Source organism: Paraburkholderia sp. GAS333, from assembly GCF_050435665.1.
In the GTDB taxonomy this organism is placed as follows: Bacteria; Pseudomonadota; Gammaproteobacteria; order Burkholderiales; family Burkholderiaceae; genus Paraburkholderia; species Paraburkholderia fungorum_A.
This window is the reverse complement of sequence record NZ_JBNDKS010000004.1, coordinates 230686-461371: the sequence shown is the minus strand read 5'-3', so window position 1 is coordinate 461371 and position 230686 is coordinate 230686. Positions and strand designations below refer to the sequence as shown.

The window sequence follows — 230686 nt, the reverse complement described above, 5'->3', positions numbered from 1 at the left end:
GGTCGCCGGCTGTCACGAAAGTTCGCACGATGGGTATTCCGTGCAAGTTCCAGCCGCTGAAAGAAGGCTACCGTTCGTGGGCGTCAGGCTTCGGTTTTCCGCGCTCGCTGCAAGGCAAGAAGCTTGATGCCGCTTATGAGTTCGTCAACTGGTTTCAGGATGGCTGGGCCGGTGCATATCTGATGCGTCAGGGCTATTACCCCGGTGTAGTCGACACAGCCAAGACGCACATGCAGGCTTACGAATGGGACTACTGGATGGAAGGCAAAGCGGCCGCGCAGGACATCAAGGCGCCGGACGGCCAGTTGCTCGAAAAGGCCGGTGCGGTGCGTGACGGTGGTTCGTACACGCAGCGTATGGGCGCGATTGCGTGCTGGAATGCGGTAATGGACGAGAACATCTATATGGTTCAGAAGTGGAACGAGTTCATCGCGGCCTGATTTGCGATGCACGCGTGATTCGCTTCACCGTGGTAGTCGACGCATTATGCGTGGGCTACCACGACTGTTTTTAATAGCGCAGGTATTTTCTCGCGCTGTTCTTCCCGGACACCCTCGCCCATGGCAACGATCGACCTTCCCTCGCACGCTCAGGACGCACCCGTTAAACACCGGCGTGCCCCCGCGTGGTTGCAGGCGACGCCGCTGTCGCTGACGTTCCTGCTGTTTTTCATCGTGCCGCTGGTGATCACGCTGATCGTCAGTTTCTGGGACTTCAACGAATACCAGATCATTCCCGCCTTCACGCTAAAGAATTACGCGGCCATCTTCAACGGCTGTTCGTCGATGACCGATGTCTGCGTGACCTTCAAGACGTATTGGTCGACGCTGAAGTTCTGCGCGATCGTATGGGCCGTGACATTGTTGCTCGGTTTTTCTCTCGCGTACTTTCTCGCGTTCCACGTGCGCACGACGAGTATGCAAACGGTGCTGTTCCTGCTCTGCACGATTCCGTTCTGGACCTCCAACGTGATCCGCATGATTTCGTGGATGCCGCTGCTCGGCCGTAACGGTCTCGTCAATCAGGCACTGATCGGCATGCATCTGATCGATCAGCCGCTCGAATGGCTGCTGTATTCGAACTTCTCGGTCGTGCTCGCATTCGTCCACCTGTACACGTTTTTCATGATCGTGCCGATCTTCAACGCGATGATGCGAATCGACCGATCGCTGCTCGAAGCAGCGCGCGACGCCGGTGCGAGCGGCTGGCAAGTGGTGCGCGATGTCGTCTTGCCGTTGTCGAAAACCGGCATTGTGATCGGTTCGATCTTCGTCATCACGATCGTGATGGGCGACTTCCTGACAGTCGGCGTGATGGGCGGGCAACAGATAGCATCGGTTGGCAAGATCATTCAGGTCGAGACCGGCTACCTTCAATTTCCCGCTGCGGCAGCTAACGCAATCATTCTGCTGGCCGTCGTGCTGATGATCGTGTGGGGTTTGACGCGGGTCGTCGACATTCGCAAGGAGCTGTGAGATGCAGGCCATTCGCGTCAAACATCGGGAGCGCCGTCCTGCCAGTTTCTATTGGCTCGCGTTGCTGTTCGGCTTGTTCGTGCTGTTCCTGTACGGACCGGTCATCACGATTTTCATTCTGTCGTTTCAGGGGCCCGAAGGCGGTCTGACGTTCCCCATGCGCGGCGTTTCACTGCACTGGTTTGCCGTGCTGCGTGACGGTGTCGGCGATGTGGATATCTGGGGAGCGTTTGGCCGATCCGTGAAACTCGCGCTGGCGGTCACGGTGCTGACCGTGCTGTTTTCTGTCGCCGCGGGTCTCGCATTTCGCCGTAAGTTTCGCGGCGATACAGCGGTGTTTTATGTATCCGTGGCCAGTCTGATCATGCCGTCGATTATCGTTTCGCTCGGTATCGGCCTGACATTCCGTCTGCTGGATAACGGGGTGAAGTATCTCGCGGCGGCCTGGGGCTATCAGTCGTTCGCCGATACCTATACGACGTCGATGGGCCTCTTTACGTCGGCGCTCGGCGCGCATCTGACCTGGACGTTGCCGTTCGGTTTGCTGGTGATGTTCGCGGTCTTCAACCGTTTCAACCCGGCATATGAAGAAGCCTCGCGCGACCTCGGCGCGACGCCGTGGCAAAGCTTCAGGCATGTCGTGTTGCCGATTATCGGGCCGTCGGTGGTTGGCGTCGCGATGTTCGGATTCACGCTGTCGTGGGACGAAATCGCGCGTACTTCGCAGGCTATCGGCGATCAGAACACGTTGCCGCTCGAACTCCAGGGGCTTACTACGTCGGTGACCACGCCCGTGATTTACGCGCTCGGCACGATGACCACGCTACTGTCGTTGACGGTAATGGGCGCGTGCCTGCTCGCGGTGAGACTGCTTGCGAAACGCCGCGCGGTGGCCGGTTTAAAAGCGACCTGACGGAATCGGCGGCTTGCACGGACAGCAAGCCGCCATCGCCATTGCACGCCCTCTGCTAAGAATCGGCAAAATACTTCGTTGCTAGCGGCCACCCTCGTCCCGTACCGTTCTCCGATTGCGCCGCGTGCGCGCCTCACTCCGGAGAACCCATGTCCGCAGTTCAATCGTCAGGCAACCCGGCTCATTCGATTGCCGACGCCGCACAACTTTTCGACGATACGCCCCTCACCCGCCGCTTCGCCCCCGTCTTCGCGCGCATCGCCGAAGGCGCGGTGCACCGCGAGCAACATCGCGAACTCGCTTACGATCCCGTCGAGTGGCTACGTGAAGCGGGCTATACGCGCTTGCGCGTGCCCGAACAATACGGCGGTGAAGGCATTTCGCTGACGGAATTCTTCTCGCTGGTCACGCGCCTTGGCGAGGCGGATTCGAACCTGCCGCAAATCCTGCGCGTACACGGTGGCTTTATTGAATCGCTGCTGGAAAACAGCGACGAAGCATTGCGTGACCGCTGGCTCACGCGAGTCGCGCAAGGACAGATTGTCGGTGGCGCGGTTTCCGAGCGGACTGGCGTCACCAACAATAGCGTGCGTCTCACGCAACACGGTGACGTGTGGCATCTGAATGGCGAAAAGTACTACACCACCGGCACGCTTTACGCGGATTGGGTCGATGTGGTCGCACACGACGGTCAGACCGACGTGCGTGTGCTCGTCAAAACCGACACGCCGGGCGTGAGCCGTATCGACGATTGGGATGGCTTCGGGCAGCGTCTGACCGGCAGCGGCACCGCGCGTTTCGCCCAGGTGCCGGTCTCGCAGGAGAACGTCTATCGCCGCTATAGCGCGTCCGAACCTCGCCGCAACAGTTTGCTTACCGCTTACTATCAGGCGCTGCATATCGCGAATCTGGCCGGTATTAGCCGCGCGGCACTGCGCGATGCGGTCGCTTTCACGCAGACCAAAACGCGTAGCTTCGGTATTCCCGGCGAGTCGAGTCCGCGCGATAACCCGCTGGTGCATCGCGTGGTCGGACGCCTCGCCAGCCTCGCTTATTCGACGCAGAGTGTCAGCACCGCGCTCGCTCGCGCTATCGACGAGGTATCGGTCGCGCGTCGCGAAGGCCGCACCAGCGAGCAGACTTATATCAACCTCGACATCCAGACTTTCCAGGCGCAACAGATCGCAATCGAGCAGACGCTGCAGGCGACGACACTGCTATTTGAAGTGGGCGGCGCATCGGCCACCAGCGAATCGCACCGTTTCGATCGGTACTGGCGCAATGCGCGGGTGCTCGCGTCGCACAATCCGGCGATTTTTCGCGAGGCCGCGATTGGAGACTTTTATCTGAATGGCAACGCGCATGACGAGCGTTTTGGTATCGCTCGCAAGGCTACTGCTGTGTAATTCGGTGCGGTCCTGGATGACGCAATTCATCGCGTCATCCTCTCGCTGCATCCCCTCATTTTGCATGCGGTGGCGTCCAGATGCGGATATCGTTCGCCTTCAACACAACGGGAATCAGACCCGCCGCGTGATACGTATCGGCGATACGCTGCTGCTCCGCCAACTGATCGCGCCTGACCGGCACAATGTCATAACTGCGTCGGCCGTTGGCGAGTTCGACCGTAGCCTCGGGAATATTGCCCCACAGCGGACCGAGAATCTGCGCAGCTTCCTGCGGATGCGTTTTGACCCATTTGCCTGTCGTGTTCAATTCGTCGAACACGATGCGCAGCACGTCCGGGTGTTTATCCGCGAACGATGTGGTGGCCGTATAGAAACGGTTGTATTGGGCAACACCGTTCGAACCGTCGGCAATCACTCGCACGTGCGCGTCGCGCTGCTGTGCGCCGAGGAACGGGTCCCAGATCGCCCATGCGTCGATATTGCCGCCACGAAACGCGGCAAGCGCATCGGGTGCTTCCAGATAACGCACCTGAATATCGTTGATCGTCAATCCCGCCTTGGCCAACGCGCTCAGCAGAAGATAGTTGCAGCCCGAACCTTTCGCGACCGCCACACGTTTTCCTTTCAGATCAGCCACCGAATGAATCGGCGAGTCCGGCGGCACGATGATCGCCTGCGCGGACGGCGCGGCGGTTTCTTCTGCGTAATACGTTAGCGGTGCATTGGCGGCTTGCGTGAACAGCGCGAATGCGTCGGCGACATCGGCATGCAGATCGACACTGCCCGCATTCAACGATTGCAGCAGACCGGTGGAGAATTCATGCCAGCTCACATCGTAGCCGAGCGGCTTCAACTTCTTCTCCAGTTCGCCGGTGCGCTTGAGAAGAATGAATAGCGTCGACGAGCGCTGATAGCTGATCGAGATCGTTTCGTTGGCTTGCGCGAGACCGGCTGACAGCACGCCGCCAATCAGCGAAAGAGAAATGCACAGCCGCCGTAAATGTCGACTGCGGGAAAAAATGGTTTGCATCGAATAGGTTCCGTCGGAGAAAAGGCAATCGTCGAATATATAAAAGATCGACACGCGCTTATAGACGGATTTCATCGATCGATAGAGAGAGAAATTGGAACGCGCGGCGGCGCTATAGCGCACTATCTGATGCTTTGATGCGAGTTGCTGAATTCGAATTCGCCTTACCGTGGAGATTTTCGCTTTATGTCGACACTGCCGCCACGCTTTGGCGTCTGGGCACTGGTCCATGGCAGCCGCGCCGCGCTGCAAGACCCGGATGAACCGTACGATGCGTCCTGGGCGCGCAATAAGGCGCTCGTTCTGGAGGCCGAGCAACTCGGTTACGACTCGGTACTCGTCGCGCAGCACACGATCAATCCGCATCACGCGGAATTCGATCAGCTCGAAGCGTGGACTGCTTCAGCCGCACTCGCAGCGCTGACTGAACGCATCGAGATCATTGCGGCGATCAAGCCGTATCTGTACCACCCCGTTGTACTCGCGAAGATGGCGCAGCAGATCGAGCACATCAGCGGCGGACGCTTTTCGCTCAATCTCGTCAACGCATGGAACCGGCCGGAATTGGAACGCGCGGGCATCGGTTTCGCCGAACATGACGCACGATACGCGTATGGGCGCGAATGGATCACCGTGGTCGATTCGCTGCTGCGAGGCGAACGCACGAGCTTTCGCGGTGAACATTTTGATGTGGATGACTATCTATTGCGGCCCGCCGATCCTTTTCGTGAGCGTCCGCGCATTTACGTCGGCGGAGAATCGGAGCCTGCGCGTCAACTGGTTACCGACAAAGGCGATGTGTGGTTTATCAACGGCCAACCATTGGACGCCGTTCAGACATTGATCGCAGACCTTCGTGCCCGCACGCGGCCCGCATCGTATGCGCCGTTACGCTTCGGCCTGTCTGCCTTCGTGATTGCACGAGATACCGATGATGCTGCCGCGCAGCACCTCGATCATCTGTTCGCGCTCGCCGCGAAAGACGCGTCATTGCGCGAACAGCAAAAATCGAATATCGACCCCAACGCGGTGATGTTCAGGACCTTCGCGCAGACACCGCGCGTGGGGTCGAACGGCGGTACGGCGGCCGGGTTGGTCGGCAGCTATGACACCGTCGCAAAGCGGATTGCCGAATTCCATTTCGCGGGCATCGAATTGTTCATGCTGCAATTTCAGCCGTTCGAGCGCGACATGCGCAGTTTCGCTGAGGAAGTGATACCGCGCGTGCGGCGTCTGATTGGTTGAATGGCGGCAACGGGGCGTCAGTTTGGCTTAACGCTTCAATGTGGCACAGTATGGTCAGGCATCCACCATCCCTGACGAGCGACATGACGAAACTGCCACCCTACGAGCCGCCGGTCGACGAAAACCAGCTACTGCTGAAATGGATTCGCCGCGCGCGCGAATCGCAGATGAGCCATTACGACATGGCCGATCTGCTGTCGGCCCGAGACCGTCAGCTTGGCTGGCTGGTCACCGCGTTGACCGCGTTCGTCGGCACTGCCGTGTTCGCGTCGCTCGCAGCCACTGCGGTGTCGGTGGAATTGCGGATTTTCGTGGGACTGGTGAGCGTCGCCGCCGTGGTGTCGGCCGCGCTGCAAACCTTCATGAAGTATGCCGAACGTGCGGAGAAACATCGCTCGGCAGGGGCGCGTTATGGCGCGGTGCGTCGCAGACTGGAAGCAGTCGTTTCCGGCGACCCCGATGCGCGCGAAGGCCACTATCTCACTTCGATTCGTGACGAACTCGACCGGCTCGCGCAAGATTCGCCGAACGTGCCGCCGAAGATTTTCTATCGCACGCAGCGCACGTTATCGTCGGATACGGCGCGCGGCCGCGATGCGTGAACCGCTGATTCGCGTGGCTTGAAAAAGCGCGGACATGTCCACGCTTTTTCACCCAATCGATCGTTAAAGATCGTCGACGCTGATACCCAACTCCGCCGCCATGCGCCGCACTACGGTCTGAAGCCGGCTCACTTCGTCGGCGAGACGCTTTTGCTCGGCTTTCACTGCCTCGAAGGTGGACAGCGGCACCGTGTCGTCTTCGACACCGGGCTGCGCCAGTTCGCTCGCGCTGACTTCGCCGCATAACAGATGCGTCCACCGATTTTCACGCTCGCCCGGCGTGCGCGCCAGCTTGACGACCCGCGCCGGATCGTTGCCCGCGAGTTCGTCGAGAAACGCTTCGACCGACGAGATATCGGCAAAGCCATGCAGACGCGCGCTGTTCAAGCGCAGTTCAGCCGCGGTCTGCGGGCCACGCAGCAGCAACGTGGTCAGCAATGCCGCCGATTGGCTCGGCAGCCCGAGCACACGATTCATGTTGTGCTCGAAGCGCGGCACGCGGCTGCTGCTACCTTCCATCACGAGGCTGAGTCGCTTCAATCCGTCGACGGCCGTCAGCACTTCGGCTTCGGTTGCGTTCATCACCGGGGCGCGGCCGGTCTTCTGGTTGCAGCCCAGGGTCAACGCATTCAGCGATAGCGGATAACTGTCCGGCACCGTGTGCTGCTTTTCGACGAGCACGCCGAGAACGCGCCCTTCGAGTTGCGTCAGGTCGCGGATCGCGGGGCGGGAGGAGGCGTCGGATGTGGTGTTCATGAGTGATTGTGCGGCATGGATCGCCGTGTCTCGTTGATGAAGTGCCGCTTGACGGCCGGTCTGCGGTGACAAGTGGCCACTATGATAAACGGCGCGCGGCGTCGCTGCGAACGAATCTCAGGGCAACGGGCACGGGCATTTCTGTCGAGTTGACGATTTTCCATATTGGAGATATTTTCCCTGATATGGAAAATACACTCTCCGACGAAACCGCTATCGATCGCCGCATTGCGCAGCGGCTAAGGGCGCTGCGCGCGGAGCGCAACTGGTCGCTCGACGACCTCGCGAAACTCAGCAACGTCAGCCGCGCCACGCTGTCGCGGCTCGAAAATGCCGCCGTCAGCCCCACCACGAACGTACTCGGCAAGCTCTGCGTCGCCTACGGCCTGCCGATGTCGCGGCTCATGCGGATGGTCGAAGAGGAATTCGTGCCGCGCGTGCCACGCGGCGAGCAGCCGGTCTGGACCGATTCCACCATCGGCTTCACGCGACGCTCGGTGTCGCCGCCCGCCCAGGCGTTGAGCGGCGAAGTGCTCGAATGCACGCTCGATGCCGGCGTCCAGATTGCCTACGATGCGTCGCCGCGCGCCGGTCTCGAACATCATCTGATCCTGCTCGACGGACAGCTTCAGATCACTGTCGACGGCCAGCGTCACGAGCTTCAACCGGGCGACTGCCTGCGCTATCAGCTATTCGGCCCCAGTGCCTTCGTAACGCCCGTGAGCAGCGGAGCGCGCTACCTTCTTTTCATCGTGTGAGCCAGCATGAGCGCCAATCCGCTTACCATCGTTTCCCTCTCCGCCGACGACCTCGTTGGTCATCTTTCAGAACTCGGCGCGTTACTGCGCGCGTGCGTCCATGACGGCGCGAGCGTCGGTTTCGTGATGCCGTATGGCATCGAAGAAAGCGAGGCGTTCTGGCGCAACAAGGTATTGCCCTCGCTGCGTGCGGGCGGGTTGATACTGCTGGTCGCGCGTTATGGCGACGCGATTGCGGGCACCGTGCAACTCGATTACGACACGATGCCGAATCAGCGTCATCGAGCGGAAGTGCGTAAGCTGCTGGTGCATCCCGATGCACGCCGCCAGGGTGTGGCGCGCGCGCTGATGACGGAGGTGGAGCGTCATGCGCAGGGTTTGCAGCGCAGCCTGCTCACGCTGGATACCCGCACCGGGGATCATGCCGAACCGCTTTATACCGCGCTGGGTTATCAGACCGCTGGCGTCATTCCGGGTTATGCGCAGGGGCCGCTGGATAACGAGCGTTTCGATGCGACGACCATCATGTACAAGAGGCTTTAAAGGGGGCATTGCCCGGCGCTAACAGCCTGGAGTTCAAGCCGTCTTTGAATACTTGAACGTGCCCTGCGCGCTGGCGATCAGCAATTTGCCGTCCACCCAGGCTTCGCCGCGCGAGAAGAAAATCGAGCGGCCCTGGCGTTCGAGGAAACCCTTCGCGGTCACCGATTCGCCGAGGCCCTTGTCGAGATAGTTGGTGGTCAGCGACAGAGTGAATGCGTGCCGCGACGCTTGCCCCGGTGCTGCGTAAAGACCTGCATAGCCGGCCGCTGCGTCGAGCAGGGTTGCAATCGCGCCGCCTTGCAAAACACCCTGACGATTGAGCTTGCTGGCGTCGATAGGCATCGTCAATTCGGCGTAACCGTCGCGCCATTGCGTCAGGCGCACGCCGAGCGACTCGAGAAACGGGTTGTCGATGGGGAAGTCGGGATGTTCCATTTCATTAAACCTTTCAGGTTGCGAGTCTTTTCGAACAAGGCACCGTGCACTCACGCACGCGGTACTCCCGCGAGCTTGCACAGTGCATCGTGACAAAAGCAAAATCCTCCACATCTGCTAGTGTTCTTCAAATCCATGTGCCTTCTATGGAGAACACAATGCATCAGGCGCATTCTGCAAAGCGGAAACCGACCCACGCAACCCAGGTAACGCACGACTCCCCCACCCGTCTAAGCGATGCCCAGATCGCCGCCGACGCCACCCGCCGTCTCGCATGGGACGCCGCCGTGCCCGAACACAGCGTCAAGGTGAAGGTCTCGCGTGGCCGCATCACGCTGACTGGCGAGTTGCAGCGCGATCAGCAACGAACCGCCGCGCTCGAAGACGTCACACGGCTGTTCGGCGTAACCGGCGTATCGGATCGCACTGTCGTGAAAGCGCCAAAAGTGAAATAAGCTCACCCGCTCGCGCTCTGCAACAGCGTCCGGCAATGACGCGCGATCTGCTTTTCTTCTTCGGTGTGGATCGCCCTCACCTTGCCCGCCGGATCGCCTTCGGTAAGTCCGATAAAGCCGAGGCCGTCGCAGATACGCTGGCGCATTGCCGCACTGTGCTCGCCGATCCCGCCTGTCAATACCAGCAGATCGATCCCGCCAAGCAAGGCCGCATAACCGCCGATCGTCTTGCGCACGGCAGTGGCAAACGCATCGAGCGCCAGCGAAGCATTCGCATCCCCCGCCGCTGCGCGCTTTTCGAGCGCCTGCATGTCGCTCTCGCCATCGGCGAAACCGGCCAGGCCGCTTTGACGATTCAGCAGCGTTTCCAGCGCGTCGGCATCGAGCTTCTCCACGCGCATCAGATACAGCAGCACGCCAGGGTCCAGATCGCCGCTGCGCGTGCCCATCGGCACGCCGCCGGTCGGCGTCAGACCCATCGACGTATCGACCGATTGACCGTCGCGCAACGCGCAAACGCTCGAACCATTGCCCAGATGCGCGAATACCGCCCTCGACGGTAAGTCGGCCCCGAGCCGCGTCACCAGCGACTCGTACGACAGCCCGTGAAAGCCGTAGCGCATCACGCCCGCCTCGACATACCGGCGCGGCAGCGCGAGTTGCGCAGCGTGCGGCGGCAGCGTCGCGTGAAAGGCGGTGTCGAAGCACGCGAAATGTGGCACGTCGCCGAAAATCTTCATCGCCTCGTCGATCAGCGCGAGCGCGGGTGGAATATGCAGCGGCGCAAAATGCACGGCGTCTTTCAGATGCTGGCGGACTTCGTCGGTGAGAAGCTGATGCCGGCGCAGATGCGGCCCGCCATGCACGACCCGATGCCCCACCGCCGAAGGCTGCGCAAACCGCTGTTGCGCAAGCACTTGCGAGAGTTTTTGCAACGCATCGGTTTGCGACTCCAGCACATGGTCCTGCTGCACCAGCACGCCGCCATCGGGCGAGCTGATCCGCAAGCTGCCGTCCTTGCGGCCAATCCCTTCGGCCGCGCCTTCCAGCAGCAGCGATTCGTCGTCGGCCGAGTGCGAGAAAAGCCCGAACTTCAGCGACGACGACCCGCTGTTGAGCACCAGAATCGTTTGATCGCGCATCGTGTCCTGAGTGTGCATAAGTGACCTCGCCTAACCTAAGCTTTCCACGTCCAGTTGCGGATTTCTTCCTTGTCGATCCCTTCGGCATGCGCATAAGCGAGATGCTCGATGATCTGTCCGCGCAGCCACTCCTTCGCATGATCGCCGACGCCGCGCAACTTCGGCACGCGATCGATTGCGTCGATTGCCAGCGTAAAGCGGTCCACGCCGTTGATGATCGCGAGTTCGAGCGGCGTGTTGATGTTGCCCTTCTCGTGATAGCCGTGCACGTGCAGGTTCTCGTGATTCGACCGGTTGTAGGTCAGCTTGTGCACCAGCGACGCATACGAGTGGAAGTTGAAAATCACCGGTTTGCCGGTGGTGAACAGCGAATCGAAATCGCGGTCGGACAGACCGTGCGGATGCGCGTGCTCGGGCATCAAGCGGAACAGATCGACCACGTTGACGAAGCGGATTTTCAGATCGGCGAAACGCTCCTTCAGGATCTGTACGGCGGCGAGCGCTTCCATCGTCGCGATGTCGCCCGCGCACGCGATCACCACGTCCGGTTCGACACCCTGATCGGTCGACGCCCAGTCCCAGATGCCGATGCCCTTGGTGCAATGCGTGACGGCCGCGTCCATATCGAGGTACTGCAAATGCGGCTGCTTATCGGCGACGATCACATTGACGTAATCGCGCGAACGCAGGCAGTGATCGGCCACGCTCAGCAGGCAGTTTGCATCGGGTGGCAGATAAATACGCACCACGTCCGGGCTTTTATTCGTGACGACGTCGAGAAAGCCGGGGTCCTGATGCGTGAAGCCGTTGTGATCCTGACGCCAGACGAGCGACGTGATCAGCAGGTTGATCGAGGGCACCGGTTGACGCCAGCCGAGATCGCGCTTCGATTTTTCGAGCCATTTGGCGTGCTGGTTGAACATCGAATCGATCACGTGGACGAACGCTTCGTAAGTCGCGAACAGTCCATGGCGGCCGGTCAGCACGTAGCCTTCGAACCAGCCTTCGAGCGTGTGCTCGCTGAGCATTTCCATCACGCGGCCATCGGGCGCCAGTTCGCCGCCGTCCTCGTCGCTCGGCTCGGTCTCGGCCAGCCAGGTTTTCTCCGACGCTTCGTAGACGGCCGTCAGCTTGTTGCTTGCGGTTTCGTCCGGACCGAACACGCGGAAATTCGTCATGTTGTTGCGCATCACGTCGCGCAGAAACTTGCCGAGCACGTCGGTCGGCGACGTATACGACGCGGCCGGCTTTTTGACTGCCACCGCGTAATCCTGAAACACGGGCATATCGAGCGTCTTGCACAGCAGGCCGCCGTTCGCATGCGGATTCGCGCTGATCCGGCGCGCGCCCTCGGGCGACAGTTCGCGCAACTCTTCGACCAGACGCCCGGCTTCGTCAAATAACGTTTCGGGTTCGTAGCTGCGCAGCCAGTGTTCGACCAGCTTCAGGCTCTTGCCATTGGTCGCCGGATCGAGCACCGGCACCTGGTGCGCGCGCCACGACCCTTCCACCTTGTGGCCGTCCACTTCTTTCGGACCGGTCCAGCCTTTGGGCGAACGCAGCACGATCATCGGCCAGCGCGGCCGTGTCGCGTCGTTGCTGCCGCGCGCGTGCTGCTGGATCGCCCGAATTTCGCCGATGCATTGTTCAAGCGTGGCCGCCATCTGCTGATGCATCGTGTCGGGATCGTCGCCCTCGACGAAATACGGCTTGTGGCCGTAGCCGGTCAATAACGCTTCCAGCTCCTCGCGCGGAATTCTTGCAAGGATGGTCGGATTGGCGATCTTGTAGCCGTTCAGATGTAGCACCGGCAACACCGCGCCATCGCGGATCGGATTCAGGAATTTGTTGGAATGCCACGACGTCGCGAGCGGACCGGTTTCGGCTTCGCCGTCGCCGATCATCACGGTGACGATCAGCTCGGGGTTATCGAACGCGGCGCCGTATCCATGCGACAGGCTATAACCGAGTTCGCCGCCTTCGTGAATCGACCCCGGCGTTTCTGGCGTGCAATGGGAGCCGATACCGCCGGGAAACGAAAACTGCCGGAAAAAACGCCGCATGCCGGCTTCGTCTTCGCTGCGGTCGGGATAGATTTCCGAGTAATGCCCTTCGAGATAGCAATGCGCGAGACTCGCCGGTGCGCCATGGCCAGGACCCGCCAGATAGATCATGTCGAGGTCGAGTTTTTTGATCAGCCGGTTCAGATGCACCAGCAGAAAACTTTGTCCTGGATCCGAGCCCCAGTGACCGAGCAGGCGGTTCTTGATGTGCTCGGGTTTCAGCGGTTCGCGCAACAACGGGTTGTCGCGCAAATAGATCATCCCCACGGAAAGGTAATTGCAAGCGCGCCAGTAGCGGTCCATCTTGCGCAGCGTGTCGGGGTCCAGGGTTTGCGGCGGCGTGGAACGTGAGGTTGCTTCGGCCATGGCGTCACTCCTCGAAAAGGACTGTCAGGCAGGTTAGCGGGTGCGGCGGCGAGTGTTCGAACCTGCGCGTAGCGTACGTGTAACACGCACGGATTGCGGGCAATGCGGACCGGCGCGAATAACCTTGCAGCGCCGGCCTGTCATTCAGATGACACAACAAAAGCGTAGCGGCGCAGGTCTTTTCGTGAACGCTGTTCCGACCGGGGCCGCGATCTTCAGGGGATGTGACAGGCTGCGCCCGGCATGGTTCGACGCAATTGTCCAAAGCTTGATCTGTGTCGGTTCTGGCATGCGCGTCGTGATGCGCGTCGTTCTTTGACGGCAGACGCACGCAGTCTTGCGCTAGACTGCCTGTGCGGATCGACGCGATGTATTCAAGCTGCTAACTCCAACGCGCAGCGGCCGCGCGCAACTCATGCACGCCACGCTTGCCGCCTCTCATTGCCTCTTACTTCAATGGCCGCCATGTCGAAACCCAGTTCAGTCAAAGTGTTCGTGACCATCGTTCTGTCGCTCGTGATTTTGTGGGCGGGCGTCGCGGTTCTGATCGGCGTATTCGCTTTACTGATCAAACTTTTCGGGCTGACGCCGGGTTGATCCTGCGGCTCACCGAACGGGCGTCGGCGACGCAAAATGTGTATGCTGATCGATCATCCGGCGCCGTTGCGGCGCCTGTCCCGCTTCGCCAGTAAGGAGATTCCATTGACGGATCACGCCGATACACCCCCGCCCTCCCAATCGCCGATCGACCCGGAGTTGCTCGCAGTCGCCCAGGAAGTATTCGATCTCGCACGACGCGGCGACGCGGCGATGCTCGCGGCCGTGATCGAAAAGGGCGTGCCGCCGAATCTGCGTAACGACAAGGGCGACAGCCTCGTGATGCTCGCGAGCTACCACGGTCACGCGGATGCAGTGCGTACCCTGCTCGAACGTGGCGCCGACCCTGATCTGCGCAACGACAACGGGCAAACGCCGATCGCCGGCGCAGCTTTCAAAGGTTTCGACAAGGTGATCGAGACACTGCTCGCGCACGGCGCCGACGTCGAGGGTGCCTCGCCCGATGGCCGCACCGCGTTGATGGTGGCGGCCATGTTCAATCGCACCGCGATCATGGAGTTGCTGATTGCGCGCGGCGCGAACCCGAAGGCCCGCGATGCGAACGGCGTGACGCCGGCAGCCGCGGCCGCGCGCATGGGCGCAGCAGATGCCGAGTCGCGCCTGAAGGAATTGGGCTCCTAGTCAGATTTCTGCGAAGGGTGCGGGGTTGCCGGCGAGCAGCGCCCTCGCCTTCACATTATCGACACCGCTTCACCCCTTCGCGGCCAGCAGCGAATCCAGATCGATATCCGCCAGTTCGCCGATCCGCTCGACGGTCACATCGGCGGGCGGATTGCTCGCGATCTCTTTCGGATCGAAAGCATAGTGACCCTGGCGCGGAAACACCGTGGTCAGCTTGTCGCCCCACGACTTTTTCATCGCAGTGAGAATCCGCAGTTTGTCGTCGACCATCACGTAGTGGCGCGCGGGGTAACACTCCATCACCTGATCGAGCATCAGTTCCTTGTGGATATAAATCAGCACGCGCCCTTCGACTTCGTCCCATAGACCGGAGCGCGAAATCTTGCGCGGCTGGAACACCACGTCGCCGTCGGAAAGAATCACCGTCGGGCCGCGTTGCCCGACGTGCCGCAGCGCATCGAGCGCGCCCGGATAGAGCCGGTTCGCAAACGGATACTCGATCAGGAACGACGCCATCAGCAACAGCTTCGTGTCACGCGGATGCTCCAGCCGGTAACGCTGCAGCGCGCCGAGATAGTCGGCGTAGCCCAGCTCCTTGCGCTGATCTTCGAAAATCTCCCAATAGCGCGCGCTGTTCTCCGCGCCGAATTCCCGCATCATGTGCGCGCGCAAATCCGACAGCACGTGGTCGTTGTCCAGCAACGTGTTGTCACAGTCGAACAGAAACACGACGTCGTGCGGGTTGGAGGTTGTAGCTTGCATCGCGGTTTCCTGGGTTGAGTTGGTTTGCGGGTTATCGGGCTGGAAGCTGGCGGATCGATCACTGGCGGACGCCAGATTCGAATCTGGCGCATCACGTGCCGCGCGAATCAGCTTTTCTGTCCACCGGACGCGGACGGCTCGGCGCTCTTTTCGACGTGACCGCCGAAATCATGCCGCATGGCCGACAGCACGCGATTCGCGAAGTCCGCATCGCCGCGAGAACTGAAGCGCGCGAACAGTGCCGCGCTGAGCACCGGCGTCGGCACGCCCTCGTCGATCGCGGCGGCGACGGTCCAGCGACCCTCGCCGGAATCCGACACACGTCCCGCGTAATTCTTCAGATCGGCGTCGCTGACCAGCGATCCGGCGATCAGGTCCAGCAGCCACGAACCGATCACGCTGCCGCGCCGCCAGACCTCGGTGACATCGGCGAGATTCAGGTCGTACTGGTACAACTCGGGACGACGCAGCGGCGACGTTTCGGCATCGACTTCGCGCGCGTGCTTGCCGGCATCCGCGTGATGGAGAATGTTCAGGCCTTCAGCGTACGCGGCCATCATTCCATATTCGATGCCGTTGTGGACCATCTTCACGAAATGGCCCGCGCCTTGCGGCCCGCAATGCAGGAAGCCCTGATCGGCGGTACTCGAGCCCGGCTGACGGCCGGGCGTGGCCGCTGCCGAACCGGCACCAGGAGCCAGCGTCGAGAAAATCGGTTCGAGCCGCTTCACGACCTCCGTCTCGCCGCCGATCATCAGACAGTAGCCGCGCTCGCGGCCCGCGACGCCGCCGCTCGTGCCGACGTCCACATAGTGAAGCTGGCGCGCGCCGAGTTCGTTGCCGCGACGGATGTCGTCGTGATAGTACGAGTTGCCGCCGTCGATCACGATATCGCCCGGTTCGAGCAGCGGCACGAGTTTGTCGAGCGTCGCGTCGACCACGGCGGCGGGCACCATCAGCCAGACTGCGCGTGGCTTGTCGAGTTGCGCGACCAGGTCTTCGAGCGAGGATGCGCCTGCTACGCCGTCCTGTTTGAGTTTGTCGACCGCTGCCGCCTGCACGTCGTAAGCGATACATTGCTGACCGCCTTTCGTCAGGCGTCGCACCATGTCGGCGCCCATGCGTCCCAATCCAATCATGCCTAGCTGCATATCTCGCTCCGGAAAGTGGTCGTTGCGTTGTTCGATATTGTTCGGCGTACCGTGATTGCGTGCGTTGGCGGTGTTGCGTCGGCTGCGCTGCAAGATGAAGGCGATGAAACGCCGCGTGACACCACGCGCGTCAAAAGACGATACGCCTCTTTGCAGAGGCGTGGCGCGGCGTAAAGTTCCTGGCGGAAGGATTTGCGCGCAATTGCGCGCAAGTATCGGCGATGAATGTTCGGGCGCGGATGGAGCGTGTCCGGCGTTTGCTTCAATCGGCTGACTGTCGGCTTACATACGGTTTCCACGACGACGCGCGGTATGTCGCGTGTGCGCTTTCGCTTGCATCGTTCGAACCAGTGGTTGGCTCTTAGGACTAGCAGCGTGCAACTGGATTCTGTGCAACGGTGCGATGCACAGAATGCCCCCGCCCCAATGTGCCACGCGCCGCAACACGCCGATCGGCGCCAACACCAGAATTAGCTGCGCCGTGTCTGCGTCTTCGCATACCGCTCGCGCGCAAACCGCTTCACTGCCCGCCACATCAGCGGATAGCGATAACCCGGCACCGCGAACAGCACCAGCGCGCACAGCGCCAGCAAGCCGCAGAACAGGAACGTGCCGCGATAGCTGAACGCCTGCACCAGCAAGCCCGACAACACGCCCGACAGAATCGACCCAACCCGCGCCGCGTTGAAGAACAGCGCGGTCGCGCGGCCAGGCGCATGCGGCATCAGATCCTGCACGTAGGTCATGCCGAGACACGACGTGACGGCGACCACGAACGCGTTGAGCATCTGCATCGGAATCAGCACGTGGACATTGCCCGCCAGCGACATCCCGACGAAATACACCGCGTGCACCGCCGCGCACGCCGCCAGCCAGTTCGGCTTGTGCAGCGTGGACGATTTCGCGCCGAGCGCCAGCATCATCGGAATCTCCATCAATGCGCCCAGGCCGAGCATGACCGAGACGTCCAGATGCGTGCCGTTCAAGCCGTGCACGATGTAAAGCGGCAGTACGATCATGGTCGCGTTCGCGGCCAGCCCGAGCAGCGTGAGCGCGGCGACCGCGCGGCCGATATCGTTCGCCGACGCGACGCCCGGCAGGTCTTCATGTGCGTCTTCGCCTGGCGCGGTGAGCGGCGGCACGGTAATCGACGCCGACGGCTCCGACGCCGTATCTTCTACCGTGTGATCGCCCAGATGACCTTGCGGCTCCCGCATCTTCCACACGATGAACCCGCAGGTCGCAAAGCTCGCGGCGGCAAACAGGAAGAGTCCATAAAAGCTGGTCGCCGCCAGCACCAGCGCACCGACCGATGGCCCGAACACCCACGCCGCCGACAGAATGGTCCGCAACGTCGCGCTCGCGAACACGCGCTCCTGCGGATCTGGTACCGGTAACGCGGCGCGGCTGAAAGAGAACACCATCGAGATGGCCGAGCCGCCCGCACCGATAAAAACGATGCCGACCACGAGCAGCAGCCGGTAGTCGCGCACGACACACAAACACAGGTAGCCGAGCGCGGCGGCAATCAGCGCCGCCAGCAATAACGGCCGATGCCGTCCGCTGGCGTCGCTCCATCGACCCGCAAGCGTACTGGCGAGCACACCGCTCGCGGCGATCAGCGTCATGAAGACGCCGAGCCTGAACGGCGTCATGCCGGCGCGCTCGACGCCGAACAGCGAGAGATACGGAGCGGTGAACGACATCGCCACACCCAGCATGAGGGTGGCGGCGGCCAGCGGCTTGAAGCCAGGGATGCGAAGCAGGTCGAAAAAGCGTGAGGTTTTCAACACGGGGACGGTGGGTCAGTTGGAGCGAATCTGGTACGCGAAATGCGCGCCGGAGAGTCGTGGCCGATGCAACTGGGGCATTATCGGCCTAGCTTGCGGGCGCGTAAACCCGCGCCGGTTCGTCCCAAATTCGTCCTGCATCGACGTTGCGTTACGTTGCCAGCAAGCTGACTGCATGCTGCGTGCTACTTACCATCCGTTACACGCATTTGCTGTGCTTGAGCTTTGTAGTCATAGGTCGGATAAAACTCGGTTCGATAGCCGCCCCACGCAGTCGTCTCGATTGCGCGGTTGACTTCGCGCAGCCTGCTCGCGGGCACACGCAACGTGACAACCTGGCCGATGCCCATCATCACGTACCACGAGACGACTTCGATCCCGGGCGGCGGGAAGGTTTTGAAGAAGCCCTGCGCGCGTAGCTGGTCGTTGATCTTCGGCAGCGGTTTGGATTCGTCGTGGCGCAGAAAGATGGTGAGCAGGAAGGTGTCGTCTGCTGCGGGTGTTGCCGCGCCCGGTTGAGTGGCGGCGATAGTCGGTGCATTGGTTGGGTCCGGTGCGGCGGCTGGATCGGCGCCGTAAGCGAGCGGCGCAGCGGCGAGCGACATCCCCAGAGAGACGAGCACCGCTGCACGCAGTACCCCGCGACGTAGTACGACGCTGGACAGCCCGGAAACGATCGCAAATGCATTGGGCATGAAATGCCTCCGTAACGAGTTAAGCAAATGTGTTGTTTGCAGCGATACAGCGATACACAGCGCGCGCGTTACGCATCGGTGCGCCAGGTGGCGCGGCGACACGTCAGCATTTTCCACTCCAGTTGTGGTGCCTCCGCCGAAGGCTCCCGTTACAGCACGACGTAACCGCGTTTTTCGAGCGTCCACCGATGCCACTGATTGCCATACATGCCGCAGCCGATAGCAAACAGAATCGACAGAACCGTGCCGATCAGATCGGCGGTCTCGCCCCACAAGCCCAGGCTGAACAGAATGATACTGACCGACAGCATGACGAAAGCGGCAAACCACATTCGCCTCGACAACGCCCAGATGAAGCCGAGCAGACAGGCGCCCCAACTGAAGCCCGTCGCGACCGCGACCGATTCGCCGGTGCCGGGGTATTGCAGATAAATCCTGTCGCCCATTTCGTTTCCCAAATATTCCTGAACTTTGCCGGATGCAGATGCGATTTGCGCCGCCGATCTTCGACGGCAGAGGATGTTTAACATGCCACGGCGTCATCCACGAGAGTGTGCGTGCGAATTGCGTCGCGGGGAAGCGTGTGCGGCGGTACGCGTCGCGGGTCAATGCGCATCACAGGCGAGCCTCACTGACGTTACGCGGCATAGCTGCTAACCTTGGCAGATCCACACGCAGGCAAGACCGCAGCAGGCCGTGTTGGCTAATGGCCTTACAGCAGGCCTTACAGCAGGCGTTACTGCGGGCCTTACAGCGCCCTGTCCGTCCAGATAGAACCGCATCGGAGCACGCATGGCAACCCAGACAGCCTATTCAACACACGCCCCCTCGCGCGCCGATGTCGACGCACTGCCCGGCACGACCGTCGTCGAATTCGGCACGGACTGGTGCGGCTATTGCCAGGGCGCGCAGGCGTCGATTGCCGAGGCGTTCGCGCCGCATGCCGAGGTCAGGCATCTGAAAATCGAAGACGGCCCCGGTCGCCCTCTCGGCCGCTCGTTCAAGGTGAAGCTGTGGCCTACGCTGGTGTTCATGCGCGATGGCGCCGAAGTGGCGCGGGTGGTGCGTCCACGAAACGCGGCGGAGATTGCCGACGCGTTCGCGGCGCTCTGATTTTTATCCCTTCCCCGCCGATTCACCCATTGCAAACACCATGCGCCAGGCCATCCATCACCTCAGCGTCAAAGCTCGCAACCGCGGTCTTGTCGAGTTCACCGATGAAGCGCGCCGCTTCGTCTCCGGCGAGGGCATCCGCACCGGACTGCTGACGCTGTTTTGCCGTCATACGTCCGCGTCGCTGCTGATCCAGGAGAACGCCGATCCCTCCGTGCAGCGCGATCTGGAGCGCTACTTCGCGAGCCTCGCACCGGAGGACGCCGAACGCTACGAGCACGACGCCGAAGGACCCGACGACATGCCCGCGCATCTGCGGACCGCGCTCACGCAAGTGCAGTTGTCGGTGCCGGTCGAACATGGACAGATGGTCCTCGGCACGTGGCAAGGCTTATATCTGTTCGAGCATCGCCGTCATACGCAGCATCGCGACATCGTGCTGCATCTGATCGGCGAGTGACCGCACGCGGCGCGATAAAGCCGCTACGGTCAAACAGCGCCTCAAGCTCCCTCCAGCGGCACCCCGCCAAACGCCTGCCTTTGCGCCAGCGACACAAAAGTCTGCGCATCGCGCGCCGCCAGCACCACCGCCGCCATTCCGAAGAACTCGTGCGTCGCGCCGCGATAATTGCGATGCTCGACCGCCACGCCCGCGCTGCGCAGTTTCTGCGCGAGCTTCTCGCCGTCCGAGCGCAGCGGATCGATGCCGGCCGTGACGATTACCGTCGGCGGCAACCCGGACAGATCGGCGCTCACCACGTCGATCAACGGACTCGTCAGATCGCTCTCGCTATTGATCACGTTATGCACGAACCACAGCATCATCGGCTTGCTCAGCGGGCGGGCGTTGCGGTTTTCCTCGTACGACACCGACACGATATTGTTGCTGGCCACCGGATAGATCAGCGCCTGGTGAAGCGGCATCCGCGTGCCGGTCTCACGCGCGCGAATCGACACGTTGATCGCCAGATTGCCGCCTGCGCTCTCGCCCATCACCGCGATCCGGTCCGGGTCGCCGCCCAGGCTCGCGCCGTTTTCGACCAGCCAGTGCCACGCGGCGAACGCGTCGTCGTGGGCGGCGGGCAGGCGGTGTTCAGGGGCCTGGCGATAATGCGCGGAGACGACGATCGCGTTGCTCTGCGCGGCAATCGAACGCGGCGTGGCGTCGTAGGTATCGAGATCGGCGATTACCCAGCCGCCGCCATGAAAATACAGGATCAGCGGAAACGGTCCCTCGCCTTGCGGCCGGTACACCCGGGCCGGATTGCTGCCGATCGCGCCGGGAATCACGATCTCTTCGGTGCGCACCGCTTCCAGTTCCGGCGACGGCCGCGCGCTGAACGCCGGATCGGCCATCAGCTTTTTAACGGCGTCGGCAAGCGTGGGCTGCCGCCTCGCTTCGTCGACGGAGCAATCTTCGATTGGCTTCGGATTGAGACTTTTGAGTGCGCCGAGCACGGCTTTCATGTCGGGGTCGGCATGGCCCGTGGGGTCCAGACCGACCATGCCTTTGATGGTATCGCCAAGTGTCATGGGAAAACTCCTGATGGATGAGCGCATGAATCCATCAGGAGTTGCAACCACCGCCCGACGGCACGCATGCTGTCGGTCACAGCAAGCGCTATTCCCGTCGAAGCGCCGCCCCGCGCGACTTTCAAGCCGACCGAGGTCCGGCTAAGGTCAGACTATTTGCGAGCACCGTCAGCGATTGCCGGTGGTCACGCGCGAGATCCTGTCGATCAACGCCTGCAACGAAACCGGCTTGCCGAGATGCGCGTCGTAACCCGCGCGAATGGCCCGGGTGGCATCCTGCGCACGGCCAAACCCCGTGAGCGCAATGGCCGGCACCGACGCCGCAGCCGGCAGCTTGCGCAGCGCCGCGATCAGCTCGTAACCGTCCATGTCCGGCATGCCGATATCGGACAGGATCAGATCGAACTGCTGATGCCCGGCTACCGCCAGCGCCGCCGCGCCGCTGATTTGCGGCGAGACCAGCGCGCCTTCCATTTCGAGCAGGCTCTGGAATGCCTGCAAGCTTTCCGCCGCGTCGTCCACGAGCAGAATCCGCATGCCGTTGAGCAGGCCCACATCGGCTGATTCCGGGCGGGATTCGGTTTGCACTGGGGCGTTGCTGGCCGGCAGCCAGACCCGGAATCGCGCGCCCCGGCCCACTCCCGCGGAATCGGCCTGCACGTGGCCGCCGTGCATTTCGGTCAGTTGCCTGACGAGCGCGAGGCCGATCCCGAGCCCGCCGCTGTGCCGCCGATGCGAACCCTCCGCCTGGCTGAACATGTCGAACACGTTCGGCAAAAATGCCGGCTCGATACCGCGACCGGTGTCGCTCACCTCGACGCACGCGTACCCGTCTTCGCGCGTGAGACTCACCACGACCCGCCCGCCAGCCGGCGTGAACTTCACCGCGTTGCTGACGAGATTCCACAGAATCTGTTCGAAGCGCACCGCGTCGGCGTCGATAACGCACGGCTCGGAGACGCCCTCCACGGTCACGCTGACCTGATTGGCCTGCGCATCGGCCTCAAGCGTGCCGCTCACCGCGACCATGATCGCCGCGATATCGACGCGCGTTCGCTCCAGCGTCAGCTTGCCGGTACGCACGCGCGACAGATCGAGCAGATCGTCGATGATCTTCGCGAGGCTGATGACCGAGCGGCGGATCGCGTCGGCTGCGTCGCGCACCACCGGCAGCGCCTGGGTGGACGGCGCGCGGTCGAGCATGTCCGCCTTCACATGAATCAGATTCAGCGGGTTCTTCAACTCGTGCGACAGCACCGCGAGGAATTCGTCCTTCAGACGGCTGGCCGCTTCGACCTTCTGCCGCACCGAGCGCTCGAGCGACATCCTGTGCTGTTCGATCGTGTCGGCGTTTTTGCGCTGCGTCAGATCGAGCACGATCTTCGCGAAACCGCTAAAACTCTGCGACGCGATCGGTACGGTTACGCCGCTGCAATAGAGCCGCGTGCCGTTCTTATGGAGATACCAGCGCTCCTCTTCCGCGCGGCCGTCTTTCTGCGCGCGTTGCCGTTCGATCGAGAAGTCGATCGATTCGCGTTCCTCGGGCAGATAAAGCGGCGCGAGCGTCTGGCCGGTCATTTCCCGCTCGCCATAACCGAAGATGCGTTGCGCGCCCTTGTTCCACGTCACCACGCGGCCGTCCTGATCCAGCACGATGATCGCGAAATCGTCGGTGCTTTGCGCGGCCAGATGCAGACGTTCTTCGCCGACGCGCACCAGCTGTTCCGCGCGCCGCAGCGCCGAAATATCGACCATGGTCAGCACCGCGCCGTCGATGTGGTCGTCGGTGGTGCGATACGGCGACAGCCGCGTGAGGAAATACCGCCCGTCGGTGCCGCGAATCTCGCGCTCGATCAGTTGCAGCGATTCGAACACGGTCGAGGTATCGTCCGCGAGTTGCGGATAATCGAGCCGGTGCGTGATGTCGTTCAACGGGCGGCCGATATCGGACGGAATCACGTTGAACAATTCGGTCGCGGCGGGCGTATAGCGCTTGATGCGCATTTCCCGGTCGACGAACAACGTCGCGATGCCGGTCGACGCGATCACATTCTGCAGGTCGTCCTTCGCCTTGCCGGTTTCCTCGATCTTGGCCTGCAACTCGGCGTTGACGGTGAACAGCTCCTCGTTCAGCGATTGCAGTTCTTCCTTGCTGGTTTCGAGTTCCTCGGTCGCCGCGCGCAATTCTTCGTTGATTGCCTGCAATTCTTCGTTCGACGCCTTCAACTCTTCCGTCGATGCTTCCGACTGCTCGACCGTAGTCCGCAATTCCTGTTTCGTGCGATGCAATTCGTCTTCGAGATGTACCAGCAACGAGTCATGGCCCGCGCTGGCCGGCTGCGGGCGTTGCGCGCCAACCGCAGTCGCGGCGGTGATCGTCTCGAACAGCACCAGCGCGAACTCCGGCGCGTCGTCGGTGCGCCGGTAGGGACGCACGACGACGCGGACCTGGCCGCGCGGCGCGAAGTCGATCGGCTCCGTGGCCGTTTCGTGATTGCCGCGAAACGCCTGGAACAACACTGCGCGCAATTGCAGACGCAACGCGGGATGCACCAGCATGATCAGGTTATACGACGGCTCGCCGCGCACGAAACGCAGGTATTCGCCGGCGTGGTCGGACATGTGCAGGATGTTCGCGTCGGTATCGACCACGATGCTCGGCGGCGCATACAACTCGAAAATCCGGTGATGCAACGCCGTGAACGGCATGGCCTGCGGCAATACCGGGGGCGGTCCGATGCTCGCGGCGGCTGTCGCTCCGCCGTGCTGGATGACCGGCATGTTGATCGGCGGCCGCACGGCGGTGGTCACCCGGTTCGCGCGATAAATACGGTTCTTCTTGTCGACCGCCGTGAACAGTTCGCCCGCCGCTTCGGCGGATTCCGAACTGCCGAGCAGCAGATAGCCGCCGGGCTGCAGCGCGAAGTGGAACATTTGCAGCACCTGGCTCTGCACGCTGCGATCGAGGTAGATCAGCAGATTGCGGCACGACACCAGATCGACCCGCGAGAACGGCGGATCGTGCAGCACGTTATGCACGGCGAACAGCACCCGTTCGCGGATTGCCTTGCTCACCCGGAAATGCGTGCGCTCGGGCGTAAAGAATTGCCGCAGATTGTTCGGCGCCACGTCGGCGGTAATCGATTCGGGGTACAGCCCGGCGCGTGCGAATGCGATCGCGCGTTCGTCGATGTCGGTGGCGAAAAGTTGGACCGGAATGCCCTCGTGCCGCTGTGAATGCCCCGCGAGCAGCATGGCGAGCGAATACGCTTCTTCGCCGGTCGCGCAGCCCGCCACCCACGTGCGCACCGCCTCGTCCTCACCCTTGTTCTGGAAAAGCTTCGGCACGATTTCCCGCTCGACGACCTCGAAGGTCTCGCGATCGCGGAAAAAATTCGTCACGCCGATCAGCATGTCCTTGAGCAACGCGGGTATTTCTTCGGGGTGCGTGAGCACGTAGTCGTGATACGCCTGAAGATCGGGAATGCCGTTGACCTGCAAACGCCGTTCGATACGCCGCAAAATGGTCGCGCGTTTGTAGTGACGGAAATCGTGCCCGGTGCGTGCGCGCAACGTGGCGAGCACGCCGAGCAGCGCGCGCTCGGCCGTCGAGGCCGGATCGGCTTTTCTGGGCGCGAGCGTTTCGGGTTCGTCGCTGGCAGACGGAAGGCGAATGGCGCGCGCGTTTTCGGCCAGTTCGCGGAGCTTGCCCGGCATCTCCGCTGCCGGCAGCGCAAGGTCGATCATTCCCGTGGCGAGCGCATTCTGCGGCATCTCGGGATATTCGGCGTCGGCGGGTTCCTGCGCGATCGTCACGCCGCCCTGCTCCTTGACCCGGCCGATTCCGGTCGCGCCGTCCGCGCCGGTGCCCGACAGGACGATCGCGATGGCGCGCTCGCGGTGGGCATCGGCGAGGCTGCGAAAGAACAGGTCGATGGCGACCGGCCGGCCGCGTGGCCGCCCAATGGTTTCAGCGGACGTGAGATGGCCGTTGTCGAACGAAAGATCGTGCGACGGCGAGATCACGTAGACGTGGTTCTTTTCAACCTGCAGCGTGTGTTGCACCTGATGCACCGGCATGCTGGTCGCACGCTGCAACACCTGGTCGGCGCTGCTTGCATGATCGGGCGACAGATGCAGCACGACTACGAAGGCCATGCCCATATCCGCCGATGCGTTTTCGAAGAAGCTCAGCAGCGCCTGCACGCCGCCCGCCGACGCGCCAATGCCGACTACCGGAAAGTCGAGCGCAATGGGGCCGGGCGGGTGGCCGCCCGGTGTCTGTGAGGTTGATTCCGTGCCTGTTTGCGCACTCGCGAGCGCGCCGTCCAGCGCGTTTGATTGAGACGCTCCTGCTTCACTGCCCGCCATACCCATCCTTATGCGCTGCTGCGTGTCAGCCGGCCGCGTCGTGTAGCAGGCCTGGTGTTGCGTTGCCGTTATCGCCTCTTGTCGTGCTGTCGTCGACAAGGCGGCCCTCTGTATCGACTAGCATTGTCGCGTGAGTTGCGCTGCATTGCAAAGAGCCGGATACGCGCACAGATGCGGCGTGTGACGCGCGCACGTGCCTGTTCACGGCACCTGCGCGTCTTCGTCAGCCAAGGTCACTGGTCGTCACCGGGGCGGGCGGTGACCTTCCGCTCATTGCCCCTTCGTGTCGCTGCTGGCGTTCGCGCCCGGGGTGTTGGTGGAGTCGGTCATGGGCTTGGTCGTCTTCTTCGAATGCTTCATATGATGTTTGCTCGAATGCGCCGCGGCACCCGAAGCCATGTCGCCGCCTTCGCGGGTGGTGCCCGCATTGGTGCCGCCGCTCGGGTCGTTGCCGGCAGGGCCGCCACCTCCCGCACCTTGCGCCATCGCGAGCGACGACGCCGCGAGCAACGCTGAAACGAGCACGGCCTGTCCGATCTTCATGGTGAGTTTCATGGCGATTCTCCTGTCCGGAAAGAAAGTGTGGATTACGCCGGCTGGACCAGCCGGAACCGCAAGCCTCGCCATCTTTTCAGCAAGCGATGTGCCGCGACGCGGCAAACGTTTCAAACAGGAGAGAATCGTGTGAGACGGACGCTGCGTAGCGTCAGAGGAGCGCGGCGAACGTTACGGTTCGCAAGCCACCAGCGCGTGCAGTTCGTCGATATTGAAAGGCTTCGCGAGAATCGCCACGCCGAGACGCCGAGCGCGTTCGAGTTCGTCGGCATAGCCGGTCATCAATGCGATTTTCTGCGACGGCCACGAACTGCGGACTTTTTCCGCGAGGTCGATACCGTTGAGCTTGCCCGGCATCTGGATATCGGACAGCACGAGTTCGAAGCGCGCACCGCCGGTAAGCACGTCGAGCGCGTGATCGGCGCTCGGTTCATGGCGGACTTCGCAGCCGAACGTTTCCAGTACGGCCGCGACGCCTGCGGCCACGTCTTCGTTGTCTTCCACCAGCAGAACCACGCCGGCCGGACCCGCAGCCGCCTGCTGCGGCGCCTCGACACTCGCCGCCACCACCCGCTCGCGATGACGCGGCAGATAGATCCGCACCGTCGTGCCGCTGCCCGGCACACTGTCGATCTTCGCCGTGCCGCCCGCCTGCTCGCACATCGACAGCACCTGCGCGAGGCCCAAGCCGGTGCCGGAACCGCGCAGCTTGGTGGTGAACAGCGGCTCGAACGCGCGCCGGGCGACCGCTTCGGGCATGCCCTCGCCGTCGTCGGAACAGGCGATCAGCACGTACTCGCCGTCGGGCAACAGCGTGTCGCTGCTCACCAGACGGTTGTTCTGGCAGCGGATCACGAAGCGGCCGCCGCGCGGCATCGCATCGCGCGCATTGACGGCGAGATTCATGATCGCGAATTCGAGGTCGGTCGGATCGGCCAGCACCGGCCAGACGTTATCGACCATATTCAAAGCCAGTTCTACGTTGTCACCGAGCGCGGCGTCGATCAGCGGCGCGGCGTCGGGCAGCCAGCGCGCGAGTTCCACCTTCTCCTGTTTCAGCGGCTGTTTGCGCGCCACGCTCAGGAGCCGCCGGGTGAGCGATTCGGCGGTGGCGGTCGCGCGTTCCACGGCGAGCACTTCCTTCTCCAGGTTGTTGTAGTTTTTGATGCGCGCGAGTTCGGTGTTGGCCGACACCACCATCAGCAGATTGTTGAAATCGTGCGCGACGTTGGCGACCAGATTGCCGAGCGCGCCCATCCGTTGCAACTGCCGGCTCGACGCCTCGGCCGACAGACGCATCGCCACCTCGCCCTGCCAGCGCTCCCACGCGCGGCGCTCGCCTTCCAGTTGACGCAGCGAATAGAACACCAGCAGCCAGATCGCGATGCACGGCACCGCCGTGAGCGCGGCGATCAACATGAAATGCGCGCGCCACGCAGCGGCAATCGCCGAGGTCGCATAAGCGCTCATCACGTACAGCGGATAGTCGCCCACGCGGCGAAACGCGAGCAGGCGCTCGACGCCGTCGACCGTCGACTTCAGCCGGATGTGCCCGGACAGTTGCCGGTCGCGCATGACCTCGATGAACGCGCTTTGCGTGCCCGGCTTCGCGCCCGGCGGCCACGGCGGATAGCGCACCAGCAGGCTGCCGTCCTGCCGGTACAGGGCGAGCGCGAGCGACGAATCGCCGTCGGTCAGGTCCTGATAGAAGCGCGCAAAGTATTCATTGCGCAGCGCGACCGCCACCACGCCGAGGAACTGCCCGTCCGCGCCCGAGCGGCCATTGGCGGTCGTGAAAACGTGGTTCTTCGACACCGGACCGTACATCGGCAACGAGAAATACGGCTGCGGCCGCATCGCTTTTGCGGAGAGGAAATCTTCGCGCTGTTCGATCGAGATGGACGGTGCGGGATAAGCGAGGCTCGACACCAGCAGGTTGCCATTTGCGCCGAGCAGATAGATGGACGACACCTGCGGAAAGTCGCCGCCGATCTGCCGCAAGCGGTCGTGCAATTCCTGCTGACGCGCGCGAATCTGCGTGTCGTCCGAGTTGCCGAGCAGATCGACCACGCGCGAGGCCATCTGCTGGTTCAGATCCAGCACCTTGACGGCCTGCTCTTCGCTGACGCGCGCGAGGCGGTCGATGACGTCGTTCGAATCGGCGATACGGCGCTGGTAATCGAAGTAGCCGTAGCCTGCGAGGCAGGCCAGCGGAAACAGAATCGACACGGCAAGCACGATCAGGAGCATGCGCCGCGTCGCCGCGAAATTGCGCGACGGCATGGGGAAATCGACTGCGACACGTTCCGCACGCTGCACGGTCACGATCTCCAAGAAAAGTATTTCGGTAGGGTTTTATGCACCTTCATGCACCTGGGTGCTGCGCCCGTGTTCGAGCGCTATTTCCTTTCCCTGAATTTACCGCACTTCCGCAGTTCTCCAAAGCCCGTTTCAGCGGGAAACAGACCATTTTCATGGGGATTTATTCGGGCACACGGATTGCTGAGGCACGGGAAGATTACGGCTTTTATGTCGCCTGAATCGCCTGCCCCCACTCATCGCCCGCACCGTCCGCGAGGAATCGATCATGCCCAGCAACGCACGACGCGTCGCGCAGTTATCGCAATTGCGAACGGATCGCGCAGTGCGCGTCGTGGTCGATGACGAACCTATCCTGCTGGTGCGCGACGGCGACACAGTGCGCGCGTATGCCGCCGACTGCCCGCATGCGGGCGGCCCGCTGGAGGAAGGCGCGATCTGTCATGGCCGGATTATCTGTCCGTGGCACAAGGCTGCATTCGACGTCGCCACCGGCGCGCTGCTCGAACCGCCTGCGTTAGTCGCGCTGGACCGCTATCCGGTCGTCGTCTCCGGCGACGATGTGATGGTGTCTTCGGAGAAGCTTCCGCAACCGGTTTGCCGCGCCACCGCGCGAACCCCTCATTACGTCGTGATCGGCGCAGGCGCTGCCGGTGCGGCCGCGTGCGCGGCGTTGCGCGAAAGCGGTTTTGCTGGCCGCGTCACGCTGATCGGCGAAGAACCGCACGCGCCTTACGATCGCACTGCACTGAGCAAATTCGTTCCGTCGATGGAAATGGCGGTCGCCGACGTGCCGCCACTGCTTGCTGCCGACTGGCTGCAATCGCATGACATCGAGCGGATCGTCACGAAGGTCGTGCGGCTCGACGTGCCGGCGCGCACGCTGCATGTTGAAACCGGCGGCACGCTGACTTACGACACCGCATTGCTCGCCACCGGCAGCGTGCCGAAGATTCCCCACCTCCCCGGTAGCGAACTCGGCGGCGTGCATGTATTGCGTAATCTCGCCGATGCCGCCGCGATTGTCGACGGACTCGGCGAGAGCCCCGATCAGCAGCAGGTCGTGATTCTCGGTAGCAGCTTTATCGGCCTGGAAACCGCGTCGGCGTTGCGCAAAAACGGCACGCCCGTCACCGTGATTTCGCCCGACAAGATCCCGTTTGAAAAACAGTTCGGCGAGCGTGCGGGCGAGATGTTCCGCGCGCTGCACGAACGCAATGGCGTGGTGTTTCGTCTCGGCGCGAAGGTGGCGTCGCTAGAAGGAGAAGAAGGCAACGTGCATGAAGTGATGCTCGAAGGCGGCGAGCACGTTGCCGCCGATCTCGTGCTGCTGGGCACGGGCGTTGCGCCGACAACAGGGTTTGTCGAAGGATTGCCGTTGCAGAAAGACGGCGGCGTGATCGTCAATGCAGGCATGCAGGCAGCGCCCGGTCTATACGCAGCGGGCGATATCGCGGCATTTTCGCTGCACGAGAATCAGGAACCGGTGCGTGTCGAACATTGGCGCGTCGCGCAGCAACATGCGCGAATTGCCGCGGAAAACATGTGCGGCGCGCGACATCGCTACGTGGGCGTACCGTATTTCTGGACCTATCACTTCGGCAAGCGCTTCGAGTATCTCGGCCATTCAAACGACTGGGACGAAATTGTGATCGACGGCGAACTCGAACAGCAGCAATTCGTCGCACTGTATGTCAAGGACGGCAACGTGGCCGCCGTGCTCGCCTGCGAACGCGAAGCGCAAACTGCGCGTCTGATCGATGCGATGCGTCGCGGGCTAACGCGTGCGGACGCATTGACGATCATCTCGTGAAGCGTGCAACGCGATCACTGGTAGCGTCGCGCGCTTTATCGATTCACTGAAGAAACCTGAAGGAGAAGTCGCCATGACAACACATAAGGAAAAGCACCCGCATGCGGACAAGAGCGAAAAGCAGATCGACAAGGAGGTCGAAGACAGCTTTCCCGCCAGCGATCCGCCGTCGACCGGCGGCACCACGAAAATCGTGCCGGACAAGGATGCGAAGCAAAAACCATCCGCGGAAAAGCCTGCCGCGCGCTGAAGCTACGCCAATTCATCCGCTCGGCGCACTCCCGCGTTGAGCGGAACTGACATATCGCGCTACACGTCCACTACAACGAGCGCTTCCGGGTCCGGTTGTTCATGCTCGACCTGCCTGCAAGCCGCCACGATTTCCCGCAACGACGTGGCATAACATTCCGCGCCCATTGCACTTTGCAGATCGACGCTCCACTTCTGCGTATCGTCGAGCGCCCACAGCCCGACCACGATCGATACATGCGGCAGCCGCGCGCGAATCCGCCTGACCAGGTAGCGCAAATGTGACGGAATGCCGTCGATCTGCAAGTAGAGAACGCAGATCACGCCTACGTCGTCCGCTTCGAGATTGTCAATCGATGCACGCGACACCGCGTCGTGCGGTAACGAGCGCGCTGTAAAGCCGTGCTTGCCGAGCAACTGCAACAGGATCGTGGTTGCCAGAGGATCGAGCGGACCGCGTCCGGGAATACACAGCACACGGGTATTGACCGCATCCACTTCGCGCGGCGCAACTCCTGCCGTGGTGAGCGCATTCAGCGCTTCCCTCGCCTTCGTTTCCTTCTGTATCTCGTCCGGCGATGGCCCCACTGCACTCCAGTTTTCCTCCACCACCGGCGGAGCGGGTTCGATATCGTCGTAACTGTCGAGGCCATCCACCAGATCGTTCGTGGTCGCCTCGATTCGCGCGAGTTGCACCGCCGTCACGCTGCCGCGCACGACATCGGTTGCTGCTAGCTGCAAACCCTTGATTGCCACTTCGTCGTAATACGCGGACAGCGAGCGCTCGCGTAACAACGCTTCGGCCTGCTCGATCGCTTCGTCGGGATCGCCTGCCAGAGCCCGCTGGTAAAAGTTTTCGATTGGTGTGAGCGCGGGTTGATCGCCGAGCAATACGTCGAGGAATTCGAGCCGGCGTACATGCCGTCCCAGCACCAGCAGACACAGCGTCAATGGTGTCGACAGAATCAGCCCTATCGGCCCCCAGATCCAGCTCCAGAAAATCGCGGCCACCACTACCGAAAACGGCGACAACCCGGTGCTGCGTCCGTATAGCAGCGGCTCGACCACCTGCCCTGCCACCAACTCCACGGTGACGAACAGCGCCAGCGACCAGATCGCCATCGCCCAACCGGGACTGACGGCGGCTGCGAGCGCAGTGGCGAGCGTAGCCGATATCCAGATGCCGACATACGGCACGAGCCGCAGCAACGCCGCCAGAATGCCCCACAGAATCGGACTCGGCACACCGATCAGAAACAGCCCCGCGCCGATCACGACGCCAAGCCCCGCATTCAGCCCGAGTTGCGAAACGAAATAGCGGCTCAGACGCCGGGCCGCTTCGTCCATCACCGTGGTCGTGCGGTGCAGGTCGCGCGATCCGAACAAACGGATTGCGCGGTCGCGCAGGTCGTCGCGTTGCAGAAGTATCACGATCATTACGACGAACACGATAAACGCGGTTTCCAGCGGACTGATGGCGGGCGACAACACGCGCCTGGCGAGTTCGAATGGCGTCGGCACCGGCTCACGCACTTCGACCGGCACAGCGGACGGCGCCCGTGCGCCCGCAGGCGACGACGCGCTCGGCGTCGCTTCGGGCGGTGGCGGCGGCTCGATGGTCGCGCGTTGCAAAGCCTGACTCGCGACGCTCGCAACGCGGTTCAGTTTGCCGATTGTCAGGCTGTGCACGGCGTCCATCTTTCGTTCGATGGTCACCTGATAGCGCGGCATGCCGGCGGCCAGATCAGTGAGTTGCGTGGCGATTAGCGCGCCGAGCATGCCGATCACCGACATCGATATCAGCATCGCCGCGAACACCGACGCGACATGCCCGAGCCTGAGCCGCGCCAGTGAATCGACCAGCGGCGCAACCAGAAAACTCAGCAGGACTGCCAGCGTGATGGGAATCAGCACCGCGCTTGCAAAGTACAGACACGCCACCGCCGTCACGCCGACACCCAGCGCCACCAGTCCGTCGATGCCGAACGCGGTGGCCGGTGCCTGAATGCGCGCGGCAGGCCGTGCGCTGCGTGGGTCGGTTGAGTCCTTCATTAGATCGCCCGGTGCAATTTTCAATACTTCAATGCAATAGATCGGTTACGTCTCAGGTATGCGGGTAAAGCAGCGGACTGCATGAATTACGAACGCCGATGGCGTTGCGCCCGTGATCCGGCGGCAACAGCATCGGCGTCGCAAGTCGCTGCAGCGCTTCGCTCTTTCACTTTTAATGCTTGTTTTGCGGGTTACTTTGCAGCTTCTTTCGCGGGCTCTCCGGCAATCGGCCCGCTCTCCACAGGCGGCGCTTCTTTCTCGATCTCAGCGCGAGCCTGATCCCAGTACTCGTCGGGCGCGCCTTTAGGGTCTGTGGCCTGCTGCCACAGGTAGTACGCGCGCGTGCGAATCTGTTCCTCTTGAGAGCCTTGTTCCTGTTCCATTTGATCACCCTGGTAAAGACGTGGCGAAGACCGGTATCGGTTGCACTGCGCGCCCGCTGCCACGGCAACTGGCGCGCAGTTATCAGCAATCGAGCAAGCCCTGTACCTGGGAATCCGATGCGCTAGTGCGCGACCTTTTCATTGTTTCTGTACTGACGTGGGTCGTTCATCAACCCGCAGCGTTGCCGCTATCGTCGGTGGTCAACTGCTCTTCCAGCCGGTCGAATACGCGTTGTGTCGCACGACTCGGCGCTTCGAGTGCAAACAGCAACAACGAACGCGCGGTCACCTGATACGCGTCGCCCGCGCTGAATTGCGGCAACTCCGCGCGCACGGGCATATTGGTGTCGAGCAGACAGGTCCACTTGTCGCCTTCGGGAATATCCGGCAACGTGAAATTGACGACATCGTGATGTGCGTTGAACACCAGCAACAACGTTGCATCGGAGGCGACACGGCGAATGCCGCTCGCCTGCGCGCGTCCGTCGATCACGAGGCCGAAGCAGCGCATCGACGCATCGTCCCACTGCTCCTGCGTCAGATCGTGGCCGTCAGGTGCGAGCCAGCGCGCATCCGTTACATCGAGTGCCTCGTTGTATTCGCCGATGAGAAAGCGGCTGCGACGCAGCACCGGCAGACGGCTGCGCAGCGTAGCCAGATTCCTGACGAACTCGGTGAGCGCGCGGCCATCGTCGTCGATACCGTCCCAATCGACCCAGCTAATCTCGTTGTCCTGGCAATATGCGTTGTTATTGCCCTTTTGCGTGCGGCCGAATTCGTCGCCCGCGAGCAGCATCGGCGTGCCTTGCGAGAGCAGCAAGGTCGCCAGCAGATTGCGCTTCTGGCGCTCGCGTTGCTGACGGATATCGGCGTCGTCGGTCGGACCTTCCGCGCCCATGTTCCATGACTTGTTGTCGGAGTGGCCGTCTTTGTTGTCTTCGCCATTCGCGTCGTTGTGCTTGTCGTTGTACGACACGAGGTCGTTCAGAGTGAAGCCATCGTGCGCGGCGATGAAGTTCACGCTGGCCCAGGGCCGCCGTCCGCGATGATTGAACTTGTCGCCCGAGCCGGTCAAACGCGTAGCGAAATCGGCCACCTTGCCTTCGTCGCCCTTCCAGTATTCGCGCACGGTGTCGCGAAAGCGGTCGTTCCATTCGGCCCAGCCGGGAGGAAATCCACCTACCTGATAACCACCGGGGCCGCAGTCCCATGGTTCGGCAATCAGGCGCACACTCGATAGCACCGGGTCCTGCCGGCAACTGTCGAGAAAGCCGCCGCCTTCGTCGAAACCATGCGTTTCGCGGCCGAGAATCGTCGCGAGGTCGAAACGGAAACCGTCGACTTTCATTTCCGTCACCCAGTAGCGCAGGCTGTCGGTGACCATTTGCAGCACACGCGGATGCGACAGGTTCAGCGTGTTGCCCGTGCCGGTATCGTTGATGTAGTAGCGCGGTTCATCGGGCATCAGGCGATAGTACGATGCGTTGTCGATGCCCTTGAACGAGATCGTCGGGCCGCGTTCATTGCCTTCTGCCGTGTGGTTGTAGACCACGTCGAGAATGATTTCGAGGTCGGCCTGATGGAAACGGTCCACCATCTCCTTGAACTCCGCCACGGAGTCCGTCGACGAAGCGAAGAAACGCGGGTCGGCTGCGAAAAAGCCAATGGTGTTGTAACCCCAGTAGTTGGTGAGACCTTTGTCGAGCAGATAACTATCGTTGACGAAAGTCTGCACCGGCATCAATTCGACCGACGTCACGCCGAGGTTTTTGATGTAGTCGAGCACGACCTGCTGGCCGAGTCCGGCGAAGGTGCCGCGCAAATTTTCAGGTACGCCCGGATGACGTTTGGTAAATCCGCGTACATGGGTCTCGTAAAAAATCACACGGTCCCACGGCAGCGCGTTGCGTTCAGGATGCGTCCACGAAAAATTGGCGTCGACCACCTTGCACTTGGGAACGAACGGCGCGCTGTCGCGTTCGTCGAAAGAAAGGTCGCCTTCTTCGGAATCGAGCGTATAGCCGAAGATTTCCGGCGCCCATTTCAGTTCGCCGATATGCGCCTTCGCGTACGGATCGAGCAGCAGTTTGTTCGGATTGAAGCGATGGCCCTTTTCGGGTTCATACGGACCATGCACACGATAACCGTACACCGCACCCGGCTTGAGATTCGGTACGAACACGTGCCAGACCTCGTCGGTATATTCGGGCAACTCGATGCGTTCGAGTTCGGTTTCGCCGGTCTCATCGAACAGGCACAGTTCGACTTTGGTCGCATGCGCGGAGAACAGCGCGAAATTCACGCCGTTTCCGTTCCATGTCGCACCGAGGGGGAAAGGCGTGCCTTCCGAGATGCGTGTCGAATAGTTCGGCTGCGATGACATAAAGGTTCCTGTGGGAGCAAGACGCGCTCGCGCGCATGTTTAGAACAGCTGGCGAGGTGAGGTAGCAAATTCCAGACCCGAGGGAATTGAAACGAGCGTCGCGCCCTTCTTCGACGGGAATAATGCGCGACGCGCGTGAGACCGGGAGATTGTTTCAGACGAAATGGCTTCAGAAATCGTGACAAAAAAACGTGCGGAAAATAACCAGTAAGCAATAAAAACACGAAGCCAAAAAAATGCTCCCAAATACCTGATTAATCAAACGCGGCCAGTATGGATATAACCTCAAAATGTTAAATCGATGTGGCCGACGAAAACGCCATGCATGTGCCGTCACGCAACCATTGAACACAGTGCGAGATATGATGAAACTATTGGACTTTGAAAAACAGAGCGCTTACCGCAGGAAGATAGCTGATATACAAAATTCAGTGTCCACGCAGCGCTCAGGGTGGACCCGCAACAGACACCGCAGCCGCCGATTCAAGCACTCGCAATAAACGCTCCGGCGTCAACGGTTTCGCGCAATGCGCGTCGAAGCCGGCGGCTTTCGCGCGCGCTCTGTCGTCGCGTGAAGCGAACGCGGTGCATGCGACAAGCAACATATGCGAAGTCGCCGGATGGGCCCGCAAACGGCGAGCGAGTTCCAGTCCGTCGAGTCCCGGCATCTTGATGTCCAGCACCACGGCGAACGGCTGCCATTCGCAAGCCAGCGCGCACACCGCCAATGGATCTTCAAGCGCACGGCATTCGAAGCCGTCGGCTGTCAGCAGCATCTGCAATGCTTCTGCCGCTTCGCGATAGTCGTCCACCACCAGCACCCGACGATGCGAGACCATCGCATACTTGATAGGCCGCCACACTACGACGTCGTCGTTGGCGTCGTTGCTATCCACCTGGTCGTAGAACGTCACCATTTTCTCCTTAGCTTATTCCGACGCCGCTGACGGGCACCTTGGAACACGCGCGCAAGATTCGCTCCCACTGTGTAGGCAAAGCTCTCTGTTTGCCGTACGACTATTTCGGCCCGATGCGTTGCTCTGTCAAAGCGCCGCGGCAAAAGCCTTACAGGTCAACACGATTCACGGTGTAAAGGGAAGCCCGTTGCATCGCGCTGTGAATTGAGTGACGCCACTCAGTACTCTTGTGTGCGTGGCGTCGGTGAAACGCACTTCGGCCGTGCACATCGCCCATGCTGCGTGCATTGCGCGGCTCGTGATGCCGAGTTTGATTTATCCGGCTATACCCATTTATTGATGCCGGTTGAAAAGAAGGTTTGCAAACCTCTATCGCTGACTTAAGCGGCTAACGTCGACAATAAACATACTGAAGGATAAGCGAGGAAACGCGCGTTAAAACCAGCAACGTGTTAGGGGTTTGCGCTCAGCGGGTTATCCCGCACGATCGTCGATAAAGCCTTTCAGCATGGTCAGCGTATCGGCATCGTCGATCTGTTTGTCGGTGCGCCAGCGCAGCATGCGTGGAAAACGTACCGCCACGCCCGACTTGTGACGCGGGCTCGCCTGAATTCCTTCGAAGCCGATTTCAAATACGAGCGTGGGCGTCACGCTGCGCACGGGACCAAATTTTTCGATGGTGGTTTTGCGGACGATGGCATCCACCTGACGCATCTCTTCGTCAGTCAATCCCGAATAGGCCTTTGCAAACGGCACGAGCGTGCGCACGCCGTTCGCTTCGTCCCAGACGGCAAAGGTGAAATCCGTATAAAGACTCGCGCGGCGACCATGGCCGCGTTGTGCATAAACAAGCACGGCATCTACCGCATAAGGATCGATCTTCCATTTCCACCACGTGCCCGAGGCTTTCGTGCGGCCTACGCCGTACATCGACTCGCGCTCTTTCACCATCAGCCCTTCTACGCCACGCGCGCGGCTTTCTTCGCGCAACACGGATAGCGCCTGCCAATCCGTCGCGCGGACCAGTGGCGACACGCGTAGAAGATCGTGCGCCAGCGTACCGTCGAGAGAGGCCGCCAATGCATCCAGTTTCGTGCGACGTTCGGCTAGCGGTGTCATACGTAAATCCTGGCTTTGCGCTTCGAGCAGATCGTAAGCAAGCAACGTGGCGGGTGAATCGGCGAGAATCTTTTTCGTCAGCGTTTTACGGGCGATACGCGGTTGCAGCCTTGCAAACGGTAGCGGCGCGCTCGCGCCAGGCTCCCATGCCAGTATTTCTCCATCGATTACCGTACCGTCCGGCAACGCTTCGCCCAATGCAGTCACTTCGGGAAAACGATCGGTGATCAGATCTTCGCCGCGCGACCAAAGCCATACACGTCCTGCACGTTTGACGAGTTGTGCGCGTATGCCGTCCCATTTCCACTCGATCTGCCATTGCGCGGGATCGCCGAGCGTCGCCGGATCGGCCTGTAATGGATGCGCAAGAAAGAACGGATAGGGCAAGCCCATATCGCTATCGTGGATTTGCGCGGCCGCTTGCGTATCGTCGGCAGTCAGCTCCGGTGCGATCAAACGAAGATAGCGCGCCGCGCTCGGCGTCTGTTGCGAATCGGTCCAGCCGACCATGCGTTGCGCAATCCGCTTATGATCGACGCCCGCTACTTCCGCGAGCGCTCTCACCACCAGTTGCCGCGCGACACCGACCCGAAAGCCGCCGCCGATCAGTTTCGTCAGCAGGAAGCGGCCGCTCCAGTCGAGTTCATCCCAATAGCTGAGTAAGCGCGTGCGCAATTCGTCAGGCGTGACACCGCGCAACGTCAGCACGCGTTGTTCGATCCATTGCGTGAGGCCCAACTCCGAACTACGCTGAGCGGGCGGCAGGATATGAGCGATGGTTTCCGCCAGATCGCCCACCGCGTGATACGACTCCTCGAATAACCACGGCGGCAAGCCTGCGCGTTCACGAGCGATTTCGCTCAGCAAACGCGTCGGCACCGATTGACGCGGCTTGCCGCCCGCGAGGAAATACGACGCCCACGCGGCGTCTTCCGGCTCGGCCACGGCGAAGTAACTCGAGAGCGCTTCGAGTTTGTCGTGCGTCGAAGTGGTGGCATCGAGCGCGGTGTAGAGGGCAGCGAAGCGCTTCATGTGTGACTCGCCGCCGAGGTGTCTGCGCTCGTCGGGGTTTCGTCGGCACCCGCCGCATCGGCTTCGACCGTGTCATCTCCGTATTGCGTTTCAAAAGCGCCTGCCTGCAAGCCCTGTTCGCGCAACCATCGCACCATCGGCTCCACGGAACCATGGGTGACGATCACGCGTTGTGCGCCGGTCGATTGAATCGCTGTTTGCAGACTGGGCCAGTCGGCGTGATCCGACAGAACAAAACCACGGTCGACACCGCGTCGCCGCCGCGCGCCACGCAGACGCATCCAGCCGGAGGCGAAGGCGTCGCTATAGTCGCCGAATCGCTTGAGCCACGCGCTGCCCTGCGCGGACGGTGGCGCGACGATCAACGCCTGCCTGAACACGGCCTTGTCTTTTGCGGCGACCTCGCTGACCAGACCCACTGGCGGCAAACGCACACCCGCGTCCCGATACGCGCGATTGAGCGGCTCCACGGCGCCATGGCAGAAGATCGGCCCGATCGCCGAGTCGACGCTCGCCAGCACACGCTGCGCTTTGCCGAACGAGTAGCAGAACAGCACAGATGCACGCCCCTCGGCCGCGTTATGACGCCACCATGAATCGATACCATCGAAGACGACTCGCGGCGCATCCCATCGATAAATCGGCAAGCCGAAAGTCGATTCGGTGATAAACGTATCGCAGCGCACGGGTTCGAACGGGTCGCAGGTCGGATCGGGATCGAGCTTGTAATCGCCCGATGCCACCCATACACGTCCCTCGTGCTCGATCCGCACTTGTGACGAACCGAGCACATGTCCGGCGGGATGCAGCGAAACGACCGTGTCGTTGATCGCGAGACGCTCGCCATAGGGCAGCGTTTGCAACGTGATGCCCGGCAAACGCGAGAGCAGCACATTGGCCCCCGCGTGGGAAGCAAGGTAATGCCGATGCCCGAAGCGCGCGTGATCGGAATGGGCATGCGTAATGACGGCGCGTTCGACCGGTCGCCACGGGTCGATATAGAAATCACCGGGCGGGCAATATAAGCCCTCGGGTCGAGCGACGACGAGGTCCGCGGCAAGTTCCGCCTGGTCCGGCACGATGTTCAATGGGTGTTCCAACGAGTCCATCGGCGAATTCCACAGGTTGGCCGCATAGCGCCGGCCGAAGCGGGCGAATCGCGTAAGAGGAACTCACGCATTCGAACGCCCGTTCGCAGGCCGACGCACAACCCAAGCAAACTGCATTCCCGTTAGCGGACCGGGAACAGAAGCCGCAGGAAAAAGGCACTCTGTCTGTGGCTGCGTTCTTGCTTGCGGTATAAAGCAGGCAGGCGCGTCGACACGGGCTGCAATCCGGCAATCTCCGACTCGCACCGCGAGGCTCCATGCAAATCATCCTCGACCAGCACGCGTTATATGTGGTGAAACATCCCGGCCGGTTCCTGTTGCAGACGCTCAAGGCATTCCGCGCGAACCAGGGGTTGCTGCTGGCTGGCGCTGTCGCGTATTACGCTTTGCTGTCTATCGTACCGCTGCTGATTCTGATCGTTATCGCGTTGTCGCGGGTCGTGCCGCAGCATGTATTGCTCGCCGCGCTCGCGCATCTGCTGCGATGGCTCGTGCCGGGTCATCCGAACGCGCTGGTGCAGGAACTGGCGAATTTCCTCGAGCATCGCGCGGTGATCGGCTGGGTGCTGTTACTGACGATGATCTTCTTCAGTTCGCTCGCCTTCACGGTGCTGGAGAATGCGATGTCGCTGATCTTTGTGCATCGCGTAGCGGTCCGTCGGCGCCACTTTCTGCTCTCCGCTTTGCTGCCGTATTGCTACATCCTGTTTCTCGGCGTCGGCCTGCTGATCGTCACGTGCGTATCGAACGCGCTCGAAACCATCGGCGCGGAAGGCCTCCAGTTATTCGGCCTGCATGTTTCGTTGCAGGGACTTTCGCGCGTCGTGCTCTATCTGCTAGGACTTGCTGGAGAGATTTTTGTGTTGACGTCGGTATATCTGGTCATGCCGGTCGGTCGACCGACGATCAAACGCGCGCTCTTTGGCGGCATCGTCGCGGCGGTGTTGTGGGAGATCACGCGGCACGTGCTGGTCTGGTATTTCGCCACGTTGTCGCAGGTCAGCGTTGTCTATGGATCGTTGACGATGGCCATCGTGATCCTGCTCAGCCTTGAATGGCTCGCCACGTTGCTGTTATTCGGCGCGCAGGTGATATCGCAATACGAGCGCTTCGGGCACGAGCCCGTTCAGGCGGCGCAACCGGAGATTAAAACCGGTTGAGCGGAGATGTTCTCGCCTGCTGTAACATCCCGGTAGACGCAGAACTCAGGACTCGACGATGAGCAGCACGAGCATTACCCGGCGCAATAGCGTGCAGGTTTCCGGCAGCGGCAAACGGACCATGGTGCTGGCACATGGCTTCGGCTGTGACCAGAGTATGTGGCGTTATCTCATACCCTCGTTTCATGATGACTACCGTACGGTGCTATTCGATCATGTGGGCAGCGGTTCATCCGATCTATCCGCCTACGATGTTCGGAAATACGACTCTCTCGATGGCTACGCTGACGACCTGATCGAAGTCATTCGCGAAGTAGGCGGCGAACCGGTGGTGTTCGTCGGTCATTCGGTCAGCGCGATGATCGGGCTGATCGCGAGCCTGAAGCAGCCTCACCTGTTCACCGCTCATGTGATGGTGGGTCCGTCACCGTGCTACGTGAATGACGGCGACTATATCGGCGGGTTCTCGCGCGAGGACATCGACGACCTGCTGCACACGCTCGAAGGCAACTACCTCGGCTGGTCGAGCAATATGGCGCCCGCCATCATGGGCGCGCCGGAACAACCGGAACTGGGCATCGAGTTGACCAACAGCTTCTGCCGCACCGATCCCGAAATCGCGCGCCAATTCGCGCGCGTCACCTTTCTGTCGGATCACCGTCCGAATCTCGCGCGCAGCACCACGCCCACGCTGATCCTGCAGTGCAGCGACGACATCATCGCGCCGTGCTCCGTCGGCGAATACATGCACCGCATGATGCCCGCCAGCACGCTGCACGTGATCGAGAACGTCGGCCATTGTCCGCACCTCAGCTCGCCGCATGCCAGTTCGGCGGCCATCATCGATTTTCTTGCGCCGATGAGCGTGTAACGCGATGCATAGCATGGACCCCTCGCCGCTACCCGCCGACACGTTGTACGAGCACGCAGCCTGTGGTCTGCTCATCGCCGACGCGGGCGGCCGCATTCAGCGCGTCAATGCCACCTTGTGCGGCTGGCTTGGCTATAGCGCAGACGAACTCGCCGGCGCCAAACTGATTCAGGATCTTCTGAGCGCGGGCGGCAAGGTGTTTTATCAGACGCACTGGGCTCCGCTTCTGCAGATGCAAGGGTCGGTGGCCGAGGTCAAGCTGAACCTGATGCACCGCGACGGCCATATGGTGCCGATGCTGCTCAACGCGGTGCGCCGTCGTCATGGCGAGACGATTTACCTCGAAGTGGCGATGCTGATCGTCGCGGACCGGCATCGATACGAGCAGGAACTGCTGCTTGCACGGCGTAACGCCGAGGCGTCGGTGGCCGCGCATCAGCTTGCGCAAAAAGAGCTGCAGGAAAGTCGCGACGTGCTCAGCCTCGCCATGCGCGGCGCGCGCATGGGCGCCTGGTCACACGAGCCGAAGTCGGACAGATTCTGGTGGAGCCGCGAACTCGAAGCGCTCGCCGGTTACGCCGAAGGACGCTTTTCGAGCATGCCCGGCGGCTTCTTCGACCTGATTCACCCGGGCGATCTGAGCGCGCTCAACGAGGCCGTCGATCATGCGGTTGCGACCGGCGACGACTACGTCGCCGAATTCCGCTTCATGCATGCGAGCGGTGACTGGTGCTGGATGGAAGGCCGCGGCCGCGTGACCTACGACCGCCAGGGCGAACCGGCCACCATCTACGGGCTCGGTATCGACATCACCGAGCGCAAGGAAGCGCAGACCGTGCTGCTGCGTCAGGCGGCGATTTTCGAACACCTGAGCGACGCGATCGTCATCACCGATCTGCGCGGCAATATCACCGACTTCAATGTCGGCGGCGAACGCATGCTCGGTTACCGCACGCGCGAGATTCTGGGCCAGCCCGTGTCGATCTTTCATCCGCCGGAAGACGCGCTACGCATTCGCCGCGAAGCGTTTGCCGCGCTCGCCAGCGAGGGCACGTGGCGCAGCGAATTGACTTTCGTGCGACGCAACGGCTCGCGCGGTGTATGCGAAACCGTCGTCAAACCGCTGGCGAACGCACGTGGCGATATCTACGGCGCGGTCTGCGTGATTCGCGATATCACTGAGCGCAGACGTGCCGAGCAGCAATTGCAGCGGCTCAATCTCGAACTGTCGAAAGCCGATCGGCGCAAGGACGAATTCCTCGCCACGCTCGCGCATGAACTGCGCAATCCGCTCGCGCCGATGCGTAACGTACTGGAGATCCTGCGTTTGAAGGAATTCGCGGATCCGCAATTGAGCTGGTCACGCGATGTGTTCGACCGCCAATTGCAGCATATGACGCACCTGGTCGACGATCTGCTCGAAGTGTCGCGCATCACTCAGGGCAAGCTCGAGTTGCGCAAGCAGCGGCTCGAACTCGCTCGTGCAATGCAATCGGCGATGGAAGCTGCGCGGCCGAGCGTGCAGGCGTCCTCGCATCATCTGAGCGTGACGCTGCCGCGCGAGCCGCTTTATCTCGACGCCGACCCGACGCGCCTGTCGCAGATGATCCTGAATCTGCTGAACAATGCAGCCAAGTACACGCCGGCCGGCGGCAACATTTCGCTCGCGGCCGAACGCGAAGGTGACGAAGCGGTGATCATCGTGCGCGATTCGGGCATTGGCATTCCGCGTGAGCATCTGGATAGTGTGTTCGAAATGTTCTCGCAACTCGCCCCCGCGTTGGACCGCTCGCAAGGGGGACTCGGCATCGGTCTCGCGTTGGTACGCGGCCTGGCTGAACTGCATGGCGGCAGCGTCGCCGCGTTCAGCGGCGGCCCGGGTACGGGCAGCGAATTCGTGATTCGCCTGCCGGTGTCGCAAACCGCCGCTGCACCTGCTGACGACGCCGCGCCGGAATCGTCGCACGCAAGCGGCTTGCGTGTGGTGATCGTCGACGACAACGCCGACGCCGCCGACAGCCTTGCGATGGTGCTCGAACTCGAAGGCCACGAAGTGCGCACGGCGGGCGACGGTATCGCGGGCCTGGCATTGATCAATGAATTCGCACCGCAGGCGGTGATTCTCGATATCGGCTTGCCGTTGCTGAACGGCTATGAAGTCGCGCGACGCATCCGCGTCGATCATCGCGACGCCGGTATTCTGCTGATCGCCGTCACCGGCTGGGGGCAGCAGCAGGACAAGCAGACTGCCGTCGCCGCAGGCTTCGATCATCATTTCACCAAGCCGGTCGATCCGCGCGAATTGCAGAAGGTGCTGACGCGGCAGCGGGTTTGAGCTTTTTAGCTCGCTGTTAAAATGCTGGGCTGTTCGCAAGCCATCGCCTCACGCAAGTCATCACGTCATGTTCAAGCTCATCGCCGTTAGCTCGGTCGTCTCTGGTAGCGTCAGCGCTTTCGTCTCACCCGCAGGCAACTTTATCCATGTTTGACGAAGCGCAGATCACGCGCGCGCTGGCCGCGCGAGGGATTACGCCCGATCCGCGTCAGCGCGACGCTATCGAGGCGCTCGTTACGCTAGTCGGCGCCGACGAGGCGCGCCATCGCAACAGGTCGCGCGCGGCGTCCGCGCTGCAAGGGGTGTATTGCCACGGGTTGCCGGGGCGCGGCAAAAGCCTTGTCGTCGATACCGCCTTCGAGTTGGCAACCTGTAGCAAACGACGCCTGCACTTCCACGAATTTCTGCGTGAGATGAACCGGCGGCTCGTGAGCGAGCCGCGCGGCGACGATCGTTTGGGCTCGGTGTCGCGGCAGTGGCTCGACGGAATCGAACTGCTGTGCTTCGACGAATTTCATGTGCACGATATCGCCGATGCCTTCCTGATGGCGCGCTTTCTCGATACCGCGATCAGCCAGGGCACGCGCATTGTCCTCACCTCCAACTACGCGCCAGACGCGTTGTTGCCCGACCCTGAATTTCACGAACGCTTTCTGCCGACCATCGGGCAGATCAAACGCGGCTTTACCGTGATTCATTTCGACGGCGCGCGCGACTATCGGTTTGGCGGCGAGCAGGCGCAGGTGCCGCGTTTTTTCTCACCACTCGATTCATCGAGTCGCGACGCGCTGCGACGAATTTTCGCTTTGCACGAAGGCGATCAGAGCGTGGAGCCCGTCACCCTCAGTGCAGCGGGACGGCCGCTTGCGGCACGCGCGGCAGGCGCCTGCGTGCTGTGGGCCGACTTCGACGATCTGTGTCTGGCAAGCCGTTCGCACCTCGATTATCTCGATCTCGCGGAACAGTGGAGCGGCTTGATCGTCGATCATCTGCGCACGGAGCGGCTCGCGAAACCGCAGGTGTTGCAGCGTTTGATCTGGCTGATCGATATTTTCTACGATCGCAAACGCGCGCTGTTCATTGCGTCCGATCATCCGGTCGAGGCGGCTTTGAGCGGCCTGGAAGGCGCGCATGATCTGTCGAGAACGTTGAGCCGCCTTGCTGAAATGCAGTCGCGCGCTTATCGCAGCACGCTCGACGATGTGGGCGACATGTCGAACCAGCCCGCGTGAGATTTTTCGATCTGGTACGCGGCAACGAAAGCGCGATTCGTGCAAATCTTGCAATGCAGCGGAAAATCCTGCGCGCGCGATTTGATTCCAGAATCGCGCCCAACGCCCTATTCATCAGCTGAAAGACAGCATTCGCGACGACCGCGCGCCGCGCGGGAATGCGCCCTGCTACCGCCGTTGCGGGCTCATTCATCAGCGGATTAGCATCCGCTCTCATCGTTGCCATGATCAGAACAGCTTCTGTTGCTGCGGCGCTCTGCGCGGCTTGCGTTACGTCCGCTTGCGTCCACATCGGACCCGCCCGCCTCAAGGCCGATCAGGTCGACTACGCGCGCGCGTTGGGCGACGCGAAAAAGCGCGAGATTCTCGCGGCCGTAATCGGTCTGCGCTACGGCGACGCCCCCGCGTTCCTGACCGTCAGCAGCATCATCGCGGCTTACACGTTCGACACCACCGCCGGCGCGACGGCCAACGCAGGCTCCGGCAGCATGCCCAACTACGCGACGGCGACGGGCAGCGTGTCCTATTCGAATCATCCGACCTTCACGTTCACGCCGACCACCGGCGAAGCGTTTGCGTCCGCGTATATCCGGCCGCTCGCGCCATCGCTTGTTTTGCCGCTTGCCGAAGGCGGTATTCCTATCGACCTGCTGTTGCGCATCACCGCGCAATCGGTCGGCGGTTTGCAGAACGGCAATGCATTGGGCGGCGAGAACAGCGCTGGCGCGCCCGGCTTCTTCGAACTGCTGCAAGCTCTGCGACGGCTGCAAATGGCCGGCGAGTTGAATGTCGAGTCGCGACAGGGCGACGGCAAAAATGCACCGATGGGCGTCTTCCTGGCGATGGGCGCGACCACCAGCGGCGAGTCGCCGCAAACCGCCGCGGACCTCGCGCATGTGCGCAAACTGCTGCATCTGTCGGCGAATACGCGGACCTATGAGCTGGTGTACGGCCCGTCGTCCACTTCGCAAAAGGGCGACAGGATTCCGATGGTCACGCGCTCGGTGCTCGGCATTCTGACCGACCTCGGCGCACAGGTGCAGGTGCCGGTCGAGCGTATCAGTGATGGTTCGACCAAGCCTACCGTGGGGTTGATCGGCGGAGAAACACGGCCGACGATCATCATTCATTCGGGCAAGGCCGCGCCTGACAATGCATACGTGTCGATTGCTTATGGCTCGTCGACATATTGGGTGGAGCGCAACGACTTCGATTCGAAATATGCGTTCACGGTCGTGCAGAATCTGATGGCGCTGGCTGAAGCCGACACCAGCAGTAAAGCGCCGGTCGTCACGATTCCGGCGAATTGATCTGGTAAAAAAGCGGCGGTTTCAGTTTCCCGAAACCGCCGCTCTCGCATAAAACACCTTGTTTCAGGCGCTTATCTGCACGTCACTTCGACCTTGACTCAACTCGGGCGATCTGCTGCTTCGCTGCCTCGTACACGTGTTCCGGCGTGAAGCCGAACTTCTTCTTCAGATCGGCAAGCGGCGCGGACGCACCGAACGTATGCATCACGACCTGCGCGCCGTGCCGCCCCACATAGCGGTCCCAACCGAGCGTACCGGCCTGCTCGACAGCGACGCGTGCATCCACGTCGGATGGCAACACCGAATCCTGATACGCGTCGTCCTGACGCTCGAACACGTCCCATGACGGCATCGACACGACTCGCGCCGCAATGCCCTCGCCTTTCAGCTTCTCGTACACGTCGACACAGACCGACAGTTCGCTGCCTGTGGCCATCAGGATCACCTGCGGCTTCTTGCCGTCGGGTGCGTCGGCGAGAATATACGCGCCCTTCTGCACGCCGCTCGCCGCCGCGTAGCGACTGCGGTCCAGCGTCGGCAACGGCTGGCGCGACACGACGATGCACGACGGCCGATGCGGCTGCGACATCGCCACCCGCCATGCTTCGGAGACTTCATTGGCATCGCCGGGACGCAACACGGTCAGACCCGGCACGCCACGCAGCGACGCCAGTTGCTCGATCGGCTGATGAGTCGGTCCGTCTTCGCCGACGCCGATCGAATCGTGTGTGAACACGTAAATCGCAGGCACTTCCATGATTGCCGAAAGGCGGATCGGCGGCTTCATGTAGTCGCTGAAGATCAGGAATGTCGAACCGTACGGCCGCAGATTTGACAATGCGAGTCCGTTCACCGCCGCGCCCATCACGTGTTCGCGAATGCCGAAATGCAGATTGCGGCCACCGTAGTTATCGGCTTCGAAACTGCCCGCGCCTTCGAATTTCAGATTGGTTTTAGTCGACGGCGAGAGATCGGCCGCGCCGCCGATCATCCACGGAACACGCGCGGCAATGGCATTGAGCACCTTGCCCGACGATTCGCGCGACGCCACGCCCTTCGGGTCCGCTTCGAAAACGGGAATGTCGCTGTCCCAGTCCGCCGGCAATTCATGCGCTTCGATCTGCGCGAACTCGCGGGCGAGTTGCGGATGTTGCTTGCTATAAGTGTCGAGCTTCGCTTGCCATTCGGCGCGCGCCGCCTTGCCGCGTGCGCCGATGCCCTTCGCGAAACGTTCGTGCACGCCGTCCGGCACGTAGAAGAATTTATCTTCCGGCCAGCCGTAGAACTTCTTCGCGAGCGCGACTTCTTCCACGCCGAGCGGTTCGCCGTGTGCGGCGGAGGTGTCCTGCTTGTGCGGCGCGCCCCAGCCGATAATGCTGCGAACGACGATCAGCGTCGGCTTGTCCGTCACGTTTTTCGCTTCTGTGAAGGCCTTTTCCAGCGCGGCGGCATCGTTCGCGTCGTCGACATGCAGCGTGTGCCAGTGATAACCGCGAAAGCGTGTTTCCACGTCGTCGTCATAGGCAAGGTCGGTATGGCCTTCAATCGTCACGCGATTGCTGTCGTAAATCCAGATCAGATTCGACAGTTTCAGATGACCCGCCAGCGACGCGGCTTCGTGCGAGATACCTTCCATCATGTCGCCGTCGCCGCACAGCGCATACACGCGGTAGTCGAACAGCGACGTATCCGGCTGGTTGAAACGGTTTTCATACCAGCGCGCCGCCATCGCCATGCCCACGCTATTGCCGAGTCCCTGTCCGAGCGGACCGGTGGTGGTTTCGACGCCGGTGGTCATCCGATACTCCGGGTGGCCGGGCGTCTTGCTGTCGAGCTGGCGGAAATGTTCGATGTCGTTCAAAGAGACGGCTGGGCCGCCGGTCGGCTTCCCATGTTCGTCGACCGCCTTGACGTTGGCGAGATGCAGCAGCGAATACAGCAGCATCGACGCGTGTCCGACCGACAGCACGAAGCGGTCGCGATTCGGCCAGAGCGGCTCGTCGGGGTCGTAGCGCAGGTGGTTCTGCCACAGATGATAGGCAACCGGTGCCAGTGCCATCGGCGTTCCGGGGTGCCCGGAATTGGCCTTTTGCACAGCGTCCATCGACAGCGTGCGGATCGTATTGATGCACAACTGATCGAGGGCGGGATCGTTTTGCATGGAAGCACTCCTTGTTCGGCGGTTGGGAGAGTGACCGGGAACGCAGCGCCTCGCACTCAATCGCAATGCGCGAAGTATTGGCGTTCGGCAGCGTGAGAGCGAACCCGGCAAACCGTGTTGATGGGGAACAACGCAAGAGAGACCGCAGCAAGACTTCAAGATGATGCGCCGATGCGCGCAAACCTGCACTGCGCTTTACATATCGCATGGGTGGATGCGCTGCACGAGTCATCGTTTGATGAGGGAGCTTTCAGTACGCTTGCGAAAAGCCTTTTTTAAAGGGTAAAAATGATGATGACGCGCTGTGCCGACAGCCGCGCTCACTCCTGCCGTAAGGCATCCGAAGCGCACGATTCGTCGCGTCGTCAGGCTGCATGCAGCCAATGTTCGACAAGCGGTCCGTGCACACCATCGACAGGATCGGTTGCAGGAAATGGCAGCGCCTCCATGGTGGCGAGTTCGTCCGGTGTCAGCGCCTCGCGGCGAATGTCCCACTGCTGTCCCTCCGGGTAACCCGCCACCACTTTGAAATGCCGCGCGAACGATTGAAGACAGTGGCCGGTTCCCGCTGGCAGCAACAAGGCGTCGCCCGCCGTAATGGTGACGACCCGGCCGCCCGGACCGCCGACGATCACCTGCGCGGAGCCGTCGGTCACGCCCAGCACCTCGTGCGCGCTGGCGTGGAAATGGTGGTAATCGAAAATGCCGTCGCGCCATTGCGGTGGCCACTCGTTCTGCTCGAACAACAGTTCGAAAGCCGCAGCAAGGTCGCCGCTGTCCGGTAACAGTGCCCGGCGATAAATAACAACCGGCAATTTGCGGTTATTCGGCACCCAGTCGTGCGGGGGCAACATGAAAACTTCATGGCTGGTCTGAGCCGCTTCGAATCCGTGCTTCGAATCGTTGTACATGTCTGGCTCCTGTTTCTGACACTGCGCTTGCTTCTCTTACCGTCGATGCGACGCGTTGATTCGCCGCGGCGTTGGCCTCTATCGCGCTGGTCGATGCTCGCGGAAATATCAGGCACGCGACTGCAGCCGCCGTCTCTGCAGCGGCGCATAAACCGCGCCTGGGCCGCAAAAAACCGTTAGCCTTTGCGTTGCGATTCGCGCCCGCCGCCGCCCGGAGGTTCGGCATGCTCGCCCGTGCCGAGCGGCACTTCGGCGCTATGAACCGGACGCTCATCCGAACGCGGAGGATTAGTGGCCTTATCGACGCCCGTCTGCACAACCGGCTCGATTCCGAGCGGGCTGGGTTCCACGTAGTGGGTTCCACTTGGCTTGTTGCGCGCTTTTACTTCAGGTGAAACATTTTGCGCGTCGATATTTTTGCGGGCTGGTTCGTCCTGCATGGCGCTCTCCTTTTTCGTAGGGACTTTAACGATGCAGCAACATCCGGTCCCTCTCCGCCAATTCGCGCGATTTCAGGACACGCGTGCGTTGAAACGAAAATGTGGGCACGTCCGTTGCGGACCTGTTATTGACGGTCCAGACCATACTTGTAAAAAGGAGAACATCATGACGATGACCACCATCAGGGTCTCCGACACCGAGGTTCAGGTAGAACGAACCCTGTACACGTTCGCGAAGAAAGATGACGCCGACGCGTTCCAGCGATGCCTCGCCGATACATCGATCGACAGTTGTTATCGGAGCTACCCGCCGTTGACTGCACGGCCGACTGTACCCGACGAACATCCTGACGACCCCAGCCGGGGTAGCACGGTTTCGCCATCGCTAGGCGGGATGATTTGACTAAACGGATGTGCGGTTTCTGAATTGGAGTACCGTGCGCGGCATCTGGCAGACCAGGCCGCGCCGCTCAGCAACCCGTCACTTTTCCGGCGACGCGCGATCGGCCGCGACGATATTGCGGCCATAATCGACCGCCGCGCGCCGCGCTTCGTCCGCAGTTGCATACGGCCCGATCTCAGGCGCACCGTCGAACGGGAAAAGTATTTTCCTGTCAGCTTTCCTGATGACCTTTAGCCCACCTACGTATCGGCCGTCGCCGGTTCCGTGATAGCTGGCGAAAATTTCGAAGTCATCGTCAGCAACGTCGGACTTATGTCGCGCCATGTTCCCTTTCCCTATTCTCTTTTGCGCGCACTGGTTAGTACGCCACTGCGCGCATCCGGTATGAGTGTGCAATGCGTGAAGCCGAATCTGCGTCACGCGTTGACCGGAGTCGAGCAATACGCGTTCCACGCATGAAAACGCGCGTATCCAGCGGGAAAAATGGAAGATGGAGTTGAGGCGAACCCACACAGGACGCCGGTCAGGAAGTACGGCGGACTATTGAAAAGAGGTGGAACGGAAAGTGAATCAGGCGCGGTGTATCACGCGCGATCGGCTGATCAGACTTCGGCGAGAATAAAAAAGGCGGGCAGGACCAATGCCCTGACCGCCTAGTCACATCACCAGACTCAGCGCAACTTCGCGACGTCCTGCGCACTCACTCGCGTGGACGCAGGATTGCCGAACTGCGTGGTCACATAGTTGGTCAACGCGGCGATCTGGTCATTGCTTAACTGCACGGCAAAGCCCGGCATGCCGACATCGCTGTTCGACGTGCTCCGATGCACCCCATGCAGAATCACCTGCATCAGGTTGTTCGGATTCGACGCGCCCACCGTCGTGTTGTGCATCAGCGGCGGATAGTAGCCGTCCGGTGTGCCCTTGCCGACCGCCTGGTGGCAACTCGCGCAATTGCCGAGGAAGAGCCGCGCCGGGTCGATCGACCCTTCGCTCATCGCCACGCCACGCAGACGCGTCACGTCGGTCGCCGGTTTGCCCCACGAGCCGCGCGGCTGCTTGCTGCCGTCTTCCACGGCCGGCACGGTGCGAACGTAGGCCGCGATGGCGGTGACGTCGGCATCGGTCATCTTCGAGAAGCTGTGCTCGACCGCCTCGCCCATCGGCCCCGCTGCGCCGCCCAGACCCTGTACGTGTCCGGTTTGCAGATACTGCTTGAGTTGCTCGGGCGTCCACGTACCGATGCCGCTATTCAACGACGACGTGACGTTGTACCCCTCCCATCCCGCCAGCACCGAACCGCTCAGGAATCCGCTGCCGGATTCGTCGAGCGCCACTTCCTGCATCGCAAAACCGCGCGGCGTGTGGCACGTGCTGCAATGCGCGAGGCCTTGCACGAGATACGCACCGCGATTCCACTCGACGCTCTGGTTCGACTTGTCCTGATACGGTCCGCTCTTGAGGAACATCGCGTTCCATGCCTTGAGCGGCCAGCGCATGTTGAGCGGCCACGGAATGTCGCTTTGACGCGTGGCCTGCTTCACGGGCGCCACGCCGTAGCGGAAGTACGCGAACAGCGCCTTCACATCGTCATCGCTGATCTTGGCGTACGACACATACGGCATCGCCGGGTACAGGTTGTGCCCGTCCTTCGACACGCCTCTGCGCAACGCGCCGTCGAAATCTGCGAGCGTCCAGTTGCCGATCCCCGTTTCCGGGTCCGGCGTGATGTTGCTCGAATAGATCGTGCCGAGCATCGGCACCTTCAATGGCAAGCCGCCGGCAAACGGTCTGCCTTGAGCGGTCGTATGGCAGGCCATGCAATCGCCGGCCGTCGCCAGATATTCGCCGCGTTTGATCAGCGCAGTGTCGTTGCTGCTGCCTGACGCATCGGCATGCGCAAGAGAAGGCAGCGCAAACGCAGCGGCGAGCATGCAGAATAGAGTTTTCTTCAGCATGGTCAGACCTCCTTCTTCAACTGGTCGGCCATACGAAGCGCAAGTGCGGCGATGGTCAGCGTCACGTTGACGGTGCCCACGGTCGGCATGGTTGCGCTGCTGGAGATGAACAGGTTCGGGTGATCGAACGTACGGCAATGCTTGTCGACCACCGAATCGCGCGGATCGCTGCCCATGATCGTCGCGCCGGTGATGTGGTTGTTCGGCGCAAATTCGTCCTGATACTCGATCTCGGTGCCGCCGAGAATCTTCGCGGCGGTGGCGTACACCTCACGCGTATGCACCGCGCCACGCTTCACGTAGTCGTCGATCTGATAGGTGATCTCGGGACGCGGAATACCGATCGCGTCCTTCTCGGTCGCGCTCGGCACGATGCGGTTGACGGGTTGCGGCAGGATTTCGTGGAAGCAGTCGAACTCGACGAAACGCGCGGAGCGGTCGCGAATCTGCGCGTCGAGATCGGCGGCCTTGATCAGTTTGCCCTGCTTGAAAATCTTCGCCGACTCCGTATCGATGCGCGACATGTTCGACAGGTGGATCTTTTTGGCCGACTCTGTCGAACGGAACGCGCCGTCGCGAAAGCCGATCAGCGACGTCATTTCCTGCGGGCCACGGCCGGGCCACAGCTTTTCGTCCGCGTAGAACGTGACGCCGGTGCCGGGGTGATCCATCAGATTGCGGCCGACCATGTCGGAGCTGTTGCCCACGCCATGCGGAAAGTCAGCGCTGGTGGACATCAGCATGATCTTCGGCGTCTCGATGCCGTTCGCGGCCAGCACGAAATAGCGGCCCTCCACGCGATGCTCGACACCCTGCGGATCCTTGTACAACGCGGCGGTGATGCGTTTGTCCGGGCCGACGTCGAGCTTGAACACGACCGCGTTTTCGATCAGCTTCGCACCCGCGGCCTCGGCCTTTTCGACGTGCACGATGCCGTTGTACATCGCGCCGATCGGGCAGATCGGCATGCAGTTGTTATTGCCGCAGCAGGTCGGGCGGCCGTCGTACGGACGGCTGTTGCGCGCGACCGGTTCGGTCACGACATTGAAGTGCGGATCGTACGCGTTGAGCTTGCTCTTGATGACCTGCTCGTTGTACGAGATCGGCAGCGGCGCCATCGGATACGGCGCACTGCGCGGCGAACCGAGCTGCTCGTCCGAGGGGCCCCATACACCGAGTTCCTCTTCGGCGCGCTGATAGTACGCTTCGAGTTCTTCGTACTCCATCGGCCAGTCGCGGCCCACGCCGTAGACGGTCTTCATCTTGAAGTCGTTCGGCATGAAGCGCCACGCCGACGCCGCCCAGTGCCACGTCGTGCCGCCCACCGCGCGAATGTACTGCGAGTTGAATTTGTGCTCGCCCTTCAAGATCAGGTAATTGTTCGGCGGACCGTATTCGGGATGCGGCGCCCATGCCGTGGACGGATACGGCGCGGAGTTATCCGACTTGTCGAACTGATTGCGAAACCGCTCGACGGTTTCCCAGCGCGGCATGCGCGGCCCGGCTTCGAGCAGGATCACGGACTTGCCCGCAAGCGCCATCTGATGCGCGACGATCGCGCCCGCGACGCCCGAGCCCACCACGACGACATCGGCTTGTTCGGTCTTTTGTGCGTCGGCCATTAGTCTTGCCTCTCGACGGGTTTCTGCGCCCAGTAACCGGGCTGATTGGCGCAATACGAACGGATCACCAGCGTGTCGGAGACCACGGTGTACATCAGCGCCTGCTCGTACGTAATCACGGTGTTGTCGACCGTGCCGAGATACCAGGCTTCCATGATCTTCAGCGCGAGCGCCTGTTGCGCGTCGTCGGCGGAACCGGCGATCAGCGCACTGGCCAGCTTCGGCAACTGCTGCGCGAGATCGGGCGTGGACTTCTGCAACGCGGCCAGCAGACGCGCGCCGACATCGCGATCGAGACCGTTCTTCGCGGTCAGCGATTGCGACAGGGTCATGAACGCGTCGAGCGGCGGCGCCGACGCATCGTCGGCGATCGCCTTGAGCGCGAGCGAACCGGTGAGACCGGCCATCGTCAGCGCGAGTGCGCCCTGCAGCCAGCGACGGCGGCTGATCGACGACGCTTCACCGAGCGTGCCTGACGACATCCCCAGTGGGGATCCGTCGTGAGAGTCTTGTGGAGTCAATTTTTTTATCCCTTTTATCCCTTGTGAGGCGTTTTTCAATACTTGCTGCCTGCACTGCATCGGGTCATACACCAGCCAGTACAACGGACGATGCAGCAGCAACCACGCGCGACTTGTGATCCCGTTGTTGCTGTCGGCCTGTGCTACCTGCGCGATGGGCCGGCCTGATCCGGTTGTGCTTCTACTGCGTTATTACCGTGTCACTACGACATCAAACAATGCAATCCGTCAAAACTGATGCAGCATCCCGACATACGCGCCGGTTTGCGACTCACCCACCAGCGGACTCGTGTTGCTCGTCGAATCGCGCGGCGACGCTTCGAGCGAGAAATTCGAATTGCTGCCATTGCGCACATAACCGACCGTGCCGTACAGGAAGGTGCGCTTGGTGATGTTGTAGGTGGTGCCGAGCACGTACATCATCGCGTGACCGGCCGGGTCGTGCGCGACGTCGCCATCGCCTTCTCCTACATGAATGTAGTAACCGCCCGCTGTCACCGCCCAGCGTTGCGGGAAGTTGTAGGTCGCGCCGAGCCAGTAGTGATCGGCGGTATCGGCGACACCGGCGGGCGAGTCCGGCGCCGAGTAATGCGTGTACGCGCCCTGGACGATCCACGAATCGAAATGCGCCTTGGCGGCGACGAAATATTCGCGCGATGCCTGGAAGATGTTGCTGAAGCGGCCGTTGCTGTCGCGCAGTTCGTCGTAGATGCCGCGCGCGTCGAACAGCGGCGAGTGATAGCTCAGCATGATGCCGTCCGAGCGGCCGAATTCGCCGGGCGCACCGCTATTGAACGAGCCTGGCTGGTTACCGAATGAATATTGACCCTGCACGTCGAAGCCCCAGAACACCGGGCTTTTGTATTCGACGTTGTTGCTGGTCTGCTGCCAGTTGCGGCCACGCACGAGTGACGCCGATGAAAACGCCTGCTGCACGAACGGGTCGAATTCCCACACGCCGTCGCTGTCGATAAAAAGATTACGGCCAGCCTGCAACGTGCCCCACTGCTCGCTTTTCAAACCGACGAACGCGCGCCGCGACCAGAGCCGTCCGCCGCTGGTCGTGCCGTCCATCACCTGCAAACCGGTTTCGAGGTTGAAGATTGCATTGAGGCCGCCGCCGAGATCTTCGTTGCCCTTGAGGCCCAGCATACTGGTGCCCCAATCGCCGCCTTCCGCGCTCCAGCGGCTCGAACTGCCGCCTGCGCCGTCGTTGATGTGATTCAGATATTCCACGCCTGCGTCGAGCCGGCCATACAGGCTCACGCTGGTTTGACCATAGGCCAAAGGACTCGCCACCGCCAGGGCTGCCATTAATTTTTTAGATAGTCGCATTGTTTTGCCGGGAGTTTTTTCTGTCGCAATGTGAGGCAAAGCGGATTGCTGCTGAAACCAGACTACTTGACGCGCGCTCCACATGAATCCCTGTCGCGGACTGCAAACGGAAAGGCTATGAGACTTTTCAAAACCCGTTGCGCCGATTGCGCCGACCGCGCGCTAACGGCTGGCTAAACGGCTAACCGGTTGTCAACCCATACTGAATTCGCGGCTTGAGGGTTGCCCGGTTCATCCAGGAATCGAACCTGTGCCGGCTTCAATTCAAGGTTGGCTGCATCACGTGATGTTGTAAAACTACATCCGCCAGGCGGTCGAACTATAAGGGGATACACGCTTGATAACCTATCCGTTTGACGCAATAAACTTTTGCGGACGATAAACTCGACAACGAAAAAGCCAGCACGCAATCGGCGTGCCTTGAAGCGCATTGGCGAAGAAGTTTGGAAGCTACCCAAGATAAGATAGTCGGTCCTTTGGCATCAGCCAAATCGAAATGCCACGCTTGTCACTCACTACCTGACGATCCACCTTGCTGCGATGAACGCGCCCGAACTGACCGAAGACGAAAACCTTGGCCGCCTTGGCATGTACCAACGCGCAACGGACAGCGGCGTGGAATGGTGGCGCGTCAGCGTGGCCGATCGCCCGGAAACCTATCGGCTGGAACATGGTGTCGACCACGCCAACGGCCGCGGATCGGTCGATATCGATCTGGTGGTCGATGCGGAAAATCTGCGCGCGAAATTGAAGAAATGGCGTCGCGAGGGCTTTGCGATCGACGCTGACACTATTGAAAGCGAACAGAGCGCAACGGAACGTGTTGCATTCATGCCGGAATTGCAGCGCGTCGCGACGCTCGCTGCGGCGGCGAAGCAGAAGCTCAAGCTGAATGAAGACGGTGTCGAGACAGTCCGCATCGGCCACCTCGACGTGCCGTGCGGCGCAGACGGTCCGCTCGTGCCGCGCCTGAATCCGGCCTATCTGTTTTCCCCGCGCTTTAACGACATCGTCGAAGACATTGTCGAGAACCGGCGCGTGATGCTGATCGGTCACACCGGCGCGGGCAAAACCAGCCTGATCGAACAGGTCGCGGCGCGCTCGCGGCACGGCGTGTTGCGCTCGAACATGAACGGGCAAACCACGGTGGGCGATTTCGTCGGCTTCTGGACGGTCAAGGGCGGCGAAACATTGTGGGTCGACGGCGTGCTGCCCACGGCGATGCGCGAAGGCCTGTGGCTGATCGTCGATGAAATCGATTTCGCCGAACCGTCGATTCTCGCCGCGCTCACCGCCGTGCTCGAACCGCACGGCCGACTCGTGCTGAAAGAGAAAGGCAACGAGATCGTCGCGCCGCATCCGTCGTTCCGCCTCTTCGCGACCGCGAACGCGGTGGGCGCGATGAGCCAGTTCCGTCATCTGTATCAGGGCGCGAATCTGATGAACGAGGCGTTTCTGGACCGCTGGCGCGTGTATCTGCTCGACTATCTGACGCCCGCCGAAGAAGCCGACGTGTTGCTGCGAACGCTATCGCCGAATATGACGCGTCCGCTCGCCACGACGCTCGCGGCCATTGCCGCCGACTGCCGCGCGGCGTTCGCGCGCGAAGACCTGTCGAGCGCGTTCTCGACCCGCCGCCTGCTCGACTGGGCCGAGCTGATGATGCGCACCGGCGACCCCGAGCGCGCGGCGGGACCGGCGATTTACGCAAAGGTCAGTCCCGAAGATGCGGCGTTGATTCGCGGCATCATCCGCCATCACATTGCACCGGCCGGCTCGGAGTGAGCGCGATGCAGGCCGCGCGCGGAGTCCGCAACACGCGAGAAGCGCGCAATACGCGTGATACGCGCGGTTTCGCGTTCGAATCGACGCTCGGCAAAGTGGCTCGCGTGCTCACCGGACAATACGGCGTGAGCGTCGTATTCAGCCCGGACGGGCCGCGTGTCGAGCCCGGCCGCATTGTGATTCCCGATTACGAACCCGACAGCGAGGTCGAACGCGACGTGCTGGTCGGCTATCTGGACCTGCTGGTCGCGCGCGCCAAACACGCGGCGCTGGATGAACTCGACGCGCTGCCTGCGGGCGTCGCCGCGAATCTCGCCCAGGTGATCGACGACCGCCGCGTGTGCGGACAACTGCTCGACGAGTATCCCGGTGCGCGCTGGTTCATCGGTAAATTACGTGAGCATGCTGCGGAACGGGTGCGGCAACGCTGGCCGGCCATGCATTGGCGCGACCGTCTGGTGTGGCTGGTCGAGCGCACGCTGTGGGACGAAGCGCCGACCCGCAGCGAGGCGGTCCATTCGCTGCTGGCCGCGTTGCACGCGTCGCAGGACCTGCTGCACGACGCGCGCGGCAGTCGCTCGACCCGCGAGAGCATCGCGACCGCGCAGGCGCTGGTGGCGCGTGTCAGGGCTTTGTCGGCGGGAGACGTGAACAGCATGATGTTCACCGCCGATGCCATTGAAGATATCGACACGGAATCGGCCGCGTCGGCCTCATTCGACGAAACCAGCGTGCCCGGGCACGACAGCGCCGCCGCGCCACCGTCCGATCGAAGCACTGGCGCGCAGGCCGACAGCGCGGTCGGCATGGGGCAGACGCTCGCCGACGCGGCGCAGCCGTCTTCCCGCTCCGAAGGCGAAGCGGGGTCGGTCGCGACGAACCCGGCGCGTGCGCGGCTGTCCATTCCGCTCGCTACCGAATTCGACGTCGTCACCGATCTCACCGGTCAGGGCGACAGCGCGACGTGGCGCGCGTTGAAAGCCGCAGCCCGCGCCGATACCGCACCGCTCAAGGAAAAACTCGAACGCGCGCTGAGCGCCGACGAGCGCATCCGCTGGCGTCGCGAACAGGAGCGCGGCGAGATTGACCGCACCGCGCTGGCGAAGCTCGCGACGTCGCCGGGCTACCGCACGCCGTTTCGCACGCAGCGGGCCGCCAAGGGACGCGATGTCGCGGTGACGCTGCTGATTGACCGCAGCGGCTCGATGGCCGGGCGCAAGATCGAACTCGCGCGCCTTTGTGCAACCGCATTGTGCGACGCGCTCACGCAGCTATCGTTCGATTGCGAAGTACTCGGTTATTGCTCGGTCGAATCGCCTGCCATGAAGCAGCTTTATGAACGCCAGCTTGCGGCCGGTGCGGATTTACGGCGTTACAACCGGTTTGTCGAGCGACTCGATCTGAAGGTTTATAAACGCTTCGGTGCAGTCGATCTCAGCGGTATCGCGGAAATCGACTGCGGTCATGAGAATCCCGATGGCGAAGCGCTCGCGTGGGCCGCAACGCGCCTCGCGGATCACCAGGCGGAGCGGCGCATCCTGATGGTGTTTTCCGACGGCTACCCGTCCACCGGCGACGGCAATCCGCAAGTGCTGCGCCATGACCTGCGGGAGCGCGTGGCGGCAATCGGCAAGCGCGGCATCGAACTGGTCGGAATCGGCGTACTGACCGATGCGGTCGAGGATTTCTATCCGCATAACGTGGTGGTCAGCCGCCTTGCCGAGTTACCGTCGACCGTGTTCTCGGTATTGAGCTCGATGCTGCTGACCCGATAGCGCCGTTCAGATATAGCGCTAGTTTCACAATGCTGGCTACGCAGCTTGGGGCTTGAACGGATATCGCTCGATCTCTCCGCCGCGCGCGACCACTACCGTGCATTCTGGAATCTCTTCCCAGAAACCCGGCAAATCCCCTAGCGGCTCCGACAGTACCAGAAACGCGTTCTCTCCCGCCGCGACGATGCGCGGATCGTCCGGGTACAACTCGTGCAGATGATGAAACGACGTACTGTGAAACAGCGAGCGCGACTGCCCTTCGCTCGAATAACGGACGGCGACGATCTGCTCGCCATCGGTCGCACAGACCGTCATGTTCAGCGGTTGCTCCACGCCATGCCTGCGCCCGGTTTCTTCGACAAACGCGACCATCCGTTCGAGCGCCGTAACGGGCGCCAACTCCAGGCCAAAGGTCAGCGCGAGAAAAAACAGCACTTCGGAATCGGTCGACCCTTCAATGGACGGAAACAGATCGGGGTCGATCGCGACCATCAGATCGCGGCGCACGGACGGATAGTTGCGCACCAGCCCGTTGTGCGCGAACAGCCAGCGTCCGTAACGGAACGGATGACAGTTGGTTTCCTGCGACGGCGTGTCGGTTGCCGCGCGAATGTGCGCGACGAACAGCGGCGCGTGAATCGCACGCGCGGCTTCCCGCAGATTGCGGTCGCTCCACGCGGGTTGAATACAGCGGTAGCGGAATGGAATGTCGGTCGGATGACCGTACCAGCCGATTCCGAAGCCATCGCCATTCGTGGTGGTATGGCCGACCCGCGAATGCAGGCTCTGATCGATCAGCGAATGTTTGGTATTGAACAGCACCGTTTCGAGCTGAATCGGATTGCCGGTATAAGCAAGCCAGCGGCACATGGAGCGTCTCCTTTATAAACAGACGGCGTGCCGCGCCGGCTATTTGACCACCGGCGGCATCGTCGCGATTGGGATCAGGAATTCGGACACACCGGTCAGGATAATCTGCACGCCGATGCAAAGCAGCAAAAACGAAGATACGCGCATCGCGACCTTGGTTCCTTCGACCCCGAGGTATTTGGCGAACACCGCCGCGCGGCTGTAGACCAGATAGACCGACACCGCGACCAGCAGCGAGATCACCACCGACGCAATGCTCGACGTCACGAACTCCGACAGCTTGTGCGTGCGATTCGCGGTCAGCGCAACGGCGGTCGCGATCGAGCCCGGCCCGGTGGTTAGCGGAATCGTGAACGGGAAGAACGCCTTGGACCTCGCGCTCTCCGCATCGACGCGCTTGACGTTCGACTGATCGATCGGCTGCGTGTCGGGCGCATTGAGCATCTGCCAGCCGCCGACCGCCACCGCGAGCCCCCCGCCGATGCGCAGCGCCTCCATGGAAATACCGAAGAAATGCAGGATCGGCGTGCCGATAAAAAACGCCACCAGCAGCACGATCATCGCGTTGATCGCGATTTGCCGCGCGAGCGCGGTGCGCTCCTCGGTGGTCAGCGATGCAGTCCGGTCGAGAAAAACGAAAGCAATGCCGATGGGGTTGATGATGCTGATCAACCCGGTGAAGCCAAACAGAATGTCCGCGATCAGACTTGCGACCATATGCGTTTTCCGTGTCGGGCCGCGCTCCGGGTGGCATCGCTGATGCCGCTCATTGACCCGGGACGCCACGCCATGTTGATGAACCAGACCGCTTGACGCAATCCGGACAATGCTCGCGCTGCGTGGCCAGATGATATCGCGCCGCGCCAGCCAAAGCCGCAAAAAGCCGGACTCCAACCGGGACCCCATGGCCCGCTGCGCCCGGCGCGCCGCCTTGCGGTGCAGCATCATGATGCAAAAGGATGTACTCGCAACTTTCAGAAAGCCTACACTTTTTTGACTGACTTTACGTACCTGAAGTATCGGGAATAAAGTCCTCAACGAAGCCGCACTTTCAACGAGACTTGCTCACTGGTTCGAGGAGTTGCCCATGTTGCTTCGTGTACTTGCCGCGCTGCCTTTCATCGGCATTCTGCTCGGCGTTCCGTTCGTCAATCGCGTCGAGCCACTGGTGCTCGGCATGCCGTTCGTGCTGGCCTGGATCGTCATGTGGGTGGTGTTGAGTTCGATCATCATGGCGATCATCTATCGTCTGGACCCGACCAACCGCGAGCTGGCTGTCGATAACGAAGAGGTCCGACCATGAGCGCACTCGTCATTATTGCGGCCGTCACGCTGTTTGCCCTGTTCCTCGGCGTGCGTGCGCGCCGTGGCCACGACATGAGCCTCGAACAGTGGAGCGTGGGTGGCCGCAGCTTCGGCACCGCCTTCGTGTTCCTGCTGATGGCCGGTGAAATCTACACGACGTTCACGTTCCTCGGCGGCAGCGGCTTTGCGTATGGCAAGGGCGCGCCGGTCTACTACATTCTCGCGTACGGCACACTCGCCTACATTCTGTCTTACTGGATGCTGCCGCCAATCTGGCGCTACGCGAAAAAACACCGGCTCGTGTCGCAGCCGCATTTCTTCTCACGCAAATACGACAGCCCCGCGTTGGGCACGCTCGTCGCGCTGGTCGGCGTAGCGGCGCTGATTCCGTACCTCGTGCTGCAGCTGAAAGGGCTCGGCATCATCGTCGCCACCGCTTCGTATGGCGCGATCTCGTCGACAGCGGCGATCTGGATCGGCGCGTGTGTCGTGACCGCCTACGTGATCGTCTCTGGCGTGCGCGGCTCTGCGTGGAATTCGGTGGTGAAGGATCTGCTGATTCTCGCCATCGTGCTGTTCCTCGGCATCTATCTGCCGCTCCACTATTACGGCGGCTTCAGCGACATGTTCCGCGCGATCGACGCCGCCCGCCCCGGCTTCCTGACCTTCCCTGCGCGCGGATCAAGCGTGACGTGGTTCCAGTCGACCGTGCTGCTGACGGCGCTCGGCTTCTTCATGTGGCCGCATACGTTCGGCTCGATCTTCACCGCGAAGGACGAGCGCATCTTCCGCCGCAACGCGATGGTCTTGCCGCTGTATCAGCTGATCCTGCTGTTTGTGTTCTTCGTCGGCTTCGCGGCGACGCTGCGGGTGCCGGGCCTGAAGGGCGCCGATATCGACCTGTCGCTGTTCCGGCTGTCGTTGCAGACTTTCGATCCGTGGTTCGTCGGCGTGATCGGCGCGGCCGGAATTCTGACCGCGCTGGTGCCCGGCTCGATGATCCTGACCTCGGCGTCCACGCTGCTCGCTAACGACGTGTATCGCGGCATGGTGAACCGCAATGCCACCGACGCCAGCGTCGCACTGCTCGCACGCGTGCTGGTGCCGGTGGTCGCGCTGGTGGCGGTCGGCTTCACGCTGCACGGCGGCGAGACGATCGTCGCGTTGCTGCTGATGGGCTACAGCTTCGTCACCCAGCTTTTCCCGGCGGTGATCTGCAGCCTGTTTCCGCACAACCGTGCGACAAAACAAGGGGCGTTCTGCGGGATTCTTGCCGGGGTCGCCGTCGTGACGCTCACGACCACGATGAAACTGAGCGTCGGTCAACTCATGCCGTTCCTGCCCGACGCACTGAAGGACGTCAATATCGGTTTCCTTGCCCTTGCGGTGAATGTGATTGTGTTCGCGGCGGTCAGCGCGGTGACGCAACCGCATCCGGTGGAGCAGACGCACGCGCCGGTGCATTGAGCTTGATTGAGAATCCTTGACGGATGCGCCAAAGGGGCCGTTCGCTTTAAGCGACGGCCTCTTTTCCGTTTATGCGGCATCGTTATATACAGTCAAATCTACACACGAATGAAAAAACGCCTCGGTTTGTAGCGGCGTTTTAATCCCCTGATGTCCCTCCCCGCACTGCAACACAAACCCCGCCCGCACAGCAAAATAAGAACTCGTCCCCAGGCACACCCCTTGCTGCTTCTTCGCGCTAGCGAATCCATCGCACTGTGCAAGTGCAAAAAATCCCGTCCTTGGGGGCCACTTTGTCGCTCAACGTTCTTCTTGTCGCTTCCGAAGCAGTGCCGCTCGCCAAATCCGGCGGCCTCGGCGACATGGTCAGTGCCTATGCCGCCGCGTTGCGCGATGCCGGCGTCGACGTCTCGATCCTGATGCCCGCTTATCCGGCCGCGCTCGAAAGCGCTGTCGACGTCACTTACGTGGCACGCATGACCGGCCTGCCCGGCGGCGATGCGAAGCTGCTGCGCGGCTTCATGCCCGACAGCGGCGTGCCCGTGCTGCTGCTGCAGATGGATCATCTGTTTGCGCGCGAAGGCCTGTACCGCGATCCGCAAGGGCGTGATTATCTCGACAACCTGACCCGCTTCGCGTCGCTGTCTGCCGCAGCCGTTCGCATCGCGCGTGGCGTGCGCAATGTGAGGCGCCCCGACATCGTGCACGCGCACGATTGGCATGCAGGGCTCACGCCGCTTTATATGCGGCTCGCGGGCGTCGCCGCAAAAAGCGTATTCACGATTCACAACCTCGCGTTCCAGGGCAACCATCCGCTGGCGATGGGCGGCTGGATCGGCGTGCCGCCCGAACTGCTCGCGCCCGCGCTGACCGACGAGCGCAGCATCGAGTTCTACGGGCTACTGAGCATGATGAAAGCGGGCATCGTCCACGCAGATCGTGTGACGACCGTCAGCGAGCGCTATGCCCGCGAGATCCTGACGCCGCATTTCGGCTACGGCCTCGAAGGCGTGTTGCAGGCGCAGGCGGACAAGCTGTCGGGCATTGTCAATGGAATCGATATGGCGGCGTGGAATCCGGCGACCGACGAGTTCATCGCGCGCCCCTATTCTGTCGACGACACCGCCGGCAAACAGGCCTGCAAGCGCGAACTGCAGCAGGCATTCGGTTTAACGCGCGATCCGTTTGCGCCGCTGGTCGCGATTGGCAGCCGCCTGACCGAACAGAAACTCGCGGACGTGGTGGTGCGCGCGTTGCCAGCGCTGCTCGAACAGCATCCGCGTTTGCAATTCGCGATTCTCGGCCAGGGCGAGCGCGATCTCGAACGGGCGTTGCAGGAGTTGGCCGCCGCGTGGCCGGGACGTGTCGGCGTGCAGATCGGTTACGACGAGACGCGCGCGCACATGCTGCATGCGGGCGCGGATATTCTGCTGCACGGCAGCCGTTTTGAGCCGTGCGGACTGACGCAGCTGTATGCGATGCGTTACGGCACGATTCCGGTGGCGTCGCGCGTGGGCGGCCTTGCGGACACCATCGTCGATTACTCTCCCGCTGATGGCCGCGCGGAAGATCGTGCGACCGGCTTCCTGTTCGACGGCGAATCGACCGGCGACGTTACGCACGCGCTCGGACGCGCGTTGGCGGCATTCGCGCAGCCGTCGTCATGGCATGCGTTGCAGCGCAACGCGATGAGCCGCGACTCCGGGTGGAATTCGTCGACATCGAACTATCTGGCGCTATACGCCGATCTGGTCGATGCGCGTCCGGCGCTGCGCGATACGCGCGTACGCAAGACGCTGGTTCGGGCGCGGGCTTCTGCTGGAGCGCGGGCAACTGGCGTGGAAGAGATGGTGCGCAGCGCGTGATTGATGCCAGTGAGCGGGTGCAGTAGCCGCGCGTCCGACGCGCCGCATTGCCCGTAGCGCGTTATGCTTGGCGGCACATCCATTCTTCGCGGAGTCGCTGATGCAGTCGCCTGTTCTCCGGGTCGCCCGTCCCACCAATGACCTGCGCAAGATCGCGCATTTCTACACGCACGGACTGGGCTTCGACGTACTTGCCCGCTTCGAGAATCATGCCGGTTTCGACGGTATCGTCCTCGGTCATGCGGGCTATTCCTGGCATATCGAATTCACGCATCAGCATGGCGTGACGGTCGCGCGAGCGCCGACCGCAGAACATCTTCTGGTGCTGTATCTGCCCGAGCACGCAGCGTGGAGCGCCGCCGTCGAGCGGCTGGAAGCGCTGGGCGTCACCGCGTGTGAATCGGAGAACCCATACTGGGATGTCCACGGCAAAACGTTCGAAGACCCGGACGGTTACCGGATCGTCTTGCAGCATGCCGCGTGGGGTTGAGGGTTTGCATTCACGTGAATCGCACATACCGGTTCAAAGACCCGAACAGGCAGCCTGATACGTTCGCTGCCATCGTTCATCGAATGAACCGGCGCAAGTGGTTCGTCGAGCGGCACAACGAAGACACACGCCGGATTCAACCGGCGCGTTTGCCGACAATCACCAGTCCTCGCGACAAGCCGCTCACGCTATCGACCGCCTGCGCCGCAGCGTAAAGTTGCGCGACCGGCACCCACACGGCCGGATACTTATACCTGGCGACATCGAGCAGTAATGCGCTGTCGCTCGCGGTATCGTAAGCGGCGAGCGGCGACCAGTGACCGCCGCCGGTTTCGCCGATCTCCACCCGCCTGAAGTTGAGCAACACAAAGCGGTCGTGACGAGCCGCCGTGTCGCGAATCAGGTCGCGGAACCGTTCGAGCGACAGGTCGCTCGCGTGGAATGTCTCGACATCGACCGGGAAACTGCGCAGCGCGGCGCCGAGTTGATCGAGCGTCATGCCCTCTTTCGATACCGTTGCGGCGTTGGCCACCTGCGGGTCGATGGTGCGAAAGAAATCCTGCTGCGAAAAGAACGGAAAATCCGGATACAGGCTCGACTCGGGCCGACGAACGCCGAGCGCATTCAGCACCATCACGGACGACGCCACCGAGCAATACGCTTCGTTGCGCTGCGTTTCGAAGTACTGCGAGAGCGGCCAGTACGACTGCTGGTACGCCGACGACATGAGCCGCTTCTGGCCCGTGGGCTGCGCCAACGCGATAAGGTTGGGCGGGACGGGTAAAGGCCCGTCGGCGGAGCGCGTCGATTGATTCGGGTTTTGAGCGGCAAGCGGATTCGCGGCTTGCGCCGGGCTCGCAACGGGCGGCACGGGAGACACCGGTGCACACGCGGCCAGCGCCACTACCACAGTCGCGATCCACGCGAACCTCATGCGCCTCACGGCGCGCATCGATGTATATCTGGACATTGCCCCTTCCGCTACGAATGAATCCGGCATGCATGCGCCCCTCGCGCCGTCGCCGGATCGGGCCGGCGAGCTTCGGTTTTTTAACACGAAACCGATTTTCGCGTGCATGTTCGCCCTCGTAGTCACCGGGGGATTAATCGACGCGCATAGTCAATGTTATATACTCCCCGGGGGTATATCGGAGAGATGGTCATGGGCCACACCATTCGTGAAAAACAGAAGCTGCTCAACCGCGTGCGCCGCATCAAAGGCCAGGTCGAGGCAATCGAACGGTCGCTGGAAAGCGAGCGCGGTTGCGCCGACGTGCTTCAGCAGATCACCAGTTGCCGGGGCGCGATGAACGGGCTGCTGGCGGTGGTGCTCGAGGACCACATCCGCAATCATCTGGTTGACGCAACCACTGAGGATGAACACCACGGCAGCGCCACCGAGCAACTCATCGACGTGGTTCACAGTTATTTCAAGTAGACGCGAGGCAGCCATGAGCAACTCCGATCACGCCGCCACCCGCGCGGCACACGATCACAACTTTCTGGGCGCCGCTCACGAACAGAACGAACGACGCACCTGGGCCGTGATCGCGCTATGTTCGGCGATGATGATCGCCGAGATTGTCGGCGGCAGCCTGTTCGGCTCGCTCGCGCTGATCGCGGACGGCCTGCACATGTCCACGCATGCGGGCGCGATGCTGATCGCAGCGCTCGCCTACACGTATGCACGCAAACATGCGAACGACTCGCGCTTCGTATTCGGCACGGGAAAGCTCGGCGACCTCGCGGGATTCACGAGCGCGATCGTGCTCGCGATGATCGCGCTGCTGATCGGCTATGAAGCCGTGATGCGATTTCTGACGCCGGTGTCGATTCGCTTCGGCGAAGCGATTCCGATCGCGGTGGCGGGCTTGCTGGTGAATCTGGCGAGCGTGTGGCTGCTGCATGGCGGTCACGATCATCATGAGCATGGGCATCATGCGCATCACCACCCGCACGATCACGACCACCAGGATGCTCACACCCATCAAGCCCCCAGCGACGCGGCGCATCGCGACCACAACATTCGCGGCGCCTACATTCACGTTATCGCGGATGCTGCGGTATCGGTGCTCGCGATCATCGGCCTCGTGCTCGCCCGCGCGTTCGGCTGGCTGTGGATGGACCCGCTTGCGGGTATCATCGGCGCGCTGGTGATCGCCAACTGGTCGTACAGTCTGATGCGCGACACCGGTGCGATTCTTCTCGACATGAGCCCCGACCAGCGCATGACCGAAAACGTCCGTCACGCGATCGAAGATACCGGCGACAAGGTGCTCGATCTGCATGTATGGCGCGTCGGGCCAGGCCACATGAGTGCCGCGATCTCCGTGACGACAAGCGAAGCGCGTCACGATTCGCGGTTTTATCACGCGCTGCTACAACGATTCAACGGACTTTCGCACGTCACCGTCGAAGTCAATCCAACCGAAGCGATTATCTGAACATGGCAATTCAATCTCCGTGCATCGACATCTGCAAAATCGACGGCACCTCGGGTTTCTGCATCGGCTGCCTGCGTACACGCGACGAAATTCGCGAGTGGAAAAACGCGGAAGACGCCCGGCGTCAGCAGATCATCGATGCATGCGCGGGGCGCACGGCAACGCTGCCGTCCACCGCAAGCTCTGCGTCATAACACCGCCGGCCGCCCCGCTGCGGCCACGAATGCGTAGCCATTCTTGCCGCTGCGTTTGACGTGATACATCGCGTCGTCGGCAGCGGCGACCAACCGGCGGTAATCGTCGACGAGGTCGGGAAAGCTCGCTATGCCGATGCTCGCGCGCACGTGACCGATGCCCATCTGCTCATCGGTATGAACCACGCAGGCAATCAGACGCAGCGCAATGTCGGCGAGCTCTTCTTCGCTCGTGAACGCCCGGATCAGCACCGCGAATTCATCGCCGCCGATCCGCGCCACCACGTCCGCCTTGCGCACCGACTCGCTAAAACGCGTCGATACCGCGATCAGAAACTCATCCCCGGCGCGGTGCCCCAGCGAATCGTTGACGTGCTTGAAGCCGTCCAGATCGATATACAGCACCGCGATTTTTTGAATCGCCGTTCTACCTGGCGACGGCGTCGCGGCCTCATCTAGCGCGGCTAGAAGCTTGCGGCGATTCGGCAAACCGGTCATCGGATCATGCAGCGACGCGCGCTCGAATTCATGCGACTGACCGGCGAGTTGCCGGTTGCGTTTCGCGTACATGGCGACGGCCGTGATCAGCATGCAGAATAGCAACGCGGCCAGCGCGATCAGCGTGCGTGCAATGTGGATGGTTCGAACCCGCACGTCTGCGCTATCGGCATCGCGCTGTGCGCGCCAGTACGCCGATGCGCTGCCGAGTCGCGCATCCGTGTCGGCGGCGCTGGCATCGAAGGATAAAGCGGACGATACGGCTTGCGGCACCGCGGACGGACTCGCCTTCACCAGTGCCGCCAGCGATGCAAGACGGCGCTCCAGTTCCGCGCGCGCGTCACGATAACCTTGCGCGTCGGACGGGTGATCGACGGGGAGTTGCTGCCAGATTCGAAGCTGGTCACGGGCACTTTCCGCGCGCGCGACCGTTTCGAGAACGAGCCCCGCGTATTCCTGCTTCAACTGGTCGGAAAAGACCATTCGGATCTGCGTCGCCAGATACACGAGGCCGACCAGCAGACACAGCAGCGAGGCGACGGCTACCGTCGTGGGACCGGGCCGCAAGCGCATTGCCGGAGCGCTGCCGCGATTCGCACGCAAGAACTGACGCGCGCGCTCACGGATGGGAGTAGATATCTTGCTGCTGCGGGTTTGCGCCGCCATGCTGCCGATAGCTGACGCGCCGGAAGAACAGGCTCATCCGCGCGAACAGGGTGCTTGGATGGCGGGCGTTCTGTTTCCCGTTCAGCCGTGCGTTTTGTTGCGCATCCGGCGTTGCGGCACGGCGGTCCTGCTGGCCGGCGCGGCTGGTTTTCAGTGTGCGGCTGGAAGAGGATGACGCTGCGTTGGAATCGGTCGATCCGGTCACTCGGCGGGTCGAATGGAGCGAAGGCGTGGTTGCCGCGGAGGCGGTGGACGCAGCGGGCGTGACGAGGCTGGTGTCGTCGGGACCGGCCGGTGCAATCGCAGCCGACTGCGCCCGCGCAACCTGTCCCGACCAGACCGCCTGCTGACTGCCCTCTTCGATCTGTTGGCCCGGGGTGCTGCTGCCTGCCGGTTCGCGCGCGGCTTCGGTCGCCGAAGTATTTCCGATTACGGGCAACGCCTCCGTTTGCGCCGAAACTATCTGTCTGACTGGTTGGCTGTTCGCCGCTGCTGGCGCGCCCAAAGACTGCCGCGCGCTCGCCATGGCGTCGGCATACGCCTGTTGATCGTGTTCGAACCAGACACCATAGGCGACCGTTCCGACCACCCCCAACGTCAGCGCGCTGGCCGCCGTCACACATAACGCCAGGCGGCTGAAGCGCGGCGCGGGATCGCGCGTGTCGTTTGCGTCGCGCAAATCTTCAGCCGGGAAATCGGCCTGAGCGCCGTTCGCGTCGGATTGCGGCAAATGTGTGTCGTTAAACATCGCAATACGCTCCGTAACACTCCCGTCTGATGACTCATCAGACTTTCATCACACGATTCGCAAGGTCGCTACAAGCATTGCTAAAGCAATGTAACTCGCGCACTGCCCGCCGACAATACACCTTGGCGATGCTTTAAACGCTACGGCGCGATGCGGATTGATGTGGGGAAAGTCCGGTAAAAAATGCAGCGCGGCGTGGTGCGCGATGAAAGGCACTGGATCAACACTGGCGCGTTTTTACAGACAAAAACATGCGATCGATCGCTACGCAAATTCGATTGCCCGGCCCCTGCCCGCCCTTCGTCAAATCTGCCTATCACCGCGTCAAAGCCACTTCAAAAGCCGCTTTAAACGCCCAAACCCTCGCGAATCGTCTGCGGAACCTGTACTGTTCAGAATTTTCGTAACAGTGCGCACGTGGCGCAAACGCCACGCCGGGCCGCGAGCGGATTCCGCTCGCTGTCATCGGTCTGCCTACCGACATGTCGAACGTCTACCACCACAAACCGCTCACGCCGTTTCGCCGCGCTCTCGCGCGTTTTTCCCTCTCCGAACCCGCGAAATACACCAAGCTGGCGCTCGGTCTCTGGATCGGTTTCGCGATCCCGTCACTACTGGGTTTTCCCGAAGCCGCCGTGTCGCTGGCCGGTTCGGCGATGCTGACGCTGGCGCTCGGAAGCTCTATTTCGGCGGCCCGCAGCTACTTTTACAAGCGCGTTCTGTCCAACGTCGTGGCGATGCCGCTAGGCACGCTGCTGATCTGGGCGACCGCGCCGCACCTGTGGCTCGGTGCGTTGTTATTGCCGTTCGTGATCTTCGCGATCGTCAGCTTGCGGCCTTCCGTGTTCCAGATGACCAGCATCACCGTGCCGATGACGCTCGTTCTCTATACCGGCGAGCACATCTCGCTGGTCGAACAGCGGTTGATCGGCGTCGTGCTGGGCATGCTGCTCGGTTTCATCATCCAGCAGGTCGCGTTCCCGCCCGATCACGGTTTCTGGGCGAACACGCTGGTCAACGACGGCAATGAAGAGTCGACGGACACGCTCGCGCAGCTCGCCGCGGGCGACCTCGAGCGTGCGCAACTCAAGCCGGCCACCGCGAAATTGCGGGTGCTCAGCACCAACCTCAAACAGGCGCACACGCTGCTGAAAACCGACATCGAGCAGGCTTGGGTTTCTCCGCACCTCAAGCGCAACCGGGTGCGGGGGCCGCTGTTCGCGTGCTATCAGGAGACCTTCGATTCGTTGGTCAATTTCCTCGAAACCATGGACACCTTTCACGACCAGTTCGCCGCGCTCGACGCGCCGTGGCGTGAAGCTTTTCTCGCCCGGCTCGCGCGACTCGTGGCGGCGCACCGGCAGCTGGCCGAGGCGGCCGACCTGCGCGAGGAGCGTCCGCCGCTGTCGGCACCGCCGTTGCAGATGGAAGAGTTGAGTCATCTGATCCAGGACCTTCCCGTCACCAATGTATTCACGAGCGTGTACCTTGGTCATTTGACGGGTTACGGCATTCTGCTGTGCCGTCTGAGTGAGTTGCATACCGCCTGACGTTAGTCCGCAGACGGTCCGCACTGGTAATCCGCTCACTGCACCGTGATCGTTTCCTTCATGTTCGGATGAATGCCGCAGAACACGTTGTAGACGCCGGGTTTGTCGAACTTGTACTGGTACGAGTCGTTCTGATCGAGCGCGGCGGAGCGGAACATGCCGGCGTCGTTGACGACCGTATGCGGTTCGCCGTCGAGATTCTTCCAGGTCACGGTCGAGCCGGCCTTGATCGTCAGTGCCATCGGCGAGAACATGAAATTCTTGATGACGACCGCGCCCGGCGTTTCGGCGCGTGCCAGTGGCAATACGATGGTCGTCGTCGCAACCGATACAGCGACAGTCGCTGCGCGTCCCAGCAGATATATCCACGTGCGGTTGAAGAAATTAGTTTGCATGACTGATCTCCGGTATTAAAAAAATGGCTGATATCAAACCAGCGTGGTGTCGGCCAGCGTCGCTTTCAGCGGATGCTCCGCGATGCTGATACGCGTGACACCCAGCATTTTCGGAAGCTGATCGCTTGCGACGGTGAGCGGCCCAGGGCCGGTGCCGTTGCCCGCTGTCGGCTGCGGGTACGCGGTTGAACGCGCGGTGTGAAACGTGATGTTGCCTTCCACCTTCGAGACAATCTGATGAATGTGGCCGTTGAGCACCGTCACCGAACCGAAGCGCTTCAGATAACTCATCGCCTGACCGGCGTCACCGGTGCCCCATCCCCACGGTTCGTAGATCGTCCACATCGGCATGTGGGCAAAGACGACGATCGGTGTGCTCGATGAGCGTCCCTTGAGATCGTTTTCAAGCCAGGCCAGTTGCTCGTCTCCAAGCCCCCCCAGGCCGTTCGGCTTGAAGTGCATCACGTTGACGAGACCGACAAAATGCACGCCCTGATGATCGAAGCTGTAGTAGCCCCGGTTGTCCGATGCCTGGCCGAAGCGTTTGAAGTATTCGGTACCGGGGCCGTCGGTCACGTCGTGTTCGCCGGGCACCGTGTGCAGTTCGGTGATGTTCAGACCTGACATCAACTGCGCCGCCAGATCGAACTCAGAGGCTTTGGACAGATGCGTGATGTCGCCGGTGTGGAGGGTCAGCGCCGGCTTGACGGGCATCGCGTTGACGTACTCGATGGTCTGCTTCAGCGTGCCCGCCACGTCCGGGTTGGCTTCCTTGTTGAAGCCGATATGCGAGTCGCTGATCTGCAGAAAGAGCGGCACGCCCTTGCTTGCCGCCGATGAATTCGCGTCGGCCGCCAGCGCCAGTTCGACCGGCGTGAGGACGCCACCGGCCAGAACGAACACGGTGCCCAGTCCGCCGAATGCGAGGCACTTCAACGCGCCGCGACGCGCGGGATCGAATGAATGATGTGATGACATGTTGACCTCAAGATGAAGACTCGCAGGCCGGTTGCGGGTTAGTCCGGCGGCCCTTCGCGACTCGGTTCATCAGGCAGGACTGGGGTCGGCCGGGTTTTATTCCGGCTTTTTTGCGGGCCAGGGTTTTCTCTGGTCCGTCTGGCCAGACGTTTTCTCTCCTGACTACAAAACATGCCTGAAAAGCATGCCCACCCACTTATAAAGTCTTTTTCTTCCGATCAGACAGCCTCTACATTTCACTCAAGGCAGATGTTTAGAGCAGATCGCAACCCGCTGAATCACTCGCGAGACGCTCTGCCCCATACCGCAAACACATATCTAGCAAGGAGCTGAAAATGAACCAGCCTGTCATCCTGATTACCGGCGCACTTACCGGCATCGGTCGCGCCACGGCCTTTGCCTTCGCCACCAGCGGTGCAAGACTTGTCGTCTCGGGACGTCGTGAAGCTGAAGGCAGGACGCTCGAAAAGGAACTGCGCGAACTGGGTGCGGACGCACATTTCATCCAGGCCGACGTGCGTCGCGACGAAGAAGTCGCGAATCTCGTCGATCAGACCGTGGCCCGCTTTGGCCGCATCGATGCCGCCGTCAACAATGCGGGCACCGAAGGTCAGCCGGGCGCGATCACGAACCAGACCGCCGAGAGCTACAGCGCGACCTTCGACACCAACGTGCTCGGCACGTTGCTCAGCATGAAACATGAGCTGCGCGTGATGTCCGCGCAAAAGAGCGGCAGCGTGGTGAATATATCGTCGACCTATGGTCATGAACCGTCGAGGCACCATTGCAGCATGATTCACTCCGGTCAATCACGCGGCTCGCGGAGGCTGCGCTCGTCGGCACAGTACGCGCAGACCCTGATTACGTCTCGGGCGAACAGCACGAACAGGAGGAACGACGAGCATTATTTTGCGCAACCGGATAACGGGCGAACTGTTCCGCCGCCCGACGCTTGGTGACCAGGTCCGCGCCGAAGCGCGCCGCCGTGGCATGCCCTGGGCGGCAAACGCGGAGGTTTATGCTCGCCGCGCCGAAGCCTGGTACGGTCGGCGTCCGTGCAAGGGCGACGACCCTCGGACCGTATTCGACGCGGTCCTTGGCGCGCGGTAATTACTCGTAGGAGGCAGCTCCGTTCACGTTGACGTCTCCTGCGGCTCCCGCGCGAGATGCTGCATCTGCGCCCAGGCCGCAACGAATCGGTGATACGGCTCGCGGGCTGTGAGCCGGTCATGGATCGACAGCCCGCCCGCGATGGCAGTGTGTTCGGCACAGGTCACCGTCCATGCTTCGCCCGCGTCGACGCGCGAACTAATCGCGTCGAGCGCGGATTCAGCCGCCGCGAGCTGCTTCGCGTTCACGCCTTCGCGTCCGGCAAGAAATCGCGCATGCCAGATCGCCTGCAGAAGCGTGGCGGCCTCATCGAAGCTGCCGTCTCCCGCCGCCAGTGCTGATAGCGCGAGATGATATTCGAGCGAGAGCGCGCGGGCCTTCTGCACTGGCAGCGGAAGTAGCATTTCGCGCGAGAGCCGTCTTTGTTTCATTTGCGCCATCTTCAGAACTGCGCTGCTTCGCTATTTGCACGACAACACGACGACGCCGCCGATGGTTTGCGCCTTCGGCAACGTAGCCGAGTAGCCGAGCGCGACTAGTGGCTGCGTCGCGTCATGTCCCACGACAACCGACTGGATCGACAGTTGACCTGTTGCCGACGTGCCGTTCAGCGGTGCCTGTGTATTGGTCAGCGTGTAGTTGGTATTGGCCAGATTGATCGACATGCTCAGATTATTGAGCGTGCGCGTTCCGAGATCCAGCGCGGCAGAGGCCGTACCGAGCGTACCCGAAGCGCTGCCGTCAGTGCTGGCTACCGTATCCGCGATGACCTGCGTACAGGCCAGCGTTCCGCTCGTTGCGGTCAGCGCGAGCGGCGTGCCCACGGCGTAATGAACGCCATGCGCGAGGTTGTAGGTGTTGCCGTCCGTATCCATGGCTGCATTCCATCGACCGATCGCCACGTCGCTACCGACACCCTGAATATCCGAAACCGCGCCATGCTCAAGTCCAAGACAGTCAGTCGCGGCAGCCGATGACGCCAGCGTCGTGAATGCGCCGCTCGCCTGTTGTACCTGACTCGAAGCCGGGGCGGCAGGCGCAGTGAAATTCCGGTTCTTCTGATAGGCGACCGGCAAGCTCGGCACAACCACGACCGCCAGCGTGCCATTACTGGCGGCTACCTGCGAGGCCGATCCAGAGTAGGTGAAGCTGCCGTTCGGGCTGCAAGCTACCTGAGCCGATGCCTGTGGGGGAGTGGCCGAAGGCGATTCGGTCGCGGGCGTAGACGACGTCGCGACGGACGGACTGTCATCGCTGCCTCCACACGCGGGAAGCGAAGCTGCGATCAGTACAACGGCGAGAAAACTGCGACTACGGAAAGACTCTTGCATAGTATTGCTCCCGATTTGTCACTTCATCGGACTGACTACTCAAAACTGCCCCATCACCTGAAATCCAAGCGTTACGCTTGGCGCGGGAAAACCGGACGGCGCATAGATGGGTGTACCTGCGAAGACGTCGTAGCTGAAGGTACCGAGCCGCGAGGGAACTGAACCTTTCACGCCGATAGCCGCGCCGGCGAGCTGCGTACCTGCGAGATTCGCGATAGACGGACCCCAAAGGTGACCGTAATCGAGGCCCGCATAGAGAACCTGTCCTGTCTGTCCGAGCGGATACTGGAGCTCGTTACGCCAATAGAAGCCTTTCTCCGCGGCGAGCATCTTCTGACCGCTAAAGCCGCGCACCGTATAGCGACTCCCGATCGTCAGGTCGTCGATATAGTTCAGCTCGTCGTTCGTGAACTGCCCGTGTACGGTGCCGACATAGCGAAGCGCCTTCCCGGCGACCGTGAACGGGACGGAAACGTTTGCGTCCAGCGTCGCCAAATGAAAGTAGTAGGTCGGTCCACCGGGCGTATCCGGCATCGCGCCGAACGCGCCGATACCCTGTCGATACGCAAGCGTGCCGTCGAACTGCGCCGCGCCGATGTAATGCCGGTTGGTCAGACTCGCCTCGATAAACGTATTGTCGCGATGCTGCTGCGGGATTTCGGTGTCCTCGATAAAGCTCGCGCCCCATCGCTTGATAAGCTGGAACTCGACACCCAACACATCGTTCTGGCTGCGATGGATAACGCGCTCAAGTTTGAAGTCCGCCGTCTGCGCGTTGCCGCTTGATACGAACGTCTGATTGACCCCGGCAATCTGCTGGTAGTACGTATTCGTATAGCCGTAGAGCGTACCGGTCCAGTAGCCCCATGGCACCGCGTACGAGGCATTCCAGCCGTGCGTACCGAGGTCGTGATTGCCGAACTGGAGATCCTGATTGAAGCCCCCCGAAAGTACGTCATTCAGGCCGAGGGGGTTGTATAGCGCGAGCGATACGTTACCGATGTACCGCCCCGTTTCGTCTGTGCCCGAGTTGTCTGCCGAGACGACGAGCGACCACGGCTTGGTGCGCTTGACGGTCACGACGACGTCGCTTTCGCCGGGCGATGTGCCGGGCACGATCTGCATGGTCGCGTCCTGGTTCGGCACGCGCTTCATCTGTTCGAGACCCTGCTCAAGGTCGCGCAACTGGAGAACGTCGCCGTCGCGCGCGGGGAACGCAGTTTTGAGGGTGCCGCGCGTATCGGCGTCTGCAAACTTCAGATTTCGGATAACGCCAGGTATGAGGGCGAACTTGAGCGTCCCTTTCGACAAGTCCTGTGCAGGCAACAGGACGCGCGTCGTAATGTAGCCACGACTCAGGAGGACACCTTGCAGGCCCTTGGTGAGAACTTCGAGGCCCTGTTTGCCGACGCATTGGTCCGCGTAATGACGTAGCCATTCATGTAGGAATGCGAACGGGTCCTGCGGCAAAAACGACGCGCCTTTCATGCGAACGGCCTCCGGCAATGTGTCCGGTACCTCAACCGCGAACGAGTCGATACGGAAACACGGCGACTCGACGGGCAGGACCGGCCATTCTCCCGCCACAGGCGCAGCCGGGCGCACGACCGGCGCGGCAACTGTCGCCGCGCGTTGCTGCGCGTCGCGTTGCTGCTGGATCTGCTGGTTCTGTTCGGCGTTCGTGCGGGCCGCTGCTGCGGTGTCGGCTGGCGAAGGCGCTTGTTGAGCGTTTGACGCGAGTGATACCAGGGCTGTGAACGGCAGTGCCGCCAGCCTTCTTTGGATTTTCATATTGTATTTTCGGTAGACATGCGAGCCGGACCGAGGCCCGGCATCCAATTACGACTTGTTTTCCTCGTCGTCCTTCTTTTCTTAGCTCCTGCGCGCTTTCTTGTAGCTGTTTTCGAACGGCTTGATATTCAGCAATTTAGCGCGACTTGTCATGCCGCCAACAAGCGCAATAGCGAAACCGGAAAGCAGCAGGACTCTCGCCCAAAGGATCGGAAGGTTGCATTCGACGGCCATGACCGCAAGCGCTATCCCTATATATGACCGCGACAGAAGCCGAGGCCATGCTGCAACGACGCAGCACACGCAACTGAACAACACACTCAAACAACAAACCCCGCTAGCGCCGGGTTTGCTGCTTCAGCTAAAGAAGACGTTCTTCACCACCACGTACGCAATGAAACCCATCATCGCGGTGAAGACGATCAGGAATGCAATTCGACTACGACGCGATCGGGTAGAAGACGAGAATGGGAAACTCGGCATCACATCACCATTTCATTCGGGTTTGGCCTTGGTCAACGGAATACCCTCCGCCGACAGTCCCAATATTAGTAGTTTTGCCGAGATTCAGCCCGGCACCGACGCCTATCGCTGTGGCAGTTCCATTGCCAGGTGAATACATCAAACCACCACCGACAAAGTCGTACGCTCCCGTCACCCCCCCGGCGTAACCGCCTGCAAAGTTATTTGCTTGCCCGGGGCTTACAGTTGGGGAATTGAGCCATACGGCAGAAATGCCGACACCAGCATTAACCGGATTGGGAACATTCAAGTTCAGCCCACCGCCAAAGAACGCGCTCCCATCTCGCGTAAATGTCCCCCATACGCTGCCGACGAAGTAGTCCACCTGGAAATTCACCATGTCTGGGGCGCGAACCAACCCGGGATTGGAGCCGGTCGTCGTCGCCTGATACGTCAGGCCGACGCCCTGCGCCCCCTTCACAATATACGCCTGCAAATCGGGATCGCCCGGCCCAAGGCTTTGCGCCCACACCTGTTGTCCCGCCTGATTCACGCCATACGGTTGCCAGTCGGTTCCATCCTGCGGCTGCGTGCCCGTCGCCACCCGCACACCTCCTGATTCCGTCTGCCCGTTCACCGTCAGGTTCATCAGCGCCATCTGGTTTTCCACGTCCTGCTCGGTGTACTGGCCGTTGCTTTTCGCCGCAAGCTGCTGCGCGAGCGGCTTTTCCTGCGGATGCAACTGCCGGTTGTAAAGGTCCGCGCCCAGTGCACCATTCGCCCCACTCATCGCACCCGATGTACCGCCAACGGCACCCCCGGCAAGTGCACCCGCTGCACCCGCCGCAATGTTCCCAAGCAGCGCACCGCCAGGCGTACCACCCGCCGCACTGCTGACAATGCTGCCCACCTCATCGCCCGCGACCGTACCCGCCACGGCTCCGGCTACATTGCCGCCACCCATCGCCGCACCTACAGCGGCGACGGCGGCATGCGCGGCGATACGCGCTGTTCCATCATCGCCCCACAAGGCCATCTGTGCATTTGCCGCATTCAGGTCGGCCTGGGCCTGCTGCGCAGCCGCCTGATCGCCTGATGCATTAGCAGCATCCAGCTGCTTCTGAGCTGCTGCCGCGTCATCGTACGCCTTGTCATAGAGGTGCTGCGCCACATCGCCCACCACCTGCATGCCGACCTGCACGGCACCCTGCTGGACCGCCATGTCGTTCTGCACGTCCTGCGCATTGAACGTATTGGCAACCGAGCCGTTCGCATTCGCGGTGTCGCGACTGAGGCCCGCCGTGCTGTCCTGCCCCGTTCCCGCATCACCACGCACGGTGATCGTGCCGGGGCTCACGGCTGTGTAGGTTGTGCCCGATGCGCTATCGCTCGTGCCCGCCGCCCCGAAGCCAACCGGCCCGTAGCCCGCCGAGTTCTGCGCGCTTGACTGGCTGTTACCCGCGCGCGTCGGTGCCGACGCATTCACGCCTGCCGGCGCGCTCTTGCCAATTCCTCCACTCACGCTGAAACCGACCGACGTGCCCGAGTAGTCGGCGGTGTTCTGCAGGTTCGTGTAACCGAGCGTTTGCGTCGACAGGGTGTTCTGATCCGGCGTCGCCGTACTCGCGATCACGCCGCCGTCGAGCTGCGTATGATTGCCCACGTTGACGTCGAAACCACCATTACCGGCGTAAATCCCGCTTTGCTGGTTGACCGACTGAAAGTTGTCCTTGATCGTCGCGTCGCTTGCGCTTGCGGTGCCGGTAACAGTCGTCCCGTAGCAGAAAGGCGGCACGCAGATGCTGGCCTGCACACCAGCGCTGGCCTGCTGGCTGTTGTACGTATTCGTATCCTGCTGGCTCGCAATGTTCAGGTCGCGCCCGACGTTCGCCTCGACCGTATTGCCCGCGACTTCCGCACCACGGAGATTCGTGTCGCGGCCACTGGTCATCGTCAGCGTATTCGCAGCATTGACCGTCGTGTCGACATTGGTCACGCCGTTGCCGGTCACGTTGCCCTTTGAACCACTCGCGGCTAGCTCAAGCGTGAAGCCGTTCTGCTGGCCACCGATACCCGCGCCGATGCCAATGCTGCCGCTAGTACTGCTACTGCTGCCCGACTGCTCGCTCGTGTCCTTCGTGCTTTGCAGGGTGATGTCGCGCGCCGCGTTCAGCGTGACGTTCTGTCCGCTGATCTGCGTGCCGCTCGCGGTGATGTCGCCATCGAGCGCCTGGCCGTTCGCATCCTTCGCCCCGCTGCCGGTGGCGACCACCGTCACGTCCCCGCCTGCCGTGAGCGTGCTGCCGTTGTTTGCGACCGTGTCCGACTGCGACTGGCTGTGACTGGTGCCGCCGCCAATACTGACGGTGGCCTTGATCAGCGGCTGGCTCGTCGCGCCCGTTGCCGTTGCAACCTGATACGCGTTGTAGGCCGCGAGTCCCGCCTGGGCCGTATCGAGTGCAGCCAGGCGTGCATCGCCCGCATGCGCCGCGTTGTTCACGCTCTGGTTGACCGTGGCGATGGCATTGCCGACTGCGCCGCCCAGTGCCACGCTCACGCCGAACTGGCTCGCACTCTGGCTCGCGCTGTCCTGCGTGGCGTCCGTGCCCGCATCGAGATTGACATTCTTCCCGATGAGCGTCAGATCCTTTGCCGCCGCGAGATCGGAACCCTGCACGGTCACGTCCTGGTTCGCATCGAGCGTCACGTTGCCGTTGCCGCTCACGATCTGGCTGCGCATCGTGCTTTGCGTCTGCGACGCCGTATCCTGCACGCCATGACTGCTCGACACGCCAACGCTGAAGCCCGTCGAGGTGCCGTTGCTGCCCAGGCTTCCCACCTGATGGCTGCTCGATTCCTGGTGGCTCACATCCGTATCAACACCGGCCATCACATTGATCGCGCCCTGCTGCGCCACCAGATCGACACCCTGCGTACCACTGATGCCCGAGCCAACCACATTGATGTCGCCAGCCTTGCTCTTGACCACGACGCTATTGCCGGACACGACGGTCGCCGTCTGCGTGGCCGACGTTTCGTTACCGTTTGAGGCACTGCTGCCTGCGTTGTAGGGTGACGGGCTCGTCCCGCCAGTGTTAGCCGTGCCACCGATCCAGCGCGCTGCATCACCCAAGCTCGGCGTCGCCAGCGAAATCCCCATGCTGGAACTGCTCGACTGCGAGCTCTGCTGGAGCTGATCGGTCGATGCCTCCAGGTTGACGTTGCGGTTCGCCGCAAGCGTCGTGGTACCGCCCGCGCTGATCGTCGAGCCAATGACCGAGAGGTCACCATCGAGCGGCTGACCGTTCGCCCCCGTCACGGCCCCGCCGGTTGCAGTGATCGACACATTATTGCCGCCACGGATCGTGCTGCCCGAATTCGTCAGGCTCGACATGGCGGTCGTGCTCGAACTCTGGCTGCGCCCGTACGATACTGAAATCGACGGGGTATCCGCTGCGCTCGCGCCAATTTCTGTCAGTGTGTTCTGGGTGCGCTGGAAGCCGTTACCCGATGACGCATCGGCCTTGATGTTACGTGCCGTGTCGAACAGCGTCCCCGTCAAGGCCACCGTCAGGCCACTGGAACGCGCCTCCTGCTGGTCCCGCGACTGCGCGGCGTCCTGACCCGGATCGATCGTGACGTTCTGGCCCGTGATGGCGATGTTGCCCGTCGTGCCCGCGACATCGCCCGCAGCCGTGCCGGCCACGATGTCGCTGCCGCTGACATGGACATCTTTGCCTGCGGAAATCGACACGTTGCCAGCGACGGCACCGACCGCGCTGCGCGACTGGCTCTGTGTCACCGAGCTACCGTTGTAGCGGTCGCTCTGCTCGCTCGACCCGATCGTGACGCCGAGGCCGCCCGAACCCGACAGCCCGGACTCCTTCACCTGGTGGTATTCGCTGTCCTGGTAGGTGTTGGTTGCATCCGTGATATTCACGTTGCCCTGGGCCTGCAGCGACACCTGGTTCGTGCCGACAATGCTGCTACTGGTCACGTTGATATCCTTGCCGCTCTGCACCGCCACACTGTCTGCCGAAATCGTGCTGCCGTCGGCGTAGGTCGCACTCTGGTCGACCTGGTCGACCGTGCTTTTGTGGCTCGCCACGCCGTTATGGCTGCCGGTGCTGGAGACGTCGGAGATATGCGTCTCCGTCGTGGCGCCGACATTGACGTTGCCCGCTGCGGCGAGCAACGCGGTCCCCTTGTCGAGTTCGACGGTGCTGCCGGTCACATTGATATCGTTGCCCGCGACAACCGCCAGGCTGTTGCCGCTGTGCAGGGTCGTCGCAGTCACCGTATCGTCGGACAGGTGCTCCGAGTCGCTGTAGCTGCCGTGGTGGTCGCTGCCCGAACTGTTGCTGTCGATGGTCGAGGTAGCGGTCGCCGCCTGCAGGGTGACGTTGCCCTTCGCGGCGATGATGCCGCCACCGCCCAGGTTGATGTCCGCACCGGTCGCGGTGAGGTTGCCACCGACACCGATTTCCGACACACCACCCACACTCACCGAACTGCCGGTCGTGCTGTTGATGTTCGTATCCGACACGCCATTCGCGCGGGCAACCACCTTGTGTTCGCCGGTCTGCACCGACCCGAGATCGTAGTTGCCCCCCACGGACATGCCGAGGTTACCGCCGACAGTCAGGTTGGCCCCGTTCTGCTCGACGTTGCCGCCCGTGACGATGGCTGCATTGCCCTTGACGTTGAGGTTCGCGATGGGGCCGAGCGTCGTCGTGGTTCGCGTCGCGCCTGTCTCGCTGACCTGATTGACGGTATTCACCGCCGTATTGAGGATAAGGTTGCCGCCCGCGTTCAGCGCGAGACTGCCCGCGTTGACCGTCGCCGAGGTCAGGTCAACATTGCCGGTCGTCGTCAGCGACATCAGGCCGCCGCTTTGCAGCGTACCGAACGCGTTGTTGATCTGCTGGCCCTGGATCGAGAGCGTATTGCTCGCCTGAACCGTCCCGCTATTGTTGAAGGTTTGCGCGTTCTGGAGGTCGATATCGGTCGCGGCAATCAGCGGCCCGTTCATGTCCTGCTGGCTGGCCTGGGCGAGATAGACGACCGGCACCAGCACAGACTGGCCGTCCACCACCTCGGTCTGCATGATGATCACGTTGCTGGTAAGCGCGGCCACCTGCGCTGCCGACAGGCTCATGCCCAGCGGGAGGTCCAGCGACTGCGCGAGCGACGCGCCTGCACCCAGCAGCGCTTCGTACATCGACTGTGTATCGCTATAGGGGCCGAGTACGGCCTTGCCGGTCAGCGATGTGATCTGGTTCTGCACGAGCTGCTGTTCGTACAGCCCGTCGCCGAGGCGCTTTTCCACGGCCTGCGGATTCAGCCCAAGCTGTTGCAGATAGTAGTTGCTCGAAATGAATGATGTCTGGCTGGTAAACGCCGGATTCGTCTCGATCAGGTACGGCGCATTCGGCGCGGTATCCCTGTGGAACAGGCCACCCTGGGGAATCGTCAGGTTGCTCAGGACATTGACCGCCGTCGCGCTGGCGATGATGGGATTAACCTGCGCCAGATTGCCGCCGACCGCCCCCGCATTGACACCCGTTGCCGACTGCCCTGCCGCAAGACCGAGCGACGGAACACCCGCATTGCCTGCCGTGTTGTTGATGCTGACGCCCGTGCCGGAGAGCGTGCCGCCCGCGACGAAGATCGACTCGTAGCTAGGCAACGCATAGGTGCGGATGTCAGCCGGCGCGACCTGGTAGCCACCCGGATTTGAGGTCTTAAACGTCGCGTTGCCGAACGGTAATTGCCAGTTGTGTTCGGAGTTGTCGTAATTGTCGTAGTGATACTGACCGGAATAGGTCACCTGCACGCCGGGCGCAAGCTGCCCGCGCCAGCTATTCTGGTCGAGCGTCACGGGCGCGGCAATATTGCCGACTGCGGCGACCGCGCTCCAGTAGTTCTGGAACAGGCTCACTTTCGACGCGTCCAGGTTGCCGCCCGCAATGATCTGCGCCTGCGGGCTGATCGCCGTCATCAGGTTTGCGAGCGCCACACCCGTATAGGTGGTGTACTGGTAGGTGCTGTTCCACTGGCCACCATGCGGCGGATCAATCGGCATACCGCCTGGCTGGGCCTGCAACCCGGCGATGACAGCGGGATCGTAGTTAGAAGCATTCGGATCGAACTGGACGCCCATGACCTGCGGATTGCCCGGTCCGCATGCCGCCATGTCAGCGGCTGCGCAGCCAGACAGGCTGATGCCGAACTGCTGGATGTACGGTGAACTCGCATCGAGCGGCTCCACGTAGACCCCGTCGGTCGTCGTCACGCGCCGCGTGTTCGTGACCTGGTTCGCGTACAACCCCATGTCGCCCGCCGACTGGATCAACGCCGACTGGTTGCGGATCAGATTCGCGTTCGTATAGCTCCCGCTCGCATCCTTGCCGCCTGCCAGCACGACCTTGCCGAGACCATAAATCGCGGTCGTCGCCTGCGTATCGGTCATGGTCGTATCGTCGCGGTTCTCGATATCGGGCGCGAGGATTTCGAGCAGGCCGTTACTGTCGGTCGCGCCGATCAGCGCAGTCGGGCCGACGTTCGTGACAGATCGCGTCGCATTGAGCGAGACGCTACCGCCGACAATTGCGCCGGTATTCTCCAGCGTGTTCGAGCGCGTCGTCAGCGCACCGCCCGCCATCATCGCGCCACTGTTGGCGATATCGCTCGCGTTAATGTCGAGATTGTCGGTCGCCTCAAGCGCGCCGCCATTCGCGAACGTGCCGGGGAGCGTAAAGGAGAGGTCGTGACCGGCGTTGAACGCGAAACCGGCGGTCGGTGCAAAGTCACCCTGAATGTTGATTGCGACGTCGTTTGCTGCGCTATAGGCCCCACCGGCCGTCAGCGCCGCCGCGTCGACGGTCAGGTTATGGGTCGCGCCGATCTGCCCGTTCGTGTTCGCGATCGCGCCGGTCGTCGTGATCGCAACGTCACCAGTCGGACCGGCGAAACTGCCAATCACCCCGCCGCTGTTGTCGACGGTATTCGCCTGGACGTCGACGCTTCCGCCGCTGACCTGGCCACCCTGCGTGTTCGAGAGCGCGGAGGTATCGACGGCGACGTTGCCGTTGCCCGTCACGCCGCCGCCGCTGTTGATGATCTGGCTACCGCCCTGGACGGTTGTATTGCCTGTCCCGAGGTTACTGACGAGGCCGTTCGTGTTGTCGATGGAGGCAGCCTGAACGCCGAGCGTACTCGTATCGCCCGCTGCGCCCGTACCCGACTGGATCTGCCCGTTCGTGTTCGTCAGCGTGCCGCCGCCCGCGAACGAAAGCGACCCGAGCGAGCGTACCGCCCCCTGCGTATTGTCGATATTGCCCGCGACGCTTGCCGCGATATTGCCCTGCGCAGCGAATACGCCGCCCGCGTTGTCGAGGCTTCCGGCCTGCGCCGCGATCTGGCCGGCAGTGATGATTTTGCCGCCGACGTTCGCGAGGGCCCCCGACCCGTTGCCCGGCGTGATCGTCAGCGTACCTGCTCCGGCATGCGTAATCGTGCCACCATCGTTGTCGAAGTTGGCTGGAGCGAGTGTGAGGTCCGCACTGTTCGTCTGGATCGTCCCGCCCGCCGAATTGTCGAGCGTATTGCTGACATTGAGGCCCATGGACGACGCGCCATACTGCGTAATCGTCCCGCCGTGATTGAGGAGATCCGTCGCGCGGAGCGCGAGCTGATTCGCCTCGATATCGCCGTCGCTGTTGTTGAGCGTGGAGCCGATCGAGAGCGCCAGATCCGGCGCAACGATCGAGCCGCCGCTATTGCTCATTGACCCGCTCTGGATCGTCCCGTTCGAGGCCGCGGCGACTTCGCCGCCATTATTGTTGAGCGTGCCGCTTGCGAGGCTCAAGTCTGCGTTCGAAAGGAGCTTGCCGTTCGTATTGTTCAGCGCGCCGCCGACGGTTGCGGTCACGCCCGTCTGGCCGAGAACGAAGCCCGCCGCGTTGTTGAACGAACTGGCCCCGGCGACGACCTTGCCGTTGCTCTGGATGGTACCGCCAGCGTTGGAGATTGACCCCGCGCCATTGCCCGCGTTCAGCGTCAAAGTCCCAGTGCCTGCAAGCGTGATGGTGCCGCCGTCGTTATCGAGCGTGGCCGGTGCAAGCGTCAGGTCCGTGCTGTTTGTCTGGATCGTGCCGCCCGCCGAGTTGTCGAGCGTATTGCTGACGTTGACGCTCATCGGGCCAGTGCCCGTCTGCGTAATCGTGCCCGCGTGATTGACGAGGTTCGTCGCGTTCAGCGCGACACTATTGCCCACCAGTGAACCGTTGTCGTTATCAAGCGTACCCGTGGCGTTCGCCACGACCGAGCCGCCCCCGCTTGTCGTCGCGCCCGCAAGGTTCAAGTCGCCCGCGTTCGCCGTCAGCGAAACGTTACCGTTCGCCGCCGTCTGGCTACCCGTGAGATTGACACTGCTCCCCGAAAGGGTTGCGTTGCTGCCCGCCACGTTCTCACCGGTCGCCGTGAGCTGGCCACCCGTCGAAACGTTGAGACTCCCCGAGTTCCCGAGGGAGCCGTGGTTATTTACACCCGCGCCGAGAATACCCGTCGAGTCGAGCGACCCGGCATTAATGGCGGCGTTCTGTTGCGCTGCAATGGTGCCGCTGTTCGTCACCGCACCGCTCGAACTGATGGTAGTACCCTGCTGCGCGTAAATAGTCCCGGTATTCGCGACGCCAGTCGCGTTGATGCCGACGTTGCCAGTTGCGGTCATCGTTCCCGACTGAACGAGCTGGCCCGAAGTCGACAGCGTTAGATCGCCCGATTGGGCCGCAATGAAACCGGCGTTGGCCACACCGACGCCATTCTCATTGCTCGTCAGAATGATGCAATTAGCATACATTCCGCCGAGCTGGGAGACGTCGATAGAGACGGCGGGGCGAGCTCCGCTACCTGCGACCGGTGTCGGCGTCAGGCTCGCATAGTCGATATTGTTCGAGCCGGTTGTGACGTTCAAGGCGTTCGCATAAATCGCCGCGTTGACCTGCACGGCACGCGCCAGGAGGTCAACCTCATCGATATTTGAGGCATTGAGGCCCGCGCCCTGGACAGTAATCGAGCCACTCGTTACGTTAAAACCGGTCAGGTTGCCGCTACCGTCGATCAGCGGATTGCCCGTCGTTAAAATCCCTTTCGACGTATTGACAAAGCCGCCGCCGTCGATCATCAGGCCGGAAGAATTTGCTATGACGACAGCGGCGGTTTTCGCGCCCGCAACCTCCACATACCCTCTCAACAACGAGGGGTTGTTGCTGTTGACCTGATTAACGATAATCTTCGCGGCGTCGTTCGGCCCGTAATTCGGGTTGCCGGATATCATGCCCCCGAGTTGCGTATTCACATTGACGGGCGAATTATTCAGAATCGCGCCGTTTTTACTTACGTCGAATTGTGAATATGTATTAAGTGATACACCAGCACTCGAGGGCTTGTTCACGTTAACCTGGGGCAGGCCATTTGCCGTACTGATGGCGCTCGGCGCATGCGCGCCCGACGGTACGATCTGCGCATCGGAGAGAGCGGGAGCTGCCCCGAGCAGAACCAGCGCGGCAAAGGCCACGTGACGCATGGCGAAAAGCGTAATCGGTCGATGCGCGGGCGACGGCCCGGTTTCTCCATGACCTAAACTATGCCCGATTGCGGTTTCTGCGACTGCGACGAGCATCCCCCGGAGCTTGCTAAAAACAAGCCGGTAACAACGGTTATTCATTGCTTGTATCCGTAATGCTGAATGAAGCTCCGACAGTTGCGGAGCGTTTTCCAAACGATTTACGACGCAAGGCCATGAAGGCAGATACACGCCGCTTCCCATTCGCTATGAGCGTGTGGCCGAGTAGACTATCCGTCAGATTAAAATATCACCATCAGATAAGTCTGAATTAATGTCGATCTGACAATATTTGATGATTATTTCGTTATTTCCCGACCTCCATTTCGTAAAGATTCCTCAATATCTGATTTAAATCAGGATGGGACGGCGCGTTGTTACGTCGCGCGAAATGGCTACGCCCGTAATACCCGCCAATAGCAGCAGGGTTACGACCACCGAAGCGACGACAAAGATCGCGGTAACGTCATCCATACCTCTGGCTCCCGTCGAGTCGTTGAGCGGACTTCACGCAAGACTGAGACCGGCGTTCTCGGTCAGGCGCGAGACCAGCAGCGCAAAGAACTCCAAGTCTGCCGGCGACGGATTGCTACCGGCAAGCGGCGATATGCTCGCCTCCGCAGCCGCCGCCACCTGGTACTAGGCGTCGTGATAGCAATAGCACTTGAGACCACACCTTATGATGCATCTCGTTGACAGTCTGAAACACTCGCTGTAATCGCACCCCTTGTTTTACGTCAGTATTTACGTCGAGGAGTTTTTTGATTACGACAATCAGAAAGCTTCGCACCATTGAAGATCGAGCGCGACGCAATGGGCCGTTCGTCAAAACCGACCTCACATCGTCAAGCTTGACAGGAAAGTACGGAGAGTCGACCTCGGCGAGAAGCCTGATAAGTGCCGCCTTTCCCTGCGAAGGTTCATGGCGAAGTAAATGCTGTACGGCTGATCGGATATGCATCCGCGCAAGCTCTGCGGATGGCGAGAAGATCTCGGCTTCGCTCGTCATTGACGGATGCGCGCAGCGGTTCCGGTCCTCTTGTAGCCGTGCCAGGTCGATGTGCTCGACGTGGGAAATCCACTCAAATTTGTCCCTTGCGAGTTCCAATAAGCCGCGCTCAAACGACAGTGATCTATTAATGTCGTTTTTTCGCCGCATCTCGTCGAAGGCTTCCGTTTGCTTGGCAGCCTCCTTGTCGCCCGCTAGCGCCAGTTCCCGTATTTGACAATGATGTCGAACGCAACAGCTATCCAGGTCGCAACGATAGAGGAGCGATACGCGCCCCCTCCATAACATGCCACCGCCTCCCGAATATACGACCTAGCTCCGTCGTCGCGACATTGAAGGACAAGTTCGTCGAGGTCGATCAGCACACAAATCTCCGTAGGTCATTAGGTTGTCTCCGCTGGGGCCACATTGTAAGAGCTATCCATCTTGCTGCCACGGGTCACCCGACCGTATCGCGCCAAGACACCTGTAGCGCCGACCGGCGGAGGCTTTGTGGGCGTTTTCACTATTGATCTCAAGGACTTACATAGAAATACAGCTTGCAAACATGCGGTCGAGGGGATGACGAAATCGGCGGCGCTGGAAGTCGCGCCGCTTGGCGTGCGGGTCAATGCCGTCGCGCCAGGACCGACCGACACCGGCATGCTCGACCGCTTCACCGCTACGCCGGAAAACAAGGCTGCGCTCGCCGCGACGGTACCGCTTGGGCGTATCGGCAAGCCCGACGAAGTGGCCCGCGCGGTTCTGTTTCTGGCATCGGACGCGGCGTCGTTTGTGACGGGGCAGATCGTTTCCGTCGATGGCGGCAAGACTGCGGGTTGATCAGCAAACGGCGTTCGTCGTAGCGATGCATCGATGGGTTGTCTGTGCGCGAACCGTCTATCGTCATAGGCGGTTCGCTATCCGTCGAATCGCCGGTTCGCTATCCACTAACCGCCGCAACGATCCGTGCACGCATTGCCGGATCAGGCAACGCGCCCGAACCCGCGCGAGCATTGTCAGCCATATATTGCGGACGCCCGGTGCCGGGAATCACTACCGTCACCGCAGGTTGCGCGAGCACGAACTTCAGCAGTATCTGCGCCCAACTCGTGCAGCCGATTTCCGCCGCCCACGCAGGCAGCGGCGTTTTGCCGACTCGCGCGAGCAAACCGCCGCCGCCAAAAGGCTGATTGATCACCACCGCAATGCCGAGTTCGGCGGCGAGCGGCAAGATGCGCTGCTCGGCCGCGCGGTCGTCCGCCGCGTAGTTGATCTGGACGAAGTCGGGCTTTTCACTGCGCATGACGGCCGCGACCTCATCGAATGCACTCGACGTGTAATGCGTAATGCCGATATAGCGAATCCGCCCTTGCGCTTTCCATTCGCGCAATGTGGCGAGTTGCGTGCGCCAGTCGAGCAGATTGTGAACCTGCATCAGATCGACACGCGGTTGCTGGAAGAGACGTAGCGATTCTTCCATTTGCGCGATGCCCGCATCGCGTCCTGTGGTCCAGACCTTCGTGGCAATGAAGGCTTTACTATGGGCGTCGAGTTGCGTGAGCAATGCGCCGGCGACCGCTTCCGACGAGCCGTACATCGGCGATGAATCGATCACCGAGCCGCCCGCTTCGAAGAGAATCCGCAGGACGTCGGCGAGTTGTGCACGCGCGGCAGGGTCGTTGCCGACATCGAAGGTGCGCCAGGTCCCGCAGCCGACCATGGGCAATCGCTCGCCGGTGGATGGGATCACTCGTTGCCCGATGCGAGGCAACGCCGGGCTGGCTGCTTGTGATTGCAGTTGTGATTGTGGTTGCGATTGCGGTTGCGACGAAGCCGGAGCTTGCGCCTGTGCCGATACCCACGCCGGTAAAGCAAGCGAAGCCGGCAAGCCGATCGCCGCCCTCCTTGCCGCGCGCAGAAAACGCCTTCTGGCAAGGCTCGGCGCGTCGTCCTTCAACGAAAATGCCATAACGTGCCCTCGATTCGCAAGCGGTATAGTGAGTCTGCACGATACGGCAATTCGGCGCGATGCGCCGGAGAGAACATCGGCGATGCGATTCGAAAAGCACTCGAAGAAATCCAGCCTCTATTTGAAGACATGCCCACAGAACGGCAGACTGCCGGCTTGCGTGAAAACCGCAGCCGATCCGATGCGCGCATCCAGCGCGAACCGGTCGGCGGCCATTGCAGAGCCGGCCGCCGCCGCAATCGCGATGACCGCAATCGCCATACGCCGCCATCAATTCACCCGACCGCCAGCGGTGTTCGACACGCTACGCCAACTCGCGAGAAGGGTCATCGTCAGTGCAACGATTGCGCAGCACATGAGCGGCCTCTCATTTATTCATCGTGGTATGCGTGGGTCGTGCGGGAAACGGATTGCGCCATGCGTCGAGTGAATTCAGCTGATCGTGCCAGCGCTGTACCTCGGCAAATTCGCCGACCGGCATCGCCGCATCTTTCGCGTAGGGCAACGTGATGCCCACGGAGAAATCCGCGACCGACATCTCATCGCCCAGCAACCACTTGCGTCCCTTGAGATGCTGATCGAGCACCGCTGCGTGCTTGCGATAAAACCCTTGCGCCTCGGCCACTTTGGCTTCGTCGGGCGCGCCCATTCCGGCCCACGGCTTGATGATGTACTCGAAGTAAAGCGAGCCCCCATGCCGCAAAAGATGCTGACTGTTCCAGCTCATCCAGCGCACTACGTCGATCTGCTGGTGAGCGTTGCGCGGCCAGAGGCCCGACTCGGCCCGCTGTGCCAGATGGCAGAGAATCGCATCGGCCTCCCAGAGACTTCGTTCACCGTCGACAAGACATGGCACCTTGCCATTCGGATTGATTGCCAGATAATCCGGGCGGGTCTGCTCGCCTTTGCCTAGATCGACGAATACGTATTCGATTGGTAATCCCAGGTATCCGGCAAGCGCGCAAGCCTTGCGGGGCGACAAAGTTTCGGCGTAGTAGAGCTTCATCTTTCGACCTCGGTTCGTGGTGGTGTGTAGCGAATAAGCACTGAAACAGGCTGAATTAGTCTTGCCTCACTCCCTTTCCATTCCGACAGGATCAGCAAGCCGGTCGGGACTCGCGGACCAGAAGCGCTCATAGCGCCTTAATCAAGACTTCACCATGTGGTGAACTATAGTCGTTGAACGAACGAGGTCAAGCTTTTTTTGACTACAGCAATCCGTAGCGAATCAATTCTTCCGACAGACCTGCGGCGTCGATAAACCGGTATCCCTGCAGGCCCGCGTCGATCGCGCCGGTTACATTGGCTTGGGTATCGTCGATAAAAAGTGTTTCGGCGGCGCTCGCCCCGAGTTGGTCGAGACAGCCGAGATAAGTTTGCGCCGCCGGTTTCGCCGCGCCGAAGGACGCCGACGAATAAACGTGCGAGCCGAACAGCCGCGCGACGGGCGGATTCAGATAGTCGACGTGATCGGTGAACAGGCGGCAATTGTTGGTGAGCACAGCAATCCGCTGCGTCGCAGCGACTTTGGCGGCCAGCGCGAGCACTGGCTCGTTCGGCGTAATCGACGCGTGGCGCGCGGCCAGCCATTCCGCGCGAGTGATCGGATAGTTCAGCAGCGCGGCCAGTTCGAGCAGATATTCGTCGTCGCTGATTTCACCTGCGTCGGCCCGTGCTTCGAGGCCCGAACCCCAGATCGCGTAACGGACTGTCTCCGCGCTCCGCCCGGTAGACGTCGCCAGATGATCCACCCGCGCAGCGCGGTCGTAGTGCGAGAGAACGCCTTCCATATCGAACAGAACCAGCGTGATGGATGTACTCATGCTGTCGGCCTCGTGACGAACGTTTTGCCGCTCCTATTGTGCATCGACATATCTCTGCTGCCATCGGGCAAAAAATGGCTCGCTGGCCTCAACGATTTTTCGATGTCACGGAATAAAGCCACGACGCCGTGCGTTCAATAACCGCAACGACCATCGGTCATCAGGGAGGTGCGGCCATGAAGTCTCTGCTTACGGTATTCGGCGCCATCGCGAGCGGCGCGGCGCTGATGGGTCTTGTCGCGTGCGGCGGCAGTTCGGGATCGATCAGCATGCAGCAATCTTTTACATCGACGATGCTGGTCTCCGATGGATCGGTCGCTGCCGCGCACACCGACGCCAATCTGAAAAACGCGTGGGGTGTCGCGTTCAATCCAAAAGGTTTCGTCTGGGTCGCCGACAACGGCACCTCGCTCGCCACACTGTATGACGGCAATGGTGTGCCGCAATCGCTGGTAGTCAGTATCCCGAATGGAACGAATGGCGCGGCGAATCCCACCGGCATCGTGTTCAACGGCACGACGGATTTCAGCGTGACGCAAGGCGGTAAAACCGGCGTGGGCGCCTTCATCCTTGCGGGCGAAGGCGGCACGATCACCGCGTGGGCACCGGCCGTTCTCCCCACGACAGCAATCGTCATGTACGACGACGGCAGCGGCGGAGCCGTCTACAAAGGACTCGCGCTGGCCAGCAACGGCGGCGCCAACTTCCTGTACGCAACCGATTTTCATAACAACAAGATCGACGTATTCGACAAGAGCTTCACGAAGATTTCTCTGCCCGGCAAGTTTCAGGACCCGTCGATACCAGCAGGCTTCGCGCCATTCGGCATTCAGGCAATCGGCGCAAAACTGTTCGTCACTTACGCAAAACAGGATGCCGCCGCGCATGACAATGTCGACGGCGCAGGCCTCGGTTTCGTCGATATGTTCGACACCACCGGCAATCTGCTGATGCGCTTCGCCAGCGCGGGTCCGCTGAATGCGCCGTGGGGCATCGCGCAGGCACCGGCAAATTTCGGGCGCTTCAGCGGCGATGTGCTGATCGGCAACTTCGGCGACGGCAAAATCAATGCGTTCGATCCAGCCAGCGGGCAGTTGCTCGGCGCGGTCAATCTGTCCAACGGCAGCGACTTTGTTCAAGCGGGATTGTGGGGGCTGGCCTTCGGTAATGGGCTCAGCAATCAGCCGGTGAATACGCTGTTTTTTGCTGCGGGGCCGAACCACGAAGCCAGCGGACTTTATGGCCGCATCGACGTGAAGATGTGAGGATGTGAAGCGCGGCGCTTAAATAGCCAACCCGTCTAGCTTTTTGCTCCGCGCAACGCGTAGGCGGAAAGCATCGCAACGCGCGCGCCGCTCAACATCCTGACGATCCGTTTCGCTGCGTGACGCATGCGCCCGCGCAGATGCGCGACGCGCATATGGCGCCAGAAACGGTCGGGCACGAATTCGACGAAGCGCGCTTCTTTTTCCAGCAAGGCTTTGCTGCCCGGCAAATGGACAAACGAGCAGCAGCGGAACCACCGCAAATCGCGATAATTGTTGCCCGCCCAATGACGCCCCACTGCCTGGTACGCGCCGACTTCGATCAGCACCTGCCCTTCGTCGGCGAGCGAATTGAGCGCGGCGGAAATAAAGGCTTCGTCGCCGTGATGCTTGAGCTGGTCGCTCTCGCTGAGGTAGCGCGCGTAACTGGCGCGCGCGCGCGGCACCAGGCGGCGCAATGAAGCGGCCGTGGCGAGCAGAAACTCGCCACCGTACCAGCGTGGATTTCTGAGCCGCCGGTCCGCGACGATCTCCAGATCGGCGACCACGCGTTCGCTGCCGTACGCGGGAAACACCTGATCCGAAATATCGAATACGCCGAGGCCCGCTTCGGCACATCGCTCGATCAGTTCGCCGTCGAGCGGCAACAGCGCGACCATGTCGGCATCGAGTAAAAGCAGCATGGTGTCGGCCGGCAGGCTTTCGGCCACCTGGTCCATCAGATCGAGTTTGAAATGCGCGGCGTAAAACGGGGTGTTCTTCGGCAACTCGATCGTCGCGGTGAGCGTCGCGACGGCCGGCCGGTTCTCCGGCCGCATCGTTTCGAGCCGTTGCGCGACGAGCGCCGGTGCGTTGGTCATGATCGTCAACGTCGGCATGCCCACCTGCCGCAAGCTGTTATTCAGGCAGATTGCCTGACTCACGTACGACAACGGGTCGCGATTGGTCGAGTTGGGACCCGGCTTCACGTCGACGTCGACATAAACGAGAGTGCAAGGAAAAAGATTCACGTTGCTCCTCACCACGCGTGAGCGACGGTTCGCTTTTCCAGCGCTGCCGTGACGGTCAATCAGTTGATCGAGTGGTCCTTCGCGCGGCGAGCAGACGTCCGCGCAATGCGCTGATGCGCGGCGATGGAGTCGGATGATCCGGGCGCGCAGCATCAGGTATGGACAATCGTTTCACGTCCTTATATTGCGTTTCCGCCAAAACTCAGCGAGTCATAACGTGGCCCTTTTGACCGGCATCGCGAGATGATGCTTCTCGCAATTATTGCTGCGGCATTGTTGAGCGGGAGCGGGTTAGTAGTGGGGATGGGGTGTGTTCATCGAGTGATGAGTAGCAAGTCATCGCTAGCTTGTCTAGACAATTTTAGTTCGGTGTCGCCGACTAACCTCTTCTGCCGTCTGCCATGAAACCTGAAAATTCCCATCGCATGTAAGCTTTGCAAGCAAACTTTGATAACCCAGACCGTATAGCCATGCTCGGGTAAACGACTAAAAAAGTCGACTTGTATAGACATTTTGACTGCCTTAAAGTCCTATCTGATCGTGAGCCTCTGCCCCGCGGCTCCGGTCTCGGGAGACCCGCGAAGTCAGCCGGTCGATTGTCTGAATCTGACGGCGCGCGTGAACCACCTGCGCCGGGCCAAGAGGATTTTCATGTCTGTATCCCAGGGCGGAACGCGCGAGCGCGGCATCGCCGAGCGCCGCACCATCGACTACATTCCCGACGCCGAACGTCACGGCAGCGTCTTCAGCCAGTTCACGCTGTGGCTCGCGGCGAATTTGCAGATCACGGCGATCGTGACCGGCGCGCTTGCCGTGGTGCTCGGCGGCGATGTGTTCTGGTCGCTGGTCGGCTTGCTGATCGGGCAACTGATCGGCGGCGGCGTGATGGCGCTGCACGGCGCACAAGGCCCGCAACTCGGCCTCCCGCAGATGATCTCCAGCCGCGTGCAGTTCGGCGTCTACGGCGCGGTCATTCCGATCGTGCTCGTCTGTCTGATGTACGTCGGCTTCTCGGCAAGCGGCTCAGTGCTGGCGGGACAGGCCGTCGCCCAGTTGCTGCACGTGAACGACGCGCTCGGCATCGTCGCGTTCACCGCGGTAATCGTGGTGTTCACGGTGATCGGCTATCGCGTGATTCATCTGGTAGGGCGTGTTGCGAGCGTGGTCGGCGTGATTGCGTTCGTCTACATGTTTGCGCAGTTGCTGATCGGTCATGACATTTCGGCGCTGCTCGCGAACCGCCATTTCACCGTGAGCAGCTTCCTGCTCGCGATGTCGCTTTCCGCGTCGTGGCAAATCGCATTCGGCCCATACGTAGCCGACTATTCGCGTTATCTGCCGCGCAGCACGTCTCCGCGTAAAACGTTCTGGGCGATCGCGGCCGGGGCGATCATCGGCGCGCAGGTGTCGATGGTGTTCGGCGTATTCGCCGCCGCGCTCGCGGGCAAGCAGTTCTCCGGGCACGAGGTGTCGTTCGTGGTCGGCCTCGGCGCGACCGGCACGATCGCCGCGCTGCTCTACTTCGCGATTGCGTTCGGCAAGATCACCATCACGACGCTCAACGCGTATGGCAGCGTGATGTCGATCGCGACCGTGGTCAGCGGCTTTAGCGGCGACCAGAAACTGTCCGCGCGCAGCCGTCTTGCGTACATCCTCGGCATGGTCGGTATCGCGATGTGGCTCGCGCTCGCGGGACGTCACGCGTTCCTGAAGGAATTCTCGTCGTTCATCCTGTTCCTGCTGGCGTTTTTTACGCCGTGGAGCGCGATCAATCTGGTCGATTACTACTTCATCACCCGCGACCGCTACGACGTGCCCGCGCTGTACGATCCGGACGGCCGCTACGGACGCTGGAACATGACCGGCATCGTCGTGTACGTGATCGGCGTGCTGGTGCAGTTGCCGTTCATTTCCAGCGCGTTCTATACGGGTCCGCTCGTCGACGTGCTCGACGGCACCGACATTTCGTGGATCGTCGGCCTGATCGTGCCCGCTGTGCTGTATTACGTCGCGGCTCGCCGCAGGAGCCACGAAGCGCCAGCGCATCTGATTCTGCCTGCCGAGGCAGCACGGGTTGCCGAATTCGTTTCGAAGTAACGGTTCATCCTGCGCGGCGCGACGGGATCGCGCCGCCGTCAACACGTGCTTAAATCGGCATCGCGCTCCCCCTTCAACTTCCCCGCTACCCTTTCAACCCACGCAGCGGCCTGAAAAACCGCCGGATCTCAGTCGCGAGCAAGCCGGGTTTTTCCATCGCCGCGAAGTGGCCACCGCTCGGCATGTCGGTCCATTGAACGACATCGAAAGTTCTTTCGACCCAGCTACGCGGCGGATGACTCAGTTCCTTCGGGAAATGCGCGAAGCCGAGCGGCGGCACGACGCGCGGCGCGCCGGTGAAACGCATCGGCTGCAAGCGGTTTTCCCAGTACATCTGCATGGACGTGCCGATGCTTTGTGTGTGCCAGTAGAGCGAGATATTGGTCAGCAAATCGTCTTTGGAAAACACGCTTTCGATGTCGCCGTTGCAATCGCTCCACGCCCGAAACTTTTCGCCGATCCACGCGGCGAGCCCGACCGGCGAATCATTCAGCGACGCGGCCGCCGTTTGCGGCTTGGTGGTATGCATGTGCGCATAGCCGCCTTCGAGCGCGGCCCACTCGAGCTTCTCGCGCAGAAAATTTTCTTCCGCCGCGGTAAGCGGTTGCTGCTCCGCGCCGATCGCCGGTTCGTACGAACTGGGCAGGAAGTTCAGATGAATGCCGTCGACAACCTGCGGATGCCGCGCCGCCAGCGCGACCGACACCCCCGCGCCGATATCGCCGCCCTGCGCGCCGAAACGCTCGTAGCCGAGACCGCGCATCAGCGATACCCACAGATCCGCCACCTGAAACGCGGACGTGCCGCCCTGCGCGGGAGCCGCCGAAAACGCGAAGCCGGGTAGCGACGGCACGACGACGTCGAATGCGTCGGCGGGATCGGCGCCGAACGAACCCGGGTCGCAAAGCTGGTCGAGCAGCGCGTGAAATTCGAAGAACGAGCCAGGCCAGCCATGCGTGACGACGAGCGGATAAGGCGCCATCCCCACGCCGCGCCGATGCACGAAGTGCACGCGTTGCCCGTTCACATCGGCGATGAACTGGGCTTGCTGGTTCAGCTTGCGTTCAGCCGCGCGCCAGTCGAAACGAGTCGCCCAGTAGTCAGCGAGTTCGCGCAGCCACACGGAGTCCGTGCCCTGCTGCCACGCGGGAGACGGCGTGGCCGGCGCCCAGCGCGTCGCGCGAATCCGCTGACGCAGGTCGTCGATATCCTGATCGGGAATGGCAATCTCAAACGGTTCGATCTGCATGACGGTGGATCCGGATCGCGGTGACGGGTGACGCGTGCGGCGCTTGCGGCGCTTGCGGCAGCGGATCACGACGGCATCCGGCCCAAGGCCAACACACGCGGAAAACCGCATGGTACGCGCGTCGCACGCACTCTGCGTGGCGCGCTTGCGGACCAAACAGAAAAGCCCGCAATTTGCGGGCTTTTCTGCTGTATGGGTGGCTCGTGCCTTCTGCACCCGCCGCGCCGCATGTCCGCCTGCCGTCACAATCTCGCCATTCGCCGGATAATGCCCGTTCCATTCCGTTACCCACCGAGAGGAGATTGCTGCGATGTCCGCCTATGAATCCAGAGTGCCGCGCGTGCTGTTGACGAACGACGACGGTATCGACGCCCCCGGCCTCGCCGTGCTCGAAGCCGTCGCCGCCGAAATCGCCGACGAAGTCTGGGTCGTCGCGCCCGAACACGATCAGAGCGGCACGTCGCATTCCATCAGCCTGCATTCGCCGTTGCGCGTCAGCCGCCAGGGCGAACGCCGCTTCGGCGTGGCCGGCACGCCCGGCGATTGTGTCGTAATGGGCGTGCGTCATCTGATGCGCGACACGCCGCCCACGCTGATCCTTTCCGGCATCAACCGCGGCGGCAATCTCGGCGTCGAGACGATGTTTTCGGGCACTGTCGGCGCGGCGATGACCGGTTTGCTGCTCGGCCTGCCGTCGTTCGCGTTGAGTCAGACGTTCAGCGACCGCGACAACGTGCGCTGGGACACCGCACGCGCGCTCGCGCCGGGCGTGATCCGTCAGTTGCTGGCGGTCGAACACGCGGTGCCCACCTGCCTGAACATCAATTTCCCCGATGTCGATGCAGCGGCTGCCGGTCCGCTCACGCCGACCCGGCAAGGCGTCGGTCTGGTCGAAGATATCGACGTGCTGCCGCAGGTAGACCCGCGCGGCATCGCGTATCACTGGCTGCGTTTTCAGCGCGGCCAGCGCGCGAACGATCCCGATAGTGAAACGGCTGTGGTGGCGTCGGGCTGCGTGTCGGTGACGCCGCTCGCGTTCGATCGCACGGACGAACCGACCTTCGCGCGGCTCGCGGCGTCGTTGCGATAACGGGGCACGGCCTCCGTGATGCAACGGTCAGTTAAACGTAGAGTCGCTCGCCGTTGTCGTTGCGTCAGGGGCGCGGTGCGATCGTCAGGCTAGGCGCACCGCCCGGTCCCGCAGGGTCCGGATTTCCGAACGCTGGGAGGCTACCGTTCTCACGCGCGCGAGCAATCTCCTCGCGAACCTGCGCACGGGTCTTCGGACCATCCGTCTTCAGTAATGGGGCGCTCGGCACAGTGGTTTGAACGACCGGCGGTAATACAGCTTGCGCGGTCATCTCTGGCTGGGGTGTCGATGGCACCGATTGAACGGACGCCGCCGCCGTTTGCGTCGACGGCGGCATGGACTGCGGTTCGGAACTGGACGCGGACTGCTGCAACAGCGGCAATGAATTGACCGCAGCAGGCGCGCCGGGCCCATGCACCACCCTCATGCCAGGCGACGCATACGCGGATTCACTCGCCACGGGCACCTCACCCGCAACGTCCGCAACGCCCGCAGCACCCGCACTGACACCGCCCGACTTCGCCACCACAGCCCCCGCATTACGCCGACTCCTGGCATAACCCGCAGCGCGATTCGAATACTCGCGAGACGCTACTTGCGGGGCGCGCGAATGTTTGCCGTCCGTTGCCGAAGACGACGAGTTCAGCACCGGCTTTTGCGTCGACTCAGCGGGTGGCTTGTCCACCTGCGCCGGAGCAACCGCGCGCTGCTCCTGATCCGCGCGCTCCTGAATTTCTTTCTGCAACTCGACAACCTGCTGATCGTCCCGGTGCGCGGCGCTGATTGCGTTCAACTGCGCCCGCGCCGCCGCCACGTCGTCGCGTAGCAGACTATTGCGCGCCGCCTTCAGGCTGTTTGCCCGCGCCGCAGGCGAATCGCTGCGACCGTCGACCGGCGCAGCCCTGACCGTGCCGCTCATCGTATTGCCCTGCCCTGACGCCCGCGTGCCTCCGCCATGCGTGACACCGAGATCGTCCGAGGGCAGCCATTCTTCGTCGGAATGCGAGACGTAAGCTCCGACTCCAATGGCTACAGCACCGACGACAAGACCTGTGAAGACTATCTTTCTGGGTTCGCTATACAAAACGTGTCCCCCTTCCAGTAGTTGACGTGCACGTCTGACACGACGCAAACGCGCTCCGATTTCATCAGAGGGTTAGCAGGGATCGGTTGATGCCTCTGCACGGCCGCGCCAACAGGCCGGTAACTCACGTACGAAAGTGTGAGCGACCTGGATGCGTCCGACTCCGGATTGCGCGGCGTGAGGCTGTGAAACGTCGGATTACGCAGACCGCTTGTCCGAATCCGCCAGCTACGTTCGTACGAATGGATGATTGGAACTGCCAATCAATCGTCGTACGTTCACGCGCGTCGGCCCGTCCTGTTGAAACCGCAAAGCCTGTGCCTATACCAGCGGCCCTTCCTCCTGCTTGCGGCGCACCGCGACGGCAATCGAACTGCCGACGATCAGCGCGACACCCAGCAGCGACATCGCCCCGATCGTCTCGCCCCACACGACGTAGCCGAATAGCGCGGCCCATACGATGCTCGTGTAGTTGTACGGCGCGAGCGCGCCCGCGTCGGCCTGGCGGAATGCCATCGTCATCAGTAGCTGGCCGGCGGTGGCGAATGCGCCGAGCAGCGCCATGATCGCCAGCGCGTTGAACGACGGCGTGCGCCACGCAAAAAGCAGCGACACGCCCATCACGAGCGTGCCGACCACGGTGAAATACAGCACCGTGGTGCCGGAATCGTCGGTGGCGCGAATCCGCTTGATCTGGATGATCGACAGCGCGCCGAAGAACGCGCTCGATATCAGCAGAACCGGGCCGAGCCAGCTCGAATGCGAGCCGTCCGGGCGCACCACGAAAAGCACGCCGATGAACCCGATCGCAGCCGCGAGCGCTTCGCGCGGCTTGAGCGTTTCCTTCAGCAGCAGCGGCGCCAGCACGATCACGAGCAGCGTCTCCGAATAGACGATCGCCACGGCTTCGCTGAGCGGCATATACGGCAATCCGGCGAAGAACAGACCGGACGCGCCGAGCAGCGTCAGCGCGCGCAGGGTCTGCCCGCGCACGTCCATCTGTCTGAAACGTGTGGCGAGCGGTTTGCCGCGCAGGCATATCGCGACGGCGGGGATCAGGCCGAACAGCATGCGGAAGAACGTCACTTCGTTGGCGGGATAAGCGAGCGCGACGGATTTGGCGAGCGCGTCGACCAGCGCGAAGCAGAACATCGACAGAAGGATCAGCGCGATGCTGCGCAGCGGCACGGCGTTGTGACGGACGGCGGTAATGGGCGGCATGAGCTTTCCTGGAAGCGCGCAAAGCGGCGCCTTGCCCGGGTGCGTAAATGTCGCGTGGCTTCGCGTGAAGCTCACCAGGCAGGGGAGGCACGATCGACAGTCGGAAAGCGGATTATGCCCGCCATCGTCTGAAGATTCGCTTGTGCTCCGGCAATCTATCCATCGCGCATCCCGACTGCGCCCGCAACCTCTCGCGCGTAACGCGTCGCCGCCCTTCCCGCAATTGCGGGTATGTCCCGATACAGGTCCGCTGAACTAATAATATTATTCATATCGATTTCCGCATCCATACGTTAGAGGCGTATGTCTTCTAGCTGTATGTGAATCTAATAATAATTATGACCATCATAAGCGGGTACATCAGGAGATGAAGGTGCGCAATTACTTTGTGCTGGCCACGCTCGCCATGCTCAATGCATGTGGCGGCAATGACGGTTCGTCCAATCCGTCCGCGTCTGCGGACAAGCAGGTCAACGCGGCCGACGCGTCGGCGGCGTCCACCGCGTCGGCAGCCGCTGCGGCTTCGGCGGCGGACGCGGCCAACGTCCAGAGCGAATTCAAGGCCGCGAAAACGGTCCCGCTGGGCATGAAAACCACGACCCCGCCGCTCGTGATCGCCGATCCCACGTTGAACCTCGCGGCTTACACGCCGCCCGCACCGCCCACGCCGGTATCGTCGACCACCCTCTCCTTCGGCGACTTCACCAACTTCCTCGCCCCCGGTTCGACCCAAGGCTGGGGGCCAGGCACCAGCAACGCCAGCATCACGATTCCCGCGCCGCCGACCAACGGCACCGGCGCGGGCGACAAAACCGTGGCGCTTGCCAGCACCTACGCCACCGCATCGTATGAAGCGGACGTGACGGTCAGCGCGCCGGTCGGCACGGGCGCGGCGAACGCGGGCTTTCTCGTCCGCACGACCAACCCGACGGCGGGCGGTCCCGACAGCCTGACCGGCTACTACATCGGCTTCGATACCGGCACGCATTCGGTCGTCGTGGGCCGTGAGAACAACAACTGGACGAATTTCATCGCGTATCCGCTGAGCACGGTGGTGGGCGGCAGCACGCACCATCTGAAAGTCACGACGAGCGGCAATGCGATTACCGTCGACGTCGACCAGCAGCGCGTGATCAGCGTGAACGATGCGACCAACGCGCTGCCCGCCGTGTTCCAGTCGGGCAGCTTCGGGCTGCGGCGCTTCGGGGTCGGCGCGACCTTCAGCAACATCAAGATCCAGACCTACCCGACCGTGACTTCGCCGAGCTTCGATTTCTCGAAGGTGGTCGGCGCGGTCTATACGCCGTCGAATGCGGTCAACGCAATCGATTTCTGGGAAAACTACGACCCCGAGATCGTCAATCGCGAGCTGTCTTACGCGCAGACGTACGGCATGAATACGATCGCCGTGTATCTGCATTACCTCGTGTGGGCCAACGATCGCGTGGCATTCCTGAGCAAGTTCGAGAACCTGCTGAAGATCGCCGCGCGTCACGGCATCAAGGTCTCGCCGATCTTCTACGACGACTGCTGGAACCCGACGCCGCAGTATGGCCCGCAACCGGCGCCGGTCTGGGGCGTGCATAACAGCCAGTGGGTGCAGTCGCCGGGCACGCCGGTCGAACAGGCTTATTTCCAGCCGAGCGCGTCGAATTCCGCGGTGACGTACAAGCAGAGTCTCGCCAGCTACATCACCGATTTCGTCGCGCCGCATCGCAACGATCCGCGCATCATTTTCTGGGAGACGATGAACGAGCCGGGTTGCAGCGGCAACGGCGCGCTGCAGGAAACCCGCGCCGTGCTGATGAACGACGCGCGTATCGCGATCCAGAATGCGGGTGCAACCCAGCCGATCAACGCGCCGCAAGTGCAGGAAGACGAAGGCACGTACTTCTCCGACTTCTACGCGTTCCATCCGTACGGCAATCCGTACACGGGACCGGTGAACGGCAACAGTGTCAGCGCGCTGAACTCCGAAACGCTGCAACGCGGCTTTACCGGCACGGCCGGGCAGACCATGCCTGGGATCGTCGCGAACTACGGCGGATCGACGGGCTTTATCGTGTGGGAGCTGATGATCGGGCGCACCAATACGCGCTTCCACTGGGGCCAGGTGCCGAGCGCGCCCGCGACGGTGGAGCCGGCGGTTCCGTTCCAGGGCACCATCTACCCGGACGGCCATCCGTGGCAGACCTCGGAAACTCAGGCGCTCACGGGCGGCTTCAGTGTGAAACTGCCGGTGCTGCAAGTCGGCTACTACAACGATCCGACCTTCAACAGCGCGCCCGTCAAGACGTCGATTACGCCGATGATCGACTTCGATCTGAACACCGAGCGCGGCACCGATTCGCCTGATGCGTCTGCGGGCGTCAACGCGTCCAACTACGGCGTGCGCTGGACCGGCGCGATCAAGGCGACGCAGGACGGCACGTACACGTTCACGATCAACAGCGACAACGTTGCGCGTCTGTGGATCAATGGCGTGAAGGTCATCGACAAGAAGAGCGGGTCGCAAGGCACGGTGAGCGGCAAAACGTGGCTGGCGGCGAAGCAGCGCGCGTCGATCAAGGTCGAGTACGTGCACGGAACCGGCGCGGCGAGCATGCATCTGCTGTGGTCGAACCCGGCTGCGGATAATCCGGGCGTGCTGAAGATCGTGCCGTCGGATTCGCTGGTGGCGTCGGACTGATCGAACTGATCGACGCGACGAAGTAGCTATCTGGCGAAATGAGCCGACCGGTGCTCCTCAGGGACTGCCGGCCGGCTTTTGCGATCGATGCCCGGGTTGCCGCGTTCGTCGATAATTAGATCTGCTATTGCCCCGACAATGCGCGAACGCGCCCTCTTCTTACGACTCAGCCATGAAACCCGAGCTTGCCGGCAGATGCCTTTGCGGCGCGGTGCACTACGCCGTGAAAGACGAATTCGTCTATGCAAAGAACTGCCATTGTTCGAGATGCCGGCGTGCGACCGGCTCGGCGTTCAAGCCGTTCGCGGGCATTGAGCGCGACAAGCTGCGCGTGACGCACGGGGGTGACAATCTGCTGATTTTCGGCGGCGAACAGGCGTCGCATAACGTGCATTGCAAGACTTGCGGCAGCCTGCTGTTTTCAGTAGTTCGCGATGGGCAGTTTGTGCACGTCACGTTGGGCACGCTCGACGACACGCCCACGCTTCAGCCCACCGCGCACATCTTTGCCGGTTCGAAGGCGCCTTGGTATTCGATAAACGACTCATTGCCGCAGTTCGACGAATTCGATTGACCGCCGGGCAGCCCGAAACACTGTATAAAAAAACAGTATAATGAGCGGACGCAGCCGCCCTGCTTTCGTGGTCTTGTCGGGCGCGCAACTTTCCGCTCACCGGTCCAGCCCATGTCGTCGCAGCAAGCCCTTTTTGCGCCTGAGCCGGTGTCGCTCGTCCACGACGTGGAAGGCGGCATCCGCTACGTGCCTGAACTGATTCCCGCCGATGTCGCGCAACGGTGGTTCGATCAAACGCACCGGAACATCGGCTGGCTTGCGCAGCAACGCATGATGTACGACCGCGAGGTGGCTGTGCCGCGTCTGCTCGCCACGTTCGCGCTGGAATCCGCCGATCTTCCCTCCGATTTGCAGCAGGCATTCGAATCGGTTCGCGCGCTGGTCGGCGCACCGTTCAATCGGGTCGGACTGAATCTGTATCGTGACGGCAGCGACAGCGTCGCCCCGCACAGCGACAAGACCGACAAGCTGGTGCCGGGTCAGCCCATCGCCATCGTCTCGCTAGGCGCGAGCCGGCGCATGTCGATCCGGCCTAAGGGTGGTGGCCGGTCCGTGCATATCGAACTGGAAGCGGGAAGCTGCCTCGTGATGAGCTATGCGTCGCAATTCACGCACGAGCATGGAATTCCGAAGGTGGCGGGCGTCACGGAGCCGCGTATCAGTCTCGCGTTCCGGTGTTTTCAGAGCTGAGCCTGCTGCAAGCGCTAAGCAGCTAAGGTCGCCGCTTACGGCGTGCGGCTCTCGCCGCACACACGTCACCCAGATCATTACCGCGTAACCACGCCCCATCCGCCCAGCGGCTTACCCCGCAAAAATTTCCGGATTGTCCACCAGCGGCAAGAACTTACCGGTGCGGCCATCGAGCGCGAGCATCACGCCGCTTTCGATATCGAAGATCCAGCCATGCAATTGCAGCTTCTTGTTCGCCAGCCCGACCGCCACCGACGGATGCGTGCGGATATTGCCCAACTGCGCGATCACGTTGTCCTTCACCAGAGCGTCGAGGCGCTCGGCATCCGAATCGTAAGTACGTGCCGCGTTGATGGCTTTGGCGGCATCCGCGTGACGCAGCCAGCCTGCCACCGCCGGCAGATGATCGAGGTTCATGCAGGTCGAGATCGCCGTCATCGCGCCGCAATTCGAGTGGCCGCAGATCACGATATCGTGCACGCCCAGCACCGACACCGCGTACTCGACGGTCGCCGACACGCCGCCCGGTTCCGGCCCGTACGACGGCACGATGTTGCCCGCATTGCGGATCACGAACAGCGCGCCCGGCTCGACCTGCGTCAGCAGTTCAGGCACGACGCGGCTGTCCGAGCACGTGACGAACAGCGTGCTCGGACTTTGCGCGGTCGACAGACGTTTGAATAACGCGATCTGCTGCGGAAACACTTCGCGTTGGAAGCGGATAAAACCTTCGATGATTTCCTGCACGATGTTCTCCAGACATTCGATGACCGGGCTCACAACGCATGCAGATGGCAACTGCACGGCATGCCTGCTCCCGTTTTGGAGGGACTATACCGTAAGCCGCGAGCCAATTGGCATCGCCTGGATGTTCGGCGTAAGCGTCGGCGTGCCGCTATTTTCATCGATTGCTGGTGTGGAAAGAAAAAAACCCCGGCTGTTTCCAGCCGGGGCCAACTCTCTCGCTCGCACACCGGAAGCCGTGCGTGCGGTGCTACTTTAACCACCTCGATGAAGCGGATACAGACGCCGCTGTGGAAGAGTCCTTTGCAACCCGGCTCGAATCCCGATGCAGAGCCGCTAGCGTTGCGCTAATGCGCGTGAAATCAATAAACGGCTTGCGATCCCGCCGCTAAATCAGCCAGATCCCGCCACCGCACACACGCATAAGCGCAACACAACGACGGGCATCGAAACTCGTCACCGTGCATCCGCTTCCAACATTTCCGTGCATGAAACCTCGCGGACGAAACCCGCGCGTAAAACTCGTGCGTGAAACCGTTTTATCAACGGCTGTACATCGCATTCCAGTCGGCTTTGGAAACGGCCGGATGGCCGCTGCCGCTTTCCGACGAACCCGCGACGCTGCCGCCATAAGCGCTCGTGCCGACGTTGTTTTGCGCGGCCACGCGCGCTTCAGCCGCCTGGATCGCTGCGGGATAGTGAGCCTGGTCGCCGTCACCGACGCGATAGCCGGCCTGTTCGAGCTGAACCAGTTCCGCGCGCACCTGCTCGCGGGTAATACGGGTATTCGATTGCGATTGAGCGAAAACCGTGGCCGAAGCGGCCAGCGTAGCGACAACGACAACACCCTTGATCAACGACTTCATGATGAAAACAAGCTCCAGTTATTGATGGTTCGCGGCGCTTCGAAGCTTTCCTTCGAATGACTTTCAACGCGACCGCTGAACGCAATATAGGCGTCTGCCCGTCATAAAATAACGGCTGCTGGTCGAAGGGATTGTTGCTGGATCTGGAGAAATCGCTGTAAAGCGCGGCCCAGTGGAAGTGAGCCTTGAGATCCGGTCCGGCGCGAAACGCACCGGACCCCGCTTGGATGAACGCCTGAAGCGAGGCGCGGTCCGGCGGCCTCAGGCGAAATTGAAATCCTGCGTCAGTTGAAATCGCCGGTTTCGAGTTCCACCGATTTCCCCCCGTTTCTTTCGAGCACCCGCCGCGTAGCATTTTCAATCCGCGTACGGTTTGCCTCGAAGGTCCCCACCAGATTGTGCGCCGATGGGCCTTCGTTGCCGAAATGGTTGTTTAGCGCATCGAGCGACACGCTGCACCAGACATCGGCTCCATCAACATTGGCCTCGAAGGCGACGCGCGCCGCTGCCACTACTTCGCGGCGTCCGGTGAATTCGATCCTCATAATGATCCTCCATGTGTCGAAAGGAAGCCTCGAACGCGCAAGCACTGTGCCACGCAAGCCGCGCTCCGCCTGTGAAGCCGGAGCGGACGGTGCCAGGCGCGCATTCTCCGCAAGGTGCATACTCCATTCCGGCCGCCTCGTGCGACCGCGCTGATGCGTCCGGGCTCCTCCTTTCGAGCCGTCCAACGCACCCAACATACCGATACTAACCCCGCCCCATGTCCCGCAGCCCTCAATCGTCGCGCGCTCCCGTGATTGCCGCCGTCATGGCTTCGATGGCGATGGTCGCCATCGAAGCCACCATCGTTTCCACCGCCATGCCGCAGATCGTCGCGCAACTCGGGGATCTGCATCTCTACAGCTGGGTGTTCTCGTCGTTCCTGCTCACGCAGACCGCGATGACGGTGGTGTTCGGCAAGCTCGCCGATCTGTACGGGCGCAAGCCTGTCGTACTGGCGGGCATCGCGATCTTTCTGATCGGCTCGGTGCTCGCGGGCTTTGCGTGGTCGATGCCCGCGATGATCGTGTTCCGGCTGATCCAGGGCGTCGGCGCGGGCGCAATCCAGCCGGTCACGCTGACCATCGTCGCCGATCTCTACCCGGCTCACGAACGCGGCAAGGTGCAGGGCTATCTCGCGAGCGTGTGGGCGATTTCGGCGGTCGTCGGGCCGATGGTCGGCGGCTTCATCATTCACAATATGTCGTGGGCGTGGATCTTCTGGATGAACGTGCCGATCGGCCTCGCGTCGGCGGCGGGCTTCATCGTGTTCCTGCGCGAGTCGGAGCGGCACGCGCGTCCGTCGATCGATTTCGGCGGCGCCGCACTGTTCATGGCGGCGATCGCCGCGTTGATGATGGCCCTCACCTACGCGGGCGACGACGATCTCGCGAAAGCCTCGCTCGCGGGCGCCGCGTTCGCGCTGTGCGTCGTGTTCTTCGTGATGCAGGAGCGTCGTGCGGCCGAGCCGATGATCTCGTTCGCGCTCTGGAGCCGCCGTCCGATTGCCGCGTGCAACGGCTCGACGGTGCTGTCCGGCATGATCCTGATGGGCGCCACCACCTTCCTGCCGATGTACGTGCAAGGCGTGTTGCACCGCTCGCCGGTGATCGCCGGACTCGCGCTGACGATGATGATGGTCGGCTGGCCCGCCGGCGCGACGCTCGCGGCGAAGTCGTTCCAGCGGCTCGGCTTGCGGCGCATCCTGATCGGCGGCAGCGCGTTCGTGCCGCTCGGCGCGCTGTTGCTGCTGTTCCTCGCGCCGGGCGGCTCGCCGCTGATCGCCGCGTTCGGCTCGCTGATCATGGGCTTCGGGATGGGCACGTCGAGCGTCAGTTCGCTGGTGCTGATCCAGGAGATCGTCCGGGTGGACGAACGCGGCAGCGCGACCGCATCGAATCTGTTTTCGCGCAATCTCGGCAGCACGTTGGGGGCGACGCTGTTCGGCGCGGTGCTGAACTTCGGGCTGAGTCATTCGCGCGGCGCGGCGGTGGTCACGTCGGATCAGTTGAAGGCGCTGCTGCAAAACCAGGTGACGAATCTCGGCGACAGCGATCTGATCCGGCTCGTGCTGCATCAATCGCTGCATCTGACGTTCGTGTCGATCTTCGTCATTGCGCTGTTCGTGGTCGCGTTGCTGACGTTCGTCCCGGCGATCAGCATCGGGCCGGGCAAGAAAATGCCGATCGAGGCGCTGTCGCCGCTGGAAGATTGAGCGCGGCGGCTATCGGCTCGACGCTTCAAGCTACGGCGAAGTCGCGGGTAGCGTACCCGCGAAAAACTCCACCGCCTGCGCGGCCGTGCGTGCATGAATCGCATCGCGGTCGACACCCGGGCCATCCTTGCAGATCATCGCGAGACGCTCGGCGGCATCCGGCAGACAGGTGTCGAGAAACGTGTTGTGCGATGCGCCGGGCAGCATCGTGACGACGGCCTGCGGCAGCAAACCGGCGATGCGGTGAATGTTGGTGTCGACCGGCGCGATCCGGTCGTTTTCTCCCGCCACCAGCGACACGGGAATCGTCACGCTGTCGAACGAGTGCTGGTCGAACGCCTCGCCCAGCGCGGGCGCAATCGCGAACACCGCCTTGATACGCGGATCGCGGTACGACGCGCCGGAGCGCGCGCGGGACGCCTTCGTCGCGGGCGACAAAGTGTCATGCGTCACGGCCTTGTCTGCGGCGTCGGCGCCTATCTGCGCCATTTCCGGCGGATGGCAGATCGCATCGGCTTCCGGCGACGTGCAGAAGCGCTCGAACGCTGCCAGGTTCGTGCGCGCGCCCGCCAGTTCGAGCACTGTGTATCCGCCGAGCGAAAATCCCACCGCGCCGATTCGCGCGCGGTCGATATGCGGGCCCAACTGCGGGTCGGCGAGTACGCCATCGAGCACTTCGCTCGCGTCGGTCGCGCGCTCCCACCAGAGCATGAAGCCGTCGAGCGTTAGCGGCTCCAGCGCGCTATTGCCCGGATGATTGACGCCCGCGACGATAAATCCCTGCGCGGCGAGCGCCGCGCCCAGCCAGTCGAGGCTGTCCGCGCTGCCGCCGGTGCCGTGCGACAGCACCAGCAGCGGATAACTCTGGCGCGCGTGCGCAAGCGGCGCGTTGTCCGCCACTGGATGCCCTTTGAAAATCGGCTGACCGGGTGCGCCGATATCGTGGGCCGTCTCCGGCACGGCGGCATCGACCGGATACCAGATGCGGGTCACCAGCGCCTGGGTCTGAGCGCCGCGCCAGTGACGCGCCACCGCCGGATGAAACACCCGCACCGTCTCGCCCACATGCAGGGCGACCGGATCGGCGACGCCTGCCGCCGGCAACGCGATTCCTATCCCGAGCGCCAGCAACGCGCAGCATCGACGCAACATGATCAGTCCTTGCACAGAGGGATCATCAGATCGGTGACGCACGTGTGCTGCGCGCCGTCGATCAGCGGATTGCGATACCACTCGAGCGCCGGCCTCCGGTCGCGCATATAGCCGCTGTGCGGGAGCCAGCCGCCATAGAGCGCCCTGAAGGTCGGCGCGATCAGCGCGTACGGGCCGACCAGCCGATGCACCGCATACAGTCCGCCGTCGAGCCTCATCGACGTGACATCGTCGACGGAAACCGCAGCGGGACTGGCGACCACGCCCGCGTGATACTCAAAGCCGCCGTTCACGCCAGCCGCGCGCGTGCAGATACCGATGCGCTGGTCCGTGGACGCGCTCTGCTCGCTACACACCAGATGAATCAGGCGGCGAAAGGTCTGGCCGATTGTCCCGACCGGCCCGTCGTGCCGCACGCAGAGCACATCGACCGGTGCGATCTCGGCGAGTTCGACCGAAGGCGATTCGTCTGCCGACGTTCTACTTTCATTCGCGCTCGCGTTTGAAGCAGCGTTGGCATGGCTGGCATCGTGACCGGCGCCGCCGCTGCGAGTGCGCCGGTCTGCAACACCGCCCGCCAGATGCCGCTGCCGCGCCCTGAATTCGCTCGGACTGACACCCGTGAAGCCGCGAAACGCGCGCGCGAATGCCTGCGGACTGTTGTAACCCGCGTCGTGCGCGACGGTGGTCACCTGAGCGGACGCATCGGTGAGCCGCTGCGCAGCCTGAGCGAGCCGCAGGCGCTGCACTGTTTCGACCACGCTTTCGCCGGTCAACGCCCGATAGATTCGATGAAAGTGATAAGGCGAGAGATGCGCGAGCGCCGCCAGGCTTTCGAGCGTGTGCGGCGCACCCGGTTCGAGCAGAATCGCCTCGACCACGCGAGCGATACGTCGACGGTAATCGTGTTCGGTGCTGGGCTTCATCATGCCGATAGGATAACGGCGTGGCCCCTGCCGCACGTTGCAGAGCTTGCGACATTTTTGCCGCGTGTTCTGCTTTGCGCATTGCGTCCTGCATAGATTGCTGAGTTGCTTGCTGTTAGCCTGCGCAAGCAACTTGAAATCGCCACCGACTCGAATCAGAATGACGCGGCGCCCCACACGCGCATTCCAAAAAAATAGAGAGAAGGCGATCACATGGATCGTATCGACACCGCCCCGGGTGAGACAGGCCACACGTTGGGCGCATTGGCTTATGCGGACCGGCACGACATGCAGAGTTTCAGCGTGCGCCTGTCGATCAAGCCGCGCGACGCGGGCATTTTCTCGGCGAACCGCTATGCACTTCGAATAAAAAGCGAGCTGACCTTCTCGGGCCACGAGATCCTGTTGCGCCGGGCGAACGCGTCGGAAACTCGTAGCGTGCATCGCGACGAGGTGTTCGATATCGATTTCAACGAAGGCGTGCTGCTGTTCGATCTTCACTCGCCGCAACGCGCGATCGAACGGGTCGAACTGATACCGCGCAGTGCTGAAGATTTGCAGCGCATCGTCGACTTACTGCCGGTACGGATGACGCCCGAATTTGCCGCCCAGCGCATCGCACACAAAACCTATCGCCAGAGACTGCTCGCGTTGACGCCGGTGCCGCGAGCCACGTATGCGCTGGTCGTGCTGAACGTGCTCGTCCTGATCGCGATGGGGGTCTCCGGCATTAACGTGCTCATGCCGGACGCCGCCGAGGTGGCCAGGTGGGGAAGCAACCTCGGCGCCTATACGCTAAACGGCGAACCGTGGCGCCTGTTCACCGCGATCTTCGTTCACTTTGGCCTGCAGCATCTGGTGGGCAACATGATCGTGCTGTTCATGCTCGGACGCACGACCGAGCGCCTGTACGGCAGCCTGCGCTTTCTCGCGCTCTACGTGTTCGCAGGGCTGATCGGCAGCATTGCCAGCGTGCTGACGCATCCCGGTCTCAACAGCGCGGGCGCGTCGGGCGCGATCTTCGGCGTGGCGGGCGCACTGCTGATTTTCGTGCTGGTCTACCGCAGGCAATTGCCGCCGTCGGAAGCCGCGCGTTTGCGCACGTCGATGTGGATTTTCATTCTCTACACGTTGTACAACGGCTTCAGGCACAGCCAGGTCGACAACGCTGCGCACCTTGGCGGGTTGATCGGCGGATTGGCGATCGGTGCGCTGCTGGCCAGGCCGCTCGATCTCGACGCGCGTCGGCGAAACTCGTTCAGAACGGCCGTCGCGTCATGGACGGTCGCGCTGCTCTCGCTCGCAGCGTTGTCCTATCCGCTGACGCATATGAGCGCATCGCGTCTCGCCGATGCGCAGTTTTCCAGGCTGATGGTCGAAGCGCGGCAAACCCAGAACAGGATGCGCGCGGACCTTATCGCGTGGCGTCATTTGCGGCTCGCGTCGCAGGTCGACCGGGATGTGGCGTCGAACCGGATCATGCGGGAAATCCTGCCGGGCTGGAACAGCATGTACGAGTCCATCAGTCGCGCGCAGATGCCCGAGGGCTCGCCGCGCGCGCCGTTGCGGCAAGCCATGCTGCGCTATATCGACGATAACCGGGAGATCTACCGCAGCCTCGCGATCATGCTGTCGCATCCGCAGGACATGGATGCTGCGGCGATGGCGCCGGTTCTCGCGCGCGCCAAGGACGCGAAGGAGCAGGCCGTGCTGATGAAGAAACTCGAGCAGCAAGCCAGTTCGCAACCGCGATAGCGGCGTGTGTAAGCGGCCAACTTCAAATGTGCCGAACGGCGCGAAATCCGCTGACAACGCATGCTAGCCGTGACGGGCAACCGGTTGAGGTCGAACGGCGGTTGCGTCAGTGCGGAAATGGCGGCTCTGCGGAGCGTTCACCCGCCCTTCGCATACAACGTCGATTCCGCGAAGCCTTCCGCAGCCAGCACGTCGCCGACCAGAATCAACGCGGTCCGCTCGATCGAAGTCGACTGCACCTTGCCGACGATATCGTCCAGCGTGCCGGTGATCTTCTCCTCATCCGGCCAGCTCGCGCGATAGATCACCGCAATCGGGCACGCGCCGCCGTAATGCGGGCGAAGCTCATCGACGATACGCGCAAGGTGCCTCACGCCCAGGTGGATCGCCATCGTCGCGCGATGCGCGGCGAGATCGCCGAGTTGCTCGCCTGCGGGCATCGAGGTCTTGCTCGCGTAGCGCGTGAGAATCAGCGTCTGCGACACATCGGGCAGTGTCAGTTCGCAGCCAAGCGCCGCCGCGCATGCGGCCGTGGCGGTCACGCCCGGCACGATCTCGTAGGGAATGTCCAACTCGCGCAGACGCCGAATCTGCTCGCCGATCGCGCCGTACAGCGACGGGTCGCCGGAATGTACGCGCGCCACGTGCTGCCCCTTGTCATGCGCGGCCTTGAGTAGCGCGACGATCTGATCGAGGTCGAGTTCGGCGGTATTGACGACCTGTTCCGCGGTGTGTCCATCGAGCACCGCAGCCGGCACCAGCGAACCCGCGTACAGGATCACCGGGCAACTGCGCACGAGGCGCTGCCCTTTCACCGTGATCAGTTCCGGGTCGCCAGGACCCGCGCCGATAAAAAACACCGTCATTCGATACTCCAGCCATTCGTTATTCCACGCGTTCGTGTCGCCGTGGATTGTGTGTGTGTTTCACGCGCGCAATGCGTGCAGCAGATCCGCGACGTCGTCGAATTCGCGATCGGTCGCGGGCAACGCCGGACGTCGCAGCATGATCACCGGCAAGCGACGCTCTCGCGCGACCTCGAGTTTCGCTTCGGTCGCGCTGCCGCCGCTATTCTTGCTGACTACGACGTCGAACGCCTGCAGCGCGAACAGCGCGCGCTCGCCCTCGAGCGTGAACGGGCCGCGCGCCGCGAGGATTCGCGCGCGCGGACTGTCCTTGTGCGACTCCAGACAGCGCACGGTCCAGAACTGATGCGGCGGAATCTCGTCGAGATGCGCGAGCGGTTCGCGTCCTAACGTCAACAGCGGCCGGCGAAACGGCGCGAGCGCGGCGACGAGTTCGTGCCAGTCGCCGACCATCCGCCAGTCGTCGCCGCTTTGCGCCTGCCAGCCACGGCGGCGCAGCGCCCAACACGGCACGCGGGCGGCGGCGCAGGCGCGCACCGCGTTCGCGCTGATCTGTGCGGCGTAGGGATGCGTTGCGTCGATCACCAGCGTGATCTTTTCGCTTTCGATGTAACGCGCGAGCCCCTCGCTGCCGCCGAATCCGCCGACGCGCACTTCGCACGACAAGTCCTCGGGCACCTTGCCGAGGCCCGCGAGACTGTACACGTCGGCGGGGCCGAGTTGCCGCGCGATTTTCAACGCGTCGCCGGTGCCGCCCAGCAGCAGTACCCTGACGGGTTGTGTCGTGGCTGGCGTCATCGTGCGGCTCCGATCAGATTGCCCTGGCGGTCGATCGCGAACATTTCCACGCTGACCTGCGGCGGAACGATATCGCGCGCGACGGCCAGCGCATGCCGGCAGACGATATCGCCGAGCGGCACCTGCTGCGCGTGCGCGAGCGCCACTGCCTGCTGACTCGTATTGGCCGCGCGAATCGCGGTTTGCAGAGCGTCATCGGCACCGTATCCGGCGGCCCATGTCGCCAGCCGTTCGAGATCGATGCTCGAATTCCGGCTATGCAGATCGAGATGCCCGGCCGCCAGCTTGCTGAGCTTGCCGAAGCCGCCGCACACGCTGAGCCGCTCGACCGGCGCGCGCTTCATATGCTTGAGCACCGCGCCGACGAAGTCGCCCATTTCGATCAGCGCGATATCGGGCAGCGCATAGTGCGCGCGCATCGCGTCCTCGCTGGCGTTGCCGGTGCAGGCCGCGAGATGCGTGTAGCCGTTCGCGCGCGCCACGTCGATGCCCTGATGAATCGACGCGATATAAGCCGAGCACGAGAACGGCCGCACGATCCCGGTGGTGCCGAGAATCGACAATCCGCCGATGATGCCCAGCCGCGGGTTCATCGTTTTCAACGCGAGTTCCGCGCCGCCTTCGACGCCGATCGTCACTTCGAAGCCGCCGCTGTACGCATGCTCGGCGGCGAGTTCGGTCAGATGCTGCGTCATCATGCTGCGCGGCACGGGATTGATCGCCGGTTCTCCGACCGGCAGTGTCAGACCGGCTCGCGTCACGGTGCCGACGCCAGGCCCCGAGCGAAAAATCACGCCGGGTTCGGCGATCAGGCGCACGCGCGCGAACACGATCGCGCCGTGGGTGACGTCGGGGTCGTCGCCGGCGTCCTTGACGGTGCCGGCTTCGGCAACGTCAGCGCTGCTGGCGTTGCCGGCATCTCCGGCGACATGGACGTCATCGGCGACATCGGTGTCATTGACGACGCGGCGGCAGTAGACCAGCGGCATCGGCACATGCTGGCCCTTGGGCAGCGTAATTTCCGCGACCTCGCTGACGACGCCCGCAAGCAGCAGACGCGCCGCCGCCAGCGACGTCGCGGTGGCGCAACTGCCGGTCGTGTAGCCGCTACGTAGCGGCGCGGGTTGTTCGGGTGTTTCGTCGCGCATTACGGATGATCGGTGGAAACGGCGGGCATGTTGCCCGGGATACCCGCAGCGTGCTTCGTCACGTCGAGCATCGTGATCGGCAACGCCTGACGCCACGTATCGAAACCGCCGAGCGGCCGCGCGTCGGCCAGCGCGACGCGGGTCAGCGTGCCTCCGTGCCGGTCGCGCCACGCGATCAGCGCCGCTTCGCCTTGCAGCGTGACCGCGTTCGCCACCAGACGGCCGCCGTCGCGCAGACTCTCCCAGCAGGTTTCCAGCACGCCCGGCACCGTCACGCCACCGCCGATAAACACCGCATCCGGCGCGGGCAGTCCGTGCAGCGCCTCGGGCGCGCGGCCCGCGACGAGTTGCAGACCCGGCACGCCCAATGTGTCGCGGTTATGTTCGATAAAAGCCTGCCGCTCCGGATGCCCTTCGACGGCAATCGCGCGGCAGGCGGGATGCGCGCGCATCCATTCGATCCCGATCGAGCCGCTGCCCGCGCCCACGTCCCACAGCAATTCGCCGGGCGTCGGCGCGAGGCGCGCGAGCGTGATCGCGCGCACATCGCGTTTGGTCAACTGGCCGTCGTGGCGAAACGCGTCGTCAGGCAGACCGCAGGTCAGCGGCAGACGCGGCGCGGCTTCGTCCGCGCGGCATTCGAGCGCGATCAGATTCAGCGCGGCGACTTCGCCCGCGGGCCATTGATCGGCCCGGCCGTCGATCCGCCGTTCCAGATCGCCGCCCAGATGTTCGAGCACGACCATCCGGGTCGCGCCGAAGCCGCGCGTCGCCAGCAACGCGGCAAGCGCGGCGGGCGTGCGGCCGTCGGCGCTCAGCACGAAAATGCGCGCGCCGTCATGCAGATGCGCATTCAACGCCGCCAGCGGACGACCCACCACCGACACCGTCGCCACGTCCTGCAACGGCCAGCCCAAACGCGCTGCCGCCAGCGACAACGACGACGGCGCGGGCAGCACCCGCAGTTCGCCCTCGGGCAACTGCCGCGCCAGCGTCGCGCCGACGCCGAACAGCATCGGGTCGCCGCTCGCCAGCACGCACACGCTCTGATTGCGCTCGGCCAGCAACGGTGCGAGATCGAACGGACGCGGCCACTGGGTGCGGCGCGCGGCGAGTCGCGCGGGCAGCATCGCCAGATGACGTTCGCCGCCATAAATCACCGACGCCGTCAGCAAAGCACGCCGCGCGGGCCGTCCCAAACCGGCGAAGCCGTCGTCGCCAATGCCCACTACGGTCAGCCATGCCGGCATGCATCCATCCTCACTCTGAATCTTCAAATAATGCGCTGTGCCACGCCTGTCAAAGCGTCCAGCCTCGTTGCGCTGTCCGAAAAAAGGCATAATACAGCCGCCGGTGCCCTTCGGGGCCGAAGAGGGAACACAGTGCCACTGTGGCTGCCCCCGCAACTGTATGCAGCGAGTCCGCCTGCGCTGCGCGCCACTGGATTGACCGGGAAGGCCGCGGCGGATCATGACCTGCCAGCCAGGAGACCTGCCGGCAACACTGTTCGTGCCAGCCAACATCGGGCGGGGTGTACCGATGCCGCAGCAAGCCTGACGCGGCTTGCTCGGGTTTTTGTGCGACGCTCAACCCGGTGTCCGTCTTGAATCAAGCTTCGCCCTCCCTCGTTTTGCCTCACGCGGTCCCGACACTGCGGCCCTCGGCGTGTCCGGGGCTGCTGCGCATCGTCGCCGCGCGCGATGGCGGGATCTGCCGGATCAAGCTGCCTGGCGGCGTATTGAGCGCGGCGCAGGCCGAGGTTATCGCAGGCGCGAGCGCACGGCACGCGGCCGGGGTGGTTGAGTTGACCAATCGCGCGAATTTGCAGGTGCGCGGGGTGCGTAGCGGGCACGAAGCGGCGTTGATCGAGGCGCTGGTGGGTGCGGGGCTTGGGCCTGAGCCTATGTCGGGGGGGAGCGTGGCCGTTAATGCGAGCGCCGCTTCCGCCGACGATGTCCGCAACGTGATGATCAGCCCCGCCGCCGGACGCGATCCCGCGGCCCTGGTCGATACGACGCAGCTGTGTGCCGAACTGCTCGCGCTGCTGCAAAGCGACACGCGGTTTGCAGCGTTGTCGCCGAAATTCGCGTTGCTGCTGGATGGCGGTGAGCGGCTGGCGCGGGTCGATCATCCGCATGATGTGTGGATCGCGGCGTCGCAGGGTGTCGAGGGTGTGCGGTTCGTGTTCGGGTTGGCGGGATGCCCGCCGGAGGCTTCGGCTTCGGCTTCGGCTTCGGCTTCGGCTTCGGCTTCGGCTTCGGCTTTTCAAAGCGTAGCTGCGCCTGAACCGCAGCAAGTCGGGCGGCTTAACAAAGGCACAGGCCCATTAGCCGCCGTATCGCCCGCGCAAGTCCCGGCTCTCGTGCGAGCGCTGCTGCACACCTTCCTCGACCTCGCCGCCGACGACGCCACCCGCATGCGTCACCTGCTCGCCACCCATGCCGTCGATGCCATCCTGCAGCACGCCCAGACCTACGTCGACTTCCCGCTCTCACGCGACGCGTCGCTCGCCGGCTGGCAACGCAGCACGCCAGCCGACGCCGGCCTTCGCCTCGGCGCGCATCCGCAATGCAAGTTGGGAACATGGCACGCAGGCGGCCAACCGCCGCTCGGCCGCGTCGATGCCGATACCTTGCGCGCCCTCGCCTTGCTCGCGCGCCAGCACAACACCGGCATCCTGCACATCACCCCGTGGCAAAGCGTGCTGCTTCCCGACCTCGCGACCGACACCGTGCCCGCCGTGCTAACCGCACTGAACGCGCTCGGCCTCGCCTGCGACCCGTCGCAGCCGATCACGCGTCTGATCGCGTGCGCCGGGTCGAGCGGCTGCGCAAAAAGTCTCGCGGACACCAAAGCCGACGCGCAGCAACTCGCCGCGCAACTGCCCGCGGGCGTCGAAGTGCACCTCAGCGGCTGCCCGCGATCCTGCGCGGCCGCGCATTGCGCGCCCTACACGCTGCTGGCGGTTGCGCCCGGCAGCTACGACCTTTATCGACGCGACGACAGCGGATCCGGTTTCGGCCGCTGCGTCGCGCACCAACTGACGATCCAACAGGCCGCCGACACGCTCGCGCGCCTGGCCCGGAGTAACACTGATGCTTGAATACATACGCGACGGTCAGGAGATCTATCGCCAGTCGTTCGCGACGATCCGCGCGGAGGCCGACCTGTCGCGCATTCCCGCCGACCTCGAAAAACTCGCGGTGCGCGTGATCCACGCATGCGGGATGGTCGACGTGATCGACGATCTGCAATTTTCCGCCGATGCCGGCACCGCAGGCCGCGTCGCCCTCGCTCAAGGCGCGCCGATTCTGTGCGACGCGGGCATGGTCGCGCAGGGCATCACGCGAGCCCGGCTGCCCGCGGGCAACGAAGTGATCTGCACGCTCACGCAGCCGGACGTCCCCGCGCTCGCCCGCGAACTTGGCAATACGCGCTCGGCTGCCGCGCTCGAATTGTGGCGTCCGCATCTGGCGGGCAGCGTCGTCGTGATCGGCAATGCGCCGACCGCGCTGTTTCATCTGCTCGACATGCTCGATGCCGGCGCGCCAAAACCCGCGCTGATCCTCGGCTTTCCGGTGGGTTTTATCGGCGCGGCCGAATCGAAGGCGATGCTCGCGCAGGACAGTCGCGGCGTGCCCTTCGTCGTCGTGAACGGCCGGCGCGGCGGTAGCGCGATGGCTGCCGCGGCCGTCAATGCGCTCGCAACGGAGGTCGAATAAATGGCGGTGCAAGGACGTTTGCTCGGACTCGGCGTCGGCCCCGGCGACCCCGAACTCATCACGCTGAAGGCGCTGCGTTTGCTGAAAGCGGCACCCGTGGTCGCGTATTTCGTCGCCAAGGGGAAAAAGGGCAACGCGTTCAGCATCATCGAAGCGCATTTGCACGAGGCGCAGCAGCATCTGCCGCTGGTTTATCCGGTGACGACCGAGGCGCTCGAACCGCCGCTGTCGTATGAAGCGATCATTGCCGACTTCTACGACACCGCCGCAGGCGTCGTGTCCGCGCATCTCGACGCGGGTCGCGACGTGGCGGTGATCTGCGAAGGCGATCCGTTCTTCTACGGCTCGTACATGTACCTGCACGACCGGCTCGCGGCGCGCTACGACAGCGAAGTCGTGCCCGGCGTCTGCTCGATGCTCGGCGGCGCGGCGGTGCTCGGTGCGCCGCTGGTGTATCGCAACCAGAGCCTGTCGGTGTTGTCGGGCGTGCTGCCAGAGGAAGATTTGCGCCGCCGTCTCGCCGATGCCGACGCTGCCGTGATCATGAAACTCGGCCGCAATTTCGACAAGGTGCGGCGCGTGCTTGGCGAGCTTGGCCTCGCGAAACGTGCGCTTTACGTCGAACGCGCGACGATGGGCAATCAGCGCATCGTGCCGCTCGCGGACGTCGATCCGATGGCGTCGCCGTATTTTTCGCTGCTCGTCGTGCCGGGGGAAAAATGGCAAGGATGACGGCAGCGCCCGCCATCGTGATTCTCGGCGCGGGCGCGTTGGAGACTGCCCGGCGCATTCAGGCTTTGTATCGCGGACGTGGTGCGGGCGAAGGTGAACGACTCGCAGCCGAGGCTGATGTCGCGAAGACCGCAGGCGATGCGCACGCGAGTCATCTGGAAGGCGTAGCAAATGCCAGCGGCTCTGCTGCTGCTTCGAACCCCGCGTCTGCGAATCCCGCTGCTCCGCTGGCAAGCGCCGCTTGCCAGATCCACGCACTGCAAGGCCGTGTCGAGGCCGATGTCGGCTATACCGAACTCGGCGCGCATCTGTGCGAACTCTACGCACGCGGCACACCGATCGTCGCCTTGTGCGCAGCGGGCATCGTGATTCGCTGCCTCGCGCCGATGCTGTCGAACAAGGGCGTCGAGCCGCCGGTGCTCGCCGTCGCCGAAGACGGCAGCGCGGTCGTGCCGTTGCTCGGCGGACTCGCCGGCGTCAACGTGATGGCGCGCGAAATCGCCGCTGCTCTGGCCGTGGCGCCCGCCATCACGACTAGCGGCGAACTGCGCTTCGGCACCTGCGTGCTCAATCCGCCCGAAGGTTATGCACTCGCCGATATCGGGCAAGGCAAGCGCTTCGTGTCGGATCTGCTGGCGGGCGAGAGCACGCGCATCGAAGGCGACGCGCCCTGGCTCGACGACGCGCGGCTGCCGCGCTCAGAAAACGCCCGCCTCGCGATTCGCGTGACGCCGCGTGTATGGGACGGGCGTGAAGATGACCTGGTGATTCATCCGCGCAGTGTGGTTGCTGCGGTGACGGGGTTTGCAGATGCCGCTGACCGCATCGCTGCCCGCGTCCGCGATTCGCTCGATGCACACCGTCTCGCGCCGCTATCGCTCGCAGCCCTGCTGATTTCGCTGGAACACGCGTCGAACCCCGCGTTCGCTGAAGCCGCCGCGCTGCTCGACGTGCCGTTGCGCTTCACGCAGACTCGCGCTGAAGACAACGCAACGCCCGCCAGCCTCCTGCAAGCAGCCCTGCGCGTGCCGTACGAAACGCTGGACGACGACGCAGCGACAGGCATCGCGCTTGCCCTCACCCCGCTCGCGATCGATCCGCACACGATTGGCCGCGCACGAGGCCGCCTGACCGTGATCGGTCTCGGCCCCGGCAGCGCCGATCTGATGGTCCCCGCGGCCCGCGCCGCGCTCGACGAAGCCACCGACATCCTCGGCTACGACACCTACGTGAAAATGGCCGGCCCGTTGCGCGCGAGCCAGCGGGTGCACGGCACCGACAATCGCGAGGAAATGCAGCGCGCGCGGCACGCGTTCGATCTGGCGAGCGAAGGACGTTCGGTGGTGATGGTGTCGTCGGGCGATCCAGGCGTGTTCGCGATGGCCGCAGCGGTGCTCGAAGCGCTCGACGAGGACGCGTCGCAAGCGTCGCAACACCCCGCCTGGTCGGCGGTCGAACTGAAGATCCTGCCGGGTGTGTCGGCGGCGATGGCGGCGGCGGCCCAGGCAGGCGCACCGCTCGGCCACGACTTCTGCATGCTGTCGCTGTCCGACAACCTGAAGCCGTGGTCGATCATCGAAAGACGTCTGCGGCACGCGGCCGATGCCGATCTGGTGATGGCCTTCTACAACCCGATTTCGCGCGCGCGTCCGTGGCAACTGGATAAAGCGCTGGATATCGTGCGGGAATATCGCTCCGCGCAAACGGTGGTGGTGCTCGGGCGCGACGTGGGCCGCCCCGGCGGCACGCGGCGCACGCTGACGCTCGGTGAGCTGCGTTCGTCCGATGTGGATATGCGGACGATGGTGATCGTCGGATCGTCGACGACGCGGCGGTTCGGCAAAGGCACGCTCGACGGTGACGAGTGGGTGTACACGCCGCGCTGGTACAAGTGAAAGCCTGAGCCGACGCAGGTCGGCTCAGGCCCGACGCAAGCGCATCAAGCCTGACGACTCAAGCCGCCACCTTCAGATCCTCGATTGCCCGCTGCCTTACCCCGAGGTCGTCCCACAGTTCCGGGTGGCACGTGAACACCAGGATCTGGTGCCGCGTCGCCGCATCGATCAGCGCGCGCTTGATCGCATCGCGACGCGCGGCATCGGTATGCACGGCGGCGTCGTCGAGCATCAGCAAGGTCGGCCTGCCCGACGCCTTCAAGAGGTCCGCATACGCCAGCCGCGTCAGAATGCCAAGCTGCTCGCGCGTGCCGAAACTCAGCGCGTCGAGCGTGTCGGCGCGACCATGGCGATCCAGCGTCGCGGGACTCAGATCGTCGCCGAGCGCAATGCTCGACTGCGGGAAAATCCGCTTCAGATAGTGCCCAAGCCGCTCGGTCAACGGCGCGCGCAATTGCGCGACCGCCGCGTCGCGTTCATCGACCAGCACCTCGTCCAGCAGACTCAACGCGCTCGCGCGCAGGCTCAGTTCGTCCTTGCGACGCGTGGCCTGCTCGACCTGAGCCTCCAGCGCCGCGAGACGTTCACCGAGGCCCGACGCGCCGACCGTCTCCAGTTGACTGCGCAACTGCGCGATCCGCACCTGCCGTTCGTGCTGCTCGCCACGCGCCAGTTCCGCCGATGCGCGATAGCGTTTCGCCTCGGCCGCCGGATCGTCGAGACGCACCGCTTCCAGTTCGCGCTCGCGTCCTTCGCGCTGCTTGCGCAACGCGTCGACCTGCACCCGCTGCTCGACGATTTTCGTCTGCCATTGCGTGCGGTTGCTGCGATACGCGGCGTCGCTCAATTGCGCTTCCTTGCGCTGCAATTGAGCGGCGAGCGAGTCGGCGGTGGCGATGCCGGTCGAGCGTTTTTCCGCCGCCTGCGCGAGCACCTTGCGGGCGGCCTCCAATGCGTCGCGCGCGATCTCCGCGTTACGCCGCGCTTCGTCGAGCGGCAATGCGGCGGACACATCGGGCAAACCCGCGAGCCGTTCATTCGACGCCTGCAAGCGAGCCGCCGCCGACGCGAGCGCCGCACGCAAAGCCTCGATGCCCTGCGGCGCATGCACGTCGAGAATCTTCGCCTGGCTTTTCTGCTGCGCAATCGACGCTTTCCACTTCTCGTGACGCGCCTGCGCGTCGCTGACCGATGTCACGCCGAGCGCCTGCAACAACTGGGCATGCGCAGCTTCGAGCGACGCCAGTTCGGACAATTGCGCGGATAGATCGGAGACGCCCGGAATCACGCGCAATTCGCCGAGTTCGCCGAGCTGGATCAGCTTTTCTTCGTCGACACGCAGCGTGCCGCGGCCAATGGTTTGCGCGCCGTTGATCGTCAACGAGCCGTTCAGGCTGTATTCGATGCGCGTCATCGCCGCTTCGGTGCGCGCGCGCAACACGGTCAACTCGCCGTCGAGCACAACGAGCCGCTTCAGTTTCGCCTCGTCGATTTCAAGCGATGCCGCTTCGCGCGTCGCCTCGATCACAGCTTCGTTCGCTTTGTCCGCCGCAGCAATCGACGCCTCCAGCCGCTCGCTCTCGGTGCGATAAAAACCGCTCTGGCTGCGCAGATCGGCGGCCGTCACCGCCGCGTTCGCGAGTTCGAGCGCGCGGTTGGCCTCCGCGGATGCCTGGTCGAATTGCGCCGCGCCGCTCGCCGCCTGCGCGTGTTCGGTCTGCGCTGCGGCTACTTCGGCCCGCGCCTGATCGAGTTGCAGACGTTCGCGCGCAACTGCAGTTTCGAGTTCGACCGCGCCCTGCTCCTGTTGCAACGACAACGCCAGTTCGGCCTCGCTCACCTGCAACGACTGCGCGAGCCCCTGCACACTGCGTTCGAGTTCGGCGGCTGCGTCGGCGCGTTGCTGCGCCAGCACGGCCTTCTGTTCGTGAAGCTCCCACGGACGCTTGCGCTGCGTATCGTCGAAGGTTTCCTGCAACGACGCGAGCCGCGCGATGTTCTCGTCGAACTGCTGACGCTGCTGCTCAAGCCCGTTGCGATCGTCGATCAGCCGGGTGAGGGTCGCTTCGGCTTCGGCCAGCGGGCCGGTCGCCTTCTGCGTGCGCGCCGTCAGCAGTTGACGCAACTCGCGCTGCACGACGGCGATCAACGCATCCTCGCCCGCCGATTCGCTGCTGCCCGACAACTGCGATAACGCATCGCGCAGATATTGCGCCGCGTGTCCGGTGGAGTCGCGCACTTCCTGCGTGCCGCCCTGCTGCACCCACAGCAAACCCGGCACGCCCGCGTTTTCGGCCTTCAACGGCCCGCGCGCCGCCCGCGAGAAACCCAGCAACGCGGCGAGCTTGTCCTCGGCTTCGTCTTCGCCGAACACCGCCTGACCGATCCGCAACTCGCAGCGCTGCCGCGTGACGAATTGCTTCGACAAGCGGCACGCGGCGCCATCCAGATTGAAGCTGACTTCGACCGACGGCTGACCGCTCGCTTTGCCCCAAGGCAGCAGATCCTTCAGATGCGAGGCCTTGTAGCGTTCGAGAAACACCGCGCGTATGGCTTCGGCAATCGTGCTCTTGCCCGCTTCGTTCGGACCGGTGAAAAGATTCAGCCCCGGCTGCAGATCGTCGATGACGATCCGTCCGCTGAACTGCTTGAACTCCTGAATCGCGATACTTTCCAGCTTCATTCAAACCTCTTCATGCGGATGCGGACGTGGAGCCGCGCGGCAATTCACGTTGAAAACGCGCCAGAAGCAACAACGCCTCGGCCGCGCGCCGGACCTGCTGCGGATCGGACTGCGGGTCTTCCTGCAGACCGCGCAGACGCGCCACCACTTTCGCCAGATAACCGCTTTGCGCGCCAAGTTCGGCGAGGTCGTCGGCGGTGGGCAGCACTTGCAGGCCGCTCAGATCGACCCGCAGCGCCCGCACGCGTGCGCGGGCTTCTTCGACCGCAACGTGGATCGCTTCGGCGTCCGCCAATGCGGTCGTGCCGCTCACGCTCAACCGCAGCACGTCGTGGCTGCTCAACGCAGCGAGGCGCGCTTTCAGTGCATCGACATCGGTCGACACGGAGATCGTTTCATCCCATCTGTGCCATTGATATTGGCCGACCCGCACCGCTTCGACCTGCGGCACGGCGCCCGGCTCGCTCAGCGTGACGTCGAGCATGAAGCCCGGGTCGTTCGCGCGGAAACGGTCCTGCTCGTGCGTGCCCGCGTACCACGTGCGTTCGTCGACGCGAAAATGGCCGTGCCAGTCGCCCAACGCGAGATAGTCAAGACGCGCGCTTTGCGCACGCGTCGGCGCAATCGGATTCGACGAGTCGATCCCTTCCTGCAGAATGCCGCTGACGCTGCCGTGCGCCAGCCCGATGCGGTGATAGCCGGCCGGCGTTTCGGTGGTGTCGAAGAAGCCGGTGGTGTCGTCGTAGGTGATGCGTTGCGTGAGCGGCGCGCACAGCAGCGCGCAACGGCTTTCTTCCAGCAGAACGACGCCGGGTTCGAGCGCGAGCCGCACATTCGGCGTCACGCAATTGAGACGCTGCGCGCGAGTCCAGACGCTCTCGACGAGCGCCGCGTCGTGATTGCCCGGCAGCATGATCCACGGCCCGGAAAACGCCTGCAACGCACCGAACAGACGGCGGATCACGGTATCGGAAACCGTTTGCAGATCGAATACGTCGCCCGCGACCAGCACGGCGTCGACCTTGCGCGCGGCCGCTTCTTCGGCGATACGGCGCACCGTGTCGAAACGCGCCTGCGCGAGATGGGCGGCTTCATCCGGCTCGAACTGGCCGAATTGCGTGCCGATCTGCCAGTCTGCGGTGTGCAGAAACCTGATCACTGTGCCTCCAGTCTGTTCAATTGCATCGTTGCTTCCTGCATCGCGGGAACTGCATGGCGCATGCGGCCTCACAGTCTGACCGTGGATGTTACCGTGCTCACGCGGCAAAGATAGTCCCGTCATGGTCGCCATACAGGCACAACCCAAGCCCGACCCAGACACGACCAAGGGCGCGAGGCCACGCCAGCGGCGCTACACTCGCGTTTGCTGGCCGTGCGCCGAGCGATGCGCAACGATTCCCGCGATCCAACCGGTCGCCCCAACCCGCCGCCGATGAACAAGACACTCGAACTGAAGAAGGCCAAGCGCACGCCGTTACTGCTGCTGCTCGCGGCCGCATGCATTTTCGTCGTGACCGCGTTCATGCCGCGCGGCTTCTGGGTGGACGGCATCAAGGCGGTCGCCGAGGCGGCGATGGTCGGCGCGCTGGCCGACTGGTTCGCGGTGGCGGCGCTGTTCCGGCGCGTGCCGATCCCGCTCGTCTCCGCGCACACGGCGATCATCCCGAAGAACAAGCACAAGATCGCCGACAACCTCGCGGTGTTCGTGCAGGACAAATTTCTCGACGTGCCGTCGCTGGTCGGGCTGATCCAGAAACACGATCCGGCGCAAAGCATCACGAAGTGGCTGAGCGAACCGGCCAACACCGCACGCCTGGGCGACTACGTCGTCAGGCTGACCGGCGGGATTCTCGAATTGACCGACGACGTGCGCATCCAGGTTTTCATCAAGGACGCATTGCGCGACGTGCTCGGCAAGGTGGATCTGTCGCAATCGATGGGCGCGATTCTCGACACGCTGACCCGCGACGGCCGTCATCAGGAATTGCTCGACGCCGGCATCGAACAGGTCGTCGCGCTGCTGCGCGAAGCGCCGGCGCGCGAGTTCATCGCCGAACGTATCGTCGACTGGGTGAAAAGCGAATATCCGAAGATGGAAAAGATCCTGCCGTCCGCGTGGCTCGGAGAGAAAGGCGCGGAAGCCATCGCGAATGCGGTGAACCGGATGCTTGAACAGATCAGCGAGAACCCGACGCATCAGCTCCGGCAGAAATTCGACGAGGCGGCGCAAAAGCTGATCGTCAAGCTCAAGACCGATCCCGCATTCCTGCAACAGGGCGAGGAACTGAAGCGCTATCTCGTCGAAGGCGACGCGTTCAGCGCCTACGTGAAAGACATGTGGGGCGAATTGCGCGGGTGGCTCAAGCGCGACCTGCAAAGCGCCGATTCGGCGCTGCATGCACGTGTGATGGCGATGGGCCAGTGGGTCGGCCGCGAACTCGCGAACGACGCGGCGCTGCGTCAGTCGCTGAACGACCATCTCGAAGACGCGGCGCGCGCAATGGCGCCGGACTTTGCCCAATTCCTCACGCGGCACATCAGTGATACGGTGAAGAACTGGGACTCGCGTGAGATGTCGCGGCAGATCGAACTGAACATTGGTAAGGATCTGCAATACATCCGCATCAACGGGACGATTGTCGGCGGATTTATCGGGCTGCTGCTGTATGCCAGCTCGCAACTGTTCGAGTTGTTGCGCCTGCACATCGGCTCATAAGCCGATTGAGCATCCCGCTAACAAGCGAGCTTCCGTAAGGCCGCGCATCAGCTTCGCATCAGCCAAAGCGCCTACAATTCGGGCATAGGTTTTGCTGAGGCGCTCTTGCCCGGACGACACCGTTGCATCCGCGTGCGGTTTGCATAAAGAACGACAGCGCTCCTCATTCGAAAAGTGTGTTCATGAAAATATCGTTACCGCCGCCGCATGGGCGTCCGAACCGCGTCTACCCGCCGGGCACGCCGAGCCTGCACGGTCTCGCGTCGGTCATTACCGGCGTGGTGGTGGTGTGCGGGCTTTATTTCGCGCGCGAGGTGCTGATTCCGATCACGCTGTCGGTGATGCTGAGCTTCCTGCTCGCGCCGCTCGTGCAGATGCTGCGGCGCTTTCACATGGGGCAGTTGCCGTCCATTTTCATCGCGGTGCTGTTTGCGCTGGCGTCGTTGCTGGCGGTCGGCGCGCTGATCGGCGCGCAACTGGTGCAACTGGCCGGCGATCTGCCGCAGTATCAGGTGGCGATCGAGCAGAAGATCGAAACGATTCAGGAAAAGACCGTAGGCCGCGCCGACTCGCTGATGAGCCGCGCCGCCGCGACCTTGCAACGCGTCGCGCCGTCCAAGCCGAATCCGCCGCGCCCGACTGGCCGTGCCGCGCGTAATGCGCCTGCGGTGCCGCAGCCGGTGGAAGTCCACGAGCCTGCGCCGACGCCGATGCAGCTTGCACAGCGCGCGTTGTCGCCGGCTATTGCGCCGATCGAGACGACCTTCATCGTGCTGGTCGTGACGATCTTCATTCTTCTGCAACGCGAGGATTTGCGCGACCGGCTGATCAGCCTGTTCGGCTCGCGCGATCTGCACCGCACCACCACCGCGATCAACGACGCCGCTGTGCGGCTCTCGCGCTACTTCGTCGCGCAACTCGGCGTGAATCTGAGCGCGGGCGGGACCATCGCGATCGGGCTGGCGATCATCGGCGTGCCGGGCGCGCTGCTGTTCGGCGTGATTGCCGCGCTGCTGCGTTTTGTGCCGTATATCGGCATCTGGATCGCGGCGATTCTCGCGGTCTTTCTTGCCGCCGCGATCCAGCCGCAATGGACGATGGCGGTGTATACGCTGATCCTTTTTATCGTCGTCGACGTGGTCGCGGGGCAGATTGCCGAGCCGCTGCTGTACGGTCATCGCTCGGGGCTGTCGCCGCTCGCGGTGGTCGTTGCTGCGATCTTCTGGAGCTGGCTGTGGGGGCCGATTGGCCTCGTGCTGTCCACCCCGCTGACGCTGTGTGTGGTCACGCTAGGCCGCTATGCCGACCGGCTGAACTTCCTCACGGTGCTGCTCGGCGATCAGCCTGCGCTCACGCCCGCGCAGAACTTTTATCAGCGGCTGCTCGCGGACGATCCGCACGAGGCGATCGTGCAGGCCGAGCGCTTGCTGCGCGAGATGTCGCTGATCGATTACTACGACAACGTCGCGCTCGAAGGCCTGAAGCTGGCCCGCAACGACGCGATGCGCGGGGTGCTGATGCCTGACCAGTTGCAGCGGATCAACGACGCGCTGGTCGATATCGTCGAGAACCTCGAAATCGCGGATGGATTGCCGGACCGGCTGACGCGCAGCGAGCCTGCGGATACCGCGAGTGCGCTGCTGGCGTCGGCATCGGCGGATCTGTCGGAGCAGCACGACAGCCATATCGCGGCACGTTCGCGCGAGCAGCAGGAGAGCGCGAAATCGTCGGTGCTGTGCGTGCCCGGACGCGGCGCGTTCGACGAAGTCACGACCGCGATCGCGGTGCAACTGCTCGGCCGCCACGGACTCGCGCCGATGATGGCCACCCACTCCGGCTATCGCAGCGCGCGCGCCGACGAGCCGAGCTTCAAGGACACACCGATCATCTGCATCGTCTCGCTCGATGCGCCGGAGTCGCCGCCGTATCTGCGTAACATGCTGCGACGCACGCGCGAATGGCGGCCACGGGCGACGCTGGTGGTCGGCGTTGGCGGCTTGACTGAAGGCGGCGCGGAGTTGGGCGCGACTGGCGCGTCGCATGCTGCGCCGAGTTTTCGCGCGATGATCGAGGAATGCCAGGTCGCGGTGGGTGCGCAGCATGGGCGGGTGGCGGCGCAGGTGGGGGGTGGGGATTAGGGCGTACCGGTTTTCCCGGAGGAAGTGCAAAAGCCGCGAGCGCGTCAGCGCATCGCGGCTTTTTTAATGCCTGATTCGCCACTTCAATTTCCAGACATGCATCCCCGTTGTACCCAAAATGAGGACAGCGCTTCTCACCTACTGCCGCATACTTTCTCCATCGATTCACGCCGCGTCGCATCCAGAACCTGAACAATATTCGCCGGCATGCAATCCTCAGCATCGAAAAACAGCAACCATCGGAGACACTGGTGAGCCGCCCCTTCAAGCCCTATCCCTTTTCGCCGCGCCACTACGTCGGCGAGGTGCCGCCGCTAGTCGGGGCACACGACCCTGAAAAACGCGCGGTAGCAATTGTCGGCGGCGGCCCGGTCGGGCTGACGCTCGCACTCGCGCTGGCTCGCCAGAACGTGCGCTCGGTGCTGATCGAAGCCGACGACAGCGTATGCACCGGTAGCCGCGCCATCTGCATTTCGCGGCGCAGTCTGGAGATATTCAAACGCCTTGGCGTGGTCGACGGCTTTCTGCAAAAAGGTCTGCCGTGGACCGGCGGCCGCAGCTTCTATCGCGACGCCGAAGTGTTCCGTTTTGCGATGCATCAGGATGACGAGCAGTCGTTGCCGCCGATGATCAACATCGCCCAATACCAGATCGAGCAGTTGCTGCTCGACGAGGTTGAAAAGCGCCCGGATCTGATCGGGATCCGCTGGCAAACACGGGTGACGGGCATCGAGCAGAAGCCCGAAGGCGGCGCCGCACTTGTGCTGCAAACCGGCGACATCGGCTGGACGATGGACGCGGACTGGGTCGTCGCGTGCGACGGCGGACGCAGCACGATCCGCGACGCGCTCGGTTTGAAGCTGACTGGCACGACCTACGAAGGCCGCTACGTGATCGTAGACATCGAACTGGACAGCGCGCGCGCCACCGAACGTCTCGCGTATTTCGATCCGCCATCGAATCCCGGCTCGACCGTGCTCGTGCACAAACAGCCGGACAACGTGTGGCGCATCGACTACCAGTTGCGCGACGACGAAGACCCCGACGCCGCCATCGCCCCCGAAAACGTGATGCCGCGCGTGCAAAGCCTGCTCGACTCCATGGGCGAAACCGGCGCGTGGTCGCCAATCTGGATCACCGTCTACAAAGCCAATGCGTTGACGCTCGAACGATACCGGCACGGCTCGGTACTCTTCGCGGGCGACGCCGCGCATCTGGTGCCGATCTTCGGCGTGCGCGGCGCGAATTCCGGCATCGACGATGCCGATAATCTCGGCTGGAAACTCGGATGTGTCGTCAACGGCACGGCGTCGCCGGGTTTGCTCGATAGCTACAGCGACGAGCGCGTATTCGCCGCGCGCGAAAATCTGAGTTACGGAATGAAGAGTACGGAGTTCATGGCGCCCCCGTCGTTCGCCTTCGACCTGATGCGCACCGCCGTGCTTGGGCTCGCCGGGAAGCACGCGACCGTGCGTCCGCTGATCAATCCGCGGCAGACGCATGCGATCGCGTACCTGAATTCGCCGCTGTACGCGGCGACGGACGACACGTTCAGTGGAGGCCCGAAGCCTGGCACCGTGCTGCCGGAATGCCGGCTGCTCAGGCGCGCGGACGACGGTACGAACACCGCGATCCATCTGACGGATCTTCTCGGTCCGTGCTTCACTGCGCTGCGCTTCGATGACGAAACCGCGCAAGACGACGCGTGGCTGCAATTGCAACGAACATTGGCAGACCGGCGTATCAAGTTGCAGACGGTGAAGCTGACAAAAATCGACATGCCCAACATGACATGCCCACATGCAATCGATCAAACCGGCCGCCTGCACGAGATGTTCGACGCCACACCCGGCACCGTCTACCTGATCCGGCCCGACGGTCATGTGCTTGCCCGCTGGCGCAACGGCAATGCGCAAACCGTACTGCACACGCTGACCGCTACGCTGGCTTGCCAATAATCCGACGGATCGAACGCATTAGAAAGGACCTCACCTCATGACCGATAGCGATCTCGACCTCGTCTACACGACGCTCTGTCAAACCCTCACCGCCGAAGGCGAAGCGCAAGCCCCGCTTTATCTCGCACGCCTCGCGCTGCTCTGTATGACTGAACTCGACGACCCGCAACGGGCATTGTCGTTGATCGAAGCGGCGAAATTGCCTGCGTCGACGGAAGTCGCGGCAGTCGCTGCGGGAGCGCCGTAACAAGCAAAAAGCCGCCGTGCAGCAATTGCACAGCGGCTTCGCGACCCATCCTCAACCTTCAACCAGTTACGCCGGATACAACCCCAACGTCCGCGCATGCAAACGCGCGAGACCGAGCAGCGCATCCGTGAACGGCGTCGGCACGTGCGTCAGTTGCCCGAGTTCGCGCACCGCACCGACCAGCGCATCCAGTTCGATCGCCTTGCCTGCCTGCACGTCCTGCAACATCGACGTTTTCATCGCGCCGAGCTTGAGCGTGACTTCGTGACGATCCGCCGGGTCCTGATCGATCGGAATGCCGAAACGTGCGCCGATTTCCTTGGCCTCCAGCATGATGTTCGTCACGAAACCTCGTACGAGTTCATCGCCGAGAATCCGGTCGGTCGTCGCGCCGGTGATCGCGCTGACCGGGTTCATCGTCATGTTGCCCCACAGTTTGTACCAGACGTCGCGCTGGATCTGCGCAGACATCGTCGCGTTGAAGCCCGCTGCGACCAGTGCCGCCGTCAGCGCCTCGACGCGTGCGCTCGGCTGCCCCGACGCCTCGCCGAGAATCAACCCGTTGCCCTGATGATGCCGTATCACGCCAGGCGCATCGACGAGACAGCTTGCATGCACCACACAGCCGACTGTCTGCGCGCCCGGAATGGCCGCGGCAATCGCGCCGTCGGGATCGATCGACTTCAATCGCTGGCCCGCGAAGTCGCGCCCGAGTCCGTCGCAGAACCACCATGGCACGCCGTTCATCGCCGTCAGCACGATGGTTTCCGGGCCGAGCAGCGGCGCAATTTGCGCGGCCACCGACGCCATCGCCGGCCCCTTGACCGCGACCACGACGAGATCCTGCACGCCGAGGTCCGCAGGCTTTTCGCTGGCGTTCACCTTCACCGTGCGCGTGACATCGCCTTCGATCAACCGCAAGCCGTCACGTTGCAACGCGGCAAGCGTCGCGCCTCTCGCCACCACGCCCACTTCGTGACCGGCCTGCGCGAGCCGCACGCCCATCCAGCCGCCAATCGCGCCCGCGCCGTAAATAACCACTTTCATCGCTTCGATCCTTGAACTTGTAGTCAGTGAATTCGCTGTCAATCCCGGTAGCTTGCGTCGATGCGATCCACGCGCCGCACCAGCGCATCGAACACATCCTGCCCGGCGCCGTGACGCGGGTCGAACTGCAACGCGTCGCGCGAACAGCGAATCGCCACCTCTTCCTGCACGGGCCGCGCGCGTCCCATCGAGAACGTCGCCATCTGGATTTCGCACGCGCGATTGAGCGTCCACAACACCGCAAAAGTTTGCGGCAACGTGTGGCCCCACGCAAGCAGCCCATGATTGCGCAGGATCACCGCCTGTTTATCGCCGATATGTTCGAGCAGACGCGGCCCCTCTTCCGCATGCACGGTGATGCCCTCGAAATCGTGATACGCGATACGGTCGTGCAATTGTGCGCTGTAGAAATTGGTCTGCTGCAAGCCGTCTTCCAGACATGCGACGGCCACGCCCGCCGTGGTGTGCGTGTGCATGACGCAGTGCGCGTCCGGCAAGCCTTCGTGAATCGCCGCATGCACGACGAACCCCGCCGGATTCACCGGATACGGCGAGTGATCGAGCACCCGACCGTGCGCGTCGATCTTCACGAGATTGCTTGCGGTCACTTCGCTGTAGTGCAGTCCGAACGGATTGATCAGGAACTGCCGCTCGCCACCGCTCACGCTGGCGGGAACGCGCAACGTGATGTGGTTGTAGATCATCTCGGTCCAGCCGAGCATGTCGAAAATCCGGTAACACGCGGCCAGTTGCACGCGTGCCTCCCATTCGTCCGGGTGCATCGCGTGATGCTTTTGCGGGCTCGCCGGTTGTGGTTCGAGGGTGCTCATCAACGTCTCCATGTTTATAGTCTCGCGAGCCCGGGTGCGGGCCTTATGCGCCCGACACCACCGCCGCGATCGACGACGCCACATAACCGGCGTTGCGTGCATTCAGGCCCGCCACGCACATGCGCCCCGAGCGCAGCACATACACCGCGTATTCGCTGCGCAAGCGCTCGACCTGTGATTCGCTCAACCCGGTGTAGGTGAACATGCCGCGCTGTGCGACGTAACGCTCGCGCATCACTTCATCGACCCGGCCCGCGAGCCCCGCGTGAATCGTGCCGCGCATGGTAAGAATGCGCTCGCGCATGGTGGCGAGTTCGCTTTCCCATGACGCGCGCAGCGTCGAATCAGCGAGCACGTTGGCGACGAGCCGCGCGCCGTGCGTGGGCGGATTGCTGTAGTTCGCACGTACCGCCGACATCAATTGTCCCTGCACGCGCCCCGCCTCTTCCGCGCTTTTGCACACCACGCTCAACGCACCGCAGCGCTCGCCATACAGCGAGAAGTTCTTCGAGAACGAATTCGCGACGATCATCGGCACGCCTGCGTCGGCGAGCAGACGCACGCAGGCGGCGTCTTCTTCGAGACCCGCGCCGAAACCCTGGTACGCCATATCGACGAACGCCATCAGCTTGCGGCGCTGCAAGACAGGCACCAGTTCCGTCCATTGCGCCGGACTCAGGTCGACGCCAGTCGGGTTATGGCAGCACGCGTGCAGCAGCACGACGCTCTGTTCCGGGAGACCCGCGATCGTGTCGATCATGTCGGCGAAACGCAGGCCGCCCGTTTGCGCGTCGTAGTACGGATAGGTGTTGACCGTCAGCCCTGCACCTTCGAACACGACGCGATGATTTTCCCAACTCGGATCGCTGATCCACATCTGCGAGCCGGGGAAATAGCGCTTCAGGAAGTCCGCGCCGACCTTCAGCGCACCCGATCCGCCCAGCGTTTGCAGTGTGGCGATGCGGCCTGCGGCACGCGCTTCGTTATGTTCGCCGAACACCAGCGCCTGCGCGGTGTCGCGATAGAGCGGCAAGCCCGCCATCGGCAGATACGAGCGCGGGCCGATCGAATCGAGCAACGCGGTCTCGGCACGGCGCACGGCGTCCATCACGGGCAGCTTGCCGGCATCGTCGAAATAGATGCCGATGCTCAAGTTGACCTTGTTGGGCCGGGGGTCCAGTTGGAAGTCTTCGTTCAGGCTCAGAATCGGGTCGCCTGGGTACGCGGGAATGTGGTCGAACATGACAAGTCCTTGAATGCGGGCTTCGGCCAAAACGGTCGCGAAGCTGTTTTGATGCTGTCTCTATGCGATTTTAATGTGGGCTGACCGGCTGGCGGCGTTGAACCGGCCAGCGATTGCAGATCCTCGTGCGACTGGGAAGTCTAAGCGCGTTTGGCCGTACGCGTCGATTTGCACGAGTGTCGGTCAACGTCGCTTTGCACACAATCAATCGATTTTTCACGATTGTTAAGTTTTTCTTTAGAATCGAACGATGCCACTCACTCGCGTCACCATCCGTCAATTCGAGGCGTTTCTCGCCATCGTCGATCTGCATAGTATCGGCGCGGCGGCGGAGCGGCTCGGGCTGACTTCGTCGGCGGTCAGCCAGTTGCTGGCCGACCTCGAAACGGAACTCGGTTTTCGCCTGTTCGACCGGACCACGCGGCGCGTCAATCTGTCGAGCGCGGGGCAGGACTTTCTGTCGTCGGCGGAATCGGTGTTGCGCTACGTGCGCGCCGCCGCGCAATCCGCCGACGATATCCGCAATCGCGCGGCGGGTATCGTGCGGGTGGGCGCGCCGCTGGTGCTGGCCGCCACCGCGTTGCCCGCCGCGATCGCCGACTATGCGCGCGACAAACCGAAGGTGGTGGTGCGTATCTGCGATACGGTGGTCGAGCAACTGGTGGAGCGAGTCGAAAGCGGCGACGTCGATCTCGCCATCGGCCCCGACCGGCAAAGCGGCACACGCGTGCGCTGCGAACCGGCGTTCGCCAGTCCGTGGGTGATGTGGTGCGCGCCGACGCATCCGCTCAACACGCGACGTCGCGTGCAGTGGCAGCATCTGCGCGATGTGCCGATTGTCGCCACGGGCCGCGATCACGAACGCGCGGTCGGGCAAATGCTCGCCAATCTCCCGGTGGAGGCCCGCATCATTCCGGTGGATGTGGTGGACAACGTCACCACGGCTTTCGGGCTCGCCGCACAGGGACTGGCCGTCACGCTCGCGCCGGCCTACGTCGCGCCGCTCGCGCGCACGTTCGGGCTGATGATGAAGCGCATCGTCGATCCTGAAACGATCCGCGAAGTCTGCGTGTATCGCTCGACGGAGCGCGCGCTGTCGCCGCCCGCCGACGGCTTCGCGGAATTCATCGCACCGTGGCTGAAGCGTTGGGATCGCGAAACGCAGGCTTTTGCGCGGCAGCGCAATAAAAACGGCAGCCCGGAATGACGGCTTAGGTTCGCTCCGGCGTCGAGCACAGCGCGAACAACTGCCGCTGATTCGAAATGCCGAGCCGCGCATAAGCGCGTTTCTGATACGTGACGACACTCGCCGGTTTGACGCCCATTCGCAGCGCGATTTCAGCAGCGCTCGCGCCTTCCAGCACACCGCGCAGCACATCGAGTTCGCGCGGCGTGAGCGCCGGACATGCCCGCCGAACCCGCGACAGCATCGCCACCGACGGTCCCTGCTGATGCTGTCCATTAAGTGCGTAGTGGCTTTTAGCGGCGTGCGCGAACAGATGCGCGACGCTCTCAACCTGTTCGAGTTCGCGCGGCGCAAAGTTGCCGTATGCGCTGTCACGATAGAAATTGATCGACAGCCAGACGCCGTCGACGGGTTGCGCAAGTAAGGACAGCCGGTCCGATACATTGGGCTGCGCGTAACAGGCCGCGCGATACGCTTCGTTTTCGATCTCCGCGCTTTGCTGTTGATGCAACACCAGCGTGTCGCGAGATTGCGTGCCCGACGTGCGGCCGATAATCGCCCGATTGCCGTCGAGTGCATAAAAGTGCGTGGCGTAACGCTCGGCGACGTCGCGCAAAAAGCGGCCGCCGCGATGATCCGCCGCCGACACCGTACGCGGCCGCGCGTCGAATTCATAGGCGAATACGGTGCATTGCGAAACCGGCAGCGTATCGCCGACGGTTGCCAGCATGCTTGCCGCGAGCGCATCGGCGTCGGCATGCGAGATCGCCATGACGAGATCGGTCGCACGCGAGGTGCTGATCTGTGCGCTGCGGTTAGGTGGAGCGATGCGCCATGAACGCATGATGGGATTCTTCGGCTCGCGCTGCGTGGATTGATTCCGGCAAGCGTAGCACAGCGGCACTTGCGCAATCGGCGGCCGGAATGCCGCCCCGCGCTGCTACTTGCGTGTGAACGAGCCGCGTTGCAACGTCACCATTCGCGGCAATTCAATGGTGAATACCGTGCCCGTCGTGTCGTTCGATTCGACGCCGACGCTGCCGCCATGCATCCGCGCAATCTCCTGCACGATATGCAGGCCGAGTCCGAGCCCTTCGCGCGGACGTCCGCCGTTGGTGTTCGGCCCGAATGCCTTGAACAGATGCGGAAACACTTCGGACGGAATCGTGCCCAGATTGGACACTTTCAGCCGGACCGAATCGACCGAATCGCCATCCACTTCGACGCCGATATCGCCACCCGCCGCGCCATGATGGAGCGCATTGCTAACCAGATTCGACACGGCTTGCCACACGAGATCCGTGTCCCACGCGCCCGACGTATTGCCGCTGCTGGAAAACACGATCCGCTTGCCGTTTTCGCGCGACGCGAATTCGTCGATCACCGACCGGCACAAAGTCGCCAGTTCGATCGAGCGCGGTTGCAGCGGCAGGCGGCCGCCTTGCAGCCGCGCCAGATTCAGTAACTGATCGACCATCCGCGCCATGCGCAGCGAACTGTTCTTGACCCGCGCCGCAACGGTCACCGACTGCTCGTCGGCGGCCGTGCGCATCAGGTATTCCGCCGACGCCAGCACCGCGCCGAGCGGCGTGCGCAGATCATGACTCAGCACCGCCATCAGCATCTCGTTGGCTTCGAGCATCTGACGCGTGGTCACGAGTTGCGCGGCAAGCTGGCGCTTCTGCTGTTCGAGCTGCACGAACACATCCACCTTCGATTGCAGAATGCGCGGATCGAACGGCTTGTACAGAAAATCGACCGCGCCCGCTTCGTAGCCGCGAAACGTGCGCGACGCGTCCTGCGCGGTCGCCGTCAGGAAGATGATCGGCACGTGCGACGTGCGCGGACTGCCGCGCATCAATGCAGCGAGTTCGAAGCCGTTCATGCCGGGCATGTTGACATCGAGAATCGCCAGCGCGACTTCGTGCTTGAGCAGCAGGTCGAGCGCCGCGGTTCCCGAGTCGGCCACCAGCACCGCAAGGTCCGGCCGCGCCAGCAACGCTTCGAGCGCGGTGATGTTGTGGACGATGTCGTCGACGATCAGGATGTTCACGGGTGGATTCGTCATGGCATCGGGTCAGAAAGAGGCTGGCAGCGCGGCAAGCCGGCGAGCCATAGTTTCAGGATTGTAGATAGAGTCGGCCGCGCCGCGTTCGATCGCGGCGCGCGGCATTTCGGGAGAGCTGGCGCTGTCGGGTGTCTGCACCCACGCAGTGCCGCCCTGCGCCCGCACGCGCCGGAGGCCTTGCACGCCGTCGTCGTTCGCGCCCGACAGCAGGATCGCCAGCAGACGCTCGCCATACACCGCCGCCGCCGACTCGAACAGCACGTCGATCGAAGGCCGCGAAAAGCGCACGGCGGCATCGGTCGACAACGCCACAGTGCGATCCACTTCCACCAGCATGTGATAGCCCGGCGGTGCAACCTGCACGCGCCCCGGGGCGATGAGTTCGCCGGCATCCGGCTCCGTTACCGGCAGCGCGCAGCGATGCGCGAAGGCCTGCACCAGATAGCTCGGCGAGTCGGGCGGCAGATGCGTGACGATCATCACGGCCGCGCCGAAACGCGCGGGCAACGCACCGAGCAGCACGTTCAGCACTTCGATCCCGCCCGCCGACCCGCCGATCACGACGAGATCGTAGGCGCGCGGCTCAGCGGTGCGCGGCTGGGAATCGGTGGACGGGTTGAGCATTGAGCGAGTCATGATGACCGTGCTAGCGCTTCTGATAAATGCGTTCGCCTGGACGGAATTCGTCGAACGCTTCGTAATGACGCGAAAAACGCAGACTTTCCTTGCTGCCCAGGCCGAGAAAACCGCGCCGTACCAGCGCATTTTCGAACAGACCCAGCGCGCGATCCTGCAAACCGCGATCGAAATAGATCAGCACGTTGCGGCACGACACCAGATGCGCTTCGAGAAACACTTCGTCGGTGGAGAGGCTGTGATCGGCGAACACCACGCGGTCTTTCAGCGAGCCTGCAAAGCGCGCGCCGCCATACGCAGCATGATAATAGTCCGACAACGACCGCTTGCCGCCGGCGGCCAGATAGTTCTGCGTGAAACCCTGAACCCGGTCGAGCGCATAGATGCCGGACTCGGCGCGTGCGAGCGCGTCGGGGTTGATATCGGTTGCATAGAACAGCGTGCGCTCGGTCAGACCTTCCTCGTCGAACAGTATCTTCAGCGACCACAGTTCTTCGCCCGTGCTGCATCCCGCCACCCAGACCTTGATCGACGGATAGGTGCGCAGACGCGGCAACACATGTTCGCGCAGCGCGAGAAAATACGCGGGGTCGCGGAACATGTCGCTGACCTGCACCGTCAGGTACTGGAACAGTCGCGAGAACTCGTCGCCGTGATGCATGATGCGGTCCTGCAACTGCGACAGCGTCTTCAGCCCGAACTCGTCCAGCGCCTGCGACAACCGGCGCCGCAGCGACGACATCGCGTAGTGCCGGAAGTCGTGCTGATACTTGAGGTAGATCGCCTCCAGCAGCAATTTCAACTCGATGTCGAAATCGCTCATGCGTTGCGGCGCGTCATATTCGGACTGATTCATGGGTTCGGGTTCGTACTGCCTGTTCCAGTTTTCTGACTACCGCATTACCGTTGACGCAGCCACACGCGGCAGAGCGCGACGAGCTTGTCCACGTCGATCGGCTTCGACACGTAATCGTCCGCGCCCGCTTCGAGACAACGCGTGCGGTCGTTCGCCATCGCTTTCGCGGTCAGCGCGATGATCGGCAAATGCGCGAAGCGCGGATTGCGGCGAATCTCGCCCATCGCGGTGAGGCCGTCCATCTCCGGCATCATGATGTCCATCAGGATCAGATGCACTTCGGGCCCGGTTTCGAGCGCCTCCAGCGCTTCGCGGCCGTTGCGTGCAATCTGCAACGTCGCGCCGAGCGGCTCCAGCACGTGCGACAGCGCGAAGATATTGCGGACGTCGTCCTCGGCGAGCAGGATCGTGCGGCCCTCGAACGCGTTGTCGCGCTGACGCACCGTGCGCAACATGCGCTGCTGCTCGGGCGCGAGCGACGACTCCACACTGTGTAGGAACAGCGTCACCTCGTCGAGCAGACGTTCCGGCGATTTTGCACCCTTGATGATGATCGATTTCGAATAGCGGCGCAGGCGGTGCTCTTCATCATCGGAGAGCATGCGGCCCGTGTAGACGATCACCGGCAGCGATGCATGCGCGGTGTTCGACGCAAGCCGCTCCAGCAGATCGTAGCCAGTGCCGTCGGGCAGCGCGAGATCGGTGACGACGCAATCGAACGAGAACTTCGACAGGTACTCGAGCGCTTCCGACAACGTCGCGACGGCGACGATCTCGGTGTTGTCGCTCTGCAGCAGCGCTCGGATACTTTCGCGCATCGGCCCGTCGTCCTCGATCACGAGCACGCGTTTGAGGCGCTGCTGCAAACGCGCTTCGAGTCGGCGGATCGCGGCTTCCATCGTGCTGCGCGCGGTCGGCTTGAGCGTGTAGCCGATCGCGCCAAGGTGCAGCGCCTTGTCGGCGTGGTCCGTGGCCGACACGATATGGATCGGGATATGACGCGTCGCCGGATCGTTCTTGAGCCACTCCAGCACGGTCAGACCCGAGCGGTCCGGCAGGCCTACGTCGAGCAGCACCGCCGCCGGGCACATGTCGCGCACCAGTGCGAGGCCGCTGGCGGCATCGCTCGCGTGAACGAAATCGAAGTCGAGTTCATGCGTCAGATCGCGCAGGATTTCGGCGAACGCGAGATCGTCTTCGACCGCGACGATCAGACGGCCCACACGGGTGCGATTGTTACGGTCGTCGGCAATCGGGCCGCTGGTGCTCTCGGGCGCGTTGCCTGCTGTCAGGCCGTTGGCGGGCGTGATCACCGCGGTCTGGACACTGGCGGACGGCGTATGGATCAACAGCGGCTCCGGGGCCGCCTGGAAGGCGGCAGGCGCGCTTGCAAGCGGCCTGGCCGCGATGACCGACGGCGCGGGCGCGGACGACACCGGCGCTGCCGTACCGTGCCCCGTTGCAGCCAGCGCGGCTTCACCGTCCAGCGGCAGCCACAGCGTGAACACACTGCCCTTGCCGACTTCGCTCGCGACGGTGATCCGGCCGCCGAGCAGACGCGAGAACTCACGCGAAATCGACAGACCCAGCCCACTGCCGCCGTATTGACGGCTGGTCGAACCATCGGCCTGCTGGAATGCTTCGAAGATCATCTCCAGCTTGTCGGCAGCGATACCGATGCCGGAATCGCGCACGTCGATACGCAGCATGTTGTCTTCGGCGGGCGCCACCGCCAGCGCAACCTCGCCGTGCTCCGTGAACTTCACCGCGTTCGACAGCAGGTTGCGCAGAATCTGCGTGACCCGCTGACCGTCGGTGACGAAGGTGTCCGGTGCACCCGGCAAACGGTCGAATGCGAGGCGCAAATGCTTTGCACCGGCCAGCGGTTTGAACATTTCTTCGAGCGATTGCAGCGTCGCATCGATCGACACCGTTTCGAGTTCGACCGTGACCTGTCCCGCCTCGACTTTCGACAGATCGAGAATGTCGTTGATCAGGACCAGCAGATCGCTATTCGATGCGTGAATCGTTTCCGCGTAGCGCACCTGCTCTTCGGTGAGATTGCCGGTGCGGTTCTGCTGCAACAGCCGCGCGAGAATCAGCGAACTGTTCAGCGGCGTGCGCAATTCGTGCGACATGTTGGCGAGGAATTCGGACTTGTAGCGGCTCGACTGTTCGAGACGCGCCGCGTTCGCCGCGAGGTCGTCCTGTGCGCGCAGCAGATCCGACTTCTGACGCTCCAGACGTTGCGCATATTCCTCGAGTTGGACGTTGGTCTGTTCGAGTTCGGCCTGCTGCGCTTCGAGCCGTGTTTGCGATTCCATCAACGCGCGGCCGCGTTCTTCCAGCCCTTCGTTCGAGACGCGCAGTTCTTCCTGCTGCACCTGAAGCTCTTCGTTCAACTGCTGGGTTTCTGCCAGCGCGTCCTGCAAACGCTCGCGATACAACGCCGCCTCGACAAAATCGCCCATGCTGTTGGCGACCAGTTCCATGAACTCCTGGTCACGTGGCGTCAACTCGCGGATAAAGCCCAGCTCGACCACGCCGTTGACCTGACCGTCGTTTTCGATCGGCAGGATGAGCAGGCTTTTAGGCGCACTTTTGCCGGTCGCCGACACGACTTGCACGTAGTTGTCCGGCACGTCGCGCAACACAATGGCGCGGCGCGCGGCGGCCGCCTGGCCGACCAGCGTTTCGCCTTCCTCGAAACTGCGCGCGGCAGCCTGCTCGCTTTCGCGGCTGAAACCAAACGCAGCGATGCGGCGCAGCGTACCGTGCTGTTTATCGCGGACGTAAAGCGCGGCGACGGCCGCATCCAGATATTGGGCAAGGAAGTCGAGCATCGCGCGACCCACCAACTGCGGGCTGGCCAGGCCGACGACTTTTTCGGCCAGCAGGCGCTGACCGGAGCGCAACCAGACCTGTTCCTGCAAGACCTCCGTTTGCTCGGCCTGCTGACGTAATACGCCGTCGTAGGTGGACGAGAGGCTCAGCAGTTCGCGGCGCCCCATCCACGCGAGCAGTGCGCTCACGATCAGGCTGAACAGCAGGAATACGCTCACCAGCGTAGTCGTGACCCGGCGCGTGGCTTCGGCGCGGTCCTGGCGCAAATGCAATTCGACATCGAGAAATTCGTCGAATTCGCGGCGCGTTTCGTCGAATTCGATTTTGCCGCGCCCGCTCGACACCGCCGCTTCGAAGTTCTGATTCCGGCGACGCGAGTCGATCATCTCCTCGGCGTAACGGCTCCAGCGCTGCTGGATCGCCTGGATCTGCTTGAGCCTTTCGACTTGCGGCGGATTGTCGGCGACGGCCTCCTGCAGCGTTTCGATCTGCGCCTTGAATTTGGGGCCACCGGTTTCATAAGGCGCGAGAAAACTCTCGTCGCCCGTGATCAGAAAACCGCGCATCGACGATTCGCGATCGACCGCGAGACGCAGCATTTCATTGGCCTGACCGATCACGCGCTCGGAATGCTCGGCCCAGTTCATCGTCGACACGAGATAGGCGATCAGCCCGAGAAACACCGCCATCGTGACGAGCCCGACACCCAAAGGCAAAGCTATGTTGCGGCGGATGATGCTGCGAAAACGATTCTGGTCGACGGCCTGCGATGCGGTCATTTTTTCTGTCTTCGGCATGGCGAATCAAATCGATTCGGAATATTTTTCGGATTTTCGCGCGATTTTTTTGTCGCTCTCTATGGGCCGTCATCATACAGGATGAGGCTTGTTTTTGAGATGCTGGTGCGCCCGGTTAGGCTTGCTGGGCGGGCTATTGCCGATGTACGCAACTTTGCGCAGCGGATGCGGGTCAATCATGTGAAGAAGCATTTACGCCGTCCGGCTTGCTGAATCGTCGGACCAGTTTTGACTGTTAGCGCCTTCCACTCCCAACCGGTAGCCGATGCCTTCTCAAGACCTGCTCTGCCTTTCCCGCGCCGCCACGCGCACTGTTCTCGCCGCCGCCTTCGCGTGGCACGTTTCGCTGGCCATCGCGGACCAGCCTTCGCCCGCCGCCACCTCCGGCATCACGCACGTCGCCGTGCATGTCGAGCCGCCTACGCAGGCGTCACCGGTCGTGGCCGTGCCGCCGTCGGAGCAATATCCGGCGTTATATCGCGACGTGCAGCTCGCGCATCTGTACCCCGACAGCAAGACTTTCGCGGACATGGTTCCACTAGCGCCGCCAGCGCAAATCGCCGCGGCTTACGACGACGCGAAGCAGCAGCCCAACTTCAACCTCGCCGATTTCGTAAAGAAGAACTTCACGCTGCCTGCGCGCACCGCGAAAGCGTACGTGTCCGATCCGAACCAGAGCGTGGTCGATCACATCGATACGTTATGGAACGTTTTGCGCCGCGAGCCGGATGCGACCGCGAGTCCGTGGTCGTCGCTGCTGCCGCTGCCGTATCCGTACATCGTGCCGGGCGACCGTTTCGACGAAATCTATTACTGGGACTCGTATTTCATCATGCTCGGTCTCGAACAGAGCGGGCAGCATGCGCTGGTAGTCGACGAATTGAAGAACTTCGCGACCTTGATCGACCGCTACGGCCATATTCCGAACGGCAACCGCACTTACTATCTGAGCCGCTCGCAACCGCCGTTCTTTTCGCAGATGGTCCGGCTCGTCGCGGAAAAAGACGGCGATGCCGTCTATGCGCAGTATCTGCCCGAATTGCAGCGCGAATACGCGTACTGGATGAACGGCAGCGAAGGGCTGCCCGCCGGTCACGCGAGCCGTCATGTCGTGCGTCTCGCGGACGGAACGTTATTTAACCGCTACTGGGACGAGCGCGCGACGCCGCGTGACGAGTCGTATCGCGAAGACGTGCTGACCGCGCAGCAGACGCCGCAACGCGATTCCGCGGACCTGTGGCGCAATTTGCGGGCAGGCGGCGAGACCGGCTGGGATTTCAGCTCGCGCTGGTTTGCAGACGGCAAGACGCTGGCCACCGTCGACGTGACTTCGCTCGTGCCGGTCGATCTGAACAGCCTGCTGGTCGATCTGGAGCACACGCTGGCGAAGGCTTACCGGATGCGCGGCGACGTTACGCACGCGGAGAACATGGAGCAGCGCGCGGCCACGCGTGCCGATGCGATTCGTCGCGTGTTGTGGGACCCGCAATTGCAGGCGTTCGGCGATTACGATTTTGTGAATCGCACGTTGACTCACCGGCTGACGGCGGCGACCGTGTATCCGCTATATACGGGCGTAGCCAGCCGCCAGCAGGCGAAGGCGGTGGCCGCGACCGTGCAACGTGAATTGTTGCGTCCGGGCGGGCTTGCGACCACGCAAGTGAATAGCGGTCAGCAATGGGATGCGCCGAACGGCTGGGCGCCGCTGCAATATCTGGCCGTGCTGGGATTGCGGCGGTATGGCGAGTCGGAACTGGCGCGCACCATCGCGACGCGCTGGATCAGGACCAACGTCGACTATTACCAGCACACGGGGAAGCTCGTGGAGAAATACGATGTCGATGCGGCGACACCGGGTGTGTCGGCGGGAGGCGGCGAATATCCGTTGCAGGACGGCTTTGGATGGACCAACGGTGTGCTGCGCGCACTGCTGGTGATGTATCCGCAATCGGCCCAGGCCGCGCGGCCCAGCGATATTCCCGAAGGGCCGGCGGGGGTGTCGGCTGCGGCGGCATCGGCGGCGGCCGCGTCTAAAAATACGCACCGGCTGCGTGGGACGCGGGTGAATCCTTAGGCACAGTTCGCGCGGCTGATTTCGCACTGCCGCGGTCGTGCATAAAAAACTGGCCGGTCTGAACAGCACCGGCCAGTTTTACTTCAGCGTGTCACTTCCAGAGCACTCAGACCACTCAGACCACTCAGGCAAATTACGCAGGCACCGATTCCGCCTGCGCCGCACGCGACCACACGCGATGCTGTTCTGCCGCCTGGATGAACGCCTTGAGCACGTCCGTCGCCTTCTTGTCGTCACCGGTAAATACGCCGTCCGCATTGTCCGGCAATTGCGCGGCCACGAGCACGTCTCGCCCCGCACCGATCGCCGCGATCGCCTTCAGATGCTTGAACGCTTCAAGCACAAAATGCCGCGCGTCTCCCGATTGCGCCAGCACCTTCGCGCCCGCATCGCCGCCCACTACGATGACCGCGTCGAACATGATCGAAGGCAGGCCGGCAATCGTCGCATCGGGCGCCATGCCGTCGATGGCAGCCAGTGTCGGCGCAATCAGCATCGGCGCAGCGCCCTCGCCCTGCAGCGCCTGCTGAAGCTTTTTAATCGCCGCGCCATCCGAACCGGGCGCGGCCAGCAACGCAATCTTGCGAGTCTTGATACCCGGCTGCACACGATTGAGCAGGCTCAACGCAGGCGACTCCTTCGGACCCGCCAGCTTCGCCGTCCCCTTCTTCGGCGCAGGAAGACCCAAACCTTCGGCAACTTGCGCCGCCAGGCCCGCATCGAAATTCGCAAGAATCTCGTTGACCACGCGAGCGCGTATCTCCGGCTTCGTCACCTTGCCGAGTTCGAATTGATACGCCGCGGCGATATGGTCCTTCTCCGGTTGCGACATGCTGTTATAGAACAGCGCGGCCTGCGAGAAATGATCGGCGAACGACTCGCTGCGCACGCGAATCTTCGTGCCTTCCACGCGCTCCTGATAACTTTCGAAGCCGCCGTCCGACGGCGCGGGATCGGTTTCCTTAGGCCAGCCGCCGCTCAGCGAATTCGGCTCATACGAAGCCTGCCCGACATTGATTGTCTGCCGATGCATCGCATCGCGCTGATTGTTGACATATGGGCATACCGGACGGTTGATCGGAATCTCATGGAAATTCGGTCCGCCGAGGCGGCTGATCTGCGTATCCGTGTAAGAAAACAGGCGCCCTTGCAGCAGAGGATCGTTCGAGAAATCGATACCCGGCACGACATGGCCTGGATGGAACGCCACCTGTTCAGTCTCGGCGAAGAAGTTATCCGGATTGCGATTGAGCGTCATCTTGCCGACGATTTTCACCGGCACCAGTTCTTCAGGAATCAGCTTGGTCGGATCGAGAAGGTCGAAGTCGAACTTGTGCTCGTCTTCTTCCTCGACAATCTGCACGCCGAGTTCAAACTCCGGGAAGTCACCCCGTTCAATCGACTCCCACAAATCGCGTCGATGAAAATCCGGGTCTTTGCCCGCAAGTTTCTGCGCCTCATCCCATAGCAGCGAGTAAGAACCCAGTACCGGACGCCAGTGGAATTTAACGAATCGCCCTTTACCCTCGGCATTCACGAAGCGGAACGTATGAATGCCGAAGCCTTCCATCGTGCGCAAGCTGCGGGGAATCGCGCGGTCTGACATGGTCCACAGCACCATATGCGCGGACTCGGGCACGAGCGATACAAAGTCCCAGAAGGTATCGTGCGCGGAACCGCCGGTTGGCATTTCGTTCGGCGCTTCCGGTTTCACCGCATGCACGAAGTCCGGGAACTTGATGGCATCCTGAATAAAAAACACCGGCATGTTATTGCCGACCAGATCGTAATTGCCTTCCTGCGTGTAGAACTTCACCGCAAAACCGCGCACGTCGCGCACTGTATCGGCGGAACCACGCGGACCTTGCACCGTGGAGAAGCGCACATAAACGGGCGTCTGCTCCGAGGGGTCCTGCAGAAACGCCGCCTTCGTGTATTCGCTCATCGACTCGTAAACCTGAAACACGCCGTGCGCCGCCGAACCGCGTGCATGCACGATGCGCTCAGGAATACGTTCGTGATCGAAGTGCGTGATCTTTTCACGCATGATGAAATCTTCAAGCAGAGACGGTCCGCGCGGACCGGCGCGCAACGTGTTCTGGTTGTCGGAAATCTTGACGCCCTGATTGGTTCTCAGCGCTTCACCGTCCGGCTTGACGCGAAATTTTTCCAGATCCTTCGATTTCGGATCACCAGCCTGCGCGTTCTTTGCCGCGGGCTTCTGCGAATTCGTTTTTCCTGCCATGGGGATCGACTCCTTGTGTTCTGGCGCGCCGTTGAAAAGCCGGTTTGACGCGCAACAAGAAGTCAGCAAGCGATATACCCGCGCGTACGCGAACGCGCAGCGCGGGTTTGATACAGAAGCCTTACCAGCAGGAAAACGTGTTACGTCAGAAGCGATAGTTGATGGAGATATCCGCCACGCCGGTCGCCTTGCTGCGCGTAATCGGACTGTTGCCGGCGCTGCCCACCAACTGTTCGAAAGCGCCGTCTGCGGTCGCGAACCAGTGCTTGTTGAACAACCAGACCGCGCTGATCCCGAAGCCCACCGATTTGAATCCGGCACTCGCGTGATACTGCTGATACTGCGAGTGCGCAGCCTGAGTCTGATTCACGCCGAACCAGCTGTTCATATAGTTCGAGTCGGCCAGCGACACGTTCGGCCCCGCGAACCAGAAGAACTGCTTCGTGCTGCCCGGCATCGGCATATACGCACCCAAATCGCCGATCCAGCCATTCGATCCGCCGAAATAGCGCCGCACGTCCGCTCGCAGCACGAGCGGGAAGTCCTTCGAAATGACGTATTCGGCCGCGAGTTTGAGACCCGGTGCCGCGTTGATGTTGCCGAGTCCGTTCAGCTCCTGTGGATCGTCCTGCGCGCGTCGGCCGAGATCGTAGACGGCGGCGAGACTCGCGCGCCAGTTCTGGCCCTGTGCGAAATTGACGCCGAAACCTTCGCCGCTCGACAGGAAAAACAGATCCTTGTAGCGCACGTCGATACTCGGGCCGGCCACGATGTGATAACGATCCGAGCCTTCGAAGCGCGGCTGGAACGAACTGGCCGCGCCAAGACGCACTTGCCAGTCGGGAATGGTCGGCTGCCACATCTTCTGCAATGGGATGCCAACCGAGTATTGCCACTCACCCAATGGCGAAGGCGTTTGAGCCGAAGCCGAGGCCGGCAGGAAGGCGATGCCGCCGAGGGTCGCTGCAACCAGAGACGTTGCCGCGATGCTTGTTTGTTTATTGCGAAGCTGGCCGCCCCGCTTTCTACGGCTGTTCAACACCAGAAGCCTCCGATTTCGCGTATCGCGAAAGGGTTAGAGTCGCGCGCCGAGGTTCATCGCGGTTGAAAGAGCCGGGGAACTCGAGGCGCTGCTGTGTAAGGCACGTAATTTTTTCAACGATCGACACGCGTTATCTGGACGAGAACCGCTTCATATTGGCTGACACCCGCCTGACAGCGCTTTTTGTATGAACAGGTTCATGCGCAAGATTTGCCGACAGAGGCCTATGTGCAAAATTTGCGCCAAGGGATTTGAAGGAATGTTCGGGTGGCTGCGTTGAGAACATCAATTCGCGGATCGGGCCGCGGTACGCGTTAAGGCACGAACCCCTGCCAACGCCTACACACGCGCCACCCCACGCCACGCGAAAAATTTAAACCGCGAACTGCTTCCGCAGTTGCGCGCGCAGGAATTCGACGAATGCCCGTATCGTCACCGAGCTTTGCCGATGCTGCGGATAAACCGCGTACACGCTGGTCGCGCCCGGCAGGAAGTCTTCGAGCACGGGCATCAGTTGCCCGCTCCTGAGCGCATCGGCGACGATGAAATCCGGCAGCCGGACAATGCCGAGCCCCGCCACCGCCGCATCGCGAATCAGATCGCCATTGTTAGCGCGCAACGGTCCGTGAACCTCAACCCCTTTCACCGTCCCGTCGACGACAAAATCCCAGCTGACCGCGCCGCCGTGCCCGTAAAGCAGACACGCATGACGCGCGAGATCGGCCGGGACCGCCGGCTTGCCGCGACGCCTTGCGTAACCGGGGCTGCAACACGCGACCATCCGCACGTCGACCAGTTTCTGCGCGATCAGCGTGGAGTCGGGCAATACGCCGATGCGGATCGCCATGTCGAATCCTTCGCCGACCACGTCGACCGTGCGATCGCTCAATTCCATGTCGAAGCGCACCTCGCCGTTCTCGCGCAGAAACATCGCCACCAGCGGCGACAGATGCATCATCCCGAACGACATCGGCGCGCTCACACGTAACAGCCCGCGCGGCCCCGCGCGTCGCAGCGACATGGCCTGCTCGGCATCCTCGACTTCACCGAGGATGCGCCGCGCGCGCTCGTAGAACTCCTGCCCGAGTTCGGTCACCGCCAGCTTGCGCGTATTGCGGATCAGCAGTTGCACGCCGAGCGCTTCTTCCAGCGCCATCACGCGTCGGCTGACGAACTGCTTGGACAACGAGAGCCGGCTCGCTGCGGCGGTGAAGTTACGCGCGTCGACCGTGGCGACGAAGATCCGCATGTCTTCGAGTTGCATTTATTGTCCACTCCATGGTGACAGTGTTTCCAATTTTGCATCGATTATAGCCATCCAGATTGACCTACACTGTCGTTCATGGATCGCGGACAAACAAACAACTGCCCGGATCGCACAACCCAAGGAGAGAACAAGATGCTCGAAATCAGACACGCCAATCAACGTGGCCGTGCCGAACACGGCTGGCTTAGCTCGCGTCACACGTTTTCCTTTGCGCACTATCACGATCCGAAGCAGAACGGCTTCTCCGACCTGCTGGTGATCAACGACGACCGCGTCGCACCGGCTCAGGGTTTCGGCAAGCACCCGCACCGCGACATGGAAATCTTCTCGTACGTGCTGGAAGGCGCGCTCGAACATAAGGACACGATGGGCACCGGCTCGGTGATCGTGCCCGGCGACGTCCAGTTGATGAGCGCCGGAACCGGCGTGGCGCACAGCGAATACAACCATTCGAAGACGGAGCCGGTCCACTTCATGCAGATCTGGATCGCACCGGGCGAGATGGGCACGACGCCGCGTTACCAGCAGCGGCATTTTGGTGCGGACCAGAAGCGTGGTGCGCTGCGCCTGATCCTGTCACCGGACGGCGCGAACGAATCGCTGGTAGTGCAGCAGGATGCGCGGGTGTATGCAGGTCTGTTCGACGGCGATGAGACGGCGCGGCTCGAATTGGCGAGCGACCGGTATGCGTATGTTCAGGTGGCGCGCGGCAAGGTCACGGTGAACGGCGTCGAGCTGAATGAAGGCGACGGTGCGCGAGTGCGCGGAGAAGAAGCGCTGACCTTCACGCAAGGCCACGATGCGGAAGTGCTGGTGTTCGATCTGCGAAACATCGAGACATCGGCGATGTGGGCTTGAGTTGCCTGCTGGTTTAAACATGATTCGCCGGCTTTTGATGCCGGCGAATCACTCTCCTTCAATACCTGAATCATCGATAAAAAATCATGCGCTACACACTGTTTGAAAACCAGAAAGACGCGGTCATTCTCGTCGCCCGCATCCTGTTGATGGTGCTGTTCGTGATGTTTGGCTGGTCGAAACTGACCGGCTTCTCCGGCACCGTAGCGTATATGACATCGACTGGCGCGCCTGTGCCCGAGTTGTCGGCGATCATCGCTGTGGTGATGGAATTCGTGGTCGGCGTCGCACTCGTGGTGGGCTTTTACACGCGGCCGCTGGCGTTGGTACTCGCGGTTTATACGCTGGGCACCGCGTTCATCGGGCACCACTACTGGAACATGACCGGCGCCGCGCAATACGACAACATGATCCACTTCTACAAAAACATCAGCGTGATCGGCGGACTGCTGCTGTTGTGCGTGACCGGTGCAGGCAAGTACTCGATCGACCGGCGTTAAAAGTACTCGCATCGTTTCAGTTAAAAGCCGCGCGGCATCGAAAGATGCCACGCGGCTTTTTTGTTTTGCCGTGATATACGCGCAACTATCCCGCGAATTCCGCCAGCACACGCTCACGAATCGCAGGCCTGATATTCGACTGCACCATGTTCCCGCCATAATGCGCGACGACTCGCGGATTCATCACGCGAAACCATAACGGCGGGACATACGCGAGCATGATCATCGTCGCGTAGCCGGACGGCAATTGCGGCGCATCGTCGAAATGACGTAGCGCCTGAAACGAGCGAGTCGGATTCGCATGATGATCGGCGTGGCGCTGCAACTGGTACAGAAACAGGTTCGTCACAACGCGATTGCTATTCCACGAATGCTGCGGCTGACAGCGCTCATAGCGGCCGCTCGCAAGCTGCTTGCGGCCAAGTCCGTAGTGCTCGAGATAATTGACCACTTCGAGCAATGACGCACCATAAACCGCCTGGATCAGCAGGAACGGCAGCACCTTCAGGCCGAATAACGCGATCGCCGCGCCCCACAACACCACCGTCATCGCCCATGCGTGCAGCACTTCATTGCGCCACGTCCACGGCGATTTGCCGAGGCGTTCGAGCCGGTGCTTTTCGAGCCGCCACGCGGACGCAATGCTGCCCGACACCGTGCGCGGCAAAAATGCCCAGAACGACTCGCCGTAGCGCGCGCTGGCCGGATCGGCGGCGGTCGCCACGCGCACATGGTGACCGCGATTGTGTTCGACGAAAAAATGACCGTATGCGACCGGCGCCAGCGTAATTTTCGCGAGCCATCGTTCGAAGCGGTCGGTCTTGTGGCCGAGTTCGTGCGCGGTGTTGATCGACACGCCCGTCGCCGCGCCAAGCGATAACGCGAAGCCCACGTAGTCGTACCAGACCAGCGTATGCGTCGCGACAATCCATAATGCGCCGAAGAACGACACGTATTCGGCACACGTCGCGAGATAGACGATGCGGCGGTAGTAGCGCTCTTTCTCCAGCGTGGGAACGACGTCGTCGGGCGGATTGCTGGTGTCGTCGCCGATCAGATAGTCGGCCACGGGAATGATCGTGAAGACGAAGATCGGCCCAAACCACCAGAAGATGTGCCACCCGGTGGACAGCGCGAGCCACGCAGCGTGCAAAGGCAAAGTGATCGTGAGCGCGCCGAGCAGCCACAAGTAGCGCTTGCTATCGGTCCACCGGTCGCGGGCCGCATCCGTTGTCGACATTGTCTCCCTCCTTTTTTATCGTCCGACACGTCGCAAGTTTGCGCGGGCGAACGTTTTCTAACTCCCAGATTTATATGGTCTGACGCGAAGGATAGCCAGAGAATCCGGCCAGGTGAGAGTCTCCAAACAATCGCCTCGCAAAGCGCGCATATGTCACGCGGTTCGAGCGGGCGAATGAAACAGGCGTTGGATGACGTGTTGCAGCGCACATTGCGTGCATGCGGGCGGAAACGCGAAAGCAAATAAAAACGGCGGCCCGCAGGCCGCCGTTCGATACAACAACTACCACACTACCGGATACTCGAATCAGACAGCTTCCGCTTCCGCCACGCTGACCGCTTCCACTTCTTCGCTATTGCGGATCAGGTGATCGAATGCCGACAACGATGCCTTCGCGCCCTCGCCCACTGCAATCACGATCTGCTTGAACGGGACCGTGGTCACGTCGCCGGCGGCGAACACGCCCGGCACCGACGTCGCGCCGCGTGCATCGACGACGATCTCGCCGTGCTTCGACAACTCGACCGTGCCTTTCAGCCATTCGGTGTTCGGCACGAGACCGATCTGCACGAATACGCCTTCCAGTTCGACCGTTTTCACTTCTCCCGAACGCAGGTCCTTGTAGACCAGACCGTTGACCTTCTTGCCGTCGCCGGTGATTTCGGTGGTCTGAGCCTGCGTGACGATGGTTACGTTCGGCAGGCTGCGCAGCTTGCGTTGCAGCACTTCGTCGGCACGCAGCGTCGCGCCGAATTCGAACAGCGTCACTTCGCGGACGATACCCGCGAGGTCGATTGCCGCTTCGACGCCCGAATTGCCGCCGCCGATCACTGCAACGCGCTTGCCCTTGAACAGCGGCCCATCGCAGTGCGGGCAGTACGCTACGCCATGATTGCGATACTCGCGCTCGCCCGGCACGTTGATCTCGCGCCAGCGCGCACCGGTTGCCAGAATCACGGTCTTCGCCTTCAGCACCGCGCCATTCGCCAGACGCACCTCGTTGATGCGCCCCGGGATCAGCGCTTCGGCGCGCTGCACGTCCATGATGTCGACTTCATACGTCTTCACGTGCTGTTCGAGCGCGGTCGCGAACTTCGGCCCTTCGGTTTCCGTCACCGAGACAAAGTTTTCGATGGCGAGCGTGTCGAGCACCTGACCGCCGAAGCGTTCCGCGACGACACCCGTCGCAATGCCCTTGCGCGCCGAATAAATTGCCGCCGCCGCACCCGCCGGGCCGCCGCCGACGATCAACGTGTCGAACACCGGCTTCTTTTCCAGTTCCTTCGCGGCACGCGCACCGGCGTTGGTGTCGAGTTTCGCGAGGATTTCCTTCACACCGCTGCGGCCCTGGCCGAACACTTCGCCGTTCATGAACATGGTCGGTACCGCCATGATCTGGCGCGCTTCGACTTCGTTCTGGAACAGCGCGCCGTCGATCGCCACGTGGCGGATGCGCGGGTTGATCAGCGCCATCACGTTCAGCGCCTGGACGACTTCCGGGCAGTTCTGGCATGACAGCGAAAAATACGTTTCGAATTGATAGTCGCCGTCGAGATTGCGGATCTGTTCGATCACCGCATCGTCGAGTTTGACCGGGTGGCCGCCGACCTGCAGCAACGCGAGGACGAGCGACGTGAATTCATGTCCCATCGGAATGCCCGCGAAGCGGATGCCCGTATCCTTGCCAGGCTGGCTGATCGAGAACGACGGCTTGCGTTCGCTATCGCCACGGCGTTCGATGACGGTGACACGTTCCGACAACGTCGCGATATCGTTCAGCAATGCCAGCAATTCCTGCGATTTCGCGCTGTCGTCGAGCGAGGCGACGATCTCGATAGGGTTACTAACCTTTTCGAGGTACGTTTTCAACTGGGTCTTGAGGTTGGCATCAAGCATGGCGATTCGATTCCGTGACGTGGGTGTTGGGTTCCCGGCGCCGCACGCCGTCCGGGTAGGACGGGTACGGCCCGGGCACGCGCGAATCGCTGCATCAAGCGATTCGCACGGTACTGCCGATGCGCTGTGAAGCGCTTACTGCTTCGGGTCGCTTTGGACCGTCAGACCTTAGACCTTAGATCTTGCCGATCAGGTCCAGCGACGGCGTCAGCGTGTCAGCGCCCGGCGTCCACTTGGCGGGGCAAACTTCACCCGGGTGCGATGCGACGTATTGAGCAGCCTGCACCTTGCGCAGCAGTTCGCCTGCGTCACGGCCGATACCGTTGTCGTGCACTTCCGACAGCTTGATCTCGCCTTCCGGGTTGATCACGAACGTGCCGCGCAGTGCCAGGCCTTCTTCTTCGATCAGCACGTCGAAAGCGCGCGAGATTGCCAGCGTCGGATCGGCGATCATCGGGTACTTGATCTTCTGGATCGTGTCCGACGTGTCGTGCCATGCCTTGTGCGTGAAGTGCGTATCGGTCGACACGCTGTAGATTTCGACGCCGAGCTTCTGGAATTCGGCGTAACGATCGGCCAGGTCACCCAGTTCGGTCGGGCAAACAAACGTGAAGTCGGCCGGATAGAAAACGAAAACCGACCACTTGCCCTTCAGGCTTTCTTCAGTGACGGTCACGAAATCGCCGTTGTGATAAGCCTGTGCCTTGAACGGTTTGACTTGACTGTTGATGATCGGCATTTGCTGAGTCCTCTTTCTGGGTGGTTGGAAAGTGGAGTCAGTATCTCAGACGACGCTTAATAGGTAAAGCGGATTGTTTTAATCATAGCGATAGTCTGACACTATTTATTTCGGGCGCGGCGCCTATCGCACCGGTGTCAGTCCTTCAGAAGCCGCCAGAGCGTCGTGCGGCCTATGCCCAGCGCCCGGCTTGCCGCGGCGCGATTGCCACCCGCCAGTTCGAGGGCGTGGAGCACCTCGTCGCGGGTCGGTGTGGCCGGGCGGCCGGTCTCGCCGCGTGCAATGGAATGTAAGCCGTTCGCCACCGGTTTGGAGCGATGCAGCGTTTGCGTCATCCGTCCAAATTCGGGGAATACCGCTTGCCAATCCTGCGGCGTGCTGCCGGCGGCTATGTCACTGCCGTCGCTGCCGTCCAGATAAATCGCGGCGCGCGCCAGCAGATTTTCCAGTTCCCGCACGTTGCCAGGCCACGCGTAGTGCTCGAAAAGCGGTGCAAGAAACCTGAGCACCCGGCCAGGCGCCGCATCTGCAAGACCATATTGGAGCGTGTTCCGGCTTAACAAGTGGCGCGCCAGCGGCTCGATATCGTCGCGCCGTTCGCGCAGCGGCGGCAATTCTATCTGAAGCAGATTAAGACGAAAATACAAATCCGTGCGAAACGCCCCCTGCCCGACGAGCGCATGCAAGTCTCGATGAGTCGCGGCGATTACCCGCACGTCGACCGGCGTAGCGCGTCCCGAACCGAGCTTCATCACCTCGCGTTCCTGCAATACGCGCAGCAGCCGGCTCTGCAGCGCAGGCGGCATTTCGCCGATTTCATCGAGAAAAATCGTGCCGGTGTGGGCGATTTCGAACAGGCCCGGCTTGCCGCCCCGGCGCGCGCCGGTGAACGCGCCCTCCTCGTGGCCGAACAGTTCGCTTTCGATCAGGCCCTCCGGCAACGCCGCGCAGTTGAACGCGACGAACGGATTGCCGCGCCGCCGGCTCGCGTTATGGATGCCCTGCGCGACCAGCTCCTTGCCGGTGCCGCTTTCGCCGGTGAGCAGCACGGTGGCATCGTGCGCCGCGCCCGCGCGCGCGAGGCGGCGCACCCGTTCGAGCGCCGCCGACGCGCCGATCAGATCGTCCAGCCGATGCCGCGCGACCAGATGCTTCGGCCGCTGGCTGGTGCGCAGCGTGCGGTCGATCCGTTGCGCGACCAGCGCGTCCTGCGCCGTCACCACCGAGCCGGAGCGGATACCCTGCTCGACGATCGGCATGCAGTTGACGATCAGCGAGCGCGCGCCGATCTGCTCGATGCGCTCCTCGATCGGCTGATCGCGGGCCAGAGTTTCGCGCAGCAGCGGTGCAACGGCGCGGGCCACCTGCGCGGGCATGTCCGGTTCGCGATCCGCGTTCGTCGTCGATGCATTCAAACCCAGCAATTCAAGCATCGCCGGGTTGACGGCTTCGAGTTGCCCCGCCTCGTCGAACGCGGCGACGCCATCGCGCAGATGCGCGACGATCGTGTTCAGCCGCACCCGCTTCGACTCTTTCTGACGACTCACACGCGCCAGTTCGACCGAGCGCTCGAACGCCTCCTCGACCGCTCCGAGCGAGTACAGAAATACGCTCTCCAGCCCCGCCTGCTGCGCGACATCGCAAGCCATGCCCGGGCCGATGATGACGCTGCAACCGTCGGCGGCGAGCTGGTCGACCGCTACTCGCACTTCGTCGATGGAGCGGTAAGCGTGCTGTTTCAGCCCGATGTTCAGCCACGGCGTCAGATCGGCGAGTTCGTGTGAAATCGTTTCGTGCAGCACCAGGCCGATCCGCGCGCCGGGCCAGGTGGTGGTGGCGCGCGTGATCGCGCTCAGCACGTCGAAGCCGTTCACCTTGACCATCACGACCGGCACGCTCAGGTGTTCGCGCAGATACGCACCGTTCGATCCGGCGGCGAGCACGACGTCGACCGCGCCGGCATCCACGTAGGTCTGCAACGCGGCGACGGCCGCGCCGTAACCCTCGCGCACCGAAAAGAACCGGGCGCGGCCGGCGTAGCGCGGCGCGACCGTCTCGCAAAGCGACTGCAAGCGGCTGATACTCACGAGAGCGACGCCCGGCCGGCCGGGATCGAGATTCGCAACAGACGACGTGAAAGTGGACAACGCGGCGCTCCGGCTGAATTTGAAACGTTCCATGAAACGTTTCATGGAACGGCAGGCTTATTTTGCCACGAACGCATCGCGCAGCCAGTAACGCGCCAAGCCACTGATTAACAAGAGAAAGCAACGCACCACCGCCCAATGGCACGCTTCCTGCAAAATAACGGCCATTGTTTGGCAATCCCCCTTTCTGGAGACACCCCACCATGACCACCACTGCCGCCCGCCGCGCCGCGTTCCGCGCCAAAGTCAACGAACGCCAGGGCCTGCTCGTGCCCGGCGCGTTCAATGCAATGAGCGCGCGCGTGATCGAGGACGCCGGTTTCGAAGCGCTTTACATCACCGGCGCGGGCGTCACCAATATGTCGCTCGGCCTGCCCGATCTGGGCTTCATCGGACTCGCGGAGGTCGCCGAACACACGGCGCGGATTCGTGATGCGGTCGCGCTGCCGCTGATCGTCGACGCCGACACGGGCTTCGGCAACGCGCTGAACGTGCGGCAGACCGTGCGCGTGCTGGAGCGCAGCGGCGCGGACGTGATCCAGTTCGAAGACCAGGTCATGCCGAAAAAATGCGGCCACTTTTCGGGCAAGGAAGTGGTCAGCGCGAGCGAGATGGTCGGCAAGATCCGCGCGGCCGTCGATGCCCGCGAAGACGGCAATCTGCAGATCATGGCGCGCACCGATTCGGCGGCCGTGCACGGCATCGAAGACGCGATCGAGCGCGGTCACCGGTTTATCGAGGCAGGCGCGGACATTCTGTTTATCGAAGCCACCGAATCGCTGGCCGACATCGAACGTCTGCCGTCGCTGTTCGACAAGCCGCAGTTGATCAACATCGTGATCGGCGGCAAGACGCCGGTGCAATCGCGCGAGGCTCTCGCGAAACTCGGTTACGGCATCGTGCTGTACGCAAACGCGGCGCTGCAGGGCGCGGTACTCGGAATGCAGCGCGCGCTCGGTTCGCTGAAAGGCAACGGACGGCTCGACGAAGACGCGACGCTGGTCGCGCCGTTCAGCGAACGTCAGCGACTGGTGAACAAGCCGCTGTATGACAAGCTGGATCGCGAGTACGCGGCGAAGGACTGAGTTGTAAGCAAGGGAAAGGCGGCGGGTTCGGTTGTCGGCGGCGTGATGTGGCGCTGGCCGTCGCGGCTCGCCGCGTTACCACTTCTTTCCCGGTGAATTCGCCGCGCATGACGTGCTCACGCACTCGCTCACCCGCTCGGCGACTCAGCAAAGCGCCCAGGCGCAAGCCGCACCTCGTATCACAGACAGCGGGAAGCCCACCCCACACGCGGGTCCTCACCGTCAGTTCCGAACACCATCAGCCCGCTTCGAACACGGGCGGCATGCGCCATGCATGCCCTCCCGCACGGTATGGCGCGATTTATTGCGTTACGATTCAGTCCTGACGATGCACTGTCACGCGATCACCGCCTCGCGTGCGCCTCAATCTCCGTTTAAATCCAAGCCAGTTAGCACGCTGCAATCCCGTCGCACGTCCGCACGCACGGACGCCGGAAATACGTTATCGAAAGGTAGTCGCAAGAATCATGATGTTCACTCCACCGCGCGCAATCCGTCGCCACGCCCGCCACTTCGCCGCCCCCGTCCTCGTTGCACCGAGGGCCGCGCAATGACCGGCGGCAACACACGCAATTCGCATGTCGGCTGGCTGCCGTATATCGTCGCGGCCACTTTCTTCATGGAATACCTCGACACCACGGTGATCGCCACCGCGCTGCCGCAGATGGCGCACTCGTTCGGCGTCGGCCCCAACAGTCTCAGTCTCGGCATGACCGCCTACATGCTGGCGCTGGCGATCTTCATCCCGGCCAGCGGCTGGGTCGCCGACCGTTGCGGCTCGCGCACGGTGTTCTTCAGCGCGATCGGCGTGTTCACGGTGGCGTCGGTGCTGTGCGGACTGTCGCAGAACGTGTTCGAGTTCACCGCCGCGCGACTGCTGCAAGGCATCGGCGGCGCGATGATGGTGCCGGTGGGGCGGCTGATCGTGGTCCGCAGCACCGAGAAGAGCAAGATGATGCAGGCGATCTCGACCATCACATGGCCCGCAATTGCGGCGCCGGTGGTCGGGCCGCCGGTGGGCGGCTTCATCACCACTTACGCGTCGTGGCGCTGGATCTTCCTGCTGAACGTGCCGTTCGGCCTCGCCGCGATGGCGATCGCGCTTGCGCTGGTGCCGAACCTGCGCGGCACCGACCGCAAACCGCTCGACGTGGTCGGCTTGCTGCTCAGCGGCACCACGCTGACGGCGATTCTTTACGGCGCCGAACTGGCGAGCCAGCCGGGCACCAATCCGTGGATTGCGGGAGCCGTGATCGTCGGCGGCTTGCTGGTGGGCGTGGTCACGTTCCAGCACGCGAAGCATCATCCGTATCCGCTGATCGATGTGTCGACGCTGAAGATTCCGACCTTCTCCGTCACCGTCGTGACCGGGTCGTTCACGCGCATCGGCATCGGCGCGGTGCCTTATCTGATGCCGCTGCTGTTCCAGGTGGGCTTCGGATTGTCCGCGTTCCGCTCGGGCCTGCTGCTGCTCGCGAGCGCGCTCGGCAACCTCGGCATGAAGGCGTTGACCACGCGCATTTTGCGACGCTATGGTTTCCGCATGGTGTCGATCATCGACGTCACCGTGGCCGGGATTTTTATCATCGCGTGCGGGCTGCTGACGCCGGACGTGCCGCTCGCGTTCGTGCTGATCGTGGTGTTCGTGTACGGCGTGGCGCGCTCGATGCAATTCTCGACGCTCGCCACACTCGCCTACGCCGACGTCGCGCAGCCGCAGATGAGCGCGGCCAGCACGTTGTGGAGCGCCGCCGCGCAGATGACGATCGGTCTGGGCATCGCCTTCGGCGCGGTGTCGTTGCGCGCGGCCGCGTTCTTCAACGGCGAGACGACGGGCCGCGTCTTTACGCTCGACGACTTCCGCCTCGCGTTTCTGTTTGCCGGTGTGCTGACGCTGGTGTCGGTGTTCGGCTACATGGGCCTTGCGCGCGATGCCGGGCAAAGCATCGGCGGCGGCTCGCGCGGCAGCGAAGGTCCGGCGAAAGGCTGAAGGTTTTTTTATCGACGCATCACACGGGGGACGGGATGCAAACGCGTGAACTGACGATATCGGACGATAAGAGCGCGCTCGACATCGAGATGGTTTATACGTTTCTATCCCAGCAAACGGCCTGGGCCAACGGGATGCCGCGCGACACGTTCGAGCGGGCCGTCGCCGGTTCGCTATGTTTCGGCGGATATCTCGACGGCACGCAGATCGCGTTCGCGCGCGTCATCACCGACTCGGCGACTTTCGCGTACCTGTGCGACGTTTTCGTGCTGCCGGAGTATCGCGGACAAGGTCATGCATCCGCGTTGATGAAGCATGTATTTGCCAGCCCCATGCTGAAAGGGCTGCGACGAATCGTGCTGGTCACGAGCGACGCGCATCACGTGTATGAACCGCACGGCTTCACGCAACTGGCGAACCCGGAGCGTTATATGGAGTTGCACAAGCCGGACGTTTATCAGGCGGCTTGAGCGGCGGCAGCGGCTTCCAGACTGGGTGGAAAGACTGGACGAAAGACCCGCGATAACCGCACTCAGTCTGCGAACTGCGGCTACCTTGTGCGGCCTACACACGCATTCCACGCATTCCACGCATCCCACGCATTCCACGCATCCCGCCGCTTGTCTCTCGCGCCAACAGCGCACGAACCCGGCCATACCCCCGATGCAAGCGCCCTGATGGACGCATCCCCCGCGCATCCCCACTGCGCACCAATCATGACGATCCCCCCGCTGTCATCGGACTGCAACTTTCGGCAGGTAACTTGCTGCGACAAACAGAAACCGTTCCCAGCCCATGCCACAGTCTATCGAGCGTGACAGCCGCCACCGCCGTGCAGTTCTGAGCGGCGGCCACCTTGTTTAAGGCCGCCTCCGCCAGCGCGCTGCTCAACGCGTTTCTCTCGTCGATGCAAATCGCGCTCGGCCTCACCGCGAATTCGGACGGACTGTTCGCCGACGGCATCCACACCCTGAGCGACCTCGCCGCCGACGCCGTCGTGCTGATCGTGCTGTACCTCAGCGCAAGACACGTAAGCGCGAAAGCGCGCAACGGACGCAACCCCCACCATGCACACAACGCCGACAACAGCGTCGAGCAGTCGCTCGCGTCGCTGTTCATCGCGGCGGTACTGATCGTCACGGCAATGGAAATGCTGTGGAGCAGCGCATCGCAGACATCGACGTTGACCGGCAGCACCGCCATGCATATCGGTGCGCTCGCGGTCAGCGGCTTCGTCATGGTGACCAAGGAAACGCTGTTTCGCTACCTGCGCGCGGAAAGCCGCCGCACCGGTTCGTCACTGTTGATGGCAAGCGCGATGCACGCACGCGTCGACGCGGTGTCGGCGCTCGTTGCGACGTTGGGTCTCGCCGGCAGCCTCGCCGGATTGCCGATGCTGGATCAGATCGCGGGCGCGGCAATCGGCCTGATGATCATGCGGATGGGATACGCCACAGGCCGCAGCGCATTGAAGCAGTTGTTCGCGGGTTCGTCGACTGGCAATGCCGCCGCCGGTCAGACAGCCGATTAACGCTAACAGGCGGGTGGAAGAGACGCGATGTACGCGTCGATGAAAGCATCGATTAGCGAACGAAAACGCGCATGAACAGGCGCATCAATAAGCACGCTCACGCATCCACTTCGTCATGATCCACTTGTCGCCGTCGAGCACCGGGGCGCCGCCATGCAGGGTCAGCGGATCGAGTTGACGCTGGCCGTTCAGATAGCGGAAGTACACCGCCCCGCCCTTGTTCGCCGCCACCGACATGCCCGCTTCAGGAAAAATCGTTTCGCCGCCGTCAGGAACGTCGTTCAGATAGATCACGAGCGTTGCCACGCGCTGGCCGCCCTGCGCGGTATGCACGGCGCTGCCGGGTTGGTCGGGCGGAAAATAATCGAAATGCGGGCGATATTCGCCGGTCGTGCCGTAGTGCAGGATCTGCAAACCTTCGCCATTTTCGACCGGCCAGTTCATCAGCGCCGCGATACGCCTGTCGAGTTTCTCGATGAACTCGTCTTCGCCACGCTGATACCAGATGCCTTCGCTGGTCCGGTTGCGGATCACGTCTTCCTTGCCGGTGGCGGGATTGACCGTGGTAGACCGTTTCAGCCGATGCCGCGAGCGCTCGATCATCTCGTCGCACTCCTGCGCCGACAGCACGTCGGCGAACACGATCACCTGCGGGCGCTCGCAACGCATCAGCACGCGGACATCGCGATCATGCGCGCGGATCACGTTGCCGCGCGCGACCGGCGGATCGTCGTATTGATAGGTTTGAGGAACCGCCTTCGCGAGCACCGCTTCGGTTGCGTTCATCGCCGAAACAGAAGCCGACACCGCATCCGCCGGATCACGGCCAAACGCGTTATGTACCGCGACGCTCGCGGCATTGGCGGAGAAACCCGCGCCGACCATCGACTCGATCATCGACTCGGGACTGCAACCGCGCGTCACGTTGCTGCTCAGCCACTCTTCCCACGCGGCATCGACTACTGGCATGGCTTTCCTCGCTGGTCTGCCTGAAGAAATACGAAGCTAACCGGTTCAATCATAACAAGTGCAACACGGCGCTCCGTGCAACGGATCCGCCCCGCTCACCCCGTTCAGTCTCGCGTTTCCCGATTGCGATACAGCGCGAGACCCCGGCGCGCCTGTGCGCGGATTGCGCGCTGCACGAGCGGCGACCAGCCGAGCAACGTGCCCCGCAGGCCCATTGCCTGGCGCAGCCATTGGTACAGGCTGAAGTTGTCGCGATGCTCGACGATCAGACCGTCGCGAAACACGAAACGGGCATCGATCTCGTTGATCACCTGACGCCCGGTCTGGCTGAACAGATAGCTCGCCACCCAATGCGCGCGGCCGGTCTGGTCGTCGGCTTCGACGCCGCCGAACGTCAGCGAAAACGCCTGCGCGCGCGCCACCAGCAGGCGCCACATGTCGCGCGCCTCGTCGCCGCGAAGCTCGCCGAAAGCGGGATCGCTGAAGACGACGTCGTCGGCATAGCAGGCGATCATGGTCTCGGCATCGCGGCGCTGGAAGGCGGTGTAAAAACGTTCGATCAGGTCGGTGTTCGGATGGCTCATTGTTGTCGTGTGGTGCGTTGCCAGGACGCCGCAAGACGCGGCTGGAAAAAGCGTTCGCCCGCATTTTACGGCGAGCTTGCAGCACACGATATCGGAAAACGGCGCAAACCGGGCACGTGGCGCCTATGTCGCTCACTATCTGCTCGACGCCGCCTACGTGAGCCCGCCGATGCCGGTCGACGACGGTATCCAGGCCGCCACCGTGCCGCGACCGGTTCGTTATCGCGATGCATCAGGCTCGCGCAGTTGCGGGACCCATGTTTCGTGCCGCCGGAACAGAAAGCGGGCACTTTCGAACTCGCGCGACGCGGGGCGCTTCTCCGCCCGGCTCGGCCCGCCCCCAGCACGCTCGCGGCGGTGCTCGCGTGCGTGTCGCCCGGCGGCCACGTGGCGGTCGGTCCGCATACGCTCGCCGGCCGCATCGCGTTGCCGGGGGCCGGCACGCCGATCCCGTCGGAAATCACGATTGCGTTCCGAAAATACGAACGGGCACCGGCCGTCAAAGCGTTTCCCGACTTCGCCCGACGCCCCGAAACCGCTACCTGAAACCCTTCCCACACCGCGCTTACTCCTTCCCGGTTCAACACACCGCTCGCCTTTCGTTATATCCTGTCGAATATCACGGTAGGCTTCGTAGAGCCTGGAAAGCCCGTATTCATTGGCTTTTCGCCCCGCGCGCATCCCGTGCGGCGAAGCAAAAACAGACCAGCAGGAGCCAGCAGCAGTGCGCAGTCGATCCCCTTTATCCGATCCCGCCAGGCGCGGTCGACAGGTGGCAAACGAGATTTCGTCGACCATCGTCGCCGTGAAATCAGCGTCCGAACGCGGCCGGGCCGAGTCGATCCGCGATGTGGTCGACGCGTACCGGCGCCTGTACGGCAGCGTGCAGCGTTTCGTGCTGATGCTGACCGGCGACCAGTTGAATTTCGCGGCGGTCGGCACGACCGGCTCGCACTCGCTGAACCAGTTGCTGTCGATCCTCGCAGACCACGCAAAAGCGGCGTCCTTCGCGCGTTTGCGCGACCTGAAAGCCGCCATCGAAGACGCCCGTTCCGCCGAACAACTGCGCGACGCGATTTTCTCGGACGCCTCCAGCAACGATGTGTCCGCGTTGCGCAAGGTCGTGACGGAACTCGAACGGCTCGACGCGGCCTTCGTCGGACTGTGCGTCGGGCATGTGCTGGAACAGCATGCCCGCGCGGATAGCAGCGACGCAGCGGCAGGCGCGGCTCGACTCACGCTTGCCCGAGCCCGACGACGCGCCACGGCGACGGCTACGGTGACGAACGCGGCGGGCAAGCTGCCGGGTGCATCCGTCAGCGCTAACGCCGGTGTCGAAGCCAGCGCGAGACCGCGCAAAGCGCGCACCGTCGAACCCGAGCTTGCGCGCTTACCCGACTAATCGACATGGCCGCTTATGAGCGCTTTTTTTTACCGCCCGCTATATCCGCTGATATATATCGACGGTACGGCAAACGCGCACGACCTACACAACCTGCCTGACGCCGAACCGGATTCGAGGTCATCATGAACACGCCCCCGTTTCGTCTCGCCCAGCCGTCGCGTCTGAAACTCTCCGGCGACGAACTCGCCGGCACTGGCCTGAGCAGCGTCGCCGATCCTTGCTGCACGTCCGTCAAGGCATCGCTGACGAACACCAAACGGCGCGCCCGCCTGTCCGAGCTTGACGGCCATCTGCATTGCTCGATCATCGGCACCTGTCTGAGCACGCACGAGTTGCGCAAGCTGGTGCCCCGATTCACCGGACTCGACCGCCGCGACGCGAGCGATCTGGAGATTCATCACTCGGCGGTCGAACTGGCGATCGAAGGCGGCGCGGCCGCCAAGGCGCTCCACAAGCTGCTGGACGAGCACTATGCGGGCGCGCTGCGCCGTTTCGACAAGGCCGCCGACGACGTCGATCTCCTCAAGCTCTGGGACGAAGCGCTGAAAAACGGCGACATCCCCCCGGCATATTGGGCCTTGATGACGCATCCGTTTGCGACCATGCCGGTTCGTCAGAAGGCGTTCGGCGACTTGCACATGCTGTCGCACCTGGTCGGCGCGGCCAATCGCGCGGATATTCGCCGGCTGGTCGCGCTGGAAGAAGAAAACGCCGCGCTGAAGGAAAAAGTGGAGCGGCAACAAGTCCGTCTGCATGAACTCGGCACGCAGCACGAAGCGACGATTGCTGCACTGAACGAACAGATCGCGCAACTGACCGCGCAGACCTCTCGCCCGCGTCCTGTCGATGCCGTTGCCGGTGACGTCGAAGCCGAAATGCAACGTCTGCGCGACAGACTGGACGACGCCGATCAGCGGATCGCGCTGCATACGAGCCGCCGTGAGGCTGCCGAACAACGCACGCTTCAGGAACAGGAAGCCGCGCTTGCGTTACGCAAGAGCCACGATCAGGCGCTGGCGCTGCTCAAGCTGGTGCAAAGCGAATGCGACGCCCTGGAACGCGCAACCGTCGATGCCGCGGATGCCGTCAGCGGAACCGGCGCGCGCCGGGCGAGCCTCGACAGCGTGCACGGCAAGCGGATTGTCTACGTGGGCGGGCGGCCTGGTTCGAACTCGGCGCTCAAGCGTCTGGTGCAAGCGGCCGGCGGCGATCTGGTGGTGCACGACGGCGGCGTCGAAGACCGTAAAGGGCTGCTTGCCGCTGCGCTGCCGGGGGCGGATATCGTCGTGTTTCCAGTGGACTGCATCGACCACGATTCGATGAATACGCTCAAGCGGGTTTGCGAGCGGCATCAGATCGACTATCACCCGTTGCGCACCGCGAGCGTGGCGAGCTTCGTCGAGTTGATGGCCCGGCTGCATCCCGAGCATCTCGCTCAACTTGGCACTGCGCCGCCCTCGGCGTTCTGTTTGCGGCACGGTTGAGTGCGTGGCGCGGTGAGCCGCCGCGCACCGTCGCCGAAACGTTTGACCTCTAGCGGATCAGCCGCGTCAACTCGGCGATCTGCTTCGCGCAACTGCGCTGCGCTTCTTCTTCGACATCGCGATACAAACGGACGATGGTCTCGCCCACCGGCGTGAGCGTGCAGCCCCCGCCGCTTTGGCCGCCCTGCTCCGAATGCGTGGCCGGCGATTTCAGCGAACGGTTCAACTCGTCGATCAGCAGCCACGCTCGACGGTACGACATGTCGAGGCTCCGCGCCGCCGCCGAAATCGAACCGTGTTCGCGCACGGCTTCAAGCAGGTCCACTTTGCCGGGCCCGAGCGCGACCGCGTCGCCATTTCGGATACGCATTCTGAAGCGCACTTCAGGGCGTGTTTTAGGCGATTTCGACGCCGGTGCGGGTTTGGTTTTGAGGGTGTCAGCCATGCGCGAAAGCATACACGAACGGCCTCGCGCTGCCATCCTCGCCGAACGGCTACGGGCGTTGCTGCGGGAAGCAGTGGGCGTAGTCTTCGCAGCCCGGACAGCCGGGTGCGGGACCGGGCGCGAGACCCAACGAAAGCGCACGTTGCCCTGCGAGGAATTTTTTCCAGCGAAGGTTCGCGACATTCAACGCAACGAGTGTCGGGAAATAGCGCGTCAACATCCACGTGACTTCGTCGCGGCCGGCCAGACCGAGGTCGCGCCACAGATGATCGGGACGTAAACAGGCGTGGGCGATGATGGTAGCGAGATCTTGTGCGTCGTCGATATTGACAGCGGGGTTTGCGTGGGTCAGCAATACCGCGTGAAGGGTGCGGACGAAATCGGCGTGAACTTGCACGGCGGTGTCCGTTGTAATCGGTGAGACAGGTGCGGTTGCGCGCGCGAAATGCCGCGAAAGCAGCGCGTCCCACTCACCCGGTTGCAGGCCGAGCAGCGCAAGTTCGTGGCGCACGTCACGCTCGGCGATCAGTTTGGCGAACAGTTGGGTGTCGGCGGAATTCGCGCTGCCTGCTGCGCGCAACCACTTCTCCATGCACGCGGCAACTTGCGGATCGGTCGGCCAGACGAGCGGAGCGGCCACGGCAAACGCGGCGGTTCCAGCAGCAGATTCGAATGAAAGCGGATCGTCAGACATGAACAGACGCGGCGAAAAACAAAGGCTCATATTAAGCCCGCGTCACGCCAGCGCGCTAACCCAACGGCGCGAGAACCTGCGCCTCGATCCGCGCAAGCCGCTTGACGTGGCGAGGCGCAGGCAGAATGTCCGAACCCGAGAACAGAATCGGCGCGCCGTCCTGCGCATCCAGCGCGCGGCCGCCGCACTCGTAAGCGACCAGCACGCTCTCGCCGACCGGCGTATTGAAAAGTTCATGCCACGAGAACGTCACGACATAGCCGTCGTGCCCCACGGCGACGAACACGGTTCGCTTGAACTCACCCGGAATGGCGTTGGGCAGACCCGCTTCCTCGATCAGCGTAGTCAGTCGCACCCCGCGATACGGCTCAACGCTGCGAATAAACCGGTTGGTCGTATAGCAGCGCAGATCGAACGGCGTCGCGACGATGCTTTCGTAGCGCCGCAGTTGATCGAGCCCGATCGACAGCGAACGCTGGAACCGCCCGCTCAGGACAAGCGCGCCGTCGACGGCGGGCGCGGCAATCACATTCACAGCATCCATAGACGGTTATCTCCTGCATCGACGCGTAATGCGGTCTGTTCATTCGCTATACCCGTGTGTATATTACGCTGCGCTGGCGGCATCGGTAGGCAACTGCGCCGATACGCAATATATCGCCGCGCATATCGGCAACCGGACCGGCGTCCGCATTGAGCGCCGGCGGCACGAGCATGTGCGGCACACGGCCGACGCCGTTCAGGAGATCCCATGCGCCTCTCACTTTCGCTGCAACGCACCGCCCGCCTCGCGCTCGCGACCTGCGGTCTGATCGCCGCACTGACCGGATGCGCCGGCAACAAGCCCGCGAACGCGCCGCAGCGTGTGCCGGTGAGCGCGACAGCGAACGGCATCGCGGTGCGCGTCGCGGACGGCGCCGTCTTCATCACCGACGATCAGACCAGCAGCGTGCTGGCTTCGTCCGACGCGCACGCTTTTGCGCACTTCGCGAGCGTGCCAACCGTGGCGGGTCAGCCGACCGGCCTGAGCCAGTTGAGTTTCACCGACGACGGCCTGCTGATGATCGCGCGCTTCGGCTTCGGCACGGCGAGCGCGGTATTCGGCATCGCGGGCGCGGATCAGGTCACCGCATTCACCGGCCCCGATCCGTTGCGCCGCCGCCTCGGTCTGATCTCCATCGGCTCGAACCGCTTACTGTCGACATGGTTCATCAAGAACGGCAGCAATCCGCCGCAAGGCGCGCTGAGCCTGATCACCTACGATCCGGCCACGCATGCCGCAGTGGAACGCGATCTGCTGACGGGCCTCGGCAAACCGGTCGGCATCGCGATTTCGGGCGACACCGTTTATATCTCGGATCAGGCGAACAACAACATCGTCTCGGCAAATCTGAGCACGTTGCTTAGCGCACCCCAGCCCGTCACGCTGCGCACGGTGTTCGCGCAGATCGACGGGCCTGACCTGATGGCCGACGGACCCGACGGTGCGCTCTACACGAAATGCAACGCCACCGGCTTATGCCGCGTCGCGCGGGACGGCACCGTCAGCGTCCTCGCCAACGACTTGCAGAACGCGCGCGGTGTAGCCGTCGACGCATTGCGCGGCAGGCTGTACGTGATCGACCGCGCGAGCCATAGCGGCAACACCAGCGGCAACACCAGCACGCTGCGCATCTTCCCGCTCAAGTAATGCATCACGTGCCACATCGCCACCCAACCTGACGCAATGGCGTCGTAATATATCGCTCTTCATAACGTATCGGGGGTTTTCGCATGATTCGCAAGCTGCTCGCCTCTCTCGTCGCTCCTGTCGTCGCTGTCACCTGTGTCGTGACGGCCGCGCCCGCCTTCGCGCAGGACAACACGGTCAACGTGCTGTACGCCGGTTCGCTCGTCAACCTGATGGAGCGCAGCATCGGCCCCGCGTTCGAGAAGGCCACCGGCCAGCATTTCCGCGGCTATGCAGCGGGTTCGAACAAGATCGCCAACGAGATCAAGGGCAAGCTGCGTCGCGGTGACGTGTTCATCAGCGCAAGTCCGAAAGTCAACACCGGCTTGATGGGCGAAGCGAATGGCGATCACGTCACGTGGTACGTGAATTTCGCCGAGTCGCCGTTGATGATCGGCTATAACCCGCAGAGCAAATTCGCGTCGCAATTCAAGAGCAAGCGTTGGGATCAGGTGTTGCAGGAGCCGGGCATCCGCATCGGCCGGACCGATCCGAAGCTCGATCCGAAGGGCGCGTTCACCGTCGAGATGATGACGAAGGCGGCGGACCTTTACCATCAGCCGGACCTGGTCGAGAAGACCCTCGGCGCGGCGGAAAATCCCGAACAGGTGCTGCCTGAGGAAACGCTGGTTGGCCGCCTGCAATCCGGTCAGCTCGATGCCGGCTTCTTCTACTCGACCGAAACCTCGGACCTGAAGATTCCGGCGATTCGCCCGGCGCCTGAATTGCAGGCCAAGGCCAGCTACACGCTGACGATTCTCAACGACGCGCCGAATCGCACCGGTGCGGTCAGCTTCGTCGATTTCCTGTTGAGCGAGCAAGGCCGCACGCTGCTCAAGCAACACGGCGTGGACGTCGTCAAACCGACTGTAAGCGGTAGCGTGCAGGCGATCCCGCCGTCGGTACAAGCCGTGATCGACGCCGCCAACCAGTAACGCAAGCTGCTGGTGAAACGCGCTGCCGCGCGACCGCTGCTGTGGCTGGCGGCGCTCCTCGCTGTCTATCTGTGCGCTCCGTTTATCGCGAGCGTGCCGCAACTCGGCACCGCCGACTGGGCGAATGTCGACTGGCGCGCGACGTGGTCGGCGGTCGGGGTGTCGGCTGCGAGCGCGACGGTCGCGTCGTTCGTGATCCTGCTCGGCGGCGTGCCGCTGGGCTATTTCCTCGCGCGCTCGAACTCGCGGAAGATGGCGCTGCTCGGCTTCGTCGTGCAGTTGCCGCTTGCGCTACCGCCGCTGACCAGCGGCGTGCTGCTGCTGTTTCTGCTGGGACCGTATAGCTGGATTGGACGCCTCACCGGCGGCATGTTGACGGACTCGTTCGCGGGCATCGTGCTCGCGGAAGTCTTCGTGGCCGCGCCGTTTCTGATCATCGCCGCGAAGTCCGCGTTCGCCGCCGTCGATCCGGTTCTCGACGACGTCGCCGCCACGCTCGGCCATCACGCGAACAGCCGCTTCTTTCGCGTGATGCTGCCGGTGGCGTGGCCCGCGATCCGCGCCGGACTCGCGCTCGCGTGGCTGCGCGCGTTCGGCGAATTCGGCGCGACGGTGATGGTCGCCTATCACCCGTATTCGTTGCCGGTCTATACCTACGTGGTATTCGGCGGCCAGGGGCTGCCTGCGATGATGCCGCTACTGCTGCCCACGTTGGCAATCGCGATAGTGTGCGCGGCCTTGTCGATTTACAGCTTGCGGCAAAAATCGGCTTCCGCCGACCTCACGGAAAACGGCGATGACGCGCTCGACGCGGCACGTTCCGCCGACCTCACCGCGAGCCGCGGCGATACCAACGACCTGCGTCTCGCCTTTCACCTGCGCCGTCAATTGGGCGCATTCGACCTCGACCTTGCGTGGTCGCCCGCGACGCGACGCCTTGCGATCATCGGCCCGTCCGGCTCGGGAAAATCGTTGGCGCTGCGGCTGATCGCGGGCCTCGAATCGAATGAAGCGAGCCATGTGCGGCTAGGCCCGACCGACCTGCACACGCTGCCGCCCGAGCGTCGACAAATCGGCTACATGCCGCAGGATTACGGCCTGTTCCCGCATATGAACGTCGCGCGGCAACTCGCTTTTCCCGCCGATGCCGACCCCGCCAGTGCACGTTACTGGCTCGATCACCTCGGCCTCGCGCAGCTCGTCGCACGCTTGCCACATCAGTTGTCGTTCGGTCAGCGGCAACGGGTTGCGCTTGCGCGCGCGTTGACGCGTCACAGCGAACTGCTGCTATTCGACGAGCCGTTCGCCGCGCTGGATACGCCACGGCGACGTCTGTTGCAGCAATCGCTCAGAGCGTTGCAGCGCGAGATTTCGGCGGTGACGATCATCGTCACGCACGATCCCGACGAGGCCGCGCTGCTCGCCGACGAAGTGCTGGTCGTCGAGCAAGGCCGTGTGTTGCAGGCAGGCGCAATCGATGCGGTATTCGAGCGCCCGGCGTCGATGCGGGTCGCTGCGCTGCTCGGTCTGCACAACGTTGGCGAAGGCTCGATCAGCGCGAATGGACAGGTTGAACTCGCGCGCGGCTTGACGATCGGCGCGGCAGAAAGCGAACCCGCACGCGTCGGAGGAGAGAAAGTGATGTGGCGCGTGTCATCGCGCGCACTTCGGATTGCACCCGACGGCGCTCACGCAGGCCACGTCGATTCAGTCGAATTGCGCCGTGGCGAGCGCTATGTCCGCGTGAATATCGCCGGAATCCGTTTCGATCTCGCCAGCGAGGACAGCCGGTTGCGCGAAGGTTCGGCGTGCCGGATCGATATCGATCCGGCAGGCGTAGCGGTATGGGCGATGTGAACGGTTGAAGGAAGTCTTCGGATCAGGCTTCGCCCGCGTGCGCCCTGCTTCTGATCTCGGCCAGCGACATATCGACCAGCAGCTTGCCGGAATCGAACACCGTCACCAGCGCATCTTCCCAGTCGGCTTCGAGCGTGTCGGCGTCCCACGCGAGCGGCAGTGTCGCGGTTCGGTAGTCGCCCGTGCGGCGATTTTTGAGCAATGTCAGGCGCCCTTTCATCGACCGCTTCCCGGCATCGGTGACCGGGTCTTTGCGCACGTCGTGCCATTCGTCACCGAGACGGATCGCCGAGCATTTCATCGCAAAGCGCTGCGTGTCGCGGTTGATCTGCTGCAACAGCGCGCCGCCCATGCCGAACACGATGTTGTCGGCGGCGAAACCGGCTTCGTCCATCGCGGCGAGAATCGCCTCGATCGAGTCGGGATTCACGCCGTCGCCCTGAATCACGCGCACGTTGTTGAGTACCCGCCGCCCTTTGCCGTTGAGCGCCGAACCGAACGACGCGTCCAGTTCCCGCAGCGTCTGCAACACGATGGTCAACGGATCGCCCGAATCGGGGCGAATCACGAGCATGCCGCCCGAGTCGATCACGGCCTGCTTCAACTCCGTGCCCCACACTTTCAACGCGGCGAACAGGTCGTACGAATCGGACACCACGGAAACGATCGCGCCCGGCTTGCCGAAGCGCGCGATCATGTTGCGGAACGCGTCGGTCTCGCGCTCGCGGCCCCACGACGTGATCGTGCTGTGCTCGGCGGCGGGCACGGAGAAAGCCGCCATCGTGTCGTTGTAATAGTGGTTCGCCGCTGCAACGCCGAGCACCGTGTCGGAGCCCATGAAGCTGACCAGATGCGCCGCGCCGCCAATCGCTGCCGACTCCGCGCTCGACACGCCGCGCGCGCCGAAGTCGTGCAGTTTGAACGGCAATTGCGTGAGATCGTCGCTGCTTTTCTGCAGCGCCGCGCGGATCGTCCCGCGCAAATGCCAGCTTTGCGTCGCCACCGTGATCGGATACCACACACGCAACAGCATGGTCTCGAGATACGACGCGAGCCAGAACACTTGCGGGTCGTCGCATTCGACGGTGACCAGCACATTGTGCGTCGGCACGACCGAGCCTTCCGGCACCGCGCGAATCCGCACCGGCAAATAGCCGCCGTACTGATCGACGATATGACGCCAGCCCGCTTCGTTGAACGGCTCGCCATGCGCGGTGAAAAATGCTTTGGCCTGATCGATCATGGCCGACGTGATGGGCCGGCATAGATATTCCTTCAGCAGCATCTGCAAACCGAAAAACAGCGTGCGGTCGTAGCGGCCGCCGCGCGACTCGATGTATGAAAACATCGCCGACGCCTCGGGCGGATATTGCAGATAGTGCGAGGCCTTATACGAATCCGTATTGAGAATGGGATTGGACAGGATCGACGCGATGTCGTTGAGTCCGCTGACGGCGTTTTGCATGGACGGTGCTGCGCTCACGTAAGTCTCTCGAAGAATAGCCGGCGAGTATCCGGCGAGTAACCGGACGGGTCAGGCTTTTTAACATACACCATCGATCATGGTTGACGTCGACACGTCGACTACCCGATCGGAACCGGGCCGTCGCAGCTCGTCAAAACACGCCCGGAATCACCCGGAAGCGCACTTTCCGCCGATAAGCGCAGTAGCTTTCGTCATCCGACAGAAGCCGCTCCTCGCGCACGATGCGCCCGATCTGCAACGCGAACTGGCAGCCGTAGACAATCATGTTCTGCACGCCAAAGTTCACCAGCAGAAATCCGACATCGGTGAGGAAATAGCCGAGATACATCGGGTGCCGGATAAAGCGGTACGCGCCGCGCGACACCACGCCGCGATTGGCCGGCAAAATTCCGAACGATCTGCGCAGCGAAACCTTCGCGAACAGCTCCCAGAAAATCCCGAGCAGTTGCAGCGCGGCACCGGCCGCTTCGGGAATCAGTTGAACGCCGGGCGAAAGCCGCACCGCGAGAAAATAGAATGTGCCGCCGATCGAGCAGATCAACGCGAACGGCGTCCAGTCGCGTCTGATCGGCACGCGTGCGAACAGCGCGAGCCCCATCGACATGAACACGCCGACCACCAGCAACAGCAACGTGATCCGCGTGGGGTCGGCGTGCCACCGCCTGACCGCAGCGTAGGCGAACAGGGCCAGCATCAACGCCGCACCGAGACGCGCGAGAATTTCGATCGACGCCTCGCGCCAGCCGACAGATCCGGGCGACACTTCTTCGCTAACTTTGTGGATTGGCACAGCAGATGTTTCGCCCCTGCTCTCTGCCTCGGCGGATGAGCGGCGTTCGCCGTCCGGTTGCGCGGGCGGATTGGTCCTGGTCATTGAAGACTCGCTTTTTCGATGCGAATTATTGTTTTTCCGGCCGCATCAGGGCAGCCGGACTCTCAGAATTCGCAGCGTAGCAGTCGGATCAGATCACTGTCCACAGCCGCCGGAGCAAGCCCGGCGTGAATGAATCGGCGCCTGATCACGCGTCGTCTTTAGAGGCTCAAACCCCAGGCTTCAGTTGCGGCGGCAAATTCGGCCACGTCGCCAGCAGCCGGCTCAGCATGCTGCCTTTGCGACGTTCGATCACCACCGGCCACAGCATGTCGCCGAGCAGACGGATGCCCTGCGCCAGCGCGCTGTCCCGCGCCGATGTCACGAGCGGCACGCCACGGCTCAGCGCGTCGTTGACCTGGCGGTCGTCGCGCGGAAGCTGGTGCGCGACCTTCGCGCCGAGCGTCTTTTCGAGCGTCTGCAGATTGATCTGCGCGTTCTTGTCGTATTGATTCACCACCACGCGCACCTTGCTCGCCGGATAGCCCAACTCCCGGAAAATATCGAGCATGCGCCGCCCGCCGTGCATATAAAGCAGGTTTTGCCGCACGACCATGCAAATCGCATCGCTGTGATCGAGCGCGTGAATGGTCAGCGGATTCAGGCTCTGGCCGACGTCGATCAGCACCGCGTCGTATCGGTCGCGCACCAGCGTCAGAATCTGCTCGAATTGCGCGGGCAGCAGCCCGGCGGCCTTGAGCGGATCGCCCGCCCCTGCCAGCACGTCGAGATTCGGATGAACGTGCATCACGCAAGAGTCGAGCAGCGCGGCGTCGAGGCGCTCGACTTTCGAGCACAGATCAGCGAGCGTCGCGGGCGGCGGCTTGTCGGCCATCAACAGGCTGGCATCGCCGAATTGCTGGCTCAGGTCGATCAGCAATACGCGCCGGTCGCGCTGTGCGGCCAGCGAACAGGCCAGATTGACCGCGATCAGCGTCGTGCCGCTGCCGCCCTTGCTCGACGCCAGCGACACAATCCGGCCCGAGCGGCGCCCGGGTGCATTCTTCTTCGCGTCGATCTGGATCATCGCGTTGGAGATCGCCTGCGAATCGAGCGGCCACGACAGCACGTGCCGTACGCCAACGCGCATCGCCGCGCCGAGCAACGCGGTGGACGGCGACGGCGTCACCAGCACGCAGTGCAGCGACGGCGAACAGGCCAGCGCTTCTTCCACGCCGTCCAGTTCGCGTGCGTTCATTTCGTCGTCGTCGATGATCAGAAGATCGGCGCTTTTGATGGCGCGTGCATGCGCGCGCATCTGCTGCGCGCTGCCGTAGGCCGTGCGCAGGCGGTAGCGCACACCGCTCTCTTCAAGACGCGCGACGATGAGCTGTGCGTGTTCGATGCTCGCGGAAATCAGGAAAATGGCGATCATGTCAGGTCTCCGCCGGGCTGAAACCGCCCGCTTGGCGAGGCCACGTCGACTGCGGCCGACGCTTGCGTGAGTTATTCGTCGAAATCGGCGGGAGTGTTCCAGCCACCGCGTTCGTCGTTGCGTGTGTTGTTACGGTCGTCGTTGCGTTCCTGCTGGACCGGCATGTCGTACCGATACGCCGTGTCGCGCAATACTTCGCGCTGAAGTTCCGCCTGCGCCTTGCGCTTGATCTCCTGCGCGATGACCAGCGTGGTCAGATCCACCGGCGGCGCAGCAAAAAGTTGCCGTGACGCGCCGACATGCGGCCGGTAGGAGAGCCCGCTGTTACCGTTGAAACTCAGTCGATCCAACGCGCCGATGGCGCTGCCGGCTTCACTGGTTCTGTTAGTTCTGTTCATGACACCCCCAAAAAGATGAGTCCTGACCCTGCCGGGCCACGTCCAGGCGGCCGTGCCCGTGTGAATCCACGGACACGGCTCCCAGTTCACCTCGTATTTGCGCCTCTCTATGGAAGCTATGGCCTGGTTCTCCCCGCTTCTTCGCGCCGGCCGGTCCTGATCCGAGCGCTGAGCTTTCCCCGTCCGGCGCGTTGCCCGCCAACTGCGCGGACGGCGCCTGTCGTTATTGCGCGTTATCGCTATTCACTTCGTCACCGTCCTTAAACGACGGAAAAATGGCGATTTAACGCTTCACATCGTCCAGCCGCGAATGATCGAAAATTTTTTACCGATCATTCGTGCCGTTTTATTCGACATTCTTTTTAAGTTGGCCCCGCCGCTTCCTCGCAAGACACATTGGCCTCCCGACCGTGCTTACGACATCCCGCGAATATCTATCGAATCTCCGTGCATTGAATTTCATGCATCGGATTCCGTGTTGGCCGCCGGTATGTTTCCCCGTATTACCCCGTGCTGTGGACCGGTCGGCAAACGCATCCGCTGTGAATCTCTTATTGCAACGGCTATGCCATGCGGCGCAAAACCTTATCCACCGTAAGCCTGGTTGCGCCAGAGAGTTAAATCAGTCGATTAAGGCCGCGCTTTGATTCGTCCGTGAGACGTGATCGCATCCGCCTTTAGCGCGCCGCAACATAAACGGGTGCTGCGCGTGCGGGCGGTGTAATCGACCGTCATCCCACTGGCTATGGATTACGCTGGGGCCAGGTCAAATGTGCCGGTGCTTGCGGATAGCCGATAGCGCTTGCAAGGACGTGCCCAAGATGTCGCAAGCTTGAGACAAGCTGAATGGCGAGCGCCTTTAGACCGTCGCGATAATCCCGATTGAAATGCAAAACTATGTGGGATGCCCCGCATAAAAGGCTTGACGGGTTATTTTTAAACGAAATGCGCTGTATCATTCCGCGGCAATCCAGATCGCATTCATGACTCTTTGTATGGCGCTTCATGGCGCTTTCGCTTATCTTTAGACCATGCGCCAATTAGAGCGTATTACCAGGCCTTAGAGGCAGAAGCGATTGCCGTGATTCGGGGATGAAAAAGTCTGGCGGTTTCAGTCATGAACACTCTTCCGCTATCCGTCCATGTTGTAGCAAGCCGCGCGTCGCGCGGCCCGCTCCATGCCTCCGCTTTCCTGCTATCGTGAATGCGCCGCGTGTTCAGGAACGGCAGTCGCCGTGAGGCCTGAACACCGTGGCTTTGTGTCAGGCCCGCGAGGCCCGGTTCCGTGCAAATGGACCCGAGCCTGGTTGGCCGAAGGTCGGCGTTGCCTGCCGGTATGTTGAGTATGTCGAACTTGCAGTCCTGAGAGCAGCACCGAACCCGGGGGTTACATGACTACGATTTGCACGCCTGTCGACGCGGAACGCACCGTTCTGTACGTGTCGAGCTCGCCCGATCAGAAACTCGCCGACTTTCTGGCAGCCTCCGGGTGGCAAGCCGTGCATGCAAAAAGCACGGCGGTCGCCGAACGCATGCTCGAGCGCGGCAACATCAAGGTCGGCCTCGTCGAACTTCCCGGCGACTGCACGTCGCAACATCTGTCCGCGCTGGCGTCGTGCATGCGGCGCGTCGAAACCAACTGGGTCGCGCAGATCGTGCCGGGCCAGGCGGAAAACGAACTGGTCAGCCGTTTCATTCTCGATTACTGCTTCGACTTCGTTACCCGGCCATGGCTGAACGAGCGGCTCGTGTTCGCGCTCGGTCATGCACACGGGTTGTCGAGCTTGCGCCAGGCTCCGCCCGTCGCGCCGGAACCGTCGCTCGGGCGGCACGGTATGGTCGGCCAGTGCGAGGCGATGCAGCAGCTTTACCGGCGTATCGACAAATGCGGCGTGACCGACGCGCCGGTGTTCGTCGCCGGCGAATCGGGCACGGGCAAGGAACTGACCGCGCGCGCGATTCACGAGCGCTCACCGCGCGCCGGCCGCACTTTCGTCGCGATCAATTGCGCGGCGATTCCGCCGAGCCTGCTGCAAGCCGAACTGTTCGGCCATGAGCGCGGCGCGTTTACCGGCGCGTTGCAACGCAAGATTGGCCGAATCGAAAGCGCGCACGAAGGCACCCTGTTTCTCGATGAAATCGGCGACATGCCGCACGAGTGCCAGGCCGTTCTGCTGCGCTTTTTGCAGGAAGGCACGATCGAGCGTCTCGGCGGCAACGGGCCGATCAAGGTCGACGTGCGGGTCATTTCGGCGACTCACGTCGATCTGGATAAAGCGGTCGAAGACGGACGCTTCCGCTCCGACCTGTATCACCGGCTCTGCGTGCTGCGGTTGGTCGAGCCGCCGTTGCGCGAGCGCGGCGGCGACATCAAGCTGCTCGCCAACTATGCGCTGAGCATGTACAAACAGGACGGCGCGCGCAAACTGCGCGGGCTGTCGAGCGACGCGATCGTCGCCATGTCGAATTACCCGTGGCCGGGCAACGTGCGCGAGCTGATTAATTGCGTGCGGCGCGCGGTGGTGATGAGCGAGGGACGCTTCATTACTGCGAGCGACCTCGGCTTGCCGGAGACCGATCACGGGCCGGCGGTGACGCTGGCGGAAATCCGCAGCAAGGCCGAAAAGGACGCGATCGAAAACGCGTTGCAGCGGCACGGCTACAAGCTGTCCGAGGCAGCGGCGGAGCTGGGCATTTCGCGCGCCACGCTGTACCGGCTGATGCACGCGAACCGGCTGCATCAGGAACCGGCGGCGGCCGCGCGCGCGTCGAGCGCCAGCGGCGGCACCGATTCCGATGACGAGGCGGAGCAGCAGGCGTCGTCGGTGGTGTAAGTGGGATTGGGGGCGTGGTCACTAAGGCAAGTGCGGTGAGCGAGCGGTAGTTTGCTGTGAGCCGATGCGTGGGGTGGTAGCGTGGAAGCGGTTTCGCAGTGCGTGGCCGCCGGCACTCCCCAATCAGACCCGTCCAGCCCGGCGTCACTCTCGCCTGCAAACCACCTCCGGCGCTACCCGCCCGAGCGGCCCCGCCACCATCCTGAAAGCCCTTCAGCCGTAACGGAGTGGACTTGGCCGATCAGCACGTCGCGGACTCACCTCCAGATTCCCAGCGCCGCTCCGCTTCCACGCTGCCCGCTCAGGCCAGCCCTTGCGACGCGCTCGTCATCCGCGCGCAGCCGCTTAGCTCAAATCATCCCTGCCGACGTAAAAAGCTCGCGCTGGCCGCGACGATTCTCGGCTCCAGCATGGCGTTTATCGACGGCTCCGTCGTCAACGTCGCGCTACCGTCCATTCAGACCGAACTCGATGCAAGCGTCGCCGCGATCCAGTGGATCGTCGATGCATACCTGCTGTTCCTCGGCTCACTGGTGCTGGTGGGCGGCTCGCTCGGGGACAAGCTCGGGCGTCGCACGGTGTTCCTCGCAGGGATCGTGCTGTTTACGCTGGCGTCGGTGGCTTGCGGGCTGGCCCCGGGCGCGGGCGCACTGATCGCGGCGCGCGCGGTGCAAGGCGTCGGCGCGGCGCTGCTGGTGCCGAGCAGCCTCGCGATCATCGGCGCGGTGTTCGACGACAAGGAGCGCGGCCAGGCGATCGGCACCTGGGCCGGTGTCGGCGCGATCACATCGGCGCTGGGACCGGTTGCCGGAGGCTGGCTGGTCGACGCGTTTTCATGGCGCGCCATCTTCTTCCTGAACGTGCCGATTGCGTGCGCGACCGTCGCGCTGGCCATCGTCGCCGTGCCGGACAGCCGCGGCGGCGACATCGGGCGAAACACAGCGCTTACGCCGGATCAACCGCTCAACCTCGACTGGGCCGGCGCGGCGATGGCGGCCACCGGACTCGCGGCGCTGACCTACGGCCTGACCCTCGCATCGACGCACGGATTCGACGACCGCTGGGTGCTCGCGTCGATGTTCGGCGGCCTGATCGTGCTGACCGGCTTCGTGCGGCTCGAAGCGAACACCCGTGACCCGATGATGCCGCTCGACGTGTTCCACTCGCGCGATTTCGTCGGCGCGAATCTGGTGACGCTGCTGATCTATTTCGGTCTGGGCGGGGCGCTGTTCTTCCTGCCGTTCACGCTGATCCGCGCTTACGGTTACAGCGCGACTCAGGCGGGTGCGGCGCTGTTACCGGTGCCGGTAACCATCGGCCTGCTGTCGCGTTTTACCGGCGGATTGACGAGCCGTTACGGCGCGCGGGCGTTGCTGGTCGCAGGCCCCGTGATCGCAGCGGCGGGTTTCGCGATGCTCGCGTTGCCGTGGGTGCGCGGCGCTTACTGGAGCGGCTTTTTCCCGGCACTCGTCGTACTGGGACTCGGCATGACCATCACCGTTGCACCGTTGACCACCACCGTGATGACCTCGGTGACCGCCGCGCGTACGGGCGTCGCGTCGGGCATCAATAACGCGGTCGCGCGGGTGGCGGGATTGCTGGCGATTGCAGTGCTGGGGATCGTGTTCATGTGGTCGCGCGAAGCGGCACTCGACGCGCGGCTCGATGCGTTGCATATCCCGCATACGGAACACGCGTCGGCGAATCTCGCGGAGGCGGACGGTGCCGCATCGTCGGACGCATCTGCGGCAAGCGCGCAGCAAGCCACCGTCAAGCAGGCTCAGGCCGAATCGCTGGGCGCTGCGCTGCGCGCGGTCGCGCTGGTCTCGGCGTTGTGCGCGCTGGCGGGTGGCGGGTTGGCGATGCTGACCATTCGTCCGCGACGCGAACCCTGATCGTAAGGACCACGCCAGGCAGGCCAGCACCGCTGTCACACAACGTCAAATGGCCTCGGCTTCCGCCTTCACCTCCGGCAAACCGTCTTTCACCTTGCCCAGCCCGACTCGCGCCAGATGCTCGGCCTCGCGCCATCCTTCGATCCGCTCGGTATCCAGCCCGAACAGATCCAGCGCGCGGCTCACCGAATGATCGACCAGATCGTCGATGCTGCCAGGTTTCGCGTAGAACGCGGGCACCGGCGGAAACACCACCGCGCCCGCTTCCGTCACCGTCAGCATGTTGCGCAGATGGATCAGGTTCAGCGGCGTCTCGCGCGCCATCAGCACGAGACGGTTGCGCTCCTTGAGCACCACATCGGCGGCCCGCGTGAGCAGCGTGCTGGTCACGCCCGACGCAATCTCGCCGACCGTGCGCATCGAGCACGGCACCACCAGCATACCGAGCGTGCGGAACGAACCCGACGCGATCGACGCCCCCACGTCACCGATCGGATGAACCACATCGGCGAGATCGTGCAACTCCTGACGGCTCAGCGACGACTCGTATTCGCGTGTCAGTTCGGCTGCGCGGCTCATCACCAGATGGGTTTCGATATCGAGTTCGCGCAGCATCCTGAGCGCGCGCTCGGCGTAAATGATGCCCGTCGCACCCGTCACGCCGATAATCAGCCGGGGACGGCCATTTCCCATGCGCTTACTCATGATCGGCTCCTTCTTCAGCGTCCTGGTCGTCGAAAAGATGCGGTGCGAACGGACGCGGATCGACCTCCTTGAATTTCGCGCGGACGAACTCGTGGCGCAGCGCGAACGGCGCGGTGCAGTCGAAAATCGTCTTGCAGGTCACGCCACGCGCGGGCAACGCGGGGTTGAACTCCGGCGTCTGCGACGGATCGAGCACGTGTCCGTTGACCTTCGGCAGAAAGACCGTGGACAGATCGCCCTGGAAACGCGTGGTCATCGCCCACAACACGTCGTCGCTGTCGAACGGATCGACGTCGGCGTCCACCAGCATCACGTGCTTGAGTTCGGAGTACACGCCGAGCGCGATGATCGCAGCCTGGCGCGCGCGGCCGTCGTCGAATGCGCTTTGCTTGTTGACCTGCAAAATCGCGAGGAACTTGCCGCCGCCCGCGGTATGCGCGTTGACCTGGCTGACGAACCCGGGCATCGCGGCTTCGACGGCGTTGTGGATGCTCGCCTCGGTCGGGATACCGGCGAGGCTCGTGTGCTCTTCGCCGGGGCCGACCAGCGTTTGCAGAATTGCGCCGTGGCGCATCGTGACAGCCTTGACCTTGATCACCGGGAGCGCCGGATTGGCCGGCCCGTTATAGCCGGGAAACTCGGGCATGGCGTGACCGGTGCCGGTGTTCTGATCTTCCGCGACGCGCACGTTCGGCAGAATCTCGCCTTCGATCACGATCTCGGCCCGCGCAATCGATTTCTGCGCGACGCTCACGCAACTCACCAGTTCGACCGGCTTGCCGCGCAGTCCGCCCGCAATTGACAACTCGTCGAACCCGAGCGGCGTGGTCGGCGCTTCGAAGCACGCGCCAATATGAATCGCCGGATCGAGCCCCATGTTGATCGACACCGGCAGCGCTTCGCCGCGCGCTTCCGCCTTCTGACGGAACGTATCGATGTGACGGCCCGGTGCAAAGAAAATCGACAGCTCGTCGCGACCCTGCACGCACAGACGGTGGATCGTCACATCCGTGTGACCTTCGTCGGGATCGCTGCCCAGCACAAGGCCGAGGCAAAAGAACGGGCCGGCGTCGCTTTCGGTGTTGGTCGGCGCGGGCAGCAGCGTGCGCAGATCGAACGCGGGATCGCTCGCCAGATGCACGACCTCCTGACACGGCGCGTGTTGCGCGTCGACCGTGACTGGCGCGATCGCGTTCTTGACGGCATCGCCCATCCGCTGCGTGAGCTTGCGCGGCTCCGATTCGAGCAGCAGACCGACGCGCTTGCGGCTTGCCATCAGCCCGACCAGCACGCGGCTTCCTGGATACCCCTTCACGTTGTTGAACATCATCGCCGGACCCGTGCGGGTCGGGCGCTCGACCGTGCCGCCCGCGCCGATCCGCTTGTAGACGCCCGCCAGTTCGGCGTGCGGGTCGACTTCGCGGTCGGTTTCGTGAAGCTGGCCGGGATAGGCCGCCAGCCGCGCGAGCGCGGAGCGCAGGTCGTTCACTTCGGCGCTGGCTGCGTCCGCTGCAGGAAGAAGCTGTTCGGGTTTGGCGTTTGCGTTCATTGATGGGCCTCGTCTGGTGTCGTATTGCATGGGTCGAACGTGCTTTTGTTCAACCGAGGCCCCTATTTGACGCGTCGCAGCATTAAGGATCAAGCAAGGCAAACCGTCGTTTTTGATAAGATAAACTTATTTCACAATCTAGGCAGGGCTTCGCGCCCCCTTTCATTCGATGGATTTTCGCCACTTCCGCACCTTCGTGATCGCCGCCGAAGAACTGCACCTTGGCCGTACCGCCGAGCGGCTGGGAATCGCCCAGCCGGCGGTCACCCAGCAGATCAAGGCGCTCGAAGCGTCGCTGGAATTCAAGGTGTTCCGCCGCGTACGTCGCGGGATCGAATTGACCGAAGCGGGTGCGATTTTTCTCGAACACGCTAAAATCGCGCTCGACAATGCGTCGACCGCCGTGCTGGCGGGCCGTCGCGCGAGTCGTGGCGAACTCGGCAAGTTGTGCGTCGCCTACGCTCATTCGGCGATGCTGGAACCGGAATTGCCCGCGCTGCTGAAGCGCTTTTCGCTGGCGCGGCCGGATGTGGAACTCGAACTGATCGGCATTGGCGTGCAGGAGCAGTTGAGCGCGCTGGGCGAGGAGCGGATCGACGTGGCGTTCCTGCGCTCGCCGGCAGGCGTTGCGCCCGCGACGATCAGGATCACGCCGTTTTCGCACACGCCGCTCGACGCCGTGCTGCCGCGCGACCACCCCGCCTGCGCGGCCACGGAAGGAAGCGCGCTGTCGCTGCGCGAATTGGCGCGCGAACGGCTGGTCATCGTCGACGACCCCGCCGGGATCGGTATCGGTCATCGCGCGCTGGAGCTGTGCCGCGAGGCCGGTTTCGAGCCGCGCCGCGTGCTGCGTGTCGCCGATTCCGCGAGCGTCGTCGCGCTCGCGGCGGCTGGGCTTGGCTTCGGCCTCGTACCGCGCAACCTTGCCCGCTATGCAGCCGACGGCGCAGTGTTCAAATCGCTCGACATGGCAAACTGTTTCACCGAGATCGTCATTGCGACACGGGCGTTCGACCGCTCGGCGTCCACACGCGAATTTTTGCGTCTCGCGGCCGGCGGTGCTGAAGGCGGCTCTGCTTGACGGGCAAGCTTCGTGCTACCTGAAGCGGGTCGGGCGTGCGGTTCGAGGTGGGCTATCGTTACCCATGAGTCGACCCACGAACCGACGCATCACACCAGGCCTGACACGCCGTGATGCGCCGCCCCGCCGCATTTCCGAGGAACTTGTACGACCTGACCCGTGTCGGTTCATGGTCACGCCGCCGAAGCCCTCCCTTTGTTCCGCCACCACTCTCGGCACAATCATCTGCACCTGGTACCTCGCTTTACACCCTATGCGCAAATTACTTCACGTCTGGTTACTTCTACTTTTCGCCTTCGGCGTGTCATCCGCCGATGCCGCCGTTGCCGCCACCGCTGCGGCCAAAGCAGCGTCCACGTCACCCGCTTCCGGCGAGGCGGTCAGCCTGACGCCCCAGCAGGCCCGCGCCGCGCTCGACGTGCTCAACGATCCGAAACGCCGCGCGCAGGTCGCCGACACCTTGCAGGCGATTGCCGCCGCCGGTGCGTTGAGCGCGCCGCCCGCATCCGCGCCGCAAGCCGCCTCGGCGCCCGCTGCGGCTCCGGCAAGCGGAGTGGCCGCGATTGTCCCCGACGCCTTCAAGTCCAACGGACTCGCGTCGCAACTGGCCCGTCAGGGCGCGCATTGGGCGGTCAAATTCGGCAAGTCGCTGCGCGGGTCGGTCGCGGCGCTGCTCGACGTGACCTCGGTCCACGCGTGGTGGAACTGGCAATCGAGCAACCCCGAAGCACGCGCGACGCTGCTGCGCGTCATCGGCTCGCTGCTCGCTGCACTCATTCCCGCGTTCGTGCTCGAATGGCTCGCGCGGCGGCTGTTGCGCCGTGCTTATCTGGCCTTGGCCGCACGCCGCGAGCGTAACGAACAGGACGAAGCGGCGCGCGCCGATCTCCCCGTCGATGTCGTGCCGCCGTCCGCCGATGCACCGAACGCCGCACCCGCGCTGCCGGTTTCACCCGCCGCGCCCGGCACCGCCGGCAAGTCGCCCGCCGATAGCAAGGTGATCGAAGCGAAAGGCAAGCAGAACGCGCGGCATCACTGGACGCTGCTGCAGCGTCTGCCGCGCGCGCTGTTCATCACCGTGTTGCGGTTGCTGCCGCTCGTGGTTTTCGTCGGCGCGGCGAGCGCGCTGATGTCGATCTACGCCGACAACGGCACGGCGCAAGACCGCGCCCTCGATTCGCTGATCGACATCTACGTGTTGTCGCGCGTCATCGTGATCGGTTTCGGGTTCTTCCTGCAACCCACCGCGCCGCGTCTGCGGCTGCTCAACATGAGCGATGCGTGGGCGATGTTCGTGCAGCGCTGGATCGTGCGGATCGTCGCCGTAGTCGGCAGCGGCGTCGCGCTCGCCGAAGTCGCGCAGTCGGTCGGCCTGAACGATGCCGCGCATCTCGCGTTGCTGAAGGTGGTCACGCTGGCGGGTCACGTCATGCTGTCGGTGCTGATCCTGCAATGCGCACGGCCGGTCGGCGAGTTGATCCGCAAACGCTTTGCCGCGCACGCGTCGCTGCAGATGCTCGGCAACGCATTCGCCGACGCGTGGGCGTGGTTCGCGGTCGCGATCGTGATGGCGCTGTGGGTCGTCTGGGCGTTCGACGTGCAGAACGGTTATCACACGCTGCTGCATGTCGGCGGCCTGTCGATCGCGATCCTCGTCGGCGCGCGGGTCGTGTCGATCGTGATTTTCGGTGCGCTGGCGCGGCTCTTTCACGTGGAAGACGAGTCGCAGAAGTCGCTCGTGCATCAGCACGCGTACCGTTATTACCCGCTGTTGCGCCGCCTGATCGGCTGGCTGATCGGCATCGCGACCGCGCTCGGGCTGCTGCAGGTGTGGGGCGTCGATGTGGTCGATCTGTTCGGTGCGGGCACTGTCGGGCACCGGCTCGCGTCGGCGCTGGCGACCATCGGCGTGGCGGCGGTGATCGCGCTGGTCGTATGGGAAGCCGTCAACGTGTCGGTCGAACAGCGGCTGGACCGCTGGACCACCAGCGGCGATCTGGTGCGCGCCGCGCGCCTGCGCACATTGCTGCCGATGCTGCGCAGCGCCCTCTTTTGCGTGATCGCGCTGGTGGTCGTGCTCACCGGCCTCAGCGAACTCGGCGTGAACATCGGGCCGCTGCTGGCGGGCGCGAGTATCTTCGGCGTCGCGCTGGGCTTCGGCTCGCAAAAGCTCGTGCAGGATTTCATCACCGGCATTTTCCTGTTGATGGAAAACGCGATGCAGGTCGGCGACTGGGTCACGCTCGCGGGCGTGTCGGGCACCGTCGAATATCTGTCGATCCGCACGGTGCGGCTGCGCGGTAGCGACGGCTCGCTGTTCACGGTGCCGTTCAGTTCGGTATCGACGGTGAACAACACCAATCGCGGGCTGGGTAATGCGGCGGTACGGGTCAATATCGTGTTCGGCCAGGACACCGATCTCGCGATCGACACGCTGAAGGAAATCGGCGCGGCGCTGCGTCAGGACGACAAGTTCAAGGACGGCATCCTGTCGGACTTCTCGTTCTGGGGCGTCGATGGCGTGGACGGCTCGGCTGTTACGCTCGCCGGTCAGATTCAATGCCGCGACACGACCCGCTGGGGCGTGCAGCGCGAATTCAACCGGCGCATTCTCGACCGGTTCCGTGAGTTGGGAATCGAGATTGCGAATCCGCAGCGCCATCTTCTGACGTGGGACCCGGAGAGCGTGCCCGCGCAGATCGGCGGAGGCGAAACGCGTGCGCCCGAGGCGAAGGATGACGCGCCACCTCCGCCGTCTCCAGCAGATGTGCCGCGAAAAGACGACGACGGCGATGCGCCGGTCGAAGATCAGATTCCGGTCGATCCGCAACCGGCCGGTGGCCCGGGAACGCCTGCGAATCCGGGCACGCCCTCGCCTCACAAATAACGCAGAAAAGCGCAACGAAGCACGGTGCGGTAGCGCGAACCTACCGCACCACCCACCAGCGCGGCAGCAGGCGCCGCACTTCGGGGCGCCGGTAGCGATCGTCGATCAGATGCACCACGCCACGGTCCTGCTCCGTGCGGATCACGCGCCCTGCCGCCTGCACCACTTTCCGCAAACCCGGGTACAGGTACATGTAGTCGTACCCGCTGCCAAACTTCGCGTCCATCGTGCGACGCATCTGCTCGTTGACGTCGTTCATCTGCGGCAAGCCGAGCGTGGCGATGAACGCGCCGATCAACTGCTGGCCGACCAGATCGACACCCTCCGAAAACGCGCCGCCGAGCACCGCGAACCCCACGCCCTGATTCATGGTGCGGAATCGCGCGAGAAATGCATCGCGCGCGGCTTCGTCCATGCCGGGTTGCTGCGCCCACACGGGCAGATCGGGATGCCGCTCGCGCATCAATTCAACCACCTGTTGCAGATAATCGAAGCTGCTCAGGAACCCCAGGTAATTGCCTGGCCGGCTCGCGTACTGCGTGGCGATCAGATCGACGATCGGCGCGAGCGATTGCTCGCGGTCGCGCCAGCGAGTCGATACGTTGGCCGCCACGCGCACTTCGAGTTGCTCCGCGCGAAACGGCCCTTCGACATCGAGCCATTGCGTGTCGTCCGGCAAACCGAGCGTGTCGAGATAGAAATGATGCGGGTTGAGCGTGCCGGAAAACATCACCGTGGTACGGGCCGCCGCGTAACGCGGCGCCAGAAACGGCGCAGGGATCACGTTGCGCACGCACAGCGTGGCGCTGGTCTTGCCGCGCGGCGCGTAGCGGTCGGCGTTAAGCGTGATGTCGAAGATCGAATGCTCGCCGAACTGCTCGGCCAGCGCGACGAAATGCATCGCGTCGAAGAAAAACCGCAGCGACGCTTCGTCGATGGAAAGCGGTGCGTCGGCAAGCTGGTCGGTGACCGCGCCGATCAGATTCTGCGCGGCCTGTAGCAGTTGACCCGGCACCTCGGCGTAGACCTGATAGGTGTCGGTCTGCGCGCGTTTTACCGCGTTCCACGCGCGTTGCAGGCGTTCGAGCGGGCGGCGCAACGTAGTGGGTGCGCTCTTGCGCGCGACCCGGAACGCCGCCTGATCGAGCGACGCGCTGTACATGCCACGCGCGCGGTCGAGCAGGTTGTGCGCTTCGTCCACCAGCACGCCGACGCGCCACTCGTTGAGTTGCGTCAGCGCGTACAGCATCGCGCTGCCGTCGTAATAGTAGTTGTAATCGCCGACCACCACGTCGGCCCAGCGCGCCAACTCCTGCGCCAGATAGTACGGACAGATTTCATGCGCCAGCGCCGCGTCGCGCACCGCTGCGCGATCCAGACGCGGGCCTGCCAGCGCCGTGGCGCGGGCCGCGTCGAGCCGGTCGTAGAACCCGTGCGCAAGCGGACAGGAATCGCCGTTACACGCCTTGTCGGGATGCTCGCAGGCTTTGTCGCGGGCGACCAGTTCGAGCGTTCTCAGCGGCAACGGTGCGGAAGACACCGCCGCGCTTCGATGCAGCGTGTCGATTGCATCGAGGGCCAGCGCGCGGCCCGGCGTCTTCGCGGTCAGAAAAAATACGCGGTCGATCTGATCCGACGCGCACGCTTTGAGCAGCGGAAAAATCGTCGCCAGCGTTTTGCCGATGCCGGTCGGCGCCTGTGCCATCAGCGGCTTACCGTCTCGCGCCGCCCGATATACCGACACCGCCAGTTCACGCTGCCCACTGCGAAACTGCCCATGCGGAAACTGCAACGCGCCGAGCGCGGCATTGCGCGCGACGCGATGCGCGTCTTCCTGCACGGCCCAATCGAGAAAACTTTCACACTGCTCGACGAAGAAAATTTCGAGTTCACGCGCCGTATGCGTTTGCGTCAGCACCGTTTCTTTCTGGCTGCCGATGTCGAAGTACACGAGCGCAACGTCCAGCCCGGCAAGCCCGCGCGCGCGACACAGCAGATGGCCGTACACCAGCGCCTGCGCCCAATGCAGCGCGCGGTGATTGGCGGGCATTCGCGCCAGATCGCCGCGATGCGTCTTGATCTCTTCGAGCCGGCGCGCCACCGGGTCGTAGCCGTCGGCGCGGCCGCGCACGGTCAGGCTGCGATGCGTGCCCGTCAGCGCGATTTCGGTTTCATAGCTGCTCGTGCGACGACCCGCGACGGTCAGGTGCCCCGCCATGCCTTCGAGCGAAGTCGGCGCGGGCGTGAAGCGCAGATCCAGATCGCCGCGTCTCGCAGTGAATTCGCACAGCGCGCGAACCGCGACTACATAGTTCATACGGCCGCTCCGCCGAATTCCGCTTCCCCGACGCTCTCTTCTCCGGCCCAGCGAATGTCGAGCACGCGCACCGGCATTGCATGCTGCGCGCAATACGCCAGCCAGCGAATCTGATTGTCCTGCAGGCGATCGCCCGGCCCTTTCACTTCGATCAATTCATAACGCCGCTCATCGGGCCAGAAACGGATCAGATCGGGCAAGCCCGACCGGTTGCCGCGAATATCGCGCAGCAGGCGCTCGAACCACAGTTTCAGATGCGCGGCAGGCAGACAGTCGAGCGCAAGCGAAACGAGTTCCGCGGACAACAGTCCCCAGAATACGAACGGCGATTGCAAGCCCGCCTTCGCGTGCAAATGCCGTTGAATCGTCTCGCGATAAACGCCGCTGTCGAGTTGCGCGAGGCACGCGGCGAACTGATCCGCACGACGCGCGTGAAAATCCGGCGCATGCAGATCGGCCGGACCGCGTTGAAACGGATGAAAAAAAGCGCCGGGCAGCGCCGCAAAAACCGGCTCCCAGCACAGCAGACCGAACAGCGAATTGATCAGCGCGTTCTCGACGTAGTGCACTGGCGCGGCGTCGGTGCTCAGATAATCGCGCGCGACATATTCGACCGATTGCGGAACCTCGGGCTTCGGCAACACCAGCGTGCTGCGTTCGACCGGACGCGCGGCCGGCGTGCGCATGACCGGCTCACCGCGCTTGCGCCGCAAACGCGGCAACATCCGCGCAATACGCTGCGCCTCTTCTTCGCTTTCCGGCTCGGTTGCGGCTTGCAATGCCAACGCAAACGCGTCGTCGAAACGCTCGCTGCGTTCAAGCACACGCATACGCCGATGCCGCGCGCCGGGCCACGCGCAACTTTCATAAATCGCCAGCGCAGCAGCCCAATTGCGCCGACGTTCGCAATCGTAGCCAATTCGAAACAACAGTTTTGCGCGACGCGTTTCGAGCCACGGGTTCGCCGTTTCGATTGTGCCGATGGTGGCAACCAGTTCGTCCAGCGCGGCGTGATCGTCTGCGGGCAGCCATTCGAGCGCTTCGCGGCACGCATGCAACGCGAGATACACGTCGACGTCCGCGCGTTGCTGAAACGCGCGCGACGACGGCGCGAACGCGACCTTTTCATACTGGAACACGCCGAGGTCCGCGAGCACGAACTCCGACCAATCCTGCTGCAAGTTGCCAAAGAACATCAACCGCAGGCGTTCGCAAAGTGGCGCGATGGCAACATGAAGAACGCAATCGGCAGTGTGTGGATGCCATGCAGCAAGTGGCTGCTGCTGGTCGTCGTCGCTTGAATAAAAAGGGCGCAGCGTCTCCAGCAGATCGGGTTTGCGCAAAGCCTTCGCACCGGGGATCAATGCGATGGCGTCGGCGAAAATCTCGAGCAACTGGGGACGTGTGGAGAGCGCGAACAGGTCGTCGATAGAGAGCGCGGGTTCGGCGTCGATCCAGCCGGATGCAGCCAATGGAGCCGCCGCCTGCAAAGGGCAGCCGATCTCGTCATAGACCAGCCGGCTCGCGCGAAACAATGTGCCTTTGCGCATCAGCATGCGTACCAGCAATGCGCGCGATGCCTGCGGCAACCCGGCGAAATCGCGCAGAAACGCGTGCTCGTGCGCGTCCAGCAAGTCGTCATAACGCGCGGCAAGCCACGCGAGCGCGCGCTCGAAATTCAGCAGGTAGTAAGGAGTGTCAGACGGAAAATCTGACCGGACGTCAGTTGCCACGGACTTTGCGAACCCTGTATGTTTATACAGTGATGATAGCAAAGTCCATGGCGCGTTCAGTCGTGAAGCTTCAGGGCGCGAGCCACACCACGGTCAGCGAACGCACGCCTTGCGCGCCGCGAATCAGCACGCCTTCGATATCCGCCGTGGCCGAGGGTCCCGTGACAAGCGCCGCATAACGCGCATCGCGGAAATCGTCGCGACGGTAAACATCCTGCAAGCCGTCCATCAACTGTGCGGGATCGAGCAGCACGACCAGGTGCTGGACGATGTATCCCAACGCATTGACCACGTATTCGCGCTCGCTGAACCACACCGAGCCGGTTTCGGCGACGCCGAAGCGCGCCCGCACCACCCCGATATCGATGTCCTGCAACGACGCGGGCTCGGTGTCCGCTGTCAGTGCGCGCGTGCCCTGCACTTCAGCGGCGGCCGACGCAATCGACGCCGTATCGCCGAAGCGTTCGCGGATCATCGCGCTCACGTCGGCCGGGGCCGCCGCGTCGATACACGTGCCGCCCATTGCCTGCAATGCGGTCGTGAATCGTGCGCGCAGATCGCCGCCAGCCGCGGTGAAAAGCGGCACGTCAGGACGCGGCCGCGCGGGCGGCTGCGCCTGCCGCACTTTTGCCAGAAAAGCGTCACGCGTTGTCATCGCTACCTCCCCGATTCTTTTTGTACCAGGCATGGAAGGTTTCTTTCGGCGCCTCCGGCAACTCGCGCTGCTTGCCCCAGATATTCAGCGGGTTATACAGCACGAAATTCGGCAGACGCCGCAACGCGCTACCCATCGACGACACCGTCGCGCGATACAAGGTCGGACTCGCGAGCAAACGCCCCGCCATTTTTAGCACCTCCTGCTTCACGAACGGCACTTCATGATGCTCGGCAATCACCGTGCGCCATTTGTAGATCTGCTCGTGAATATTGATTTTCACCGGACACACGTTCGTGCAGCTACCGTTGAGCGTCGACGCAAACGGCAACGCGCTATATCGCTTCAGATCGAACGTCGGGTTGATGATCGCGCCGATCGGCCCCGAGTAAGTGCCGCCATACGACAGGCCGCCGCTGCGCCGGTACACCGGACACGTATTCATGCACGCACCGCAGCGGATGCACTTGAGCGAGTACCAGAAGTCCTCCATCGCGAGCCGCTCGGAGCGGCCGTGATCGACGAGGATGTAATGCATTTCGGTGCCGGGTCTCGGCGCGCGAAAATGCGACGTGTACTGCGTAATCGGCGAGCCGAGCGCACTACGCGACAGCATGCGGATAAACACGCCGAGATCCGATACTTTCGGAATCAGTTTCTCGATACCGATCGACGCGATATGCAACGGCGGCACATTCGCCGACAGATCCGCGTTGCCTTCATTCGTGCAGACCACGACCGTGCCCGTCTCGGCCACCGCGAAATTGCAGCCCGTCATGCCCGCTGTCTTCTCGCGCACGAAATAAGGCCGCGTGTTCATCCGCTGGCTTTCGGCGAGATAGTGAATGTCGCTGTTCTTCGGATCGGTGCCAATGGTGCGGCCAAAAAGCTCGGCCACATCCGCGCGCAATTTGTGCACGGCAGGCACCACCATATGACTCGGGTCCTGATGATCGAGTTGCTGGATGCGCTCGCCGAGGTCCGTTTCCATCACCGTGATGCCGCGCGGTTCGAGGTATTCGCGCATCTTGCATTCGTCGGTGAGCATCGACTTGCTTTTGACGAGCGTGGTCATGCCGCGTTCGGACATGATCTTGTGCACCAGTGCGTTGTGCTCTTCGGCGGTCGCGGCCCAATGCACGACGACACCGTTCGCTTCCGCTGCCGCCGCAAACTGCGCGAGATAGTCGGACAGATTCGACAGCGTGTGTTCCTTGATTCCCGACGCCAGTTCGCGCAGCGTTTCCCATTCGGCAATGCCATGCGCCTGCGCGTCGCGTTTCTCACGCAAATCCCACAGACGTTTGTCGTGAAACGCGACGTGCTCTGTCTTCTTGATGAACGCACCCGCCGCCTTCGCGTGATCGATCCGGCTCATACGCGTGCTCCGTTGAGGACCTGCGCGATATGAATGAAGCGCGCGTCGGCTTTCATGCGTTCAGCGCAGCCTTGCTGGTGCATCAGACACGACATGTCGCCCGACACGATGTATTCGGCGCCCGCGTTCAGATGATCGCGCACCTTGTCCTGTCCCATGCGCACCGACACCGGCTCTTCGGTGACGGAGAACGTACCGCCGAATCCGCAGCATTCGTCGGGGCGTGCCGGTTTGACGAACTCGATCCCCTTCACGCCTTCGAGCAACGTACGCGGCTTCGAAAACGGCGTGGCCGCGATTTCCGACACCGACGCTTCTTTCAGATGACGCAGCGCGCTACAACTGTTGTGCAACCCCACCCGATGCGGAAACTCGGCCCACGGAAATTCACGCGCGCCAACCACGTCATGCAGGAACTCGACCAGTTCGTACGCGCTCGCGCGGACCTTCTTCACTTCGTCGGTCTGCTCCAGCGCGGTGAGGTGCTCGCGCACATGATGGATGCAACTCGCCGAAGGTCCGACGATGTAGTCGTAGCCCGCGAAGTTGTTCGCAAACACGCGCTCAGTGCCGGCGGCTTCGGCATGCGCACCGCTGTTGGCCATCGGCTGACCGCAGCAGGTTTGCTGCTGCGGATAATCGACGTCGATGCCGAAGCGTTCGAGCAATTCGAGCGTGGCGATGCCGACTTCAGGATAGAACGCGTCGATGAAGCAAGGGATAAACAGGGCGACTTTCATAAGCTCATTGAAAGAAAAGCAGCAGCCGCTGAGGCGTTCGCTCTATTGCGGAGACTGGCGGGCGGGCGACAAAGCGGGCTTTCCTCGACGGGGACGATGTGGGGTTGTGTCGGCCGTTTATCGACCAGTAAGACTGGTATGGTTGGTCTGACCAACGAAATATAGGGAAATCGTTGGTGGGTGTCAATCGGCAGATGGGTCGGGAATGGGTGCAGCGAAGGGCTTAAGCGACGCGATAAGGCGCGCGCGTTGGCGAGCTCAGGCATCGCCTTACAGCGTTTATTCGAATGCCGGAATCGGCGGGCGCAGTCAGTGATTAAAAGCAGGCGGCCGGACCGTCAGCCGTTCAAACAGGTCTCACGAAACCTCGCTCGCCGACGGTTTCGCCGCATCGTCCTTATACATTTCGCGGACATAGGCGAGATGACGCTCGGCGGCTTTGCGCGCCTTTTGCGCGTCGCGAGCGATTACAGCGTCGTAGATCGCCTGATGCTGGTTCATCAACTGCTTTTCCATCGCGTCGTCGTAATCGATCAGCCGATGGTACTGGCGCATGCCTTCGCGAATCAGCGTGTGAATGCCATGCATCACATGCGCGAGTGCGACGTTATGCGTGGAGTCGGCGATTGCCAGGTGAAACGCGGCATCCAGTTCCGCAAGATTCACGCGATCCTGCGACTGCGAGCCGGCCTTCAATGCGTCGAACGCTTTGGTGATTTTTTTCAGGTCGGCGGCGGTCGCGCGCTGCGCGGCATAAACCGTTGAAATCGATTCGAGCCCCTGGCGCAACTCCAGAATATCGGCACTGGTACGCGGATTCTGCAACAGCAGTTCGGCAAGCGGCCGGGAAATAATCGGCGCGGTCATGTCGACGACGGTAAAACCGCCCCGCCCTGACGTTTCGATGTAGCCGTCCGCTTCCAGCCTGATCAGCGCCTCTCTCAGCGACGGCCGCGATACGCCGAGTTGCGTCGCCAGGTCACGCTCGGCCGGCAAGCGATCGCCGGGCATCAGCGTGCCCTCCGAGATCAGCTGCTTGATCTGGTCGGACACGACATCGGACAGCCGTTTGCGTGTGAAGGACTGGATCGGCTGAAATGGCATGGGCGGCGGATGGTGAGACGGGTTGAGGACGCAACTCGGGCAGCGGACTTAGGCAAGAAAGCCAGTTGATCGACTGCCCTTGAAGTGCGTGAATTATACCGTTCAGCCGCGCATGGCCTGATTACTCTTCAGCCCGTCGACAAACGCCGCAATCCGCTCGCACGCGTCGATCAACCGGGCTTCGTCGACCACGAAGCCCAGCCGCACAAAACCGTTCGCCGTCTCGCCAAAAGCACTCGCGTCGAGCACCGACACGCCTTGCGCGCGAAAAAGCTGCCACGTGAAGTCCACCGTATCGAGTCCCGTACCGCTGACATCGACCATCATGAACATACCGGCTTCCGGCAACAGACAACGCAAACCCGGTACGCGATGCAAGCGCTCGAACACCACATCGCGCCGACGCCGGTAAATTTCGCGCATTTGCGCGGCAATCTCCGACTTGTTCTGCAAGGCCGTCAATGCCGCCTGCTGGATAAAGCCGGGCAAACCGTACAGCATCGCAAGCGCGAGCCGCCCCATATGTTCGATCAGTTCAGCCGGGCCGATGGCCCAGCCCACGCGCCACCCCGCCATCGCGTGCGACTTCGACAGACTGCCGAGCGTCACCGTGCGCTCCGCCATACCCGGCAGCGACGCAATGCCCAGATGCTCACGCTCGAACGTCAGGTCCGCATAGACCTCGTCGGACAGCACCCACAGATCATGCTTGCACGCGAGTCGCGCTATCCGTTCGAGGTCCGCGCGCTGCATCACCACACCGGTTGGATTGCACGGTGTCGCGAAGAAAATGGCCTTGGTGTGCGGTGTAATCGCGGCCTCCAGCGCGTCGCAATCGACGTGAAAGGCGCGCGCCGGATCGACTGGCACCGGCACGAGTGTCGCGCCCGCCGCGCGCACGCAGGCTTCGTAGGTCAGGTACATCGGCTCGGGGACGATCACTTCGTCGCCCGCTTCAAGCAGACATAGCGACGTGGCGAACACGCCGTTCTGCGCGCCAGCAGTGAGGATCACATTGGCGGCGCTCACGTCGCAGCCGGTCGTGCGCGCATGATCTTCTGCGATGGCGGCACGCACCGGCTCACGTCCGGACACCGCGCTGTAATGCGTATCGCCGCTGCGTAAAGCGTCGATTGCACGTTCGACGATCGGCGCGGGCGTCGCGAAATCGGGGTCGCCCACGCTCAAGACGATGACGTCTTCGCCATTGGCCGCCGCCTGTTGCGCGACCCGATGGATTTCCCACGCCGACGTGCGCCTGCCCTGCAAGCGCTCGACCAGACTCGAATACTTCATTGGACTCATCCGTTCCGATTGGACCCGCCAATGTAAAGGCGCGCGCACGAAACGTCCAGATACGAAAAAGGGCCACGCGAGCGGACAGCCTCGCGTGGCCCTTGACCGCCGCCCTTGGCAGGGGGCGCTTGACGCTTAATGAAGCGGGTTCAAACCTGCCGGCGCAGTTCAGCCGGCGGCACCTTCATCAGATGGCGGTACTTCGCGACTGTGCGACGCGCGACCAGCACGCCCTGATCGGCGAGCATCTTCGCGAGCGTCACGTCCGACAGCGGATCGTGCGTATTTTCCGCCGCGATCATTTCCTTCAGCAGCGCGCGCACTGCGGCAGCCGAACAGGTGCCGCCGCTTTCCGTGCCGAGTTCGCGCGGGAAGAAATGCTTGAATTCGAAAATGCCGCGCGGCGTCGCCATATATTTGTTGCCCGTAGCGCGCGAGATCGTGGATTCATGCAGACCCAGTTCGTCGGCGACATCGCGCAGCACCATCGGCTTGAGCGCGATTTCGCCGTACTGGAAGAACGCTTTCTGATGCGCGACGATACACTCGGCCACGCGCTGAATCGTGTCGAAACGCTGCTGCGCATTGCGGATCAGCCAGCGCGCTTCCTGCAATTGCTGCGCGAGCGGCGAGCGGCTCGCACCCGCCGACTGCGCGAACAATTCCGCATACATGCGATGAATACGCGCACGCGGCTGCACAGCCGGATTGATCGCGACGGCCCATTTGTTACGCACCTGACGCACGATCACGTCCGGCACCACGTAGTTATCTTCGCTGCGGCCGTAGCAATTGCCCGGCTTCGGATCGAGCTTGCGCACGAGTGCGCAGGCGACGCGCAGTTCATCTGCGCTGCAACCAATCTGCTTCTGCAACTCCGCCTGCTCGCGACGTGCGAGACGCTCCAGATGATGCTCGACAATCTGCCGCGCAACGTCACGCCCCGGGGTATCGTCCGACAGCGCATTCACCTGCAGCAACAGACACTCCGATAGCGAACGCGCGCCCAGCCCCGGCCGGTCGAGCGACTGCACCAGACGCAACGCAACCAGCAATTCATCTTCAGTCAATTCGGGTTCGAGATCGACGCTATCTGCGAGATCCGAAAGCTCCTGGCGCAGATAGCCATCGTCGTCGAGTGCTTCGATGATGAAACGCGCCACCGCGCGATCGCGGTCGTCGAGTCGATACAGGCGCAGCGAGTCGTGCAACTGCTCGCGCAAGGTCGGTTGCGAGCGGGCCCATTCGGCGGGATCGCTGCTGTCCGAATCGCCATTCTGACGGGCTGAACTACGCGAGCCGTAATCGCCGGAAAAGTCTCCGGGCATATCGTCCTGGCCCGAGCTTTCCAGCGTGTCGTTGCCGCCGGCTTCAGCGGGCATCGAATCGGGTTCGGCAGTGGCGACGGCATCCGTCGCCTGCATGACGCCCGCTTCTTCGCCCGACGATGCCGTGGCGAGCGCGACATCCTCCGTATCCGACGAGTCGTATTCGAGGAACGGATTCGTATCTAGTGCGGTACGTAACTCCTGCTGGAACTCCAGAGACGACAACTGCAACAGACGCACCGATTGCTGCAGACGCGGCGTGAGTGCAAGAGACTGCCTTGTGCGTAGTTCAATTGAAGGCATTGTAGTGAGGTCCCATAAGTAGCTGGAAAGCAGCCGAAATTGATAAGTGACCTCATTAGAGCAACTGTCGTACCAGGTCTCGCAAGCTACTGTTTTTTCGACGCTTTGCCCTTTCAGGCCCGTCAATTGCGCAGGCCCCGCGCGCCCTTTTTTACAAGCACCCGGCAATTTCCGGGCCTCTGCCTGGCAGGCCGCAATTGCAGGTGCCACGCGCGCCAGTCACGCGATTCGTCAGCCTAAATGGCTGTGCCGTAACGGCTTTTTCCCGCAGACGCTCCATCACGGCCAACCCGGGCACACCACTTGCGAATCAGCTCTATGTGGACGGACGTCAGTCTTTGCACGCCAGGCGCAACCGGCGTAACGCGTGCAGAGGCTGTCGCCCGGTGTCGATAACGGGCCGTGACGGAACCGTAGCGGCAACGACCCCACGCGAGTCATCGGCGGTTCTTACCGCGATCGACCGCAGGCAACAAGACCGCAATTTTCATCAACACCCGAAGGAGAAACCATGAAGACCATCCAACTTCTGAAGACCGCAGGTAGCATCGCTTGTGTCGCATTCGCACTGAACGCGACGGCGCAAACCACGACGACGGCTCCGTCGTCGGCATCGGAAACCATCGGCGAACACGTCGATGACGGCACGATCACCACCAAGGCCAAGGCTGACCTGCTGGCCGCGAAGAACGTGAAATCGACGCACGTCCACGTGAAGACCCGCAAGGGCGTGGTGTGGCTGACGGGCTCGGTCCCCTCGGCCGACGACAAGGCCGCTGCCGAAGAAGTCGTGAAGGGCGTGAATGGCGTGTCGAGCGTGAAGAACCACCTGAAGGTCGCCGCTGAATAAGCGCTGGCGATAACATCGGGAAGTGCCGGCGACATAACCGGCGCTTCCCGGGCGTCAGGCTTCAGGGAGAAAAATGCGGTTCGCGAAAGCGGACCGCATTTTTTTGTGCGTACGGATTTCGTCGATCGACGTTGATGGCACCAGCGTTATTTATTTCGATGCCGCACGCACAAAAGCAGAAGCCCAAATAAAAACTGGCGCTCTTTCAGTCGAGCGCCAGCCTTTACTTCTTTATTCCCACTTAAGCCTTAAAGGCTCTAAAGCAGGCTCTTAACGCCGAGCCGCATACTGATCGCGCAAATCGCGCACACGGTCATGATTTTGCAGCACGCCCTGATACTGTCTTTCGACGATCGCGCGCACGTCCACCGGCAAATCCTTTTCGAGTGCGTCGTGATAGCGTTTCTTCGCGACGTCCTCACCCTTTTCACACTCGGCGAGAATCTCGTGATCACTGCGATCCGTCACAGCCGACTTCACGTCGACCCATCCGCGATGCAGCGCGCCGCTCATGCTCCCACCCGTTTCCGGCTTGCCGCCGAGCGTTTGCACGGCATCCTGCAACTCGCGCGCACCGCGTGTGCAGTCTTCGGCGCGGGACAGGAAGAGTGTTTTTAGCTGCGCGTCATGTGCATCTTCGGCGGCCTTGCGAAAGCCCTTTTCGCCATCCTTCGAGGTTTCGACCAGATCATTCAGCACGGAAACAACGTTCGTAGCCATTCAATACCTCCGGGGTTTCGTTAATCGTGGAATCCGCTGCCGGCCATTGCATGTCGTATCTGTACTCACGTCATTCATGGCCGTCCGGCAACGGGGTTCGCTTAACTGTTCGCACGGGCCGTGCCCGGCGTCGCACGAACATGCACGCTGGCGAATCGTGTGCCGACACACTGGGAATCTTGCCGACGCGCGTAAATGTTTCTTATGACGAAGCGTGCCATCAGGCGTGAAACCCCGTCCCGCAAGCCTTGCGCCGATGGCACGCCGGTTGCTTTATAAGCTCGCCCGAAGCGCGCTCTGCATGAACCGACAGACTGCAAACGTGCCAATGAATTGAAAACAATGGGCAGGCAACAACGACAGGGAGAATCACCATGAAGAAAATCAGAAGCGCGGAATTTCTCGCCGCCGTTGCGATCATCACGTCGGCTACCGTGATGCAGATTCGCGAACGTATGCAGCCTCACGAAGCGCCTGCTGCGACGCCGGAAGCCGCGCAACTGTCGTGCGAAATGCCTCGCAGCGGGCTGCTGCTCGCGGCCTGCGAGCCGACGCGTAGCGAAGTTCCGGCGGAGCAGGATCGCGCGACGCGGCATTTGCGCGGTGCGTCGAAGATCTGGGTGTAGACGTGCCCGTTGAAACTGGAGTCGAAGCTCGCGAGAGGCATCGCGATACCGCAAACGGAATGACGCGGCACGGCCCGACGCAAAAAAGCCCGACATCTGCCGGGCTTTTTCATTAGCCGTCTGAAGCGAACGACTCTTAAATCACGCGCGCTTCTCCGCAAACTCATTGAGCGGCACCGGCGTTTTCAACGGATCAAAATCAGCCCAACGCCCTTGTTGCCAACGCCCACTCGCCCTCTCAATCGCCACGCCCCCGGCCTCGCGCAATACACGCGCGGCATCGAGTTGATTGTCCGGTGAAACATGCACGGCGACCAGCACGCCGGAATCGCGCGTTTCTTCATGAAAAGGTGACCTGTGCTCCGTTTTACCGCCTTCTCGCGTGCGCGACATTGCGCCCACTAGCGAGCCGATGTACGCTCCAACGCCTGCCGCAATCAGCGACACGATCAATGGTGCGGAAAACGCTGCGAAGATAGCCACCCCAACTACCGCGCCGATCACAGCGCCAATCGTTACGCCCATTCCAGCACCCTTCGGCGCATTTTTTGCGGCCGGGTCGGTGCTGGTGTCGCCGCCAATCGGATAACGCGCGTGCTGACCGCGCGGATTGACAAAGAACAGCGTCACGTCTTCTTCAACGAACCCTGCATTGAAAAGCTTCTGCGCCGCGTCTTCGGCGGTCGGGAAAGTGGTGAATCTTGCTGCAACGATGACTGACATCACGCCTCCTTGCATCGTAGAAATAGCATGAGCGGATCGCCCCGGATTGTTGCCGCGCATCTATCCTGCCAACACGCAGCACTAGCGGAATCACGCGTTGCACACTACGCCGTCGCGCCGCGATCGGGCTCCATGCCTTCGACCCGGAACAGTCCGCTATGCAACACTACGCCTTCGCCATTGTTCTGGTCGAGCGCTTCCGCGCAGACTGAACGGATGCGTTGACGGCCTTTATCGAAGGCCGCCATCAAAGCCGTTTCGAGTGCCGATTCTGCGCCGAAGTGGTCTTCCAGCGCCTCAGCCGTGATCGCGCAGATCACCGCCTCGCCCTCTACCCGAGCCATGAACCGCACCGTCAGATTGGCGCCGTCAAAGGCCGGTTTGTCGTCCGGAAAATTGATCTGCATAAGGGAATCCTCATAAGCCGGCCTCGGCATGACGATCGCGTTCATGACGAGCCCTTCATTGCACCGGCAAGTTGCTCGGCCATCTCGAGATGATGCTTGATGGTCGGCAAAGCGTGCGCGGCGGCGGCTTTCAATTGCGGATCAGTGCCGCTCTGACTTTGCTGCGTGAACAGGTCCACGGCCCGCTGATGCGCTTCCACCCCAACCTGCTCCACGTACGCCTGATCGAACTCCTTGCCCTTCAGCGTCTGCAGCTTGCCGACCAGCGCCGAATCCGCAGTGGGCGTCGTCGTAAAGCCCTTCTTCGAAACCAGCGCCGCCATCCCATGCGAGAGTTTGGTGTGGTCGGTGATCATCTGCTGCGCGAATTTGCGCACGTGCGGGTCCTGCGAATTTTTCAGCGCGACCTTGCTGGCCGCGATTTCAGTTGCATCGGACTGCGAGGCCGTTTGCACGAACTGTTCATCGGCGGGCGACAGCTTGCTGCCGCTCACTGGCGCATCGCTGGGCGCTGCATCGCTGGCTTGCGCATGAACTGCGCCGATCGACGCCGCGCTCAACCCCAGCGCGACAGTCATCACTTGTAGGGAATACCGGAATTTCATGCACTTTCTCCCTGTTCGACGATTCACCGGAAACGAAGCCGATTCGCAAAGCGCGTGGCGTAAATCACGCGTTGCGCTTCGCTGACCACCCTCGCTTACGCCGCCTTGCGCTTCGACAACTGCGCAATCAGCGTTTTGTTAAAAGCGGGCAAATCGTCGGGTTGACGGCTGGAAATCAGATTGCCGTCCTCGACTACTTCCTTGTCCACCCACGTGCCGCCCGCATTGCGAATATCGTCCTGCAGGCTGGGCCAACTCGTCACCGTGCGTCCCTTGATGATTCCCGCCGACACCGGCAACCACCCGCCATGACAGATCACCGCAATCGGCTTCTTTGCGTTGTTCGCGGCCTTGACGAAGGCCTGCGCCTGCGGCAGCAGGCGAATGGCGTCGCCATTCACCACACCGCCCGGCAACACGACCGCGTCGTAATCGTCCGGGTTGGCTTTATCGAAAGTCGAATCGACGGCGACCGTATCGCCTTTATCGACGTGTTTGAAACCCTGAATCTTGCCGGGCTTCGCTGAAATTACGTGGACCGTTGCGCCCGCTTCGGCGAGCGCGCGTTGCGGCTCGATCAGCTCGGCCTGTTCGAATCCATCTACCGCGAGGACCGCTACCTTGTAGCCATTCAACGTGCTGGACATGCATTTTCTCCTTGATGCAGGGCCCTGCTGCCTGGACCCTCGCCTTCGTTAAAGACCAATTGAGCAAAAGACGTGCCCATGGTTTTTGCCTCGATCGATCACGTGGTCAAACGGAATCGGAGTCATCGTCCGTAGATTCTTCAGACTCGTTCAGCGGATCGATAATCCGGTCGGGTTCGATATCGGCATCAGGGGTCAGCGTCGAATCGCCATCGGCCGCCTGGCGCTCTCCGGTGCCCGCGCGATCCGTATCGCTGCCCAACTCGCTGTCGCCGGTTTCGAGCGCATGGTTATCGAGTTCCGAATCGATATCGAACGCGTGGCGTTTCGCACCCGCGACATCGCTGCCGCTATCGGACGAATCGCTCGGACCGAGTGCGCCGGTCGTACCGGCTGTTTCCTTGACGACCTGTTGCGGCTCTTCATCGGGATCTAGCGTGCTGCTCATGGTGCTCTCCTGGGTTCGTGGGTCACGAGGTGTTCTGCGCAAGGACCGTTCCGCCGGTCAGAGCAGGGGCACACGAGTCCTCGTGAGTTGACGCGCGACGCCGGGCATCGGCTTTGCTTGAAGCAGCAGCGTCGGCGCCTCGCGCGCCCGGTGCCTAAAATTTTTACCTCCGACGATGGCTACTCCAACCAGTACAACTCAACGCCGTCCCGATTGTTCGGACGAGAGCGCGAAACAGGCAGAGCCCGCCGCCATGCCGCCGGGTCTGCGGCACGCGGACGACACCAAACCCGGCTACACCCGCAAGCGCGAAAAAGACGGCTTCGTTTATTTCGACACCACCGGCAAGCGCGTCGACGATGAAGACGACATCAAGCGCATCAATGCGCTCGCGATTCCTCCGGCTTATGAGGAGGTGTGGATCTGCGCCGATCCGCGCGGCCATATTCAGGCGACCGGACGCGACGCGCGCGGGCGCAAGCAGTATCGATATCACCCGCGCTGGCGCGAAACCCGCGACGCCACCAAATACGAACGCATGGCCGAGTTCGGCCGCGCGCTGCCGAGAATCCGCGCGCGCGTCGCCCGCGATCTGAAGCTGCCGGGCATGCCGTGCGACAAGGTGATTGCCGCCATCGTGCAATTGCTCGATACCACGCTGATCCGCATTGGCAGCGTTGAATATGCGCGCGACAACCAGTCGTACGGATTGACGACGCTGCGCAAGAAGCATGTGAAGATCGAGGCGGGACGGCTGCGATTCAGGTTTCGCGGCAAGAGCGGCATTGAACACGACGTCACGGTGGAAAACCCGCGAATCAAACGTATCGTGCGACGCTGTGCCGAGCTGCCGGGGCACGACCTGTTCCAGTATCTCGACGATGACGGCACGCGTCACACGGTCGGGTCGGCCGATATCAACGACTATCTGCGCCGCGCAAGCGACGCGGATTTCACCGCCAAGGACTACCGGACGTGGGCCGGCAGCGTCTATGCACTGGCCGCATTACGACGGCTGATTTGCAGCGACGCGGCACAGGCTCGCCACCATATCGTGGCGACCGTCAAGGACGTGGCGGCTTTATTGCGCAACACGCCTGCCGTGTGCCGGCGCTGCTACATCCATCCTGCAGTAATCAGCGCGTTCGAAGCGGATCAGCTTCAGGGTATGTCGCCAGGACAATCACGCCGGGGACTTCGCGTCGATGAGGTGGCGTTCGCCGCGCTGCTCGCGCAGGCGGAAAAACGCGCGGCAAAACTGGCGCGGCAGGCTGGCGCGAAGGGCCGCAAAGCAAGGGAATCGGCGGAGGCCGATAGCATCGACGGATCGATTACCAGCCTGCTGAAAAAGTCCCGCGAAGTGCGCAAGACGGCCGCGCAAAAACAAGAGACGAAGGCCGGTCGTCCGAAAACAGCGAGGCGCACAGCGGCTGAGTCGCGTGAAATGAGTCGGGCCGCACATTGAGATTTTTTCAGGCGCTTAAGCGCATAGGTGTTCGCACGAACGCTGCGTCGATTTGCAATGAGCGGCAACTGCGCTGACGCGGCGGCTCCCACGCGAGGCACGCCGGTTGCTGGACTTAACGTACATTCATCCGTACAGGAGTCAGATCATGCTGAACCAGTCACAGACGCAAAGCGGCATGCGCCAGGAACAGGGCGCGCGTATCGTCGGTAAGGGCAGCGCGACCGCCGACGGCCCCGGTCCCGACGTGATGGCCGCAGCTACGCTCGACGGCGACAAGGTCATCAGCAGCGATGGCGAAGATATCGGCAAGGTGAAGGACATCATGCTCGATGTCGGCTCGGGGCGTATCGCGTATGCGGTGTTGTCGAGCGGCGGCTTTCTCGGTATCGGCGACAAGCTGCTGGCTATTCCATGGCACGCGTTGACGCTCGACACGCAGAGAAAGTGCTTCGTTCTGGACATGACCGCCGAGCGCGTAAAGAACGCTCCGGGATTCGACAAGGACCACTGGCCGTCGATGGCCGATCAGACGTGGGCGACTTCCGTGCATCAGTATTACGGCAGCGAGCCGTACTGGGGCCGTGACCGCTACGATCGCCGGGACGATGTGGGTGTCGGCGACATTGCTGCGGGTTCGTCGGATGCGCCCGAAGCAGGCGGTCTGAAGTTGTAGTCGCCGCGATTTTTAATGTTCTTTGCGGGCTCAGGTGTGAAACTGCTCATGTCCGCTCCGATGCGCCGGCACGCCGCCATGCGGCAGCCGGCGCGTTTCTCATGGAGCTTCGACATGTCTATTCGCGGATGAGCTGTCCCGCCCGGCCTAGCACCCGCACGCGCAGCCACAAGCGGCTCCGAAAGATCCAAGCGACTCCCCCAGCAAGGAGGTGGAACCCATGCCTGCCAGAAAATCCACCCGCAAATCCCGCCATCCTGCCGCGCGGAGCAAAGCAGGCCGCCCGCCTCGTCAGCGGCACGCACAGGCGCACGCCGCCCATCGCGCTAAAGCAGCGAAAAAAGGCACCGCGCAAAATTCGCGTAAGTGGTCGCATCATGTGATGGAAACCAGCGATGCGATGGATATCGAGCACGACATCTTCAAAACGGGCAGCGCCGACTCGATTGCGCAATCGCTGAAGCAGTCGTCCACGCATAGCCGCCGACGCAAAGGCACGCCGTTTCAGTCGGCGATGTCGATGCTCAATTTCTACATCAATCGTGCGGGCAGGAACCTGCCGAAGGCGCGGCGCGATACCTTGCAACGGGCCAAGCGCAAGCTACGTGAAGCATTCGGACGCGATCCCTGACCGGACGATTCGGCGCGCGCCTTTGCAAACACGCTGGCGACCGCCCGGGCTAACCTCCTCAACGCACCCGCGCCGTTAGCGCTCTTTACAACCGGCCGGCAGCGATTACGCACTCGCCGGCCCTCACCGGAAGCTCATGCGCGAAACATTGTGGTTCCTGATCGTCGGCGCCGTCCTCGTATTCATGGGGCTGGCGGCGACGACACTGCGGCGCCTGCCTATCAGCGCCGCGATGTTTTACCTCGCGATCGGCTACGGGCTGGCGCTGCCCGGCGTCGATCTGTTGCGCCTCGACATGGCCGGCGACGCGCATCTGCTGCGCGTCATCACCGAAATCGCACTGCTGGTTTCGTTATTCGCGATCGGTCTGCGACTGCGCCTCGGCATGCTCGAAAAACTGTGGACCGTGCCGTTGCGTCTCGGCTTCCTCGCGATGCTGGCGACCATCCCCTTGCTCACGCTGTTCGGCGTGTACGTGCTGCATCTCGGCTGGGGACCGGCCTTGCTGCTCGCGTCGATCCTCGCCCCCACCGACCCGGTGCTCGCTCACGATGTCCAGGTCCACAATCCCGGCGATCACGACCTGTTGCGCTTCGCGCTCTCCGGCGAAGGCGGATTGAACGACGGCATCGCACTGCCCTTCGCGATGCTCGGCCTCGCGCTCTGCGCCGCGCCGCCCGCGCTGGCCGGCGAACTGCTGAACCTGCAACTCGCCGCGAGCATGGTCTGGGGTGTGGCGGGCGCTATCGCCATCGGCGGCGCACTCGGCTGGGCCACCACCCATGCGATCGCGTGGCTGCGCATGCGGCACGCGCAGGCGCTCGGACTCGAAGGGTTCTTCGCGCTCGGCCTAATCGAACTGTCGTTCGGCGCTGCGCAAATCGCACATACGTACGGCTTTCTGGCGGTATTCGCGGCGGGCGTCGCGATGCGGCGCGTCGAACATCGCGCGAGTGGCGGCATATCGCCGCGCCAGGTGCTCGGCACCGTCGATGCCGACGATGTCGAGGCGACCGCAGCCAATCCGAGCAAAGCGCATGCGTACGTGACGGAGTCGGTGCTCGGTTTCACGATCGAACTCGAAAGCATCGCGGAAGTCGCGGTGATGGCGATGGTCGGCAACGTACTCGCCACGTTGCCGACTCCGATTTTCACGTGGCAAAGCGTCGCGCTGATCGTCGCGCTGTTCGTGATCGTGCGGCCCGTGTCGGTGGAATTGTCGCTGCTGGGATCGAGCGCGACCCCGACCCAGCGACGCCTGATGAGCTGGTTCGGCATCCGCGGCATCGGCTCGTTTTACTACCTCGCGTATGCGCTCGAACACGGCGCGGCGGCGGATGTCATGCCGCTCATGCCGCTGACGCTTGCCGTCATTACAGCGTCGGTGGTAATTCACGGCGTGTCGTCGACGCCGCTGATGAACTGGTATCGAAGGCCGCGCGACGACCGGAAGCGGTAAGCGCGACTACATCTCATGTGTAAAGTGGACTCGCTAAAATACGGCACCTTCATGCTGCAACCCGGCCGGCACGGCCAACAAGGCCCCTTCCTTTCAATGACCACAAGCGACAATCCAACACGCACAGCGCGGGCGAGCGCTGCCAATTCGCTGTTTGCATTCCTCAAGGCATTGCCGCTCGGCGAGCGCCTGATCGAAGGCGGCTTCATGGCGGTGCAGGCCGTCGCCGGAGCCAGCCTCGCATTCGCGATCGGCCGCGCGCTGCATACCGAGCAGGCGTTCTGGGCCGCGATCACGGCAATCGCGGTCAGCCAGCACAGCTATATCGACACACGCAACCTGTCGCGCGATCAGTTTATCGGCGCGATGGTCGGCGGTATGTGCGGTCTCGCGGGCGCGTTGCTCGGCGGAGGACATTTCGCCGCTTATGCCGCGACGGTCGCCATCGCCATCGTGATCTGCTGGGTTGTGAACGTGGGCAGCGCGGCGCGTCTGGGCGGCATCACCGCGACGATCATGCTGCTGGTGCCGGGCATGGGACCGGCGTGGGACAAAGCGCTGCTGCGTCTGGGTGAAGTGACGATCGGCACGGTCTGCGCGCTGCTGGTGGCGTACCTGATGTCGCGCATTGAGCAGCGCTGGTTCGGCAAACCCGCCGACGCGCGCTAGCCGGCGGAAGCCGTACTTCGCATCACACATCCTCGTCTTGCGGACGCCGCCGGTAACGCCCCGGCGTCACGCCCACGCTTTGCGCGAACGCCTTGCCGAACGCGGCTTCCGATTGATAGCCCACCGCCTCGCCGATCTCCGCCGCGCTGCGTTGCGTGCGGCGCAGCAGATCGCACGCAATGGACATGCGGATCTGCGTGAGGAAATCCATCACGGTGACGCCCGCGCGCTCGTTGAAGCGGCGTGCGTAGGTCGCGCGCGACATAGCCGCAAGATCGCCGAGTTCGGCGATGGTCCATGCCCGCTCGGGCTCGCCCAGCATCGCCTGAACCGACGCGCCCAGGCGGGCGTCGGCCAGCAATGCAAGAACCCCGGATTCGGCGGCGTTCTGCTCGCCATGCACGCGCAAGGCCATCGCGAATAACGCGTGGCTCAATGCAGTGACAATGGCGAGCGCGCCGGGTTGACGGTGCGCCGCTTCGGTACGCATCAGCGCGATCAGCGTTTGCAATGCGCCCAATGTCTGCTCGCCGCCGAGCGATACGTGCAAAGGATCCGGCAACGCGTTGAGCAGCAATGCGGACGGACCCGGCGCATAGACGAAACGGCCGCAGAGGAGATCGACTTCGGCGGCGTTGACTGCTGGTTCGTTTACACCGTTAGCGAGGCTTGCTCCGCTGCCTCCGCCCCCGTCATTGCGACGCAAAGGCAACATTCCGTCATGGCTCAACGTCAAAGGCGCACCACCCGCCGAGCGCTTCGCATCGCGCATCCGATGCGCCGCGCCACGCGGGAACAGCATGAAGTCACCGGCCTGCAACGGCACCTGTGCGCCGCCCGCGGTCTCGATCAGGCACGCGCCGCCGAGCACGAGATGGAATGGCGCGACGCCCGCTTCCATCGGCGCGTGGTCGACGTCGAACGGGCCCGATAGCAGGCAGCGCAAGTCGAGACTGGCTTGAGGGCGGGCAAGGTCGATTAATCGGCTGAGTGTATCCATGAGACGATCGCGCTAAAAGTTGAGCGAAACGAGTATTCAGGATATCGCAGCGCGGCGCAATACTTTGTCTCACGACGCCGGCAACCGCCGACGCGCAACAGACCAAGGAGCACTGCCATGTTGAACTGGATCGATTACCGCAAAGCGCTGTTCGGCCGTATCGGTGAAATTGCGAAGTTGTCGCCGGATACCGTGAAGGCTTATCAAACGATGTCGGGTGCAGGTCAGAAGGCCGACCTGCTTGGCGCCAAAACGCGCGAGCTGATTTCGCTGGCGGTCGCGGTCAGCCTGCGTTGTGACGGTTGTATTACCGTTCATACGGCCGAAGCGCTGAAGCACGGCGCGACGCGCGAGGAAATCGCCGAGGCGCTGGGCGTAGCCGTCGCGATGAACGCAGGGGCGACGATGGTGTACTCGGCCCGTACGATGGATGCGGTTGCCGCCTATACGGCAGAAACGGCGAAGGCTGCGCAAGCGGTGTGAGTGATGTTTGGACGGCGGCGACTGTGCCATGCGAATTTTGACAAGCCGTAGCCGCCGTTCGACTTTTGATCAACCGCGCCAAGTGCCAAGTGCCAAGTGCCAAGTGCCGGGTGCCGGGTGCCGGGTGCAACTTGCGTGACGTGACATGAACCGCGTGTCACGTCACGCACCCGTGCCGGTTCGTTGCATCACCCGCCATTGCGCCTTTCGTCGAGTTGCTTGCGACGCCCTTCGCCCTGCCGCTCCAGCATCCACCCGGGATATTCGGCCGGTAACGTGCTCACCTGATCGAGCTTCGCCAGGTCATCGGAAGAAAGCGTCACGGCGGTCGCGGCGATATTGTCGTCGAGCTGCTCGATTTTCTTCGCGCCGACGATCACCGAACTCACCACGCGCTGATGCAGCAGCCACGCCAGCGCAATCTGCGCGACCGACACTTTTTTGGCCTCGGCAATGCCGCGCATCACGTCGATACAGCTATACGCGCGCTCACGATCGACCGGCGGAAAATCGAAACTGGTGCGGCGGCTGCCAGCTTCACCCTGCTGCTCGCGTCCATATTTGCCGCTCAGCAAACCGCCCGCCAGCGGACTCCACACCATCAGACCAAGCCCTTCGCTGTGCATCATCGGTACGAGTTCGCGTTCGAGATCGCGCCCGGCGAGTGTGTAATACGCCTGCAAAGTTTCAAAGCGCGCGAGCCCAAGACGCTCCGAAATGCCGAGTGCCTTGACGATCTGCCACGCGGCCCAGTTCGACACGCCGACATAGCGCACATGGCCGTGCTGCACCAAAGTGTCGAGCGCTCGCACGGTTTCCTCGATCGGCGTGGCCGGATCGAAACCGTGGATCTGGTACAGGTCAACGTGATCGAGTTGCAGCCGCTTCAGGCTCGCCTTGATGCCGTCGAGAATGTGATAGCGCGACGCGCCGCGTGCATTCGCAAATTCGCCGGTCTGACCGAATACCTTGGTCGCGACCACGACCTTGTCGCGCGGCACCTTGAGGTTTTTCAGCGCCTGGCCGGTGATCTGTTCGGAGACGCCGCCCGAATAGACGTCGGCGGTGTCGATGAAATTGATACCCGCGTCGAGCGCGCGGCCGACCAGCCGCTCGGCGTCGCTCTGCTGCAAATCGCCAATCTGCTTCCAGATGCCGTCGCCGCCGCCGAAGGTCATCGTCCCAAGGCAAAGCTCGGAAACAAACACGCCGGTACGGCCTAACTGGTTGTATCGCATCGTCGGGACTCCATCGTGAATTCGTGAAGGGTGAGCCGTAGAGAGTACTGCAATTGATCCGATCCGGCAGCGAGCGCGCCAACTCCGCGCCGGGCGTCGGTAAGCCAATATTCAGGTTGCCGGCGAAGCGCCGGAAAACCTGCCAGACTGGATTTTTATCCTGACCATGAGGCGGGTTTCGCGGTCCTCTGGATATGACGCGCGACGCCCCCATCTACGCCAGCATGAGTTCGGTCACTACGTCCCCTGCTTCAGAGAACGCGTCTGATCCCGCGCGCGGCACCGCCACGCCGGACGCCGCCGCGCGCGCGAACCGACAGGCGCTGGACGGTTTCCATCCCGCGGTCGCGGACTGGTTCATGAAAACGTTTCCAGCGCCGACCGACGCGCAAGCCGCCGCGTGGCCCCAAATCCGCGCGGGACGTTCGACGCTGGTGGCCGCCCCGACCGGCTCGGGTAAAACGCTCACCGCCTTCCTTTCCGCGCTCGACGATCTGGTCCACCTGGGCCTTGCCAATAACGGCGCACTGCCCGACGAAACGCTGGTGGTCTACGTATCGCCGCTCAAGGCGCTGTCGAACGACATCCGCCTGAATCTGCAGATTCCGCTGCAAGGCATCGCCGCCGAACTCGACGCGCGCGGCCTGCCGCCGCTCGATATCCGCACCGCCGTCCGTACCGGCGACACCACGCAGCAGGAGCGCAACGCGCTGAAAAAGCGCGCGCCGCACATTCTGGTGACCACGCCCGAATCGCTCTATGTATTGCTCGGCTCGGACTCCGGCCGCCGGATGCTGTCGACGGTGCGCACGGTGATCGTCGACGAAATTCATGCGCTGGCCGGCAGCAAGCGCGGCAGTCATCTCGCGCTCAGCCTCGAACGGCTCGACGCGCTGTGCCAGCGGCGCCTGCCGCGCATCGGCCTGTCGGCGACGCAAAAGCCGGTGAGCGCGGTCGCGCGCTTTCTGGTCGGCGGAGCGGGTATCGACAGCGGCATTCCCGCCGATTGCGCGATCGTCGACGTGGGCCACGTTCGTGCGCGCGACCTCGCGCTGGAAATCCCGCCCGTGCCGCTCGAAGCGGTCATGCCCAACGAGGTGTGGGAGCGCGTGTACGACCGCCTCGCCGAACTGGTCGCGCTGCACCGGACCACGCTGATCTTCGTCAACACGCGGCGCATGGCGGAGCGCGCCGCGCGTCATCTGACCGAACGGCTCGGCAAGGACGCGGTCGCCGCGCACCACGGCAGCCTCGCGAAAGAGCACCGCTTCGACGCCGAACAGCGGCTCAAGCGTGGCGAATTGCGGGTGTTGATCGCGACTGCTTCGCTGGAACTCGGCATCGATATCGGCGATGTCGATCTGGTCTGCCAGATGGGTTCGCCGCGCGCCATTGCACCGTTTCTGCAGCGGGTCGGGCGCTCGGGCCACCATGTCGGCGGGATGCCGAAGGGCCGGCTGTTCCCCGTCTCGCGCGACGACCTGATCGAGTGCGCGGCGCTGCTCGATTGCGTGCGGCGCGGCGAACTTGACGCGCTGCGGATTCCGCGTGCGCCGCTCGACGTGCTGGCCCAGCAGATCGTCGCCGAGGTATCGAGCGCCGAGTGGAACGAAGACGCGCTGTTCGACCTGCTGCGCCGTGCCGCGCCGTACGCCGAACTGGAGCGCGAGCAGTACGACGCCGTGCTGCGCATGCTCGCCGAGGGTTACACGAGCCGCAACGGACCGCGCGGCGCGTATGTTCATCGCGATGTCGTGAGCGGCACGCTGCGCGGCCGGCGCGGCGGCAAGCTGGTCGCGGTCACGTCGGGCGGCACGATTCCCGAGAACGCCGATTACGCGGTGGTGCTGGAACCGCAGGCCATCAACATCGGCACCGTCAACGAAGATTTCGCGGTCGAAAGCCTGGCCGGCGACGTGTTTCAACTCGGCAACGCGTCGTACCGTATCTTGCGGATCGACAGCGGCCGCGTGCGGGTCGAAGACGCGCAGGGACAGCCGCCGAACATTCCGTTCTGGCTCGGCGAAGCGCCGGGGCGAAGCGACGAGTTGTCGTTCGGCGTCGCGCGTTTGCGGGATCAGATCGAGCGTTTGCTCGCGGAACGGGAACCGTCTTTATCACACGAAGATGAAGCCGCCCACCTCGACCATGCGATTGCCTGGCTGGTCGACAACCTCGCTCTCGACGAAGCCGCCGCGCGTCAGATCGTCGATTACCTCGCCCGCGCGCGCGCTGCGCTCAGCGTGCTGCCGACGCAGGACACGCTGGTCATGGAGCGTTTCTTCGACGAATCCGGCGGCACGCAACTCGTGATTCACGCGCCGTTCGGCAGCCGCGTGAACCGCGCGTGGGGACTCGCGCTGCGCAAGCGCTTTTGCCGCACGTTCAATTTCGAACTGCAGGCGGCCGCGACTGAAGACGCGATCGTGCTGTCGCTAACCGGCAGTCACTCGTTCGTTCTCGACGATGTATGGCGCTATCTGCATTCGAACAGCGCCGAACATCTGCTGATCCAGGCATTGCTCGACGCGCCGCTGTTCGGCGTGCGCTGGCGCTGGAAGGCGACCACCGCGCTCGGCCTGCCGCGTTACACCGGCGGCCGCAAAACCGCGCCGCAATTGCAGCGCATGCGCAGCGAAGACCTGCTCACCAGCGTGTTTCCCGAGCAGGCCGCGTGTCTGGAGAACGTGGTCGGCGAGCGCGAACTGCCGCATCATCCGCTCGTGGATCAGACCGTCGACGACTGCCTGCACGAAGCCATGGATAGCGAGCAATGGCTCGCGGTGCTGCGCCGTATCGAGCGGCAGGAAGTGCGGCTGGTTGCGCGCGACTTGCCCGCCCCGTCGCCGCTCGCCGCCGAAATCCTCAACGCGAAACCTTACGCGTATCTGGACGATGCGCCGATCGAGGAGCGCCGCACACAGGCCGTGCTGAATCGCCGCTGGACCGATCCGTCTAGCGCCGACGATCTCGGCGCGCTCGACGCGGACGCCATCGACAGTGTGCGCGACGAAGCGTGGCCGCAGGCGCGCAACACCGATGAAATGCACGAAGCGCTGACCGGTCTCGCCTGTATCACCGAGGCCGAGGCGCAGCGTCACGAAGGCTGGCCGGCGTGGCTTGCGTCGCTCGCGAAATCGGGACGTGCGACCCGTCTGCCCCTTTCCGCCGATGCCGCGCTGTGGCTGCCCGCAGAGCGCGTCACCTGCTTCGAGGCGCTCTACCCCGACGCCCGTTTGACGCCGCTGCTTGCCGCGCCGAAGGGCTACGCCGATGCATGGAGCGCCGACGACGCGCTCGTCGACGTATTGCGCGCGCGGCTGACCGGCTTCGGCCCGCTGACGGTCGAGGCGATCGCCGCGCCGCTGAAGCTGCAAAAGGAACCGGTCGAACAGGCGTTGGGCGCTCTTGAAGCGGAAGGCTACGTGATGCGCGGCCGCTTCACGCCGCAAGCCACGAGCCAGGCCGCCGGCGAAGAATGGTGCGAGCGTCACCTGCTGGCGCGCATCCACCGCTACACGGTGAAACGGCTGCGGCGCGAGATCGAGCCGGTCGAACGCCACGACTTCATGCGCTTCCTGTTCGAATGGCAGCATCTGACGCCGGATACGCGCAGCGAAGGCCGCGACGCGCTGGCGGCGGTGCTCGATCAGCTGGAAGGTTTTCAGGTTGCGGCCGGTGCATGGGAAGAGGACATCCTGCCCGCTCGCGTCAAAGCGTATGTGAATGATTCGTTAGACGAATTATGCCGCGCCGGCAAGATTGTCTGGACCCGCCTGACAGAGCGTGCGCGGGGCGGCGGCAGCCCGATCCGCAGCACACCGATCGTGCTGCTGCCCCGTTCGCACGTGCGCGCATGGAGCGCGTTGCTCGATCCGTCCAGTCCGTTGCAACTATCGGCGCTCGCGCAGAGCGTCTATGACGCGCTATCGCAACACGGCGCGATGTTCTTCGACGAATTGCTCGGCGAAGTCCACGTGCTGCGGATGGAACTGGAAAATGCGCTCGGCGAACTCGTGGCCGCAGGGCTCGCCAATTCCGACAGCTTCGCGGGTTTGCGCGCGCTACTGAAACCGGTCGCCAAACGCAACGCTTTTTCCAGCAGCCGACGCGCGCGGTCGAGCGCGCTGATCGGCGGAATGGACGACGCCGGACGCTGGGCGCTCGTGAGCCGGCGCGCGGTTGCCGTGCCGGAAGCGGCCGCCACGCCGCCGCGCCGCAGGCAATTGCCGCCAGAAATACTCGAACACGTCGCGATGTCTTTGCTGCGTCGTTATGGCGTGGTGTTCTGGCGTCTGCTGGAACGCGAGGCCGAATGGTTGCCGCCGTGGCGCGACCTGCTGCGTGTTTTTCAGCGTCTCGAAGCGCGCGGCGTGATTCGCGGCGGACGCTTCGTGAGCGGCCTGGCCGGCGAGCAGTTCGCGTTGCCCGAGGCAATTCCCGTGCTGCGCGAAGTGCGCCGGCATGCGAACGACGGTGCTTTTGTCTGCGTCGCCGGAACCGATCCGTTGAATCTTGCGGGGACCTTGCTGGTCGGAGAACGCGTGCCCGCGGTCGCCGGAAATCGCGTTCTATACCGGGACGGCGTGGTGGCTGCAACACTCGTTGCAGGGAAATTCTGGTTCGACGCCGCGATAGAAAGAAATCCCGTGGATCGCGAGCGGGCGCGTGGTTTGCTGACGCGAAGGTTTTAATTAAGCATCTCGCGCGATAAGTCCGTGAATACATTCGCCAGTTCAAACTGCCCGCAAAGGCCTGGCGCAACTTGATGCAACCCGCTGAAACAGGCGTCGCCACCCGAAAAAACGCTAAAGCTCGAAGACCCGCGACCGTTAATGTTTATAAGCCCGAATGCCGTCGCTTCGCTACAATGGGTGCCTTAAGTATGATGAAGAATGTTTGCCACTCGCCGCATCGACGGCCCATATCGGCAAACGTCGCCCGGGGATCTAATGAACGACGACCAACACGAGCAGGTGCTTCATGCCCGGTTCGGCACGAGCAGCCCATGCTGGCGTCTGTCGACCGACAGCAACGCACTCGAACTCACGCCCTCAGGCGGTGAGTCGGCTCACGTCGCCATTTCGCTCGATCCTCAACAAGCCTCGCAAATCCGCAGTCTCACCGGCGTCACGTCGCACCTCGTGCTCGACGTGCAGCTTGCCGGCGAATCGTTGCGTCTGCATCTCGTCGGCAAGAAGGTGGCTCGCAATACGTGGGCCGGCACCGCATCCGCTTATGACGACACCGACTCCGTCACGCGCGGTCTGGTAAACAGTCTCGCGTTCGCCGAACAGGCCGTCTCCGAAGTCAATTCCGTCGTCGTGATCGTCGACCGGCACGGTCGGATACAGCGCTTCAACCGGCTCGCCGAGCAATTGATGGGGGTGAAGGAAGAGGACATCATCGGCCGCGACGTGTCGGAGTTCTTCATGCCGTCCGCCGAAGGTGCGGCCTCCGCTCAGGACGTCGACGAATTTTTCCGGCGCGGCGTAGCGTACGACGTCGAGCGGTGCATCCAAACGGTGCACGGCGAACGCCTGTTCGTGTTTCACAATAAGTTCGTGCGCAGCGGTAACGGGGTCGACGATCAGTTCATGCTCTGCTCGGGCACCGACATCACCGAACAACGGCTCGCGCAGGAACGGCTCACCGAGCTGGCCAATACCGACGCACTCACCGGTCTCATCAACCGCAACGCGATTCAGAACCGGATCCGCACTGCGATCGAACATGCCGCGCCGGACGAAGCGGTCGGCGTGCTGTTCCTCGATCTCGACAACTTCAAGAAGGTCAACGATCACTACGGCCATGTTTTCGGCGACCACCTGATTCGCGATGTGTCGGACACGATCCGCGCCTGCCTGAAGGAAGGCGACATGCTGGCGCGGCTCGGCGGCGACGAATTCATCGTGCTCGCGGCCAAGGGCACCGCACACGGTCTCGAAGCCACCGCGCAACGCATTCTCGACCGCATGCGCACACCGTTCGCGGTCGGACTGGTCGAGGTCTACACCGGCTGCTCGATCGGCATCGCTCGCTACCCGGAACATGGCGACAGCCTCGAAGCGCTGATCCGCTCGGCCGACACCGCGATGTATGTCGCCAAAGACGAAGGCAAGCGCACCCATCGCGTGTTCTCGCCGGACATGAACCGCCGGGTCGCCGAATACATGTGGCTCGACACGAACCTGCGGCGCGGCCTCGACGAAGGCCAGCTCACGCTCCACTACCAGCCCAAGCTGGCGCTCGCCACCGGCGTGGTGCAAGGCGCGGAAGCACTGGTGCGCTGGAATTCGCCGGAACGCGGGCAGATCATGCCATCGGAATTCATCCGTTATGCAGAAGAGTCCGGGCTGATCGGCGTGCTCGGCCGCTGGGTGATGGAAACCGCCGCCAAACAGGCGGCTCAATGGAAAGCCGACGGCTACAACCTGCGTATCGCGATCAACGTGTCGGCGCGGCAACTGGCCGATACCGCCGTGGTGCGGCATTTCACCGAGGCGCTGCAACGCGCGAATCTCGACCCGTGTCTGGTCGACGTGGAACTCACCGAAAGCTGCCTGATTGAAAACGAAGCTGCCGCGATCGACCTGATCAAGCAGTTCCGTCAGCTCGGCGCGCAAGTGCATCTGGACGACTTCGGCACCGGCTATTCGTCGCTGTCGCAACTGGGCCGTATTCCGCTCGACATCATCAAGCTCGACCGCAGTTTCGTGCGCTCAATCAACGCGGACACCAAGGCCCAGGCGCTGGTGCGCTCGATGGTCGCGGTCGCGCAGGAACTCGATTTCAAGGTAGTCGCCGAAGGGATCGAAACCGAGTCGGAAGAAATGTTCATGAAAGGACTCGGCGTCGATTATGTGCAGGGCTTTTTGTACGGTCAGGCGATGCCCGCTGCCGAATTCGAACGTTGGTTGAAGGATCGCCAGAAGGTCCGGCTGATCGCGTGAGCGTCGCGGGCTTCCGCGTTTTAAGCGGCGCTATTCCGTCAGTTTTCCCGCTGGCGTAACCGGTTGCAAACGCGCGTAGTTCAACGCGCTCAATCCCCGCTTACCGCCAGTGCGCGCTCGAGCGCGCAACCTCCTCCACACTCATCCCGACAGACAATGCCGCGTCGCGAATCTGCGCCCACGTCGCCGGATCGATGGGGATGCCCTCGGCTTCGCGCTGCGCGCGCGTCATGCGTTCGGGCTCGCCCGGCTCGTAGATTTGCGACACGCCGGCCGCGTGCGGCGACGCCTTCACCCAGTCGATGAACGCGTCGGCTTCGGCTTGCGCGTCGGGGGCGTCGAACGCCGCGGGGTCGACGATCACCGACAACATGTATGCGCAAGGAACGGCAATGGACCCTTGATGTGCAAGTCATTTTTAATGGACAAAGCACAGTGGTGTAGCAGGAAAATCTATGACGTCCAGTTGCGCTAAAAGCACTATCAGCCGGCTGTTGCGTACCTCTAGCCTCGACTGTGACAGCGCACAAACTTGCTTGTGTTTCCGCCGGAATGGATGCTGAACTGTTATCAGGCAAAGCCGTCAATCCACGCTGAAGTGCTCGCATGATTTCGTGATGACCTCGTGCCGTCCTGTTTGCATCATGGCACTCGTCTTCTATGTAGCAGCCCTCAGTCCTCGGCAGGACCGTCGACCTTCTTCTTTCTCCCACGTTTCAGCGCAGGCGGCAGCGCCTCCTCTCGCTCTACAAGCAATTCCATCTCGTCGACTCCCAGAGCGGCGGCCAGAGCAACAAGCGTATCCATCCGAGCGCTCGTAACCCCCTTTTCAATCAGGCCTACGTGCGTGCGATGCAAGCCGGCCCGGTCGGCAAGAAGCTCTTGTGACATGCCAAGCTTGCCTCGGAACAGCTTCAGATTTTTCGCGATGCGGTCGCGCAGGAGGGCCTGACGTGGGGTGATGTTCTCTGCCATATGGGGCTGGAGCATTACGCAACGCGGGCATGAAATCTACAGCCATATAAATGCCATTAAATATAATGGCAGTATTTACACGACATAATTACTTGGTTACACTCCGGTCGTATACGACCACGCGCGTTTTGATTGGTATGCCTCGCTGGCATCGAATGTCAACAAACCGCGATGACAATTTCCATTTTCACTATCGCTCACTGCGAGGGACATACTCGTCCCAATGCAGCCCGATGACGGAGACTCTCTTTGACTGCTCCAAGAGTGCAGCGTCGAACGCTTTCAATTGAGAACTCAGCGGCAGCACGTCGATTGGCCGAATCAATCGACGCAGAACTGCATCCTACGAGCCGCTCGTGGATGTTTAAGGATTGGCAAAACGACCTGTTCTTGAAATTCCCACTGTTCTTTCGAGCGGTGCATCACCCAGATGCCTACCCCGCCAACATTGCGCACTTAGGCATTCAGTGCGGGGCTGGTTGGCATTCAATCATTGAGGCACTTGCGAGCGATGTCGAGCTTGAGATGCGCACCCTGTGGCGCGAGCAGTTGCAGTTCCCGGAGAAGCTCGCGGAACTGGACACTGCACTGGCATACGGCCGAGCGACTTACCCGCTCTTGCCCATCTGCACTGATATCGAACAAGTTCATGGCAAGTTCATGGTCGTCATGAGAAACGGTAACTTGTGTCCAAAGGACATGTGGTCACGTATAGGACAGCACATTGGAATTGCGGAAGATAAGGCTCAGCGCACTTGCGAAAGCTGTGGCAAACCCGGCGCCTTCCGTGAAGATTACTGGCGAAAGGTCTACTGCGACGATTGCATTATTCCGGAAGCCGAGAAAAGACAATCAGCTACCGCATGAACGGAGCGACCATGCAAACTAATCTCGTTCCCGATGACTTTCCACGCGATAGCTCGAGCGGCGTAGTAGCCGGCGCGCAGCCGAAAATCTGCGTCGTCCTGTCTGATGGCAAATACGTCGCTGGGCAGACCGATTCTGAGCGTGAAGAGCGTTGGGATATATGCGAAGACTTGGCTCACCAACTGATACCCAAGGCGCGCAAAGATGCGACCGAATATCCAGAACACAGTCGCGATGTCACTCTCGAGCGGGTGCGCGTAGCTGTCGCACGAAAGAACTGGGTGTCCTCGTCCGAGTTGACTTGGCTCATATCCCGCTTGCGAGTTTTGCTGAACTGGTAATCGCCTCTGGAATACGGCCACCTCACGCGCCGTGTAACGCACCATGCCATCAACTTCGACAATGCCCCACAGCCCGCTTGCGCAAGACCGGCGCGTACTCGGCGACCTAGTCCGCGAATCAAGGCAACGATGCCAGCTCAACCTTCTCGACGCGGCAGACTACCTCTATGTTGACATCACTGATTTGAGCCATGTCGAAGATGGGCTACCCGTCAGTACCGAAACGCTCTTCAAAGTGCTTGCGGGCTATGGGCTAGAGATGCTCGTCATGAATCGCAACGACGCGAGCGATGCGCTTCATGCAGTCGGCCACAGCGTAAACTGGTATGAGGTAATGGAGCGACGCTCACCCAGCAAACCAAGGACTCCCCCTGCTCCACTTCTGCTGGACAATCTGGCGCCCACACTGTTCGTTGATTTCGACGGCACGCTACACGTTGGCAACGCCTACATCGACGACGCCGAGGAGATAACGCTCGACACTGGTCGGCAGTTACTCGAATTCGCTCCATTGCTCAGCGAACTGCTAGCCCCGTTCCCCGACGTGCAAATTGTGCTGACGACGTCGTGGGCGCGTCGCTTACCAGAGGACCGCGTTATTGGCTACCTTCCGCTCGAACTGCGGGCCCGGGTCATCGGAACGACCGGCAGCATTAAGCCGCGGCGCAGCTATGTGCTCGACGGCACCGAGCGAACCGATGTCATCACGAGCTACGCGTATGGAAAGCGTTTGAAGCATTGGCTCGCACTTGACGATTCGGTGTTCGGAGTTGAGCGATTCGGGCGCGAACCAGGAGAACTTGTCGACAACTTCCTTCTGCTCAAGTCATCTGTGGGTATCAGCGACGGCGCCATACTCACACGCATAGCGAAGTGGCTCGCGGACGTGCATGCCTCACCCGACAACTAAAGGACGCCGTCCCGTCCCCTGCATTGATTCTGTCAAAGCTAGCAAACGCCTCATGAATCTCTATCGTCGTTTCTGCGATTGGCTCTTCAGATTCACGTCATCTTAGAAGAACATCGACCGTGTAGCGGGTCGCCTAATATGCACTACGTTTGTTCTCATTGCTGCCACGATTGCTCTACTCATCGCTTGCCTAACGGGCATGTAGCTCGAACGTGGGCCCTCCAGAGCTAACAGAACAACATCTATCTGCCGAAGGACACTCAATGACCACACGGTACGAGCGGACCTTAGCTCTGTTTCAGACCCGTGACCTTCTCGAAGCGCTGGTTGTCGCGCCTGACGAAATAGCGCATCCGGCGGTCCGTGAAGAGGCGCTGCGCTTGCTCGAGCACTACCCGCTGAACGCACACATACAGCTGACAGCTATGGCACTACCAGACATGCGAGACCTCATGAGGAAATGAGGCTGCGGTCTGACATGAATGGGAATATCCGGCAACTATTTTCCGATTACGGCCAGTCTCAGCATTAACCGGCAACGTTCTTCTCGTTGTTGCAGATGCCCTTCCAACAGAGATGAGCAAGCCATTCAGCCATATCACGCCGACAATGAAAATACAAACGCCCCACGAAATCGCGGCCGACGTCGGCCAGAGTCTGAGGAAACTACGAGTCCACAAAAACCTCGACCAAGCAACCGTAGCTGCTCGCGCAGGCATCAGCGTGCGCTCGCTTCACAATCTGGAGAGCGGCAGTGGTTCGACGCTGCACACACTCATTCTGGTACTTCGTGTTCTTGGCCGCGAGGCATGGCTTGATACCATTGCACCGGTGCCGACCATCAATCCAGTGATGATGACGCGTAAGGCAGTGCCAAGGCAGCGAGCTAGTAAGCCACATCGCAAAAACATCGGCTGAAACTGCTGCTATCTACCTAGGAGTTAAGCCATGGCGCGCAAGGAAGGACGGCTTTCCGCCGCTCGCATATGATTATCGAGGTCGCGCCCGACTGACCCGCACCCATGCACTCCGACCACTGGATGACCGCGCTTAGAATGATGCGCGGCCAGTGATGGATTCATCCTGTGCACGTGTTTTGGCCGAATTCGCCCACGCTTTGTGACGACGTCGCGCTTGTACCGAGCTATCTACCTTCGACAGAAGCGCGTTACAAAGGGCCGCCGAATCGAGGGTACGCGTGCTGAACTTACGGTCGAATGCCGCTATCACAGCAGGCAAATCCTCGAGGGTGACAACGTTCGAGATTCCACCATCTATAGTTACTCCGATGTCTGAGATGATGACGACAACGGGAATAGGTGCAACACCCGGCGCCACAAAACGTTCGAACTGCCTGCACGTGTTTTTCACCTGAAGCAGTGCGTTTCGCATGCTCGATTCACCGTGGCGGCTTTGAACTCTCCATTCCGATGCGTCTGGACTCACATATACGGTTCCGCTTTTGTACTTGGTCTCGAGGATAAAGACGTTTCGCTCGGTCACCAACACATGGTCCATCTCCAGCGAGAACTCGGACGCTGCGCCTTTATTAACGACAACGAGAAGGTTGTGAAAATCCCGGCCGGTTGTAGCTCTCGCGATTTTCGCAACGAGACTTTTCACAATGCGCTCAGCCCTATGGCCCGCCGCTAAGGCGCGACCCGCTGGCGATTCGCAAAACCTTATTGCGCTTGCAACTAGCTCAAGGACGAATGACGCCGCGTAAAGAAAAATCCAGGTTGATAGCAGCTGTACGACGTGGGCGCTGTTGCGATAAAACGCTAAGACTGACAGCATCATCATCAACGCGAACATCAAATATAGGAAGGTCAGCAGTGTGAGGAGCTTTTCCCCCGCCGATACTATGCCGCCTAGCCAACGCCAATGAGGCACCAGTGCTTCCATAAATTCCTGACCTCTCTCACTTCCTGCGAGCACTCGAGTGCTTCTGACGACAGGCCAGCAAATGAGAGAAATAGAACGATTTAAACCTTCAAACAAACTCATAAGGCCCCTTTGCTATCTCGATATTCGTTTTTTTTAGTTTGCGCGGAGCAAGCGTCCGGCTCAATTTTTCTATATGCTAATCGTCGCGAGACGTTGCATTTAATTTGATGCCTATCAAGATAACGGAAGTCGCAATCGCATCTTTATCTGGTAACGGTCGACGACTGCAGCCCGGTGCGTCGCCGGGACCATGGGCGCCAATGCCCCTTGTCCGTCTGGATGCTGCGGTGGAGAAACATCCGTGCCACCAGCTCTGCCCACCAAGCACTCGGCCGGCGGCCGATGGACAGGAAATAAGCAATTCCCAACGACTGACCGCGTACGTAAAACGTGCCCTAGTCGGAGAAAGTCATTTGCTCCTCATGTGCTGCAACCAAGGCCGCCTGTGCCACGGTAAAATTGCGCACAACGCGATGGTCTCGCGCAACGACACTTGCGCACTAAATCGAACCCCACGTTTGTATGCGGAAGCGGTACTTGTCGGCACCTCGGATTACATGGTCATCACCATGTCCGACTGCGAGGCTATAAGTTTGGGAGCCGGGTCACATTTACATAGGCAAATGTCATCTTCGAGCGCGACCTGCTTGCCGCCGCAAAACGTCATCGGCATATAAGGCATCACGTTCGCAATTTTTCCCGTCGAATTGCAAGCGGGACAACTCACCTCGGCACCTACGAAGGCCAGAGGTTTTCCGCCGCAGGTCATCGTTGGGTCTCCAGTTGTGACGACACCATTCTTGGTGGTCTTGTCGCCCTGAACAATCATCTTTCTATGCATTTCCTGTCTCCGTTCGCGCCTCAAGACTGCATCCGGCAAGGTAAGCAGTTCAGGTTCAAGAAATGACGGAAAGCCATGCGCGCGAAACGTCAGAGGCTATCTGACGAAATAAACCAGACGCGTTTCTGTAGGCTAATGTGTGGCCTACCAGCTCGACGGCTCTGCCTGCGACTAATATCCAACGTGCTTCTAACGCAAGCCTCATAACAAGGCGTCTGAAGCCTGAACGACTTGCTCAAGTCGCATTCGCCACATTTGTGCAACGCTTTGAGCCAGGCGTGATGGTGATGTGCTTTGCCATCGCGGAGGACTGGCCGCAGACCTGCGAAATCTCCAGACTCGAAAAATCAAAAACGAAGGAATCGCCCGTTTTCGTCACGGTGACCTTACCGGCGGAAGTGGAGTACGACTGTACCCCGACCGAATCCGTTTCCCGACCGTCTGTGGATGCGACGGAGCATGTGGTCGAACTGTCTCCGCCAGGGGTTGCCGCGATATAGGTCCATGCGCCCAACTTGTCTCCGTCAATCTTGATGTGAAGAATGTGATTGACCGTGTTTTTCGTTGCAGAGCACCTGTACGACTGTTGTTCAGCCTGCGCGGTGGCACAAAACAGGCTCACGAGAATTACCGCAGTGGTGGCGGCTTTTTTCATTAGACGTTGGCTCATAGCAGCATAGATTCGATTTTATCCATCAGGATTGGCTCCTCGATTTTACTCGGGTCACAAGCGAAATACTTCGGGTTAATCTTTTTGTCGACGTAATCAAAAATCCACTTCCGGTACGCGGCGGCCCCATGGACATTGTTGGCGGCCATATAAGCGTCGGCCTCAGCGGTGCCGTCGGAGCCGGAAGATTTTAGCTGGGTGCACAGAAGGTCATATGCGGTGTCAGCATCGAGTGTGCGACGGACGATGCGCGTCGCGCCATAAGTGCCCTCGTGGTGGAGGAAATATCCGAGCTTTGCACGGTTTGGCCCGGTAATGGCATCGACGTGAAATCCCGCATTTCCAAAAACCTGGATGTTATGCGCAGCGTAGTCTGCGGCTGTGATGATGGATAGTTCCGCGTTGAGCCGCAGATGAAGAATCTGCGACTCCGAGAGGTGATGGACGCCCTGTTGAGCCGCCAACTCTGTGCAGCGCTGATGCAGTACAGAGTCGGGATAATGCGCAACCTCTTTCCACGCCGCAGGAAGGAATTGCGTCAGCCCCGCAGCCCCAATGGAATTGACGATACTCGGATTCCACTCTGGATTCGGCTTCCGAATGGTCCTCATGACAGGCTTGCCGTGCTTGTCGATTACAGGTTTCCCGGTTTTCTTTGAGATGACCGGCACCTGCTCGTGGATAGGCGGCATCTTACCGGCCTCCGCCTCGATGAGCGCGGCGACGCCCTGCGGCATTATCCTGCTGCGCTCTGCGGCCTTGAGAATGTAGTCACGGTACTTGATGTTTGCGCCGAGGCGCAGGTTGTTGCTGTTCGGGCATTCCACGCCAACGTTGACGACTGGGTTGCCGGCGGTGTCACGGTTATGCTGAATCTCCGCCGGCGGAAGCGGTAGCGGCGCGCTCGGCTGATGGTCGGCCCCGCCTTCGTGGACGCGCAGCGGTATATTGACCTTCACCTTGGGACTTCGCACGATGGCTTGATGTGTACCTGACGGTGGCTTCAACTCAGCAACCTTCTTCTTGCCGCCGTCGAGTTTGAACACGTAGACGTGCACCTTTTCGTCGGGCGTTAGCGTATGAATCGCCGGGATGTCTCCATTCTTGTTTGTGACGTGTTCATGCTCCCCGGACGCAGTCACCACTGTCGTCTTGAGGTTTGGTATCGGCTTGTCGTTTGCGTCCGACACCCGTATCCACAATTCGCTGAAGAATTTCTCCGAATCGTCAACCTGCGCCCCCGTGTCGGTGGCCTTCAGCTTCAACTGCTGGCCAGGATAGATGAGCCGCGGATTGTCGATTTTGTTCAGCCCGACGAGCTGGCTGACAGTGGTGTTGTTCTTCGCAGCAATACCGCTCAGCGTGTCACCGGGTTGAACGGTGTAATCGGCTTGGTCTGCCATTTCAAGCAACTCCAGATTCGGCATTGTTCGTGACGCTCGAGACGAGACCGCCGTCGTCACGGTCAATGTTCAGGTTCCACGCGGTTTCCCATTCGCCTTGCCCATAAAGTGCGGTGAGATGCTCGCTTTCTTCGGGGTTGAGGTGACGAGCGGCCCCGTCCTCCGCTGATGTGCCAGAGAGGACCTTCTGCGCGTTCCCGTCCGGTTCGCCTTGATACGGGTAGAGCGCGTACTTCACTTCGCTCGCTGGTGTCCCGTCTTCGGATGAGCGGAAGACCAGCTTCTGGCTGAACGGAATCGGCGACGAGGTTGGAAGGTCGGGCAGCGCGTAGTTAGTGCTGTCAGGTCCCGCGAAAGCCTTGGTCGCTCCCTTCACGGAAACCGAGTTCGGAGCGTGAATCTCGATGTTCCCGTTGGTGATACGCAGGTAGGCGCCTCCACTGGTAAGCAGGATTTCTTTGGCGGACGCAACCTCGACCTTCGCGGTGGTCGATAGAATCTTTATGGTCTGCTGCGCGGTCAGCTCAATGTTGTCGGAGTGCGACTGCAACTCTACCTTTCCCTTCGCGGCGAAGAATTTCATTCCGGCATTCTGGGAGAAGAGACTGAGCTTTTCCTTGACGCTTGCGATGAACGACTTGCCTGTTGCCAGGTGGGTGCTCTGACCGCTTACGAGATTGAGATGCTCGTCCGGTGACAGGTGCACAGACTTCTCACTGGACAGGGCGATGCCGGCCGGACTCGAAAAGAGCATGACTGGGTCCTTGAAACCCTTCGCGCTGCCAATACCGCCGCCCCCGGTCTGGCCACCTAGCGTTCCACCTTTAAGGTCATGCTCTGTTGCTGCCGTGAAGTTCTTTAGGGCATCCTTGCCCTCCAGCAAGCTTTCAGCCTTGTGCTGGCCGCTTGCTTCCGAGAGTGCATCCATGACGCTTTCGGAGCCGAGGAGCTGCTGTTTAGCTTCCTGCGCGTCGAGAGGTTGCGTTGCAAGGCCGGTGCGGGTGTTAGTCGACACGTACAGGCCCTGCGCAGCGCGAACGGCACCGAACGAATCAGCCGTGAGGTCGAACCCGCTGCCCAAGTAGTTGCCGCGGAGGTTGCCCGTATGGTCTACGAGATACCCTAGGTGCAATGCCGCGTTTGCACTCGTCGTGTAAAGCTGGACCCTGTTTTGCCCCGTAGCATCGTCCATGACAAGCTGGTTGAAGCCAGCGCCGCCGTATTCCTTTGACTTGTATCCCGATAATAGCCCGTTCGAATGCCAGTGCGGATTCGTTGCACCGTTGTAAAGCCGACCTGTCACCAACGGTCGGTCGCAATCGCCGTCGAGCCACGCGATAACCACCTCTTCGCCGATGCGCGGCACATGCACGCCTCCGTAGCCGCTCCCGGAGTCAGAGAAGAGCACGCGCACCCAGCAAGAGGCATTCTCGTCGCCCCTGTTGCGGCGGTCCCAGTGCATACGGACCTTGATACGATTAAGCGAATCGGTGTAGACCTCTTCGTTCGCTGGACCCACGACAGTAGCCGTTTGCATCTGCATATGCGGCTTGTGATGCTCGAACGGGCTACGGTATTGCACGCTCCGGCGCTGAACCTCAGCCTCAACCAGGAAGAAGCCTTCGCTGCTGTCGGAGGCGTTGCGACCCTGAACGGATGCGTAGGCCTCAGAATCCGTGCGGGCCGCAGCAATGCGGCGTTGAAGGCTGTGAGGAAATGGGCGGCTGTTGCCGACGGGCAGATTGTTCTCGATGTACCAGTCGGCAGCGATAACGACAAACTCGCGGTCGTGCGACGAATCATTGTCGTGCTCTGGATGACCCGAAAGCGTGAAATACTGGCCAGCATCAATGCGGCGCACACCACCAATCCCGACGAACCGCTTTGCACGGGATTCCCATTCCTCCAGATGCAGCTTCGTAAGCTGGTCGCCGCGGTCACTTTCAAGGTAACTGTACGCGCCCGTGTATTCGTAGACCTCCGACTGCGCGGGAAGCGAGCCTTGATTCCCGATGGTCGGAAAACTCGTTCCCTTTTGCTCGAGGGGCGATTTGTAATCGAACGTGCTGGTCGTGTAAGTCGCGCTCTGCAGAGTGCGCGTCCCCGTCCATTGTACAAACGCATCAGTCTCGCTGTTCACACCGACGCGTGCAAAATCAACCTCTTCAGGCGACGTTGCCGTGAGGGTGTATACATCGTCGGTGACCACATAGGTGTGCGACTTCCCATCGGAGGCTTGCTCGAAGTATCCGAACAGCCCTTCTGCCTCCATCAGTCGGTGCACAAAATTCCAATCATCTTCGTACTGTACGCTGAAGGAGCGTTTCGGCGTGGACCGGCGCACTGCCATGCGATACGCGCCGCGTGCCTGCGGGTGCTCGTTGAATATCGTGCTAAGTATGTCCTCAGTGCTCACTTCCTGGAAAATCCGAGCATCCTTTCGAAATTTGAGGAAGTGGAGCCACGAGGAGAACGTGAGCTGATAGCTTGCTATGTCTCCGTCTGAGCCGAGTCTTCGCACCGTGTGTACGTATCCATGGTGTGGTCTGTACGACTTGTCGCTTTGCTGAATCCATAAGGTGACAGGCTGGGCGACAAGAGTTTTCAGCTCGAGCGTATCCTTGAGCGACAGAACATCAACCGCGAATTCGTAGTTGCGGCCAATCCGCGAATGTCCAATCGCTCGTTGCGGCAGCAAAACATTGGACCCTAATGGGGTGTCCAGCTTTAGCAAGCGGTCCTGCTGACTAATCCCCGAAGAAACTAGCGCGAATAGCTCTTGTGCGCTCATAACCATTGCCCTTCCCTGGATTTCGCTTTTTGATTGCGGTGCGAATAATATGACGATTTGGGCTACGGGGCAATTACGTGATTTGATAGGTTTATTTTAAACAATCGATTGAGCAAACCAATCTAAATAAAATGAAAGTTAATTGATTGGCTGGTGTAATAAATTTAGTAAATTAATGTATCCCGCATTAAAATTTAATTGCCTTGCATATCAAATATGCGGAAAAGATAAGCTTAAAATGAGACGCCGGTACGCCGTCGCGGTGCTGAATTTTTCCGCGTCGGTTGCTGCCTAGGTGGTCCGTTGACACGTCGCCTAACAGCCACTGGACAGGTCATTATGTTTTCGAAGGCATCCGATATTAGGGGATTGGTTGGTCGGAACCGTCTCGAAACCAACCAGAAGGCGACCGATATACTTGGTTCGAGGAAGAACTAAATGGCTATTACGGACTTGGAGCGTAAGCAAATGGGATGGCATGGGTGAAATTGAATCGCCCGCTGACCAATGACGAGCGGATGCGTCAGTTGAAGATAGACAGAGCTGCTAGCGAGAAGCCGCGCGATGATTTTTCGGTATTCTCGATGAACGACATATTCCTCGAGAGTACGAACGCAGCATTCCAGCAGCCAGGGCTGTTCTCGTATGGGTTCGTTGCGGTCGTTATTGCAGGGCTGCTCGTGCTAACTGGAGGTATCTACTGTCTGACGGATACCCCACCGAATGTTGGGTCGACCGAACTCGCTTTTGCTCGACTGTTTATGGGACTGTTAACCCTTTTTGGTCTCAGCGTAGTGCTTGCAGGGCTTTGGGGGCTGCAAAAAGAAAACTTCACCTGGAGGCGCTTTCCAATTCGATTCAATCGACATACCCGAATGGTCTACGCGTTTCGTGGCGCAGGCTCGAAAGGCGTCATTGCTGTCCCGTGGGAAAAAGCGTTCTTCTAAGTGGAACGGCGCGACAAGGACGCAATATCGCACACAACAAGTTTCAATATTCGATGTCACGTGCTGGACTCGAGTCAGAATGTCACGCAGTCGTTCTCGGTCGGGAGTCGGGTCACAACCCTGTCGGATGAATCAACGGATAACGGCAGCTCGATTGTGGAAACCCTAAATGACCAGTTCGAATATTTGCGCCGCTACATGAACGACGGACCTGCCTTGCTCCCACACTCCGAACTTGTGCCGACAGCCGTATCGCTCAGAAACTCGTACAGACTCGTAACGCGCACGGTCCGGAAGGTGATTGCAGAAGGAAACGGTCCTTTGACGCTCCTGATATGGATTGCCAAGGCCGTTTGCGCTGCTGACCACCCTGCTTCACTATGTCGGACAAGTGACAAGTCGCGAACCAGTTTGGCCTGAAAACGTAAGCAGCGAATGCGAGGGACAACGCGGCGACCACGCGGCCGTCGCGCAAGCAGAGCGGAGTGCGACGCCAATAGCCTGCTGAATCAGTGCTTCCCCACTAGTGTGAGTCTGCTATTGAATACTATATTGGAGCATTAAAACTTCTCCGCCCATGGTCGAAGTTCGATTTCCCACGTCCACGTGCTTCGGTGCTGACGGTGAATATGGAGGTATTCCCTCGCAATGGCATCAGGGTCCAGCCATCGGTCATCTGCACCTGTGCCGTCGGATTGCGTACGGCTGCTAGCTATGCCGCCGTCGATAACAAAGTGAGAGACGTGAATATTCTTTGGCCCAAGCTCTCGCGCCATGCATTGCGCCATTCCCCGAAGGGCAAATTTCCCCATCGCAAATGGCGTTGACCCGGGTAGCCCCTTTACGCTCGCAGTAGCCCCGGTCAAGAGGATGCTGCCACGGCCACGAACCAGCATGCGTACAGTCGCGGCTTGCGCAACGAGAAATCCGCCGAGCGCCGTAACCTTGAAAGAATCTTCAAGCTTATCGGCTTCGATGTCTTCAATCGCTGCTCGATAGCGCCCACTAGCGTTGTAGACCACGAGGTCGGGGCAGCCCAGTTCTTTATCCACGCGCTCAAAAAGTGTTGTCACCTCGTCCGACCGGCTGGCATCACAGCGCACAGGCAAAGCGCCCGTCTCAGCGACGATATCGGTCAGCTTACTGATATCACGTGAGGCCAGCGCTACCTTCATGCCTTCTGCCGCGAACAGTCGAGCAAGAGAAGCGCTTAACCCGTGCCCTGCGCCCACTATCAGTGCAGTCTCGCTTTGATTCATGGCTTCCCTCCATTCCAGTCAGTGTCACTGCTGTAGGGCAGGACGTAACGTGCACACCCGTGGAAACGGCCGTTGCCCCTTGATTGGGCATCAATCTACCCCGCAAAACATCGCTGTCGCAGTTGCCTAGAATACGAGGTACGAATTTTGCTGAGGCCTTTCCGATGACGCCGCCAACTCGCTCAAGGGTACTCGGCCTGAGACAGAGTTTGTAGCCTTCACAGACCACTATCG

General features: G+C 62.3%; 190 protein-coding genes, 2 pseudogenes and 1 riboswitch (1 of these 193 cut by a window edge). Of the genes and pseudogenes, 84 read left to right on the top strand and 108 right to left on the bottom strand.

The features are described 5' to 3' along the window. The 4 genes from ABH945_RS24020 to ABH945_RS24005 all read left to right on the top strand — a co-directional run. Positions 1 to 440, top strand: partial view of an ABC transporter substrate-binding protein gene (locus ABH945_RS24020; RefSeq protein WP_074768627.1) — the final stretch only. The gene continues 856 nt to the left of window position 1, outside the view; the window shows 440 of its 1296 coding nt (coding positions 857–1296); the start codon falls outside the window, past its left edge; its stop codon occupies positions 438 to 440. Between the two features lie 120 nt (positions 441 to 560). Beyond that, positions 561 to 1475: an ABC transporter permease gene (locus tag ABH945_RS24015; protein ID WP_429252156.1), complete on the top strand. Its 915-nt coding sequence runs from the start codon at positions 561 to 563 to the stop codon at positions 1473 to 1475. 1 nt (position 1476) lies between these two features. Beyond that, positions 1477 to 2388, top strand: a complete 912-nt coding sequence (locus tag ABH945_RS24010) for an ABC transporter permease (protein WP_074768631.1) — start codon at positions 1477 to 1479, stop codon at positions 2386 to 2388. Positions 2389 to 2537: 149 nt separating this feature from the next. After that, positions 2538 to 3794: an acyl-CoA dehydrogenase family protein gene (locus ABH945_RS24005; RefSeq protein WP_429252155.1), complete on the top strand. Its 1257-nt coding sequence runs from the start codon at positions 2538 to 2540 to the stop codon at positions 3792 to 3794. Between the two features lie 55 nt (positions 3795 to 3849). Here the strand turns inward: ABH945_RS24005 and ABH945_RS24000 are convergent, their stop codons facing one another. Further along, positions 3850 to 4827 (bottom strand): aliphatic sulfonate ABC transporter substrate-binding protein, encoded by a 978-nt coding sequence (locus tag ABH945_RS24000; protein WP_429252154.1) that lies wholly within the window; start codon positions 4825 to 4827, stop codon positions 3850 to 3852. A 186-nt stretch (positions 4828 to 5013) separates the two neighbouring features. Here ABH945_RS24000 and ABH945_RS23995 point away from each other — a divergent pair, with 186 nt between their 5' ends. Together ABH945_RS23995 and ABH945_RS23990 are read left to right on the top strand one after the other, a co-directional pair. Further along, positions 5014 to 6072 (top strand): LLM class flavin-dependent oxidoreductase, encoded by a 1059-nt coding sequence (locus tag ABH945_RS23995; protein WP_429252153.1) that lies wholly within the window; start codon positions 5014 to 5016, stop codon positions 6070 to 6072. An 83-nt stretch (positions 6073 to 6155) separates the two neighbouring features. Further along, positions 6156 to 6674, top strand: coding sequence for an SLATT domain-containing protein (locus tag ABH945_RS23990; protein WP_074768637.1), 519 nt, complete (start codon positions 6156 to 6158; stop codon positions 6672 to 6674). Positions 6675 to 6737: 63 nt separating this feature from the next. Here ABH945_RS23990 and ABH945_RS23985 read toward each other — a convergent pair whose 3' ends face one another. Further along, positions 6738 to 7430, bottom strand: coding sequence for a YceH family protein (locus ABH945_RS23985; RefSeq protein ID WP_429252152.1), 693 nt, complete (start codon positions 7428 to 7430; stop codon positions 6738 to 6740). 185 nt (positions 7431 to 7615) lie between these two features. On the opposite strand from ABH945_RS23985, the gene ABH945_RS23980 reads away from it, so the two are divergent. Further along, on the top strand, positions 7616 to 8188 hold the full coding sequence (locus ABH945_RS23980) for a helix-turn-helix domain-containing protein (protein ID WP_429252151.1): 573 nt from the start codon (positions 7616 to 7618) through the stop codon (positions 8186 to 8188). Between the two features lie 6 nt (positions 8189 to 8194). Then, positions 8195 to 8731, top strand: a complete 537-nt coding sequence (locus tag ABH945_RS23975; RefSeq protein ID WP_429252150.1) for a GNAT family N-acetyltransferase — start codon at positions 8195 to 8197, stop codon at positions 8729 to 8731. A 33-nt stretch (positions 8732 to 8764) separates the two neighbouring features. Here the strand turns inward: ABH945_RS23975 and ABH945_RS23970 are convergent, their stop codons facing one another. Continuing rightward, a complete protein-coding gene (locus tag ABH945_RS23970; protein WP_429252149.1) occupies positions 8765 to 9166 on the bottom strand; it encodes a PaaI family thioesterase in 402 nt (133 codons plus the stop codon). 158 nt (positions 9167 to 9324) lie between these two features. Between ABH945_RS23970 and ABH945_RS23965 the strand changes: the two genes are divergently transcribed. Beyond that, complete coding sequence (locus ABH945_RS23965) at positions 9325 to 9621, top strand: BON domain-containing protein (protein ID WP_429252148.1); 297 nt, start codon at positions 9325 to 9327, stop codon at positions 9619 to 9621. A 2-nt stretch (positions 9622 to 9623) separates the two neighbouring features. Here the strand turns inward: ABH945_RS23965 and ABH945_RS23960 are convergent, their stop codons facing one another. Next, positions 9624 to 10781: an acetate/propionate family kinase gene (locus ABH945_RS23960; RefSeq protein ID WP_429252147.1), complete on the bottom strand. Its 1158-nt coding sequence runs from the start codon at positions 10779 to 10781 to the stop codon at positions 9624 to 9626. A gap of 17 nt (positions 10782 to 10798) precedes the next feature. Further along, positions 10799 to 13192: a phosphoketolase family protein gene (locus ABH945_RS23955; RefSeq protein WP_429252146.1), complete on the bottom strand. Its 2394-nt coding sequence runs from the start codon at positions 13190 to 13192 to the stop codon at positions 10799 to 10801. 465 nt (positions 13193 to 13657) lie between these two features. Between ABH945_RS23955 and ABH945_RS23950 the strand changes: the two genes are divergently transcribed. Continuing rightward, positions 13658 to 13789, top strand: a complete 132-nt coding sequence (locus ABH945_RS23950; protein ID WP_290439529.1) for a hypothetical protein — start codon at positions 13658 to 13660, stop codon at positions 13787 to 13789. Between the two features lie 105 nt (positions 13790 to 13894). Then, complete coding sequence (locus ABH945_RS23945) at positions 13895 to 14431, top strand: ankyrin repeat domain-containing protein (RefSeq protein WP_429252298.1); 537 nt, start codon at positions 13895 to 13897, stop codon at positions 14429 to 14431. Positions 14432 to 14500: 69 nt separating this feature from the next. On the opposite strand, the gene ABH945_RS23940 is transcribed toward ABH945_RS23945, so the two are convergent. The 5 genes from ABH945_RS23940 to ABH945_RS23920 all read right to left on the bottom strand — a co-directional run bounded on the left by ABH945_RS23940 (position 14501) and on the right by ABH945_RS23920 (position 19275). Next, positions 14501 to 15193 carry an HAD family hydrolase gene (locus ABH945_RS23940; RefSeq protein WP_074768660.1) on the bottom strand — a complete coding sequence of 231 codons (693 nt, stop codon included), beginning with the start codon at positions 15191 to 15193 and terminating at the stop codon, positions 14501 to 14503. Between the two features lie 107 nt (positions 15194 to 15300). Beyond that, positions 15301 to 16380 carry a phosphogluconate dehydrogenase (NAD(+)-dependent, decarboxylating) gene (gnd, locus tag ABH945_RS23935; RefSeq protein WP_429252297.1) on the bottom strand — a complete coding sequence of 360 codons (1080 nt, stop codon included), beginning with the start codon at positions 16378 to 16380 and terminating at the stop codon, positions 15301 to 15303. A gap of 434 nt (positions 16381 to 16814) precedes the next feature. Further along, positions 16815 to 18137 carry a sugar efflux transporter gene (locus tag ABH945_RS23930; RefSeq protein WP_429252145.1) on the bottom strand — a complete coding sequence of 441 codons (1323 nt, stop codon included), beginning with the start codon at positions 18135 to 18137 and terminating at the stop codon, positions 16815 to 16817. A gap of 182 nt (positions 18138 to 18319) precedes the next feature. Beyond that, positions 18320 to 18829, bottom strand: coding sequence for a hypothetical protein (locus ABH945_RS23925; RefSeq protein ID WP_429252144.1), 510 nt, complete (start codon positions 18827 to 18829; stop codon positions 18320 to 18322). Between the two features lie 149 nt (positions 18830 to 18978). Further along, the gene (locus tag ABH945_RS23920) at positions 18979 to 19275 is read right to left on the bottom strand and encodes a DUF2628 domain-containing protein (protein WP_429252143.1); all 297 of its coding nucleotides are present in this window, start codon (positions 19273 to 19275) and stop codon (positions 18979 to 18981) included. Between the two features lie 346 nt (positions 19276 to 19621). Here ABH945_RS23920 and ABH945_RS23915 point away from each other — a divergent pair, with 346 nt between their 5' ends. Beyond that, on the top strand, positions 19622 to 19942 hold the full coding sequence (locus ABH945_RS23915) for a thioredoxin family protein (protein ID WP_074768668.1): 321 nt from the start codon (positions 19622 to 19624) through the stop codon (positions 19940 to 19942). Positions 19943 to 19982: 40 nt separating this feature from the next. Further along, entirely contained in the window at positions 19983 to 20402 is a 420-nt protein-coding gene (locus ABH945_RS23910) for a secondary thiamine-phosphate synthase enzyme YjbQ (RefSeq protein WP_429252142.1), read from the top strand. A 41-nt stretch (positions 20403 to 20443) separates the two neighbouring features. Here ABH945_RS23910 and ABH945_RS23905 read toward each other — a convergent pair whose 3' ends face one another. The 3 genes from ABH945_RS23905 to ABH945_RS23895 all read right to left on the bottom strand — a co-directional run bounded on the left by ABH945_RS23905 (position 20444) and on the right by ABH945_RS23895 (position 26389). After that, positions 20444 to 21475, bottom strand: coding sequence for an alpha/beta hydrolase (locus ABH945_RS23905; RefSeq protein WP_429252141.1), 1032 nt, complete (start codon positions 21473 to 21475; stop codon positions 20444 to 20446). Positions 21476 to 21643: 168 nt separating this feature from the next. Continuing rightward, entirely contained in the window at positions 21644 to 25846 is a 4203-nt protein-coding gene (locus tag ABH945_RS23900) for a CheR family methyltransferase (RefSeq protein WP_429252140.1), read from the bottom strand. Positions 25847 to 26116: 270 nt separating this feature from the next. Beyond that, entirely contained in the window at positions 26117 to 26389 is a 273-nt protein-coding gene (locus ABH945_RS23895; protein ID WP_429252296.1) for a hypothetical protein, read from the bottom strand. 10 nt (positions 26390 to 26399) lie between these two features. Here ABH945_RS23895 and ABH945_RS23890 point away from each other — a divergent pair, with 10 nt between their 5' ends. Continuing rightward, positions 26400 to 26534 (top strand): hypothetical protein, encoded by a 135-nt coding sequence (locus ABH945_RS23890; RefSeq protein ID WP_290439530.1) that lies wholly within the window; start codon positions 26400 to 26402, stop codon positions 26532 to 26534. Between the two features lie 38 nt (positions 26535 to 26572). On the opposite strand, the gene ABH945_RS23885 is transcribed toward ABH945_RS23890, so the two are convergent. Next, positions 26573 to 28720 carry a hybrid sensor histidine kinase/response regulator gene (locus ABH945_RS23885; protein ID WP_171910333.1) on the bottom strand — a complete coding sequence of 716 codons (2148 nt, stop codon included), beginning with the start codon at positions 28718 to 28720 and terminating at the stop codon, positions 26573 to 26575. Between the two features lie 268 nt (positions 28721 to 28988). Between ABH945_RS23885 and ABH945_RS23880 the strand changes: the two genes are divergently transcribed. Together ABH945_RS23880 and ABH945_RS23875 are read left to right on the top strand one after the other, a co-directional pair. After that, the gene (locus ABH945_RS23880; protein WP_429252139.1) at positions 28989 to 30533 is read left to right on the top strand and encodes an FAD-dependent oxidoreductase; all 1545 of its coding nucleotides are present in this window, start codon (positions 28989 to 28991) and stop codon (positions 30531 to 30533) included. 73 nt (positions 30534 to 30606) lie between these two features. Next, positions 30607 to 30783, top strand: coding sequence for a hypothetical protein (locus tag ABH945_RS23875; protein WP_429252138.1), 177 nt, complete (start codon positions 30607 to 30609; stop codon positions 30781 to 30783). A gap of 59 nt (positions 30784 to 30842) precedes the next feature. Here the strand turns inward: ABH945_RS23875 and ABH945_RS23870 are convergent, their stop codons facing one another. The 6 genes from ABH945_RS23870 to ABH945_RS23845 all read right to left on the bottom strand — a co-directional run bounded on the left by ABH945_RS23870 (position 30843) and on the right by ABH945_RS23845 (position 39777). After that, on the bottom strand, positions 30843 to 32834 hold the full coding sequence (locus ABH945_RS23870; RefSeq protein ID WP_429252137.1) for an AI-2E family transporter: 1992 nt from the start codon (positions 32832 to 32834) through the stop codon (positions 30843 to 30845). Between the two features lie 191 nt (positions 32835 to 33025). Then, positions 33026 to 33217 carry a DUF2934 domain-containing protein gene (locus ABH945_RS23865; protein ID WP_074768680.1) on the bottom strand — a complete coding sequence of 64 codons (192 nt, stop codon included), beginning with the start codon at positions 33215 to 33217 and terminating at the stop codon, positions 33026 to 33028. 169 nt (positions 33218 to 33386) lie between these two features. After that, the gene (glgX, locus tag ABH945_RS23860) at positions 33387 to 35600 is read right to left on the bottom strand and encodes a glycogen debranching protein GlgX (protein ID WP_429252136.1); all 2214 of its coding nucleotides are present in this window, start codon (positions 35598 to 35600) and stop codon (positions 33387 to 33389) included. Positions 35601 to 36046: 446 nt separating this feature from the next. After that, positions 36047 to 36517, bottom strand: a complete 471-nt coding sequence (locus ABH945_RS23855; RefSeq protein WP_429252135.1) for a response regulator — start codon at positions 36515 to 36517, stop codon at positions 36047 to 36049. 474 nt (positions 36518 to 36991) lie between these two features. Beyond that, positions 36992 to 38668: an ATP-dependent DNA ligase gene (locus ABH945_RS23850; RefSeq protein ID WP_429252134.1), complete on the bottom strand. Its 1677-nt coding sequence runs from the start codon at positions 38666 to 38668 to the stop codon at positions 36992 to 36994. Further along, entirely contained in the window at positions 38665 to 39777 is a 1113-nt protein-coding gene (locus ABH945_RS23845) for a ligase-associated DNA damage response exonuclease (protein WP_143026340.1), read from the bottom strand. Before ABH945_RS23845 ends, ABH945_RS23850 begins: the two co-directional genes overlap by 4 nt. A 257-nt stretch (positions 39778 to 40034) precedes the next feature. Between ABH945_RS23845 and ABH945_RS23840 the strand changes: the two genes are divergently transcribed. From ABH945_RS23840 to ABH945_RS23820, 5 genes are all read left to right on the top strand, one after another. Next, the gene (locus ABH945_RS23840; protein ID WP_429252133.1) at positions 40035 to 40937 is read left to right on the top strand and encodes a YihY/virulence factor BrkB family protein; all 903 of its coding nucleotides are present in this window, start codon (positions 40035 to 40037) and stop codon (positions 40935 to 40937) included. 58 nt (positions 40938 to 40995) lie between these two features. Then, a complete protein-coding gene (locus tag ABH945_RS23835; RefSeq protein ID WP_074768690.1) occupies positions 40996 to 41808 on the top strand; it encodes an alpha/beta fold hydrolase in 813 nt (270 codons plus the stop codon). A 13-nt stretch (positions 41809 to 41821) separates the two neighbouring features. Then, positions 41822 to 44143 carry a hybrid sensor histidine kinase/response regulator gene (locus ABH945_RS23830; protein ID WP_253189729.1) on the top strand — a complete coding sequence of 774 codons (2322 nt, stop codon included), beginning with the start codon at positions 41822 to 41824 and terminating at the stop codon, positions 44141 to 44143. Positions 44144 to 44289: 146 nt separating this feature from the next. Then, positions 44290 to 45375, top strand: coding sequence for a cell division protein ZapE (gene zapE / locus ABH945_RS23825; protein WP_429252132.1), 1086 nt, complete (start codon positions 44290 to 44292; stop codon positions 45373 to 45375). 224 nt (positions 45376 to 45599) lie between these two features. Then, entirely contained in the window at positions 45600 to 46685 is a 1086-nt protein-coding gene (locus ABH945_RS23820; protein WP_074768696.1) for a hypothetical protein, read from the top strand. A gap of 82 nt (positions 46686 to 46767) precedes the next feature. Here ABH945_RS23820 and tkt read toward each other — a convergent pair whose 3' ends face one another. From tkt to ABH945_RS23805, 3 genes are all read right to left on the bottom strand, one after another. After that, positions 46768 to 48846 carry a transketolase gene (tkt, locus tag ABH945_RS23815; protein ID WP_429252131.1) on the bottom strand — a complete coding sequence of 693 codons (2079 nt, stop codon included), beginning with the start codon at positions 48844 to 48846 and terminating at the stop codon, positions 46768 to 46770. A 365-nt stretch (positions 48847 to 49211) separates the two neighbouring features. Next, positions 49212 to 49757: a cupin gene (locus ABH945_RS23810; RefSeq protein ID WP_074768700.1), complete on the bottom strand. Its 546-nt coding sequence runs from the start codon at positions 49755 to 49757 to the stop codon at positions 49212 to 49214. A 176-nt stretch (positions 49758 to 49933) separates the two neighbouring features. Continuing rightward, the gene (locus ABH945_RS23805; RefSeq protein ID WP_429252130.1) at positions 49934 to 50197 is read right to left on the bottom strand and encodes a hypothetical protein; all 264 of its coding nucleotides are present in this window, start codon (positions 50195 to 50197) and stop codon (positions 49934 to 49936) included. A gap of 166 nt (positions 50198 to 50363) precedes the next feature. Between ABH945_RS23805 and ABH945_RS23800 the strand changes: the two genes are divergently transcribed. Then, entirely contained in the window at positions 50364 to 50600 is a 237-nt protein-coding gene (locus tag ABH945_RS23800; protein WP_429252129.1) for a hypothetical protein, read from the top strand. 78 nt (positions 50601 to 50678) lie between these two features. On the opposite strand, the gene ABH945_RS23795 is transcribed toward ABH945_RS23800, so the two are convergent. The 5 genes from ABH945_RS23795 to ABH945_RS23775 all read right to left on the bottom strand — a co-directional run bounded on the left by ABH945_RS23795 (position 50679) and on the right by ABH945_RS23775 (position 56015). Next, the gene (locus ABH945_RS23795) at positions 50679 to 50924 is read right to left on the bottom strand and encodes a DUF6723 family protein (protein ID WP_074768706.1); all 246 of its coding nucleotides are present in this window, start codon (positions 50922 to 50924) and stop codon (positions 50679 to 50681) included. 347 nt (positions 50925 to 51271) lie between these two features. Continuing rightward, the gene (locus tag ABH945_RS23790) at positions 51272 to 52558 is read right to left on the bottom strand and encodes a c-type cytochrome (protein ID WP_429252128.1); all 1287 of its coding nucleotides are present in this window, start codon (positions 52556 to 52558) and stop codon (positions 51272 to 51274) included. A 2-nt stretch (positions 52559 to 52560) separates the two neighbouring features. Beyond that, on the bottom strand, positions 52561 to 54180 hold the full coding sequence (locus ABH945_RS23785; protein WP_074768710.1) for a GMC family oxidoreductase: 1620 nt from the start codon (positions 54178 to 54180) through the stop codon (positions 52561 to 52563). Next, on the bottom strand, positions 54180 to 54662 hold the full coding sequence (locus tag ABH945_RS23780) for a sugar dehydrogenase complex small subunit (protein WP_074768712.1): 483 nt from the start codon (positions 54660 to 54662) through the stop codon (positions 54180 to 54182). Before ABH945_RS23780 ends, ABH945_RS23785 begins: the two co-directional genes overlap by 1 nt. 267 nt (positions 54663 to 54929) lie before the next feature. Beyond that, complete coding sequence (locus ABH945_RS23775; protein ID WP_429252127.1) at positions 54930 to 56015, bottom strand: porin; 1086 nt, start codon at positions 56013 to 56015, stop codon at positions 54930 to 54932. 561 nt (positions 56016 to 56576) lie between these two features. On the opposite strand from ABH945_RS23775, the gene ABH945_RS23770 reads away from it, so the two are divergent. Together ABH945_RS23770 and ABH945_RS23765 are read left to right on the top strand one after the other, a co-directional pair. Then, positions 56577 to 57821 (top strand): AAA family ATPase, encoded by a 1245-nt coding sequence (locus ABH945_RS23770; RefSeq protein WP_429252126.1) that lies wholly within the window; start codon positions 56577 to 56579, stop codon positions 57819 to 57821. 5 nt (positions 57822 to 57826) lie between these two features. Next, on the top strand, positions 57827 to 59596 hold the full coding sequence (locus ABH945_RS23765) for a cobaltochelatase CobT-related protein (RefSeq protein WP_429252125.1): 1770 nt from the start codon (positions 57827 to 57829) through the stop codon (positions 59594 to 59596). A gap of 36 nt (positions 59597 to 59632) precedes the next feature. Here ABH945_RS23765 and ABH945_RS23760 read toward each other — a convergent pair whose 3' ends face one another. Together ABH945_RS23760 and ABH945_RS23755 are read right to left on the bottom strand one after the other, a co-directional pair. Beyond that, positions 59633 to 60466, bottom strand: a complete 834-nt coding sequence (locus tag ABH945_RS23760) for a class II glutamine amidotransferase (protein WP_429252124.1) — start codon at positions 60464 to 60466, stop codon at positions 59633 to 59635. A gap of 39 nt (positions 60467 to 60505) precedes the next feature. Beyond that, a complete protein-coding gene (locus ABH945_RS23755; protein WP_074768722.1) occupies positions 60506 to 61183 on the bottom strand; it encodes a MarC family protein in 678 nt (225 codons plus the stop codon). A gap of 370 nt (positions 61184 to 61553) precedes the next feature. Here ABH945_RS23755 and ABH945_RS23750 point away from each other — a divergent pair, with 370 nt between their 5' ends. The 4 genes from ABH945_RS23750 (at position 61554) to ABH945_RS23735 (ending at position 65593) form a co-directional block, all read left to right on the top strand. Then, the gene (locus ABH945_RS23750) at positions 61554 to 61769 is read left to right on the top strand and encodes a DUF3311 domain-containing protein (protein ID WP_429252123.1); all 216 of its coding nucleotides are present in this window, start codon (positions 61554 to 61556) and stop codon (positions 61767 to 61769) included. Further along, entirely contained in the window at positions 61766 to 63238 is a 1473-nt protein-coding gene (locus ABH945_RS23745; RefSeq protein ID WP_429252122.1) for a sodium:solute symporter family protein, read from the top strand. The genes ABH945_RS23750 and ABH945_RS23745 overlap by 4 nt, the downstream gene beginning before the upstream one ends. 293 nt (positions 63239 to 63531) lie before the next feature. After that, positions 63532 to 65103 carry a glycogen synthase GlgA gene (gene glgA, locus ABH945_RS23740; protein WP_429252121.1) on the top strand — a complete coding sequence of 524 codons (1572 nt, stop codon included), beginning with the start codon at positions 63532 to 63534 and terminating at the stop codon, positions 65101 to 65103. A 100-nt stretch (positions 65104 to 65203) separates the two neighbouring features. Further along, the gene (locus ABH945_RS23735; protein ID WP_074768730.1) at positions 65204 to 65593 is read left to right on the top strand and encodes a VOC family protein; all 390 of its coding nucleotides are present in this window, start codon (positions 65204 to 65206) and stop codon (positions 65591 to 65593) included. 136 nt (positions 65594 to 65729) lie between these two features. Here the strand turns inward: ABH945_RS23735 and ABH945_RS23730 are convergent, their stop codons facing one another. Next, on the bottom strand, positions 65730 to 66563 hold the full coding sequence (locus ABH945_RS23730) for a phytochelatin synthase family protein (protein ID WP_429252120.1): 834 nt from the start codon (positions 66561 to 66563) through the stop codon (positions 65730 to 65732). 192 nt (positions 66564 to 66755) lie between these two features. Between ABH945_RS23730 and ABH945_RS23725 the strand changes: the two genes are divergently transcribed. From ABH945_RS23725 to ABH945_RS23715, 3 genes are read left to right on the top strand one after another with little or no spacing between them, the layout of a single operon-like run. Beyond that, complete coding sequence (locus ABH945_RS23725) at positions 66756 to 67031, top strand: metal/formaldehyde-sensitive transcriptional repressor (RefSeq protein ID WP_074768734.1); 276 nt, start codon at positions 66756 to 66758, stop codon at positions 67029 to 67031. Between the two features lie 13 nt (positions 67032 to 67044). Then, positions 67045 to 68037, top strand: coding sequence for a CDF family Co(II)/Ni(II) efflux transporter DmeF (dmeF, locus tag ABH945_RS23720; RefSeq protein WP_429252119.1), 993 nt, complete (start codon positions 67045 to 67047; stop codon positions 68035 to 68037). 2 nt (positions 68038 to 68039) lie between these two features. Further along, positions 68040 to 68231, top strand: a complete 192-nt coding sequence (locus ABH945_RS23715) for a DUF1289 domain-containing protein (RefSeq protein WP_083380046.1) — start codon at positions 68040 to 68042, stop codon at positions 68229 to 68231. On the opposite strand, the gene ABH945_RS23710 is transcribed toward ABH945_RS23715, so the two are convergent. Both ABH945_RS23710 and ABH945_RS23705 read right to left on the bottom strand, forming a co-directional pair. Then, positions 68226 to 69302, bottom strand: a complete 1077-nt coding sequence (locus ABH945_RS23710) for a GGDEF domain-containing protein (protein WP_253189806.1) — start codon at positions 69300 to 69302, stop codon at positions 68226 to 68228. The genes ABH945_RS23715 and ABH945_RS23710 overlap by 6 nt on opposite strands. 46 nt (positions 69303 to 69348) lie before the next feature. After that, the gene (locus ABH945_RS23705; protein ID WP_429252118.1) at positions 69349 to 70143 is read right to left on the bottom strand and encodes a hypothetical protein; all 795 of its coding nucleotides are present in this window, start codon (positions 70141 to 70143) and stop codon (positions 69349 to 69351) included. Between the two features lie 482 nt (positions 70144 to 70625). On the opposite strand from ABH945_RS23705, the gene ABH945_RS23700 reads away from it, so the two are divergent. Beyond that, entirely contained in the window at positions 70626 to 71693 is a 1068-nt protein-coding gene (locus ABH945_RS23700) for an aromatic acid exporter family protein (RefSeq protein WP_074768742.1), read from the top strand. A gap of 35 nt (positions 71694 to 71728) precedes the next feature. Here ABH945_RS23700 and ABH945_RS23695 read toward each other — a convergent pair whose 3' ends face one another. Further along, entirely contained in the window at positions 71729 to 72088 is a 360-nt protein-coding gene (locus tag ABH945_RS23695; RefSeq protein WP_171910289.1) for a cupredoxin domain-containing protein, read from the bottom strand. 33 nt (positions 72089 to 72121) lie between these two features. Beyond that, complete coding sequence (locus ABH945_RS23690) at positions 72122 to 73066, bottom strand: metallophosphoesterase family protein (RefSeq protein WP_074768744.1); 945 nt, start codon at positions 73064 to 73066, stop codon at positions 72122 to 72124. Positions 73067 to 73401: 335 nt separating this feature from the next. Here ABH945_RS23690 and ABH945_RS23685 point away from each other — a divergent pair, with 335 nt between their 5' ends. Next, positions 73402 to 74025, top strand: coding sequence for an SDR family NAD(P)-dependent oxidoreductase (locus tag ABH945_RS23685; RefSeq protein ID WP_429252117.1), 624 nt, complete (start codon positions 73402 to 73404; stop codon positions 74023 to 74025). Between the two features lie 174 nt (positions 74026 to 74199). Here ABH945_RS23685 and ABH945_RS23680 read toward each other — a convergent pair whose 3' ends face one another. The 5 genes from ABH945_RS23680 to ABH945_RS23660 all read right to left on the bottom strand — a co-directional run bounded on the left by ABH945_RS23680 (position 74200) and on the right by ABH945_RS23660 (position 87862). Continuing rightward, complete coding sequence (locus ABH945_RS23680) at positions 74200 to 74607, bottom strand: hypothetical protein (protein ID WP_429252116.1); 408 nt, start codon at positions 74605 to 74607, stop codon at positions 74200 to 74202. Between the two features lie 30 nt (positions 74608 to 74637). After that, entirely contained in the window at positions 74638 to 75507 is an 870-nt protein-coding gene (locus tag ABH945_RS23675; protein WP_429252115.1) for a hypothetical protein, read from the bottom strand. A gap of 39 nt (positions 75508 to 75546) precedes the next feature. Next, complete coding sequence (locus tag ABH945_RS23670) at positions 75547 to 77298, bottom strand: ShlB/FhaC/HecB family hemolysin secretion/activation protein (protein WP_429252114.1); 1752 nt, start codon at positions 77296 to 77298, stop codon at positions 75547 to 75549. Positions 77299 to 77785: 487 nt separating this feature from the next. Next, positions 77786 to 87490, bottom strand: coding sequence for a hemagglutinin repeat-containing protein (locus tag ABH945_RS23665; RefSeq protein ID WP_429252113.1), 9705 nt, complete (start codon positions 87488 to 87490; stop codon positions 77786 to 77788). Between the two features lie 249 nt (positions 87491 to 87739). Beyond that, entirely contained in the window at positions 87740 to 87862 is a 123-nt protein-coding gene (locus tag ABH945_RS23660) for a hypothetical protein (protein ID WP_429252112.1), read from the bottom strand. A 1078-nt stretch (positions 87863 to 88940) separates the two neighbouring features. On the opposite strand from ABH945_RS23660, the pseudogene ABH945_RS23655 reads away from it, so the two are divergent. Further along, positions 88941 to 89219, top strand: a pseudogene (locus ABH945_RS23655) (SDR family NAD(P)-dependent oxidoreductase); the annotation flags it as partial. 100 nt (positions 89220 to 89319) lie between these two features. Here ABH945_RS23655 and ABH945_RS23650 read toward each other — a convergent pair. From ABH945_RS23650 to ABH945_RS23640, 3 genes are all read right to left on the bottom strand, one after another. Then, a complete protein-coding gene (locus ABH945_RS23650; RefSeq protein ID WP_429252111.1) occupies positions 89320 to 90348 on the bottom strand; it encodes an aldo/keto reductase in 1029 nt (342 codons plus the stop codon). A 367-nt stretch (positions 90349 to 90715) separates the two neighbouring features. Next, a complete protein-coding gene (locus ABH945_RS23645) occupies positions 90716 to 91354 on the bottom strand; it encodes a glutathione S-transferase family protein (RefSeq protein WP_429252110.1) in 639 nt (212 codons plus the stop codon). Between the two features lie 202 nt (positions 91355 to 91556). Continuing rightward, the gene (locus ABH945_RS23640) at positions 91557 to 92171 is read right to left on the bottom strand and encodes an HAD-IA family hydrolase (protein ID WP_429252109.1); all 615 of its coding nucleotides are present in this window, start codon (positions 92169 to 92171) and stop codon (positions 91557 to 91559) included. Between the two features lie 176 nt (positions 92172 to 92347). On the opposite strand from ABH945_RS23640, the gene ABH945_RS23635 reads away from it, so the two are divergent. Continuing rightward, positions 92348 to 93436, top strand: a complete 1089-nt coding sequence (locus ABH945_RS23635) for a TIGR03118 family protein (protein WP_429252108.1) — start codon at positions 92348 to 92350, stop codon at positions 93434 to 93436. A gap of 35 nt (positions 93437 to 93471) precedes the next feature. On the opposite strand, the gene ABH945_RS23630 is transcribed toward ABH945_RS23635, so the two are convergent. Continuing rightward, positions 93472 to 94446 (bottom strand): hypothetical protein, encoded by a 975-nt coding sequence (locus ABH945_RS23630; protein WP_074771111.1) that lies wholly within the window; start codon positions 94444 to 94446, stop codon positions 93472 to 93474. A 651-nt stretch (positions 94447 to 95097) separates the two neighbouring features. Between ABH945_RS23630 and ABH945_RS23625 the strand changes: the two genes are divergently transcribed. Continuing rightward, positions 95098 to 96543 (top strand): purine-cytosine permease family protein, encoded by a 1446-nt coding sequence (locus tag ABH945_RS23625; protein WP_429252107.1) that lies wholly within the window; start codon positions 95098 to 95100, stop codon positions 96541 to 96543. A gap of 85 nt (positions 96544 to 96628) precedes the next feature. Here the strand turns inward: ABH945_RS23625 and ABH945_RS23620 are convergent, their stop codons facing one another. Beyond that, a complete protein-coding gene (locus tag ABH945_RS23620; RefSeq protein WP_429252106.1) occupies positions 96629 to 97792 on the bottom strand; it encodes an epoxide hydrolase family protein in 1164 nt (387 codons plus the stop codon). 310 nt (positions 97793 to 98102) lie between these two features. Between ABH945_RS23620 and surE the strand changes: the two genes are divergently transcribed. Continuing rightward, positions 98103 to 98882, top strand: a complete 780-nt coding sequence (gene surE / locus ABH945_RS23615; protein ID WP_429252105.1) for a 5'/3'-nucleotidase SurE — start codon at positions 98103 to 98105, stop codon at positions 98880 to 98882. Positions 98883 to 98946: 64 nt separating this feature from the next. Here surE and ABH945_RS23610 read toward each other — a convergent pair whose 3' ends face one another. Both ABH945_RS23610 and ABH945_RS23605 read right to left on the bottom strand, forming a co-directional pair. Further along, positions 98947 to 99801: a hypothetical protein gene (locus ABH945_RS23610; protein WP_429252104.1), complete on the bottom strand. Its 855-nt coding sequence runs from the start codon at positions 99799 to 99801 to the stop codon at positions 98947 to 98949. Positions 99802 to 100287: 486 nt separating this feature from the next. Further along, a complete protein-coding gene (locus tag ABH945_RS23605; RefSeq protein ID WP_429252103.1) occupies positions 100288 to 101187 on the bottom strand; it encodes a DMT family transporter in 900 nt (299 codons plus the stop codon). Between the two features lie 373 nt (positions 101188 to 101560). On the opposite strand from ABH945_RS23605, the gene ABH945_RS23600 reads away from it, so the two are divergent. The 3 genes from ABH945_RS23600 to ABH945_RS23590 all read left to right on the top strand — a co-directional run bounded on the left by ABH945_RS23600 (position 101561) and on the right by ABH945_RS23590 (position 105140). Then, positions 101561 to 103876: a PA14 domain-containing protein gene (locus ABH945_RS23600; protein WP_429252102.1), complete on the top strand. Its 2316-nt coding sequence runs from the start codon at positions 101561 to 101563 to the stop codon at positions 103874 to 103876. 172 nt (positions 103877 to 104048) lie between these two features. Continuing rightward, positions 104049 to 104450, top strand: coding sequence for a GFA family protein (locus ABH945_RS23595; RefSeq protein ID WP_429252101.1), 402 nt, complete (start codon positions 104049 to 104051; stop codon positions 104448 to 104450). 111 nt (positions 104451 to 104561) lie between these two features. Next, complete coding sequence (locus tag ABH945_RS23590; RefSeq protein ID WP_429252100.1) at positions 104562 to 105140, top strand: alpha-ketoglutarate-dependent dioxygenase AlkB; 579 nt, start codon at positions 104562 to 104564, stop codon at positions 105138 to 105140. A 111-nt stretch (positions 105141 to 105251) separates the two neighbouring features. Here the strand turns inward: ABH945_RS23590 and ABH945_RS23585 are convergent, their stop codons facing one another. The 3 genes from ABH945_RS23585 to ABH945_RS23575 form a co-directional block, all read right to left on the bottom strand. After that, positions 105252 to 105887 carry a carbonic anhydrase gene (locus tag ABH945_RS23585; protein ID WP_074771112.1) on the bottom strand — a complete coding sequence of 212 codons (636 nt, stop codon included), beginning with the start codon at positions 105885 to 105887 and terminating at the stop codon, positions 105252 to 105254. Between the two features lie 539 nt (positions 105888 to 106426). Beyond that, complete coding sequence (locus ABH945_RS23580; RefSeq protein ID WP_074768774.1) at positions 106427 to 106750, bottom strand: DUF4148 domain-containing protein; 324 nt, start codon at positions 106748 to 106750, stop codon at positions 106427 to 106429. A 284-nt stretch (positions 106751 to 107034) separates the two neighbouring features. Continuing rightward, on the bottom strand, positions 107035 to 107295 hold the full coding sequence (locus ABH945_RS23575; protein WP_074768776.1) for a DUF1488 domain-containing protein: 261 nt from the start codon (positions 107293 to 107295) through the stop codon (positions 107035 to 107037). A 218-nt stretch (positions 107296 to 107513) separates the two neighbouring features. Here ABH945_RS23575 and ABH945_RS23570 point away from each other — a divergent pair, with 218 nt between their 5' ends. Next, positions 107514 to 109007, top strand: coding sequence for an MDR family MFS transporter (locus ABH945_RS23570; RefSeq protein ID WP_429252099.1), 1494 nt, complete (start codon positions 107514 to 107516; stop codon positions 109005 to 109007). Positions 109008 to 109037: 30 nt separating this feature from the next. On the opposite strand, the gene ABH945_RS23565 is transcribed toward ABH945_RS23570, so the two are convergent. Further along, complete coding sequence (locus tag ABH945_RS23565; RefSeq protein ID WP_429252098.1) at positions 109038 to 110159, bottom strand: alpha/beta hydrolase family protein; 1122 nt, start codon at positions 110157 to 110159, stop codon at positions 109038 to 109040. 2 nt (positions 110160 to 110161) lie between these two features. Further along, positions 110162 to 111085, bottom strand: a complete 924-nt coding sequence (locus ABH945_RS23560; RefSeq protein ID WP_429252295.1) for an AraC family transcriptional regulator — start codon at positions 111083 to 111085, stop codon at positions 110162 to 110164. A 213-nt stretch (positions 111086 to 111298) separates the two neighbouring features. On the opposite strand from ABH945_RS23560, the gene ABH945_RS23555 reads away from it, so the two are divergent. Beyond that, positions 111299 to 112840 (top strand): rhomboid family intramembrane serine protease, encoded by a 1542-nt coding sequence (locus tag ABH945_RS23555; protein ID WP_429252097.1) that lies wholly within the window; start codon positions 111299 to 111301, stop codon positions 112838 to 112840. A 137-nt stretch (positions 112841 to 112977) separates the two neighbouring features. Here the strand turns inward: ABH945_RS23555 and cobM are convergent, their stop codons facing one another. From cobM to cbiE, 4 genes are read right to left on the bottom strand one after another with little or no spacing between them, the layout of a single operon-like run. Beyond that, complete coding sequence (gene cobM, locus ABH945_RS23550) at positions 112978 to 113706, bottom strand: precorrin-4 C(11)-methyltransferase (protein ID WP_074768784.1); 729 nt, start codon at positions 113704 to 113706, stop codon at positions 112978 to 112980. Positions 113707 to 113766: 60 nt separating this feature from the next. Further along, positions 113767 to 114504, bottom strand: a complete 738-nt coding sequence (locus tag ABH945_RS23545) for a cobalt-precorrin-6A reductase (RefSeq protein WP_429252096.1) — start codon at positions 114502 to 114504, stop codon at positions 113767 to 113769. After that, positions 114501 to 115652 (bottom strand): cobalt-precorrin-5B (C(1))-methyltransferase, encoded by a 1152-nt coding sequence (locus tag ABH945_RS23540; protein ID WP_429252095.1) that lies wholly within the window; start codon positions 115650 to 115652, stop codon positions 114501 to 114503. Before ABH945_RS23540 ends, ABH945_RS23545 begins: the two co-directional genes overlap by 4 nt. Continuing rightward, positions 115652 to 116902 carry a precorrin-6y C5,15-methyltransferase (decarboxylating) subunit CbiE gene (cbiE, locus tag ABH945_RS23535; protein ID WP_429252094.1) on the bottom strand — a complete coding sequence of 417 codons (1251 nt, stop codon included), beginning with the start codon at positions 116900 to 116902 and terminating at the stop codon, positions 115652 to 115654. The genes ABH945_RS23540 and cbiE overlap by 1 nt, the downstream gene beginning before the upstream one ends. Positions 116903 to 116986: 84 nt before the next feature. After that, positions 116987 to 117165, top strand: a riboswitch (cobalamin riboswitch). Between the two features lie 81 nt (positions 117166 to 117246). Between cbiE and cobG the strand changes: the two genes are divergently transcribed. Genes cobG through cobJ form a run of 4 tightly spaced genes read left to right on the top strand, consistent with a single transcriptional unit; the run spans position 117247 to position 122001 of the window. Next, positions 117247 to 118755, top strand: a complete 1509-nt coding sequence (gene cobG, locus ABH945_RS23530; RefSeq protein WP_429252093.1) for a precorrin-3B synthase — start codon at positions 117247 to 117249, stop codon at positions 118753 to 118755. Continuing rightward, the gene (locus tag ABH945_RS23525) at positions 118748 to 119374 is read left to right on the top strand and encodes a precorrin-8X methylmutase (protein ID WP_074768794.1); all 627 of its coding nucleotides are present in this window, start codon (positions 118748 to 118750) and stop codon (positions 119372 to 119374) included. Before cobG ends, ABH945_RS23525 begins: the two co-directional genes overlap by 8 nt. Next, complete coding sequence (locus tag ABH945_RS23520) at positions 119375 to 120106, top strand: precorrin-2 C(20)-methyltransferase (protein WP_074768796.1); 732 nt, start codon at positions 119375 to 119377, stop codon at positions 120104 to 120106. It abuts the gene before it with no gap. Continuing rightward, entirely contained in the window at positions 120103 to 122001 is a 1899-nt protein-coding gene (gene cobJ, locus ABH945_RS23515; protein ID WP_429252294.1) for a precorrin-3B C(17)-methyltransferase, read from the top strand. The genes ABH945_RS23520 and cobJ overlap by 4 nt, the downstream gene beginning before the upstream one ends. 58 nt (positions 122002 to 122059) lie before the next feature. Here the strand turns inward: cobJ and ABH945_RS23510 are convergent, their stop codons facing one another. Together ABH945_RS23510 and ABH945_RS23505 are read right to left on the bottom strand one after the other, a co-directional pair. Further along, the gene (locus ABH945_RS23510; protein WP_429252092.1) at positions 122060 to 124684 is read right to left on the bottom strand and encodes an AAA family ATPase; all 2625 of its coding nucleotides are present in this window, start codon (positions 124682 to 124684) and stop codon (positions 122060 to 122062) included. Positions 124685 to 124694: 10 nt separating this feature from the next. Beyond that, complete coding sequence (locus ABH945_RS23505) at positions 124695 to 125843, bottom strand: metallophosphoesterase family protein (protein WP_429252091.1); 1149 nt, start codon at positions 125841 to 125843, stop codon at positions 124695 to 124697. Between the two features lie 273 nt (positions 125844 to 126116). Here ABH945_RS23505 and ABH945_RS23500 point away from each other — a divergent pair, with 273 nt between their 5' ends. From ABH945_RS23500 to ABH945_RS23485, 4 genes are all read left to right on the top strand, one after another. Beyond that, on the top strand, positions 126117 to 127400 hold the full coding sequence (locus tag ABH945_RS23500; RefSeq protein ID WP_074771115.1) for a DUF445 domain-containing protein: 1284 nt from the start codon (positions 126117 to 126119) through the stop codon (positions 127398 to 127400). Positions 127401 to 127582: 182 nt separating this feature from the next. Beyond that, complete coding sequence (locus tag ABH945_RS23495; protein WP_429252090.1) at positions 127583 to 129538, top strand: AI-2E family transporter; 1956 nt, start codon at positions 127583 to 127585, stop codon at positions 129536 to 129538. Positions 129539 to 129789: 251 nt separating this feature from the next. Further along, entirely contained in the window at positions 129790 to 131496 is a 1707-nt protein-coding gene (locus ABH945_RS23490) for an FAD-dependent oxidoreductase (protein ID WP_429252089.1), read from the top strand. A 37-nt stretch (positions 131497 to 131533) separates the two neighbouring features. After that, positions 131534 to 131743 (top strand): hypothetical protein, encoded by a 210-nt coding sequence (locus ABH945_RS23485; protein ID WP_429252088.1) that lies wholly within the window; start codon positions 131534 to 131536, stop codon positions 131741 to 131743. A 66-nt stretch (positions 131744 to 131809) separates the two neighbouring features. On the opposite strand, the gene ABH945_RS23480 is transcribed toward ABH945_RS23485, so the two are convergent. The 3 genes from ABH945_RS23480 to ABH945_RS23470 are packed head-to-tail and all read right to left on the bottom strand — an operon-like array spanning position 131810 to position 134863. After that, positions 131810 to 132790 carry a 2-dehydropantoate 2-reductase gene (locus ABH945_RS23480; protein ID WP_429252087.1) on the bottom strand — a complete coding sequence of 327 codons (981 nt, stop codon included), beginning with the start codon at positions 132788 to 132790 and terminating at the stop codon, positions 131810 to 131812. A gap of 38 nt (positions 132791 to 132828) precedes the next feature. After that, entirely contained in the window at positions 132829 to 133620 is a 792-nt protein-coding gene (locus tag ABH945_RS23475; protein ID WP_429252086.1) for a class II aldolase/adducin family protein, read from the bottom strand. Between the two features lie 43 nt (positions 133621 to 133663). Beyond that, positions 133664 to 134863 carry an aromatic amino acid transaminase gene (locus ABH945_RS23470; RefSeq protein WP_429252085.1) on the bottom strand — a complete coding sequence of 400 codons (1200 nt, stop codon included), beginning with the start codon at positions 134861 to 134863 and terminating at the stop codon, positions 133664 to 133666. A gap of 250 nt (positions 134864 to 135113) precedes the next feature. Here ABH945_RS23470 and ABH945_RS23465 point away from each other — a divergent pair, with 250 nt between their 5' ends. Next, positions 135114 to 136070 carry a LysR family transcriptional regulator gene (locus ABH945_RS23465; RefSeq protein ID WP_429252084.1) on the top strand — a complete coding sequence of 319 codons (957 nt, stop codon included), beginning with the start codon at positions 135114 to 135116 and terminating at the stop codon, positions 136068 to 136070. A 4-nt stretch (positions 136071 to 136074) separates the two neighbouring features. On the opposite strand, the gene ABH945_RS23460 is transcribed toward ABH945_RS23465, so the two are convergent. From ABH945_RS23460 to ABH945_RS23440, 5 genes are all read right to left on the bottom strand, one after another. Continuing rightward, a complete protein-coding gene (locus tag ABH945_RS23460) occupies positions 136075 to 136893 on the bottom strand; it encodes a helix-turn-helix transcriptional regulator (protein WP_429252083.1) in 819 nt (272 codons plus the stop codon). A gap of 96 nt (positions 136894 to 136989) precedes the next feature. Then, entirely contained in the window at positions 136990 to 138117 is a 1128-nt protein-coding gene (locus ABH945_RS23455; RefSeq protein WP_074768814.1) for a hybrid sensor histidine kinase/response regulator, read from the bottom strand. A gap of 9 nt (positions 138118 to 138126) precedes the next feature. Then, positions 138127 to 138741: a chemotaxis protein CheB gene (locus tag ABH945_RS23450; RefSeq protein WP_429252293.1), complete on the bottom strand. Its 615-nt coding sequence runs from the start codon at positions 138739 to 138741 to the stop codon at positions 138127 to 138129. 22 nt (positions 138742 to 138763) lie between these two features. After that, positions 138764 to 139609 carry a CheR family methyltransferase gene (locus tag ABH945_RS23445; protein WP_074768818.1) on the bottom strand — a complete coding sequence of 282 codons (846 nt, stop codon included), beginning with the start codon at positions 139607 to 139609 and terminating at the stop codon, positions 138764 to 138766. A 44-nt stretch (positions 139610 to 139653) separates the two neighbouring features. Continuing rightward, on the bottom strand, positions 139654 to 143232 hold the full coding sequence (locus ABH945_RS23440) for a response regulator (RefSeq protein ID WP_074771118.1): 3579 nt from the start codon (positions 143230 to 143232) through the stop codon (positions 139654 to 139656). 283 nt (positions 143233 to 143515) lie between these two features. On the opposite strand from ABH945_RS23440, the gene treA reads away from it, so the two are divergent. Next, positions 143516 to 145324, top strand: a complete 1809-nt coding sequence (treA, locus tag ABH945_RS23435; protein WP_429252082.1) for an alpha,alpha-trehalase TreA — start codon at positions 143516 to 143518, stop codon at positions 145322 to 145324. 133 nt (positions 145325 to 145457) lie between these two features. On the opposite strand, the gene katE is transcribed toward treA, so the two are convergent. The 3 genes from katE to ABH945_RS23420 all read right to left on the bottom strand — a co-directional run bounded on the left by katE (position 145458) and on the right by ABH945_RS23420 (position 149875). After that, positions 145458 to 147569 carry a catalase HPII gene (gene katE / locus ABH945_RS23430; protein WP_429252081.1) on the bottom strand — a complete coding sequence of 704 codons (2112 nt, stop codon included), beginning with the start codon at positions 147567 to 147569 and terminating at the stop codon, positions 145458 to 145460. 145 nt (positions 147570 to 147714) lie between these two features. Beyond that, the gene (locus tag ABH945_RS23425; protein WP_074768824.1) at positions 147715 to 148611 is read right to left on the bottom strand and encodes a MipA/OmpV family protein; all 897 of its coding nucleotides are present in this window, start codon (positions 148609 to 148611) and stop codon (positions 147715 to 147717) included. Positions 148612 to 148984: 373 nt separating this feature from the next. After that, complete coding sequence (locus tag ABH945_RS23420; RefSeq protein ID WP_429252080.1) at positions 148985 to 149875, bottom strand: LysR family transcriptional regulator; 891 nt, start codon at positions 149873 to 149875, stop codon at positions 148985 to 148987. Between the two features lie 135 nt (positions 149876 to 150010). Here ABH945_RS23420 and ABH945_RS23415 point away from each other — a divergent pair, with 135 nt between their 5' ends. Both ABH945_RS23415 and ABH945_RS23410 read left to right on the top strand, forming a co-directional pair. Beyond that, positions 150011 to 150736 (top strand): pirin family protein, encoded by a 726-nt coding sequence (locus ABH945_RS23415; protein WP_074768828.1) that lies wholly within the window; start codon positions 150011 to 150013, stop codon positions 150734 to 150736. Between the two features lie 86 nt (positions 150737 to 150822). Then, the gene (locus ABH945_RS23410; protein WP_074768830.1) at positions 150823 to 151236 is read left to right on the top strand and encodes a DoxX family protein; all 414 of its coding nucleotides are present in this window, start codon (positions 150823 to 150825) and stop codon (positions 151234 to 151236) included. A gap of 85 nt (positions 151237 to 151321) precedes the next feature. Here ABH945_RS23410 and ABH945_RS23405 read toward each other — a convergent pair whose 3' ends face one another. The 4 genes from ABH945_RS23405 to prpR all read right to left on the bottom strand — a co-directional run bounded on the left by ABH945_RS23405 (position 151322) and on the right by prpR (position 157291). Beyond that, positions 151322 to 152476: an alkane 1-monooxygenase gene (locus ABH945_RS23405; RefSeq protein ID WP_429252079.1), complete on the bottom strand. Its 1155-nt coding sequence runs from the start codon at positions 152474 to 152476 to the stop codon at positions 151322 to 151324. Positions 152477 to 152782: 306 nt separating this feature from the next. Continuing rightward, the gene (gene ahpF, locus ABH945_RS23400) at positions 152783 to 154372 is read right to left on the bottom strand and encodes an alkyl hydroperoxide reductase subunit F (RefSeq protein ID WP_074768834.1); all 1590 of its coding nucleotides are present in this window, start codon (positions 154370 to 154372) and stop codon (positions 152783 to 152785) included. A 175-nt stretch (positions 154373 to 154547) separates the two neighbouring features. Further along, entirely contained in the window at positions 154548 to 155111 is a 564-nt protein-coding gene (gene ahpC / locus ABH945_RS23395) for an alkyl hydroperoxide reductase subunit C (RefSeq protein ID WP_074768836.1), read from the bottom strand. A 137-nt stretch (positions 155112 to 155248) separates the two neighbouring features. Next, complete coding sequence (gene prpR, locus ABH945_RS23390; RefSeq protein WP_429252078.1) at positions 155249 to 157291, bottom strand: propionate catabolism operon regulatory protein PrpR; 2043 nt, start codon at positions 157289 to 157291, stop codon at positions 155249 to 155251. Between the two features lie 170 nt (positions 157292 to 157461). On the opposite strand from prpR, the gene ABH945_RS23385 reads away from it, so the two are divergent. From ABH945_RS23385 to ABH945_RS23370, 4 genes are all read left to right on the top strand, one after another. Continuing rightward, the gene (locus tag ABH945_RS23385) at positions 157462 to 158343 is read left to right on the top strand and encodes an isocitrate lyase/PEP mutase family protein (protein ID WP_074768838.1); all 882 of its coding nucleotides are present in this window, start codon (positions 157462 to 157464) and stop codon (positions 158341 to 158343) included. A gap of 550 nt (positions 158344 to 158893) precedes the next feature. Then, positions 158894 to 160333 carry an MFS transporter gene (locus ABH945_RS23380; RefSeq protein ID WP_429252077.1) on the top strand — a complete coding sequence of 480 codons (1440 nt, stop codon included), beginning with the start codon at positions 158894 to 158896 and terminating at the stop codon, positions 160331 to 160333. A 35-nt stretch (positions 160334 to 160368) separates the two neighbouring features. Further along, the gene (locus ABH945_RS23375) at positions 160369 to 160803 is read left to right on the top strand and encodes a GNAT family N-acetyltransferase (protein ID WP_429252076.1); all 435 of its coding nucleotides are present in this window, start codon (positions 160369 to 160371) and stop codon (positions 160801 to 160803) included. 386 nt (positions 160804 to 161189) lie between these two features. After that, on the top strand, positions 161190 to 161864 hold the full coding sequence (locus ABH945_RS23370) for a cation diffusion facilitator family transporter (protein ID WP_429252075.1): 675 nt from the start codon (positions 161190 to 161192) through the stop codon (positions 161862 to 161864). Between the two features lie 84 nt (positions 161865 to 161948). Here the strand turns inward: ABH945_RS23370 and ABH945_RS23365 are convergent, their stop codons facing one another. Then, complete coding sequence (locus tag ABH945_RS23365) at positions 161949 to 162833, bottom strand: 2OG-Fe(II) oxygenase (protein ID WP_429252074.1); 885 nt, start codon at positions 162831 to 162833, stop codon at positions 161949 to 161951. A gap of 104 nt (positions 162834 to 162937) precedes the next feature. Then, on the bottom strand, positions 162938 to 163417 hold the full coding sequence (locus ABH945_RS23360; RefSeq protein ID WP_074768849.1) for a nuclear transport factor 2 family protein: 480 nt from the start codon (positions 163415 to 163417) through the stop codon (positions 162938 to 162940). A gap of 264 nt (positions 163418 to 163681) precedes the next feature. Between ABH945_RS23360 and ABH945_RS23355 the strand changes: the two genes are divergently transcribed. The 3 genes from ABH945_RS23355 to ABH945_RS23345 all read left to right on the top strand — a co-directional run bounded on the left by ABH945_RS23355 (position 163682) and on the right by ABH945_RS23345 (position 166306). Then, on the top strand, positions 163682 to 163963 hold the full coding sequence (locus ABH945_RS23355; RefSeq protein WP_429252073.1) for a hypothetical protein: 282 nt from the start codon (positions 163682 to 163684) through the stop codon (positions 163961 to 163963). Positions 163964 to 164189: 226 nt separating this feature from the next. Next, a complete protein-coding gene (locus ABH945_RS23350) occupies positions 164190 to 164819 on the top strand; it encodes a hypothetical protein (protein WP_429252072.1) in 630 nt (209 codons plus the stop codon). 125 nt (positions 164820 to 164944) lie between these two features. Continuing rightward, positions 164945 to 166306, top strand: coding sequence for a DUF2325 domain-containing protein (locus ABH945_RS23345; protein WP_429252071.1), 1362 nt, complete (start codon positions 164945 to 164947; stop codon positions 166304 to 166306). A 49-nt stretch (positions 166307 to 166355) separates the two neighbouring features. Here the strand turns inward: ABH945_RS23345 and ABH945_RS23340 are convergent, their stop codons facing one another. The 3 genes from ABH945_RS23340 to ABH945_RS23330 all read right to left on the bottom strand — a co-directional run bounded on the left by ABH945_RS23340 (position 166356) and on the right by ABH945_RS23330 (position 167989). Then, positions 166356 to 166751 carry a winged helix-turn-helix domain-containing protein gene (locus tag ABH945_RS23340; RefSeq protein WP_253189736.1) on the bottom strand — a complete coding sequence of 132 codons (396 nt, stop codon included), beginning with the start codon at positions 166749 to 166751 and terminating at the stop codon, positions 166356 to 166358. Positions 166752 to 166800: 49 nt separating this feature from the next. After that, complete coding sequence (locus ABH945_RS23335; protein ID WP_429252292.1) at positions 166801 to 167343, bottom strand: nitrogen fixation protein NifQ; 543 nt, start codon at positions 167341 to 167343, stop codon at positions 166801 to 166803. A 157-nt stretch (positions 167344 to 167500) separates the two neighbouring features. Continuing rightward, positions 167501 to 167989, bottom strand: a complete 489-nt coding sequence (locus ABH945_RS23330; protein ID WP_429252070.1) for a molybdopterin-dependent oxidoreductase — start codon at positions 167987 to 167989, stop codon at positions 167501 to 167503. A gap of 207 nt (positions 167990 to 168196) precedes the next feature. On the opposite strand from ABH945_RS23330, the gene ABH945_RS23325 reads away from it, so the two are divergent. From ABH945_RS23325 to ABH945_RS23315, 3 genes are all read left to right on the top strand, one after another. Then, positions 168197 to 169135 carry a hypothetical protein gene (locus tag ABH945_RS23325; RefSeq protein ID WP_429252069.1) on the top strand — a complete coding sequence of 313 codons (939 nt, stop codon included), beginning with the start codon at positions 168197 to 168199 and terminating at the stop codon, positions 169133 to 169135. 83 nt (positions 169136 to 169218) lie between these two features. Next, positions 169219 to 170109 (top strand): extracellular solute-binding protein, encoded by an 891-nt coding sequence (locus tag ABH945_RS23320; protein ID WP_074768863.1) that lies wholly within the window; start codon positions 169219 to 169221, stop codon positions 170107 to 170109. A 12-nt stretch (positions 170110 to 170121) separates the two neighbouring features. After that, on the top strand, positions 170122 to 171966 hold the full coding sequence (locus tag ABH945_RS23315; protein ID WP_429252068.1) for an ATP-binding cassette domain-containing protein: 1845 nt from the start codon (positions 170122 to 170124) through the stop codon (positions 171964 to 171966). 22 nt (positions 171967 to 171988) lie between these two features. Here the strand turns inward: ABH945_RS23315 and ABH945_RS23310 are convergent, their stop codons facing one another. From ABH945_RS23310 to ABH945_RS23295, 4 genes are all read right to left on the bottom strand, one after another. Continuing rightward, positions 171989 to 173431, bottom strand: a complete 1443-nt coding sequence (locus ABH945_RS23310; protein ID WP_429252067.1) for a nicotinate phosphoribosyltransferase — start codon at positions 173429 to 173431, stop codon at positions 171989 to 171991. Between the two features lie 151 nt (positions 173432 to 173582). Further along, entirely contained in the window at positions 173583 to 174146 is a 564-nt protein-coding gene (locus ABH945_RS23305; RefSeq protein WP_429252291.1) for a methyltransferase family protein, read from the bottom strand. A 346-nt stretch (positions 174147 to 174492) separates the two neighbouring features. After that, positions 174493 to 175698: an AAA family ATPase gene (locus tag ABH945_RS23300; protein ID WP_429252066.1), complete on the bottom strand. Its 1206-nt coding sequence runs from the start codon at positions 175696 to 175698 to the stop codon at positions 174493 to 174495. A gap of 71 nt (positions 175699 to 175769) precedes the next feature. Further along, positions 175770 to 176096 carry a hypothetical protein gene (locus tag ABH945_RS23295; RefSeq protein ID WP_429252065.1) on the bottom strand — a complete coding sequence of 109 codons (327 nt, stop codon included), beginning with the start codon at positions 176094 to 176096 and terminating at the stop codon, positions 175770 to 175772. A 1391-nt stretch (positions 176097 to 177487) separates the two neighbouring features. Between ABH945_RS23295 and ABH945_RS23290 the strand changes: the two genes are divergently transcribed. Together ABH945_RS23290 and ABH945_RS23285 are read left to right on the top strand one after the other, a co-directional pair. Next, entirely contained in the window at positions 177488 to 178930 is a 1443-nt protein-coding gene (locus ABH945_RS23290) for a sigma-54-dependent transcriptional regulator (protein ID WP_074768875.1), read from the top strand. Between the two features lie 233 nt (positions 178931 to 179163). Next, the gene (locus tag ABH945_RS23285) at positions 179164 to 180825 is read left to right on the top strand and encodes an MFS transporter (RefSeq protein ID WP_429252064.1); all 1662 of its coding nucleotides are present in this window, start codon (positions 179164 to 179166) and stop codon (positions 180823 to 180825) included. A 45-nt stretch (positions 180826 to 180870) separates the two neighbouring features. On the opposite strand, the gene ABH945_RS23280 is transcribed toward ABH945_RS23285, so the two are convergent. Both ABH945_RS23280 and ABH945_RS23275 read right to left on the bottom strand, forming a co-directional pair. Continuing rightward, positions 180871 to 181530 carry a UbiX family flavin prenyltransferase gene (locus ABH945_RS23280; RefSeq protein ID WP_429252063.1) on the bottom strand — a complete coding sequence of 220 codons (660 nt, stop codon included), beginning with the start codon at positions 181528 to 181530 and terminating at the stop codon, positions 180871 to 180873. Next, the gene (locus ABH945_RS23275) at positions 181523 to 183079 is read right to left on the bottom strand and encodes a UbiD family decarboxylase (RefSeq protein WP_429252062.1); all 1557 of its coding nucleotides are present in this window, start codon (positions 183077 to 183079) and stop codon (positions 181523 to 181525) included. The genes ABH945_RS23280 and ABH945_RS23275 overlap by 8 nt, the downstream gene beginning before the upstream one ends. Before the next feature lie 169 nt (positions 183080 to 183248). Between ABH945_RS23275 and ABH945_RS23270 the strand changes: the two genes are divergently transcribed. Further along, positions 183249 to 184160, top strand: coding sequence for a LysR family transcriptional regulator (locus ABH945_RS23270; protein ID WP_429252061.1), 912 nt, complete (start codon positions 183249 to 183251; stop codon positions 184158 to 184160). Positions 184161 to 184413: 253 nt separating this feature from the next. Continuing rightward, positions 184414 to 187047 carry a mechanosensitive ion channel family protein gene (locus ABH945_RS23265; RefSeq protein WP_429252060.1) on the top strand — a complete coding sequence of 878 codons (2634 nt, stop codon included), beginning with the start codon at positions 184414 to 184416 and terminating at the stop codon, positions 187045 to 187047. Between the two features lie 40 nt (positions 187048 to 187087). Here the strand turns inward: ABH945_RS23265 and ABH945_RS23260 are convergent, their stop codons facing one another. The 8 genes from ABH945_RS23260 to ABH945_RS23225 all read right to left on the bottom strand — a co-directional run bounded on the left by ABH945_RS23260 (position 187088) and on the right by ABH945_RS23225 (position 197901). Then, positions 187088 to 189364, bottom strand: coding sequence for an ATP-dependent DNA helicase (locus ABH945_RS23260; RefSeq protein WP_429252059.1), 2277 nt, complete (start codon positions 189362 to 189364; stop codon positions 187088 to 187090). Next, positions 189361 to 191097, bottom strand: a complete 1737-nt coding sequence (locus ABH945_RS23255) for a VRR-NUC domain-containing protein (RefSeq protein WP_429252058.1) — start codon at positions 191095 to 191097, stop codon at positions 189361 to 189363. The genes ABH945_RS23260 and ABH945_RS23255 overlap by 4 nt, the downstream gene beginning before the upstream one ends. A 70-nt stretch (positions 191098 to 191167) precedes the next feature. After that, positions 191168 to 191752 carry a LutC/YkgG family protein gene (locus tag ABH945_RS23250; RefSeq protein WP_429252057.1) on the bottom strand — a complete coding sequence of 195 codons (585 nt, stop codon included), beginning with the start codon at positions 191750 to 191752 and terminating at the stop codon, positions 191168 to 191170. Next, positions 191739 to 193130: a lactate utilization protein B gene (locus ABH945_RS23245; RefSeq protein WP_074768892.1), complete on the bottom strand. Its 1392-nt coding sequence runs from the start codon at positions 193128 to 193130 to the stop codon at positions 191739 to 191741. The genes ABH945_RS23250 and ABH945_RS23245 overlap by 14 nt, the downstream gene beginning before the upstream one ends. After that, complete coding sequence (locus tag ABH945_RS23240) at positions 193127 to 193870, bottom strand: (Fe-S)-binding protein (protein ID WP_429252056.1); 744 nt, start codon at positions 193868 to 193870, stop codon at positions 193127 to 193129. The genes ABH945_RS23245 and ABH945_RS23240 overlap by 4 nt, the downstream gene beginning before the upstream one ends. Before the next feature lie 357 nt (positions 193871 to 194227). Further along, the gene (locus ABH945_RS23235; RefSeq protein ID WP_074768896.1) at positions 194228 to 194974 is read right to left on the bottom strand and encodes a FadR/GntR family transcriptional regulator; all 747 of its coding nucleotides are present in this window, start codon (positions 194972 to 194974) and stop codon (positions 194228 to 194230) included. A 102-nt stretch (positions 194975 to 195076) separates the two neighbouring features. After that, the gene (locus tag ABH945_RS23230; protein WP_074768898.1) at positions 195077 to 196270 is read right to left on the bottom strand and encodes a pyridoxal phosphate-dependent aminotransferase; all 1194 of its coding nucleotides are present in this window, start codon (positions 196268 to 196270) and stop codon (positions 195077 to 195079) included. A 149-nt stretch (positions 196271 to 196419) separates the two neighbouring features. Continuing rightward, a complete protein-coding gene (locus tag ABH945_RS23225) occupies positions 196420 to 197901 on the bottom strand; it encodes an RNA polymerase factor sigma-54 (protein WP_429252055.1) in 1482 nt (493 codons plus the stop codon). Between the two features lie 511 nt (positions 197902 to 198412). Between ABH945_RS23225 and ABH945_RS23220 the strand changes: the two genes are divergently transcribed. Next, the gene (locus tag ABH945_RS23220; RefSeq protein WP_429252054.1) at positions 198413 to 198751 is read left to right on the top strand and encodes a BON domain-containing protein; all 339 of its coding nucleotides are present in this window, start codon (positions 198413 to 198415) and stop codon (positions 198749 to 198751) included. A gap of 270 nt (positions 198752 to 199021) precedes the next feature. Here the strand turns inward: ABH945_RS23220 and ABH945_RS23215 are convergent, their stop codons facing one another. Next, positions 199022 to 199471 (bottom strand): PA2169 family four-helix-bundle protein, encoded by a 450-nt coding sequence (locus ABH945_RS23215; RefSeq protein WP_074768904.1) that lies wholly within the window; start codon positions 199469 to 199471, stop codon positions 199022 to 199024. 374 nt (positions 199472 to 199845) lie between these two features. On the opposite strand from ABH945_RS23215, the gene ABH945_RS23210 reads away from it, so the two are divergent. Continuing rightward, positions 199846 to 200097, top strand: coding sequence for a hypothetical protein (locus tag ABH945_RS23210; RefSeq protein ID WP_429252053.1), 252 nt, complete (start codon positions 199846 to 199848; stop codon positions 200095 to 200097). A 141-nt stretch (positions 200098 to 200238) separates the two neighbouring features. Here the strand turns inward: ABH945_RS23210 and ABH945_RS23205 are convergent, their stop codons facing one another. The 5 genes from ABH945_RS23205 to ABH945_RS23185 form a co-directional block, all read right to left on the bottom strand. Further along, positions 200239 to 200820 carry a hypothetical protein gene (locus tag ABH945_RS23205; RefSeq protein ID WP_429252052.1) on the bottom strand — a complete coding sequence of 194 codons (582 nt, stop codon included), beginning with the start codon at positions 200818 to 200820 and terminating at the stop codon, positions 200239 to 200241. Positions 200821 to 200924: 104 nt separating this feature from the next. Then, positions 200925 to 201272 carry a DUF1488 domain-containing protein gene (locus ABH945_RS23200; protein ID WP_074768910.1) on the bottom strand — a complete coding sequence of 116 codons (348 nt, stop codon included), beginning with the start codon at positions 201270 to 201272 and terminating at the stop codon, positions 200925 to 200927. Continuing rightward, the gene (locus tag ABH945_RS23195) at positions 201269 to 201832 is read right to left on the bottom strand and encodes a DUF4142 domain-containing protein (RefSeq protein ID WP_074768912.1); all 564 of its coding nucleotides are present in this window, start codon (positions 201830 to 201832) and stop codon (positions 201269 to 201271) included. Before ABH945_RS23195 ends, ABH945_RS23200 begins: the two co-directional genes overlap by 4 nt. 95 nt (positions 201833 to 201927) lie before the next feature. Next, positions 201928 to 202479, bottom strand: coding sequence for a type 1 glutamine amidotransferase domain-containing protein (locus tag ABH945_RS23190; protein WP_074768914.1), 552 nt, complete (start codon positions 202477 to 202479; stop codon positions 201928 to 201930). 106 nt (positions 202480 to 202585) lie between these two features. Beyond that, on the bottom strand, positions 202586 to 202927 hold the full coding sequence (locus ABH945_RS23185) for a chemotaxis protein (protein ID WP_429252051.1): 342 nt from the start codon (positions 202925 to 202927) through the stop codon (positions 202586 to 202588). Between the two features lie 175 nt (positions 202928 to 203102). Between ABH945_RS23185 and ABH945_RS23180 the strand changes: the two genes are divergently transcribed. From ABH945_RS23180 to ABH945_RS23160, 5 genes are all read left to right on the top strand, one after another. Then, positions 203103 to 204392 carry a DNA topoisomerase IB gene (locus ABH945_RS23180; protein ID WP_429252050.1) on the top strand — a complete coding sequence of 430 codons (1290 nt, stop codon included), beginning with the start codon at positions 203103 to 203105 and terminating at the stop codon, positions 204390 to 204392. A 148-nt stretch (positions 204393 to 204540) separates the two neighbouring features. Further along, on the top strand, positions 204541 to 205068 hold the full coding sequence (locus ABH945_RS23175; protein ID WP_074768920.1) for a PRC-barrel domain-containing protein: 528 nt from the start codon (positions 204541 to 204543) through the stop codon (positions 205066 to 205068). Positions 205069 to 205288: 220 nt separating this feature from the next. Then, entirely contained in the window at positions 205289 to 205699 is a 411-nt protein-coding gene (locus ABH945_RS23170) for a DUF3175 domain-containing protein (RefSeq protein ID WP_429252049.1), read from the top strand. 136 nt (positions 205700 to 205835) lie between these two features. Then, the gene (locus tag ABH945_RS23165) at positions 205836 to 207158 is read left to right on the top strand and encodes a cation:proton antiporter (protein WP_074768924.1); all 1323 of its coding nucleotides are present in this window, start codon (positions 205836 to 205838) and stop codon (positions 207156 to 207158) included. Positions 207159 to 207254: 96 nt separating this feature from the next. Next, complete coding sequence (locus ABH945_RS23160) at positions 207255 to 207827, top strand: FUSC family protein (protein ID WP_074771122.1); 573 nt, start codon at positions 207255 to 207257, stop codon at positions 207825 to 207827. 22 nt (positions 207828 to 207849) lie between these two features. Here the strand turns inward: ABH945_RS23160 and ABH945_RS23155 are convergent, their stop codons facing one another. Further along, positions 207850 to 208827, bottom strand: a complete 978-nt coding sequence (locus ABH945_RS23155; RefSeq protein ID WP_429252048.1) for a cupin domain-containing protein — start codon at positions 208825 to 208827, stop codon at positions 207850 to 207852. 117 nt (positions 208828 to 208944) lie between these two features. Here ABH945_RS23155 and ABH945_RS23150 point away from each other — a divergent pair, with 117 nt between their 5' ends. Beyond that, positions 208945 to 209310: a carboxymuconolactone decarboxylase family protein gene (locus ABH945_RS23150; RefSeq protein ID WP_074768928.1), complete on the top strand. Its 366-nt coding sequence runs from the start codon at positions 208945 to 208947 to the stop codon at positions 209308 to 209310. Between the two features lie 188 nt (positions 209311 to 209498). On the opposite strand, the gene ABH945_RS23145 is transcribed toward ABH945_RS23150, so the two are convergent. Beyond that, positions 209499 to 210548, bottom strand: coding sequence for an aldo/keto reductase (locus ABH945_RS23145; RefSeq protein ID WP_429252047.1), 1050 nt, complete (start codon positions 210546 to 210548; stop codon positions 209499 to 209501). A gap of 224 nt (positions 210549 to 210772) precedes the next feature. Between ABH945_RS23145 and ABH945_RS23140 the strand changes: the two genes are divergently transcribed. Further along, on the top strand, positions 210773 to 215242 hold the full coding sequence (locus ABH945_RS23140) for a DEAD/DEAH box helicase (protein WP_429252290.1): 4470 nt from the start codon (positions 210773 to 210775) through the stop codon (positions 215240 to 215242). A 258-nt stretch (positions 215243 to 215500) separates the two neighbouring features. Then, positions 215501 to 217501, top strand: a complete 2001-nt coding sequence (gene pdeR, locus ABH945_RS23135) for a cyclic di-GMP phosphodiesterase (protein ID WP_429252046.1) — start codon at positions 215501 to 215503, stop codon at positions 217499 to 217501. A 100-nt stretch (positions 217502 to 217601) separates the two neighbouring features. Here pdeR and ABH945_RS23130 read toward each other — a convergent pair. Beyond that, positions 217602 to 217874: pseudogene (locus tag ABH945_RS23130) on the bottom strand (Ldh family oxidoreductase); the annotation flags it as partial. A 299-nt stretch (positions 217875 to 218173) separates the two neighbouring features. Further along, positions 218174 to 218476 (bottom strand): helix-turn-helix domain-containing protein, encoded by a 303-nt coding sequence (locus ABH945_RS23125; protein WP_074771123.1) that lies wholly within the window; start codon positions 218474 to 218476, stop codon positions 218174 to 218176. A 312-nt stretch (positions 218477 to 218788) separates the two neighbouring features. Here ABH945_RS23125 and ABH945_RS23120 point away from each other — a divergent pair, with 312 nt between their 5' ends. The 5 genes from ABH945_RS23120 (at position 218789) to ABH945_RS23100 (ending at position 221512) form a co-directional block, all read left to right on the top strand. Next, a complete protein-coding gene (locus ABH945_RS23120; protein ID WP_143026341.1) occupies positions 218789 to 219343 on the top strand; it encodes a hypothetical protein in 555 nt (184 codons plus the stop codon). Positions 219344 to 219354: 11 nt separating this feature from the next. After that, complete coding sequence (locus ABH945_RS23115; RefSeq protein WP_074771124.1) at positions 219355 to 219684, top strand: hypothetical protein; 330 nt, start codon at positions 219355 to 219357, stop codon at positions 219682 to 219684. 61 nt (positions 219685 to 219745) lie between these two features. Next, positions 219746 to 220594, top strand: coding sequence for an HAD domain-containing protein (locus ABH945_RS23110; protein WP_253189737.1), 849 nt, complete (start codon positions 219746 to 219748; stop codon positions 220592 to 220594). A 263-nt stretch (positions 220595 to 220857) separates the two neighbouring features. Beyond that, positions 220858 to 221058, top strand: a complete 201-nt coding sequence (locus tag ABH945_RS23105) for a BPSL0761 family protein (RefSeq protein ID WP_074768942.1) — start codon at positions 220858 to 220860, stop codon at positions 221056 to 221058. Between the two features lie 112 nt (positions 221059 to 221170). After that, positions 221171 to 221512 (top strand): helix-turn-helix domain-containing protein, encoded by a 342-nt coding sequence (locus ABH945_RS23100; protein ID WP_253189738.1) that lies wholly within the window; start codon positions 221171 to 221173, stop codon positions 221510 to 221512. 132 nt (positions 221513 to 221644) lie between these two features. Here the strand turns inward: ABH945_RS23100 and ABH945_RS23095 are convergent, their stop codons facing one another. From ABH945_RS23095 to ABH945_RS23075, 5 genes are all read right to left on the bottom strand, one after another. Further along, positions 221645 to 222601, bottom strand: coding sequence for a nuclease-related domain-containing protein (locus tag ABH945_RS23095; RefSeq protein ID WP_083380048.1), 957 nt, complete (start codon positions 222599 to 222601; stop codon positions 221645 to 221647). Positions 222602 to 223094: 493 nt separating this feature from the next. After that, complete coding sequence (locus tag ABH945_RS23090; RefSeq protein ID WP_074768946.1) at positions 223095 to 223382, bottom strand: PAAR domain-containing protein; 288 nt, start codon at positions 223380 to 223382, stop codon at positions 223095 to 223097. 235 nt (positions 223383 to 223617) lie between these two features. Beyond that, positions 223618 to 224037 (bottom strand): hypothetical protein, encoded by a 420-nt coding sequence (locus ABH945_RS23085; RefSeq protein ID WP_143026342.1) that lies wholly within the window; start codon positions 224035 to 224037, stop codon positions 223618 to 223620. An 11-nt stretch (positions 224038 to 224048) separates the two neighbouring features. Further along, positions 224049 to 225455, bottom strand: a complete 1407-nt coding sequence (locus tag ABH945_RS23080; protein ID WP_074768950.1) for a LysM peptidoglycan-binding domain-containing protein — start codon at positions 225453 to 225455, stop codon at positions 224049 to 224051. Between the two features lies 1 nt (position 225456). Next, the gene (locus ABH945_RS23075; protein ID WP_429252045.1) at positions 225457 to 228246 is read right to left on the bottom strand and encodes a type VI secretion system Vgr family protein; all 2790 of its coding nucleotides are present in this window, start codon (positions 228244 to 228246) and stop codon (positions 225457 to 225459) included. A gap of 473 nt (positions 228247 to 228719) precedes the next feature. On the opposite strand from ABH945_RS23075, the gene ABH945_RS23070 reads away from it, so the two are divergent. Then, positions 228720 to 229193: a hypothetical protein gene (locus ABH945_RS23070; RefSeq protein ID WP_074768954.1), complete on the top strand. Its 474-nt coding sequence runs from the start codon at positions 228720 to 228722 to the stop codon at positions 229191 to 229193. 560 nt (positions 229194 to 229753) lie between these two features. On the opposite strand, the gene ABH945_RS23065 is transcribed toward ABH945_RS23070, so the two are convergent. Beyond that, positions 229754 to 230452, bottom strand: coding sequence for an SDR family NAD(P)-dependent oxidoreductase (locus tag ABH945_RS23065; RefSeq protein ID WP_074768956.1), 699 nt, complete (start codon positions 230450 to 230452; stop codon positions 229754 to 229756). Positions 230453 to 230686 lie beyond the last annotated feature (234 nt).

Coding starts and splice junctions, on each gene's coding strand:
- ABH945_RS23985 (WP_429252152.1), bottom strand. CDS start 7,430: ATGAACACCACATCCGACGCCTCCTCCCGCCCCGCGATCCGCGACCTG.
- ABH945_RS23095 (WP_083380048.1), bottom strand. CDS start 222,601: ATGAGTTTGTTTGAAGGTTTAAATCGTTCTATTTCTCTCATTTGCTGG.
- ABH945_RS23305 (WP_429252291.1), bottom strand. CDS start 174,146: ATGCTGGCCCTGTTCGCCTACGCTGCGGTCAGGCGGTGGCACGCCGAC.
- ABH945_RS23545 (WP_429252096.1), bottom strand. CDS start 114,504: ATGACGCCAGCCACGACACAACCCGTCAGGGTACTGCTGCTGGGCGGC.
- ABH945_RS23595 (WP_429252101.1), top strand. CDS start 104,049: ATGAAACCCGAGCTTGCCGGCAGATGCCTTTGCGGCGCGGTGCACTAC.
- ABH945_RS23880 (WP_429252139.1), top strand. CDS start 28,989: ATGCCCAGCAACGCACGACGCGTCGCGCAGTTATCGCAATTGCGAACG.
- ABH945_RS23280 (WP_429252063.1), bottom strand. CDS start 181,530: ATGAGTAAGCGCATGGGAAATGGCCGTCCCCGGCTGATTATCGGCGTG.
- ABH945_RS23075 (WP_429252045.1), bottom strand. CDS start 228,246: ATGAGCGCACAAGAGCTATTCGCGCTAGTTTCTTCGGGGATTAGTCAG.
- ABH945_RS24005 (WP_429252155.1), top strand. CDS start 2,538: ATGTCCGCAGTTCAATCGTCAGGCAACCCGGCTCATTCGATTGCCGAC.
- ABH945_RS23360 (WP_074768849.1), bottom strand. CDS start 163,417: ATGAGCCATCCGAACACCGACCTGATCGAACGTTTTTACACCGCCTTC.
- ABH945_RS23705 (WP_429252118.1), bottom strand. CDS start 70,143: ATGTTTAACGACACACATTTGCCGCAATCCGACGCGAACGGCGCTCAG.
- ABH945_RS23345 (WP_429252071.1), top strand. CDS start 164,945: ATGAACACGCCCCCGTTTCGTCTCGCCCAGCCGTCGCGTCTGAAACTC.
- ABH945_RS23640 (WP_429252109.1), bottom strand. CDS start 92,171: ATGAGTACATCCATCACGCTGGTTCTGTTCGATATGGAAGGCGTTCTC.
- ABH945_RS23165 (WP_074768924.1), top strand. CDS start 205,836: ATGCGCGAAACATTGTGGTTCCTGATCGTCGGCGCCGTCCTCGTATTC.
- ABH945_RS23730 (WP_429252120.1), bottom strand. CDS start 66,563: ATGTCCAGATATACATCGATGCGCGCCGTGAGGCGCATGAGGTTCGCG.
- ABH945_RS23925 (WP_429252144.1), bottom strand. CDS start 18,829: ATGCCCAATGCATTTGCGATCGTTTCCGGGCTGTCCAGCGTCGTACTA.
- ABH945_RS23605 (WP_429252103.1), bottom strand. CDS start 101,187: ATGCCGCCCATTACCGCCGTCCGTCACAACGCCGTGCCGCTGCGCAGC.
- ABH945_RS23915 (WP_074768668.1), top strand. CDS start 19,622: ATGGCAACCCAGACAGCCTATTCAACACACGCCCCCTCGCGCGCCGAT.
- ABH945_RS23340 (WP_253189736.1), bottom strand. CDS start 166,751: ATGGCTGACACCCTCAAAACCAAACCCGCACCGGCGTCGAAATCGCCT.
- ABH945_RS23950 (WP_290439529.1), top strand. CDS start 13,658: ATGTCGAAACCCAGTTCAGTCAAAGTGTTCGTGACCATCGTTCTGTCG.
- ABH945_RS23990 (WP_074768637.1), top strand. CDS start 6,156: ATGACGAAACTGCCACCCTACGAGCCGCCGGTCGACGAAAACCAGCTA.
- ABH945_RS23665 (WP_429252113.1), bottom strand. CDS start 87,490: ATGAATAACCGTTGTTACCGGCTTGTTTTTAGCAAGCTCCGGGGGATG.
- ABH945_RS23645 (WP_429252110.1), bottom strand. CDS start 91,354: ATGAAGCTCTACTACGCCGAAACTTTGTCGCCCCGCAAGGCTTGCGCG.
- ABH945_RS23445 (WP_074768818.1), bottom strand. CDS start 139,609: ATGAATCAGTCCGAATATGACGCGCCGCAACGCATGAGCGATTTCGAC.
- ABH945_RS23460 (WP_429252083.1), bottom strand. CDS start 136,893: ATGCGTTCATGGCGCATCGCTCCACCTAACCGCAGCGCACAGATCAGC.
- ABH945_RS23610 (WP_429252104.1), bottom strand. CDS start 99,801: ATGAGCGGCACGGTCAGGGCTGCGCCGGTCGACGGTCGCAGCGATTCG.
- ABH945_RS23765 (WP_429252125.1), top strand. CDS start 57,827: ATGCAGGCCGCGCGCGGAGTCCGCAACACGCGAGAAGCGCGCAATACG.
- ABH945_RS23170 (WP_429252049.1), top strand. CDS start 205,289: ATGCCTGCCAGAAAATCCACCCGCAAATCCCGCCATCCTGCCGCGCGG.
- ABH945_RS23470 (WP_429252085.1), bottom strand. CDS start 134,863: ATGTTCGACCACATTCCCGCGTACCCAGGCGACCCGATTCTGAGCCTG.
- ABH945_RS24000 (WP_429252154.1), bottom strand. CDS start 4,827: ATGCAAACCATTTTTTCCCGCAGTCGACATTTACGGCGGCTGTGCATT.
- ABH945_RS23175 (WP_074768920.1), top strand. CDS start 204,541: ATGCTGAACCAGTCACAGACGCAAAGCGGCATGCGCCAGGAACAGGGC.
- ABH945_RS23420 (WP_429252080.1), bottom strand. CDS start 149,875: ATGCAACTCGAAGACATGCGGATCTTCGTCGCCACGGTCGACGCGCGT.
- ABH945_RS23965 (WP_429252148.1), top strand. CDS start 9,325: ATGCATCAGGCGCATTCTGCAAAGCGGAAACCGACCCACGCAACCCAG.
- ABH945_RS23650 (WP_429252111.1), bottom strand. CDS start 90,348: ATGGCATTTTCGTTGAAGGACGACGCGCCGAGCCTTGCCAGAAGGCGT.
- ABH945_RS23540 (WP_429252095.1), bottom strand. CDS start 115,652: ATGCGCGACGAAACACCCGAACAACCCGCGCCGCTACGTAGCGGCTAC.
- ABH945_RS23080 (WP_074768950.1), bottom strand. CDS start 225,455: ATGGCAGACCAAGCCGATTACACCGTTCAACCCGGTGACACGCTGAGC.
- ABH945_RS23625 (WP_429252107.1), top strand. CDS start 95,098: ATGTCTGTATCCCAGGGCGGAACGCGCGAGCGCGGCATCGCCGAGCGC.
- ABH945_RS24010 (WP_074768631.1), top strand. CDS start 1,477: ATGCAGGCCATTCGCGTCAAACATCGGGAGCGCCGTCCTGCCAGTTTC.
- ABH945_RS23220 (WP_429252054.1), top strand. CDS start 198,413: ATGAAGACCATCCAACTTCTGAAGACCGCAGGTAGCATCGCTTGTGTC.
- ABH945_RS23675 (WP_429252115.1), bottom strand. CDS start 75,507: ATGCAAGAGTCTTTCCGTAGTCGCAGTTTTCTCGCCGTTGTACTGATC.
- ABH945_RS23875 (WP_429252138.1), top strand. CDS start 30,607: ATGACAACACATAAGGAAAAGCACCCGCATGCGGACAAGAGCGAAAAG.
- ABH945_RS23145 (WP_429252047.1), bottom strand. CDS start 210,548: ATGCGATACAACCAGTTAGGCCGTACCGGCGTGTTTGTTTCCGAGCTT.
- ABH945_RS23320 (WP_074768863.1), top strand. CDS start 169,219: ATGATTCGCAAGCTGCTCGCCTCTCTCGTCGCTCCTGTCGTCGCTGTC.
- ABH945_RS23890 (WP_290439530.1), top strand. CDS start 26,400: ATGGCGATTCTCCTGTCCGGAAAGAAAGTGTGGATTACGCCGGCTGGA.
- ABH945_RS23480 (WP_429252087.1), bottom strand. CDS start 132,790: ATGAAAGTGGTTATTTACGGCGCGGGCGCGATTGGCGGCTGGATGGGC.
- ABH945_RS23660 (WP_429252112.1), bottom strand. CDS start 87,862: ATGGATGACGTTACCGCGATCTTTGTCGTCGCTTCGGTGGTCGTAACC.
- ABH945_RS23325 (WP_429252069.1), top strand. CDS start 168,197: ATGCGCCTCTCACTTTCGCTGCAACGCACCGCCCGCCTCGCGCTCGCG.
- ABH945_RS23970 (WP_429252149.1), bottom strand. CDS start 9,166: ATGGAACATCCCGACTTCCCCATCGACAACCCGTTTCTCGAGTCGCTC.
- ABH945_RS23235 (WP_074768896.1), bottom strand. CDS start 194,974: ATGCCATTTCAGCCGATCCAGTCCTTCACACGCAAACGGCTGTCCGAT.
- ABH945_RS23180 (WP_429252050.1), top strand. CDS start 203,103: ATGGCTACTCCAACCAGTACAACTCAACGCCGTCCCGATTGTTCGGAC.
- ABH945_RS23310 (WP_429252067.1), bottom strand. CDS start 173,431: ATGCAAAACGCCGTCAGCGGACTCAACGACATCGCGTCGATCCTGTCC.
- ABH945_RS23275 (WP_429252062.1), bottom strand. CDS start 183,079: ATGAACGCAAACGCCAAACCCGAACAGCTTCTTCCTGCAGCGGACGCA.
- ABH945_RS23870 (WP_429252137.1), bottom strand. CDS start 32,834: ATGAAGGACTCAACCGACCCACGCAGCGCACGGCCTGCCGCGCGCATT.
- ABH945_RS23855 (WP_429252135.1), bottom strand. CDS start 36,517: ATGGTGACGTTCTACGACCAGGTGGATAGCAACGACGCCAACGACGAC.
- ABH945_RS23900 (WP_429252140.1), bottom strand. CDS start 25,846: ATGGCGGGCAGTGAAGCAGGAGCGTCTCAATCAAACGCGCTGGACGGC.
- ABH945_RS23185 (WP_429252051.1), bottom strand. CDS start 202,927: ATGAGCAGCACGCTAGATCCCGATGAAGAGCCGCAACAGGTCGTCAAG.
- dmeF (WP_429252119.1), top strand. CDS start 67,045: ATGAGCAACTCCGATCACGCCGCCACCCGCGCGGCACACGATCACAAC.
- ABH945_RS23155 (WP_429252048.1), bottom strand. CDS start 208,827: ATGGATACACTCAGCCGATTAATCGACCTTGCCCGCCCTCAAGCCAGT.
- ABH945_RS23510 (WP_429252092.1), bottom strand. CDS start 124,684: ATGAAGCTGGAAAGTATCGCGATTCAGGAGTTCAAGCAGTTCAGCGGA.
- ABH945_RS23485 (WP_429252088.1), top strand. CDS start 131,534: ATGACCGATAGCGATCTCGACCTCGTCTACACGACGCTCTGTCAAACC.
- ABH945_RS23520 (WP_074768796.1), top strand. CDS start 119,375: ATGGCGGTGCAAGGACGTTTGCTCGGACTCGGCGTCGGCCCCGGCGAC.
- ABH945_RS23830 (WP_253189729.1), top strand. CDS start 41,822: ATGGACCCCTCGCCGCTACCCGCCGACACGTTGTACGAGCACGCAGCC.
- ABH945_RS23380 (WP_429252077.1), top strand. CDS start 158,894: ATGACCGGCGGCAACACACGCAATTCGCATGTCGGCTGGCTGCCGTAT.
- ABH945_RS23200 (WP_074768910.1), bottom strand. CDS start 201,272: ATGAACGCGATCGTCATGCCGAGGCCGGCTTATGAGGATTCCCTTATG.
- ABH945_RS23450 (WP_429252293.1), bottom strand. CDS start 138,741: ATGCTCAACCCGTCCACCGATTCCCAGCCGCGCACCGCTGAGCCGCGC.
- ABH945_RS23335 (WP_429252292.1), bottom strand. CDS start 167,343: ATGGAGAAGTGGTTGCGCGCAGCAGGCAGCGCGAATTCCGCCGACACC.
- ABH945_RS23500 (WP_074771115.1), top strand. CDS start 126,117: ATGAACAAGACACTCGAACTGAAGAAGGCCAAGCGCACGCCGTTACTG.
- ABH945_RS23995 (WP_429252153.1), top strand. CDS start 5,014: ATGTCGACACTGCCGCCACGCTTTGGCGTCTGGGCACTGGTCCATGGC.
- ABH945_RS23820 (WP_074768696.1), top strand. CDS start 45,600: ATGATCAGAACAGCTTCTGTTGCTGCGGCGCTCTGCGCGGCTTGCGTT.
- ABH945_RS23110 (WP_253189737.1), top strand. CDS start 219,746: ATGCCCCACAGCCCGCTTGCGCAAGACCGGCGCGTACTCGGCGACCTA.
- ABH945_RS23735 (WP_074768730.1), top strand. CDS start 65,204: ATGCAGTCGCCTGTTCTCCGGGTCGCCCGTCCCACCAATGACCTGCGC.
- ABH945_RS23780 (WP_074768712.1), bottom strand. CDS start 54,662: ATGTCGTCAGGCACGCTCGGTGAAGCGTCGTCGATCAGCCGCCGTCGC.
- ABH945_RS23940 (WP_074768660.1), bottom strand. CDS start 15,193: ATGCAAGCTACAACCTCCAACCCGCACGACGTCGTGTTTCTGTTCGAC.
- ABH945_RS23960 (WP_429252147.1), bottom strand. CDS start 10,781: ATGCACACTCAGGACACGATGCGCGATCAAACGATTCTGGTGCTCAAC.
- ABH945_RS23465 (WP_429252084.1), top strand. CDS start 135,114: ATGCCACTCACTCGCGTCACCATCCGTCAATTCGAGGCGTTTCTCGCC.
- ABH945_RS23525 (WP_074768794.1), top strand. CDS start 118,748: ATGCTTGAATACATACGCGACGGTCAGGAGATCTATCGCCAGTCGTTC.
- tkt (WP_429252131.1), bottom strand. CDS start 48,846: ATGCAAAACGATCCCGCCCTCGATCAGTTGTGCATCAATACGATCCGC.
- ABH945_RS23920 (WP_429252143.1), bottom strand. CDS start 19,275: ATGGGCGACAGGATTTATCTGCAATACCCCGGCACCGGCGAATCGGTC.
- ABH945_RS23210 (WP_429252053.1), top strand. CDS start 199,846: ATGAAGAAAATCAGAAGCGCGGAATTTCTCGCCGCCGTTGCGATCATC.
- ABH945_RS23690 (WP_074768744.1), bottom strand. CDS start 73,066: ATGTCATCACATCATTCATTCGATCCCGCGCGTCGCGGCGCGTTGAAG.
- ABH945_RS23750 (WP_429252123.1), top strand. CDS start 61,554: ATGTTGCTTCGTGTACTTGCCGCGCTGCCTTTCATCGGCATTCTGCTC.
- ABH945_RS23685 (WP_429252117.1), top strand. CDS start 73,402: ATGAACCAGCCTGTCATCCTGATTACCGGCGCACTTACCGGCATCGGT.
- ABH945_RS23375 (WP_429252076.1), top strand. CDS start 160,369: ATGCAAACGCGTGAACTGACGATATCGGACGATAAGAGCGCGCTCGAC.
- ABH945_RS23695 (WP_171910289.1), bottom strand. CDS start 72,088: ATGCAAACTAATTTCTTCAACCGCACGTGGATATATCTGCTGGGACGC.
- ABH945_RS23700 (WP_074768742.1), top strand. CDS start 70,626: ATGTCGAACGTCTACCACCACAAACCGCTCACGCCGTTTCGCCGCGCT.
- treA (WP_429252082.1), top strand. CDS start 143,516: ATGCCTTCTCAAGACCTGCTCTGCCTTTCCCGCGCCGCCACGCGCACT.
- ABH945_RS23680 (WP_429252116.1), bottom strand. CDS start 74,607: ATGAAACAAAGACGGCTCTCGCGCGAAATGCTACTTCCGCTGCCAGTG.
- ABH945_RS23260 (WP_429252059.1), bottom strand. CDS start 189,364: ATGAACTATGTAGTCGCGGTTCGCGCGCTGTGCGAATTCACTGCGAGA.
- ABH945_RS24015 (WP_429252156.1), top strand. CDS start 561: ATGGCAACGATCGACCTTCCCTCGCACGCTCAGGACGCACCCGTTAAA.
- ABH945_RS23385 (WP_074768838.1), top strand. CDS start 157,462: ATGACCACCACTGCCGCCCGCCGCGCCGCGTTCCGCGCCAAAGTCAAC.
- ABH945_RS23620 (WP_429252106.1), bottom strand. CDS start 97,792: ATGCAGATCGAACCGTTTGAGATTGCCATTCCCGATCAGGATATCGAC.
- ABH945_RS23840 (WP_429252133.1), top strand. CDS start 40,035: ATGCAAATCATCCTCGACCAGCACGCGTTATATGTGGTGAAACATCCC.
- ABH945_RS23955 (WP_429252146.1), bottom strand. CDS start 13,192: ATGGCCGAAGCAACCTCACGTTCCACGCCGCCGCAAACCCTGGACCCC.
- ABH945_RS23770 (WP_429252126.1), top strand. CDS start 56,577: ATGAACGCGCCCGAACTGACCGAAGACGAAAACCTTGGCCGCCTTGGC.
- ABH945_RS23560 (WP_429252295.1), bottom strand. CDS start 111,085: ATGAAGCCCAGCACCGAACACGATTACCGTCGACGTATCGCTCGCGTG.
- ABH945_RS23195 (WP_074768912.1), bottom strand. CDS start 201,832: ATGAAATTCCGGTATTCCCTACAAGTGATGACTGTCGCGCTGGGGTTG.
- ABH945_RS23245 (WP_074768892.1), bottom strand. CDS start 193,130: ATGAGCCGGATCGATCACGCGAAGGCGGCGGGTGCGTTCATCAAGAAG.
- ABH945_RS23125 (WP_074771123.1), bottom strand. CDS start 218,476: ATGGCAGAGAACATCACCCCACGTCAGGCCCTCCTGCGCGACCGCATC.
- ABH945_RS23755 (WP_074768722.1), bottom strand. CDS start 61,183: ATGGTCGCAAGTCTGATCGCGGACATTCTGTTTGGCTTCACCGGGTTG.
- ABH945_RS23845 (WP_143026340.1), bottom strand. CDS start 39,777: ATGGACTCGTTGGAACACCCATTGAACATCGTGCCGGACCAGGCGGAA.
- ABH945_RS23085 (WP_143026342.1), bottom strand. CDS start 224,037: ATGAAAAAAGCCGCCACCACTGCGGTAATTCTCGTGAGCCTGTTTTGT.
- ABH945_RS23835 (WP_074768690.1), top strand. CDS start 40,996: ATGAGCAGCACGAGCATTACCCGGCGCAATAGCGTGCAGGTTTCCGGC.
- ABH945_RS23800 (WP_429252129.1), top strand. CDS start 50,364: ATGACGATGACCACCATCAGGGTCTCCGACACCGAGGTTCAGGTAGAA.
- ABH945_RS23115 (WP_074771124.1), top strand. CDS start 219,355: ATGCAAACTAATCTCGTTCCCGATGACTTTCCACGCGATAGCTCGAGC.
- ABH945_RS23070 (WP_074768954.1), top strand. CDS start 228,720: ATGGCATGGGTGAAATTGAATCGCCCGCTGACCAATGACGAGCGGATG.
- ABH945_RS23365 (WP_429252074.1), bottom strand. CDS start 162,833: ATGCCAGTAGTCGATGCCGCGTGGGAAGAGTGGCTGAGCAGCAACGTG.
- ABH945_RS23240 (WP_429252056.1), bottom strand. CDS start 193,870: ATGAAAGTCGCCCTGTTTATCCCTTGCTTCATCGACGCGTTCTATCCT.
- ABH945_RS23440 (WP_074771118.1), bottom strand. CDS start 143,232: ATGACCGCATCGCAGGCCGTCGACCAGAATCGTTTTCGCAGCATCATC.
- cobM (WP_074768784.1), bottom strand. CDS start 113,706: ATGACGGTGTTTTTTATCGGCGCGGGTCCTGGCGACCCGGAACTGATC.
- prpR (WP_429252078.1), bottom strand. CDS start 157,291: ATGGAACGTTTCAAATTCAGCCGGAGCGCCGCGTTGTCCACTTTCACG.
- ABH945_RS23215 (WP_074768904.1), bottom strand. CDS start 199,471: ATGGCTACGAACGTTGTTTCCGTGCTGAATGATCTGGTCGAAACCTCG.
- ABH945_RS23270 (WP_429252061.1), top strand. CDS start 183,249: ATGGATTTTCGCCACTTCCGCACCTTCGTGATCGCCGCCGAAGAACTG.
- ABH945_RS23225 (WP_429252055.1), bottom strand. CDS start 197,901: ATGCCTTCAATTGAACTACGCACAAGGCAGTCTCTTGCACTCACGCCG.
- ABH945_RS23580 (WP_074768774.1), bottom strand. CDS start 106,750: ATGAAGTCGTTGATCAAGGGTGTTGTCGTTGTCGCTACGCTGGCCGCT.
- ABH945_RS23850 (WP_429252134.1), bottom strand. CDS start 38,668: ATGAAGCGCTTCGCTGCCCTCTACACCGCGCTCGATGCCACCACTTCG.
- ABH945_RS23265 (WP_429252060.1), top strand. CDS start 184,414: ATGCGCAAATTACTTCACGTCTGGTTACTTCTACTTTTCGCCTTCGGC.
- ABH945_RS23710 (WP_253189806.1), bottom strand. CDS start 69,302: ATGCGCTTGCGGCCCGGTCCCACGACGGTAGCCGTCGCCTCGCTGCTG.
- ABH945_RS23865 (WP_074768680.1), bottom strand. CDS start 33,217: ATGGAACAGGAACAAGGCTCTCAAGAGGAACAGATTCGCACGCGCGCG.
- zapE (WP_429252132.1), top strand. CDS start 44,290: ATGTTTGACGAAGCGCAGATCACGCGCGCGCTGGCCGCGCGAGGGATT.
- ABH945_RS23290 (WP_074768875.1), top strand. CDS start 177,488: ATGACTACGATTTGCACGCCTGTCGACGCGGAACGCACCGTTCTGTAC.
- ABH945_RS23495 (WP_429252090.1), top strand. CDS start 127,583: ATGAAAATATCGTTACCGCCGCCGCATGGGCGTCCGAACCGCGTCTAC.
- ABH945_RS23150 (WP_074768928.1), top strand. CDS start 208,945: ATGTTGAACTGGATCGATTACCGCAAAGCGCTGTTCGGCCGTATCGGT.
- ahpC (WP_074768836.1), bottom strand. CDS start 155,111: ATGCCGATCATCAACAGTCAAGTCAAACCGTTCAAGGCACAGGCTTAT.
- ABH945_RS23980 (WP_429252151.1), top strand. CDS start 7,616: ATGGAAAATACACTCTCCGACGAAACCGCTATCGATCGCCGCATTGCG.
- ABH945_RS23410 (WP_074768830.1), top strand. CDS start 150,823: ATGCGCTACACACTGTTTGAAAACCAGAAAGACGCGGTCATTCTCGTC.
- ABH945_RS23795 (WP_074768706.1), bottom strand. CDS start 50,924: ATGGCGCGACATAAGTCCGACGTTGCTGACGATGACTTCGAAATTTTC.
- ABH945_RS23725 (WP_074768734.1), top strand. CDS start 66,756: ATGGGCCACACCATTCGTGAAAAACAGAAGCTGCTCAACCGCGTGCGC.
- ABH945_RS23250 (WP_429252057.1), bottom strand. CDS start 191,752: ATGACAACGCGTGACGCTTTTCTGGCAAAAGTGCGGCAGGCGCAGCCG.
- ABH945_RS23895 (WP_429252296.1), bottom strand. CDS start 26,389: ATGAAGATCGGACAGGCCGTGCTCGTTTCAGCGTTGCTCGCGGCGTCG.
- ABH945_RS23455 (WP_074768814.1), bottom strand. CDS start 138,117: ATGACGAATCCACCCGTGAACATCCTGATCGTCGACGACATCGTCCAC.
- ABH945_RS23230 (WP_074768898.1), bottom strand. CDS start 196,270: ATGAAGTATTCGAGTCTGGTCGAGCGCTTGCAGGGCAGGCGCACGTCG.
- pdeR (WP_429252046.1), top strand. CDS start 215,501: ATGAACGACGACCAACACGAGCAGGTGCTTCATGCCCGGTTCGGCACG.
- ABH945_RS23760 (WP_429252124.1), bottom strand. CDS start 60,466: ATGTGCCGCTGGCTTGCTTATACCGGCAATCCGATTCAGCTCGAAACG.
- ABH945_RS23715 (WP_083380046.1), top strand. CDS start 68,040: ATGGCAATTCAATCTCCGTGCATCGACATCTGCAAAATCGACGGCACC.
- ABH945_RS23330 (WP_429252070.1), bottom strand. CDS start 167,989: ATGGATGCTGTGAATGTGATTGCCGCGCCCGCCGTCGACGGCGCGCTT.
- ABH945_RS23590 (WP_429252100.1), top strand. CDS start 104,562: ATGTCGTCGCAGCAAGCCCTTTTTGCGCCTGAGCCGGTGTCGCTCGTC.
- ABH945_RS23565 (WP_429252098.1), bottom strand. CDS start 110,159: ATGTTGCGTCGATGCTGCGCGTTGCTGGCGCTCGGGATAGGAATCGCG.
- cbiE (WP_429252094.1), bottom strand. CDS start 116,902: ATGCCGGCATGGCTGACCGTAGTGGGCATTGGCGACGACGGCTTCGCC.
- ABH945_RS23295 (WP_429252065.1), bottom strand. CDS start 176,096: ATGAACAGAACTAACAGAACCAGTGAAGCCGGCAGCGCCATCGGCGCG.
- ABH945_RS23190 (WP_074768914.1), bottom strand. CDS start 202,479: ATGTCCAGCACGTTGAATGGCTACAAGGTAGCGGTCCTCGCGGTAGAT.
- ahpF (WP_074768834.1), bottom strand. CDS start 154,372: ATGCTTGATGCCAACCTCAAGACCCAGTTGAAAACGTACCTCGAAAAG.
- ABH945_RS23160 (WP_074771122.1), top strand. CDS start 207,255: ATGACCACAAGCGACAATCCAACACGCACAGCGCGGGCGAGCGCTGCC.
- ABH945_RS23065 (WP_074768956.1), bottom strand. CDS start 230,452: ATGAATCAAAGCGAGACTGCACTGATAGTGGGCGCAGGGCACGGGTTA.
- ABH945_RS23785 (WP_074768710.1), bottom strand. CDS start 54,180: ATGGCCGACGCACAAAAGACCGAACAAGCCGATGTCGTCGTGGTGGGC.
- ABH945_RS23090 (WP_074768946.1), bottom strand. CDS start 223,382: ATGCATAGAAAGATGATTGTTCAGGGCGACAAGACCACCAAGAATGGT.
- glgX (WP_429252136.1), bottom strand. CDS start 35,600: ATGTCATCGCAGCCGAACTATTCGACACGCATCTCGGAAGGCACGCCT.
- ABH945_RS23810 (WP_074768700.1), bottom strand. CDS start 49,757: ATGTACAACGATTCGAAGCACGGATTCGAAGCGGCTCAGACCAGCCAT.
- ABH945_RS23635 (WP_429252108.1), top strand. CDS start 92,348: ATGAAGTCTCTGCTTACGGTATTCGGCGCCATCGCGAGCGGCGCGGCG.
- ABH945_RS23475 (WP_429252086.1), bottom strand. CDS start 133,620: ATGAGCACCCTCGAACCACAACCGGCGAGCCCGCAAAAGCATCACGCG.
- ABH945_RS23910 (WP_429252142.1), top strand. CDS start 19,983: ATGCGCCAGGCCATCCATCACCTCAGCGTCAAAGCTCGCAACCGCGGT.
- ABH945_RS23205 (WP_429252052.1), bottom strand. CDS start 200,820: ATGTCAGTCATCGTTGCAGCAAGATTCACCACTTTCCCGACCGCCGAA.
- ABH945_RS23745 (WP_429252122.1), top strand. CDS start 61,766: ATGAGCGCACTCGTCATTATTGCGGCCGTCACGCTGTTTGCCCTGTTC.
- cobJ (WP_429252294.1), top strand. CDS start 120,103: ATGACGGCAGCGCCCGCCATCGTGATTCTCGGCGCGGGCGCGTTGGAG.
- ABH945_RS23105 (WP_074768942.1), top strand. CDS start 220,858: ATGACCACACGGTACGAGCGGACCTTAGCTCTGTTTCAGACCCGTGAC.
- ABH945_RS23570 (WP_429252099.1), top strand. CDS start 107,514: ATGTCCCGCAGCCCTCAATCGTCGCGCGCTCCCGTGATTGCCGCCGTC.
- ABH945_RS23670 (WP_429252114.1), bottom strand. CDS start 77,298: ATGAAAATCCAAAGAAGGCTGGCGGCACTGCCGTTCACAGCCCTGGTA.
- ABH945_RS23790 (WP_429252128.1), bottom strand. CDS start 52,558: ATGCTGAAGAAAACTCTATTCTGCATGCTCGCCGCTGCGTTTGCGCTG.
- surE (WP_429252105.1), top strand. CDS start 98,103: ATGTCCGCCTATGAATCCAGAGTGCCGCGCGTGCTGTTGACGAACGAC.
- ABH945_RS23405 (WP_429252079.1), bottom strand. CDS start 152,476: ATGTCGACAACGGATGCGGCCCGCGACCGGTGGACCGATAGCAAGCGC.
- ABH945_RS23300 (WP_429252066.1), bottom strand. CDS start 175,698: ATGATCGCCATTTTCCTGATTTCCGCGAGCATCGAACACGCACAGCTC.
- katE (WP_429252081.1), bottom strand. CDS start 147,569: ATGGCAGGAAAAACGAATTCGCAGAAGCCCGCGGCAAAGAACGCGCAG.
- ABH945_RS23905 (WP_429252141.1), bottom strand. CDS start 21,475: ATGACACTTGGCGATACCATCAAAGGCATGGTCGGTCTGGACCCCACG.
- ABH945_RS23775 (WP_429252127.1), bottom strand. CDS start 56,015: ATGGCAGCCCTGGCGGTGGCGAGTCCTTTGGCCTATGGTCAAACCAGC.
- ABH945_RS23805 (WP_429252130.1), bottom strand. CDS start 50,197: ATGCAGGACGAACCAGCCCGCAAAAATATCGACGCGCAAAATGTTTCA.
- ABH945_RS23100 (WP_253189738.1), top strand. CDS start 221,171: ATGAGCAAGCCATTCAGCCATATCACGCCGACAATGAAAATACAAACG.
- ABH945_RS23575 (WP_074768776.1), bottom strand. CDS start 107,295: ATGAGGATCGAATTCACCGGACGCCGCGAAGTAGTGGCAGCGGCGCGC.
- ABH945_RS23415 (WP_074768828.1), top strand. CDS start 150,011: ATGCTCGAAATCAGACACGCCAATCAACGTGGCCGTGCCGAACACGGC.
- ABH945_RS23555 (WP_429252097.1), top strand. CDS start 111,299: ATGGATCGTATCGACACCGCCCCGGGTGAGACAGGCCACACGTTGGGC.
- ABH945_RS23975 (WP_429252150.1), top strand. CDS start 8,195: ATGAGCGCCAATCCGCTTACCATCGTTTCCCTCTCCGCCGACGACCTC.
- ABH945_RS23140 (WP_429252290.1), top strand. CDS start 210,773: ATGAGTTCGGTCACTACGTCCCCTGCTTCAGAGAACGCGTCTGATCCC.